This window comes from Kitasatospora sp. NPDC088134 (assembly GCF_044741705.1).
Lineage (GTDB): Bacteria > Actinomycetota > Actinomycetes > Streptomycetales > Streptomycetaceae > Kitasatospora.
The window spans coordinates 340,953-565,516 of the sequence record NZ_JBIUTD010000001.1; the positions used below are offsets into that span (position 1 = coordinate 340,953).

General features: G+C 74.5%; 200 protein-coding genes and 2 pseudogenes (2 of these 202 cut by a window edge). 83 read left to right on the forward strand and 119 right to left on the reverse strand.

The annotated features are described in order from the left end of the window. From ACIOHG_RS01385 to ACIOHG_RS01445, 13 genes are all read right to left on the reverse strand, one after another. Window positions 1–259: the 5' end (the start) of an aldo/keto reductase gene (locus ACIOHG_RS01385; RefSeq protein ID WP_400943991.1), read on the reverse strand. Its footprint begins 821 nt before the window's first position; 259 of the gene's 1,080 nt are visible here — the first part of the coding sequence; the start codon lies at window positions 257–259; the stop codon falls past the left edge of the window. Then, a complete protein-coding gene (locus tag ACIOHG_RS01390; RefSeq protein ID WP_400943994.1) occupies window positions 232–1,107 on the reverse strand; it encodes a hypothetical protein in 876 nt (291 codons plus the stop codon). The genes ACIOHG_RS01385 and ACIOHG_RS01390 overlap by 28 nt, the downstream gene beginning before the upstream one ends. Window positions 1,108–1,109: 2 nt before the next feature. Beyond that, window positions 1,110–1,736 carry a hypothetical protein gene (locus ACIOHG_RS01395; RefSeq protein WP_400943997.1) on the reverse strand — a complete coding sequence of 209 codons (627 nt, stop codon included), beginning with the start codon at window positions 1,734–1,736 and terminating at the stop codon, window positions 1,110–1,112. A gap of 120 nt (window positions 1,737–1,856) precedes the next feature. After that, window positions 1,857–2,180, reverse strand: coding sequence for a YciI family protein (locus tag ACIOHG_RS01400; RefSeq protein ID WP_400944000.1), 324 nt, complete (start codon window positions 2,178–2,180; stop codon window positions 1,857–1,859). Between the two features lie 7 nt (window positions 2,181–2,187). Next, window positions 2,188–2,964: an AfsA-related hotdog domain-containing protein gene (locus ACIOHG_RS01405; RefSeq protein ID WP_400944003.1), complete on the reverse strand. Its 777-nt coding sequence runs from the start codon at window positions 2,962–2,964 to the stop codon at window positions 2,188–2,190. Continuing rightward, window positions 2,961–3,239 (reverse strand): phosphopantetheine-binding protein, encoded by a 279-nt coding sequence (locus ACIOHG_RS01410; protein WP_400944006.1) that lies wholly within the window; start codon window positions 3,237–3,239, stop codon window positions 2,961–2,963. The genes ACIOHG_RS01405 and ACIOHG_RS01410 overlap by 4 nt, the downstream gene beginning before the upstream one ends. After that, on the reverse strand, window positions 3,233–3,982 hold the full coding sequence (locus ACIOHG_RS01415; RefSeq protein ID WP_400944009.1) for an SDR family NAD(P)-dependent oxidoreductase: 750 nt from the start codon (window positions 3,980–3,982) through the stop codon (window positions 3,233–3,235). The genes ACIOHG_RS01410 and ACIOHG_RS01415 overlap by 7 nt, the downstream gene beginning before the upstream one ends. Continuing rightward, the gene (locus ACIOHG_RS01420) at window positions 3,979–5,331 is read right to left on the reverse strand and encodes a class I adenylate-forming enzyme family protein (RefSeq protein ID WP_400944012.1); all 1,353 of its coding nucleotides are present in this window, start codon (window positions 5,329–5,331) and stop codon (window positions 3,979–3,981) included. Before ACIOHG_RS01420 ends, ACIOHG_RS01415 begins: the two co-directional genes overlap by 4 nt. 106 nt (window positions 5,332–5,437) lie before the next feature. Next, window positions 5,438–6,112: a 4'-phosphopantetheinyl transferase gene (locus ACIOHG_RS01425; RefSeq protein ID WP_400944015.1), complete on the reverse strand. Its 675-nt coding sequence runs from the start codon at window positions 6,110–6,112 to the stop codon at window positions 5,438–5,440. A 35-nt stretch (window positions 6,113–6,147) separates the two neighbouring features. Beyond that, entirely contained in the window at window positions 6,148–7,137 is a 990-nt protein-coding gene (locus tag ACIOHG_RS01430; RefSeq protein ID WP_400944018.1) for a DMT family transporter, read from the reverse strand. An 18-nt stretch (window positions 7,138–7,155) separates the two neighbouring features. Continuing rightward, window positions 7,156–7,893: an SDR family oxidoreductase gene (locus ACIOHG_RS01435; protein WP_400944021.1), complete on the reverse strand. Its 738-nt coding sequence runs from the start codon at window positions 7,891–7,893 to the stop codon at window positions 7,156–7,158. 112 nt (window positions 7,894–8,005) lie between these two features. Next, entirely contained in the window at window positions 8,006–8,716 is a 711-nt protein-coding gene (locus ACIOHG_RS01440) for an HAD family hydrolase (protein ID WP_400944024.1), read from the reverse strand. 355 nt (window positions 8,717–9,071) lie between these two features. Continuing rightward, window positions 9,072–9,788 (reverse strand): LuxR C-terminal-related transcriptional regulator, encoded by a 717-nt coding sequence (locus ACIOHG_RS01445; protein ID WP_400944821.1) that lies wholly within the window; start codon window positions 9,786–9,788, stop codon window positions 9,072–9,074. 218 nt (window positions 9,789–10,006) lie between these two features. On the opposite strand from ACIOHG_RS01445, the gene ACIOHG_RS01450 reads away from it, so the two are divergent. Next, entirely contained in the window at window positions 10,007–10,609 is a 603-nt protein-coding gene (locus ACIOHG_RS01450) for a TetR family transcriptional regulator (protein WP_400944026.1), read from the forward strand. A gap of 39 nt (window positions 10,610–10,648) precedes the next feature. On the opposite strand, the gene ACIOHG_RS01455 is transcribed toward ACIOHG_RS01450, so the two are convergent. After that, a complete protein-coding gene (locus ACIOHG_RS01455) occupies window positions 10,649–12,016 on the reverse strand; it encodes a cytochrome P450 (protein ID WP_400944029.1) in 1,368 nt (455 codons plus the stop codon). 345 nt (window positions 12,017–12,361) lie between these two features. Between ACIOHG_RS01455 and modA the strand changes: the two genes are divergently transcribed. The 4 genes from modA (at window position 12,362) to ACIOHG_RS01475 (ending at window position 15,467) form a co-directional block, all read left to right on the forward strand. Further along, window positions 12,362–13,156, forward strand: coding sequence for a molybdate ABC transporter substrate-binding protein (gene modA, locus ACIOHG_RS01460; RefSeq protein WP_400944032.1), 795 nt, complete (start codon window positions 12,362–12,364; stop codon window positions 13,154–13,156). Then, window positions 13,153–13,992, forward strand: a complete 840-nt coding sequence (locus ACIOHG_RS01465; RefSeq protein WP_400944035.1) for an ABC transporter permease — start codon at window positions 13,153–13,155, stop codon at window positions 13,990–13,992. Before modA ends, ACIOHG_RS01465 begins: the two co-directional genes overlap by 4 nt. Continuing rightward, window positions 13,974–15,056 (forward strand): ABC transporter ATP-binding protein, encoded by a 1,083-nt coding sequence (locus tag ACIOHG_RS01470; RefSeq protein WP_400944823.1) that lies wholly within the window; start codon window positions 13,974–13,976, stop codon window positions 15,054–15,056. The genes ACIOHG_RS01465 and ACIOHG_RS01470 overlap by 19 nt, the downstream gene beginning before the upstream one ends. A 132-nt stretch (window positions 15,057–15,188) precedes the next feature. Further along, on the forward strand, window positions 15,189–15,467 hold the full coding sequence (locus tag ACIOHG_RS01475) for a hypothetical protein (RefSeq protein ID WP_400944038.1): 279 nt from the start codon (window positions 15,189–15,191) through the stop codon (window positions 15,465–15,467). Between the two features lie 90 nt (window positions 15,468–15,557). Here ACIOHG_RS01475 and ACIOHG_RS01480 read toward each other — a convergent pair whose 3' ends face one another. Continuing rightward, window positions 15,558–15,959: a GNAT family N-acetyltransferase gene (locus tag ACIOHG_RS01480; RefSeq protein ID WP_400944825.1), complete on the reverse strand. Its 402-nt coding sequence runs from the start codon at window positions 15,957–15,959 to the stop codon at window positions 15,558–15,560. A gap of 294 nt (window positions 15,960–16,253) precedes the next feature. After that, on the reverse strand, window positions 16,254–16,562 hold the full coding sequence (locus ACIOHG_RS01485; protein WP_400944041.1) for a hypothetical protein: 309 nt from the start codon (window positions 16,560–16,562) through the stop codon (window positions 16,254–16,256). 287 nt (window positions 16,563–16,849) lie between these two features. Between ACIOHG_RS01485 and ACIOHG_RS01490 the strand changes: the two genes are divergently transcribed. After that, window positions 16,850–19,630: an MXAN_6230/SCO0854 family RING domain-containing protein gene (locus ACIOHG_RS01490; protein ID WP_400944044.1), complete on the forward strand. Its 2,781-nt coding sequence runs from the start codon at window positions 16,850–16,852 to the stop codon at window positions 19,628–19,630. A gap of 125 nt (window positions 19,631–19,755) precedes the next feature. Beyond that, on the forward strand, window positions 19,756–20,745 hold the full coding sequence (locus ACIOHG_RS01495) for a DMT family transporter (RefSeq protein WP_400944047.1): 990 nt from the start codon (window positions 19,756–19,758) through the stop codon (window positions 20,743–20,745). A 37-nt stretch (window positions 20,746–20,782) separates the two neighbouring features. On the opposite strand, the gene ACIOHG_RS01500 is transcribed toward ACIOHG_RS01495, so the two are convergent. From ACIOHG_RS01500 to ACIOHG_RS01520, 5 genes are all read right to left on the reverse strand, one after another. Further along, on the reverse strand, window positions 20,783–22,018 hold the full coding sequence (locus tag ACIOHG_RS01500) for an ABC transporter permease (RefSeq protein WP_400944050.1): 1,236 nt from the start codon (window positions 22,016–22,018) through the stop codon (window positions 20,783–20,785). Beyond that, entirely contained in the window at window positions 22,018–22,707 is a 690-nt protein-coding gene (locus ACIOHG_RS01505; RefSeq protein ID WP_400944053.1) for an ABC transporter ATP-binding protein, read from the reverse strand. The genes ACIOHG_RS01500 and ACIOHG_RS01505 overlap by 1 nt, the downstream gene beginning before the upstream one ends. Further along, entirely contained in the window at window positions 22,704–24,209 is a 1,506-nt protein-coding gene (locus ACIOHG_RS01510) for a peptidoglycan-binding protein (protein WP_400944056.1), read from the reverse strand. Before ACIOHG_RS01510 ends, ACIOHG_RS01505 begins: the two co-directional genes overlap by 4 nt. Window positions 24,210–24,243: 34 nt before the next feature. After that, entirely contained in the window at window positions 24,244–25,203 is a 960-nt protein-coding gene (locus tag ACIOHG_RS01515; protein ID WP_400944059.1) for a hypothetical protein, read from the reverse strand. Window positions 25,204–25,332: 129 nt separating this feature from the next. Further along, complete coding sequence (locus ACIOHG_RS01520; RefSeq protein ID WP_400944062.1) at window positions 25,333–25,791, reverse strand: hypothetical protein; 459 nt, start codon at window positions 25,789–25,791, stop codon at window positions 25,333–25,335. 684 nt (window positions 25,792–26,475) lie between these two features. On the opposite strand from ACIOHG_RS01520, the gene ACIOHG_RS01525 reads away from it, so the two are divergent. Both ACIOHG_RS01525 and ACIOHG_RS01530 read left to right on the forward strand, forming a co-directional pair. Continuing rightward, complete coding sequence (locus ACIOHG_RS01525; protein WP_400944065.1) at window positions 26,476–30,456, forward strand: SGNH/GDSL hydrolase family protein; 3,981 nt, start codon at window positions 26,476–26,478, stop codon at window positions 30,454–30,456. 7 nt (window positions 30,457–30,463) lie between these two features. After that, complete coding sequence (locus ACIOHG_RS01530) at window positions 30,464–30,922, forward strand: hypothetical protein (RefSeq protein WP_400944068.1); 459 nt, start codon at window positions 30,464–30,466, stop codon at window positions 30,920–30,922. Window positions 30,923–30,958: 36 nt separating this feature from the next. Here the strand turns inward: ACIOHG_RS01530 and ACIOHG_RS01535 are convergent, their stop codons facing one another. The 4 genes and pseudogenes from ACIOHG_RS01535 to ACIOHG_RS01550 all read right to left on the reverse strand — a co-directional run. Further along, on the reverse strand, window positions 30,959–31,666 hold the full coding sequence (locus ACIOHG_RS01535) for a hypothetical protein (RefSeq protein ID WP_400944071.1): 708 nt from the start codon (window positions 31,664–31,666) through the stop codon (window positions 30,959–30,961). A 164-nt stretch (window positions 31,667–31,830) separates the two neighbouring features. Further along, window positions 31,831–34,809 (reverse strand): hypothetical protein, encoded by a 2,979-nt coding sequence (locus ACIOHG_RS01540; protein WP_400944074.1) that lies wholly within the window; start codon window positions 34,807–34,809, stop codon window positions 31,831–31,833. A gap of 128 nt (window positions 34,810–34,937) precedes the next feature. After that, window positions 34,938–35,728 (reverse strand): IS5 family transposase gene (locus ACIOHG_RS01545; protein WP_400944827.1). Its coding sequence is split into 2 segments (ribosomal slippage): window positions 34,938–35,413 and window positions 35,413–35,728, totalling 792 coding nucleotides; the frame shifts between segments, so codons are not numbered across the junction. A 117-nt stretch (window positions 35,729–35,845) separates the two neighbouring features. Beyond that, window positions 35,846–36,280: pseudogene (locus ACIOHG_RS01550) on the reverse strand (DUF2690 domain-containing protein); the annotation flags it as partial. A 472-nt stretch (window positions 36,281–36,752) separates the two neighbouring features. On the opposite strand from ACIOHG_RS01550, the gene ACIOHG_RS01555 reads away from it, so the two are divergent. Continuing rightward, window positions 36,753–37,991, forward strand: a complete 1,239-nt coding sequence (locus ACIOHG_RS01555) for an FAD-dependent monooxygenase (RefSeq protein ID WP_400944076.1) — start codon at window positions 36,753–36,755, stop codon at window positions 37,989–37,991. Window positions 37,992–38,109: 118 nt separating this feature from the next. Here the strand turns inward: ACIOHG_RS01555 and ACIOHG_RS01560 are convergent, their stop codons facing one another. Beyond that, window positions 38,110–38,646: a hypothetical protein gene (locus ACIOHG_RS01560; RefSeq protein WP_400944078.1), complete on the reverse strand. Its 537-nt coding sequence runs from the start codon at window positions 38,644–38,646 to the stop codon at window positions 38,110–38,112. A gap of 536 nt (window positions 38,647–39,182) precedes the next feature. Between ACIOHG_RS01560 and ACIOHG_RS01565 the strand changes: the two genes are divergently transcribed. The 4 genes from ACIOHG_RS01565 to ACIOHG_RS01580 are packed head-to-tail and all read left to right on the forward strand — an operon-like array spanning window position 39,183 to window position 47,458. Beyond that, the gene (locus ACIOHG_RS01565) at window positions 39,183–40,805 is read left to right on the forward strand and encodes a TIGR02677 family protein (RefSeq protein WP_400944080.1); all 1,623 of its coding nucleotides are present in this window, start codon (window positions 39,183–39,185) and stop codon (window positions 40,803–40,805) included. Next, window positions 40,798–42,075 carry a TIGR02678 family protein gene (locus tag ACIOHG_RS01570; protein ID WP_400944082.1) on the forward strand — a complete coding sequence of 426 codons (1,278 nt, stop codon included), beginning with the start codon at window positions 40,798–40,800 and terminating at the stop codon, window positions 42,073–42,075. The genes ACIOHG_RS01565 and ACIOHG_RS01570 overlap by 8 nt, the downstream gene beginning before the upstream one ends. Beyond that, the gene (locus tag ACIOHG_RS01575; RefSeq protein ID WP_400944084.1) at window positions 42,075–46,205 is read left to right on the forward strand and encodes a TIGR02680 family protein; all 4,131 of its coding nucleotides are present in this window, start codon (window positions 42,075–42,077) and stop codon (window positions 46,203–46,205) included. The genes ACIOHG_RS01570 and ACIOHG_RS01575 overlap by 1 nt, the downstream gene beginning before the upstream one ends. A gap of 2 nt (window positions 46,206–46,207) precedes the next feature. Continuing rightward, window positions 46,208–47,458: a TIGR02679 family protein gene (locus ACIOHG_RS01580; protein WP_400944086.1), complete on the forward strand. Its 1,251-nt coding sequence runs from the start codon at window positions 46,208–46,210 to the stop codon at window positions 47,456–47,458. Between the two features lie 661 nt (window positions 47,459–48,119). Here ACIOHG_RS01580 and ACIOHG_RS01585 read toward each other — a convergent pair. Together ACIOHG_RS01585 and ACIOHG_RS01590 are read right to left on the reverse strand one after the other, a co-directional pair. Further along, entirely contained in the window at window positions 48,120–48,908 is a 789-nt protein-coding gene (locus tag ACIOHG_RS01585; protein ID WP_400944088.1) for an aminoacyl-tRNA hydrolase, read from the reverse strand. A 17-nt stretch (window positions 48,909–48,925) separates the two neighbouring features. Continuing rightward, entirely contained in the window at window positions 48,926–49,843 is a 918-nt protein-coding gene (locus ACIOHG_RS01590; protein WP_400944090.1) for a hypothetical protein, read from the reverse strand. Window positions 49,844–49,985: 142 nt separating this feature from the next. Between ACIOHG_RS01590 and ACIOHG_RS01595 the strand changes: the two genes are divergently transcribed. Both ACIOHG_RS01595 and ACIOHG_RS01600 read left to right on the forward strand, forming a co-directional pair. Then, the gene (locus ACIOHG_RS01595) at window positions 49,986–50,357 is read left to right on the forward strand and encodes a YbjQ family protein (protein WP_400944092.1); all 372 of its coding nucleotides are present in this window, start codon (window positions 49,986–49,988) and stop codon (window positions 50,355–50,357) included. A 110-nt stretch (window positions 50,358–50,467) separates the two neighbouring features. After that, window positions 50,468–51,592, forward strand: coding sequence for an FAD-dependent oxidoreductase (locus ACIOHG_RS01600; RefSeq protein ID WP_400944093.1), 1,125 nt, complete (start codon window positions 50,468–50,470; stop codon window positions 51,590–51,592). Here the strand turns inward: ACIOHG_RS01600 and ACIOHG_RS01605 are convergent. After that, on the reverse strand, window positions 51,558–52,526 hold the full coding sequence (locus ACIOHG_RS01605) for a helix-turn-helix transcriptional regulator (protein ID WP_400944095.1): 969 nt from the start codon (window positions 52,524–52,526) through the stop codon (window positions 51,558–51,560). The two genes, ACIOHG_RS01600 and ACIOHG_RS01605, sit on opposite strands and share 35 nt — an antisense overlap. 233 nt (window positions 52,527–52,759) lie before the next feature. Here ACIOHG_RS01605 and ACIOHG_RS01610 point away from each other — a divergent pair, with 233 nt between their 5' ends. Both ACIOHG_RS01610 and ACIOHG_RS01615 read left to right on the forward strand, forming a co-directional pair. After that, the gene (locus ACIOHG_RS01610; RefSeq protein ID WP_400944097.1) at window positions 52,760–53,446 is read left to right on the forward strand and encodes an alpha/beta fold hydrolase; all 687 of its coding nucleotides are present in this window, start codon (window positions 52,760–52,762) and stop codon (window positions 53,444–53,446) included. Continuing rightward, window positions 53,443–54,033, forward strand: a complete 591-nt coding sequence (locus ACIOHG_RS01615; RefSeq protein ID WP_400944099.1) for a GNAT family N-acetyltransferase — start codon at window positions 53,443–53,445, stop codon at window positions 54,031–54,033. The genes ACIOHG_RS01610 and ACIOHG_RS01615 overlap by 4 nt, the downstream gene beginning before the upstream one ends. Before the next feature lie 25 nt (window positions 54,034–54,058). Here ACIOHG_RS01615 and paaE read toward each other — a convergent pair whose 3' ends face one another. From paaE to ACIOHG_RS01645, 6 genes are all read right to left on the reverse strand, one after another. Beyond that, the gene (gene paaE / locus ACIOHG_RS01620; RefSeq protein WP_400944101.1) at window positions 54,059–55,126 is read right to left on the reverse strand and encodes a 1,2-phenylacetyl-CoA epoxidase subunit PaaE; all 1,068 of its coding nucleotides are present in this window, start codon (window positions 55,124–55,126) and stop codon (window positions 54,059–54,061) included. Then, the gene (gene paaD, locus ACIOHG_RS01625) at window positions 55,126–55,623 is read right to left on the reverse strand and encodes a 1,2-phenylacetyl-CoA epoxidase subunit PaaD (RefSeq protein WP_400944103.1); all 498 of its coding nucleotides are present in this window, start codon (window positions 55,621–55,623) and stop codon (window positions 55,126–55,128) included. Before paaD ends, paaE begins: the two co-directional genes overlap by 1 nt. After that, complete coding sequence (gene paaC, locus ACIOHG_RS01630; RefSeq protein WP_400944105.1) at window positions 55,623–56,504, reverse strand: 1,2-phenylacetyl-CoA epoxidase subunit PaaC; 882 nt, start codon at window positions 56,502–56,504, stop codon at window positions 55,623–55,625. The genes paaD and paaC overlap by 1 nt, the downstream gene beginning before the upstream one ends. Before the next feature lie 47 nt (window positions 56,505–56,551). Beyond that, complete coding sequence (gene paaB, locus ACIOHG_RS01635; protein ID WP_400704637.1) at window positions 56,552–56,845, reverse strand: 1,2-phenylacetyl-CoA epoxidase subunit PaaB; 294 nt, start codon at window positions 56,843–56,845, stop codon at window positions 56,552–56,554. Beyond that, window positions 56,842–57,813 (reverse strand): 1,2-phenylacetyl-CoA epoxidase subunit PaaA, encoded by a 972-nt coding sequence (gene paaA, locus ACIOHG_RS01640; protein ID WP_400944107.1) that lies wholly within the window; start codon window positions 57,811–57,813, stop codon window positions 56,842–56,844. Before paaA ends, paaB begins: the two co-directional genes overlap by 4 nt. A 156-nt stretch (window positions 57,814–57,969) precedes the next feature. Beyond that, on the reverse strand, window positions 57,970–59,409 hold the full coding sequence (locus tag ACIOHG_RS01645; protein ID WP_400944109.1) for a M20 family metallopeptidase: 1,440 nt from the start codon (window positions 59,407–59,409) through the stop codon (window positions 57,970–57,972). Between the two features lie 560 nt (window positions 59,410–59,969). On the opposite strand from ACIOHG_RS01645, the gene ACIOHG_RS01650 reads away from it, so the two are divergent. Further along, complete coding sequence (locus ACIOHG_RS01650) at window positions 59,970–60,878, forward strand: ADP-ribosylglycohydrolase family protein (RefSeq protein ID WP_400944111.1); 909 nt, start codon at window positions 59,970–59,972, stop codon at window positions 60,876–60,878. A gap of 90 nt (window positions 60,879–60,968) precedes the next feature. On the opposite strand, the gene ACIOHG_RS01655 is transcribed toward ACIOHG_RS01650, so the two are convergent. The 7 genes from ACIOHG_RS01655 to ACIOHG_RS01685 all read right to left on the reverse strand — a co-directional run bounded on the left by ACIOHG_RS01655 (window position 60,969) and on the right by ACIOHG_RS01685 (window position 65,621). Further along, a complete protein-coding gene (locus ACIOHG_RS01655) occupies window positions 60,969–61,232 on the reverse strand; it encodes a GlsB/YeaQ/YmgE family stress response membrane protein (protein ID WP_400944113.1) in 264 nt (87 codons plus the stop codon). Window positions 61,233–61,367: 135 nt separating this feature from the next. Then, entirely contained in the window at window positions 61,368–62,075 is a 708-nt protein-coding gene (locus ACIOHG_RS01660) for a DUF6230 family protein (RefSeq protein WP_400944115.1), read from the reverse strand. After that, window positions 62,072–62,740, reverse strand: a complete 669-nt coding sequence (locus tag ACIOHG_RS01665; RefSeq protein WP_400944117.1) for a hypothetical protein — start codon at window positions 62,738–62,740, stop codon at window positions 62,072–62,074. The genes ACIOHG_RS01660 and ACIOHG_RS01665 overlap by 4 nt, the downstream gene beginning before the upstream one ends. Next, the gene (locus ACIOHG_RS01670; RefSeq protein ID WP_400944119.1) at window positions 62,737–63,183 is read right to left on the reverse strand and encodes a DUF6114 domain-containing protein; all 447 of its coding nucleotides are present in this window, start codon (window positions 63,181–63,183) and stop codon (window positions 62,737–62,739) included. The genes ACIOHG_RS01665 and ACIOHG_RS01670 overlap by 4 nt, the downstream gene beginning before the upstream one ends. After that, the gene (locus tag ACIOHG_RS01675; RefSeq protein WP_400944121.1) at window positions 63,177–63,950 is read right to left on the reverse strand and encodes a DUF6230 family protein; all 774 of its coding nucleotides are present in this window, start codon (window positions 63,948–63,950) and stop codon (window positions 63,177–63,179) included. Before ACIOHG_RS01675 ends, ACIOHG_RS01670 begins: the two co-directional genes overlap by 7 nt. Window positions 63,951–64,132: 182 nt before the next feature. Continuing rightward, window positions 64,133–64,630: a DUF6114 domain-containing protein gene (locus ACIOHG_RS01680; protein ID WP_400944123.1), complete on the reverse strand. Its 498-nt coding sequence runs from the start codon at window positions 64,628–64,630 to the stop codon at window positions 64,133–64,135. 238 nt (window positions 64,631–64,868) lie between these two features. Then, window positions 64,869–65,621, reverse strand: coding sequence for a cholesterol esterase (locus ACIOHG_RS01685; RefSeq protein WP_400944125.1), 753 nt, complete (start codon window positions 65,619–65,621; stop codon window positions 64,869–64,871). Window positions 65,622–65,853: 232 nt separating this feature from the next. Between ACIOHG_RS01685 and ACIOHG_RS01690 the strand changes: the two genes are divergently transcribed. Beyond that, window positions 65,854–66,444, forward strand: coding sequence for a TetR family transcriptional regulator (locus tag ACIOHG_RS01690; protein WP_400944126.1), 591 nt, complete (start codon window positions 65,854–65,856; stop codon window positions 66,442–66,444). Window positions 66,445–66,771: 327 nt separating this feature from the next. On the opposite strand, the gene lepB (ACIOHG_RS01695) is transcribed toward ACIOHG_RS01690, so the two are convergent. Both lepB (ACIOHG_RS01695) and ACIOHG_RS01700 read right to left on the reverse strand, forming a co-directional pair. Then, complete coding sequence (gene lepB, locus ACIOHG_RS01695; protein WP_400944128.1) at window positions 66,772–67,503, reverse strand: signal peptidase I; 732 nt, start codon at window positions 67,501–67,503, stop codon at window positions 66,772–66,774. A 228-nt stretch (window positions 67,504–67,731) separates the two neighbouring features. Then, the gene (locus ACIOHG_RS01700) at window positions 67,732–68,391 is read right to left on the reverse strand and encodes a TetR/AcrR family transcriptional regulator (RefSeq protein WP_400944130.1); all 660 of its coding nucleotides are present in this window, start codon (window positions 68,389–68,391) and stop codon (window positions 67,732–67,734) included. Window positions 68,392–68,531: 140 nt separating this feature from the next. Between ACIOHG_RS01700 and ACIOHG_RS01705 the strand changes: the two genes are divergently transcribed. Continuing rightward, window positions 68,532–69,248, forward strand: coding sequence for a M24 family metallopeptidase (locus tag ACIOHG_RS01705; protein ID WP_400944132.1), 717 nt, complete (start codon window positions 68,532–68,534; stop codon window positions 69,246–69,248). A gap of 24 nt (window positions 69,249–69,272) precedes the next feature. Here the strand turns inward: ACIOHG_RS01705 and ACIOHG_RS01710 are convergent, their stop codons facing one another. The 5 genes from ACIOHG_RS01710 to ACIOHG_RS01730 all read right to left on the reverse strand — a co-directional run bounded on the left by ACIOHG_RS01710 (window position 69,273) and on the right by ACIOHG_RS01730 (window position 72,630). Next, on the reverse strand, window positions 69,273–70,304 hold the full coding sequence (locus ACIOHG_RS01710) for a terpene synthase family protein (protein ID WP_400944134.1): 1,032 nt from the start codon (window positions 70,302–70,304) through the stop codon (window positions 69,273–69,275). 251 nt (window positions 70,305–70,555) lie between these two features. Further along, a complete protein-coding gene (locus ACIOHG_RS01715) occupies window positions 70,556–71,005 on the reverse strand; it encodes a hypothetical protein (protein WP_400944135.1) in 450 nt (149 codons plus the stop codon). Then, window positions 71,002–71,547: an RNA polymerase sigma factor gene (locus ACIOHG_RS01720; RefSeq protein WP_400944137.1), complete on the reverse strand. Its 546-nt coding sequence runs from the start codon at window positions 71,545–71,547 to the stop codon at window positions 71,002–71,004. Before ACIOHG_RS01720 ends, ACIOHG_RS01715 begins: the two co-directional genes overlap by 4 nt. A 198-nt stretch (window positions 71,548–71,745) precedes the next feature. Then, window positions 71,746–72,114 carry a VOC family protein gene (locus ACIOHG_RS01725; protein WP_400944139.1) on the reverse strand — a complete coding sequence of 123 codons (369 nt, stop codon included), beginning with the start codon at window positions 72,112–72,114 and terminating at the stop codon, window positions 71,746–71,748. 57 nt (window positions 72,115–72,171) lie between these two features. Beyond that, a complete protein-coding gene (locus ACIOHG_RS01730; protein WP_400944141.1) occupies window positions 72,172–72,630 on the reverse strand; it encodes a hypothetical protein in 459 nt (152 codons plus the stop codon). 171 nt (window positions 72,631–72,801) lie between these two features. Here ACIOHG_RS01730 and ACIOHG_RS01735 point away from each other — a divergent pair, with 171 nt between their 5' ends. The 4 genes from ACIOHG_RS01735 (at window position 72,802) to ACIOHG_RS01750 (ending at window position 77,201) form a co-directional block, all read left to right on the forward strand. Beyond that, on the forward strand, window positions 72,802–73,236 hold the full coding sequence (locus tag ACIOHG_RS01735) for a nuclear transport factor 2 family protein (protein WP_400944143.1): 435 nt from the start codon (window positions 72,802–72,804) through the stop codon (window positions 73,234–73,236). Between the two features lie 405 nt (window positions 73,237–73,641). Then, complete coding sequence (locus ACIOHG_RS01740) at window positions 73,642–74,355, forward strand: response regulator transcription factor (protein WP_400944145.1); 714 nt, start codon at window positions 73,642–73,644, stop codon at window positions 74,353–74,355. Beyond that, on the forward strand, window positions 74,352–75,821 hold the full coding sequence (locus tag ACIOHG_RS01745; protein WP_400944147.1) for a sensor histidine kinase: 1,470 nt from the start codon (window positions 74,352–74,354) through the stop codon (window positions 75,819–75,821). Before ACIOHG_RS01740 ends, ACIOHG_RS01745 begins: the two co-directional genes overlap by 4 nt. 138 nt (window positions 75,822–75,959) lie before the next feature. Beyond that, the gene (locus ACIOHG_RS01750; RefSeq protein WP_400944149.1) at window positions 75,960–77,201 is read left to right on the forward strand and encodes a glycosyltransferase; all 1,242 of its coding nucleotides are present in this window, start codon (window positions 75,960–75,962) and stop codon (window positions 77,199–77,201) included. 40 nt (window positions 77,202–77,241) lie between these two features. Here the strand turns inward: ACIOHG_RS01750 and ACIOHG_RS01755 are convergent, their stop codons facing one another. Then, window positions 77,242–78,138 (reverse strand): LysR family transcriptional regulator, encoded by an 897-nt coding sequence (locus tag ACIOHG_RS01755; RefSeq protein WP_400944151.1) that lies wholly within the window; start codon window positions 78,136–78,138, stop codon window positions 77,242–77,244. A 142-nt stretch (window positions 78,139–78,280) separates the two neighbouring features. On the opposite strand from ACIOHG_RS01755, the gene ACIOHG_RS01760 reads away from it, so the two are divergent. The 10 genes from ACIOHG_RS01760 (at window position 78,281) to ACIOHG_RS01805 (ending at window position 87,412) form a co-directional block, all read left to right on the forward strand. Next, entirely contained in the window at window positions 78,281–79,351 is a 1,071-nt protein-coding gene (locus ACIOHG_RS01760) for a YncE family protein (protein WP_400944152.1), read from the forward strand. Window positions 79,352–79,462: 111 nt separating this feature from the next. Next, window positions 79,463–79,843, forward strand: a complete 381-nt coding sequence (locus tag ACIOHG_RS01765) for a hypothetical protein (RefSeq protein ID WP_400944154.1) — start codon at window positions 79,463–79,465, stop codon at window positions 79,841–79,843. Continuing rightward, window positions 79,840–80,064: a hypothetical protein gene (locus ACIOHG_RS01770; protein ID WP_400944156.1), complete on the forward strand. Its 225-nt coding sequence runs from the start codon at window positions 79,840–79,842 to the stop codon at window positions 80,062–80,064. Before ACIOHG_RS01765 ends, ACIOHG_RS01770 begins: the two co-directional genes overlap by 4 nt. A gap of 508 nt (window positions 80,065–80,572) precedes the next feature. Further along, complete coding sequence (locus ACIOHG_RS01775; protein ID WP_400944158.1) at window positions 80,573–81,106, forward strand: cysteine dioxygenase; 534 nt, start codon at window positions 80,573–80,575, stop codon at window positions 81,104–81,106. Next, a complete protein-coding gene (locus tag ACIOHG_RS01780; RefSeq protein WP_400944160.1) occupies window positions 81,100–81,498 on the forward strand; it encodes a rhodanese-like domain-containing protein in 399 nt (132 codons plus the stop codon). The genes ACIOHG_RS01775 and ACIOHG_RS01780 overlap by 7 nt, the downstream gene beginning before the upstream one ends. 109 nt (window positions 81,499–81,607) lie before the next feature. After that, window positions 81,608–82,690, forward strand: coding sequence for an ABC transporter ATP-binding protein (locus tag ACIOHG_RS01785; protein WP_400944162.1), 1,083 nt, complete (start codon window positions 81,608–81,610; stop codon window positions 82,688–82,690). Continuing rightward, window positions 82,677–83,339, forward strand: coding sequence for an ABC transporter permease (locus ACIOHG_RS01790; protein WP_400944164.1), 663 nt, complete (start codon window positions 82,677–82,679; stop codon window positions 83,337–83,339). The genes ACIOHG_RS01785 and ACIOHG_RS01790 overlap by 14 nt, the downstream gene beginning before the upstream one ends. After that, entirely contained in the window at window positions 83,336–84,058 is a 723-nt protein-coding gene (locus tag ACIOHG_RS01795) for an ABC transporter permease (RefSeq protein WP_400944166.1), read from the forward strand. The genes ACIOHG_RS01790 and ACIOHG_RS01795 overlap by 4 nt, the downstream gene beginning before the upstream one ends. Next, the gene (locus ACIOHG_RS01800; protein WP_400944168.1) at window positions 84,055–84,993 is read left to right on the forward strand and encodes an ABC transporter substrate-binding protein; all 939 of its coding nucleotides are present in this window, start codon (window positions 84,055–84,057) and stop codon (window positions 84,991–84,993) included. The genes ACIOHG_RS01795 and ACIOHG_RS01800 overlap by 4 nt, the downstream gene beginning before the upstream one ends. A gap of 328 nt (window positions 84,994–85,321) precedes the next feature. Beyond that, window positions 85,322–87,412 (forward strand): glycosyl hydrolase family 18 protein, encoded by a 2,091-nt coding sequence (locus ACIOHG_RS01805; RefSeq protein ID WP_400944170.1) that lies wholly within the window; start codon window positions 85,322–85,324, stop codon window positions 87,410–87,412. A 117-nt stretch (window positions 87,413–87,529) separates the two neighbouring features. Here the strand turns inward: ACIOHG_RS01805 and ACIOHG_RS01810 are convergent, their stop codons facing one another. The 4 genes from ACIOHG_RS01810 to ACIOHG_RS01825 form a co-directional block, all read right to left on the reverse strand. Continuing rightward, complete coding sequence (locus tag ACIOHG_RS01810) at window positions 87,530–88,885, reverse strand: multidrug effflux MFS transporter (protein WP_400944172.1); 1,356 nt, start codon at window positions 88,883–88,885, stop codon at window positions 87,530–87,532. An 84-nt stretch (window positions 88,886–88,969) separates the two neighbouring features. After that, the gene (locus ACIOHG_RS01815) at window positions 88,970–89,434 is read right to left on the reverse strand and encodes a hypothetical protein (protein WP_400944174.1); all 465 of its coding nucleotides are present in this window, start codon (window positions 89,432–89,434) and stop codon (window positions 88,970–88,972) included. 215 nt (window positions 89,435–89,649) lie between these two features. Then, window positions 89,650–90,006, reverse strand: coding sequence for a hypothetical protein (locus ACIOHG_RS01820; protein WP_400944829.1), 357 nt, complete (start codon window positions 90,004–90,006; stop codon window positions 89,650–89,652). 73 nt (window positions 90,007–90,079) lie between these two features. Then, entirely contained in the window at window positions 90,080–91,264 is a 1,185-nt protein-coding gene (locus ACIOHG_RS01825; protein WP_400944176.1) for an acyl-CoA dehydrogenase family protein, read from the reverse strand. Window positions 91,265–91,658: 394 nt separating this feature from the next. Here ACIOHG_RS01825 and ACIOHG_RS01830 point away from each other — a divergent pair, with 394 nt between their 5' ends. From ACIOHG_RS01830 to ACIOHG_RS01840, 3 genes are all read left to right on the forward strand, one after another. Further along, the gene (locus tag ACIOHG_RS01830; protein WP_400944178.1) at window positions 91,659–92,654 is read left to right on the forward strand and encodes a chitinase; all 996 of its coding nucleotides are present in this window, start codon (window positions 91,659–91,661) and stop codon (window positions 92,652–92,654) included. A gap of 346 nt (window positions 92,655–93,000) precedes the next feature. Next, a complete protein-coding gene (locus tag ACIOHG_RS01835; RefSeq protein ID WP_400944180.1) occupies window positions 93,001–93,714 on the forward strand; it encodes a class I SAM-dependent methyltransferase in 714 nt (237 codons plus the stop codon). A 128-nt stretch (window positions 93,715–93,842) separates the two neighbouring features. Further along, the gene (locus ACIOHG_RS01840) at window positions 93,843–95,279 is read left to right on the forward strand and encodes a class II fumarate hydratase (RefSeq protein WP_400944182.1); all 1,437 of its coding nucleotides are present in this window, start codon (window positions 93,843–93,845) and stop codon (window positions 95,277–95,279) included. Between the two features lie 9 nt (window positions 95,280–95,288). On the opposite strand, the gene ACIOHG_RS01845 is transcribed toward ACIOHG_RS01840, so the two are convergent. The 5 genes from ACIOHG_RS01845 to ACIOHG_RS01865 form a co-directional block, all read right to left on the reverse strand. Next, window positions 95,289–96,602, reverse strand: coding sequence for a lanthionine synthetase C family protein (locus ACIOHG_RS01845; protein WP_400944184.1), 1,314 nt, complete (start codon window positions 96,600–96,602; stop codon window positions 95,289–95,291). A 295-nt stretch (window positions 96,603–96,897) separates the two neighbouring features. Continuing rightward, complete coding sequence (locus ACIOHG_RS01850; protein ID WP_400944831.1) at window positions 96,898–99,942, reverse strand: lantibiotic dehydratase; 3,045 nt, start codon at window positions 99,940–99,942, stop codon at window positions 96,898–96,900. 212 nt (window positions 99,943–100,154) lie between these two features. Next, window positions 100,155–100,310, reverse strand: a complete 156-nt coding sequence (gene lanA, locus ACIOHG_RS01855; protein ID WP_400704503.1) for an SCO0268 family class II lanthipeptide — start codon at window positions 100,308–100,310, stop codon at window positions 100,155–100,157. A gap of 513 nt (window positions 100,311–100,823) precedes the next feature. Further along, window positions 100,824–102,536, reverse strand: a complete 1,713-nt coding sequence (locus ACIOHG_RS01860) for a tetratricopeptide repeat protein (RefSeq protein ID WP_400944185.1) — start codon at window positions 102,534–102,536, stop codon at window positions 100,824–100,826. Window positions 102,537–102,778: 242 nt separating this feature from the next. Further along, window positions 102,779–103,228 carry an SPW repeat protein gene (locus ACIOHG_RS01865; RefSeq protein ID WP_400944187.1) on the reverse strand — a complete coding sequence of 150 codons (450 nt, stop codon included), beginning with the start codon at window positions 103,226–103,228 and terminating at the stop codon, window positions 102,779–102,781. Window positions 103,229–103,394: 166 nt separating this feature from the next. Here ACIOHG_RS01865 and ACIOHG_RS01870 point away from each other — a divergent pair, with 166 nt between their 5' ends. The 8 genes from ACIOHG_RS01870 (at window position 103,395) to ACIOHG_RS01905 (ending at window position 111,893) form a co-directional block, all read left to right on the forward strand. Beyond that, window positions 103,395–104,810 (forward strand): phosphoribosyltransferase family protein, encoded by a 1,416-nt coding sequence (locus ACIOHG_RS01870; RefSeq protein WP_400944189.1) that lies wholly within the window; start codon window positions 103,395–103,397, stop codon window positions 104,808–104,810. 141 nt (window positions 104,811–104,951) lie between these two features. Continuing rightward, window positions 104,952–106,163, forward strand: coding sequence for a 4-hydroxyphenylpyruvate dioxygenase (gene hppD, locus ACIOHG_RS01875; protein ID WP_400704488.1), 1,212 nt, complete (start codon window positions 104,952–104,954; stop codon window positions 106,161–106,163). A gap of 49 nt (window positions 106,164–106,212) precedes the next feature. Then, entirely contained in the window at window positions 106,213–107,400 is a 1,188-nt protein-coding gene (locus ACIOHG_RS01880; protein WP_400944191.1) for a homogentisate 1,2-dioxygenase, read from the forward strand. Beyond that, window positions 107,379–108,191 (forward strand): hypothetical protein, encoded by an 813-nt coding sequence (locus ACIOHG_RS01885; RefSeq protein ID WP_400944193.1) that lies wholly within the window; start codon window positions 107,379–107,381, stop codon window positions 108,189–108,191. The genes ACIOHG_RS01880 and ACIOHG_RS01885 overlap by 22 nt, the downstream gene beginning before the upstream one ends. After that, entirely contained in the window at window positions 108,188–109,402 is a 1,215-nt protein-coding gene (fahA, locus tag ACIOHG_RS01890; protein WP_400944195.1) for a fumarylacetoacetase, read from the forward strand. Before ACIOHG_RS01885 ends, fahA begins: the two co-directional genes overlap by 4 nt. 235 nt (window positions 109,403–109,637) lie before the next feature. Beyond that, window positions 109,638–109,817, forward strand: coding sequence for a hypothetical protein (locus ACIOHG_RS01895; protein WP_400944197.1), 180 nt, complete (start codon window positions 109,638–109,640; stop codon window positions 109,815–109,817). Window positions 109,818–109,915: 98 nt separating this feature from the next. After that, window positions 109,916–110,977, forward strand: a complete 1,062-nt coding sequence (locus ACIOHG_RS01900) for an enoyl-CoA hydratase/isomerase family protein (RefSeq protein ID WP_400944199.1) — start codon at window positions 109,916–109,918, stop codon at window positions 110,975–110,977. Window positions 110,978–111,116: 139 nt separating this feature from the next. Further along, on the forward strand, window positions 111,117–111,893 hold the full coding sequence (locus ACIOHG_RS01905) for an enoyl-CoA hydratase (RefSeq protein ID WP_400944201.1): 777 nt from the start codon (window positions 111,117–111,119) through the stop codon (window positions 111,891–111,893). Between the two features lie 22 nt (window positions 111,894–111,915). Here ACIOHG_RS01905 and ACIOHG_RS01910 read toward each other — a convergent pair whose 3' ends face one another. Then, on the reverse strand, window positions 111,916–112,947 hold the full coding sequence (locus tag ACIOHG_RS01910; protein ID WP_400944203.1) for a VanZ family protein: 1,032 nt from the start codon (window positions 112,945–112,947) through the stop codon (window positions 111,916–111,918). Window positions 112,948–113,034: 87 nt separating this feature from the next. Next, complete coding sequence (locus ACIOHG_RS01915; protein ID WP_400944205.1) at window positions 113,035–114,903, reverse strand: NAD-binding protein; 1,869 nt, start codon at window positions 114,901–114,903, stop codon at window positions 113,035–113,037. Window positions 114,904–115,077: 174 nt separating this feature from the next. Between ACIOHG_RS01915 and ACIOHG_RS01920 the strand changes: the two genes are divergently transcribed. Beyond that, window positions 115,078–115,677 carry an HdeD family acid-resistance protein gene (locus ACIOHG_RS01920; protein ID WP_400944207.1) on the forward strand — a complete coding sequence of 200 codons (600 nt, stop codon included), beginning with the start codon at window positions 115,078–115,080 and terminating at the stop codon, window positions 115,675–115,677. Between the two features lie 74 nt (window positions 115,678–115,751). Here the strand turns inward: ACIOHG_RS01920 and ACIOHG_RS01925 are convergent, their stop codons facing one another. Beyond that, a complete protein-coding gene (locus ACIOHG_RS01925) occupies window positions 115,752–117,086 on the reverse strand; it encodes a lipase family protein (RefSeq protein WP_400944209.1) in 1,335 nt (444 codons plus the stop codon). 162 nt (window positions 117,087–117,248) lie between these two features. Between ACIOHG_RS01925 and ACIOHG_RS01930 the strand changes: the two genes are divergently transcribed. Beyond that, window positions 117,249–118,496, forward strand: coding sequence for a PucR family transcriptional regulator (locus tag ACIOHG_RS01930; protein WP_400944211.1), 1,248 nt, complete (start codon window positions 117,249–117,251; stop codon window positions 118,494–118,496). A gap of 398 nt (window positions 118,497–118,894) precedes the next feature. Here ACIOHG_RS01930 and ACIOHG_RS01935 read toward each other — a convergent pair whose 3' ends face one another. Further along, a complete protein-coding gene (locus ACIOHG_RS01935; protein ID WP_400944213.1) occupies window positions 118,895–119,527 on the reverse strand; it encodes a LysE family translocator in 633 nt (210 codons plus the stop codon). A gap of 118 nt (window positions 119,528–119,645) precedes the next feature. Here ACIOHG_RS01935 and ACIOHG_RS01940 point away from each other — a divergent pair, with 118 nt between their 5' ends. From ACIOHG_RS01940 to ACIOHG_RS01955, 4 genes are all read left to right on the forward strand, one after another. Beyond that, window positions 119,646–120,104, forward strand: a complete 459-nt coding sequence (locus tag ACIOHG_RS01940) for an Lrp/AsnC family transcriptional regulator (protein ID WP_400944215.1) — start codon at window positions 119,646–119,648, stop codon at window positions 120,102–120,104. Between the two features lie 149 nt (window positions 120,105–120,253). Then, entirely contained in the window at window positions 120,254–120,511 is a 258-nt protein-coding gene (locus ACIOHG_RS01945) for a Prokaryotic metallothionein (protein WP_400944217.1), read from the forward strand. Window positions 120,512–120,689: 178 nt separating this feature from the next. Next, window positions 120,690–121,022 (forward strand): hypothetical protein, encoded by a 333-nt coding sequence (locus ACIOHG_RS01950; RefSeq protein ID WP_400944219.1) that lies wholly within the window; start codon window positions 120,690–120,692, stop codon window positions 121,020–121,022. Between the two features lie 55 nt (window positions 121,023–121,077). Further along, window positions 121,078–121,464, forward strand: coding sequence for a hypothetical protein (locus ACIOHG_RS01955; RefSeq protein WP_400944221.1), 387 nt, complete (start codon window positions 121,078–121,080; stop codon window positions 121,462–121,464). Window positions 121,465–121,485: 21 nt separating this feature from the next. Here ACIOHG_RS01955 and ACIOHG_RS01960 read toward each other — a convergent pair whose 3' ends face one another. Together ACIOHG_RS01960 and ACIOHG_RS01965 are read right to left on the reverse strand one after the other, a co-directional pair. Continuing rightward, window positions 121,486–122,718 (reverse strand): cytochrome P450, encoded by a 1,233-nt coding sequence (locus ACIOHG_RS01960; protein WP_400944223.1) that lies wholly within the window; start codon window positions 122,716–122,718, stop codon window positions 121,486–121,488. A 68-nt stretch (window positions 122,719–122,786) separates the two neighbouring features. After that, window positions 122,787–123,677, reverse strand: coding sequence for an EI24 domain-containing protein (locus ACIOHG_RS01965; protein WP_400944225.1), 891 nt, complete (start codon window positions 123,675–123,677; stop codon window positions 122,787–122,789). A gap of 392 nt (window positions 123,678–124,069) precedes the next feature. On the opposite strand from ACIOHG_RS01965, the gene ACIOHG_RS01970 reads away from it, so the two are divergent. Then, the gene (locus tag ACIOHG_RS01970) at window positions 124,070–124,531 is read left to right on the forward strand and encodes a nucleoside deaminase (RefSeq protein WP_400944227.1); all 462 of its coding nucleotides are present in this window, start codon (window positions 124,070–124,072) and stop codon (window positions 124,529–124,531) included. A 26-nt stretch (window positions 124,532–124,557) separates the two neighbouring features. On the opposite strand, the gene ACIOHG_RS01975 is transcribed toward ACIOHG_RS01970, so the two are convergent. Together ACIOHG_RS01975 and ACIOHG_RS01980 are read right to left on the reverse strand one after the other, a co-directional pair. Then, complete coding sequence (locus tag ACIOHG_RS01975; RefSeq protein ID WP_400944228.1) at window positions 124,558–124,878, reverse strand: UBP-type zinc finger domain-containing protein; 321 nt, start codon at window positions 124,876–124,878, stop codon at window positions 124,558–124,560. 28 nt (window positions 124,879–124,906) lie between these two features. Further along, complete coding sequence (locus tag ACIOHG_RS01980) at window positions 124,907–125,089, reverse strand: hypothetical protein (protein ID WP_400944229.1); 183 nt, start codon at window positions 125,087–125,089, stop codon at window positions 124,907–124,909. 211 nt (window positions 125,090–125,300) lie between these two features. Here ACIOHG_RS01980 and ACIOHG_RS01985 point away from each other — a divergent pair, with 211 nt between their 5' ends. Together ACIOHG_RS01985 and ACIOHG_RS01990 are read left to right on the forward strand one after the other, a co-directional pair. Beyond that, a complete protein-coding gene (locus ACIOHG_RS01985; RefSeq protein WP_400944230.1) occupies window positions 125,301–125,714 on the forward strand; it encodes a hypothetical protein in 414 nt (137 codons plus the stop codon). 64 nt (window positions 125,715–125,778) lie between these two features. After that, the gene (locus ACIOHG_RS01990) at window positions 125,779–126,201 is read left to right on the forward strand and encodes a DoxX family protein (RefSeq protein ID WP_400944231.1); all 423 of its coding nucleotides are present in this window, start codon (window positions 125,779–125,781) and stop codon (window positions 126,199–126,201) included. Window positions 126,202–126,601: 400 nt separating this feature from the next. On the opposite strand, the gene ACIOHG_RS01995 is transcribed toward ACIOHG_RS01990, so the two are convergent. Continuing rightward, window positions 126,602–128,632 (reverse strand): hypothetical protein, encoded by a 2,031-nt coding sequence (locus ACIOHG_RS01995; RefSeq protein ID WP_400944233.1) that lies wholly within the window; start codon window positions 128,630–128,632, stop codon window positions 126,602–126,604. 268 nt (window positions 128,633–128,900) lie between these two features. Beyond that, entirely contained in the window at window positions 128,901–130,388 is a 1,488-nt protein-coding gene (locus ACIOHG_RS02000) for a lipase maturation factor family protein (protein ID WP_400944235.1), read from the reverse strand. Between the two features lie 251 nt (window positions 130,389–130,639). Between ACIOHG_RS02000 and ACIOHG_RS02005 the strand changes: the two genes are divergently transcribed. Continuing rightward, on the forward strand, window positions 130,640–131,608 hold the full coding sequence (locus tag ACIOHG_RS02005) for an EamA family transporter (protein WP_400944237.1): 969 nt from the start codon (window positions 130,640–130,642) through the stop codon (window positions 131,606–131,608). Window positions 131,609–131,769: 161 nt separating this feature from the next. Continuing rightward, a complete protein-coding gene (locus tag ACIOHG_RS02010; protein WP_400944239.1) occupies window positions 131,770–132,867 on the forward strand; it encodes a sugar ABC transporter substrate-binding protein in 1,098 nt (365 codons plus the stop codon). A gap of 78 nt (window positions 132,868–132,945) precedes the next feature. Here the strand turns inward: ACIOHG_RS02010 and ACIOHG_RS02015 are convergent, their stop codons facing one another. Further along, window positions 132,946–134,196, reverse strand: coding sequence for an MFS transporter (locus tag ACIOHG_RS02015; RefSeq protein WP_400944241.1), 1,251 nt, complete (start codon window positions 134,194–134,196; stop codon window positions 132,946–132,948). 142 nt (window positions 134,197–134,338) lie between these two features. Between ACIOHG_RS02015 and ACIOHG_RS02020 the strand changes: the two genes are divergently transcribed. Beyond that, window positions 134,339–134,836 carry a hypothetical protein gene (locus tag ACIOHG_RS02020; protein WP_400944243.1) on the forward strand — a complete coding sequence of 166 codons (498 nt, stop codon included), beginning with the start codon at window positions 134,339–134,341 and terminating at the stop codon, window positions 134,834–134,836. An 11-nt stretch (window positions 134,837–134,847) separates the two neighbouring features. Then, window positions 134,848–135,303, forward strand: coding sequence for a hypothetical protein (locus ACIOHG_RS02025; RefSeq protein ID WP_400944245.1), 456 nt, complete (start codon window positions 134,848–134,850; stop codon window positions 135,301–135,303). Here the strand turns inward: ACIOHG_RS02025 and ACIOHG_RS02030 are convergent. Beyond that, on the reverse strand, window positions 135,267–136,217 hold the full coding sequence (locus tag ACIOHG_RS02030) for a DMT family transporter (protein ID WP_400944247.1): 951 nt from the start codon (window positions 136,215–136,217) through the stop codon (window positions 135,267–135,269). The two genes, ACIOHG_RS02025 and ACIOHG_RS02030, sit on opposite strands and share 37 nt — an antisense overlap. Window positions 136,218–136,284: 67 nt before the next feature. Between ACIOHG_RS02030 and ACIOHG_RS02035 the strand changes: the two genes are divergently transcribed. Next, window positions 136,285–137,700 (forward strand): PLP-dependent aminotransferase family protein, encoded by a 1,416-nt coding sequence (locus tag ACIOHG_RS02035; protein WP_400944249.1) that lies wholly within the window; start codon window positions 136,285–136,287, stop codon window positions 137,698–137,700. 202 nt (window positions 137,701–137,902) lie between these two features. On the opposite strand, the gene ACIOHG_RS02040 is transcribed toward ACIOHG_RS02035, so the two are convergent. Further along, a complete protein-coding gene (locus tag ACIOHG_RS02040; protein ID WP_400944251.1) occupies window positions 137,903–138,751 on the reverse strand; it encodes an EamA family transporter in 849 nt (282 codons plus the stop codon). Between the two features lie 244 nt (window positions 138,752–138,995). Here ACIOHG_RS02040 and ACIOHG_RS02045 point away from each other — a divergent pair, with 244 nt between their 5' ends. Both ACIOHG_RS02045 and ACIOHG_RS02050 read left to right on the forward strand, forming a co-directional pair. Continuing rightward, window positions 138,996–139,928, forward strand: coding sequence for a 1-phosphofructokinase family hexose kinase (locus ACIOHG_RS02045; RefSeq protein WP_400944253.1), 933 nt, complete (start codon window positions 138,996–138,998; stop codon window positions 139,926–139,928). 74 nt (window positions 139,929–140,002) lie between these two features. Further along, complete coding sequence (locus ACIOHG_RS02050) at window positions 140,003–140,707, forward strand: alpha/beta hydrolase (protein ID WP_400944255.1); 705 nt, start codon at window positions 140,003–140,005, stop codon at window positions 140,705–140,707. Between the two features lie 7 nt (window positions 140,708–140,714). On the opposite strand, the gene ACIOHG_RS02055 is transcribed toward ACIOHG_RS02050, so the two are convergent. Next, on the reverse strand, window positions 140,715–141,083 hold the full coding sequence (locus ACIOHG_RS02055; RefSeq protein WP_400944257.1) for a hypothetical protein: 369 nt from the start codon (window positions 141,081–141,083) through the stop codon (window positions 140,715–140,717). 83 nt (window positions 141,084–141,166) lie between these two features. Between ACIOHG_RS02055 and ACIOHG_RS02060 the strand changes: the two genes are divergently transcribed. Further along, window positions 141,167–141,943: an alpha/beta fold hydrolase gene (locus ACIOHG_RS02060; RefSeq protein ID WP_400944259.1), complete on the forward strand. Its 777-nt coding sequence runs from the start codon at window positions 141,167–141,169 to the stop codon at window positions 141,941–141,943. A gap of 7 nt (window positions 141,944–141,950) precedes the next feature. Here the strand turns inward: ACIOHG_RS02060 and ACIOHG_RS02065 are convergent, their stop codons facing one another. The 4 genes from ACIOHG_RS02065 to ACIOHG_RS02080 form a co-directional block, all read right to left on the reverse strand. Next, window positions 141,951–142,943 (reverse strand): YdcF family protein, encoded by a 993-nt coding sequence (locus ACIOHG_RS02065; protein ID WP_400944261.1) that lies wholly within the window; start codon window positions 142,941–142,943, stop codon window positions 141,951–141,953. A gap of 95 nt (window positions 142,944–143,038) precedes the next feature. After that, window positions 143,039–145,099, reverse strand: coding sequence for an MDR family MFS transporter (locus tag ACIOHG_RS02070; protein WP_400944263.1), 2,061 nt, complete (start codon window positions 145,097–145,099; stop codon window positions 143,039–143,041). A gap of 106 nt (window positions 145,100–145,205) precedes the next feature. Next, a complete protein-coding gene (locus tag ACIOHG_RS02075) occupies window positions 145,206–146,801 on the reverse strand; it encodes a serine/threonine-protein kinase (RefSeq protein WP_400944265.1) in 1,596 nt (531 codons plus the stop codon). A 162-nt stretch (window positions 146,802–146,963) separates the two neighbouring features. After that, window positions 146,964–147,875 (reverse strand): helix-turn-helix domain-containing protein, encoded by a 912-nt coding sequence (locus ACIOHG_RS02080; protein ID WP_400944267.1) that lies wholly within the window; start codon window positions 147,873–147,875, stop codon window positions 146,964–146,966. A gap of 88 nt (window positions 147,876–147,963) precedes the next feature. On the opposite strand from ACIOHG_RS02080, the gene ACIOHG_RS02085 reads away from it, so the two are divergent. Both ACIOHG_RS02085 and ACIOHG_RS02090 read left to right on the forward strand, forming a co-directional pair. Further along, complete coding sequence (locus ACIOHG_RS02085) at window positions 147,964–148,941, forward strand: LacI family DNA-binding transcriptional regulator (RefSeq protein ID WP_400944269.1); 978 nt, start codon at window positions 147,964–147,966, stop codon at window positions 148,939–148,941. A 55-nt stretch (window positions 148,942–148,996) separates the two neighbouring features. Beyond that, on the forward strand, window positions 148,997–150,160 hold the full coding sequence (locus ACIOHG_RS02090; protein ID WP_400944271.1) for an alpha-hydroxy-acid oxidizing protein: 1,164 nt from the start codon (window positions 148,997–148,999) through the stop codon (window positions 150,158–150,160). Window positions 150,161–150,363: 203 nt separating this feature from the next. Here the strand turns inward: ACIOHG_RS02090 and ACIOHG_RS02095 are convergent, their stop codons facing one another. Further along, window positions 150,364–150,816: an ATP-binding protein gene (locus tag ACIOHG_RS02095; RefSeq protein ID WP_400944273.1), complete on the reverse strand. Its 453-nt coding sequence runs from the start codon at window positions 150,814–150,816 to the stop codon at window positions 150,364–150,366. A 354-nt stretch (window positions 150,817–151,170) separates the two neighbouring features. Continuing rightward, window positions 151,171–151,653: an Lrp/AsnC family transcriptional regulator gene (locus tag ACIOHG_RS02100; protein WP_400944275.1), complete on the reverse strand. Its 483-nt coding sequence runs from the start codon at window positions 151,651–151,653 to the stop codon at window positions 151,171–151,173. A gap of 111 nt (window positions 151,654–151,764) precedes the next feature. Here ACIOHG_RS02100 and ACIOHG_RS02105 point away from each other — a divergent pair, with 111 nt between their 5' ends. Beyond that, window positions 151,765–152,916 carry a trans-sulfuration enzyme family protein gene (locus tag ACIOHG_RS02105; protein ID WP_400944276.1) on the forward strand — a complete coding sequence of 384 codons (1,152 nt, stop codon included), beginning with the start codon at window positions 151,765–151,767 and terminating at the stop codon, window positions 152,914–152,916. A 64-nt stretch (window positions 152,917–152,980) separates the two neighbouring features. Here the strand turns inward: ACIOHG_RS02105 and ACIOHG_RS02110 are convergent, their stop codons facing one another. The 5 genes from ACIOHG_RS02110 to ACIOHG_RS02130 all read right to left on the reverse strand — a co-directional run bounded on the left by ACIOHG_RS02110 (window position 152,981) and on the right by ACIOHG_RS02130 (window position 156,877). Continuing rightward, window positions 152,981–153,790 carry a DUF1028 domain-containing protein gene (locus ACIOHG_RS02110; protein WP_400944278.1) on the reverse strand — a complete coding sequence of 270 codons (810 nt, stop codon included), beginning with the start codon at window positions 153,788–153,790 and terminating at the stop codon, window positions 152,981–152,983. Between the two features lie 426 nt (window positions 153,791–154,216). Next, entirely contained in the window at window positions 154,217–154,528 is a 312-nt protein-coding gene (locus tag ACIOHG_RS02115) for a GNAT family N-acetyltransferase (RefSeq protein WP_400944280.1), read from the reverse strand. 19 nt (window positions 154,529–154,547) lie between these two features. Beyond that, a complete protein-coding gene (locus tag ACIOHG_RS02120) occupies window positions 154,548–155,177 on the reverse strand; it encodes an FMN reductase (protein ID WP_400944282.1) in 630 nt (209 codons plus the stop codon). Then, window positions 155,174–156,265, reverse strand: coding sequence for an LLM class flavin-dependent oxidoreductase (locus ACIOHG_RS02125; protein ID WP_400944284.1), 1,092 nt, complete (start codon window positions 156,263–156,265; stop codon window positions 155,174–155,176). The genes ACIOHG_RS02120 and ACIOHG_RS02125 overlap by 4 nt, the downstream gene beginning before the upstream one ends. A gap of 66 nt (window positions 156,266–156,331) precedes the next feature. Beyond that, the gene (locus tag ACIOHG_RS02130; protein ID WP_400944286.1) at window positions 156,332–156,877 is read right to left on the reverse strand and encodes a PadR family transcriptional regulator; all 546 of its coding nucleotides are present in this window, start codon (window positions 156,875–156,877) and stop codon (window positions 156,332–156,334) included. Window positions 156,878–157,181: 304 nt separating this feature from the next. On the opposite strand from ACIOHG_RS02130, the gene ACIOHG_RS02135 reads away from it, so the two are divergent. Both ACIOHG_RS02135 and ACIOHG_RS02140 read left to right on the forward strand, forming a co-directional pair. Continuing rightward, a complete protein-coding gene (locus ACIOHG_RS02135) occupies window positions 157,182–163,400 on the forward strand; it encodes a DNRLRE domain-containing protein (RefSeq protein WP_400944833.1) in 6,219 nt (2,072 codons plus the stop codon). A gap of 61 nt (window positions 163,401–163,461) precedes the next feature. Then, window positions 163,462–163,893: a PH domain-containing protein gene (locus ACIOHG_RS02140; RefSeq protein ID WP_400944288.1), complete on the forward strand. Its 432-nt coding sequence runs from the start codon at window positions 163,462–163,464 to the stop codon at window positions 163,891–163,893. 21 nt (window positions 163,894–163,914) lie between these two features. Here ACIOHG_RS02140 and ACIOHG_RS02145 read toward each other — a convergent pair whose 3' ends face one another. Next, the gene (locus tag ACIOHG_RS02145; RefSeq protein WP_400944290.1) at window positions 163,915–165,918 is read right to left on the reverse strand and encodes an FAD-dependent oxidoreductase; all 2,004 of its coding nucleotides are present in this window, start codon (window positions 165,916–165,918) and stop codon (window positions 163,915–163,917) included. A gap of 107 nt (window positions 165,919–166,025) precedes the next feature. On the opposite strand from ACIOHG_RS02145, the gene ACIOHG_RS02150 reads away from it, so the two are divergent. Continuing rightward, a complete protein-coding gene (locus ACIOHG_RS02150) occupies window positions 166,026–166,418 on the forward strand; it encodes an RNA-binding S4 domain-containing protein (RefSeq protein ID WP_400944292.1) in 393 nt (130 codons plus the stop codon). A gap of 32 nt (window positions 166,419–166,450) precedes the next feature. On the opposite strand, the gene ACIOHG_RS02155 is transcribed toward ACIOHG_RS02150, so the two are convergent. Next, the gene (locus tag ACIOHG_RS02155) at window positions 166,451–166,945 is read right to left on the reverse strand and encodes a histidine kinase (RefSeq protein WP_400944294.1); all 495 of its coding nucleotides are present in this window, start codon (window positions 166,943–166,945) and stop codon (window positions 166,451–166,453) included. Window positions 166,946–167,071: 126 nt separating this feature from the next. On the opposite strand from ACIOHG_RS02155, the gene ACIOHG_RS02160 reads away from it, so the two are divergent. Continuing rightward, entirely contained in the window at window positions 167,072–167,482 is a 411-nt protein-coding gene (locus ACIOHG_RS02160) for a YchJ family protein (RefSeq protein ID WP_400944296.1), read from the forward strand. A gap of 7 nt (window positions 167,483–167,489) precedes the next feature. On the opposite strand, the gene ACIOHG_RS02165 is transcribed toward ACIOHG_RS02160, so the two are convergent. Both ACIOHG_RS02165 and ACIOHG_RS02170 read right to left on the reverse strand, forming a co-directional pair. Then, window positions 167,490–168,530 carry a GNAT family N-acetyltransferase gene (locus tag ACIOHG_RS02165; RefSeq protein WP_400944298.1) on the reverse strand — a complete coding sequence of 347 codons (1,041 nt, stop codon included), beginning with the start codon at window positions 168,528–168,530 and terminating at the stop codon, window positions 167,490–167,492. A 21-nt stretch (window positions 168,531–168,551) separates the two neighbouring features. After that, window positions 168,552–169,484 (reverse strand): polysaccharide deacetylase family protein, encoded by a 933-nt coding sequence (locus ACIOHG_RS02170; RefSeq protein ID WP_400944300.1) that lies wholly within the window; start codon window positions 169,482–169,484, stop codon window positions 168,552–168,554. A gap of 260 nt (window positions 169,485–169,744) precedes the next feature. On the opposite strand from ACIOHG_RS02170, the gene ACIOHG_RS02175 reads away from it, so the two are divergent. After that, entirely contained in the window at window positions 169,745–172,237 is a 2,493-nt protein-coding gene (locus ACIOHG_RS02175; protein ID WP_400944302.1) for an ATP-dependent Clp protease ATP-binding subunit, read from the forward strand. Between the two features lie 90 nt (window positions 172,238–172,327). Further along, the gene (locus ACIOHG_RS02180) at window positions 172,328–172,975 is read left to right on the forward strand and encodes a hypothetical protein (protein ID WP_400944304.1); all 648 of its coding nucleotides are present in this window, start codon (window positions 172,328–172,330) and stop codon (window positions 172,973–172,975) included. 7 nt (window positions 172,976–172,982) lie between these two features. Here the strand turns inward: ACIOHG_RS02180 and ACIOHG_RS02185 are convergent, their stop codons facing one another. The 9 genes from ACIOHG_RS02185 to ACIOHG_RS02225 all read right to left on the reverse strand — a co-directional run bounded on the left by ACIOHG_RS02185 (window position 172,983) and on the right by ACIOHG_RS02225 (window position 186,981). Then, window positions 172,983–174,302, reverse strand: coding sequence for an RNA polymerase sigma factor (locus tag ACIOHG_RS02185; RefSeq protein WP_400944306.1), 1,320 nt, complete (start codon window positions 174,300–174,302; stop codon window positions 172,983–172,985). Beyond that, window positions 174,302–174,721 (reverse strand): YciI family protein, encoded by a 420-nt coding sequence (locus ACIOHG_RS02190; RefSeq protein ID WP_400944308.1) that lies wholly within the window; start codon window positions 174,719–174,721, stop codon window positions 174,302–174,304. Before ACIOHG_RS02190 ends, ACIOHG_RS02185 begins: the two co-directional genes overlap by 1 nt. Before the next feature lie 289 nt (window positions 174,722–175,010). Next, entirely contained in the window at window positions 175,011–176,393 is a 1,383-nt protein-coding gene (locus ACIOHG_RS02195; RefSeq protein WP_400944310.1) for a DUF2252 domain-containing protein, read from the reverse strand. 96 nt (window positions 176,394–176,489) lie between these two features. After that, on the reverse strand, window positions 176,490–177,896 hold the full coding sequence (gene lpdA / locus ACIOHG_RS02200) for a dihydrolipoyl dehydrogenase (protein WP_400944312.1): 1,407 nt from the start codon (window positions 177,894–177,896) through the stop codon (window positions 176,490–176,492). 109 nt (window positions 177,897–178,005) lie between these two features. After that, window positions 178,006–179,334: a M1 family metallopeptidase gene (locus tag ACIOHG_RS02205; RefSeq protein WP_400944314.1), complete on the reverse strand. Its 1,329-nt coding sequence runs from the start codon at window positions 179,332–179,334 to the stop codon at window positions 178,006–178,008. A gap of 37 nt (window positions 179,335–179,371) precedes the next feature. After that, window positions 179,372–183,184, reverse strand: coding sequence for a Pls/PosA family non-ribosomal peptide synthetase (locus ACIOHG_RS02210; protein WP_400944316.1), 3,813 nt, complete (start codon window positions 183,182–183,184; stop codon window positions 179,372–179,374). 311 nt (window positions 183,185–183,495) lie between these two features. Beyond that, window positions 183,496–185,457 carry an APC family permease gene (locus ACIOHG_RS02215; protein ID WP_400944835.1) on the reverse strand — a complete coding sequence of 654 codons (1,962 nt, stop codon included), beginning with the start codon at window positions 185,455–185,457 and terminating at the stop codon, window positions 183,496–183,498. A gap of 230 nt (window positions 185,458–185,687) precedes the next feature. Then, on the reverse strand, window positions 185,688–186,248 hold the full coding sequence (locus tag ACIOHG_RS02220; RefSeq protein WP_400944318.1) for a DUF421 domain-containing protein: 561 nt from the start codon (window positions 186,246–186,248) through the stop codon (window positions 185,688–185,690). A gap of 151 nt (window positions 186,249–186,399) precedes the next feature. After that, window positions 186,400–186,981, reverse strand: a complete 582-nt coding sequence (locus ACIOHG_RS02225) for an O-methyltransferase (protein WP_400944320.1) — start codon at window positions 186,979–186,981, stop codon at window positions 186,400–186,402. Between the two features lie 225 nt (window positions 186,982–187,206). On the opposite strand from ACIOHG_RS02225, the gene ACIOHG_RS02230 reads away from it, so the two are divergent. Beyond that, window positions 187,207–187,989: a VOC family protein gene (locus tag ACIOHG_RS02230; RefSeq protein ID WP_400944322.1), complete on the forward strand. Its 783-nt coding sequence runs from the start codon at window positions 187,207–187,209 to the stop codon at window positions 187,987–187,989. An 88-nt stretch (window positions 187,990–188,077) separates the two neighbouring features. Here ACIOHG_RS02230 and ACIOHG_RS02235 read toward each other — a convergent pair whose 3' ends face one another. Both ACIOHG_RS02235 and ACIOHG_RS02240 read right to left on the reverse strand, forming a co-directional pair. Next, on the reverse strand, window positions 188,078–189,025 hold the full coding sequence (locus ACIOHG_RS02235; protein ID WP_400944324.1) for a M56 family metallopeptidase: 948 nt from the start codon (window positions 189,023–189,025) through the stop codon (window positions 188,078–188,080). Then, a complete protein-coding gene (locus ACIOHG_RS02240; RefSeq protein WP_400944326.1) occupies window positions 189,022–189,465 on the reverse strand; it encodes a BlaI/MecI/CopY family transcriptional regulator in 444 nt (147 codons plus the stop codon). Before ACIOHG_RS02240 ends, ACIOHG_RS02235 begins: the two co-directional genes overlap by 4 nt. Before the next feature lie 144 nt (window positions 189,466–189,609). Between ACIOHG_RS02240 and ACIOHG_RS02245 the strand changes: the two genes are divergently transcribed. The 3 genes from ACIOHG_RS02245 to ACIOHG_RS02255 all read left to right on the forward strand — a co-directional run bounded on the left by ACIOHG_RS02245 (window position 189,610) and on the right by ACIOHG_RS02255 (window position 192,424). After that, window positions 189,610–190,632 (forward strand): NlpC/P60 family protein, encoded by a 1,023-nt coding sequence (locus tag ACIOHG_RS02245; RefSeq protein WP_400944328.1) that lies wholly within the window; start codon window positions 189,610–189,612, stop codon window positions 190,630–190,632. Then, window positions 190,629–191,138 carry a GNAT family N-acetyltransferase gene (locus tag ACIOHG_RS02250; RefSeq protein ID WP_400944330.1) on the forward strand — a complete coding sequence of 170 codons (510 nt, stop codon included), beginning with the start codon at window positions 190,629–190,631 and terminating at the stop codon, window positions 191,136–191,138. The genes ACIOHG_RS02245 and ACIOHG_RS02250 overlap by 4 nt, the downstream gene beginning before the upstream one ends. A gap of 68 nt (window positions 191,139–191,206) precedes the next feature. Continuing rightward, on the forward strand, window positions 191,207–192,424 hold the full coding sequence (locus tag ACIOHG_RS02255) for an aminotransferase class V-fold PLP-dependent enzyme (RefSeq protein ID WP_400944332.1): 1,218 nt from the start codon (window positions 191,207–191,209) through the stop codon (window positions 192,422–192,424). Between the two features lie 7 nt (window positions 192,425–192,431). On the opposite strand, the gene ACIOHG_RS02260 is transcribed toward ACIOHG_RS02255, so the two are convergent. The 7 genes from ACIOHG_RS02260 to ACIOHG_RS02290 form a co-directional block, all read right to left on the reverse strand. Continuing rightward, on the reverse strand, window positions 192,432–192,836 hold the full coding sequence (locus tag ACIOHG_RS02260) for a DUF3224 domain-containing protein (protein WP_400944334.1): 405 nt from the start codon (window positions 192,834–192,836) through the stop codon (window positions 192,432–192,434). 52 nt (window positions 192,837–192,888) lie between these two features. Further along, window positions 192,889–193,551, reverse strand: coding sequence for a signal peptidase I (gene lepB / locus ACIOHG_RS02265; protein ID WP_400944336.1), 663 nt, complete (start codon window positions 193,549–193,551; stop codon window positions 192,889–192,891). Between the two features lie 89 nt (window positions 193,552–193,640). Further along, window positions 193,641–194,831 carry a serpin family protein gene (locus ACIOHG_RS02270; protein ID WP_400944837.1) on the reverse strand — a complete coding sequence of 397 codons (1,191 nt, stop codon included), beginning with the start codon at window positions 194,829–194,831 and terminating at the stop codon, window positions 193,641–193,643. Between the two features lie 76 nt (window positions 194,832–194,907). Further along, on the reverse strand, window positions 194,908–195,264 hold the full coding sequence (gene cutA, locus ACIOHG_RS02275) for a divalent-cation tolerance protein CutA (protein WP_400944338.1): 357 nt from the start codon (window positions 195,262–195,264) through the stop codon (window positions 194,908–194,910). Window positions 195,265–195,574: 310 nt separating this feature from the next. Beyond that, on the reverse strand, window positions 195,575–196,465 hold the full coding sequence (locus tag ACIOHG_RS02280) for a carbohydrate-binding protein (RefSeq protein ID WP_400944340.1): 891 nt from the start codon (window positions 196,463–196,465) through the stop codon (window positions 195,575–195,577). A gap of 228 nt (window positions 196,466–196,693) precedes the next feature. Then, complete coding sequence (locus tag ACIOHG_RS02285; RefSeq protein ID WP_400944342.1) at window positions 196,694–197,563, reverse strand: AraC family transcriptional regulator; 870 nt, start codon at window positions 197,561–197,563, stop codon at window positions 196,694–196,696. A 92-nt stretch (window positions 197,564–197,655) separates the two neighbouring features. Next, a complete protein-coding gene (locus ACIOHG_RS02290; RefSeq protein WP_400944344.1) occupies window positions 197,656–198,261 on the reverse strand; it encodes a helix-turn-helix domain-containing protein in 606 nt (201 codons plus the stop codon). Window positions 198,262–198,376: 115 nt separating this feature from the next. Between ACIOHG_RS02290 and ACIOHG_RS02295 the strand changes: the two genes are divergently transcribed. Next, window positions 198,377–199,783 (forward strand): MFS transporter, encoded by a 1,407-nt coding sequence (locus ACIOHG_RS02295; protein WP_400944346.1) that lies wholly within the window; start codon window positions 198,377–198,379, stop codon window positions 199,781–199,783. Between the two features lie 468 nt (window positions 199,784–200,251). Here the strand turns inward: ACIOHG_RS02295 and ACIOHG_RS02300 are convergent. Both ACIOHG_RS02300 and ACIOHG_RS02305 read right to left on the reverse strand, forming a co-directional pair. Then, window positions 200,252–200,621 (reverse strand): annotated as a pseudogene (locus tag ACIOHG_RS02300) (winged helix-turn-helix domain-containing protein); the annotation flags it as partial. Between the two features lie 567 nt (window positions 200,622–201,188). Then, entirely contained in the window at window positions 201,189–201,971 is a 783-nt protein-coding gene (locus ACIOHG_RS02305; protein ID WP_400944348.1) for a DeoR/GlpR family DNA-binding transcription regulator, read from the reverse strand. 164 nt (window positions 201,972–202,135) lie between these two features. On the opposite strand from ACIOHG_RS02305, the gene galK reads away from it, so the two are divergent. After that, window positions 202,136–203,281 (forward strand): galactokinase, encoded by a 1,146-nt coding sequence (gene galK / locus ACIOHG_RS02310; RefSeq protein WP_400944350.1) that lies wholly within the window; start codon window positions 202,136–202,138, stop codon window positions 203,279–203,281. Window positions 203,282–203,429: 148 nt separating this feature from the next. Here galK and galT read toward each other — a convergent pair whose 3' ends face one another. The 4 genes from galT to ACIOHG_RS02330 all read right to left on the reverse strand — a co-directional run bounded on the left by galT (window position 203,430) and on the right by ACIOHG_RS02330 (window position 208,485). Further along, the gene (gene galT, locus ACIOHG_RS02315) at window positions 203,430–204,512 is read right to left on the reverse strand and encodes a galactose-1-phosphate uridylyltransferase (protein ID WP_400944352.1); all 1,083 of its coding nucleotides are present in this window, start codon (window positions 204,510–204,512) and stop codon (window positions 203,430–203,432) included. 184 nt (window positions 204,513–204,696) lie between these two features. Further along, on the reverse strand, window positions 204,697–206,340 hold the full coding sequence (gene pgm / locus ACIOHG_RS02320; RefSeq protein ID WP_400944354.1) for a phosphoglucomutase (alpha-D-glucose-1,6-bisphosphate-dependent): 1,644 nt from the start codon (window positions 206,338–206,340) through the stop codon (window positions 204,697–204,699). 247 nt (window positions 206,341–206,587) lie between these two features. Further along, the gene (locus tag ACIOHG_RS02325; protein WP_400944356.1) at window positions 206,588–207,391 is read right to left on the reverse strand and encodes a hypothetical protein; all 804 of its coding nucleotides are present in this window, start codon (window positions 207,389–207,391) and stop codon (window positions 206,588–206,590) included. Window positions 207,392–207,690: 299 nt separating this feature from the next. Then, complete coding sequence (locus ACIOHG_RS02330) at window positions 207,691–208,485, reverse strand: LysR family substrate-binding domain-containing protein (protein ID WP_400944358.1); 795 nt, start codon at window positions 208,483–208,485, stop codon at window positions 207,691–207,693. A gap of 85 nt (window positions 208,486–208,570) precedes the next feature. Here ACIOHG_RS02330 and ACIOHG_RS02335 point away from each other — a divergent pair, with 85 nt between their 5' ends. Together ACIOHG_RS02335 and ACIOHG_RS02340 are read left to right on the forward strand one after the other, a co-directional pair. Beyond that, window positions 208,571–208,999, forward strand: coding sequence for a DUF5997 family protein (locus tag ACIOHG_RS02335; RefSeq protein ID WP_400944360.1), 429 nt, complete (start codon window positions 208,571–208,573; stop codon window positions 208,997–208,999). 107 nt (window positions 209,000–209,106) lie between these two features. Next, window positions 209,107–210,675, forward strand: a complete 1,569-nt coding sequence (locus tag ACIOHG_RS02340) for an adenosine deaminase (RefSeq protein ID WP_400944362.1) — start codon at window positions 209,107–209,109, stop codon at window positions 210,673–210,675. Window positions 210,676–210,746: 71 nt separating this feature from the next. Here the strand turns inward: ACIOHG_RS02340 and ACIOHG_RS02345 are convergent, their stop codons facing one another. The 6 genes from ACIOHG_RS02345 to ACIOHG_RS02370 form a co-directional block, all read right to left on the reverse strand. Further along, complete coding sequence (locus ACIOHG_RS02345) at window positions 210,747–213,689, reverse strand: tetratricopeptide repeat protein (protein ID WP_400944364.1); 2,943 nt, start codon at window positions 213,687–213,689, stop codon at window positions 210,747–210,749. Next, window positions 213,689–215,581 carry an HSP90 family protein gene (locus ACIOHG_RS02350; RefSeq protein ID WP_400944366.1) on the reverse strand — a complete coding sequence of 631 codons (1,893 nt, stop codon included), beginning with the start codon at window positions 215,579–215,581 and terminating at the stop codon, window positions 213,689–213,691. The genes ACIOHG_RS02345 and ACIOHG_RS02350 overlap by 1 nt, the downstream gene beginning before the upstream one ends. Before the next feature lie 53 nt (window positions 215,582–215,634). After that, window positions 215,635–216,636 carry a hypothetical protein gene (locus ACIOHG_RS02355; protein WP_400944368.1) on the reverse strand — a complete coding sequence of 334 codons (1,002 nt, stop codon included), beginning with the start codon at window positions 216,634–216,636 and terminating at the stop codon, window positions 215,635–215,637. 430 nt (window positions 216,637–217,066) lie between these two features. Next, window positions 217,067–218,446: an NAD(P)/FAD-dependent oxidoreductase gene (locus ACIOHG_RS02360; RefSeq protein ID WP_400944370.1), complete on the reverse strand. Its 1,380-nt coding sequence runs from the start codon at window positions 218,444–218,446 to the stop codon at window positions 217,067–217,069. 154 nt (window positions 218,447–218,600) lie between these two features. Next, window positions 218,601–220,241, reverse strand: coding sequence for an amidohydrolase (locus ACIOHG_RS02365; protein WP_400944372.1), 1,641 nt, complete (start codon window positions 220,239–220,241; stop codon window positions 218,601–218,603). 46 nt (window positions 220,242–220,287) lie between these two features. Beyond that, entirely contained in the window at window positions 220,288–221,847 is a 1,560-nt protein-coding gene (locus ACIOHG_RS02370) for an APC family permease (RefSeq protein WP_400944374.1), read from the reverse strand. Window positions 221,848–222,064: 217 nt separating this feature from the next. Between ACIOHG_RS02370 and ACIOHG_RS02375 the strand changes: the two genes are divergently transcribed. From ACIOHG_RS02375 to ACIOHG_RS02385, 3 genes are all read left to right on the forward strand, one after another. Further along, window positions 222,065–222,766, forward strand: coding sequence for a helix-turn-helix domain-containing protein (locus ACIOHG_RS02375; RefSeq protein WP_400944376.1), 702 nt, complete (start codon window positions 222,065–222,067; stop codon window positions 222,764–222,766). Window positions 222,767–222,821: 55 nt separating this feature from the next. After that, entirely contained in the window at window positions 222,822–223,148 is a 327-nt protein-coding gene (locus tag ACIOHG_RS02380; protein WP_400944378.1) for a VOC family protein, read from the forward strand. Window positions 223,149–223,209: 61 nt separating this feature from the next. Next, complete coding sequence (locus tag ACIOHG_RS02385) at window positions 223,210–223,986, forward strand: hypothetical protein (protein ID WP_400944380.1); 777 nt, start codon at window positions 223,210–223,212, stop codon at window positions 223,984–223,986. A gap of 18 nt (window positions 223,987–224,004) precedes the next feature. Here the strand turns inward: ACIOHG_RS02385 and ACIOHG_RS02390 are convergent, their stop codons facing one another. Next, on the reverse strand, window positions 224,005–224,564 hold the 3' portion of the coding sequence (locus ACIOHG_RS02390; protein WP_400944382.1) for an alpha/beta fold hydrolase. 328 nt of this gene lie beyond the right edge of the window; only the last 560 of its 888 coding nucleotides appear in the window; its start codon lies beyond the right edge, outside the window; its stop codon occupies window positions 224,005–224,007.

Here is a 224,564-nt window from a genome sequence, read left to right on the forward strand (position 1 = left end):
CGGCGGTGTCGAGCATGGTGACGCCGGCGTCCAGGGCGGCGTGGATCAGGCGGCGGGACTCGGCGTCGTCGGCGGCGCCGTAGTGCAGGCCACTGAGCCCCATGCAGCCGAGTCCGAGCGCGCCGACGGCGGGGCCGTCGGCGCCGATCCGGCGGGGCGGGGCGGTCAGGGCGGGCACGGTGTCGCGGCCCGCCGGTGCGGTGGCGGAGGTGGTGGTGATGGTGGTGGGGTTCATGGTGTCCTCGCTGGCGGCGGCCATCCGGCGGTGGTGACGAATTCGCCGAACGACGCCTGCTGGAGCTTGAGTTGGGCGTGGATGTCGCCGCCGAGGCCGAAGTGGCCGATGGCGCCGCCGTAGTTCTGCTGGTAACTCATCCACAGCAGCACCACGTTGACGATCCGTTCGGGCCCGGGCGCGCCGGGGGCGGGGAACGGGTTGGGCAGCTTGGCGTGGTAGCGGCCGGCGCCGCGGCCGTCGGTGATGAAGGCGTTGGGTATGCCCAGCGGGCCGGGCCGGTGCGGTCCGAACGGGGCGGGTGCCAGGTCGTGGGTGCGCAGCGACATGACGGTGTAGATGCTGTCCGGGATCAGGTCGGCGAACTCGAAGGAGAACTCGCCGGAGTGCCCGTTGTCGGTGACCGAGACGTCCAGCACGCCCCGGGCCCGCACCCACTGGCCGAGGGTGATCGGCTCGGTGATCCGGCGGCCGTCCTCGGGCCGCAGGTCGGGTATCGGCACCTCGTGGAACGGGTAGCTGGGCCGCCGCACGCCCCAGGCGTCGGGGCGCTGCTCGGGGGCGAACAGCATCGGGTAGTTGTTGACGGGCAGCGGCAGCGGCAGGGTGTGCAGCACGATGTCCCGGTCGGCGGGGGTGAGTTCCTCGGGGAGTTCGCGGACGATGGTGTACGGGACGTTCCGGCCGTGCGGCGGCTCGGCGCTCTGCGCGGAGACGATGGCGCGGCCCCAGCGGGTGTCGGTGCCGCCGCCGGGGGCGGGGCGGTTGATCATGCCGATGACGACGAAGTCGCCGTTGCCGTCCATGACTTCGCTGGGCGGGTAGGTCGGGCCCTGGGTGGTGAGGCTGAGTTCGTAGCTCTGCTTCTGCACCGTCAGTCCTCGATCCGGGCGTAGGTCTCCAGGAAGAGGCCGGCGTCGCCGCCGGTGTCGGTGACGATGTAGTTCTCCCGGGCCTGGACCAGGATCTCCTCGTAGTGCGGGGTGCGGAACACCGCGTTGTGCACGGCGGGTTCGACCGAGAAGCCGGCCACGAACAGCACGCCGGGCTCGGTGCTGAGCAGCGAGTGGTAGGCGAGGAAGGTCTCGGACTCCTCGGCGCCGCGGACCACCTCGAAGATGGTGCGGTCGCGCCAGGCCAGGTAGTCGGCGATCACCGGCGGCTTGACCTCGACCCGGCGCAGCTGGACGAACGGGTTGTCGGGCAGGGCGAGGGCGGTGGGCTTCGGGGCCTCGACGAACTCCTGCAGCTGGCGGCGGAAGTCGCCGGCCAGGTACGGGGCGAGGGCCTGCCACTGGGCGGCCCACTCGGCGTGCAGGGCGGGCACCTGGTCGAGGCCGTCCAGGGCGCGCAGTTCCAGCAGCGTCCCGCGCTCGGTGGAGCGGTAGAGCTGGGCGACGGCGCCGTGCTCGGCGTTCAGCCGCTGCCAGGCCTTGACGGCCTGGTCGGCGGCGTCGGCCTGCACGGGGACCTGGGTGACCAGGAGCAGCTGTGCGGACATCGGGGTTCTCCTTCGATTGCGGGCAGCGGGCGGCGGGCGCGGGGCGCCGGGGCATTTCAGGAGCTCGGGTGTTCGGGCTTTCAGGTCTTCGGGTGTTCGGGCTTTCCGGTGCTCGGGCGTTCAGGAGGCGGCGGGCTCCGCCGCGGTGAGCGGGAGCTGGACGGGCGCGTTCGGCGACTGCCGGAAGGCGTGCACCCGCACCTGCGTCCAGACCCCGCCGCGGTGGAACGGGTCCGCCTCGATCCACCGCTCGGCGGCGGCGCGGTCGGGGACGTCGATCAGGAAGAGGCTGCCGACGCCCTGCTCCCCGGCGTCGTCCAGCAGTGGTCCGTAGACCAGCGCGGTCGGCCGGGCGGTGCGCAGGTGCGCGGAGTGTTCGGGGCCGAGGGCGGCGCGCTGCGCCGTCACGTCGTCGCCGTCGAGGCAGTGAATGGTCCACAGCATGGGAAGGTCACGCTCCTGCGGTGGCGGCCAGGGCCGGCACCGGCGGTTCGGCGGTTCGGTGGGCGGTGAGGACGGTGCGCAGCTCCTGGCGGGCGGCCATGTGCTCCTGCTTGACGGCGAACAGGCGCTGGATGCTGTGGATCTGCGCGGCGAACCGGGCCGCGGTGCGGCCGGTCTGGTGCACGGTGACGGTGAAGGACAGGCTCTGGCCGGTGGCGGTGGCCCGCTGGTCGGTGAGCCGGTACTCGAGGTGGGCGGGCAGCGGGAAGACCAGGCTCTCGAAGGTCGAGTCGACGTGGCCGATGACGAAGCGGGTGGCCGGTTCGGCGGGGACGAGGAACTGCTCGGTGACGGCGGTCCAGGTCTGCCGGGCGGCCTCCAGCAGGGTGACGGCGGGGATGTGCAGCCCGGTCAGGTGGTCCTCCAGGACCTCGACCCGCTCGTCCAGCACCAGGGGGGTGCGGTAGTGCTCGGGGCCGAGCCGCTCCACCGCGCCGATCAGGACGTTCTTGTCGAACGCCTTGTGGGTGACGGTCCGTTCGGAGGGCTCCGGGACCCCGTCGGGGCCGACCGCGAGCCGGCCGTCGGCGGCACCGGCGGCGGCCCGCAGCTCGGCGAGCTGACCGGCCGTCAGGCCCTGGCCGACGGTGACGGCGTACGGGGTGTCGCCGTCGGCGGCGGACCAGGTGCGCAGGCGCTCCAGCAGGTCGGTGGCGCCGATGGCGCCGGGCAGCGCGAGGAACTCCTCGAAGCGGTCGCCGACCACGACCAGGGGCGGGTTCACGCCGCCACCGCCGCGCCGCCGAGCAGTTTCGCGTAGGCGTCGGCGAGTTCGGCGACGCTGCGGACGTCGGAGAGCACCAGGTCGCCCTCGGCGAACGGGTCGACGCCGGTCTCCATCTCCAGCTGGATGATCAGGCGGGCCAGCAGCAGCGAGGACAGGCCGATGGCGTTCAGCGGTTCGGCGCCGGTGATGCCGTCGTGCTCGACGCCGGCCTCCTCCAGCAGGTCGGTGATCTGCCCGCGGACGAGGTCGAGCAGGTCGTTGGTGCTCAGCATGTGATTCCTCCGTCGACGACGATGGTCTGGCCGGTGATGAACGAGGCCCTGGACGAGGTGACGAACAGGACGGTGTCGGCGATCTCGTCGATGTCGGCGAGCCGCCCGAGCGGGGTGCGGCGCTGGATGCGCTCGCGGTTGCGGTCGGTGACCTCGGTGGTCATGTCGCTGTCGAAGAAGCCGGGGATCACCGAGTTGACGCGGATGTTGAGCGGTCCCAGTTCGCGGGCCAGGCTGCGGCTGAACCCGTCGAGTCCGGCCTTGGTGGCCGCGTAGACGGCCACGCCCCGGTACCCGCGGATCGCGTTGATGGACGAGACGTTGACGATCTGTCCGCTGCTCTGGGTGCTCATGACCCGGGCGCAGGCCTGGGCCAGGGCGATCGGCGCGCTCAGGTTGCTGGCGATCAGCGCGTCGATCTGCCGGGTCGAGGTGGTGAGGAACAGTTCCTGCTTGTTCAGCACCGCCGCGTTGTTGATCAGCAGGTCGATGCCGCCGAAGCGGCGGGCGGCGGCGGTGACGAAGCCGCGCAGCGCGCTCCGGTCGCCGAGGTCGACCTGCGCCCAGAGGAAGTCGTCGGGGCGCTCGGCGGCGGTCCGTTCGGTGAACTCGTTGGCGGAGCGGCTGAAGGTGGCGACCTTCCAGCCCTCGTCGAGCAGCCGCTGGGCGAGGATCCGGCCCAGGCCGCGGCTGCCGCCGCTGATCAGGGCGACCTGTCCGCGGACGGCCGCCGGCCCGCTCACGCGGCGCTCCGGATCTTCTTGAACCGGTCGGAGTGCTGCCGGGCGCCGGAGACCTCGACCAGGGCCGGGACCTTGTACGCCTCCAGCTTGCGCCGGCAGTGCTCGCGGATCAGCCGCTGCACGGTGCGGGCGTCCGCGTCCTGGTCGGGGGCGAGCAGCACGGTGGCCTTGACCACCATGCCGGTGACCGGGCTGGGGTGGCCGCTGACGGTGGCCTCGGCGATGCCGGGCACCTCCAGGACGGTGCTCTCCACCTCGCTCGGGTAGACCTTCTCCCCGCCGACGTTGATGATCTCGGAGCGGCGGCCGAGGATGCGCATCCACTCGCCGTCGGTCTCCACCACGTCCTGGGTGTTGAAGAAGCCGTCCTCGTCGAACGGCGCCTCGGCGTTGAGGTAGCCGAGCATCGCCATCTCGGAGCGGATCCACAGCACACTGTCGATGATCTTGTACTCGAAGCCGGCGGCCGCGCCGAGCTTGACCCACAGGGTGTCGTCGCCGCGCGACTTGGTCGGCAGGATGCCCAGTTCGGACAGGCCGTAGGTCTGCTTGAACCGGACGGCCGGCAGCAGCCCGGCGAGCCGGGTCAGGGTGCTGATCGGCATCGGCTCGGTGCCGTAGGTGACGAGTTGCAGCGCGGAGCAGTCGTAGCGCTCCAGCACGTCGGAGAACAGCACCATGTTGAGGAAGGTCGGCGTGGTGGGGAGGATCTGCACGCCGTACTCCTGGACGGCGGCGAACACCGCCTCGGGGGTGCGCTCGGCGACGGTGACCACGGTGCCGCCCTGGACCAGGGTGTGCAGCAGGGTGTTGATGCCGCCGATGTGGTCGAGGCTCAGGAAGGACAGGATGCGGCGCGGGGTGCCGCCCGGGGCGTAGCGGGCCAGCACCTTGCGGAAGTCCAGCACCGAGGCCTTGCTGCGGCCGGTGGTGCCGGAGCTGAACAGCACCAGGCCGGGGCTGCCCGCCGCGCGGAGCCGCCCGTACAGCTCGTGCCCGGCCGTGCGGCCGGTGCGCTCCAGGGTGCGGGCGCCGGTGCCGTCGGCGGTGACCACCACCTCGACCTCGGCGACCTCCAGGAACTCGGCGCGCTTGGCGGCGGGCAGCGGCGTCAGCGGGACGACGACCGCGCCGCGGTCGATCAGGGCCAGCAGGCCGGCGCAGATCTGCGGGGAGTAGGCACCCTCCAGGGTCACCACGTCGCCGGGCCGCACGCCGTGCCCGTCCAGGTACTGCTGCCAGTCGGCGACCAGGCCGACCAGCTGCCGGTAGGTCCAGCTGCGGCCGTGGAAGACCACCGCTTCGGCATCCTCGAACCGCGCTATCCGGTCGATGTCGAATTCGCTCATCAGAACTCCACTGAAAGTCGAATGTGCGGGCGATTCAGAAACTATTCGGAGCCGCGTTCGGTTTCAACCGGCCGAATCCGTCAGCCCGGTCGGGCTACCCGAAGGTCTACCCCACTGCGAGCTGCGGCGATGCCGCGTGCAGCACGGCGGTGAGCACCACCTGGCGGTGCCGCGACCAGCATCCGGAGAATTCCCGCAACGGCATTCCGTCGACCACCGGGCCGGGCACCAGGAGGCGCGCCGAGAATGTCCCCGACGGGTCGATCCGCAATTCCGCGTCATGGAATCCGAGCCATGTCCGGGCGAGCGGGAACCACGCCTTGTAGACGGATTCCTTCGCACTGAACATGACGGTCTCCCAGTGCGTGCCGGGCCGTTCGGCGGCCAGCCGGGCGGCGGCCGCGCGCTCCGCGGGGAGCAGCACGGCGGCCGGCAGGTCCGGCGGCAGCGGCCGGTGCTCCTCGGCGTCGATGCCGACGGAGCGGTACTCGGCCGACCTGGCGGCGGCCGCGGCGCGGTAGCCGCGGCAGTGGGTGATGCTGCCGACCGTCCCGGGCGGCCAGCCCGGTTCGCCGCGCTCCCCGCCCGGCAGCGGTCCCGGGGGCAGCCCGAGGGCGGCCAGGGCCTGCCGGGCGCAGCGCCGACCGGTGGCGAACTCGCGCCGCCGGGAGGCCACCGCATGGCGAAGGCAGGTCTCCTCCTCGGGGAAGAGATCTGCCTTCGCCTCGTCGTGCGTGGTCCAGGCGGTGGCGACGTTCGCGGGCAGCAGGTGCTCGATCACGGTCGCTCCCGGTGCTCCTGACGGACCGTGGGGTGCTACCGGGCGGCCGCGGCGGGCTGCTCGGCGGCGGGAGCCGCGGCGGTCGCCGGAGCGGCGGTCGCGGCCGGGGCCGCCGCGGGGGTGCGGCGCAGCAGGCGGTGGTGCTGCCCGGAGGAGATCACCACGCCGGACATGACGACCAGTCCGGCGATCACCTGGACCCAGGTGACCTCCTGGCCGAGGACGAACGAGGCCAGCACGGTGAACACCGGCACCAGGTGGAAGAAGACCGCCGTGTCGGCGACGCCGAGCCGGACGATGCCCTGGTTCCAGAACACGTACGCCAGCACCGAGCCGAGCGCGCCCATGAAGAACAGCGCGCCGTACACCTGCCAGGGCAGGTGGGCCAGGACGCTCGGGGTGGGCTGCGGGGAGACCGCCAGCGCGACCGCCCACAGCGGCACGAAGCCGATGATGTTGGTCATGCCGGTGGTGATCAGCGGGGTGCTGTTCTTCACGTAGCGCTTCTGCACGACCGCGTAGAACGCGAAGCAGATGTTCGCCACCAGGCAGCAGATGTCGCCGATGTTCGGCGGCTCCAGCCGCTGCACCGAGCCGACCAGGATCAGCGCCGCGACGCCGAGGAAGCTGATCGTGGTGCCGACCTTGTGGTTGCCGCTGATCTTCTCCTTGTAGAAGACCGCCGCGATGAGCGCGGTGACCAGCGGGTTGGTGGCCTGGATCAGCGAGCCGTTGGTCGGCGAGGTGTACTGCATGCCGAGGAAGAAGAAGGTGTTGAAGCCGAACACGCCCAGCAGGGCGAGCACGACGAACGCCTTCCCGTTCTGCCGCACCACCTCGGCCACCTTGGCGCGCTGCGGCAGCAGGATCGCCGCGGTGATCGCCGCGGCCAGGGTGAAGCGGAGCGCGGCGCTGGCCGGCGCCGACAGGTAGTGGACGGAGTACTTGGCGAAGTTGAACGTCGCGCCCCAGAAGAAGGCGGACAGCGTGAGCAGCGGGTAGATGCTGCGGGTCTTGGCAGTCATGGCTGGGGTGTCTCCTCGTCAGGCCCAGAGCCAGGCGTCGAGCTCGATGGTGGACGGGTGGGCCCGCCCGGAGCTGTTCAGGATCGCCAGGGTGGCGTCGACCACGTCCTCGGCGCCGAGCATCCGGGCGCGCTGCTCGGGGGTGTAGTCGATGAAGGGCTTCATGTTGTCGCGGAAGCCGGTGTCGACCTTGTCCAGCACGATGCTGGAGACCTTGACGCCCCAGGGGCGGGCCTCCTCGATCAGGCACTTGGTCAGGCCCTCGATGCCGAACTTGGACACCGAGTAGGCCAGCATCGCGCCGGGAGGGGCACCGCGCTTGCCCCAGATCGAGGACATGTTGACGACGGTTCCGCTCCCGGCGGCCTTCATGTGCGGGAGCACCGAACGGGCCATCAGGAAGTAGCCGGTCAGGTTGGTGCGGAGGGTCTTCTCCCACATGTCGGGGTCGGTGTCCAGGATGCCGCCGAAGTAGGCGACGCCGGCGACGTTGAGCAGGTCGTCGATCTTCCCGAAGCGCTCGACGGCGGCGGCCACGGCCGCCTCCACGGCGGCCCGGTCCCCCACGTCGTGGCTGCTGGTGAGCACCTGGTCGGTGCTCCAGCCGGCCTCGGCGACGGCCTTGGCCAGCCCCTCGGCCTCGTTCGAGTGCAGGACCAGCGCGTGGCCCGCGTCCGCGAGGCGCTTGGCCAGGGCGAGGCCGATGCCCCGGTCGGCGCCCGTGATGAGCGATACCCGTCGACTGTCTCGACTCACGTGACTCTCCTTCGGTGGGTGTTCCGGTGGGTGTTCCGGTGGGTGTTCGGGTGGGTGCACGGTGGTGCGCGGTGGTGCGGTGCGGTGCGGCTCGGGGGGGGGGGGTGAACGGTCAGGCGGCGCGCAGGAGTTGGGTCAGCGGGCCGGAGTCGGCGGAGAGCCGGGGCCAGCCGTCCCGGAGCGCGTGCGCGGTCAGTTCCGGGTCGGCGCCGACCTGGTGCGGGTGGCCGACCCGGCGCAGCATGTCGAGGTCGCTGGAGTGGTCGCCGTAGGCGTGGCAGTCGGCGGCGTCCAGGCCGAGCCGGGCCACGGTCTCCTCGACGGCGAGCCCCTTGACCGCGCCGATCATCGGGCGCTCCACCTCGCCGGTGAGCCGGCCGTCCGGGCCGACCAGCGGGACGGAGCCGAGCGCCAGGTCGGCGCCGAGCTCGGCGGCCAGCGGTTCCAGGCAGGCGAAGAACGAGCCGGAGACCAGCACCACGGTGTCGCCGGCCCGCCGGTGGGCGCGCATCGCCTCGACGGTGGCGGTCACGAAGGCGTCGCTGCGGGTGCGGTAGGCCGCGTACCAGGCCAGCCCCTCGGCCCGCAGCTCGGCGGCGGACACGCCGGCGAAGCCCCGGTAGTAGGTGCGGTTGACCTCGGACCGGTGCGCGCCGGAGGCGGCCAGCGCGTGCAGCCCGCCGAGCGCGCTGCGGTACGCCTCGGGCCCCTGCCCGCCGGGGGCCTGCTCGTGCCAGTGGCGCAGGAAGTCGAACATGCTCTTGACCGTGATGACGGTCTCGTCGACGTCGAAGAAGGCCGCTCGGCGCGACTCTCCTGCCATGTCTCACTCCTGGGGGTAGTGACGGAAGACTGCGGACGGCGCGTCGGCCCGCGCCGGGTGCCCGGCGGTGCGCGGCGCCGCCTCGGACGGCATGCTCGCCACGGCCGGTGGACCGGGGATCGGACACCGGGCGAGGTTCCGAGGGTTTTGCAGGCAGGGCCTAGGGCCTGTCTTCGAACCCCCGGCGCGGCCCCGCGGTGGTCGGTGCGTGCTCTCGGCGTGCCGGCCGGAAGCCCTCGTACTGGGTGTACTTGGGTTTTCGGCCAGTGCGGCGAGCGGGCCCCTCCTGCCCGAGGGCGGGCAAGGAGGGCGCGTGCCGGGCGCCGTGGGGCAGGCGGGGGTTTGAAGACAGGACCTAGCCGGCCGCGCGGACCGGGGCGGCGGCGGTGTGCTGCCGGGGGACCCGCCCGGCCAGGCAGTGCTCGTACAGCCCTTCGCGCAGTGAGCGGGTGACGGCGCAGGTGCGGTTCGGGGCGTCCAGCTTGGCCAGGATGTTGCCGACCAACCGTTTGACCCCGTGGTCGGAGATGGCCAGCCGGCGGGCGATCTGCTTGTTGCTCAGCCCGTCGACCATCAGCACCAGCACCTCCTGCTCGCGGGCGGTCAGCCGGGGCAGCGGCCTGGCGGCGGGCGGGCCGCCGGGCGCCAGCAGCCGCCGGGCCAGCCCGGCGGGGAGCGGTACCCGGCCGGCCGCCGCCTCCCGGACCGCCCCGATCAGCGAACGGGGCGTCAGGTCGTCGGCGTCCAGGACGCCCGCGCTGCCGGTGCCGACGACCTCGGCGAGGTCGACGGTGCCGATCTCGCGGACCAGCAGCAGCACCCGCAGCCCGGCGCCGGTGAGCGCCGCCGCGTCCGCCGGCCCGAGGTCGTCGAGCGCGAGCAGCAGCAGCGGCCGGCGCTCCGCCGCCGCCCGGGCCCGGCCGATCGCCGCCCCCGGGCCGCCGCAGGAGGCCAGGACCCGGATGCCGTCGGCCGCGGCGAGCACCCGCTCCACCTCGGCCCCGGCTCCGGCCCGCAGGCCGAGCACCACCTCGACGGCGGGCCCGACCGTGCGCATCTCGTCGTCAAGCATCGTGATCACCCCCTAGCGGGACCTCGCCCGCAGTTCGGGCAGACCTCGATCCCGGCGCCATCCCACGATGACATGAGAAGCATACCCTTGAGAAGGTATTTTTTTGCAACCCCAGTTGGGGTAAGGAATCTGACGATCAGACAGGGGTAACAGACGGGTTAAACATACCGTTCGTAAGGTATCTTGCGGGTAACGCCGGCAGGAGAGGTGGCCCGACCTTGAAGCAACAGCGCGCCCTGCGCACGTACGAACAGACCCTGGACGCCGCCGCCGCCGAGTTCATCCGGTCCGGCTACGCCCGCACCACGCTGGCCGCCGTGGTCGGCCGGACGGGCATGACCAAGGGCGCCCTGTACGGGCACTTCTCCTCGAAGGAGGCGCTCGCGGCGGCGCTGCTCGCCCTCGGCACCGCGGCCTGCGCCGACGTGCTGGAGCGGGCGGCGGCCGGGGCCGGCTCGCCGACCGAGGCGCTGCGCCTCGGCGTGGTCGGCCTGCTGCGGCAGTTGGGCAGCGACGTCCGGCTGCGGGCCGCGCTCCGGCTGGCCGTCGAACCGGCCGCCGCCCTGGACGGCGCCGACCGGCTGGTCGGCCTGGTCGGCGACTTCGTCCTCCGGCAGGCCCGGGCGGCCCGCGCCGCGGGCGAACTGCCGGCCGCCTGCTCCCCCACCGCCGCCGCGCACTTCCTGCTGGCCCTGGTGGTGGGCTACGAACGCCTGCTCGACACCGCCGGCCTCGGGCTGGACTCCCGTGCACTGCAGGACAGTTGGCTGATCCTGGAGCACTTCGTCCGGACCGGCCGGCGCGACCCGCCGCCGGACTGACGGCGGGTCGCCCCGGGCGGCGCCGAGGGGTGGGGCGGGTCAGGCCGGGCGGCGGGTGAGCTTCACCCGGACCGGGCCGCGGACCTCCAGGGTGATGCCCTGGCCGAGCGGGACCTCGGTGTCGACGGCGGTGACCTCGTACTCGCGGAGCAGGACGGCCAGCGCCAGCACCGACTCCAGCATCGAGAAGTGCTGGCCGATGCAGGCCCGCGGGCCGCCGCCGAAGGGGTACCAGGCGTAGCGGTGCCGCCCCGCCTCGCGCTCGGGGGTGAACCGCTCCGGGTCGAAGCGCTCCGGGTCCTCCCAGTGCGCGGGGTGACGGTGCGTCACGTACGGGGCGATCAGCACGTCCGCGCCGGCCGGGATCTCCACCCCGCCGACCACGGCCGCCTTCACGGCCCGCCGACCGACCGAGGGGGCGGCCGGGTAGAGCCGCATCGCCTCCTTCAACACCATCGTCAGGTACGGGAGTTGCTGGTAGTCGGCGGCGGTCGGGCGGCGCCCGTCGGCCAGCAGTCCGGCAGCCTCCCGGTGGGCCCGTTCCTGCTCCTCGGGGTGCTTGCCGAGCAGGTGCAGGGCGAAGGTCAGCGAGGTGGCGGTGGTCTCGTGGCCGGCCAGCAGGAAGATCAGCACCTGCTCGCGCAGCTCGGTGGCGTCCAGCTGGTTGCCGTCCTCGTCGCGGGCCTTGGCGAGCAGGGAGAGCAGGTCCTCGCCGTCGGCCGCGTCCCCGTCGGTGGCGCGGCCCGCGATGATCGTGTCGCACACCTCGTACAGCGTCCGCTCGGCGGCCAGCGCCCTGCGGTGGCCGGGCAGCGGCCACGCGCGGGGCAGCCGCAGCGGGGAGAAGCCCCGGTCCCGGACGAAGGCGTTGAGGATCGGGAAGGCGTGGTGGACGGTCTCGACCGCCTCCTCGACGTCCTGGCCGAACAGGATGCGGGCGACGGTGCGCAGCGCGAAGCGGTTCATCTCCTCGGCCAGGTCGACCTGCCCGCCGGGGGCGGTGGCCCAGCGGGCGGCCAGCGCCTCGGTCTCGACGCCGATCGCGTCGGCGTAGCCGTCGACCCGGCGGCGGGTGAACAGCGGCTGGACCAGGCGGCGCTGGCGCAGGTAGTCCTCGTCCTGCGAGGTGAGCAGGCCGTTGCCGAAGCTCTCCCGGATCTCGCCGTAGAAGACGTTGTCCTTGCGGAAGTTGGCCGCCTCGGTGGCCAGCACCTGCTGGGCGCCCTCGGGCGAGGTGACCAGCCAGAGCTCGGCCCGCAGGCCGGGCGGGCCGGCCTGGATGCGGACCACGTCGCCGTGGTCGCGCCGGGCTGCGAGGTAGGTGGCGAGCGGGTCGCGCTTGAGGTCGAGCAGCGAGCCGATCAGCGGCAGTCCGGCCGGGCCGGGCACCCGGGTGGTGGTGGCCATGGAGTTCCCCCTCCGTCAGCGGGCGAACCGCCGTGTGCGGACGGTTCGCTGAAACCGCGTCAGTATCCCCCGGCGGGGCGGCGCGGGGCGAGGGCGCACGATCGACCCCCGCCCGCCCGCCTCTTCGGGGGCCTTGGCCTTGAGGCATTGCACATGCCACCCTTAAGTTCCTCTTAAGGTCGCTTGTGCGATGAGACAGCAGCCCCGGGCCCAGCAGCTGCGGCACTATGATCACCTGATCGCACCCCGACCCTCGCCCGCGACCGACCGCCCGACCGGCTGTACGACCGGCCGACTGCACGACCGCCGCCACGTCCGCCCACCACGACCAGGGGAACCCCAGCCATGCGCAGCGCCAGACGACTCCTCGCCGCCTCCGCCGTCCTCGTCCTCGCGGCCGGCCTGACGGCGTGCACCGGCTCCGCCGGCTCCTCCACCACCGACACCGCCGTGACGCCCCGGCCCGAGGTCAAGGGCACCGTCACGGTGTTCGCCGCGGCCTCGCTCAAGGAGTCCTTCACCGAGATCGGCAAGCGCTTCGAGGCCGCCTACCCGGGCGTCAAGGTGACCTTCAACTTCGGCGGCTCCTCGGCGCTGGCCCAGAGCATCGTCTCCGGCGCGCCCGCCGACGTGTTCGCCGCGGCCAGCCCGGCCACCATGAAGACCGTCGGCGACGCCAAGCTGACCGGCGGCGACCCGAAGGTGTTCGTGAAGAACACGCTGGAGATCGCGGTCGCCAAGGGCAACCCGAAGCACGTCGCGGGCCTGAAGGACCTGACCGGCCTGAAGACCGCGCTGTGCGCCAAGGAGGTGCCGTGCGGCGCCGCCGCCGTCACCGCGCTGAAGGCCGCGGGCGTGGACCTCACCCCCGCCACCTACGAGCAGGACGTCAAGGGCGCCCTCACCAAGGTCGAGCTCGGCGAGGTCGACGCCTCGCTCGTGTACCGGACCGATGTGAAGGCCGATGCTGCGAAGATCGACGGCGTGGACTTCCCCGAGGCCGCCCAGGCCGTCAACGACTACCCGATCGCGGCGCTCGCCAAGGCCCCGAACGCCAACGGCGCGGCCGCGTTCCTCGGCTACGTCGGCTCCGCGGACGCCCGCCGGGTGCTCACCGAGGCCGGCTTCCAGGCGCCGTGACCTCCCCCCGCTCCACCACCGCACCACACCCCCGGGGCCGGCGGCGGCCCCGGGGGGCCGGCCGCGCGCCCGCCGCGCTGCTGCTGCCCGCACTGCTCGGCCTGGCCTTCCTGGTGCTGCCGCTGCTCGGCCTGCTGGTGCGCGCGCCGTGGAGCGCGCTGCCCGGCCTGCTCACCGGCCCCGAGGTCTGGGAGGCGCTGAAGCTCTCGCTGCTCTCCGCGACCCTGGCCACCGCCGTCGCGCTGCTGTTCGGCGTGCCGCTGGCCTGGCTGTTGGCCCGCACCGACTTCCCCGGCCGCCGGGTGGTGCGCGCCCTGGTCACCCTGCCGCTGGTGCTGCCGCCGGTGGTCGGCGGTGTCGCGCTGCTGCTGGTGCTCGGCCGCAACGGCATCCTGGGCCGCCGGCTGGACGCCTGGACCGGCATCACCCTGCCGTTCACCACCGCGGGCGTGGTGCTCGCCGAGGCGTTCGTGGCGATGCCGTTCCTGGTGATCAGCGTGGAGGGCGCGCTGCGCGCCGCCGACCCGCGCTACGAGGAGGCCGCGGCCACCCTCGGCGCCTCCCGGCTGACCGCCTTCCGCCGGGTCACGCTGCCGCTGGTCGCCCCCGGGATCGGCGCGGGCGCCGTGCTGGCCTGGGCCCGGGCGCTCGGCGAGTTCGGCGCCACCATCACCTTCGCCGGCAACTTCCCCGGCCGGACCCAGACCATGCCGCTCGCCGTCTACCTCGCCATGGAGTCGGACCCGGAGGCGGCCATCGCGCTCAGCCTGGTCCTGCTCACCGTCTCGGTCGCCGTCCTGGCCGGCCTGCGCGACCGCTGGATGTCCACGCCGTGAAACCCCCCACCCCCTCCCTGGACGCCGAACTGCGGGTCGAACGCGGCGCGTTCACCCTCGACGTGGCGCTGAGCGCCGAACCCGGCGAGGTGGTCGCGCTGCTCGGCCCGAACGGGGCCGGCAAGTCCACCGCGCTGCGCGCCCTGGCCGGGCTGCTCCCGCTGACGGGCGGTCACCTGCGGCTGGACGGCGCGGCGCTGGACTCCCCCGCCGACGGGGTCTTCCGGCCCGCTGAGCAGCGCCCGATCGGCGTGGTCTTCCAGGACTACCTGCTGTTCCCGCACCTGTCGGCGCTCGACAACGTCGCGTTCGGGCTGCGCTGCCGGGGCCTGCGCCGGTCCGCGGCCCGGGCCGGGGCGCTGCCCTGGCTGGAGCGGATGGGCCTGGCCGAGCACGCCGGGCGGCGCCCCGCGCAGCTCTCCGGCGGCCAGGCGCAGCGGGTCGCGCTGGCCCGGGCGCTCGCCGTCCGGCCCCGGCTGCTGCTGCTGGACGAGCCGCTGGCCGCGCTGGACGCCCGCACCCGGCTCGACGTGCGGGCCGAACTCCGGCACCGGCTGGCCGAGTTCGAGGCGGTCGCGGTGCTGGTCACGCACGATCCGCTGGACGCGATGGTGCTGGCCGACCGGCTGGTGGTGATCGAGTCCGGGCGGGTCGTGCAGCGCGGCCGCCCCGCCGAGGTGGCCCGGCGCCCGCGCACCGACTACATCGCCCGACTGGTCGGCCTCAACCTGTACCAGGGCACCGCCGACGGCCGCCGCGTCACCCTCCCCACCGGTCAACTCCTCATCACCGACGAGGAGTTGACCGGCCCCGCGTTCGTCGCCTTCCCGCCCGACGCGGTCACCCTGCACCGGCACCGCCCCGAGACCAGCGCCCGCAACCTGTTCCCCTGCACCGTCGCCGGCCTCGACCTGCACGGCGACCGCTTCCGGGTCGACCTGACCGGCCCCCTCCCGCTCGCCGCCGACCTCACCCCCACCGCCGCCGCCGACCTCGACCTCACCCCGGGCACCCGCGTCTGGGCCGCCGTCAAGGCCACCCAGACCCACGCCTACCCGGCCTGACCGGGCCCGCCACCATCCGGGTGCCATGGCCGCCTTCGACCACCTGCGCACTGCCCTGTGGGACCGCACCCGGGCCGACGGGGCGCCGCCGCTCACCCCGCCGAGACCCCCGAGGCCACCACGCCTCGGGCCGTGGAGGCCATGCTCACCGGCCTGGCCGGCTGCACGGGCGTCGAGAGGTCCCAGGACAGGTACTGCACGGCGTACAAGCTGTTCACCCTGGTCTTCCCGGCCACCCCCGCCGAAGCCCCGCGCTCCTTCGCCGACCTGAACCACGCACAACAACGCGTCGTCCGCTTCCTCGCCGAACGGCCCACCGACGGCTGGCCCACCGACGGATTGGACGCCCTCCGCCGCTGGAAGGTCCCCACCGCGCATCCCGACCTGCGCGCATACGTCGGGAGTGCCTGAGCACGATGAAAAGGCCGCGGAGCGACGGGAGTTCGATCGGTGCCCGTCCCACCCGGAAACCGGACCGACCGGATCAAGGCGACAGGGCGGTCAGGGGCCGGAGTCGGTCGGTGCGGGGGCCGTACCTCGGAGGTCTTCCGGTACGAGGGAGAACAGGACGAGGTCGACCCGGCCCGCGTGCACGAAGCCGGCGTTCCGCAGAATGCCTTCGCGGTGCAGGCCGGCCCGGAGCGCGACTTTCCGGGAAGCGGTGTTCTCGGTGGCGGCCAGCAGTTCCATCCGCTGGAAGGCCTGATCCATCAGCACCCATCTCCCCAGCGCCCGAGTGGCCTCGGCGGCGATCCCGCGTCCCCTGGCCCAGGGAGCCGTCCAGTAGCCGACCTCGCTCACGCGCGCCCGCCAGTCGGTCTTCTTCAGCCCGACAGTGCCCATCAACCGGTCGCTGGAGGCGTCGGCGATCGCGAAGTGGATACCGTCACCGGACTCACGCAGCGCGTGCGCGACCTCGGTACACTAGGCCGTCGCGTCCTCACGGGTATAGGGCCGGGGCAGCGGGAGCCACCGCTGGGTGAGCTCGTCCGAACAGGCAGCCCGGGTGTCCTCGATGTCGCCGCCGGTGAACGGACGAAGCCTCAGCCGACTCGTGTGCATCACCGTCTCGGGGAAGATGCCCGGCATGCCCGTCTCCGTTCGCAACCCGCCGTCGCAGCCGGGCCGACAGTAACAGGAGACCACCGTCGACCCGCCCCGACAGGTGTTCCTGGAACGGACCCAGGGCTCAGGTACTCACTCCTCCGCCCGGACGTAGACGTCCCCGGCCCCCGGGAGCGGGCCGCCCTCGCTCCGCACGACGAAGACCTGCCGCTGCCCGTCTCCCGGTACCAGGGCCGCCTCGTCGGGGACGTAGTACCTCCCCTTGCCCGGATGCTGCTCGTGCGAGAGTCCGGCCATCCGCTCCACCCCGACGGCGTCGCCCCCCGCCCGTCCCCGGGTCACCGCGACGACCCCCAGGACCGCCACCACTGCGGTGAACACGACGCACGACACCAGGAACCCCACCAGCACCACCCGCCGAGCGGGCCGTCCGACTGTCATACCGCCCGCACCCTACTTGTCGCCGAGCGGCGCCGGAGCGGTTTCGCGGACACCCGTGGGTGCTCCTGGGGCACGGAGGTCACCAGCCCCCGTGGGCCGGGCGGGAAAAAGCGGTTGCGGTACGGAGGGGCGTGGCTAGAGTGGCGGTGCGGGCGGCTCTGCGGCGTGCTTCCTTCTCCTTCCCTTCCGAACAGAACCAGCGCGCCCCCTCTCCGCCCGCTCTCTCGTCTGCCGCCTCCCCCGAGGGGTTTCCCGGTATGCCCCGAGCCACTACGGCTCCTTTCGACGTGCGCGTCGATCTCGATCTCGGTTCCTTCCTGCTCCGCCGCCGTTCGGCCGTCGCCGTCGACCCGGCCGAGCTGCTGCCCGCCGCGGACCCGTGGTCCCGGCGCGGCCTGGTCGCGCTGGACGCCGACCTGGCCGAGCGCGGATACCTGCTGACCGTTCAACTCCGTTCCGCGCTGGCCCGGTTGGCGCCACTGCGGCTGGCCTCGACCGGTGACGCCCTGCTCGCCCGGATCGACCACCTGCTGGGCACCGACCGCCGGCACGCCCCGCTGTTCCGCCGCTTCCCGGACGCGGTGCCGGAGCACGCCTCCGTCCTGCACAACCGGCAGATGCGCGCCTTCCTGCTGAACCAGCCGAACCAGCCCTGCGCCCGCTGCACCCGCACCGGCGCCCGGGTCGGCATCGGCCTGCTCGCCCCGTGCCTGCACCTGCTGTGCGCCGACTGCCTGGACGAACTGTCCACCGGAACGGCCGAGTTGTGCTGCCCCTCGTGCGGGGCGGCACTGCCCGCCCACCCGTTCGTACTCGGCGGCCACCGGGCCGACCCGGAGCCGGAACCGGTCGGCAAGCAGCCCCCGGTCCGCCCGCGCAAGCCCCGCGAGGAGCCCGCGCTGCGCCCGCTGCGGCTGCTCGCCGCAGAGCCGACCGCCGCCGCCCTGGCCGAGCTCGACCGCCTGCTGGCCCGGCGCACCCCACTGGCGCCGCAGGACCGGGACGACCTGGCCACCCTGCTCGCGCACGCCCCCGACGACCTCCCCGACCTGCTCCCCGCGCAGATCCCGCTGCGCGAGACGAAGGCCGTGGTGCTGGCCGAACTCCTGCGCCGCGGCGGCGAATCGGCGCTCCCGCTGCTCGCCGGACGGATCGACACCGCCACCGACGTGCTGCGCCTGCTCTGGGCCCGCAACGGCGTCGAACCGGACCTGCTGCCCGGCACCGCCCGCCGCCTGCGGCTGCGCAACCTGCCGCGGCCGCTGCGCCGCGGCCTGCTGGCGATCCTGGACGGGCTCGGCCCGGCCGCGCTCGCCGAGGACCTCCGCCGCCACCGGGAGCCCTGGCTGCGGGCGGGCGAGCTGCTGCACCCGTTCGAGTTCCGCGGCCGGTTCCCCGCCGTCGCGGCCGCGTTCGCGCTGCTGCGCACCACCGACCTGGACGCCCACGGCGTGGGCCGGGAGCTCACGGAGCCACCCGCCCCGCTGCGGGTCGCCCGGACCGGCGGCCGAACCCGGCTCGCCCACACCGGCTTCGCCGGCCGGGTGGAGCAGTTGCTGGCCACCGGCGACGTGACCGGCGCGGTGGACGAACTCGCCCACCGGCCAGGCGAGTTGGTGCGCCGCCTGCACCACCTGCTGCGGGTCCGGGCAGCCACCGCGCCGGGCGAGCCGCTGCCGCCCGCGCTGTCGGCCGCCGTGGCCCGGGCACTGCCCCGGGTGGCGCCCGGCCCGCTGCTCGGCGCCTACGGCCGGCTGCGCGGGCCCCGCTCGGCGGGCGAGCGCCGGCTGTACTTCCCGCGCGGCCTGGTTTCGCTGGCACACTCCCGCGCGGACCACGGCACCGTCGTCCCGCCCGAACTCGCCGCCCCGCTGGTCGCGTTGATCGAGGCGGAGCTGCTGCGCCGGGCCGGTGACCACCCCGAACGACCCGAAGTCAGCCTGCTGGACGAGGGGTTGGCGGGGCTGATCGCCCCGTTCGCGGAGCGCTCGGTGGCCCGCACCCTGGTCACCGTGCCGCGCGGGAGCAGCCTGCCGCTGCCGGACGGCGGGCGGCTGCGGCTGTTCCTGCACTGGATGCCGCCCGCGGGGCTCCGGGTCGACCTGGACCTGTCGGTGGCGCTGTTCGACGCGGACTGGCGGTTCGCCGGGCTGTGCGACTACACCAGCCTCCGCTTCCTCGACCGGGCGGCCGTGCACTCCGGGGACTACGTCTCCGCCCCGCCGCCGCACGGCGCCAGCGAGTTCGTCGACCTGGACCTGGACCGGCTCGCCGCCGCCCGGGTCCGCTACGCGGTGATGGTCGTGTTCAGCTACAACGACGTGTCCTTCGAGCAACTGCCGGAGGCGTTCACCGGGTTCGCCGACCTCGGGGCGACCCCGCCCGGCGGCCGGCACCTGCACCCGCGGGCGGTCCGCCAGCGGATGGACCTGACCGGCGACGCCAAGGTCTCGGTGCCGATGATCGTGGACCTGGCGGACCGCCACTACACCTGGACCGACCTCAACACCGACGCGAACGGCGGCTTCCACAGCGTGGCCCGGCACCACGAGGAGGTCGGCGCGCTCGCCCGCGACGTGCTCGCGCACTTCTCCCCCGAGCAGCGGGCCACCCTGTGGGACGTGGCCTGCGCCCGGGCCGCGCACACCGAGGGCGACGTCCTGGTCCGCGACCGGTCCGGCGCCCTGCGCCGCTGGCGGCGCGGGCCGGACGAGGAGCTGTCGGCCTTCGCCGGGCGGCTGCGGGCGCTGCGCGACCCGGACGGTCCGCCGCCGGGCGGCTCGCTGCCGGACCAGGAACCGGGCGAACTCATCGCCGGGAAGCGGGTGTTCGTGGCCCTGGTGGACGGCGATCCGGTCGCTCCGGACGAGCTGTCCGGCGAGCTGTACCGCCTGCACCCGGGCGCGCTGGACGCCGCGCCGGACACCCTGGCCCGGCTCACCGCGGGCGACCTGGTGGCCGGGCTCGCGCCGCAGAGCGCGGCGGGCACGGCGGGCGGAGCGGACGCGGCGGGCTCGCGTACAGTGGCGGGCATGCATCGTGGTGTTCTGCCCCCTCCCGCCGGCTGAGCGGGCGGCCGGCCACTCCCTGAGTCCGCCCGGGGCCCGATCGCGCTGTGCGCGGGGTTCCCGGGGCGGTCGGCGCTGCCCGCTTCCGTGGCCACCGACCATGACGGCTCTCCGGGAGTTCACCCGTGTTCTCGTTCCACTCCGCCCTGCCCGCGCGGCGGGGCCTGCTGTACGTCGCCCTCGCCGCCACCGCCTGGGGCACCGCCGGTGCGGCGGCCGCACTGCTGTTCCGACACAGCGGCCTGGGCCCGCTCGCCCTGACCTTCTGGCGTTCGCTGGGCGGCGCGGCCGTCCTGCTGGCGCTGCGCCCGTTCACCGGCCCGCGCCGGAGCGGTCGGCCGCGGACCGCACCGCGGACCGCACCGCGCAGTGCCCCGGCGCTCGTCCGGGTCCTGCTCAACGGCCTCGGGCTGACGCTCTTCCAGGCCGCGTACTTCCTGGCCGTCCGGCACACCGGCCTGGCCGTGGCGACCGTGGTGACGCTCGGTTCGGCGCCCGTGCTGGTGGCGCTCGGCGGCCGGCTGCTGATGGACGAACGGCTGGGCCGGGCCGGGGTGTCGGCGGTGCTCGGCGCCGTCGCGGGCCTCGCCGTCCTGGTGCTCGGTGACGGCACGTCAGGACCCGGCGCCGACCCGGTCGGCCTGGCCTGGGCGCTGGCCTCGGCGGCCGGCTACGCGGCGATCACGCTGGCCACCCGGCACCGGGCGTCCCGGACCGGCGCCGTCGACGACCCGGCGGCCACCACCCTGTGGTCCTTCCTGATCTGCGCGGCCTGCCTGTTCCCGTTCGCGCTCGCCGAGGGCCTGCTCCCGGCCGCCGGGTCCCTGCCCTCGACGCTCGCCCTGCTCGGCTACCTGGCGACCGTCCCGACCGCGCTCGCCTACGCCCTGTACTTCGCGGGCGCGGCGGTGATCCGGGCCGCCACCGCCTCGGTGATCGCCCTGATCGAACCGCTGAGCGCCACCGCCATCGCCGCCACCCTGCTCGGCGAACCCCTCACCCCGGCGGCCCTGTTGGGCACCGCCGTCCTGCTGCTCTCGGTCACCGCCCTGGCCCGCGCCGAACTCCGCGCCGCGCCAGGCACCGTGCCGGGCACCGCACCGCACTCCGGCTGAGCGGCCCCGGCACGGTCCTGGACCGCCTGCCGCCCGGTCAGCGTCGCAGCGCCTCCGCGGGTTGGACCCGGGCCGCCCGCCATGCGGGGTAGAGGCCGGCGACCAGGCCGGTCACCAGTCCGACGACCGGTGCGCTGCCGAGGACGGCGAGCGGGAGCACCGGCGTCCAGTGCCTGGCGACCGCGACGGCCAGGACCGTGATGGTGCCGCAGGAGGCTCCGACGACACCGCCGGACGTCCCGAGGACGGCGGATTCGGCGAGGAACTGGACGACGATGTGGCGTCCTCGCGCGCCGATGGCCCGGCGCAGGCCGATCTCGCCGGTGCGTTCCATGACCGACACCAGGGTGGTGTTGGCGATGCCGACCGTTCCGATGGTCAGGCAGACGGCGGCGAGGAGCAGGAACAGCTGGTCGAGATCGGACGCGACGCTGCCCCGCAGCGCCCGCGGGTCCGGTGGCGGGACCACCTCGAAGCGTTCGGGGTGGACCGGGTCGAGCGCGACGCGGGCTTCGGCGGCGATCTGCCGGGCCGCCCCGAGCTCGGTGGAGACGAGCATGTGCGCCCGCTCCCGTGCCGGAGGGCCCCACAGGCCGAGCGCGGTGCTGCGGGGCACGGTGACCGACAGCAGGGTGCCGGCCCGGCGCTGGACGTCGTCCACGATCCCGATCACGGTGAACGGGGTCCCGTCGATGAAGATGGCGGGCCGGGTCTCCAGCGTGGTGATGCCCAGTCGGGCGGCGGCACCGGCCCCCAGCACGGCGACCTGCTGGGCGGTCGAGTCGTGGTAGGCGTCGTACGTCCGCCCCCGCAGCAGGTGCGGGCCGGCCGCGGCGAGCGCCCCGGGGGAGGCCGCCACGACGTCCATCGCCTCGCCGTCGTCCGCGCCGTCGATCGGGGTGGACCGCACTTTGACCCCTCCGCCGGGGACGGCCACGTTCCAGTAGACGCCGGCCGACACGACTCCGTGCAGCCGCTCGATCCGGTCGTCGGCGTCGGCGGGGAAGGAGAGCGGCACGCGCTCGGACGCGTCTCCGCCGGTGTCCTCGACGGTGACCTCGGTCGCGGACAGCGCGTTGAAGCGCGAGTCGATCCGGGCGTTGGCGGTCGCGCTGAGCCCGAGGACGGCGACGAAGGTCCCGACGCCCAGCACGGTGCCGACCGCGGTGAGGAGGGCCCGGGCCGGTCGCTGCAGGACACCGGCGAGGGCTTCGGCGATCAGGTCGCCCGGGGTGAGCCGGGGCCGGCCGGCCCCGTTCCGTCCGCCGCGCATCAGGACGTCACCCCGGCGGTCTCGGTGAGGACGCCGTCCCGGATCGTGACGGTGCGCCGGGCCCGGTCCGCGACGTCGGCGCTGTGGGTGATGAGAACGACGGTGGTACCGCCCGCGTTGAGTTCGTCGAGCAGGTCGAGGATGCTCCGGGCGGTGGCGGAGTCCAGGTTCCCGGTCGGTTCGTCGCACAGGAGCAGGGACGGGTGGTTGACCATCGCCCGGGCGATGGCAACCCGTTGGCGCTCGCCGCCGGAGAGCCTGCTCGGGGCGGTGTCGAGCCGGTGGGACAGGCCGACCCGGCCGAGCACCTCGCGGGCCCGCGCCCGGCGCCGCCGCCGGTCCGACCCGGTGTACAGCAGCGCCAGCGCGACGTTCTCGGTGGCGTCCCGGTGCGGAAGGAGGTGGAAGCCCTGGAACACGAACCCGAGCCGCTGTCCGCGCAGGGCCGCGCGGTCCGCGTCGTCGAGGACCGCCGTGTCCTTCCCGTCGAGGAGGTAGCGGCCGGTGGTGGGGCTGTCCAGCAGACCCATGATGTTGAGGAAGGTCGACTTGCCGGAGCCCGACGGGCCGACGACCGCGACGTACTCGCCCCCGCCGATCCTCAGGTCGGCCGGCCGGAGGGCGGAGACCGCGGGCGGGCCGGGGTAGGTCAGGCCGACCTGCTGGAACTCGACCACGGGGGTGCTCATCCGGGCATCTTTCCGTTCTCGGTGCCGACGACCACCCGGTCTCCCTCGACCACGGTTCCGGGGGCGGTCGGGCGGATCTCGGCGCATCCGTCGCCGGAGATGCCGGGGGTGACCTCGACCCGCTCGCGCCGACCGGCCCGGAGCACTGTGACGACGGTCCGGCCGTCGGCGGTCGAGGAGACGGCGGACACCGGCACCACGAGGACCTTGCCCTCGGAGGAGGCCGCCGCCACGGTCACCCTGACGTCCTGTGCGGTGAGGCGCTGGTCGAGCGGCGCGTCGGGCTGCATCCGGAACCGGTAGCCGGGCACTCCGGGGGCTTGCTGCGGGCCGCTGCCGGCTGCGTCCTGCTGGGGGGCGTCGGTGGTGTCCGCGACCGCGGCGACCGTCGCGGCGGCCGTGATGCCGGTGGCCTCGGAGAAGACCTCGACCTTCTGGCCCGGGTGGACCAGGCCCTTCTCCCGGACGGACAGCGTGCCCCCGACGACCAGTGCCCCGGAGGAGAGGGTCATCACCTTGCCCGAGACGGGGCTGCCCACCTGGGCGGTGACGGTGTCGACCCGGGCCGGGAAGCTCTGGACGAAGGCGACCTCGGCGGCCGGCAGCATCGGTCCGTCGGCCGCCTTCAACCGGGCGAGCCGGGCCCTGGCCTTGGCGAGGTCCTCCTTCGCCCGGTCGACCTGCCGGTCGGCCCCGGCCGCCGCCCCGGCCGGGGCGGCGCCGGTGGACGGGCTCCCCGGCGCCGCCGTGCCCCGTCCGCGCGGGTCCGCCGCTGCCCGGCCGGCCTCGATCGCGTCCTGGAGCGAGCGCTCGGCGCCGGTCACGGCGTCCGCCGCCGCCTCCACCTGGGCCGCTCCTTCCGGGGCGGCGGGGCGCGGCTCGTACCCCGCCGCGGCGTAGAGCGCGGCGAGCGCGGCCTTGGTACCGTCGCCGAACGTCCCGGCCGGGTCGCCTCCGGTCGGGTGGCCGAGCGCGCGCAGCGCCTCCTGCAACTGGGCGACATCCTGCCCGGTGGCGCCCGGCTTGAGGTCCCGGTAGACGGGCAGTGCGCCCGGCAGGACGAAGACCGGGCGCCCGGAGACCTCCAGCAGCACCTGCCCGGCCGCGATCGAACTCCCGACCTGCACGGGCAACTTGGTGACCACACTGCGGGCGCTGCTCTCGCCCGCTCCGGTGGGGGCCACCTCGACGACCTGGCCGGGGGTCACCAGACCGCGGACGGTCACCGTTCTGGCCAGGACGCGGTACTCGACCGGGGCGGTCAGCACGTCCGGGGCGGGCGGCCGGGTGTCGGCGGCCGCCTGCGCGGGCGACTTGACGAACAGTGAGGCGGCGGCGCCGCCGCCGGTGAGTGCGGTGATCGCCGCCATCGACGCCACCAGTACCGTCCGGCGGCGCGAGAGTCGGGAGCGCCGGGCGTCCCCCGCCGCGCCGGGTCCGCTCGGAGCCGCCGCGTCCTCCCGCTCGACGATCTCGGCGGCTTCGGTGTCTCTGCTGCTCATCGGGGTCGCACCTGCCCGGGGCCGTGGGTCGGGGTCATTTGCCGGGCTCGGCAAGCGTGCCGGCGGCGAGCTTGAGGGTGGCTTCCTGACGCTTCTTGGCGTCCGAGAGCACCACCTCCTTCTCCGCGATCATCTGCTTCTGGATGCCCGCCTCGACCCCGGACCAGACCGCGACCAGATCGACGCTCTGCTTGCAGCGGACGTCGGCGGTCGCGGTCGCGATCTCCGTCGGGGACAGGGTGCCGCCGGTCAGCGTCGCCAGGGGATCCAGCGGAGACTTGTAGGAGTACCCGCTCTGCTTCATGCAGTCGGACCAGGCCGCGAACACGGCGACCACCTTGGCGTCGGAGAGCGAGCGGTGGAAGCTCGCCATGTTGATCTCCTCGGCGGGCGCCTGGTCGTCACCGACCTGGAGCTTCCGCTTGGCCTCGCCGGAGCACCCGCCCGCGGGGACGGCCTGGCCGGCCACCGTGGCCGGGACCTTCCCGGCGAGGGCCGGATCGGCGTCCCCGATGAAGACCCGGTAGGCGGCGTCGCTCATCGGCTCGGGGGCGGGCGGGGACGGGCTGCCGTTCACGTCGCCGGGCAGGTGGTAGCCGTACTTGGCGACGAAGGCCGGGTCCGTCATGCCGTAGCGGCGCGGCCGGTTGGCCAGGTTGCCGTCGGGGGCGGACGTCGTTCCGGCCGAGACCTTGTAGTCGAACCCGAAGCGCGCCATGCAGTTCTTCACCAGCGCTTTCGACGCCCGCATCACCTGGGCCCGGTCGCCGTTGCTCTGCAGGTAGCCCTCGATCGGCAACGCCGGTGGCAGGACGGTGGGTTGCTCCACCGCGGCGGCGGGCCGGGCGGTGCCGGGCGGGGCGGCTGCGGTCCCGGTGCCGGGCCGGGCGGCGGTACTGGTGCACGCGCACGCCAGTGCCACCAGCGCGGTCGTCGCCAGGAGTCGTGCCCGGTGGGGGCGGGGCTGCGTCGCCCCGGCCTCTGCGCTGTTCATTCCATGCTCCGCGGGAGAGTCGTGGTACTGGTGGTCGGAGGGCGGCCCCGCGACGAGGTCCCCGGCGCGTTCGATCGCGGGCCTCCCCGTCGCGGGACCGGCGGGCCGGCGGCGGCCCCTGACGGAATGTCAGCACTCACCGCACATGTACTGCTGCGAGGCGTTGTTGTTGTAGGTCTGGTTCAGGTTCCGGAAGTAGGTCCCGTAGCCCAGCGGGTCCAACTCGTCGGCGGGGCCGCCGAACCCCGAGTTGTAGTACACCCGGTAGACATTGCCGCTGTAGTTGTAGGCGAACTCGGCGTCGTTCTTCACGTGCTGGCCCTGCCCGCCGCCGTCGCTCTGGAAGTAGTAGGGGGCGCAGCCGCTCGACCCGCACTGGGCCGGGTTCTGGTCGTAGTTGTAGACCGTGCCGACCAGGCCGACGTGCGAACCTCCGGCGTTCATCAGGTAGTAGAGGCAGAGCGACCCGTCGTACCGCGAGCAGTTCGTGATGGACCCGTCGGCGGCGGCCTGGGCCGACGGGGCGGCGCCGACCAGCGGCACCAGGAAGGCCGCGAGAGCGGCCAGCCCGATCCATACCTTCTTCATTGCTTCTCCTTCCGTGCGCCCCGGAACGATTCGATGGAAGATTTCCACCGCAATTCGACCGGGGCCGATGAGTGCAGAACATTCCAGGGCGGCGCAGTCCGCCCGGAGGAGCCGGTTTTCGACTCCTCCCACGTGCACGATTTACCGATTTCGCCCGCGGGGCGACCGCCGGGCGGTGATCCGGAATTCGGCCCCGCCCTCGGACCGGGCCGCCACCGCGGGCGGCCGTGCGGGAGGCGGGCCCGGGGCGCGGCTCCGGTCGGCCCGGCAGGACAACGGCGGCGACCGCCGGGTGAACCGGAATGCCCGCCCCCGAATTCACCGCCCCCACAGGCCGAGGAATTTTCATCACGGCCGTCCTGCAAGTGTCAAGTCCGGGCCGCGACAGTGCGCACGGGTGGTACGAAAAAACGCGAAGACCGTCAGGTTGTCGCTTCTGCCTCTGATTGTCCGGCCTTCGTTCGAGGGGTCGTCAAGAATTGGCCGAACCGGTAGCGCCGTCCACGAACAACCGGCTAGGGTCGCCCCGGCCCGCTCCGGGGAGGAACGGTCGGAACAATCCGCAGAAGCTGCGGCAGGCCCGGCGGGCGGTGCCACCTGCTGTCGTCCGCCGGCGTCCGGCGCCTCTCGAACCGAGCCGGTCCGCACCGCAGTCCACCGGGTACCCACAGATCGAGAGGGACCATGAGATTCCGACCAGCACGCACAGCGTTAGCGGCCGTACTGGCACTGCTGCCGAGCACGATCGCCCTACCCGCCGCCGGGGCACAGGCGTTCTCCGGGCAGCAGCCCGGCCTGTCGCTCCCGCGGGAGCCCGTCGGGCCGGCCGACGGGCCCGACGCCCGGACCGACGGGGCGAAGCTGCCCCAGCCGGACGCCGTCCTGCCGCCGGGCTGGCGCGAGTCCTCCGACCGCGCCGTCACGCTCGACGGTGACGGGACCGGTCTGCACGTCCTCACCGCCAAGGCTTCCAACGGCTACGCGTGGACCACTGCCGCGACGCTCGCCGAGCCGGGGTACGACGCGGACCAGTGGATCGGCCAGTCCTGCGTCACCGCGTCCGGGACGAAGGCGGTCGTGGTCTACGCGCCGCGCCAATTCGTCAACAAGGAGACCCTGTTCGACGCGGGGGCCTTCGCCGCGGTCGTCGACCTGACCAGTGGCAAGGTCACCAAGCTGCCGGAGCGCGTCTCCCTCGCCTACCACTCCCCGGGCTGCTCCACCGGCGAGGACGTCGTCCTCAGCCGTTTCACCCAGCCCGCCGGGGGCGTGCCCACCACCGAACTGCTCACCGTGGACGCCGCGGCCGGCCGGGTCCGCGCGACCACCGGGGTGCCCGGTCAGCTCACCTCGGCCGTCCGGTACGGCGCGGGGATCGCCGCCGCGCAGGGCAAGGACCTGGTGCTCGTCGACAGCGCCGGCCGGACCGCGCCCCTGGTGCGGGGCGCGGCCGACGACGGCACCCCGTACCAGCTCCGGCCGGAGGGCGGCGGCGGACTCGCCTTCGCGGTGCCGCACGGCAAGCAGGCCGACATCCACCGGGTCGCCGACGGGAAGGACACCAAGGTCCTCACCGTCGGCCTCGGTGAGATCGGCCTGTCCCGGACGAGCGGCGGAGCGGTCCTGCTGACCGGTCCGCAGGCCACCGCGCAGACCAAGGGCCGGAAGCTGCCGGACAGTTGGCGGGCCGTGGACGCCGCGGCCGGGTCCGAGGCGTCCACCGGGGGCGAGCTGGTGATCAGCAGCGCCACCAGCGGCACGGAGGCCGCCGGCGCCGCGATCGGCGGCCACGCTCCCGACACCGCTCCGCCGGTGCGGATCACCGGCAGGTCCACGGCGACCGGCAAGGAGTTCACCTTCCGCGTCCAGCCGCGCGCCACCGACTCCAGCGGCACGAACGCCTCCCCCGCCCTCGGCGGGACGGCCGCGGCCCCGGCCGGCTCCCGCGCCCCGACCGGCTCCCGCGCCCTGGCGGCGGACAGCACCGACCCGGGCTCGACCCCGGCGGACCCCGACCGCGCCTGCGCCGTCTCGCGGAACGACCCCACCGCGCAGACGTACCAGCCCACCCCGAAGCAGGTCGAGTGGGCCGCCGACCTGGCCGTGCAGAACCTGCTGCCCGCCCGGCCCGGCAACTGGACCAACGACGGCCTCCCCGCCTACAGCCCCCAGACGCTCTTCCCGCAGCACCCGCTCTCGGGCGGCGGCCGGGTGCCGGCCCAGGTGCTCCTCGGCGTGCTCGCCCAGGAGACCAACATGTGGCAGGCGAGCTCGCACGCGCCCGACGGCATCGCCGGGAACTTCGAGCAGGGCGGCTACTTCGGCAACAGCGGCACCATCGACCAGATCACCTGGGCCAACGCGGACTGCGGCTACGGCATCAGCCAGGTCACCGACGGCATGCGGCGCACCGACACCCAGTTCAGCGCGCTCCAGCAGAAGGCGATCACCGTCGACTACGCCGCCAACATCGCCGCCGGCCTCACCATCCTCGAGGACAAGTGGAACCAGACCCGCGCCGCCGGAGTCACCGCCAACGACGGTGACCCGAAGTACCTGGAGAACTGGTGGTTCGCCCTCTGGGCGTACAACACCGGCTACCACCTGCCGGGCGAGGACAACGATCCGAACGTGTACGGGCTCGGCTGGGTCAACAACCCGATGAACCCGAACTACCCGCCGGACCGCAAGATGTTCCTGAGCGCCTCGTACGACGACGCCAAGACCCCCAACAAGTGGTCGTACGAGGAGCGCGTCCTCGGTTGGGCGTCCACACCGCTGCTGCGCTACGACTACAACGACAAGGCGTACCACTCCGCCTACACCCGCGGGAAGTGGGACGGCGGCTTCTCCCCCCAGCTGGGGCAGCCCACCGTCACGCTGTTCTGCGACGCGAGCAACAACTGCGACCCCAGCATCCAGGGCAAGCCCGGCAACCCGGCCGGCGCCACCCCCTGCACCCTGCTGTCGCTGCGCTGCTGGTGGCACAAGCCGGTCAACTGGACGAAGTGCAGCACCTATTGCGGGCAGGAGGCACTGGCCTTCACGACGGTCGAGCCGCGCCCCGGCGCGACCAACCCCTACCCGGTGGACTGCACCACCTCCGGGCTGCCGGCCAACGCGGTGATCGTGGACGACGTCCCGGACTCGACGACCGGGCCGAACAGCTGCGCCACCCCGAAGACGTGGACGAGCCGGGGCAGCCTCTCGTTCGCCTTCAACCCGGCCGTGCAGAACGACCGGACCGTCTACCCGGGCAAGATCGACCTGCACCAGATCGGCGGCGGCTTCGGGGGGCACTACTGGTTCACCCACACCCGCTCGGAGAAGGTGAACGGCAGCCCGCTGACCCCGAGCGACCCGCTGGTCGTCACCGGGACCTGGACGCCGCCCCAGATGACCGGGTGGATCCGGGTGCTGGTGCACCTGCCGTCCTTCGGCGCGCAGACCCAGCAGGCGACCTACACCGTCTACACCGGGAACACCGACGATCCGTCACTCGCCGTCGAGCACCGGACGATTCCCACCGACCACTACGGGCAGCAGAACGCCTGGGTCGATCTCGGTGTCTTCGACTTCTACGCCACGCCCCGGGTCGAGCTCTCCAACCTGACCCTGGACGGCACGGGCACGGACGATGTCGCCTGGGACGCCATGGCGTTCTCGCCCCTGCCGGGCAAGCCGGCCGATATCGTGGTCGCCATGGGCGACTCCTACAGCTCCGGAGAGGGCTCCGGGTCGTACGCCGCGGAGAGCGACAACAACTACGGCAACCAGTCCTGGGACGCCTGCCGCCGCAGCAACAACTCCTGGTCCCGCAAGACGGTCCTGCCCGGGTCCGGCAGCTCCATCGGCTCCCGGACGGACGCCCGGGACGCCACGCTCGACTACCACTCCGTCGCCTGCTCCGGGGCGGTGACGGCGCAGTTCGGCAGCGTCGCCGGGGGCAACGTCCCCGCCTACTGGCAGCAGGACGGCGGCCAGTTCTGGCACGAGGCGGACGGCCAGTTCCGCGAGGTCTCCCAACTCCAGTCGGGGTTCCTGGACAGCAACACCACCCTGGTCACGCTGACCGTCGGCGGGAACGACGCCGGCTTCGCCAACGTCCTGCAGAAGTGCGCCAACCCGCTGACCAGTTGTGCGAGCCAGTCGTACGAGGACGGCATCCGGGGCACCATCGACGGCCTCGAAGTCAGCATCAAACGCGTCCTCACCAATATCCAGACCCTGGCGCCCCATGCCAGGATCGTCCTGCTCGGGTATCCGCAGATCCTCGCGGCGGGCAGCGAGTGCAACGGTCTCGTCGCGCAGTTCTCCAGCACCGAGACCAGCATGCTGGGCCGGCTCGCCCAGCGGTTCCAGGACGACGACCAGGCCTGGGTGTCCCAGCTCCGGGCCGGCGGCATGAACGTGCAGTTCGTGCCGGTGATCGACGCGTTCGCCGGGCACAGCGCCTGCTGGGGCGCTTCCGGGGAGTGGATCAACACGGTCGTGACGGGACCCAACGGGCAGGGTGACAACCCCACCGTGGACATCGACAACTCCAACCCCATGTGCCTCTCCGCCACCCTCTGCGTGAGCCGCGAGAGCTTCCACCCGAACAACGGCGGCACCCAGGCCTACGCCAACGCCCTGGCGGCGGCCCTGACCGGACAGCGAGGATAGCCACGTCATGAACGGTTCCGAGGAGAGTCCGACGCCCGCCCGGCGCGGGGGCCGGCACCCGGGGTGCCTGATCGGGTGCTCCGTCCTGGTGGCGGCACCGGTGGTACTGGTGGCCGCTCTCCTCGGAACCTCCGCCTCGCAGAGCACGGACGAGGCCGAACGTGCCCGGGCCGCGGCGGACGCCCGGGCCGCCCGCTTCGGCGGGCTCGTCGCCCCGCTGGACTACTCGCGGGACGTCCCCGCCCTCGACGTGGAGCGGGCGGCGGCGGCCTCCGGCGTCGAGGTGCTGGCCCTGACCCGCGGTCAGGACGCGACCGTCGATCTCACCGTCCGGGTGCGGGTACCGGCCGCCGCCCCGCCCGCGCCGATGGCCGGCATGCTGACCCGCTGCTACCGGCTCCGCGAGGGAGCGACCGGCTCCCCTCCCCCGGGACCGCGGCAGATCGACTGCCCCCCGCCCGGCTGAACCGGCCCGCCCGTCCCCGACCCGCCGCCACCGCGCTCAGCCCGTGCCGGTGCCGAAGACGTGCAAGTGGTAGTAGTCGCCGCCGTAGGACTCGTCGTGCGCCCGCTGCAGAACGGCCGCGGCGGTGCCCGAGCGGTGGAGCGGGCTGTCGACCGCGGCGCCGTGTCCGGCGGCGAACGCACTGTCCACCCGGGGCTCCACGGCGTCCAGCCAGGCCGCGGTGGCGGAGACTGGTGCCGCTCCCGGGAGGTCCAGGTCCACACAGTCGCGCAGGAAGTCCACTCCCCGCGGCACCGAGGCCGTCACGTAGCAGGACAGGGACATCAGGTTCCCGTCGAGACTCCACACTGCGGCGATCGAAGTCACCGTTCCCCCACCGCGTTTGGAACCCGCGGCGTGCCAGACGGTCGGACGGCCGGGAAAGTCGACCCGCTGCCGAGCCTCCATGGAGAGGCCCCATGCCGCGGTGAGACGGTTCAGCGCGGACTCGCCGGTGTACCCGGGCTTGATTACCGCTGCCTTGATTTCGGGAGCCTCCTTGTCGGCCACCGGCTCGGTGGGCCAGTCCGCCAGGCCGCGGGCAGCCGCACCGCCCGGCGAGGCCGACGCGGCCAGGGACGGCGGGGCCGACCGCTCGGTGGGAACGGGTTCGGCGCTGACGGCACCGGCGGGCCGGCTCGCGTCCGGGTGGTGGAACGAGGAGCACCCGGCCAGGACGGCGAGGAGCGCCACGGCCGCGGCCACGCGCGGTATGGGCTTGGAAAGGTTCGGCAAGAGGGGCTCCCTCGGGGTCGGGCTCGTCGGGCGTTCGGCTCCGGGAAGCGGTGCCGCCTCCCGGAGCCGAATGCCCGACTGTTCGTCAATTCTCTTGGGGACAATGATGCTTGGAGATTTTTCCGATCACCCGGTCAGTCCGTCCAGCAGCCGGTCGTGGATTTGGACGCCACCGGGACGAGAGCGACCGCGTCGTAGGCCACGTCCTCGTTGCCGGTGTAGTTGACCTCGCTGGTGTTGTCGGCCTGGATCGAGGCGCCGGCCCAGAGCTCCAACGTCCCCACCCGGTGCCACGTGTCGGACCCGTTGCCCAGGTTCTGCCTGACCCGGCAGCTCCGGGCGCCCTTCCCGGCGCTGTTGGCACCGGGCTCCACCGTGTAGTTGACGATGGCCTGCGCACCGTGGCCAGGCAGGTGGACGTAGACGTCGAACCACTGCCCCGTCTGGTTCGCGGTCGGCAGGTACTGCGGGTCCGGCGTCCAGGTGGCGGTCACCTTGTGGAACATCTGGTTGCGGGCGTCCGAGTACCCGTGGGTGAACCAGAAGTGGCCGTCGTAGCCGCCGCCGATCTGGTGGAGGTCGATCGGTGCGATGTCCTCGGTCGCGCGAACGGTGCCGTCACCGCGGGTGTGGGTGAAACTGTCGCCGAAGCGCAGGTTGAACTTGCCCTTGGGCGGGAGGCGGGACTCGTTGCAGCCGAAGACGTTGTCGGCGGGATTCGGCAGGTCGTCGATGAGAATGGTGCCGAGGGCGCCAGGTGCGTTGTTGCACGCCGGCTGCGGGTACTTCCGCTTGAGCGGCGGCTCGGCACTGCCGATGGCGTAGCTCAGCTTCTCGGTCGACGCGGTGGTGTCGGTGTCGGTGAACCAGGTCACCGATCCGTGCCACCAGCACGAGCTGTTCTCCGCCGGGCACGGGTCGGGAGTCCGGTTGGGCGTGCAGGCGTTGGAGCCGCTGCAGTAGAGGTAGCGGTCGGTGCTCAGGTTGAGCGTGTAGCTGCTGACCGGCGAAGTGGGGAAGTACGGCTTGGCGTACGACGCGGTGGCGTTGTACGTGAGCTGCGGCGTCTCCGCCCATCCCAGGACCTTCTCCTGGTAGGGCCAGTTGGCGGGGTGCGCCGCGTCGTCGTACGTGACGCGCAGGAAGGGCTTGCGGTCCGCCGGGTAGCGCGGGTTCGCCGGGTTGTTGAACCAGCCGACGCCCGTGTGGCCGTTGTACGCCGACCCGTCGGTGTACACGCCGCTGTTGTAGCCCCACAGGGCCATGAACCAGTTCTCGATGTGGTTGGCGTTGCCGCTGTTGGCGTTCATGCCGAGGGACTTGAGCTGGTTCCAGGTGTTGCCGAGGATCTGCGCGCCGGCGGCGATGTTGGCCGCATAGTCGGTCGCGATCGCGTAGGCCTGGGGTGCCGGGTAGATGTTGGAGCCGGTCTTGGACATGCCTGCGGTCACCTGGGCGATGCCGTAGCCGCAGTCGCCGGCCCCGTTCTGCGGGTAGGAGTGGATGTCGTCGGCGTTGCCGAAGTAGTCGCCGAGGGTCGGGTTGCCGGCGTCGCCGGGCATCGCGTGCCAGGACGCCTGCTTGAGGTTGGACTCCTGCGCGACGATACCGAGGAGCACCTGGGCCGGAATGGTTCCGCCGCCCGTGAGCGGGACCGGCGGGAACATGCCCTGGGGGGTGTAGGCGGGTTCGCCGGTCGCCATGAAGTCGGCCGGGCGGGAGACCGTGAGACCGCCGTGAACAGCCTGGTCGACGGCCCATTCGACCATGTTGGTGCTCGGTTGGAGTGCCTGTGCGTGAATGTCGTTGCGCGGGACCAGGCAGTTCGAGTAGTGCGAGTTGCTGTTCGGGTGCTCGACGGTCACCCCGGAACCGCCGAGCAGGTCCCGCTCCAGGCTGCCGTCGATCACCGGCTCCACGTCGTCGGCGCCGGTATCCGTCGCCGTGGCCGCCGCGGTCACCAGTTCGGCACTGGCGGTCGAGCCGGTCGCCGTCGCCAGTGCGGACACCTCGATGCGGCCGGCGCCGTCGTCGTCCGTCACCGGCCCGACCTTGGAAACGACTCCCTTGAGCTGCTTCGAGGCCACCGACGTGGTCAGCAGGTGACCGGCCCGGGACGCCGCGACAGGCTTGACCGGAGCCTTCGCCTTGGCAAGACCGGGCGCACCGCTGTTGTCGACGTCCTGCACCTCTCCCGCGACCAGGTCGCCCCCGGCCTGCGGAAACAGGGCGAGGGAACCCAGCGGGGCGGTTCCGAGCTTCTTGAGGCCCTTGCCGTTCCAACGGTGGACAGCGTCTTTGCCGTCCTCCACCATCGCCAGGTCGACGGCACCTCCCGTCGAAGGGGCGAGCCCGAAGACGCGCCCGGGCAGTACCGCGAGAACGTCGGCACGCCCGTCCTCGGCCAGCTCGACCAGGTGCTCACCCAGGACGCCCATGTCCTTGCCACCGGCGGTCGGCAGTGGGTTGGTGAACTGCCCCCGGACGGTACTGGTCCTGAGGACCTTACCGGTGGCCGCCGAGACGTCATAGACGGTCGTGTCGCCGCGGCCGTCGTCGCCGACGTCGCTCCGGGTGAACACCACGGTGTCGGTGTTTCCGCAGCCGGGCGAGAAATAGGCGAGCTCCACCCCGGTGATCGCCTTCGTCACCTTGCCGGTGGTCAGGTCCACCACGGCGGCGAACGCGTCCTTCCGCATCATCGCCGGCTTGTTGGCCGCCATGGACGGAGCGTAGACAGCGGCCGCGTACCGGCCGGACCCGGTGGTGCAGACGTAGCCGGTCCACAGTCCGATGTCATCGAGTGCGGACTCCTTGAGCACCGCGACTTCCTTGTAGGCGAACCCCGAGGACTCGTCGGCGCGCAGGATGTGGAAACCCGCCGTGTCACCAACCCCGGCCACCGAGACGTCGGACGCGTCACGCCAGCCCCGGCCGAGGTTGTCGTCGGGCCGGGCGAAGAGCTGGCCATTGCCCTTCACCGCCCCGGGGCCGCCCGCACCCTGGTCCGCGACGGCCAGCCCGGAAGCCGGCAGCAGGCCGGCGACCAACGACCAGCAGCCCATCCAGGCGATCCGGGCCGCCCACCGGCCGATCGAATTCCGGTTCCTCATGGACACTTTCCCACCCCTTCGTCCACTGCTCAGTGCCATCGGGTGCATTGACCGGTTCCGCCCTGCTGGGAGTCCTCGGGACTCGGGTCGAAGTCGCTGCCGATTTTCGTGTAGAACTCGTAACACGATCACTGTGCCTGCCGGTTGAGGCGTCTCCAGCAGATGAGCGTGCAGGCGAGTGAGACAAAGGCGTTGTGGAGGTCGAGGCGTCTCTCCCAGCGGACGGCGAGGCGCTTGAACTGGTGGAGTTGGGCGAAGGTCTGCTCGACGACGTAGCGGAGCTTGCCGAGGTCGATGATGTCGGGCTCGCCGCGGCGGGAGATGACGGGCAGGATCCGGCGTTTGCGCAGTTGTCGGCGGTTGGGGTTGCTGTCGTAGCCCTTGTCGCCGAGCAGGGCGTCCGGGCGCTTGCGGGGGTGTCCGACCCGGCCGGCGACCGGTGGAATGCCGTCGACCAGGGCGAGGGTCCGGGTGACGTCGTTGACGTCGGCCGCGGTGGTGATCACGTGGAACGGGATGCCGCCACCGTCGCTGATCAGGTGGTGTTTGCTGCCGGTCCTGCGGCGGTCGACCGGTGACGGGCCGGTGGCCTCACCCCTTTTTTCGCGCGTACGTGGGAGGCGTCCACGCAGGCGCGCGTCCAGTCGATCAGTCCGGCCGCGTTCAACTCGGCCAGGAGTAGGCGGTGCAGGGCCTCGAACACCCCGGCTTTTTGCCAGCGGCCGAGCCGGCGCCAGCAGGTCTGCCCGGAACCGAAGCCCAGCCCCAGCGGCAACTGCTGCCAGGTGATGCCGGTGTACAGCACGAACAGGATGCCCTGCAGGCAGAGCCTGTCGTCCAGCGGGCGAGGGCCCGGCGACCGCTCCGGCCAGGCCGGAAGCAGCGGCTCGATCCGGACCCACAGCTCGTCGTCAACGATCCACGGCTTCTTGCTCACGCCATCACGAACGGACGAATCGTCACATCGGTCACGCCCCAACAGCAACGATCGCCAAGATCGTGTTACGAGTTCGTAGCAGGCCTTCACCGAGTACATCGAGCTGACCATAGGACTTGCGGCCCCGACATTCACATCGTTGATCATTCCCGCATTGCGCATGGCCTCCGTGCCGCCGAGCCGCGGCACGTAAATAACCCCCCCGTACTTGGGCTGCAGACCCGCGGTGGGATCGATCTGAATTTTCGTCCAGTACGATCCGCACAACGCCGAGTACAGGAGTTTCATGTTGACGCTGGTCGAGAACGTGACCTCCTCGATGACCATCGCGTCCGAGACGCAATTGGTCCCGACCGGAGACAGGCCGTCACACTCGGACTGCCAGCAGGAACCCGTGTCAGCAGCGGCCGGAACCCCACCGGAGACAAGGCCGCCCAGCGCGAGCAGGGTGCCGAACAGTAAGGCGGCCGCAACCTTCCGCCACCTCCTCGATCCCCCTGCACCGAATTTCCCGACTCCTTCCCTAAATTCCATTCACGCATTCCCTCCAGGTTTTCGGTGCAGCAGCAGGGCCATTGCACCGAGAAGGACGCCGCAGCGGATTTCGCGCGACAGTGGAGAATACCATCACGGAGATCAGGAGCATGTCAAGGGAAAGCCAAAACCTCGCCGCGGACAATGCCGGACATATGGCAATATTCATCGCGGACAGAATTATTCGGTCGAATCAAGAATTCATGGATCAGGTTGTGACACAAACGAGTTACTGGCCATGCTCCTGCCGTGGAAGTTCTCGCACCATGACGCGGGAAAGGAGCTGCGGACCGCCGTGAACAGCACCGATGCAATCCGCTGCCCGATCCGCAGGGTCGGGGCGCACCGGAATGCACGGAAGGAGACGTTCACCCGTTCGGGTCACGGGTCGGCGGGGAGCGCCACCGGCGGGCGGCGGCCTGACAGGGTTTCCGCGAACGGGGAACGGAACGCGCAGCAGGAGGAGGGCACCGTGCGGATCGGGATCGTCGGGGGCGGGATTGCGGGGCTGAGCTGCGCGCTGAGCCTGCACGCGGCGGGGTTCCGGCCGTGGGTGAGCGAGTCGGCGCGGGCGATCGAGGCGGTGGGCGTGGGCATCAACCTGCTGCCGCACGCCGTCCGGGAGCTCGCCGAGCTGGGCCTGGCCGACGGGCTGGCCGCGATCGGCCTGGCGCCCCGGCGGCTGCGCTACTACGACCGGGCCGGGGCGCCGGTGTGGGACGAGCCGGTGGGCACGGCGGCCGGCTACCGGTGGCCGCAGTACTCGGTGCACCGGGGCCGGCTGCACGCCCTGCTGCTGGCGGCGGTGCGCGAGCGGCTGGGCCCGGACGCCGTGCGCACCGGGCGGCGGCTGCGGTACTTCGAGGCGGTGCCGGGCGGCGTGCGGGCGCACTTCCTGGACCGGTCGAGCGGGGCGACGGTGGTGGCGGAGGCCGAGGTGCTGATCGGCGCCGACGGCATCGACTCGGCGGTCCGGGCCCGGCTCCACCCGGACGAGGGCGCCGCGCGCCGGCACGGCGTCCTGATGTGGCGCGGCATCGCGCCGCACCCGCGGCTGCTCGACGGGCGCTCGCTGGTGGTGGCGGGCGGTACGCCCGGCGCGAAGTTCGTCGCCTACCCGATCGCTCCTGGGAACGGGCCCGGCGAGGTCCTGCTGAACTGGGTGCTGGAGGTGCCCGACGAGCCGCCCGCCGACCGTCCCGTCACCCCGACCGACGTCCGCCCGGTGACGGCGGCCGAGGCCCGGGCCCGGCTGCGCGAGTGGCGGCTGCCGTGGATCGACCTGCCGGCCCTGGTCGGGGACACCGCCGCCGTCTTCGCGTACGCGATGGTCGACCGCGACCCGCTGCCGTTCTGGAGCGCCGGGCGCGTCACCCTGCTCGGGGACGCCGCCCACCCGATGCTCCCGATGGGGATGAACGGCGGCTCGCAGTCCGTGGTCGACGCCCGGGTGCTGGCCTGGTGCCTGGCCCGGGAGGCCGACCCGGTGGCCGCCCTGCGGCAGTACGACGAGCTGCGCCGGCCGGCCCTGAACGCGCTGGTGCTGGCCAACCGGGCGCTCGGGCCGGAGGAGATCATCGCCCGCGCGGCCGAGCACGGCGGCCCGCTGCCCGCCGACCGCGCCGCCGCCCTCTCCCGGCGCTACAAGGAGCTGTCCCGGGGCACCGTCGCCGACGTCAACGACCGCCCCTCCTGGACCGTCCCGCGCTGACCGGCCCCCCGGGGGGCCGGTCAGGCAGCGGCTTCGAGGGCGTCGTCGGGCCGGCGCCGGCTCCGGCTCCCATGACGAGGCGGATCACCCGGGAGCCACCCGGGGACGGAACAGCGGGTCAGCTGCAGGCGCTCGGGGCCGGGTAGTTGATCGACCCGAGGGGGGTGCCGTTGCTGAGGTTCCAGCCGGCGAGGTTGATGGTGCAGACGTAGGGACTGCCGTCGACGTTCGGGGTGTTGACCGTCAGCGACGCGCCGTACGCCCGGTCGCCCGACGGGGCGGTGTAGTCCGACACCATCGGCGTGTCGATCCAGCTGGAGCTGGTGCTGCCGAAGTAGTTCGCATACGGCGTGCCGCTGTGCCAGATCGCGATCGCCCCCGAGAACTGTCCTCCCCGGGCCTGGATCCATTCGGCGCTCACGTGCCACTCGGCGTACAGCTGATGCGTACAGTCGTTGTGCCCCATGTACACCGTGCCCATGGGGATGCCCCACACCGGCGGCTCCAGGTAGGCGGTCGGGTGCGCGATCGGCCCGATCGACCGCAGGCACCCGGTGGCCTGGGCCGGCGCCGCCGTCACCACGGACGTGGCCAGCGGGGCGGCGACCATCGCCGCGGCCGCAAGAGCGGTGGTGAGCTTCTTCTTCAAACGCATGTCCGGTCCTCCAGGGGTGACGTCAGGGTGGTCGGCGGAGCCACTCCTCGCCGGGGACACCCCTCCCTCACGAGTGGCACCCACGAGTTCCGCCTGCAGCACTCACCCTGGCCCGCACCGGTCGCATCGACCTGGAGCCCGCCTCGGCCGCCCGTGCCCGCCCCGACCCACCGGATCCGGCCTGCCGCCGTCGCGGCGACCGTCGACGGCGCCGTCGGGCGAGCCCGTCCCTCCGACGCGGCGCAGCGGTGCCACGTGCCCGGCAGCCGGTTGCGCTCGGCCGGGCGGGTGGAACTGCGGTGCGGCGCATGCCGGTTGCCCAGCACGGTGCCCGGCGCCGCTGCCCGCGGGATTCGGCGGGCAGGTCTTCTCCTGGATCGACAGCGACCGCTACCAGGCCGCGGTCGAGATCGGCCGGGTCGGGAGCATCTGCGTCCCGCCCCACGTGGAGCAGCGCTCCCGCCTCTCGGCGGCCGTCCGCCCCGGCTTCGGCGAATCCGGTCGGCCGCGGTCACCCGTACGGCACAATGATGGGCATGACCGGCGAGAACACCCCGAGCACAGGAGCTCCTGCTGACGCGGGGGGCCGGGAGGAGGGGCCGTACCGTCCGTTCGCGCATCTCACCGCGCTGAACAGCGCGCTGTACCGGCAGGTGATGGGCGTGTTCGTCCGGGCCAAGCAGGAGTTCAGCGTCCACCTGCGCCCGGAGGACGTGCACCTGGGGCTGCCGCCGGAGGGTCGGCCGTCACTCGACACCGTCGCGTCCGCGCTGGTACAGCTCGCCAAGTGGGGGAATCTGCGGGCCGATCCGGACACCGGTCGGGTCACCGCGCTGGAGGACTTCTACCGGGCCCGCAGCATCTACCAGTTGACGCGCGAGGGCGAGGCCACCGAGGAGGCCCTGGCCGCGTACGACGGGGCGCTGGGACGGCGCGGTGAGCTGCAGGCCGTCGCGCTGGCCGACATCGCGGCCCAGCTCCGGGCCGTCCTGGCCCTCGCCCGGCGGCCCGAGCCCGACCCGGCCGTGGTGCACCTGGCGCTGCTGGCCCTGGTGGAGCGCTTCTCGGGGCTCGCGGAGAACGCCCGGGCCTTCATGGGGTCGCTGCAGCGGACGGTCGACCTGCACGAGGCCGAGGTCGAGGTGTTCCTCGCCTACAAGCAGCGGCTGATCGACTACCTGGAGCGGTTCATCGCGGACCTGGTCACCCGGGGCGCCGAAATCGCCGAGCTGCTGGAGGAGTTGGACGTCCCGCCCGGGGGCCCGGTCGGTCCGCTGCTGCGGCTGGCGGCCGAACGCGAGGCCGCGGACGCGGCACCGGACGCCGCCGCCGAGGCGCTGGCCGCGGCCGAGGCCCGGTGGCAGGGGCGCTGGGACGGGCTGCGGGCGTGGTTCCTGAGCAGGCCGGGGCGTTCCTCGCAGGCCAAGCTGCTGCGTTCGGCCGCCCGCCAGGCCGTCCCTCAACTCCTGGCAGTGGTCCAGGCGTTGAACGAGCGCAGGGCCAGCCGATCGGACCGCTCCGCCGACTTCCGGGAGCTGGCCCGCTGGTTCGCCGAAGCCCCGGACGACGACGCCCGCCACCGACTGTGGCGGTCCGCCTTCGGCCTGTACGCGGCCCGCCACCTGACGATCGACCAGGAGGCGCTGGCCGAACGGGAGGCCGATCCGGTGCCCGCCTCGGCTTCCTGGTACGACGCTCCCGGTGTACGGATCAGTCCACAGCTGCGGCGGACCGGTTCGTACGAGCGGCGCGGCCGGGCCCGGGCCGTGCAGGACCGCGGCGAGGCCAAGGCGTATCTGGCCGAGCTGGCCCGCAAGCAGGCCGAACAGACCGCAGCCGCCCGTACCCGGCTGGCCACCAGGGGAGAGGTGCACCTGAGCGACCTCGGCGAGCTCGACCGGGACGCCTTCCGGCTGTTCCTGCTGCTGCTCGGCGATGCGCTGTCGGCCTGGCGCCCCGGCACGGAATCGGTCTCGACCACCACCAACGACGGAACGATGGAGATCAGGCTGACCAGGTTGCCCGGCGGCGGAATCGCCGAGATCGCCACGCTGGACGGCACGCTGTGGGGCCCGGAACACCTGGTCGAGATCATCGACCTCGCACCCGCACACAGCGGGCCCTCCGCCCCCGGACCGTTGGCGGGCGATCATGTCTGACGACCGCCTCGGCGACGCCCTGGCCGCCCAGCGGGCGCAGGAGGTGCGGCGGGCCGCGCGGGCACTGCTGAAGCGGCCGCTGCTGCGGGCCGGCGGTTCCCACGCCGACGACTTCCGGCTGGTCCGGCAGCACGCGACGGAGCTCCGTGCCTGGTTCGAGCGCAACACGGGCTGGCCGCTGCTGGTGGACTCCGAGGTGGCCCGGCTGCGCCGTACCCCGGGCCGGAGCGACGACCCCACCCACCCGGCCCGGGACCAGCGCACCGGACTGCCGTTCTCCCGGCGCCGCTACGTCCTGTTCTGCCTGTGCCTGGCCGCGCTGGAGCGTGCCGAGCAGCAGATCGCGCTGGGCCGGCTGGCGGAGCAGGTGCTCCTCGCCGCGAAGGACCCCGCACTGGAACGCGCGGGGGTCGTCTTCACCATGGCCGACCGCGAGGAGCGCGCCGACCTGGTGGCGGTGGGCCAACTACTGCGGCACTGGGGCGTGTTGGCCAAGGTCGCGGGTGACGAGGAGGCGTTCCTCAAGTCGTCCGGGGACGTCCTGTACGACGTCGACCGCCGGGTGCTGGCCGGGCTGCTGGTCTCCCGGCGCGGCCCGAGCACCGTCCGCGCGGACGGCTTCGCGCAGCGCCTCGCCGAACTCGACGCCGAAGTGCTGCCGGACAGCGACGACCTGCGCAACCGGGCGCTGCGGCACGCGCTCACCCGGCGGCTGCTGGACGATCCGGTGCTGTACCTGGACGGACTGTCCGACGCCGAGAGTGCCTATCTCGCCTCGCAGCGCGGCGCATTGACCCGGCGGATCGGCGAACTCACCGGGCTGGTGCCGGAGGTGCGGGCCGAGGGGATCGCGATGGTCGACCCGGACGACGACCTGACGGACCTGCGGATGCCCGAGCAGGGCACCGACGGCCACGTCGCACTGCTGCTCGCCGAGCACTTGGCGGGCAGTGGGGCGACCGTCCCGCTGCCGGAGCTACAACGGCAGGTGGCGGGCTGGGCACTGGAGCACGCCGGGTTCTGGCGGCGCAGCGCGACCGAACCGGGCGCCGAGGCCGAACTGGTCGAACAGGCCGTGGACCGACTGGCCGCCCTCGGCCTGCTGGAGCGGGTCGCGGCCCCGGACGGCACTCCGGCCGTCCGGGCCCGCCCGGCCCTGGACCGGTACCGGGTCGGCGAGACGATCCTGCTGGAGCCCGGCCGGCGCGCTCCCCGCGGCACCGCGGGGAAGAGCGCCCCGAAGAAGAGCCCGAAGGGGAAGAGGACCTGATGAGCACCACCGCCGGGACGCCGCTGCCGCTGCCCGGCCGCACCCGTTGGCAGCCGCTGCGGGTCGGCCTGGTCGACCTCTTCTACTACGACGTCGAGGAGTTCCACTTCCGCGACGGCCGGTTGCTGCTGCGCGGCAACAACGGCACCGGCAAGTCGAAGGTGATGGCCCTGACGCTGCCCTTCCTGCTGGACGGCGACCTCTCCCCGCACCGGGTGGAGCCGGACGCCGATCCGAAGAAGCGGATGGAGTGGAACCTCCTGCTCGGCGGCGAGCACCCGCATCCCGAGCGGCTCGGCTACACCTGGATCGAGTTCGGCCGCCTCGACGAGGACGGCACGGCGCGCTACACCACGCTGGGCTGCGGCCTGAAGGCGGTCAGCGGCCGCGGCATCGCCCGGCACTGGTTCTTCGTCACCGACCGGCGGGTCGGCCCCGAACTGCGGCTGCTCGACTCCACCGGCGCCGCGATCGGCCGCGACCGGCTGGCCGAGGCCCTGGACGGCCGCGGCCTGCTGTACGACTCGGCCCGGGCCTACCGGCGGGCGGTGGACGAGGCGCTGTTCGGCCTGGGCGAGCAGCGGTACGCGGCCCTGGTCGACCTGCTGGTGCAGTTGCGGCAGCCCCAACTGTCCAAGCGCCCCAGTGAGAAGGCGCTCTCGCTGGCCCTCACCGAGTCGCTGCCGCCGATGGACCAGGCCGTGGTCGCCGACGTCGCCGAGGCGTTCCGCTCGCTGGACGAGGAGAAGGAGCAGCTGGCGGTGATGGTGGCCGCCGAGCGCGCCGCCAACGGCTTCCTCCAGCACTACCGCCGCTATGCCAGGGTGGCCGCCCGTCGCAAGGCCCGTGCGCCGCGCCTCCAGCACGCCCGCTACGAGGCTCAGCGGGCCGAACTCAACGCCGCCCAGCAGGACTTCGAGGCCGCGGGGACCGCGCTCGCCGAGGCCGAGGACCGGCTGGAGGGGTTGGAGCGGCGGCGGGCCGGCCTGCAGGCCCGGAACGAGGTGCTGCGGGCCGGCCCGGAGATGCGCGGGGCCCACGAGTTGGAACAGGCTCGCGAACTGGCCGACCGCACGGCCCGGGCCGCCGAGCGGGCCGAGGCGGACCGGCTCCGGGCGGAAGGCGAACTGACCAGGTTCGCCGCCCGGTTCGGCGCCGCGAAGTCGCGCTCCGAGGCCGCCGAACGCGCCCTGGCGACGGCCGCCGGCACGGCCGGGGCGGAGGCCGCGGCGGCCGGTATCGGCCGCGAGCACGCCGACCGGGTCGACGGCCCGCTCACGGCGGGCGACACCCCGGAAGCGATGCAGCGCGGCGCGGCCGATGCCGCCGAGCGGCGGCTCCGCTCGGTGGCCCTGTCCGAACAGCAGTGGGCGGCCGTCCGATCGGCTGCGCGGGAACTCGACGCGGCCCGCCGCCACTTGGCGGAGGCGGACGGCGAACTGGCGCACCGGGCCGAGCTGCGGGCCGAGTCCGAGGAGGGCGCCGGGCAGGCCGGTCGGGACTACCTGGCGGCCGTGGGCGCGCACTTCGCCGGTTGCGCCCTGCTCCGGCCGTCCGATCCCGAAGGCACGATGGACGAACTGGCCCACTGGGTGGGGACGTTGGCCGGGCCGGACCCGGCCCGGTCGGCCGCACAGCGGGCGGCGGAGGCCATCGGCTTCGAACTCGCCCGGCTTCGGGCCCGGTTGGATTCCGAACGGGGCGCGGCGGCCGAACGTCGTGACGCGCTGCGGGCCGAGTCGGCCGAGCTCCGGGCCGGGGGCCGAAGCGGCCCCCGCTCCCCGCACACCCGCACCCCGGAGGCCCGGCAGGGTCGGGCCGGTGCGCCGCTGTGGCGGCTGGTCGACTTTGCCGACGATCTGACGGACGGTCAGAAGTCTTTGCTGGAAGCGGCTCTGGAGTCGTCCGGGCTCCTCGACGCCTGGGTCGCCCCGGACGGCAGGGTGGCCGCCGCCGACACCCGGGACACGTTGGCGGCCATCGGCGCCCCGGTGGCCGGCCGGTCGCTGGCCGCCGTCCTGCGCCCCGCGGTGGACCGCGAGGACCCGGCCGCCGCCGCGCTCCCCGATGAGCTGGTCGCCCGCCTGCTGGCCGGCATCGGCCTGCTCGATCCCGGCGAGGAGCTTCCCGGGGACGGGAGTTGGATCGCCCTCGACGGGCGGTTCCGCCTCGGTGTGCTCACCGGCGCCTGGTCGAAGCCGACCGCCGAATACCTCGGCGAGCGGGCCCGGGAGCAGGCCCGACGCGCCCGTCTCGCCGCCATTGAAGCCGAACTCACCGATGTCACCAGTACGTTGGCTTCCCTTGAGGCGGATTCCGCCCGGCTGGAAGCGGACCTGGACGCCCTCGCCGCCGAACAGGCGGCCCTGCCGGACGACTCGACCCTGCGCGGCGCGCACGCCGCCGTGTCGGCGGCCCGCCGCGAGTACGCACGCGCCGCCGAGCGCCGCGAGGCGGCCGACCGGGCGGTCGCCGGGGCCACCGCCGCCACCGACCGGGCCTTCACCGAACTCCACTCCCTCAACGACGAGTTGGGCCTCCCCGCCACCGAGGAGGAGCTGCGCGAGGTGCGCGAGGCCCTCGGCCGCTACCGGGAGGCCCTGGCCGGTCTGTGGCCGGCCGTCCGCGAGTTCCGGGCCGCCCGGACCGCGCTGGCCGCCGAGGACGGCGAGCACACCCGGGCCGCCGAACACGCCGCCGAACTCGCCGAGCGCTCCCGCACCGCGGCCCGGGAGGCCGTCGCCGCGGGCGAACGCCACCAGACCCTCGACGCCACGGTCGGCGCCGCCGTCGCCGAACTGCAACGCCAACTCGCAGAGGTGTCGATGGCGTTGAACGAGTGCAAGGAAGCGGAGGAGGACGCCCGCCGCGCCGAGAAGGCCGCCGACCGCGCCCAGGCGGCCGCCGACGCGCTGCGCGAACGGCTCCGCGAGGAGATCGAGGAGACCTCCCGCACCCGCGCCGAGGCCATCGAGGCGCTGCGCCGCTTCGCCGCCACCGGCCTGCTCGCCGTTGCGCTGCCCGAGCTGGACGCCGACGCCGGTTCGTGGGCGCCCGAGCCCGCCGTCCGGCTGGCCCGCTCGGTCGAACGCGAACTGGAGTCGGTGGACGACTCCGACCCCGCGTGGGAACGCGTCCAGAAGCGGGTCATGGACGAGCACAAGGACCTCACCGACGCCCTGTCCCGGCACGGGCACACGGCCCCGGCCCGGCTGCTGGACGACGGACTGGTGGTGGACGTGGTCTTCCAGGGCCGGGAGCACTCCGTCCCGGAGCTGGTCGCCGCCCTCGGCACCGAGGTCGCCGACCGGCAGCACCTGCTCTCCGCCCGCGAGCAGGAGATCCTGGAGAACCACCTGATCACCGAGGTGGCCGGCACCCTGCAGGAACTGGTCGGCGCCGCCGACCGGCAGGTCCTGCGGATGAACGAGGAGTTGAAGGACCGTCCGACCAGCACCGGCATGCTGCTCCGGCTGGTCTGGCGCCCGGCCCGCACCGCGCCCGCCGGCCTCGCCGCCGCCCGCCAGCGCCTGCTGCGCCAGTCCTCCGACGCCTGGACGGACGCCGACCGCACCGCCCTCGGCGAATTCCTCCAGGGCCAGATCGACCGGGCCCGCACCGACAGCCCCTCCGGCACCTGGCTCGAACACCTCACCACCGCCCTGGACTACCGGTCCTGGCACGAGTTCGGCATCGAGCGCCACCAGCACGGCAAGTGGCAGTCCGCCACCGGTCCCGCCTCCGGCGGCGAACGGGTGCTCTCGGTCTCGCTGCCGTTGTTCGCGGCCGCCTCTTCCCACTACGCCTCGGCCGGCAGCCCGTACGCCCCCCGCCTGGTCACCCTGGACGAGGCCTTCGCGGGCGTCGACGACGACTCCCGGGCCAAGTCCCTCGGCCTGCTCGCCGCCTTCGACCTCGACGTCGTCATGACCTCCGAACGGGAATGGGGCTGCTACCCCCAGGTCCCCGGGCTGGCCGTCGCCCAGCTCTCCCGGGTCGACGAGATCGCCGCCGTCCTGGTCACCCGCTGGGAGTGGGACGGCCGCCACCGCACCCGGGTCCCCGACCCGGCCTTCCCCGCCACCCCCACCGACCCCACCGACCCCGCTCCCGAGACCCTGTTCGCCTGACCATGGACCTCCCCCGCCTGCGCCGCCTGCTCGGCGGCCCCGAACTCGCCTGGCTGCTCGACCGCGCCCGCCGCCGCCTGGAGGACGGGCGCCCCCTCGACGGCACCGTCACCCTGACCGGCGCGACCGAACCGCAACGGGCCGCGGCCGCCCGCCTGCTGGGCCGCCCCGCCCGCCCGGGGCGCTCGCTCTCCGTCTCCCTCCCCGCCGTGGACGCCCTGCTCTGGACCAGCGGTGCCAGCCCGGACGGCCTCGCCGCCGCCGTGACCGCCCTGACCGGCCCGCTGGTGGACCGCCGCGCCCAGCAGGCCGCGTCGGCCGCCGCCTGGCAGCGGGCGCTGGCCGAACTCGACCGCCCCGCCGTCACCGGCCGCCCCGAACTCGCCGCCTGGCACGCCGGGTTGTCCGCCACCGGGCTGCTCAAACGGCTCTCCGGCGGCGACCCGGCCGCCGCCCGGCAGCTCGCCGCCGACACCACCCGGGTGCTCTCCCGCCTCCCCGCCGACGGCCTCACCCTCCCCGTGCTCGCCGCCCGCGCCCTCGGCGACGCCCACGCCCTGGACCACGGCCGCCCGCTCTCCGCCCTCGCCCTCTCCGCCGTCCGGGCCCTCAGTCCCGACGCCGACTTCCCGAACGGCGCGGAGGGCCGCCGGGCCGCCTGGGCCTCGGTCGGCGTGGCGCTGGACGAACTGTCCTCCCGCGTCCTGGTCCTCAACCTCCCCGCCCTCCCCACCGGCCCGGCCGGACGCCTGCTGGCCGCCGCCCGCGAGGACGGCGAGCCCTACCTCCTGACGCTCAGTCAACTCACCAGGCAGCCAACCGACTTCGTCCTCGTTGGGTGCACCGTTCACGTCTGCGAGAACCCCGCGATCCTGGCTGCCGCCGCCGACGCGTACGGCCCCGACTGCCCGCCCATGGTCTGCGTCGAGGGCAACCCGTCGGTCGCCGCCCGGGTCCTGCTCACCGCCCTCGCCGCCGCCGGGTCCCCCCTCGCCTACCACGGCGACTTCGACTGGGGCGGCATCCGCATCGCCAGCACCGTCCTGCGCCTCCCGGGCGCCGTCCCCTGGCGCTACGACGCCGCCGCCTACCTCGCCGCCGTCCGCGACGGCCACGGAACCCCCCTCACCACCGGCGCCCCCGCCCCCAGCCCCTGGGACCCGCCCCTCTCCACCGCCCTCGCCGAACACTCCCTCCGCGTCGAGGAGGAACACCTCCTCGACCTCCTCCTCGCCGACCTCCGCCCCCGCTGACACGGCGATGGAGCGGGGCCTTTTCAGCGTCGGAACTCATCGGAACTCAAGGGTGACGACGGCCCTGGCTGCTGACCAGCACGTCCGGGACGGTCAGCGCTCGACGCCGGAGACATGCCACCCGAGGGCGGGATGTCACACGGTGACGGGTTCGCCGGTGTGGGTGTATCGGTGGTGACAGGCGGTTTCGTACTCGCCCGGGGAGGTACGGCCGAGTGAGCCGTGGAGCCGTCGGCGGCTGTACCGGTCGATCCATTCAGTCATGGCGAGCTCCACGTCGATGAAGGTCCTCCATGCTCCATGGCGGTCGATCAGCTCGATTCGGGCCCACGGGCGGCGAAGTCGCGGTTGACCAGGTCGCCGGCCCGGCGGCCGTCCTTGCCGCACGGTGGTGCGGACCCTCCGGCCGCAGGTGACTCCAGACCTTCCGGGCTCCGTAGACGCCGTATCCTGCGGTGAACGGGCGAAGGGTGGACGGTGCTCGGTCGCACAGTAGGTCGACGGCGCGATCGAGGTATCGGACCAGGCCGGCGTGCGGCAGATCGGCTCGACGTTCTCCTTTCCGGTTGCCGGCTCCACTCGGCCTCACTGTCACCAGCCCCACCGACGCGTGCGGTCTGTGGCCCCGCCTGCTACGTTGCCCCGCTGGACAGGGAAAACATCACGGGCGGCGGAGGCGCAGGGCCGGGTGGTCGGCGACGACGGTGGCGCTGCCCGGGGCGATCTCGGTGAAGCCGGCGTCGTGGACGACCGGGAGGCGGCCGTCGGTGAGGGCGGGCCAGGCTTCGGGGGCGGCGGTTCTGACGGCCAGTCGGAAACCGCTTTCCGCCCACTCCTTGCGCCGGGCGTCGTCCAGTTGCCACCAGGCGAGCTGGGCGGCGTGGCCGGTCTGGGCCATGGTCTTGCCCGCGCTCATCTCCAGGGCGGGGTTGAGCCAGAGCACGGGGACGCCCTCGGGTGCGGGGCCGGGCGGGGCCGGGTCGTCGAGGTCGGTGCCGGAGACCTGGAGCTTGGCGAGTTCCTTCGGCCAGCCGTCCAGCGGGATCGGCGGGAAGACCCGCACTTCGGCGCCCTCCCCCGGGACGGTGATGCCGGGCAGGTCGGCGGCCTTGCGCCACTCGCCGCCGCGGGCCCGCCGCACCACCTTGCGGATGCGGGCGTCCTCCCAGGCCGCGACCCGCGCCGCCCACTCGCCGTCCGGTTCGGTGACCCGGGGGTCGGCGAGCAGCGTGAGCACGGCCCGCGCCGAGGTCTCCAACGCGTCGGTGCGGGCGGGTGGTTGGTCCCGCTCCAGCCGGACCACCAGCGGCAGCACGTACTGCGGATTGGCGTCGCGGTCCGCCGCGCCCCCTCCCACGGCCGGGAGTTCGGCGGGGTCGGCGGGGCCGGAGGCGGCGGAAGCGGAGGCGGCGGAGGAAGCGGCGGCGGGAAGGTCGAAGGGTGAGCTCACCCCTTCAGGATGCCAGTTCAGCGCCGGTAGCCCCGGGTCGGGTCGCGTTCCTCGGCGTCCTCGTAGCCGAGGAACCAGCCCTCGGGGTGGGCGGCGGCGAGCAGCCGGTCTATCCGCTGCCCGGCGTCGAGGTCGCTGTCGTCCTCGTCCGGCCCGTAGACGCCGAACAGTTCGGCGGTGCAGCCGTCCCAGTCGTAGTCGTACAGGTCGGCGGGCAGGTCGCCCATCATGTCGGCGACCGATTCGGGCTGGGCGCCGAGCAGGCTCCGGGCGTCGGCGAGGGCCAGCCGGAGGGCGAGGTCCTCGGCGACGCAGCGCGGCAGCGGCCACTCGCCGAGGGCGAGGTCGTCGGCGAGGTCGTCGAAGGCCCGGGCGAAGGCGCGGCGCCAGCCCCGGTGGAGGTTCCAGGTGCGCTGCGGGAGGCGGCCGAAGACCGACCAGTCGGCCTCGTCGGAGACGGTGACCGGGTCCTCGCCGTGCTCGTCGAGGTCCTCGTAGGCGGCGTCGGCCAGGCTGATCAGCTGGGTGTGCAGCAGGCAGGCGGTGCGCGGGGTCAGCGTCCAGTCGCCGGTGTCGCCGTCGTCGTCGAGCGGGAACAGCTCGGCGAAGTCCGGGGCGAAGTCGTCGGTGACGCTGATCTCCAAGGTGCCGCCGAGCGCCTCAATGCCCGGGATCGCGGCGACCAGCCGGTCGGGGTGGAGCAGCGCGCCGAGGGCCGCGTTGGGGTCCTCGGCGACTTCCCTGAGCAGTTGGACGCGCTGGCCCTCGGGGTCGATCCCGGCGAAGTCCAAGCCCTCGACGGCCGCTTGCGCGGCGGCCCGGAGTGCCGGCCAGTCGGTGATCCTGATCCCCAGCACCACCGTGGCCTCGATCTCTTGTGCGCCGGCGTCCTCCGCCGCACCAGGCCCCTGTGGATGATCGTTTCGCTCGCCCATGCGACAAGGTTGACAAACCCGGGGTCCGGTGTCCATCAGCTCTCCGGAAAAGGTGCCGGTGGGAGCGGGCGAGCAGGTGCGGAAAGCGATTTCCCGGCGCGCCGGTCCGGGCTGCGGCGCGGGCGTGGCGGAGGCTGGGGGCATGAGTGAACTGAACGAGTACGGCGGCGGGCAGGACCCGTCCGGCGGCGTCCTGGTGGTGACCACGAACGACGTCCCCGGCTACCGGGTGGATCGGGTGATCGGCGAGGTGTTCGGCCTGACCGTGCGCTCCCGGCACATCGGCTCGCAGATCGGCGCGGGCCTGAAGTCCCTGATGGGCGGCGAACTCCGCGGCCTCACGAAAACTCTGGTCGAAACTCGCAACCAGGCGATGGAGCGCCTGGTCGAGCAGACCAAGGCCCGCGGCGGCAACGCGGTGCTGATGATGCGCTTCGACGTCACCGAGGCCGCCGACGTCGGCACCGAGGTCTGCGCCTACGGCACGGCGGCGGTCATCTCCCCGCTCGGCTGAGCCCCCGCCCGCGCCGTTCCCGTGAACCGCCCCGGCGTGCGGGGACGGCCGGGAACAGGACGGCGCCCCGGAGATGTTTCACCGGTGTGACTGTTCAAGGTGCAACCGGTGTGGCGGGGCCCGTCCGTGAGGTGGACGTGCTGGTGATCGGTGCGGGGCAGGCCGGGCTCTCGGCGGCCTACCACCTGCGGCGGCGCGGCTTCGCGCCGTACACGGGCTTCGTGGTGCTGGACGCCGACACCGCGCCGGGCGGCGCCTGGGCGCACCGTTCGCCCTCGCTGACGATGGCGACCGTGCACGGCTTCCACGACCTGCCGGACTTCGAGCTCCCGGCCACCGGCCCGGCCGAGCAGGCCCGGGTCGCGGTGCCGGGGTACTTCGCCGCGTACGAGGCGAAGCACGCGCTGCCGGTGCTGCGGCCGGTGCGGGTGCGGGCGGTGCACGACCGGCCGGACGGGCGGTTGCTGGTGGAGACGGACGCGGGCGACTGGGTCGCCCGGGCGTTGCTGAACGCGACGGGCACCTGGACGCGGCCGTTCCTGCCGCGCTACCCGGGCAGTTTCACGGGGCGTCAGCTGCACTACGCGGAGTACCGGGAGCCGGCCGAGTTCGCGGGGCAGCGGGTGGTGGTGGTCGGCGGCGGGGCGTCGGCGGTGCAGGTGCTGTCGGAGGTCGGGGCGGTGGCCGAGACGGTCTGGGTGACCCGGACCCCGCCGGTATTCCACCAGGGGCCGTTCACCCCGGAGTTCGGGCGCGAGGTGGTCGCCAAGGTGGAGGAGCGGGTCCGGGCGGGGCTGCCGGTGCGCAGCGTGGTCTCGGTGACGGGCCTGGGCCCGAGCGTGGCGTACCGGCGGGCCGAGGAGCTGGGGGTGCTGCACCGCCGGCCGATGTTCGACCGGCTGACCGAGCACGGAGTGGCCTGGGGCGACCGGGAGTCGGCGGTGGACGCGATCATCTGGGCGACCGGTTTCCGGGCCGAGCTGACGCACCTGGCGCCGCTGGGCCTGCGCACGGCGGGCGGCGGCATCCGGATGGACGGCACCCGGGTCGCCGACGACCCGCGCATCCACCTGCTGGGCTACGGGCCTTCGGCATCCACGGTGGGCGCGAACCGGGTGGGCCGCACGGCGGTCAACGAGGTGGTCGCGCTGCTGGGCGCGCCCGGGACGGCGGTCGGCGTCCGCGACATCCAGCGCCCCGTCAAGGACCGGGTTCCGGCTCCAGCGCGGCCGTGAAGCGGGAGGCCAACACGGCGACGGCCTCCCGCAGTTCGGGCCCGCCCTCGACCCGGAACGGGAACGGGACGCCGGCCAGCCACTCCCCCGCGTACATCGCGGGGTTGCGGGTGCTGCCGGTCAACGTGCACTGCCCGCCCGCCGGTTCGAGGCGGCCCATGGCGGCGCCGACCCACGGGGCGACCTGCTCGTAGGGGGCGTCGAAGACCACCCGGGTCTCGAACGCCCAACCGGTGCCCAGGTGTTGTTCGAGCAGGGCGACGGGGTCGAGGTCCTCGGGCATCCGGAACCCGGTGGCGGTGGGCGCGGCGGCGCGCACCCGGTCGATCCGGTAGGTGCGGACGGCGTCCGAGCGGTGGGAGTGGCAGAGCAGGTACCAGCGGGCCCGGCGGACCACCACCGCCCACGGGTCGACCTCGGCCCGCCAGCCGCTGCCGCCGTCGCTGCGGTAGTCGATCAGCACCCGGCGGCGGGCGGCGATCGCCTCGACCAGGGTGCCGGTGACGGCGGGGTCGGGGTGCGCCGGGTACGGGTCGGGCGCGGCGGCCGCGTACTCGCGCAGCACGGCGGCCTGCCGGGCGATCGGCTCGGGCAGCGCCCGGACCACCTTGCCGAGGGCGGCGCCGACCTGGTCGTCGGGGTCGGTGGCGGCGGGGCGGCCGTCGAGCACGGCCATCACCAGGCCGAGCGCCTCGTCCTGGGTGAAGGAGACCGGCGGGAGCCGCGTCCCGCGCCCGAGCCGGTAGCCGCCGTAGGGGCCGCGCTCGGACTCCACCGGCACGCCGGCCTCGCGCAGGATCGCCACGTAGCGGCGGGCGGCCCGGTCGGTGACGCCGAGGCGTTCGGCGAGCTGCTCGGAGGTGGTGCCGGGCCGGTCGCGGAGGATCTCCAGGGCGCGCAGCGCGCGGGCGGTGGGACTGGTTCCGGTGGACACGCCGACCAGCCTAGGAGCCCGCCCGGCCGGCCACTGGCCTGCTCCCCCTCCCGCCCCCGCCCGGCCCTGCGGAACCCGCGGCGGCACCCACTGCAGCGCCTGCTGCGGGCTCGCGCGAGTCCGTCCGGGATTCAGGAAGCCGATCGTCCGGAATGCTTCCTAGCATGGGTGGCGACCTGCTGGAACGGGCCGCGGCGAGGAGCGCCGCGGGCCCCCACGGAACGGAGCCCCTCATGGACGTGCTGCTGATCGGCGGCCTCTGGCTGGACGGTTCGGCCTGGGACGCGGTGCTGCCCGCGTTGGAGAAGCTGGGCCACCGGCCCGTCCCGCTGACCCTGCCGGGGCAGGGCGACGGCCGGTCCGCGGCCACCCTGGACGAGCAGCTGGCGGCGGTGGTCGCGGCCGTGGACGCGGCGGACGGCGCCCCGCTGGTGGTGGCGCACTCGGCGGCCTGCACGCTCGGCTGGCAGGCCGTGGACGCCCGCCCGGAGCGGGTGGCGGGCCTGGTCCTGGTGGACGGGTTCCCGCAGGCGGACGGGGAGTCGTACGCGGGCGCGTTCCCGGTGGTGGACGGCGTGGTGCCGTTCCCGGGCTGGGAGCCGTTCGAGGGGTCGAGCACCGCGGACCTGGACGCCGGGCTGCGCGAGCGGATCGCGGCGGCGGCCGTGACCGTCCCCGAGCAGGTCGCCCGGGGCACGGTGCGGCTGTCCGACGAGCGCCGCTACGGCGTCCCGGTGACGATGCTCTGCGCCGAGGCGCCGCCCGAGCAGGTGCGGGAGTGGATCGCGCAGGGCGCGGCCCCGGAGGTGTCCCGGATGGAGCGGATCTCGTTCGTGCCGCTGGACTCCGGGCACTGGCCGATGTTCAGCCGCCCCGTCGAGCTGGCCGAGGCCGTCGACCGCGCGGACCGGCGGAGGTGACCCGCCCGGAGGTGGTGCCCGGGCCCGTCACCGTGCCGCTGGACGCCTCGACCTGGCCGGTCTTCGCCGAGCTGGTGGAGCGCAACAACGGCGTGTACGGCGGCTGTTTGTGCACCGCCTACCACGGGGACTGCCGGCCGCCGGGCCTGGACCGGCGCGCCTTCAAGGAGGTGTTGGTGCGCACCGGGCGGGCGCACGCCGCGCTGGTGCTCGACGAGGCCGGGGCCGCCCGGGGGTGGTGCCAGTTCGGCAGCCCCGAGGAGCTGCCGGACATCAAGCACGGCCGGGTCTACCGGCAGGAGCCGCCGCCGCGCCCGGACTGGCGGATCACCTGCGTGTACGTCGAGCCCCGGCAGCGCGGCCGGGGCTTCGCCCGGGCGGCGCTGGCGGGGGCGCTCGACCTGATCGCCGGGGCGGGCGGCGGCCTGGTCGAGGCGGTCCCGGAGACCGTGGACGGGCGGACGGCGCAGGGCCGGTTCCTGTTCAGCGGGACGGTCGAGCTGTTCGAGGACCACGGGTTCGCCCGGGTCCGGAAGGTCGGCAAGCACGCCTGGATCGTGCACCGGCAGCTGCCGCCGACCCCCTGACCCCGCTGCTCCCCGGCCCGGCCCGCTACCGGTCGTAGTCGACGGTGACCCGGTCGGAGACCGGGCGGGCCTGGCAGGTGAGCACGTAGCCGGCCTCGATCTCGGACTCCTCCAGGGCGAAGTTGCGCCGCATCTCGACCTTGCCGTCGCGGACCAGCGCCCGGCAGGTGCCGCAGACGCCGCCCTTGCAGGCGAACGGCAGGTCGGGGCGGGCGCGTTGGGCGCCGTCCAGGACGGAGCGGTCGCGCGGCAGGGCGAGGGTGCTGGAGCGGCCGTCGAGGATGACGGTGACCTCGCTGGCGGCGGCGTCCGGCTCGGGTTCGGGGTGCCGTTCCTCGGGGCGCTCGTCCTCGGCGTGGAACAGCTCCTGGTGCACCCGCCCGGCGGGGACGCCGAGTGCGGCCAGCAGCTCGCGGGCCCCGGTGACCAGGCCGAACGGCCCGCACAGCCACCAGTGGTCGACGGCGGGGACGTCGACCAGGGCGGCCAGCAGGGCCCGCACCCGGTCGGGGTCGAGCCGGCCGCTGAGCAGTTCGGCGTCCCGGCTCTCCCGGGAGAGCACGTGCACCAGCTGGAAGCGGCCGAGGTACTGGTCCTTCAGGTCGGCCAGCTCGTCGGCGAACATCACGGTGTCGCTGCGCCGGTTGCCGTACAGCAGGGTGACCCGGGAGTCCGGGTTCCCGGCCAGCACGGAGGCGGCGATCGACAGCATGGGGGTGATGCCGGAGCCGGCCGCGATCAGCACGTGCTCGGCGGCCTCGGCCGGGTCGGCGGTGAACAGGCCGCCGGGGGGCAGGACTTCGACGCTCTCGCCGACCTCGGCCTGCTGGACCAGCCAGTGCGAGAACAGGCCGCCGGGGACCTCGCGGACGGCGATCCGCAGCGGGCCGCCGACCGGCGAGCAGAGCGAGTAGGAGCGGCGCTCGTCGGCGCCGTCGACAAGTCGGCGCAGGGTGAGGGTCTGGCCGGGGCGGAACGCGAACTCCTCGGCCAGCTCGGCGGGAACGTCGAAGGTCACCGCGACGGCGTCCTCGCAGAGCCGTTCCAGGGCGCCGATCGGCAGCGGGTGGAACCGCGGGCGGCGGACGGCCATCAGATCTCCTTGATCCGGTCGAAGGGTTCCCGGCAACTGCGGCACCGCCACAGCGACTTGCAGGCGGTGGAGCCGAACCGGGACAGCTCCTCGGTGTCGGTGGAGCCGCACTGCGGGCAGGCCACCGTCCGCCGGGTGGGGCCGAGGTGCAGCAGCCCGCCGGGGGCGGGCCGGACCCCGGGGTCGGGCGGGGCGATGCCCGCCGCGGCAAGCTTGCGGCGGCCCTCGGGGCTGATCCGGTCGCTGGACCACGGCGGGTCGATCCGCAGCCGCACCTCGACCCGGGCGAACCCGGCGGCGCGCAGCCGGCGGGCCACGTCGGCGGCCATCTCGGCGATCGCCGGGCAGCCCGAGTAGGTGGGCGTCAGCCAGGCCGTGACGGCGCCGCCGTCCTCCTCGACCCCGGCCAGCACGCCGAGGTCGGCCAGTGTCAGCATGGGCAGTTCGGGGTCGGGGACGGCGGCCGCGACCTCGCGGGCCCGCTCCAGGGTGCTCATCACCACGTCGCCCCCGGGTGCGCCCGGGCCAGCACCTGGAGTTCGGCCAGCAGCGGGCCCAGCGCCTCGGTGTGCACGCCGTGCCGGCCGGCCCGCCCGTTGACGTAGGCCCGCCCGGCGACCTCGGGCACGGGCAGCGTCGCCTCCGTCAACACCCGTTCCAGACTGGCCAGTACGGGGGTGCGCAGCTCGGACGGGTCGACGCCGAGCCGGAGTTCGACCTCGTGCGGGGTGAACAGCTCCTCCAGCCAGGGCCAGAGGCCGTCCAGGGCGTCGCGCATCCGGCCGTGCGAGTGCGCGGTGCCGTCGCCGAGCCGGACCGTCCAGGACTCGGCGTACTCGCGGTGGTACGCCAACTCCTTGACGCCGAGCGCCGCGACGGCCGCCAGCACCGGGTCGGCGTGGCCGGCCAGTCGGCGGTACAGCTCCTCGCGGGCGGTGGCGAACAGCAGCAGCCGGACCACACACTGCGCGAAGTCGCCGTTCTCCAGCTCGACCAGCCGGACGTTGCGGTACGCCGACTCCTCGCGCCAGTAGGCGAGTTCGTCCTCGCTGCGGCCGGTGCCGTCCAGCTGGCCGGAGCGGGTGAGCAGGCGGCGGGCCTGGCCGAGCAGGTCGAGGCCGAGGTTGGCGAGCGCCACCTCCTCCTCCAACTCCGGCGCCCGGGTGATCCATTGGATCAGCCGCTGGGACAGCACCAGGGCGTCGTCGCCGAGCATCAGGCAGTACGCGGCGAGGTCGGCCGGGTCGATCCCGGCCGGCGGGGCGGCGTCCACGCCCAGCAGCGGGTCGGCGAACCCGGTGCCGTACGCCCAGCGGGCCTCGCCGTCCGGCCCCTGCTCCGCCTCGGCCAGCGAGAGGTACACGTGGTCGTCGCTCATGTCGTCTTCCCTGCTCGGTGGTTGGCGGTCCACGGCCTGACGTTCCGTCAGATGTGCGGGACGTCCTCGGGGATCGGGTAGAAGGTGGGGTGCCGGTACACCTTGTCGCCGCTCGGCTCGAAGAACGGGTCCTGCTCGTCCGGGCTGGAGGCGGTGATCGCGTCCGAACGGACCACCCACAGGCTGACGCCCTCGTTGCGCCGGGTGTAGACGTCCCGGGCCGCCAGCAGCGCCATCCGGTCGTCGGCGGCGTGCAGCGACCCCACGTGCACGTGGTTCAGCCCGCGCCGGGGCCGGACGAACACCTCGTACAGCGGCCAGGCCGCGCGTTCCCCGCTCATGCCGAACTCCCTTCCCGCGCCGCCCGCTTGGCGGCGTACGCGGACGCCGCCTCGCGCACCCAGGCGCCGTTCTCGTGGGCCTCGCGGCGGCGCTCGATCCGCTGCGCGTTGCACGGCCCCTGGCCCTTGATCACCTGCTGCAGCTCCGACCAGTCCGGCTCGCCGAAGTCCCAGCCGCCGCGCTCCTCATTCCAGGCCAGCGCCGGGTCCGGCAGCGTCACGCCGAGGTGCTGGGCCTGCGGGACGGTCATGTCGACGAAGCGCTGCCGGAGCTCGTCGTTGCTGTGCCGCTTGATCCGCCAGGCCATCGAGCGCTCGCTGTTCGGCGAGGCCCCGTCCGGCGGGCCGAACATCATCAGCGACGGCCACCACCAGCGGTCCACCGCGTCCTGCACCATGGCGCGCTGCGCGTCCGTGCCCGCCATCAGCGTCATCAGCAGCTCGTAGCCCTGCCGCTGGTGGAAGGACTCCTCCTTGCAGATCCGCACCATCGCCCGGGCGTACGGCCCGTAGCTGCACCGGCACAGCGGCACCTGGTTGCAGATCGCGGCGCCGTCCACCAGCCAGCCGATCACGCCGACGTCGGCGAAGGTCAGCGTCGGGTAGTTGAAGATCGAGGAGTACTTCTGCCGGCCGTCGATCAGCTTCTCGGTCAGCTCGGCGCGGTCGACCCCGAGGGTCTCCGCCGCCGCGTACAGGTACAGCCCGTGCCCGGCCTCGTCCTGCGCCTTCGCCAGCAGGATCGCCTTGCGGCGCAGCGAGGGGGCCCTGGTCAGCCAGTTGCCCTCCGGCTGCATGCCGATGATCTCCGAGTGGGCGTGCTGCGCGATCTGCCGCACCAGCGTGGCCCGGTAGGCCTCGGGCATCCAGTCCCGGGGCTCCACCCGCTGCTCGGCCGCGATCACCGCGTCGAACCGCTCCTGCGTCTCCATCGCCCACCTCCCGACTGACCGTTCGGTCGGGTCCATTCTGTACACAGCGGCCCGGCAGTGGCAAGGAGCCCGGCAGCAGCAGGGCCCGAGGAACGGGGCGGCAGCGGCAAGAGCGGGGCGGCCCGCGGGTACGGCGCCGCCCGGCGGGGCGACGGCTGGGGGGCCGTCGTGCCGCCGGGCGGGGTGTCGCGGTCAGCGGTCGCGGAGCCTGGGGAGGGGGACGGCCAGCAGGGCGGCCAGCAGCGCGATCCGGGGGCCGAGTTGGTCGACCCGGAGGTGTTCGTGGCGGGCGTGCGGGCCGCCGCCGACCGCGCCGAGGCCGTCCAGGGTGGGCAGGCCCCTGGCGCCGGCCAGGTTGGTGTCGCCCGCCCCGCCGGCCGGGGCCCCGTCCAGGTGCTGGCCGAGCGCGGCGGCCAGCGAACGGACGTGCCGGAGCAGCGGGTTGCCGGTGCGCTCGGGCCAGGCGGGGCGGCTGGAGAGCACTTCGGTGCGGACGTCCGCCCCCGGCCGGTTCGCGGTCAGGTGGGCGAGCGTGTCGAGGGTGCGGCGCTGCGCCTCGGTGGTGGCGAAGCGCAGCCCGAGTTCGGCCTCGGCCCGGCCGGCGATGACGTTGGCGCGGGTGCCGCCGTCGATCCGTCCGGTGTTGAGTTCGGTGCCGGGCTGGTGGGCCAGTCCACGCACGGTGATCAGCTGGTCGACCAGTTCGTCGATCGCGGAGACGCCGTCGGCGGCGTCGTTGCCGGCGTGCGCCTCGCGGCCGGTGACGGTGAGCCGGACCCGGGTGGAGCCGCGGCGGGCGGTCTTCAGCCGGCCGTCGGGGTGCCCGGGTTCGAGCCCGAGGACGGCCGCGGCGCCGCGCAGGTGCCGTTCGACCTGGCGGCGGCCGTCGGGGCTGCCGATCTCCTCGTCGGAGACCACGATCATCCGGACCGGGCGGTGCGGGCGCTGCCCGAGGTCGGCGAGCAGCGCGAACGCGCCCTCCAGCAGGGCGAGTCCGCCCTTCATGTCGAGGATGCCGGGGCCGCTGAGCCGGCCGTCGCGCTCCTCGACCGGCCAGTCGGCGAGGGTGCCGACCGGCCACACGGTGTCGTGGTGGCCGACCACCAGCAGGTGCGGCAGCTCCTCGTGCCGGCCGGGCCAGTCGAGCACCAGGTGGTCGCCGTGCTCGCAGCGCTCCCGGACGGCGGTGGCCCCGGTGGCTGCGTAGCCGGCGGCGAGCTCCTCGGCAAGGGCGTTCAGCCGGGGCGCGTCGCCGGACGGGGACTCGATCCCGGCGAGGTCCGCGCAGCGCTTGCGGACGGCCGCGGCGAGGGTCCTGGCCCGCGAGGTGAGGGTTCGCGGGAGGCCCGGCAGGGCGGCGGTGGGGGCCGGGTCGGGCGTCCCGGCGGTGACGGCGGTCGCTGTGGCGCTTGCCGTGCTGGTGGCCGCGGCGGCCACCGGTGGTGCGGCGGCGGGCAGTTCGGCCGGGGGCGGAGCGGTGGTCACGCCCGGCACGGCGGTCGCGGTCCGGGCCTCGCTGCGGGCCTCGCTGCGGGCCTCGCTGCGGGTCTCGCTGCGCGCGACGACTCCGGCGTGCTGCGGTTCGGGGGCTTCGACGGGGCGCGGCTCGGGGGCCACGGTATGGGGACTCACCGATCACCCCCGGCGGGATGCGGGGCACTGGGAGGTATCGGCGGGGCCACGCGCGGCGTCGGGCTCGGTCGCTGCGTACGGTGCGACCTGGTGCTGGGCAACACTGCGTCCTCCTCGCTGGGTCCGCGGCTCCGGCTCGGCCCGGAGCCCGGGGACGTCGGTCTCCTGTCCTCGGCGCGGACGGGCACCGCGAACAGGGGACCGATGAGCGAGCCTAGAAGATCGGTTCGTCTCCCTGCGAGGTGGCCTGCCGCTCCGCGCATCGCGCCCGGTCCGGAGGGTGTGCGCCCGGCGGACGTCGTTCCTCCGGGGGGCGCGCACGGGCCGGGCCCGGCGTGGCGAGCGGGACGCGATCTTCCGAGTGCGTCCGCCTCCCACCTTGGACCCCCGCGGGCGGTTCGGCAGCGCGAACCGCCCACGATCGAGCGAACCCCATCCGATCGATGACACCGGATCAGCCTTTGGTACCAGTCGGGAAATCGGTTGGCACACCGTCCGACCGGGCTGGGACGATCGCCCTCGTTCCTCGCGTCCGCCTCGATTCCCACCGGGAGACCCCGATGTCCGCCCACCGCCCCGTCCCGCCGTCCGTGCTGCGCAGCCTGCGCGGCCTGGCCCTGGGCGACGCGTTCGGGGATCGCTGGTTCCACCCGCCGGTGGACGAGTCCTCGGCCGCGGTGGCGGCCCGGCTGGTCCGGCCCGGCCCCTGGTACTGGACGGACGACACCGCGATGGCGCTGGTCCTGACCCGGCACCTGGCGGCCCGCGGCGAGGTCCGACCGGCCGCGCTGGCCCGGGAGTTCGCAGCCGAGTACACCGCCGTCCCGCACCGCAAGTACGGGCCGTCGATGCACCGGGTGCTGCGCGCCGTGCAGGAGGGCGCCGACCACGTCGCCGTCACCTCGGCGCTGTTCGGCGGCCAGGGCTCGCACGGCAACGGCGCGGCGATGCGGGTGGCGCCGCTGGGCGCCTGGTTCGCGGACGACCTCGCAGCGGTCGCCGAGCAGGCCCGGCTCCAGGCCGCCGCCACGCACGCGCACCCGGAGGCGGCGGCGGGCGCGGTCGCCGCCGCGCTGGCCGCGGCATTCGCGGTCCGGGGGCGCGGGTCGGCCGCGCCCGGCCGGGCCGAGTTCCTGCGGGAGGTCGCGGGCCTGCTGCCGGACAGCGACGTCCGCTCCGGCCTGCGGGTCGCCGCCCGGCTCCCCGCCGGCACCTCGGTGCGGCACGCCGCGACGGTGCTCGGCTCCGGCTACCGGGTCTCCGCGCAGGACACCGTGCCGTTCGCGCTCTGGTCCGCGGCCGGCCACCTCGACGACCTGGTCGAGGCGCTCTGGCAGACCCTGCTCGGCTGGGGCGACCTGGACACCACCTGCGCGATCGCCGCCGGGGTGGTCGCCGCCCGCACCGGCCCGGACGGCGTCCCCGCGGGCTGGCTCGCCGCGCAGGAGCCGCTGCCCGCCCTCGGGTAGTACGAGGTGCCGCGCGGACGTGCCGGAGGGCCGGGAGCCCGCTCGTGGCTCCCGGCCCTCCGCCGTTCCCGCGGCGCTGCCGCGGCGCGCTCAGTCGCGCTTGCCGAACACCAGCCGGTAGGCGACCAGCAGGACCAGTGCGCCCGCGATCGCCGAGATCCAGGTCGGAAGGTCGAAGAAGTGCACGTTGATGGACTTGTGCAGGAGCTTCGAGGAGAGCCAGCCGCCGATGAAGGAGCCGGCGACGCCGATGAGGGTGGTGACGATGAAGCCGCCCGGGTCCTTGCCCGGCAGCAGAAGCTTCGCAATGGCTCCGGCGAGGAGCCCGAGGATGATCCAGCTGACGATTCCCATACCGTTCTCCTGCCCTGCGGCACGTCGGGCAACCCCGGTGGCCCGTTGCCGGGGAGGACGCGGCGGGGCGACCGTCCGGTTCCGGCCGCCGCCCGGCGGGTCGTCCGGGCGGCGCCGGCGGGCCGCCGGCCGGGGTCACCGGGTGCCGGGTGTGCCGGTCGGGGCGGGTGGGGCGGGGCAGTCGACGGCACCGGGCTTGACGGCGATGCCGAGGCCCGGCGTGCTGAGCAGGCCCGGCAGTTGGAGGTCGTGGACGGTCGCGGTGACCTGGTCGAACTTGGCGTAACCCGCCTGGATGCCGAAGCGGTGCTGCGGGCTGTTCAGCGGGTTGGGCAGGTAGCCCCCGGCGCCGTCGCCGACCGTGGTGGTGTCGGGCCCGTTGATGTTGAGGTCGACCAGACCGTCCATGTCGAGCACGCCCGTCGCGCTGCGCAGGTCCAGCACCGTGTTCTGGGTGGTGATCTCCCAGCTGCCCGGGTTGCTGTCGCCGAGAGTGATCATCAGGGTGTAGGTGGCGCCGAGGATCTGCTGCTTCTGGGACAGGCAGAGCCCGTTGATGGTGCCTTGGGCGAACCCCATCCGGAGCGGGTGCGCGGTGCCGGTGGTGCCGTCCGGGCGGGTGTACTGCTGGTCGACGACGGCGGCCGCGTAGTGGGTGCCGTACAGGCTGCTGGTGGTGAGCTGGACGGTGCCGCTCTGGATCTGCAGCCCGGCGGCGAGCGCGCCGCTGCCCATCGCCTGCCCGAGCGCACCGGCCGCGAGCAGCGCCGGGAGTGCCACCGCCCCGGCCCGCCGCCACCGGACGCCGCCGAACTCCTGCTCCTGGTCCGTGAGTTCGTTCATGGGCTGGTGACCGTGATGGTGCCGGGCAGGTGGACGGGGTTGTTGGTGGAGTCGAGCGCGGCGTGGTCGTCGATGGTCTGGATGCCGTAGATGTCGCCGGTGAACTTCGTTGCCCCGGCGTCGAGTTTGATGAACGAACCGAAGAAGTTCAGCAGGCCCTGGATGCCACAGATCTCGAACAGCACGGTGACGCAGATGTTGCTGATGTCGCCCCACATCATGGTGGTCTCGGGCTGGCCCGCCTGGTCGAGGCCGCCGAGCGAACCGGTGCCGGGCACCGAGATGGTGAGCGCGGTGCCGTCCGGGGCGGTGTGCGCGACCTGCATGTTGGAGCGGACCGCCAGCTGGGTGAAGGTGTACTGGGTGGTGGTGCGGGTGGTCCCGTCGGAGAGCCGGATGGTGACGTTGTTCTTCACGCTCAGCCCGACCGCCTTGAGGCTGGCGATGGTGACGTGCATCGGCGTCGGCGTGGGCAGGAACGGCATCCCGAGCGGCTGCGGTTCGCCGGGCAGCGACTGCACCGCCCCGGTGAGCGCGGCCCCCGCCGTCCCCTTCGGCGTTGCGGCGGCGGCGTGTTCACCGCTCCCCGGGCCGGCGGCCACCGCGACCAGCACCGCCAACGTCCCCACCACTACTGCCGCCGAACGCATCTGACGTATCGTCATTTCACTTTCTCCGCAACGGACTTGCGGCGCGTCCCCCAGCCGGCCGTCATCGCGCCGCCGAGGATGCCGAGCAGCATCCCCACCAGGAAGCCGCCCAGATTGGAGACCACCAGGGAGACCACGGCGAGCACGGTGCCGATCAGGCCGAAGGTGACCCGCTGCCCGGGCGCGACCAGCGGGATCAGCCCGCAGAGCATCATGCCGCCGCCGACCAGGTACCCGGCCAGCGCGTTGAAGCCGGTGACGGTGACCAGGTGGATCGCGCCGAGCGAGAACTTCAGCACCGTCCAGCCGCCGACCACCAGCCACAGCCCGCCCCAGAACGGCCTGGTCCGGCGGAACGCCCGGAACCAGCGCCAGGCCGCGAGCACGCCCCCGACGGCGCGGTGCGGGCCGGTCCGGTCGGCCGCCCGGAGGTCCCGGCCCGCGCGGGCCGTCAGCACGAGGTCGCCGATCCGGGCACGACCCGGATGTTGAGCGCGGGCAGGGTCAGCGAACCGGCGATCTCGGCGGTGTACGCGGAGGCGTTCAGCCCGGCCAGGTTGACGGTGCTGCCGCCCGGCCCGGACCCCGCCGAGCCCAGGCCGAAACCGCCCGCCTGCGCACCGTTGAGCGCCTGCCCCGCGACCATCACCTGGTCCGCGGACATCCCCAGCACCGCGTTCTGCAACGTCGTGCTCCCCGACGCGGTGAGCGTCGGGGCCTCGATGTACAGGTTGGACGCGTTGATGTCGGTCGTCACGGTGGCGGGCGGGGCGGCGGTGACGGTCTGACCCGCCGTCAGCAGCAGCGAGTAGGGCACCCCCGCGAACGACTGGTGGACGATGCCGCACAGCCCCGCGAGCCCCGCGCTGGCGAACCCGACCCGGGCCATCGCGGTCGTGGTCGAGGTGCTACCGTTCGCGGCCTCCACCGGAGGGGTGTTCAGGATCGCGCCGAACCCGGTGCCCGACACCCCGTTCGAGGTCAGCGTGAACGGCGAGTTGGTGACGTTGAAGCTCGCGGCCAGCGCCCCGTTCGCCATCGCCCCGCCGAGCGCCCCGGCCGTCAGCGCGGCGGGCAGCAGCACCGCCACCGAACGCCCCCACCGGGTCCCCTGCCGGGGCCCGTCGGCGGCCAGGGCCAGCATCCGGCCGTTCCAGTCGACCGCCCCGACAACGGCGGGCCGGGCCAGCGCCCGCAACCGGGTGGTCCAACGCAACTGGTTCATGTGTCATCTTTCCGGTGCGAGGGTGGAGTTGACCGCGTGGAGTTGACCGCTCGGACGGGAGCGGGGGGCGGGGCGGGGGCGGTGACGCCGTACGACCGCTTGTGGAGCGAACGGCCCGCGCGTCGGGCGGCGACGCGGCCGGTGCGCGTGCTGCGCGTGGCGTGCTGCGCGTGGCGTGCGGCTCAGGCGGTGGCCGTGGCGGCCGGGCCGAGGTCGGTGCCGCCGTCCGGTCGGCCGCCGTGGTCGCCGCCCTCGCCGCTGCCGCCGTCCTGCAGCCGGTTGCGGCGCAGCCACCCGCGGCGGCCGGGCTTCTCCGGCATCCAGCCGATCGCCATCGATCCGCCGAGGACGGCGAGGAACATGCCGACGAAGAAACCGCCGAGGTTGCTGAGCGGGAAGGACGCGACGCCGACGATGACGGCGATGATGCCGGCCGTGAACCGCTGTCCGGGCAGCAGCAGGATCAGTCCGGCCAGGGCGATCAGGATGGCCCCGGCCGCCATGCCGCTGACGCCGCCGATGCCGACGTGCAGCAGTTTGCCGACGGGGGCGAGCGGCAGGTAGAGGATGACGAAGCCGCCGAGCGCCGTCCACAGCGCGGCCCAGAACGGCCGGGTGCGGCGCCACCGGCGCAGGGCGAGCCGGACGCGGTTCAGCGTCGGCAGCGGGTTGCGGGCCATGGGGTCTCCCTGTCGTGGCAGCACGTCGAACTGTCTTGCGGTGGGGGGAAGGCGAGGGGAAGTCGGCGCCCGAGGGGCCGGCCTCCGGGGGCGCGGTCGGACGGGACCGGCCTCCGGACGGGGGCCCCGGGGGGGACGGGAGCTCCGGGGGACGGGGCCCCGGAGGCGGTGGCCGGGGATGGTGTCCGGGCGGGGCGGACCTGGTCGGCGCGCCCCGCCCGGCGTTTCCGAGGGGGCGTCAGCAGTCGCTGCCGCCCACGCCCTTGCCCGCGGTGTCGCCGTTGGCGAGGTTGATGGCGAGGTTGGGCAGGGTGATGGCGCCGCCGATGGTGGCGCCGTTGGCGTTGGCCCGCAGGCCGGAGATGTCGGTCTCGCCACCGGTGGCGTCGAGGCCGAACTGGCCGGCGGTGCCGTCGCTGATGCCGGTGCCCTTGATGTTGGCGCTGTCGGCCGCCGCACCGATCTGGTTGGGGGTGGTGGCGGTGGCGTTCAGCGTGGCGGTGGCGCCCTTGACGGCCTGGGCGTCCAGGATCAGGTTGTTCGCCTGCAGGCCCTGGCCGGCGGCGAGTTGGGCGGTGGTCAGCGGAGTGGTCGCGGCGGGCGAGGTGATGTTCAGCGACCACGTGCCGACGGTGCCGATGACCGGGAGGTTGACCGACTGGACGGCGTGGATGCAGATGCCGTCCAGCCCCGCCTTGGGCAGACCGACCTCGGCCGCGGCGGTGGGGCTGCCCGCGGTGACGGTGGTGAGCACCGCGCCGATGCCCTTGGGGGCGGCGACCGTGGTCGAGGAGAGCGTGAACGGGACGCTGGTCAGCGAGAGGTTCGCGGCCAGCACGCCCTGCGCCATCGCCACGGTCATCGCGGCGACCACGGCGGTGGCGGGCAGCCCGATCAGCGCGGACCGCCGCCACCGGGTGACGCCCCGCTGCTCGGTGGCGGCAGTCGGCGCCTCGGGTCCGGCCGCGGTGCTTCTGGACTCGTCCTGCATGGGGGTCTCCAAGCGTCGTCCGGCGCGAACTCGCGTCCGGGAGCGGGGAATTGCGGTGGTGTGCACATGCCGCCGCCGGGTCGCCGACCCCGGGAGCCCATCCCTAGTCCCCCGGAGCGCTTTACAGGTTGCGGCAATGTGTCCAGAACGTAAGCACTACTAGATGGGGTGTCAATAGAACGTGCAGCGCCCGTGACACGGCCCGCCGCCACCGCGTCGCTATGCTCGGCCGATGGCATGGATCAGGGAGACCGTCCGCTCGCTGCTGCGCGAGCGACTGCTCGACACGGCGGGCGAACTCGTCGCCGCCGAGGGCTTCGACCGGCTCCGGATGACCCAGGTCGCGGCGGTGGCGGGCGTGAGCCGGCAGACCGTCTACAACGAGTTCGGCTCCAAGGACGCGCTCGGCGAGGCGCTGTTCGGACGCGAGTTGGAACGCTGCCTGCTCGGCATCCGGCAGCACCTGGACGCGCACCGCGCCGACCCCCGGGCCGCCGCCGAGGCCGCCGCCCTGTTCACCCTCCGCCTGGCTGGCGGCAACCCGCTGGCCCGCGCCATGCTGACCGCCGCCCGAGACGGCGAGGACGGCCTGCTGGCCCACCTCACCACCCGGGCCGAGCCGGTCTTCGAGACCGCCTCCGCGATGCTCGACGCCTACGCGGCCGAGGTCTGGCCCGCCATCGACCCCGACTCCCGGGCCCTGGCCGCCGACACCGTGGTCCGCCTCACCGCCAGCCACGTCGTCCAGGGCGCGGCCACCCCCGAGGACTCCGCCCGCCGGATCGCCGAAGTCTTCGTCCGGGTCACCGGCCTGGCCGGATAGCGCTTTCCGACTGGGCCGACACCACCGTGCGCCTGCGCGGGCAAGCGTTTTCCCGCTGGGTGCCGGGCCGCGCCGCCCCACGCCGACCCAACCGGAAAGCGCCTTCCGAACAGGCCGGGCAAGCACTTTCCCGCACCGCTCCAGGCCGCGCCGAACCACGCCGAACCACGCCGAACCACGCCGAACCAACTGGTAAGCGCTTTCCGTATCGTCCCGGCAAGCGCTTTCCCACCCCGCCCTGATACGCCGTCACCCCAAGCGGAAAGCGCCTTCCACGGCCCGCAGGACAGCGCTTTCCCGCACCGGGCGCAGCCGGGCCCGGCCCGGTCAGTGGGGCTCGGGGGCCTGGGTCGGGACGAGGGTCGCAGTTCCGTCGAGCGGGCCGAGCGCGGCCGGTGGCCAGACCCGCCAGAGCACTCGGCCGCTGACGGTGGACAGGTCGCCCCAGCCGTAGGTGCGGGAGTCGTCCGAGCCGTCGGGGTTGTCACCGAGCACGAACAGCCGGTCCGGCGGGACGAGTTGGGGTGCACCGGCCGGCTGCTTGCGGCCGTCGGCGGCGCAGCAGGGGGTGGCATGCCGGTTCTGGCCGTGCCAGGCGGGCAGGTCGACCCGGTACCACTGGCCGGTGCCGCCGGGTTGGACCAGGACGGCGGGGGCGGTGCCGTCCGGCGGGGCGAGGATCTCCACCCGGTCGCCGGGCAGGCCGATCACCCGCTTGACCATGGTGGTCTGCCGTCCCGGGGTGCGGAGCAGCACCACGTCGAAGCGTTCGGCGCGGCCGCCGCTGCCGGGGGCGGTGAGCAGTCGCTGCCCGTCGGCGAGCGTCGGCTGCATGCTGTGGCCGTCGACCCGGACGGCGAGCGCCGCGACCGCGACCCCGGCGACCAGCGCGGCCGCCAGCAGGACGGCGGCGCCGGCCCCCGCGATCCGCCACCGCGAACGCGACGGCGGCCGTCCGGCGCTCCCGGCGGAACCGGCAGCCCCCCGCTCCGCGTTCCTGCCCGTCCGAGGCCCGTCCGTCCGAGGCCCCTCCGTCCTGGTCGCCGCCCTCCCGGTCACCGCCCTCCCGGTCACCGCCCTCCCGGATGGCTGCCTCCCGGGGCCGTCGCCACCAGGTCCGCTGCTCCCGGGTCGGTCGCTCCCGGGCTGGTCCGTTGCCATCGTCCAGCTCCCCCTGCCGATGCTGCCCGGCGCTCGCGGTGCCGGAGGTCCGGTGTGTGGCGGTGAGCGTGACGGGGCGGGTGATCGACTGTCAAGACTCCAGGTCGTCCGGGTCGGAAGTCCGGGTCAGGACCCCGGGTGCGGCGGGAGGTCGAGGGCGGTGCGGACGGCGGGCCAGTGGGCCGGGTCGGCGACGGCGCTCTCCAGGACCCGGTAGGCGGTGCTCTCGCAGAGTTCGACCAGGTCGTCGTGGGTGAGGGCGGCTCCGGCCAGCCAGCCGAGCACGGCCTCCTCCATGAAGGCCAGCCAGCCGGCGACGGCGAGTTCGACCCGGGCGGTGCGTTCGGCGCCGGCGGCGGCGACCGCGCCGGCGATCCAGTCGCCGAGGGTGGCGCGGGCGGTGCGGTGCAGGGTGGCCATCCGGCCGGGGCCGCCCCGGGCGCCGTGCCGGACCACGGCCTGGTACAGCGTGGGATGCCGGGCCACGAAGTCGGTGAACCGCTCGATGCCGGTGCGCAGTTGGGCGGAGGGACTGAGCCGGGGGTCGGGGGCGACGTACTCCAGCAGTTCCCGGCCGACCAGTTCGACCACGGCGTCCCGGAAGCCGCGCTGGGAGCCGAAGTAGTGGAACAGCAGCCCCGGGGAGACCCCGGCCTGTTCGGCGGCGGATTCCACCGAGACTTCGTCCAGACCCCGTTCACGCATCAACTCCCGTGCGGAGTCGAGTATTTGCGCGCGCCGCTGGTCTGCGGTGAGCCGCCGCGCCGGGACCGGGGAGGAAGGCATTCGCGCATCGTATTGACTTCCCGGGCCGCGTCGCTACTTTTGAGTACTGCTCAACAGCTCTTGAGTCCCGCTCAACAGCGGCCGCCACCCGGGCCGCTGCCCCGTGCCGCCCGCTCACGCACCCACCGAGGCCAGGACCCATGCCGATCAGCCCGGTTCGGCACACCGCCGCACTCCCGCTGGAGGAGGCCGAACTCGACCGCTACCGCGACCTCCAGCAACTCGCCTACCGCTGCCTGCGCCTGGCTGCCGGGCGGCTGCGCGCCGGCATGACCGAGCGGGAGGCCGCGGACCTGCTGCGGCTGACCTTCGCCTCGGCGGGCGTGCACGACTTCGCGCACCGTCCGCAGGTCCGGATCGGTCCGGCCCGCCGTTCCGCCCTGCTGCCCGGCGCGGGTCCGCGCCTGCGCCCCGGCACTGTCGTCCTGCTGCGCTGCACGCCCCGACTGGGCCCGTACGCGGCGCCCGCCGTCCTGACCCGTCCGTTCGGGCCCTCCCCCGAGGCCGAGCGCCTGCACGCCGAACTCCCCTCCTACCGCGGCCTGTTGCTGGACGAGGTGCGCGGCGGGGCGTCCCCGGAGCGGCTGTGTGCCGCGACGGCGGCCTTCGCCGCCCGCCGGGGCCACCTGCTGGCGGCCCCCGTCCTGCCGAGCCCCGTCGCCCCGACCCGGCCGGCCCGGCCGGCGGCCCCGCCGTCCGCTCCCGACGCGCCCGTCCCGCCCGGCCTGTGGGCCCTCACCCTCCGGCTGACGGCCGGCCCGGCGCAGGCCGCGTTCGCCGAACTGCTGGCCGTCACCTCCCACGCGGCCTGCTGGCTGGACGACGACCTCCCGCACGCGGGACCGCCCGCGCACTGACGGGGCCGCCGGACGCGCCGACGGTCACCGACGGTCCGGGGTGTCCGCCGTCCAGTGCGCCAGGGCGTGCGTGAACCGGACCAGGGCGCGCACGTGGCCGCGGGCCCGGGGCGGCCAGTGCGAGCCCCGGGCGATGCCCTCGGCGAGGAAGGCGAAGGTGGTGAGTTCGGCCGCGCAGAGGGCGGTGAGCTTCTCGGCGGCGTCGGCCCCGGACAGTCCTTCGTGCACCTCGAAGGCCCGGAGCAGGCTGCCGCCACCGGGAATTGCGGTCGCACCCCGGGCGGCCAGGTCGCGCATCCAGTACTGCAGGTGGGCGAACCGGGCCAGTAGGTCGGTGAATTGGGGATGGCGGTGGAGCTGTTCGGGCAGCACGGCGCCGTGGGCGAGCTCGGTCCAGTCGGCGGCGCAGCGGGCCGCGCCGTCGTGGTCGTGCCGGGAGAGGTACTGCGGCACGGTCGGAACGGCGGGCGTCGCGGCGAGCCGGTCGAGCGAACTCTCCAGGTGGGCGCGGAAGTCGGCGTCGTGGCGAGCCGTCCAGCCGGGGCCCGCGAGGGCCGTACTGTCGGCGCGAAGGCCCTGCGCGGCCCGGACGAACGGCGTGCCCCCGCCCTCCGGCCGAGTCGAATCGGAGCCGGGGTCGACGCCGGAGTCGGAGGGGAAAGCGGTGGCGAGGCCGCGCAGGACGCAACGGGCCTCGTCCGTCCGGCCGGTGAGCCGCAGCCGCTCCACGTGTCCGTCCAGGGCTCCGGCGAGCAGCAGCCACTTGGCGGCGGCCCGCAGGCCGGGCCCAGCGGGGGCGTCGCCCCAGCCGTGCACGGCGAGGTCGAGAGGGTGGCCGACCCGGAATTCCCTGGCTTCGAGCGGAAGTTCGGCCTCGGCGGGCCAGGACGCGAGTTCGGCGTGCAGCGCGTCGGCGTGCGGGTGGGCGGGCGGCGCCGGGACCTGCGACGCGAACGGCGACGCACTCTCACCCTGGACCTCGTATGCGTGCCCGAATTCGTCTGCCTGCTCGTACTCGCGGGGCATCGCGGCGCGGAGCGCGGTGGCCGGTGTCATGGGGAGTCCTCCGCCGCTCGGGTGCGTTCGCTCGGGTTCGTTCGGTGGCACGAGTCTGCTCGACGGGCCGGGCGGGGCCGCGCAGAACCGTCGGCCGTTCCCCCGCCCGGCCGATCCCCCCGCTGATCGGATCATCTGCTCGGAACGTCGGCCCACACCGGCACCACACCGGCACCACACCGTCCCCGCACCGATTCCGCCGCGCACCACCCGGCCCCACCTCGTCCCACCCCCGAACAGGGCCGGACCCGTCAAGCCCCCGGCCGCGCCCCCGGTTTGCGGAACTCGACGGAGCACACCCCGTCGGCCCGGCAGGCCCGCCGGACCCGTCCCCGGGAGACCGTCTGCGCCAGCCCGATCAGCCAGCACATCGGGCAGCCGCGCAGCGCCCACAGTCCGGCGGGCACCAGCAGCAGCGCGGCCACCCCGACCACCGGCAGCAGGACGAGCCCGCCCGCGACGGCCCCGAACCCGACGGCGCCACGCAGCAGATGACGCGGGACGCTCGCACTCGCGAAGTCCGGCCCGCCGCCGTCCCCCGCCCCTCCCCCGCGCCCGGCAGGCCCCTCGCCCGGCCCGGCCTGCTCCCGACTCCCGATCCCGCCCGTCGTCCCGGTCGTCCCCGTCGTCCCCGTCGTCCCCGTCGTCCCGGTCGCCGCGATCGTCCCCGTCCTCCCCGTCGTCCCCGTGGCCTCCGTCATCGCGGACCTCCCAGCTCGGCCCGCATCGTCGCCCGGGCCCGGTGCAACCGGGACTTCATCGCGGCCGTGCTCAGCCCGAGCGCGTCCGCGACCGTCCGGCCGCTCAGGCCCTGCAGGTCGCGCATCACCAGGACCCGCCGCTGGTCGGCGGGCAGCGCGGCGATCGCGGCCGCCACCCGTTCGGTGTCCAGCCGCCGCAGCGCCTCCTCCTCCGCCGAGTCCACGCTCTCCGGCGGGTCGGCGGGAGCGGGCCACCCGGCCGCCGGACGGCCCGAACGCGCCCGGTGCAGGCACTCGTTGCGAACGATCCGGAACAGCCAGGAGGCGAGCGCCCCCGAGGCGCGCAGCATCCCGACCTTGCGATACAGGATGATCAGCGCCTCCTGCGCGGCGTCCTCGGCGTCCTCGGGACTGGCGCACAGCGAGTGCGCGAACCGCCGGACGTTCGGGTGCGCCCCGGCGACCAGCACCGCCAGCGAGGCGTGGTCGCCACCGCGGGCCGCGACCACCACCTCCTCGCCGGGCCAGGCCGTCTCAACCACGGCTCCCCCGCTTCCGCTTGAGCACCAGGACGCAGCTGCACAGCAGGACCGCGCCCACGGCCACCGCAACGGCGATCATCATCGTCTCCTCCGGGCTGTCCGTCCGGCGGCCGATCCGCCGGTGTGCCCATAAGAGAGCGGCGGTGCCGAAAAGGATTCACCCCGTCGCGCGGGCCGCCACGAGGGGCGTCCGGGGCGTCACTTCGCCCGCTCGGCCTGGCTCCGCTCGACGCAGAACTCGTTGCCCTCGACGTCCGCCAGGACGGCCCAGCCGGTGCCGTCCGCGTTGCGCCGGTCGTCCACCAGCACCGCGCCCAGGGCGAGCAGCCGCTCGACCTCCTCGTCCCGGGTCCGGTCCTGCGGCTGCAGGTCGAAGTGCAGGCGGTTGCGCCCCTCCTTGCCCTCCGGGACGGTCACGAACAGCAGTCCGGCCTGCTCGATCAGGGCCTCCGGATCGCCGGGGTGGTCGTCGTCGTGCAGGGGCTGGCCGAGTACTTCGGACCAGAACGAGGCCAGCCGGTACGGGTCGAGGCTGCTGATGGTCACGTGGCGAATCACAGAAGTCATGGGAGGGATTGTCGGGCCCGCACCCGATCTTGCGCAAAGGAGTTGCGGCCCGACGGGTCAGCCCTGCGGGGCAGTGGGCGGGACGTGACCGGGCGGCGGGACGGGGGCCGGCAGGCCGGTGGTGACCGGGCCGTCGATCCGCAGGGCCGCGACCGAACCGGGGCCGGTCGTGCTGATCGAGACGTTCCCGCCGATGGCGATGCCGCGGTCGTTCGCCGAGACGGCCGGGACACCGGCCGCGCGCTCGGCGGCGCGCACCACCTCGACGGCGGCGAGCAGCGCGGCCGCGAACTCCGCGTCCCGCTCGGCGGCGGCGTTCAGACTGAGCGTCAGCCACTGCCGGGTCTCCGCCGACAGCTCGGCGGCGGCGGCCCGCGCCTCCGCGACCAGCTCCGCCAGCGCCGGATCGGCCCCCAGCCGCCGGCTCACCACCTGGTGCACCCGCTCCACCTCGGGCCCCACCGCCCGCGCCCCGCGCGCCTCCCGGTCGAACACGTACCCGACGGCATGCTCCACACCCGGAACCATGATCCCCCTCAACGACTCTCGCCCCCCGCCCCTCCGAGCCTACCCACCCCGCCCCACCCCCCGACTGTGCTCGGGCAACCCGCCGGTCCGGCACCCTGCCGGTCCGATTTCCGGGCGGGGCCTCCCCTCGGCAAGGTGTGCAATGTTACTGTGCGAGCCATGATCGACGACGCCACCGCCGCCCCGGACACCGCTGCCACCAAGGCCGAACTCGACCTTCTCACCCGCGAGTTCTTCGACGCCTTCGACAACCGCGACGGCCGCACCGCCGACGTCGCCCGCCTCCGCCGGCTGATGCTGCCCGAGGGCGTCATCGTGGTCACCGGGCCCGCGTACGCGGTGTACGGCGTCGAGGAGTTCATCGCCCCGCGCGAAGTACTGCTCTCCGACGGCCGGTTGACCGACTTCCACGAGTGGGAGGTCTCCGAGCGCACCGAGATCGTCCCCGGCGTCGCCTGCCGCATCGGCACCTACCGCAAGTCCGGCACCCTGAACGGCGCCCCGTACGACGCCACCGGCACCAAGACCTTCCAGTTCGTCCACACCCCGTCCGGCTGGCGCATCGCCGCCTTCTCCTGGCACGACGAGCAGTAGCCCCGCCGCACCCGGAAACATGCGCTGCGCGCAGCACACTCACCCCGCACACCCCCACCCCGCCCCCGCATCCTGCGCGCCGTCCGCTGCCCTCACCCTTTCTCTCCCCCAAGCCGCGCACAGCGCACCCCCGCCCCCGAACCCCCCGCGCGTGCCGTTCGCCGCCCGGTTGCGCGACAGTCCGTGGCCCCCTCCCTCTCCTCTCCCCCAAGCCGCGCGCAGCGCACACCCCCGCCCCCCCCGAACCCCCCGCGTACCGTTCGCCGTCCCGTTGTGCGACAGCCAGTGGCCCCCTCCCCCTCCTCCCCCGAAAGCCGCGCGCAGCGCACCCCCACCCCGGAACCCCCCGCGTACCGTTCGCCGTCCCGTTGTGCGACAGTCCGTGGTGGACGGAGGTGTGGGCGGATGAGCGGGTCGGCGGGGTCCGTGCTGGTGGTGGACGACGATGCGGCGATTCGGCGCAGCCTGGAGCGGGGGTTGCGGCTGAGCGGGTTCCGGGTCGCGGTGGCGGAGGACGGCGCGGTGGCGCTGGAGCGGATCGCCGAGTCCCCGCCGGACGTGCTGGTGCTGGACGTCGGGATGCCGGGCCTCTCGGGGACGGAGGTGTGCCGGACACTGCGGGGCCGGGGGGACGACACGCCGGTGCTGATGCTGTCCGCGCTGGACGAGCTCGCGGACCGGGTGGCCGGCCTGCAGGCGGGTGCGGACGACTACCTGGTGAAGCCGTTCGCGCTGGAGGAGTTGGTGCTGCGCCTGCACGCCCTGCTGCGCCGCCGCCCGCCGCAGCCCTCGGAGCTGCTCCGGGTGGGGCCGCTGCGGGTGCACCCGGAGACCCGGGAGGCGTTCTGGGACGAGGACGAACTCCGGTTGACGCGGCGGGAGTTCGAGCTGCTGGCGCAGTTCGTCCGGAACGCGGGCATCGTGCTGTCCCGGGAGGTGCTGCTGGACCGGGTGTGGGGCTACGACTTCGAGGTGCGCAGCGACGCCGTCGACACCTTCGTCTCGTACCTGCGGCGGAAGCTGGAGGCGGACGGGCGGCCCCGGGTGCTGCACACCGTCCGCGGGGTGGGGTTCGTGCTGCGGGCGCCCGAGGAGAGCGGGCGGGGGGTGGCGCGGTGAGGCTGTCGACCCGGATCGCGCTGGGGGCGGCGGTGCTGGTGCCGCTGCTGGTGGTGGCGGCGGGGTTGCTGCTGCTGCCGCTGGTGAACGCGGACCTGCACCGGCGGCAGGACTCGCGGTTGAACGACCGGGCGGCGGCGGTGCTGCCGAGCGCGCGGGCGCTGCTCGCGGCGGACAGCAGGGGGCGGCCGAAGGCGGAGCAGAACCAGCAGCGCAAGGTGATGGACGCGGCGCTGGACGCGGGCGTCCGGGTCGCGGCCTCGGACGGGACGCTGCTGCTGGTGGCGGGTGCCCAGCCGGACGATCCGCAGCTGCTGCCGACCGCGCCGGGCCAGGCAGTGACGCTCCGTCAGAATGGCGAAGACCTACGCGTGTTGGCGGTGAACGTCAACAGCGGGGCGACCACCGGGACGCTGTGGGTGCTGGCCCCGGCGGACGAGCCGTCGGAGGAGTTGCGGGCGGTGCGGCGGCGGGTGCTGCTGGTGGCGCTGGTCGCGGCGCCGCTCTCGGGGCTGGTGGCGTTCGGGCTGGCGGAGCGGGCGACGCTGCCGCTGCGCCGGCTGGGGCGGCGGGCGGCGGCGCTCGATCCGCGGACGGGGCAGGCGGTGTTCGCGCACGCCCGGACGGGGACCGCCGAGGTGGACGAACTGTCGGGCGCGATCGCGCTGCTGCTGTCGCGCTACGAGGAGCAGGCGGGGCGGACGGCGCAGGCGCTGGACACCGCGCGGGCGTTCTCCTCCTCGGCCTCGCACGAGTTGCGGACGCCACTGATGAGCCTGCGCACCAATCTGGACGTGCTGGCCGCGCACCCGGACCTGCCGGCGGACGAACGCGCCGAGGTGGTGGGCGAGTTGCAGCAGGACCATGCTCGGATGCTGGACCTGCTGAGCGCGCTGTCGACGCTGGCGCGCGGGGATCTGGTGGAGGTCTCGGCGTTCGGGCCGGTGGATCTCGCGGAGCTGGTGGCCTCGGCGGTCGCGGAGGCCCGGCGCCGCCACCCGGGGGTCGAGTACCGGGTCGAACTCCCGCCCGAGGCAAGGGTGTTCGGCTGGGACGCGGGTCTGCGCATCCTGCTGGCCAACCTGCTCGGCAACGCCGCCGTGCACGGGGCGGCCACTCGGCAGGACGACACCGACCGCAGCCCCGCCGCGGTGGACGTCCGGCTGCGGATCGAGGGCGGGACGGCCCGGCTGACGGTGGACGACCGGGGTCCGGGCATCCCGCCGGAGGAGCGCGTCGCGGTGTTCCACCGCTTCCACCGCCGTCCGGGCAGCCCGGGTTCGGGCCTGGGCCTGACCCTGGTGGCGCAGCAGGCGGCCCTGCACCGCGGTTCGGTCGTCGCCACCGACCGCCCGGACGGCCCGGGTTGCCGCGTGGAGGTCCGGCTGCCGCTGCTGCGTCCGGATGCCACGACCGTCCGACTCCCGGCCGTCCGGGACTGGTTGAAGGGCGACGAGCCGCGCTGACCGGCGGCTCCGAGAACAAGGGGACGCAGCCCCCTCCATTTTCAACTTATACCGTCCCCGGGGGCTTGCGGCAAGGCCCCCCGGCGGGTGCAGAATCGACGACTCAAGTCCCCTGACCTGCGGAAACGGGAGTCGAACATGCGCGTGGTACTGACCTCCTGGGGATCACGAGGAGACATCGAGCCGCTGGCGGCGCTGGCGGTGGCCGTGCGGGCCCGCGGCGCGGAGGCGGTGGTCTGCGCCCCGCCGGACGAGGACTTCGCCGCGCTGCTGGAGCGGGTCGGCGTGCCGCTGGTGCCGCTCGGGCCGACGGTGAAGTCGATCGTCGCCAATCCGAAGCCGCCCACCGGGCAGGACGCGTTCAAGTTGGCCCCGGCGCTGGTAGCGGCCCGCTTCGAGACGCTCGCCGCGGTGGCGACCGATGGCTGCGACGCCGTGCTGGCGACGGGGCTGATGCCCGCCGGGGCGCGGGACGTCGCGGAGAAGCTGGGCGTCCCGTACGTGCTGGCCTGCTTCCACACCCTCGGACTGCCCTCGCGGCACTTCCGTCCGGGCCGGCGGCCGGGCACGCCGTCCTCGGCGGACGAGACGGACTACGAGGTGCTGTGGAAGCAGGACGCGGAGCGGGTGAACGAGCTCTACGGCGCGGCCGTCAACGAAGGGCGGGCGGCCCTCGGGCTGCCGCCGGTGGACAACGTGCGCGACCACGTCTTCACGGCGCGGCCGTGGCTGGCGGCGGACCCGCTGCTGTGCCCGGCGGAGGGGATGACCGAGCTCGACCTGGTGCAGACGGGCGCGTGGGTCCTGCCGGACGACCGGCCCCTGCCGGAGGGCCTGCGGGAGTTCCTGGACGGGGGCGAACCCCCGGTGTACGTGGGCTTCGGGAGCATGGCCTCGTACGCGCCGGCGGGTGTCGCGCGGGCGGCCGTCGCAGCGGCCCGCGCGCACGGGCGGCGGATCGTCCTGGGGAGCGGCTGGGCCGGGCTGGCGGCGGTGGACGACGGGGCGGACTGCTTCGTGGTCGGCGAGGTCAACCAGCAGGCGCTGTTCCGCCGGGCCGCCGCCGTCGTGCACCACGGCGGCGCCGGGACGACCACGACCGCGGCCCGGGCGGGTGTCCCGCAGGTGGTCGTGCCGCTGATCGCCGACCAGCCGTACTGGGCCTCCCGGATCGCCGAGTTGGGGATCGGGGTGGCGCACGCGGGCCCGGCTCCGACGGCCGGGTCGCTGACGGCGGCCCTGGGGACGGCCCTGGCTCCGGGGGTGCGGGCCCGGGCGGAGTCGGTGGCGACCGCCGTCCGGGGGGACGGCGCGTCGGTGGCCGCCGGCCTGCTGCTCGACCTGGCTGGGCGGTCCGGCGGGGCCGACTCCCGCCTTTAGGGCACCCCGCCCGCAGGACGCTCCCGGCCACGGGCCGGTGTCAGCCCGGCAGGCCGAGGACCGCGGCGGCGAGGTGGTCGCGGAACCAGCGGTGCGCGGGGTCGCCGTCGTTGCGGGGGTGCCAGGCCATGCCGAGTTCCATCGGCGGGAGGCGGAGCGGGATCGGGAAGGCCCGCAGACGGAGGTCGTGCACGGTGCCGGGCAGCCAGTCGGCGAGGCCGAGCGCGATCAGGTCGGTGTCGCGGGCCAGCAGCATCGCCGCGGTGTGGCTGGGCACCACGACGGACACCCGGCGCCGCAGGCCGAGTTCGGCGAGGGCGCGGTCGATCGGACCGTGCCGGCGGCCCTGCCGGGAGACCCCGATGTGGTCGGCGGCGGCGAACCGTTCGGCGTCCACGGGGCCGCCGGTGAGCAGCGGGTGGCCGTGCCGGGCGAGGGCGACCGGCGGGCGGGTGGTGAGCGGGCGGGTGCGGATCTCGGGGTCGAGCCGGCCGAGGACGCCGAGTTCCACGTCGACCAGGCCCTGGCGGAGCGCGGGGCCGTCCTCGTAGGACTCGGGGAGGAAGACGGTGTCGACGCCGGGGGCTTCGCGGCGCAGCCGTCCGGTGAGGTCGGCGGCGACCGCAGCGAGCAGCAGTTCGGTGGCCTGGACGGTGAAGGTGCGGTGCAGGTGGACGGCCTCGAAGCCGGCGCCGGGGCGCAGCACCCCGTCGCAGGAGCGGATCAACCCGGCGATCTCGCCGCGCAGTTCGACGGCGCGCGGGGTGGGGACCAGGCCCTGTCCGGCCCGGACCAGCAGCGGGTCGCCGACGGCGCGGCGGAGCCGGGCGAGGCTGCGGCTGACGGCGGCCGGGGAGGTGCCGAGCCGTTCGGCGGCCCGGGTGACGCTGTGCTCCTGGAGCAGGACGTCGAGCACGCGCAGCAGGTTGAGGTCCATGAGCAGGGATTTTACGTCCGGCGCAATAATTGACTGATGATTCCTGCATTGTTCCGCAATCCGCCGGGCCGGAGAGTGGAGGCACGGCGGGCGGTGGGGTTCCCCGGCCGCCGACCCGACGGACCGACGGAGGAGCAGGACCATGTCGAACGACAGAGCCGTGTCGAACGAGGCGAGGGAAGCCCGAGCGGGCGACGTGCTGGCGGTGGTCAGCCAGGGCGGCGGGACGGTGTCGTTCTTCGACGCCGCCTCGGACGCGTTCCTGGGGGACATCGAAGTGCCTTCCGAGCCGCACGAGTTGTGCTTCGACCCGGAGCGCAGGCTGCTGTGGTGCAGCACCGCGTACCGCTCGGGGTACTACCACGCGAACAGCGGCCGGGCGAGCGAGCTGACGGCGATCGACCCGGACTCCCGGCGGGTGGTGGCGGTGGTCGACCTGGCGCCCGAGCACGGCCCGCACGGGCTGGCGCTGGACGCGGCGCGCGGGCTGCTGTACGTCAGCGTGGAGGGCGGCGCGGACCGGACCGGCGGGGTGGTGGTGGTCGACGCGGCGAGCCGGAAGGCGGTCGGCCGGATCGACACCGGGGCGCCGGGCCCGCACTGGTTCGCCGTCGACCCGGCGGGACGCACGGGTTACGCGACCAACAAGGAGGCGCCGTTCGTCTCGGTGGTCGACCTGGAGCGCGGGACGATGACCGGGCGGGTCGAGGTGCCGGGCAGCGAGGGCCTGGCGGTGTCGGCGGACGGCACGGCGGTGTACGCGGCCGGGCCGTACCTGGGCTTCGCGGCGGGGCCGGAGCCGCGGCCGCGCAACGGCGTCCGGGTGATCGACACCGCCACCGGGACGGTGGTCCGGGTGCTGGAGACCGGGGCCCCGGTGCTGCCGGTGCACCTGACGGCACGCGGCGCGCTGCTGGTCGGCGAGGTCCGCACGGAGGGCGCGCTCGGCTCCGGCCTGGGCCGTCAACTCCCGGGCCGCCTCACGGTGTTCGACCCGGTGACGGGCGAGCGCCGGGCCTCGCTGGAGACCGGCCGGTTCCCGCTGACGCTGGCCTCCTCCCCGGACGGCCGGCTCGGCTACCTGGCCGCCGTGGAGTCCTCCACCGTGGACGTGGTCGACCTGGAGAGCTTCGAACTGCTGTCCCGGCTGGAGATCCCCAAGCGCGGCGAGCCCGGCGCGCACGGCCTGGCGTACGTCCCGCGCCCGGCCTGAACACCCCCCAACCTGCCCCCCGGGGAGTTCCACAGGGTTTCCACAAGAAGCCTCCGTACGGTCCGTGGTGGCCGGGGAGTCCGGCCGCGAGCGGAGTGGAAGGGGAGGACCATGCGGATCAACCGGACGGCTGCGGCCGCGGCGGTGCTGGCGATGGCGGGGGCGCTGGTCGCGGCGGGTCCCGCGCAGGCGGCGAACGCGCCGAAGGGCGACGGGGCGAAGTCCATCTGCAAGCGCCTGCCGAAGACCCAGGAGCGGGTCGAGAAGACGCTGAACCGGCTGAACGGCGACGCCACCGTGGAGGGGTCGGTCGCCCGGCTCCAGCAGCGGGTCGACAACGCGCACAAGGCGGGCCACGCCGAGATCGAGAAGTACCTGAACGACCGGCTGACCTTCCGCCGCAGCCTGCTGCCGACCCTGCAGACCCGCAAGGCCGACCTGGCCCAGGTCGCCGACTGGTGCGCGAAGAACGCCCCGGCGGCCGGCAAGTGAGCAGCCGTCAGGGCCGGGCCCGGGCGGCGCTGGCCGTCCTCGCCCTGGCCTCGGCCGCACTGCTGACGGCCTGCGGCCCGAACGCGGACTCGGGCTCGGGCTCGGGCGCGGCGAACGGCGGCCCGGACAGTTCGCAGGTGCAGCAGATGCAGCAGAAGGTGGACGCGGCGGACAGCGCGGCCGCGCAGGCCGACGACAACGCCACCCAGGACAACAACTGACCGACCGCCGCGACCGCGTCGCGGCCCAGGGGACCCGACGGCCCGTGCCCACCCCGGAGCACGGGCCGCCGGCCTGTCCCGACACCGCCGCCGCCACCGCTGCCGACACCGCCGCCGGACCCTCCACCGGAACCCGAGCAGCATGTCCACCTGCCAAGACGCCGACGTCCGCCATTCGATCATCGGCGCGGCGGAACTTGACGCGTCGCCCCCGCGTCGTGAACCATCGGCGACATGAATCCCGGCACCTTCCTGGTCTGCCGCCTGCACGTCGATCTGCGACGCCAGGCGAGCGACATGTGTGCCTGTTGACCTTCACCGCCTTCACCGCGTGATCGCGGCGCCCACCCCGTGAGTCGAGCCGGGGCCGGGGCACCACCGAGCAGCACCCTCGCACTCCGCCGCGCCCGGCGGCGCGCCCGCGTCTTCCCCCGCCCCTGCCCGACCCCGCCGCCCGCGCGCCGACGCCGGGACGGACGGGCGTCCCCGGCACCCCCCGGAGGTCCCGATGAGCATCGACCTGGCCAACCCCCTCCCGTCCACCGAACCCGGGCGCGGAACCGGGCGCGAGCCCGAGCCCGCCCGTCCGCCGCTGTCGCCGAACGCGCTGCGCCGGATCGTCCGCGACCTGGCCGAGCGCCCGGAACGCTGGCTGCACCGGGTGCGGCTGTCCGGCGAGGACCGCTGGTACGAGCGGCTGGAGCTGGCCCAGGACTACGAGGTGTGGCTGATCAGCTGGCTGCCGGGGCAGTCCACCGGGTTCCACGACCACGGCGGTTCGCGCGGGGCGTTCACGGTGGCGCTGGGCGAGCTGGAGGAGCTGGCGCTGGCCGGGCCGGAGCACGGGTTGACGGTGCGCCGGCTGCCGTCGGGCAGCGAGCGGGCGTTCGGCCCGCAGTACCTGCACGACGTCCGCAACACCTCGCAGGGGCCGGCGGTGACCCTGCACGCGTACTCGCCGCCGCTGAACGAGATGTCCAGGTACGAACTCCGGGCCGCCGGCCTGGTGCAGACCGCGACGGAAGGACCGGAGCAGTGGTGACGACGGTGGACCGGCTGGTGGCGAAGGCGCGCGCGGGGCTGGACCGGCCCGGCCCGGCGGAGGCGCACGCGGCGGTGGCGGAGGGGGCGCTGCTGGTGGACATCCGCCCGGCGGCGCAGCGGGCCCGCGAGGGGGAGATCCCGGGGGCGCTGATCATCGAACGGAACGTGCTGGAGTGGCGCCTGGACCCGACCGGGAGCCACCGGATCCCGGAGGCGGTGGACCACGACGTGCACTGGATCGTGGTGTGCTCGGAGGGGTACGCGTCCTCGCTGGCGGCGGCCTCGCTGCAGGAGCTGGGGCTGCACCGGGCGACCGATCTGGACGGCGGTTTCGTGGCGTGGGCGGCGGCCGGGCTGCCGACCCGTTCGGTGGATCAAGGTTTGCGGTGAGGACGGTGCGGGAAGCCGGACAGGCGACATATTCCGATCATTGTTCGATATTCTCGCCGGCCGCGGCTCTCGCCGCGGCCATTGTTCCGAGTGCTCCGAGGACCCTTCCGTGATCAGATTCGAGGGCGCCGCCAAGCGCCACCCCGACGGCACGGTCGCCGTCCGCGGCCTGGACCTGGAGGTCCCGGCCGGTCGGACGACCGTGCTGGTCGGGCCCTCCGGCTGCGGCAAGACCACCATCCTGCGGATGGTCAACCGGATGGTGGTGCCGACCGCCGGACGGGTGCTGCTGGACGGGGCGGACGTGGCCGGGCTGCCGGCCGCGAAGCTGCGGCGCGGCATCGGCTACGTGATCCAGCAGGCGGGCCTGTTCCCGCACCGCCGGGTGATCGACAACGTGGCGACGGTGCCCCGGCTGCTCGGCTGGGACCGCAAGCGGGCCCGGGCCCGGGCCGCCGAACTGCTGGAACTGGTCGGCCTGCCGCCGGAGACGGCCCGCCGCTACCCGGCCCAGCTCTCCGGCGGCCAGCAGCAACGCGTGGGCGTGGCGCGGGCGTTGGCGGCCGACCCGCCGGTGCTGCTGATGGACGAGCCGTTCAGCGCGGTCGACCCGCTGGTGCGGGCCGGGCTCCAGGAGGAACTGCTGCGCCTGCAAGCCGAGTTGGGCAAGACCGTGCTGTTCGTGACGCACGACATCGAGGAGGCGGTCCGGCTCGGCGACCGGGTCGTGGTGCTCCGCGAGCACGGCGAGATCGCCCAACTCGCCGACCCGCACACCCTGTTGACCGCACCGGCGGACGCCGGGGTGGCCGCCTTCCTGGGCCGCGACCGGGGCCTGCGCGGCCTGGGCCTGCGCCCGGCCGGCGGCGTCCCGCTGGCGGAGCTCGAACCCGCTTACGGGGAGTGGAAGTTGCTGCTCGACGCGGCCGGCCGCCCGGAGCACTGGGCGCGCGGCGCCGAGCGCCACCCCGTCCCGGTGTTCGCCCCGGGCCGGGACACCCTGCGCAGCGCGCTGGACGCGGCGGTGCTCGCCCCGTCCGGCCACGCGGTGGCGGTGGACGACGCGGGCCGCGCGGTCGGCACCGCGAGCCGCGCCGCCGTGGTCGACGCCCTGGCGCACGCGGAGCGGCCGGAGCCGGAGCCGACAAGCACAGCCGAACAGCCCGAGCAGGTGCCGCATGCTGGACGGTGAGCCGCTGGTCCGCTGGCGCTGGCTGGGCGACCACCTCGGCTACCTGCTCGACCTGACCTCCGACCACGCGGTGATCGCGCTGGTCCCGGTGCTGATCGGCCTGCTGCTGGCGGTGCCGCTGGGCCTGGCCTGCGCGCGCTTCCCGCGGCTGTACCAGCCGCTGGCGGCGGTGTTCAACGTGGTGTACGCGCTGCCCTCGCTGGCGGTGTTCGTGGTGCTGATCCCGTACACGGGGCTGGCCACCCGGGAGACCGTGATGGTGCCGCTGACGTTCTACGCACTGGCGGTGCTGCTGCCGACCACGGTGGACGGGCTGCGGGCGGTGCCCGAGCCGGTGCGACAGGCCGCGACGGCGATGGGGTACGGGCCCTGGCGGCGGCTGGCGGCGGTCGAACTACCGGCCGCGATACCCTATGTGATCGCCGGGCTGCGGGTCGCGGCGGTATCCTCGATCTCGTTGGCGGCGGTGGGGGCACTGGTCGGCCGGGGCGGTCTCGGCTACCTGTTCGTGGACGGCTTCCAGCGGACGTTCCCCACGCCGATCCTGGCCGGGATCGTGCTGGTGGCCCTGCTCGCGCTGGTCACCGATCTGCTGCTGGTGGCGGCCCGCCGGGTGCTGGCGCCGTGGGCGAAGGGGGCGGCGCGGTGAACTGGCTGGGCTGGTTGCAGACCTTCTTCGCCGACCCGGCGCACCGCTCCGGGCCGGACTCGATCCTGAACCGGGTGCTGGAGCACCTGGTGTTCTCCGCCGAGGCGCTCGGGCTGGCGGCGCTGATCGCGCTGCCGCTGGGGCTGCTGATCGGCTACTCGGGGCGCGGGCTCTTCCTGGTGACGGCGCTGACCGGCGTCGCCCGGGCGCTGCCGACCCTGGGCCTGGTGACGCTGGCGGTGCTGCTGGTGGGCGTCGGCGACGCCGCCGTGCTGCTGCCGCTGACGGCGCTGGCCGCGCCGCCGCTGCTGGTGGCGGCCGCCGAGGGCGTCCGGGGCACCGACCCGGAGGTCCGGGACGCGGCCCGCGGCATCGGCCTGACCCACCCGCAGACGCTGTTCCGGGTCTGCGTGCCGGCCGCCGCGCCGACCCTGCTGGCGGGCGCCCGGACGGCGGCGGTGCAGGTCATCGCCACCGCCACGGTGGCCGCGTACGTGGGCCTGGGCGGCCTGGGCCGGTACGTGATCGACGGCCTGGCGACCCGGAACTTCCCGACCACCGTCGGCGGCGCGCTGCTGGTGGTGCTGCTGGCCGTGGCCGTCCAACTGCTCTTCGCCGTGCTTATCCGGTTCGCGTCGCCGCGCGGCGCGCGGGCCGTTCCCGCCGTACCTGTTGACGAACCCGCGGGCTCCCCCGCACACCTTAAGGAATCGATATGACGACCCGTCCGGTCCGAACCGCCGTCGCCGTCACCGTGCTGCTGCTCGGTGCGGCGGCCTGCTCCTCCTCCGGCGGCGGCGACCCGCTGGCCGCGAAGTCCACCGCCCCGGCCGCGTCCGGGGCGGCCGGCGGCGCCGCGGCGTCCGGGAAGACCGTGGTGGTCGGCTCGGCGAACTTCCCGGAGAACGTGCTGCTCGCCTCGATCTACTCGCAGGCCCTGCAGGGCAAGGGCGTGAAGGTCGAGGAGAAGTTCAACATCGGCAGCCGCGAGGTGCTGTACGGGCAGCTGCAGTCGGGCGCGCTGACGGTACTGCCGGAGTACAACGGCGCGCTGCTGGGCTACCTGGACCCGAAGACCACGGCCGCCGACAAGACCGCGGTGAACGCGGCGCTGAAGGAGAAGCTGCCGGCCGGGCTGGCGATCCTGGACTCGGCGGCCGCCGAGGACAACGACTCGCTGACGGTGACCCAGGAGACCGCCGACAAGCTGGGCGTGAAGTCGATCGCCGACCTCGCCGGCAAGGCGCAGGACCTGGTGATCGGCGGCCCGCCGGAGTTCAAGTCCCGCCGCGAGCAGCAGTTCAAGGACGTCTACGGGCTGACCTTCAAGGAGTGGAAGCCGACCGGCGACACCACCGCGAACGCACTGAAGGACGGCACGATCCAGATCGGCAACGTGTTCACCACCGACCCGAAGATCGTCCAGCTGAAGCTGGTCCCGCTGACCGACCCGAAGAGCGTCTTCAGCGTGCAGAACGTCACCCCGCTGGTGAACAAGGCGGGCCTGGACGACGCCGGGACGGCGGCGCTGAACGCGGTCTCCGCGAAGCTGGACACCGCCACCCTGGCCGGGCTGATGAAGCGGGTCTCGGTGGACAAGGAGGACCCGTCGGCGGTCGCCAAGAGCTGGCTGAAGAGCGCCAACATCGGCTGATCCGCCCCGCCCCGTCGGCCCCGCCCCGGAACGCCCGGTGCGGGGCCGACGGCATGTCAGGAGCCGTGCGGGAACCCTTTCCCCAAGGGTTCGCAAAGGACCGCCGGGTAGCGTCCGGGGGAACTGTTAGGAGTCTTGACAGACAAGTGGTCCAGACCAAATATGGGAGCGTTCGTCTTCCCGACCGGAACGCATCGTGGGGGTGTGACCACCGGCCGGGGCGTTGTCCATGCCCCGCACCACCCCGGCACCTCCCTGTACCAGGCCGACACCCGCCCCTGCCGACAGACCGGCAAGGGGCCATCCTTCCATGCCTGTTGGAGCCTCGATGCGTCTGTACCGACCACTCCGCGCACTGATCGCCACCGGCGCGCTGGCCGCCGCCTCGCTGGGGGTGGTCGCCGCCCCCGCGCAGGCCGCTCCCGCACCGGCCGCTCCCGCACCGGCCGCCGCCGCGCCGGCCGCCACGCCGCTGCCGCAGCACGTCTTCGCCCCGTACTTCGAGGCCTGGACGGGCGACAGCCCGGCCGCGCTGGCCTCCCAGTCCGGCACCAAGCACCTCACCATGGCCTTCCTGCAGGCCGCCACCAAGGGCTCCTGCACCGCCCTGTGGAACGGCGACACCGCGATGCCGGTGTCCAGCTCGGTGTTCGGCGCCGACATCGCCACCATCCGCGCCAACGGCGGCGACGTGATCCCGTCCTTCGGCGGCTACACCGCCGACAACACCGGCACCGAGATCGCCGACTCCTGCACGGACGTCAACCAGATCGCGGCCCAGTTCGAGAACCTGATCACCACCTACGACGTGTCCCGGATCGACCTGGACATCGAGGACAACTCGCTGACCAACACGGCCGGCATCGACCGCCGCAACAAGGCGATCAAGCTGACCGAGGACTGGGCGGCGGCCAACGGCCGCTCCATCCAGTTCGGTTACACCCTGCCGACCACCACCAGCGGCCTGGCCTCCTCCGGCCTGGCGGTGCTGAAGAACGCGGTCAGCAACAACGCGCGGATCGACGTCGTCAACATGATGACCTTCGACTACTACGACAACCAGCCGCACGACATGGCCGCGGACACCCAGACCTCCGCGCAGGGCCTGTACAACCAGCTGGCCAAGCTCTACCCGACCAAGACCTCCGCGCAGCTGTGGGGCATGATCGGGATCACCGAGATGGTCGGCGTCGACGACTTCGGCGCCGCCGAGACCTTCACCGTCGCCAACGCCACCACGGTCTACAACTGGGCCGTCGCCAAGGGCATCAACACGCTGTCCTTCTGGGCGCTGCAGCGCGACAACGGCGGCTGCCCGGGCACCGCGGGCTCCGACTCCTGCTCGGGCATCCAGCAGAACAAGTGGGACTTCAGCCACATCTTCGCGCAGTTCACCAGCTCCTCGGTCCCGGCCAACGACTTCTCGGTGGCGCTGAACCCGGGCTCCGGCTCGGTCACGGCGGGCGCCGCCACCTCGGCGACCGTCAGCACCGCCGTCACCTCGGGCTCCGCGCAGAGCGTCAACCTCTCGGTCTCCGGCACCCCGGCGGGCGTCACCGCCTCGCTGTCGGCGTCCACCGTCACCGCGGGCGGCTCGGCCACCCTGAACGTCTCCACCACCTCGGGCGCCGCCAACGGCAGCTACCCGCTGACGGTGACCGGCACCGGCGCGAGCGGCACCCACATGGCGACATACACCCTGACCGTCACCGGCGGCAGCACCGCCTCCGACTTCTCGGTGGCGCTGAACCCGGGCGCCGGCTCGGTCACCGCGGGCGCCGCCACCTCGGCGACCGTCAGCACCGCCGTCACCTCGGGCTCCGCGCAGAGCGTCAACCTCTCGGTCTCCGGCGCCCCGGCGGGCGTCACCGCCACGCTGTCGGCCTCCACCGTCACCGCGGGCGGCTCCGCCACCCTGAACGTCGCCACCACCGCCTCGGCGGCCCCCGGCACCTACACCCTGACCGTCACCGGCACCGGCGCGGGCAAGACCCACTCCGCGACCTACGCGCTGACCGTCACCGGCACCACCCCGCCCACCGGCCTCGGCAACGGCGACCTGGAGAGCGGCAACCTGGCCCCGTGGACCTGCCAGTCCGGCGGCGCGGTCGTCTCCAGCCCGGTGCACGGCGGCTCCAAGGCCCTGCAGGTCGCGCCCACCGCGAGCACCACCGGCCAGTGCCAGCAGACCGTCACGCTCGCCCCGAACCACGCGTACACCCTGACCGCCTGGGTCCAGGGCCCGTACTCCTACCTGGGCGTCAGCGGCGGCGCGACCGCCTCCACCTGGGCCAACGGCACCTCCTGGACCAAGCTGACCGTCCCGTTCACCACCGGCGCCAACGGCACCGTCACGGTCTACCTGCACGGCTGGTACGGCCAGGGCAACGTCTACGGCGACGACTTCTCGATCGCCTGACGCTCCGTCAACAAGCAGGCCGGGCCCGGGCGGGGGGCCCCCCCCCCCCCCCGGGCCCCGGCCGGGGGCCCCCCCCCCCCGGCGGGCCCCGGCCCGTTCCGCCCCGCGCCGGGGCCGTCAGTCCCTGCTGCGGCACAGCCCCAGGAAGGAGAGCAGGGCCAGCAGCGCGCAGGACAGCACCACCGCGCCGAGCACCGTCGCGGACGGGCGCGCGCCCAGGCTGCTGAGCGGGGCGACGATCGCGCCGCACAGGAAGGTGCCGGTGCCGAGCAGCGCGGACGCCGAGCCCGCCGCGTGCGGGGCCATGGTCAGCGCCTGGCCGTTGGAATTCGGCAGCACCACGCCCATCGAGCCCATCAGCACCGCCAGCGCGGGCCACACCCCGGCCAGGCCGGTGTCCCACACCGTGGTGCACAGCACCACCGCGGCGCCCGCGGCGGCGGCCACCGCCAGCGAGGAGACCAGCAGCACCGGGGCGGGGAAGCGCTGCACCAGCACCCGCCCGTTGAGCTGGGTGACGCCCAGCAGCACCAGCGAGTTGACGGCGAACACCAGGCTGTACATCTGCGGGGAGATCCGGTACACGTCCTGCAGCACCACCGAGGAACCGCCGACGTACGCGAACAGCGCGCCGAACGCGAAGGTGCCGGTCAGCAGGTAGCCGAGGAAGATCCGGTCGCGCAGCAGTCCGCCGATCGCCCGGACGGTGGTGCCGACGCCGTCGGTGTGCCGCCGCTCCGGCGGCAGGGTCTCGCCGATGCCGAACGCCGAGCCCGCGGTGAGCAGCACGCCGAGCCCCGCCAGCACGAAGAAGGTGCCGCGCCAGTCGGTGAAGTGCAGCAGCTGGGCGCCGATCACCGGGGCCATGATCGGGGCCAGGCCGGAGACCAGGCCCATGGTGGCCAGGAAGCGGATCATCGGGACGCCTTCGAGGCGGTCCCGGACGATCGCCCGGGCCACCACCAGCCCGGCCGAACCCGCGACGCCCTGCAGGGCGCGGCCGGCGATCAGCAGCGGCATGGAGTCGGCGAGCGCGCACAGCACGCTGGCGGCGATGTAGAGGACCATGCCGATCAGCAGCGGGCGGCGGCGGCCGGTGCGGTCGCTGAGCGGGCCGAAGAACAGCTGGCCGAAGGCCATGCCGAGCAGCGACGTGGTCAGGGTGAGCTGGGCGGTGGGCGCGTCGGAGTGCAGGTCGGCGGTGAGCTCGGGGATGGCCGGCAGGTACAGGTCGGTGGTGAGCGGGCCCATCCCGGCGAGGCCGGCGAGCACCACGACGGTGACGGCCGCGAACGGGACGGCGCCGGACGAGGTCTTCGCCGTGGCGGCCCGGTGGTCGCTGCGGTCGGCCCGGTCGGTGCGGCGGTCGGCCGTGGCACCGGGGGCGGGCGCGGGGGCGTGGGTGGGGTCGGCGGCGGGTATCGCCCCGGCTGCGGTCTGGTCGCCGCCGGAGTCGACGGTCGGGCCTGGCATGGTGCTCCTCGGGGTGGCGGGTATGCGCACCGTCCTACCGCATCGGGGGCACCCGCGAAAAGCCGGGCCTCAGCGGGGCGGGGCTCAACGGGCCGGGGCCGCACCCGAGGGGACGGGGGCGGCGCTCGCCGGGGCCGCGCCGTCCTGCCAGCCGTACAGCCGGTCGCCGACCAGGGCGACGCTGTACCGGCCGCAGTGCGCGGTGGCCCGCTGCGGGGTGTCGCGCGGGAACCAGTGGGCGCGCAGGTGCAGTTCGCCGTCGGCGCGGCCCGCCGAGCAGCCGGCCGGCAGGACCCTGTCGGGGAGGGTGGCACGGATCAGCCGGTCGCCCTCGTGCTCGCCGCTGCGGAAGGCGATGCCGGTGGCGGTGTCGGGGAGCCAGCGCGGGACCTCGGTGTGCGCCGCCTTGGCGGCGGCGCCGCTGGACCAGCGCCGGGTCTGGTCCATCCGGTCCTGGAACTGTCCGACGGCGGCGGGGGCCACCATCAGGCCGATCATGACCGCGGCCGCCCCGCCGAGTGCCACCGCCGCCGTCCGCCTGCCGCCCATCGCCCGCCACCCCTTCCCGTACTGCCCGTCACGTTCCATCCTGGGCGGGCGGGGGCCCCGTGACCATGCGCACCAGGTACCGGAACGGGTAGTACCGTGGTCTGACGGCACCGCCCCGACCCCCTCCTTCCGATGGAGGCCGGGGCATTCGATCGGCTGACCCGGCGGCGGTGCGACGGCGGTGCGGCGTTGGTGCGGCGTTGGTGCGACGGCGCTCAGCGGTATGTGCGGACCACCTCGATCAGGCCCACGATGTGCCGGTTGAACTCGTCCAACTCCTCTGCGGGCACCCACAGTTCGAGGATCGTCTCGCCACCGGCCCGCTGCACCGGGTAGCGCTCCAGGAACGCGGTCTCCACCTCGAAGCGGGTCACGTGGCCGACCCCGGAGGCGGGCACGTTCCAGTCCCGGGCGATCCGGATCGCGTAGTCCTCGTTCAGCACCGGGTAGAAGATCGGCTGCTCGGGCAGCCGCGGCGGCCAGGCCCGCCACCCGGACGCCTCGACCAGCGCCAGCTCCTCGGGCCCGGTGGGGCGCCAGAGCGTGGTGGTCGGCGGCGGCTGGTTCGTCATCATGCCCCGCACGCTAGGGGCCCGCCACCGCCCCCGACCACCCGTTTTCTCCCACCTGCTTCCCCCGACCGGCTCAGCGGTAGGCGGACTCGCCGGTGATCGCCTCGCCGAGCACCAGGGTGTGGATCTCCGAGGTGCCCTCGTAGGTGAGCACCGACTCGAGGTTGTTGGCGTGCCGCAGCACCGGGTAGGCGGTGGTGATGCCGTTGGCGCCGAGGATGGTGCGGGCGGTGCGGGCGATCTCCAGCGCGGTGCGGACGTTGTTGAGCTTGCCGAAGGAGATGTGCGCGGGCTGCGCGCGGCCCGCGTCCTTGAGCCGGCCGATCCGCACCGCGACCAGGTAGGCCTTCTCCAACTCCAGCGCCATGTCGACGAGTTTCTGCTGGGTCAGCTGGAAGCCGCCGAGCGGGCGGCCGAACTGGCTGCGGTCGCGGGCGTACTCGACGGCGGCCCGGTAGCAGTCGCGGGCGGCGCCGACGGTGCCCCACAGGATGCCGTAGCGGGCCTCGCCGAGCGAGCCGAGCGGCGCACGCAGGCCGCGCGCCCCGGGCAGGATCGCGTCGGCGGGCAACCGGACGCCGTCGAAGGCGAGTTCGCTGGTGACGGAGGCGCGCAGGGAGAGCTTGCCGGGGATGTCGCGGGCGGTGAACCCGGGGGTGCCCGCCGGGACGAGGAAGCCGCGGACGCCCTCCTCGGTGGCGGCCCAGACCACGGCGACGTCGGAGACCGAGCCGTTGGTGATCCACATCTTGGCGCCGTCGAGGACCCAGTCGGCGCCGTCCCGGCGGGCCCGGGTCCGCATCGAGGCGGGGTCGGAACCGGCCTCGGGCTCGGTCAGGCCGAAACAGCCGACGGCCCGGCCGGCGGCCAACTCGGGCAGCCAGCGCAGCTTCTGCTCCTCGGAGCCGTAGGCGTGGATCGAGCGCATGGCGAGCGAGCCCTGCACCGAGACGAAGCTGCGCAGGCCGGAGTCGGCGGCCTCCAGCTCCATGCAGGCGACGCCGTACTCGGTGGCGGTGGAGCCGGTACAGCCGTAGCCCTCCAGGTGCATGCCGAGGACGCCCAACTTGCCCAGTTCGGGAGCGAGTTCACGGACCGGAAAGGTACCGCGCTCGTACCAGTCGGCGAGCTGCGGTCGAATCTGCCGATCAGTGAAGGCGCGAACGGTGTCACGGATCAACCGCTCGTCCTCGGTCAGCAGTTCGTCCACGCCGAGCAGGTCGAGCGGGTCCGGACGGTCGGTGGGCACGGTGGCCATGGGCGGGCTCCTCGGAGGGTTCGGGGCGGGCCTCGGGTACTGCGGGTCCCAACGAGTATCCCGCCCACCCACCCCACCCGTTCAGCCCGCCCGCCCCGCCGCCCCTCCCGTTCCACTCACCCGTCCCGCCCCCGCTCCCCCGCGCCTTCCTCCCGCTTCCCTTCCCCGCCCCCGCCCCCGTTCCACTCCCCCCACTCCCCGCCCCTCCCTTCCACCTCCCTCCCCCACCCCTCCTCCAGCCCCTCCCCACCCCCCTCCCCCTTCCGATTGTCGGCGCGGAGTATTGACGCGGACAGGGCGGACTGATTCCCTGTCACGTTAGGAAGCTTTCCTATCAGTTGCGCGGTCCACCCCCTTCCCGGCCGCGCGCCCTGACCCCACGGAACGGTGACCCATGGCCAAGCACGCCCTCGCCCGCCCGCTCGTCGCCCTCGCCGCCACCGCCGCCCTCTCGGCCGGCGCACTCGCCCTGGCCCCGGCCGGGCAGGCCGCCTCGCCCGACCCGGTCGGCCTCAACTCCCCGTACGAGTACCTTGGTTGGGGCAGCCCGCAGAACCCGGTGCAGGTGATGCAGGCCACCGGCACCACCCAGTTCACGCTGGCCTTCATGCTCTCCGACGGCGGCTGCAACCCGAAGTGGGACGGCTCCCGGGCGCTGACCGGCGGCAGCGACCAGAGCACCATCAACGCGATCCGCGCGGCCGGCGGCGACGTGCTGGTCTCCTTCGGCGGCTGGAGCGGCAACAAGCTCGGCGAGAAGTGCAGCTCGGCCTCCGCGCTGGCCGGGGCGTACCAGAAGGTGATCGACGCCTACAAGCTCAAGGCGATCGACATCGACATCGAGGACACCGAGGTCTCCAACGCGACGGTCCGCCAGCGGGTGGTCAACGCACTGAAGACCGTCAAGACCAACAACCCGGGCCTGAAGGTGTACGTCACCTTCGGCACCACCACCACCGGCCCGGACTCCGACGGCACCGACCTGATCAAGAAGGGCGCGGCGGCCGGCCTGGCGGTCGACGGCTGGACCATCATGCCCTTCGACTTCGGCGGCCACAGCGGCAGCATGGGCAGCGTCACCACCAAGGCCGCCGACGGCCTGAAGAACACGGTGGCGAGCGCCTACGGCTACGACTCGGCCACCGCCTACAAGCACATCGGCATCTCCTCGATGAACGGGAAGACCGACGAGTCCGACGAGACCGTCACCACCACCGACTTCACCACCATCCTCAACTACGCCAAGTCCCACCACCTGGCCCGCTTCACCTTCTGGGCAGTCAACCGCGACCGCCCCTGCCCCTCCGGCACCTCCGCGGGCGACACCTGCAGCGGGATCAGCCAGTCCGCCTACGCCTTCACCAAGATCGTCGCCTCCTACCACGGCTGACGCCGCCCCACCCGGCCGGGCCGGGGGCATTCCCCATACGAATGGGCGCATTGCGACCCGATCCGACACGGGTGCCCCCGGCCCACCACACCCTTCGCCCCCGGTCCCGAGCCCCACCGACGCAGCCGGGTGGACGACCGGTAGCGGGCCTCGACTCACCCTGAGGGCGGCAAGAAGCCCCCCGCGCTGCCCCGAGCGCACATGGCAACCGGCTTCGAGCGCCACGCCGGCTATGACCCACACCGGTCGTCTCCCGGGGCTCCGGGCCTTCCTGGACTCCTCCCCGGGAAGGTGAAGTTCGCCCGAAGCCCTCCGTCCTCGCGACCGGGGCGCGAGGATGGCCCGGGTGACGACCACCTCGCCCGACCGGGCCACCGGCTCACCGGATCTCTGGCACCACTACGGCCGTGCCCGCGCCGGCAGCGACCGTTCCGTTCCCTCCGCGTTCCACTGGGTCTGGGCCCAGGACGCAGGCCCCGGGGCCGAGGTGCTGGGCGACCTGACCGGCCTCGTCGTCGCCGACCTCGGTTCCGGTGCCGGCCGGCATGCCGCCCACCTCGTCACCCACCACGCCCCGGCCCGGGTCGACGCGATCGACTCCTCCCCCGGCCAGCACGCCATGGCGCACGACCTGTACGGCCACCTCGCACCCCGTCTGTGCATGGTGCGCGCCGAAGCGACCGCGTACCTGGACGCGCACCCCGACTCCTACGACGTGCTCTATTCGGTGTTCGGGGGCATCGACTTCGCCGACCCCCGCCGCCTGCTCCCCGCCGCCGCCCGCGCCCTCCGGCCGGGCGGGTTGTTGGCGGCGTCCACGCTGGGGCACTACCTCGACGGGGCACCCGCCGAGGTGGACGTCCGGCCCGCCAAGGTACCGACCCGCACCCCGGACGGCGGTGCCGCGACGCTGCAACGCTGGGTGCTCCGGGAAACCGTCTGGGCGGAGTTGCTGGGCCAGGCGGGCTTCACCTGTATCGACATCGACTGCCTCCCACCGACCGCCCCGGGCGCACGATCGGCCGACACACTCCTCCTGCGCGCCCGCCGACGGCCCTGAGCGGCCGGGCACGCCGAGGTCCGAGGTTCGCACCGCCGGGTGGGCGAGCGGGAGCGACACGCGGGTGGGGCGGGGCGGGAATGCGTGGGGGCCGTGGGAGGCTGAGCCGTTCAGGAGGTGTACCGACCATGGCGCACGAGCAGGACGACGAGCGGGACCGGCGGGGCGGCGGGGGCTGGCGGATCGAGCACGACTCGATGGGCGAGGTCCGGGTGCCGGCCGGGGCGAAGTGGCAGGCGCAGACCCAGCGGGCGGTGGAGAACTTCCCGGTCTCCGGGCAGCGTCTGGAGCGGGCGCACATCGCGGCGCTGGCCCGGATCAAGGCGGCGGCCGCCACCGTCAACGCCGAACTCGGCGTGCTGGAGCCGGAGGTGGCGGCGGCGATCCGCTCGGCCGCCGAGGAGGTCGCGGACGGCCGTTGGGACGACCAGTTCCCGGTGGACGTGTTCCAGACCGGTTCCGGGACGTCCTCCAACATGAACGCCAACGAGGTGATCGCCACCCTGGCGAGCGAGCGCCTGGGCCGCCCGGTGCACCCGAACGACCAGGTCAACGCCTCGCAGTCGTCGAACGACGTGTTCCCGTCCTCGATCCACGTCGCGGCCACCGCCGCCGTGACGCACGACCTCGTCCCGGCCCTGGAGCACCTGGCGGGCGCGCTGGAGCGCCGGGCCGCGGACTTCGCCGAGGTGGTGAAGTCCGGCCGCACCCACCTGATGGACGCCACGCCCGTGACGCTCGGCCAGGAGTTCGGCGGCTACGCGGCGCAGGTCCGGTACGGCGTCGAACGGCTCCGGGCGACGCTCCCCCGGGTGTCCGAACTCCCGCTCGGCGGAACGGCGGTGGGCACCGGCATCAACACCCCGCCGGGCTTCTCGGCGGCCGTGATCGCCGAGGTCGGCCGGGCCACCGGCCTGCCGCTGACCGAGGCCCGCAACCACTTCGAGGCGCAGGGCGCCCGGGACGGCCTGGTCGAGCTGAGCGGCCAACTGCGCACCGTGGCCGTCGGGTTCACCAAGATTGCGAACGACCTGCGCTGGATGGGTTCCGGCCCGCGCACCGGCCTCGGCGAGATCAACCTGCCCGACCTGCAACCGGGTTCGTCCATCATGCCGGGCAAGGTCAACCCGGTGCTGCCCGAGGTGGTGCTGATGGTCGCCGCCCAGGTGATCGGCAACGACACCACCGTGACGGTGGCCGGGGCGAGCGGCAACTTCGAGCTGAACGTGATGCTCCCGGTGATCGCCCGCAACGTGCTGGAGTCGATCCGGCTGCTCGCCAACTCGGCCCGTCTGCTGGCCGATCGGACGGTCGCGGGCCTGACCGCGAACGTCGAACGGGCCCGCGAGTACGCCGAGTCCTCGCCGTCCGTGGTCACTCCGCTCAACCGGTACATCGGCTATGAGGAGGCCGCGAAGGTCGCCAAGCAGGCGCTGGCCGAGCGCCGGACGATCCGCGAGGTGGTGCTGGACCGCGGCTATGTCGACCGCGGCCTGCTCACCGAGGCCCAACTCGACGAAGCGCTCGACGTGTTGGGCATGACCAGGCCGCGGCCCACCGACTGATCCGGCGGTTCAGGACAGCAGCAGCGGCATGTCCCAGTCGTGCGGGGTCCCGCCCTCGGCGTACGAGTCGAGGGCGAGCGCCGCGCCGGCCGCGCCGTCCAGGTAGCCGGAGACGTCGCTGGCGAACGGCGTCTCCGTCATGGTGAAGCGCAGGCCGAACGGGGCCTCCGGGTCGAACGCGCCGACCAGCCGGGCCGCCACCTCGTCGCGCCGCCGCTCGATCGCCGGATCGGCGAAGTGCTCGTTCAGGCGGCCGAGTTGGTGCAGTGCACCGGCCCAGCCGTGGCACAGCGCGTGGTCGGTGATCCCCCAGTCGTCCAGCGGCACGGCGAGCAGCCGCGCCACCGAGTCGCGGGCCGTCGCCGTCCAGTCCGGCCGGTCGAACACCGCGCCGGCCACCTGCAGCGCCCGGGAGACGCCGGGCGCGCCGTAGCACCAGGACGGCCAGCCCGCCTCGCCCCGGTAGGCGTCCGGCCCCGCCAGGTACTCGTCCAGCCCCAAGTACCCCGGCCAGTACGTCCCGTGCTCGTCGCGCACCGCCCAGCGGGTCAGCAGCTCGGCGGTGCGCTCCACCGCCTCCCGCTGGCCGGGCAGCCGGACGCCGTCCCGCCAGGCCAGCGCGAGCAGCATCAACGGCCCCGCGACGCCGTGCGACAGCCCCAGGTTCAGGTGGCCGTCCGGCAAGAGGTGCTCCGACCCGACCCGCGGCGCGTCCAGCGCCCACCAGCGCGGCACCCGCACCCCCCGGTGCTCGGTCTCCCCCCGCCCCAGCTCGATCAAGTACCGGAGAACCCTTGCGAGTTCCTCCTCGCAGACCTCCGCCCGGGCCAGCAGGTAGCGCCCGACGCCGGTCATCCCGCGCACCACCTCGTAGTGCCCGATCGTGCTCAGCGGGCCGTCCGGCACGGCGGGCAGCGCGGTCCGCACCAACTGCCGCTGGTACCCGTCGAGCCGCTGCAACGCACTCGCGTACCCCCCGGTGACCCGGTTCGCCACCAGCACCGCGAACGCCAGCGCCCCCGGCCCCTTGAAGATCCCGCTCGGCACCGTCTCCCCCTCGGCCGCCGCCCGCGTCGCCACCGCCAGGTACCCGTGCGCCCGCCCCACCCGGTCCGTCCCCGGCCTGGCACCCCCGCTGAACGCCAACGCCAGCCCCGGACTCCCGCTCCCCAACGTCAGCTCCGCCCACACCCCTTCCCCCGGAATCCTGGTCGCCGCCATGGTCGCCCCCGGGTCCGCCAACTTCTCCAACACCAGGTCCGAAACCCGCCCGGCCTCCTCCCGCAACGCGACACGCTCGGGAGACACTGCGGACACGCTCATCGGTCAACTCCGCTCGAAGCAATGGCAGTCAGGTCGAGAACAACAAACAGCCCCGGGCGCCCCCTCATCTCCCGCCGCCCGCATGGGCCCTGCGCCCCAACACCGCCCGCGCCGCACCCCACAGCACCGCATAGCCACGCGCCTCCACGGCGAGGCCGATGCCGACTCCCCTCTCCTCCCTCATCTCCCGCCGCCCGCATGGGCCTTGCGCCCCAACACCGCCCGCGCCGCACCCCGCAGCACCGCATAGCCACGCGCCTCCGCGGCGGGGTCGATGCCGACTCCCCTCTCCCCCTCATCTCCCGCCGCCCGCATGGGCCCTGCGCCCCAACACCGCCCGCGCCGCACCCCGCAACACCGCACAGCCACGCGCCTCCGCGGCAGGGTCGATGCCGAAGTGGCGGTTGTGGTGCATGTGGAGGAGGGACATCAGGGCTTCGTCGCGGTCGGCCTCGGGGGCGGCGAGGAGGCGGCGGCCGAAGTCGCGGGGGGCGGGGTCTTCGGTCCAGAGGGGGGCCAGGGCCGGGATGTTGAGGTGTTCGGCGGCGTGGCGGGCCGCGTCGCCGGGGCGGATCAGGCGGTCGGTGAGGGCCCGGTGGCGCTGGTGGGCGCGGTGGTCGGCGCTCTTGTCGAAGAGGTGGTCGACCCAGGCGCACCAGTCCCAGTCGCCGAGGGAGTCCAGCAGGACGGCGTGGCCGACGGCCGCCAGCACCTCGTCGGGGACGCTCGCGGCACCGCCCCGCCGGGCCCGGGCGATCAGCAGCGCGGCGCGACTGTCGGTGCGGAACAGCCGTTCGGCGTCGGCCAGGGCCTCGGGCCCGAGGTAGCGGTCGGTCTCGGGGCGGTAGGTGTCGAGGGCGACGGTGCGCAGCGCGCCGCTGCCGATCAGCCGGCGCAGTTGCCGGGTGAGCGCGGGCAGGACCTGGCCGTTGAGGGTGTCGGGGTCGCCGTGCAGGCGCAGCCGCAGATGCGGGTCGGGGTCGCGGTAGCGGACGAAGTGCCAGCGGTCGAGGTCGGGTTCGAGTTCGGCGAGCAGCGCGGGCAGGTGTTCGGCGAGCAGCGCCTCGTGGCTGCCGGTCTCGGCGTACAGCTTGGCGTACAGCCAGTCCTCGCCGGGGAGGTGGACGGCGCTCGGCGCGACCCGGACGGCGGACCTGGCGAGCGGCCGCCGCGCCCCTGCAACCGGAGCTGCGGCCCCGGCCCGGAACAGCGGGACGACGATCTCGGTGCTGTGCCCGTGGTTCCAGCCGAGCCCGGCGCCGTCCGCCGTGAGGTCCTGGAAGAGCTGGAACCTCGGTTCGGGGGCGGTGAGTTCGGCGCGCAGCAGGTCGGTGTCCCAGCTCTCGCGGAGGTCGATCGGGAACATCCGGTCGTTGCTGGCGATCTGGAGCCGGTCGGGCACCCGGTAGCGGGCGCGCCACTCCTGCAGTGCCTCGGCCCAGACGGCGGGCCCGGCGGTGCGCGCGGCGTCGCGCAGGCGGCGGCCGGGGAGCCAGCGGCGCGGGGTGGTGAGGACCCGGCCGTAGCGGACGGCGGGCAGGTAGGGCAGGGTGTCGAGGCCGGCCCAGTCCCAGCCGGACCAGATCCGGGGGCGGGCGGCGGCCAGGTCGGAGAGGAAGCGGGCGACGGGCGGGGCCTGGGCGTCGAGGGCCAGCATGTGCGGGAAGACGGGGGCGATCTGACGGCCCGTCAGGGGGTGGAGCAGGCGCAGGCCGTCCTCGCCGGCGGCGACCAGCAGGGTGCGCCAGTCATGGCAGTGCGGGTCGCCGCGGTCGGCGGGGACGCCGATCGGGAGCCGGTCGGGGAGCAGCGGCGGCACCTGGACGATGTTGAGCGAGCGCGGGTCGCGCGGGGCGAGCTCGACCTGGACGGGCAGCGCGTCCGACCCGGCCGGACCGGCCGCGAGCGCGGCCAACTCATCGGTGATTCCGGCGAGTTCGGCGAAGCGTCCGGCGGTGGCACCGGCCGTCCAGGAGCCGATGTGCGGGCTGCCGAGCAGCAGGTACTCGCCGCGGTCGAGGGCGGCGGTGGAGTCGGCGAGGAGTTGGAAGCAGAGTTCCAGGGTACGGGGCGGGCGGCTGTTGCCGGGGGTGTGTCCGGCGGCGTCGGCGAGCCGGGCGATGTCGGTGTCGTCGAGGACGAGGTCCTGCCCGGACAGCACGGCCTGCTGGACGAGTTCGGCGACGGCGTTGCGGCGCGGCCGGTCGGCGTCGGTGCCGGGTCCGGTGCGGGCGTGCGCGGGCGCGGCGCCGTACTCGGGGGGCAGGCCGAGGCCGCGCTGCGGGTCGACCAGTTCGCCGAGCGGGACGGCGCTGGCGGTGCCGTAGCGTTCGACGAAGCGCTCGCGGTAGTCGCGCAGGTGCTCCAGGGTGGTCCACTCGGGGGTGATCGCCCAGATCGCGGCGGCGTAGCGGCGGACCTCGGCGGCGACGGACTCGGGCAGCACGAGGTCGGCGGGCATCCGCAGGTCGACCTGGACGGGCGGCCGGTCGCCGACCGGCTCCCCGGGGGCGAGGGCGCGGACCTGCTCCAGCAGGTGCCGCCAGGACGCCAACCCCTCGCCGGGGCGGTCGCGTTCGTGGGCGACGGCGGCTTCCCGGACGGCGCGCAGGCCCTCGGCCGCGCCGGGGACGGCGCCGTCGACGGCGGTGCCGATCCGGTCGAGCAGGGCGTCGTCGATCCGGTGCGGGGTGAGCGAGGTGAGCAGGAAGCCGTGCTGGACGAGTCCGGCGAGCAGCGCGTCGATCCGTTCGGCGGCGACCTGCGGGAAGCGGGCGGCGAGGTCGTCGAGCAGGGCGGCGTAGCCGACGGGGCGGGCGGCGGCCTCGCGGACCCGGGCGACCAGGGCGTTGTCGCGGACCGAGACCTCGCGTTCGCCGGTGTGCCGCAGCAGGCGGCCGTCGCGCAGCAGGCACAGGTCGTCGAGGACGACGTCGACCCGGCGGCGGACCTCGGGGACGGCGAGCCACTCCAGCACCCGGCGGTGCAGCCAGCCGCCGTCGAGCCGGACCCGGACCTCGCCGGGACCGGCGGGCGCGGCCTTGGCGGCGGCCCCGAACCGGGCCCGGCCGACGCCGGCGAACAGGCCGAACGGGGTGGGGCGGCCGCCGGAGCGGCGGGCGTAACGGGTCAGGGTGCGGGCGGCGCTGACGGTCCGTTTGCGGCCGAGCGCGGCCGCGCCGTCGGGTTCGGCGAGCCGCCGCAGGGAGAGCGCGAGGCTGCCGGAGGCGACCTCGACGGCCTGCCGCAGCAGCGGGTCGGCGGCGAGGCGGCGGGCACCGGGGACGGGGTCGGCCGGGTCGATCCGGGCGTCGGGGCCGGTGCGCGGGGTGCTGGCCATCCGCACCAGCACGGGTTCCCCGGTCTCGAACAGGTCCAGCTCTGCGCGCACGGTCGTGGGGCCTCTCGGGGTGTCGAACGGGGCGGAACCCGGGACGGGGAACAGGGCGGAGGACGGGCCGGAGAACGGAGGTGCCGGGAACCGGAACGGGAACGCGGGGCGGGCCGCAGCCCGCCCCGCGCGTGGTTCACCGGTGGTTCACCGACGGATCGTCAGCAGCAGACCGGGCAGCGGGTGCCGATGGCGTAGCTGCTCGGCGAGGTGTAGGTGCCCTGGCCGAACTCCTGGGTCTGCTCGGTGACCTCCGCGATGCGGAGGTCCAGGTCGAGGTCGGCGGTGTCGGACTGCACGATGATCTCGGTGCGCATATCCCCTCCTGAGGGCTCGTCGGTCGGTCCGGGACGGTGCCCCGGACCACGCCGTTCCGGACGGTGGTCCGGCTCGGCGCCGGGCACCACTTTTTCCCGGCCTCCCACGATGTGGTGAGTGCCGTCCTGGCCAACCTCCCGGCATATGCCGTTCGGTTCCCGGCCGTCCGGCCGTCCACCGGCCGCCACCTGGGATCATGTCGTCCGCGAACCACTTCCGCCCCGGTCGCGCCGGCCGCCCGGGGGCGTCCACGCCGAGGCGCCCGCCCGGACCGATGTTTCAGCACCGAAAACCATGAACACTCCTGGTCCGGGGCGTACGCCGGTGAGAGATGGGGCGCGTGCGACGGGAGTCCACGAACGGTTCTGCGCCCCGGCCGCGTTTTGACGTGAACTTTGCCATGAGCTGACGCGTTCCGATCCCAACGGGCCGTCAATCCGACGATCCGATGAACCGACCAACCCATCGACCGACGGACCGACAGACCGATGGCCCGACCACCGGACGGGTTGTCAGCGGGCCGAGCCGCCCGCGGCGCGCTCCGCCAGCGCGGCGGCCTCCGGCTCCCCGTGCCGGCGCAGGTACCAGGCCAGCCAGGTGAACGACTGCGCGAGCTGCCGCCGCTGGCCGCCGGGCGGGAACCGGACCGGGCGGTCGAGCAGCTCCACCGCCTCCCGGACGAGGGCGGGGACGGGCGCGGTGCGGCGCAGCCGGGCCTCGCGCAGCGCGAGGTTGGTCAGCGCGTGCACCAGGCCGACCAGGTGCTCCTCCGCCTCCGAGGGCGCGGCCCGGTAGCTCGCCACGGCCAGCCGGGACGCCTCCAGGGCCTTGCGGTGCCGACCCGCGTCGGCCCACCGGATGCTCAGGTTGTTCGTCGTCCGGGCCAGGTCGCGCAGCTGCTCCGGCGCCCCGGAGCGGTCCGCGGCGGCCCGCTGGAGCTCCACCGCCTCCCGGGTCGCGGCCAGCGCCTCCCGGTGCCGCCCGAGCGCGGCCAGCCGGGTACCGAGGGTGTCCAGGCACTCGGCGAGCAGCGGCGCCGTCCGACCGCCGTCCGCCGCCACCAGCGCCCGGCGGATCGCCGCCGACTCCTCCAGCACGCCGATCGCCTCCCCGGGCCGCTCCGCCCACCCGAGCACGAGCCCCAGGTCGTGCAGCACCGCCGCCAGCGCGGCCCGCTCCCGCGCCCCACCGCCCGGCAGCCCCCGCGCAAGCTCCACCGCCGCCCGGAACTCCCCCACCGCCGCCCCGTACGCCCCCCGCCGTGCCGACGCGTGCCCCCGCGCCGCCCCCTCGGCGATCCTCCGCAACGCCTCCTCCACCACCCCGTCCACCGGGGCCCCGTCCATCGGGGCCCCGTCCGCCGGGGGCGGTCCCGGGCGGTCGGCGGGCACGGCGGGCACGATCAGGCCGTCCGGGCCGATGCGGTAGCCGGCCCGGTGCAGGGTGGCGTCCAGGTGGGCGGTGAGCTCGGGGTGCCGGTGAGCGGCGTGGCGGCGGGTGGCCGCGATCTCGGGGAGCAGCCCGTCCCGTTCCCGGTGCTGTCCGGTGTGCGCCAACTCCTGGGCCAGGCTGAGCAGGGCGGCCCAGTACGCGACCAGGTGCGGGTCGCTTCCCCCGCCCAGGGCGCGGTACCCGGCGACCGCCTCGCGGGCGGCGTCGACGGCCTCCGCGTGCTGCCCGTCCTCGCCCAGCGCGATGCCCAGGTCGGCCAGCGCGGAGGCGAGTTCGGCGGCCGACTCGGTGCCGGGCTGCCAGTGGGTGGCCGCGCGCCGCAGGGCCACCGCCTCCCGGACGGCCGCCACCGCCGCCGCCCGGGCGCCCGTCCCGGCCAGCTGGTTCGCCAGGTTCTCCAGCGCGGCGGCCAGCGGTGGTCCGAACAGCGGGCCGTCCTCGTCCGCCAACTTCCGGTACAGGTCGACGGATTCGCGGGCCACCGGCAGCGCCCGGGCCCGTTCGCCGCGCACCCCGGTGGAGAGCGACTGCCGGTACAGCGCGGCAGCCAGGCCCGGCCGGTACTCGGGGCGTTCGCGCGCCAACGTCCTTGCGGCGTCCACGCATTCGGCCAGCGCGGCCTCCTCCTCGACGGCCCGCACCGGGTCGCCGAGCAGCGCCCCGGCCCATCGGTGCAGCGCCTCCACCAGCTCCGGCAGCCCCGCCGCACCCCTCGCCCGGGCCACCGCCACCCGCGCCCGCAGCTCCGCCAACTCCCGCTCCCGGTCGGCCATCCACCCCTCCCCCGTCGCACCCGTCGCCCCCCGTTTCCCCGTCCGGGAACGAACCCACGCCCCACCGGGCCCCACCGTGACGGACCTGTCGCAGTCCGTTCACCTCCCCGCCCCTCGCCCCGTGCGCGGCAGGGCCGGCCTTCACCGAGTGGGCCCGAACGCGGTCCTGCCCGCCCCGGTCGCGGGATCGGGACGGGCAGAACGCTTCGGAACGGACGGGACGGACGGACCGGGGCGGTGCGTCAGCGGCGGCGGGCCGATCCGCCGGTCATTCCCGCGATGACCATGCCGACCGCGGCCAGCGCCAGGCAGGTCATGACGCCGCCGGTGATCACGTTGGTCAGGATCGTCCGCCGGATGTGCGCGCCGCCGTTGACGGCCCACGGCGCGATGACCGTCCACGCGCCGATCGCCACGCAGGCCCAGGCCCGGGCGTGGGTGCGCCCGAACGCCGAGCCGTAGCCGGCCATCAGCACCGCGTAGGCGAGGCCGAGGACCAGGTTGCTGACGGTCAGGGCCCCGAAGACGGTGTAGCCGACCACCCAGGGCGAGATCGCCAGGAACAGGCCGGCGCAGATCGCCATCGCCTCCGTACCCTGCCCCGCGGTCGTCGACGTGACGCGCTCCGCGTGCTCGCGCAGGGCCAGGATGTCCGGATGGTGTTCCATACCCGACGGCAGTTGGGTCGACACCGGGACCACCTCCTCGTACTCCTCGTACAGCTCTGGACTTGTGAACCCATGAGGTCGCTACCCGCCCTGGGCTGTTTGTAACGCTACCCACCGGTTTGTCCTTATTTGTTACTTATCTACGGACGTGGCGGGCGCGCGTACCGTGGAAGGCGGAGAGGTTTCCGCCATGGAATGCGCCGAGCAGTTCGCCGACCGGCAGGACGCGGGCCGCCGCCTCGCGGCCGCCCTCACCGCGGCCGAACCCACCCTCGCCACCGCCCCCGGGCCCGCCGCCCCCGACCCCGCCGTCGTCGTGGTCGCGCTGCCGCGCGGCGGTGTGCCGGTCGGCGCGGAGGTGGCGGCGGCCCTGCACGCGCCCCTGGACGTGTGCGCGGTGCGGAAGATCGGGGTGCCGGGGCAGCCGGAGGTGGCGATGGGGGCGGTGGGCGAGGACGGCGCCCGGGTGGTGGGGCAGCGGGTGGTGGACGCGGCGGGCGTGGGGCCGGCCGCGTTCGCGGCGGCCGAGGCCCGGGCCCGGACCGAGCTGGCCCGGGTCGCGGCGGCGTACCGCGGGGAGCGGACCCCGCCGGCGCTGACGGGGCGGACGGCGGTGGTGGTGGACGACGGGGTGGCGACGGGGGCGACGGCGCTGGCGGCCTGCCGGACGGTCCGGGACCGGGGCGCGGCCCGGGTGGTGCTGGCGGTGCCGGTCGCCGCGCCCGACTGGACGGCGGAGCTGGGCCGGGCCGCGGACGCATACGTCGCGGTGTGCGTCCCGACCGGCTTCCGGGCGGTCGGCGCGTACTACCGCGACTTCCGGCAGGTCACCGACGCCGAGGTGCTGGCCGCCCTCGCCGGGTCCGCCCGCCCCGAGTCCGAGTCCGACCGATCCCTCCCCGCCGCTGCCAACCCCTCCGCATTCGAACTGCCGCTGGACACCGGTCCGGCGGCCGTCACGGTGCCCGAACGCCCGCTCGGCGTCGTGCTGTTCGCGCACGGCAGCGGCTCCGGCCGGGACAGTCCGCGCACCCGGCGGGTGGCCGGGGAGCTGCACGCCCGCGGGCTGGCCACCGTCCGGTTCGACCTGTTGACGGAGCGCGAGGCGGAGGAGGGGTGGAAGCTCTTCGACCCGGGGCTGCTGGGCGGGCGGCTGGTGGCGGCGACCCGAGCCGCGACCGGCCACCGGGCGCTGCGCGGGCTGCCGTTCGGGTACTTCGGCGCGAGCACGGGCGCGGCGGCGGCGCTGTGGGCGGCGGCCGAGCCGGGGGTGCGGCCGGGGGCGGTGGTGTCGCGGGGCGGGCGGCCCGACCTGGCGGAGGTCCGGCTGCCGCTGGTGCGGGCGCCGGTGCTGCTGGTGGTCGGCGGGGCGGACGAGGAGGTGCTGGAGCTGAACCGGCGGGCCCGGGCCGCGCTGCGCTGCCCGTCCGCGCTCCAGGTGGTCCCGGGCGCGGGCCACCTGTTCGAGGAGCCGGGTGCGCTGGCGGCGGTCGCGGAACTGGCCGCGCACTGGTTCGTCCGCCACCTCACCACCCACGCCACTCCCCGCAGCCCCACCGACGGCCCGCCGGGGCGAAGATCGTCCGAAGGGGCGGCGAGCGGGTGAACCACTGGACAATCCGCCCAGTCGCACCGCCGTCCGGCTGCTCATCTTGTACACATTGAGCAGCCGGAATCGGACCTGTTGCCCACCTCACCGAGCAGGAGCAAGCTCTGCGCAACCGACCTCGACGTGGAGGAATGCCCCATGACCGCCGACGCCGCCGTTGAACTGACCCCCGAGGAGCTGGAGGCCGGACTGACGGCCGAGCAGCTGCGCACCCTGGTGGGCCTGGTCGAGTACGACGCCTCGACCGACCCGTTCCCGGTGACCGCCCAGGACGCCGTGGTGTTCGTGGTGGGCAACGCGACCCAGACGGCGCAGTTCTACCAGGCCGTGTTCGGCATGGAGCTGGTCGCGTACTCGGGCCCGGAGACCGGCCGCCGCGACCGCAAGGCGTTCGTGCTGCGCTCGGGCTCCTGCCGCTTCGTGATCAAGGGCGGCGTGTCGCCGGACAGCCCGCTGCTGGACCACCACCGCCGGCACGGCGACGGCGTGGTCGACCTGGCGATGGAGGTCCCGGACGTGGACAAGTGCATCGCGCACGCCCGCGCCCAGGGCGCCACCATCCTGGAGGAGCCGAACGACGTCTCGGACGAGCACGGCACCGTGCGCCGGGCCGCGATCGCCGCGTACGGCGAGACCCGGCACACCCTGGTCGACCGCTCCCGCTACACCGGCCCGTACCTGCCGGGCTACGTGGCCCGCGAGTCGACGGTGGTCCGCCCGGAGGGCGCGCCGAAGCGGCTGTTCCAGGCGCTGGACCACGCGGTGGGCAACGTCGAGCTGGGCAAGATGGACGAGTGGGTGTCGTTCTACAACCGCGTCATGGGCTTCGTGAACATGGCGGAGTTCGTCGGCGACGACATCGCCACCGACTACTCGGCGCTGATGTCGAAGGTGGTGGCGAGCGGCAACCACCGGGTGAAGTTCCCGCTGAACGAGCCGGCCATCGCCAAGAAGAAGTCGCAGATCGACGAGTACCTGGAGTTCTACACCGGTCCGGGCTGCCAGCACATGGCGCTGGCCACCAACGACATCCTCACCACCGTCGACGTGCTGCGCTCGCGCGGCGTGGAGTTCCTGAACACCCCGGACTCCTACTACGACGACCCGGAGCTGCGCGAGCGGATCGGCCACGTCCGGGTGCCGATCGAGGAGTTGAAGTCGCGGGGCATCCTGGTGGACCGTGACGAGGACGGCTACCTGCTGCAGATCTTCACCAAGCCGATCGGCGACCGGCCGACCGTGTTCTACGAGTTCATCGAGCGGCACGGTTCGCTGGGCTTCGGCAAGGGCAACTTCAAGGCCCTGTTCGAGGCGATCGAGCGCGAGCAGGACCGGCGCGGCAACCTCTGACGGGTAGTCACGGACGACGGGGTCACGGACGACAGGGAGAAGCGGGACGATGGCGTACTACCGGCAGCTGGGCTCGGTGCCGCCCAAGCGGCACACGCAGCACCGCACCCCCGAAGGGGGCCTGTACTACGAGGAGTTGATGGGTGAGGAGGGCTTCTCCTCGGACTCCTCGCTGCTGTACCACCGGCACATCCCGTCGGCGGTGACGGCCGCCTCGGTGTGGGAGCTGCCGGACCAGTCCACCACCGCCAACCTCCCGCTGCTCCCGCGCCACCTGAAGCTGCACGAGCTGTTCCCGGGCGAGGAGTGGAAGTCCGCGGACGCCGTCACCGGCCGCCGGCTGGTGCTCGGCAACGCGGACGTCCGGATCTCCTACGTCGCGGCGGGCGCGCCCAGCGAGCTGTACCGCAACGGGCTGGGCGACGAGTGCGTGTACGTGGAGTCCGGAACCGCCGTGCTGGAGACGGTGTTCGGGACGCTGACGGTCGGGCCGGGCGACTACGTGCTGATCCCCCGGGCCACCACCCACCGCTGGGTGCCGACCGGGGACGCGCCGCTGCGCGCGTACTGCATCGAGGCGAACAGCCACATCACCCCGGCCCGCCGCTACCTGTCGAAGTTCGGCCAGCTCCTGGAGCACGCGCCGTTCTGCGAACGGGACTTGCGCGGGCCGGAGGGTCCGCTGCTGGTCGACGGCGGCGAGGTGGACGTGCTGGTCAAGCACCGCGGCCCGGGCGGCGTGGTCGGGACGCGCTACACGGTGCCCCACCACCCGTTCGACGTGGTGGGTTGGGACGGCTGCCTGTACCCGTACGCGTTCAACATCGCGGACTACGAGCCGATCACCGGGCGGGTGCACCAGCCGCCGCCGGCCCACCAGGTGTTCGAGGGCAACAACTTCGTGATCTGCAACTTCGTGCCGCGCAAGGTGGACTACCACCCGCTGTCGATCCCCGTGCCGTACTACCACGCGAACGTGGACAGCGACGAGGTGATGTTCTACTGCGGCGGCAACTACGAGGCCCGCAAGGGCTCCGGGATCGGCCAGGGGTCGATCTCGCTGCACCCGGGCGGCCACACCCACGGCCCGCAGCCGGGGGCGTACGAGCGCTCGATCGGCGTGGAGTTCTTCGACGAGCTGGCGGTGATGGTGGACACCTTCCGCCCGCTGGAGCTCGGCGAGGCCGCGACCGCGAGCGAGGACCCGAACTACGCGTGGACCTGGGCGAGGCGATGACCGTTCCCGAGCTGTACCGCGGCCTGTTCGACGACGCCGCGGTGTTCCCGCCCGGCGACCTGCCGCTGGCCGAGGCCGTTCCGGCGCACCGGGCGCACCGCGCCGCCTGGTACGCCGCCTCGGTCGGCCCGCTGCTGGCTCCGGTCGACGCCCTGGCCGAACTGCGCGTGTTGGAGCCGGAGTTCGCGATCGGCCTGGTGGTCGGTCCGGGCCGGCTGGCCGAAGCGCTGAAGGCGGCGGACGGCCTGCGGGTCGCCACCGTCGAGTACGCGGCGGGCGAGGACGTGAAGGCGGCGGTGGCGGAGCTGGACGCGCTGCTGCCGGAGGGCGTCGGGGCGGCCGTCGAACTGCCGCGCTCGGAGCGGCTGGAGGACGGCCTGGACGCTCTGGCCGGCACCCGCTACCGAGCCAAGTACCGTACCGGCGGCCTGAGTTACGCGGCGTTCCCGTCCGTCACCGAGCTGGCCGCCTTCCTGCTGGGCTGTGCCGAGCGCGAGCTGCCGTACAAGTGCACGGCGGGCCTGCACAACGCCGTCCGACACACCGACCTGGGCACCGGCTACGAGCACCACGGATTCCTCAACCTGCTGCTGGCGGCAGGGAGTTCCGACCGCTCGCAGGCCGTCGAACTGCTCGCCGAGCGGGACGGGGCCCGACTGGCCACCGCCGTCGAGTCGCTGACGGCCGCTCAGGTCGCCGCGATCCGCCGCGCCTTCACCTCCTTCGGCACCTGTAGCATCGCCGAGCCGCTGGAAGACCTCGCCCGACTCGGCCTCCTGGAGACCCCGTGAGCACCACCTGGCTGTCCCTGCCCGACGATTCGCCGTTCGGCGTGCACAACCTGCCGTACGGCGTGTTCACCGCCGCCGACCGGCCCGGCCGGCGGCGGATCGGCGTCCGGATCGGCGACCTGGTGCTGGACGCCGGGGCGGCCGCCCGGGCGGTCGGCGAGCCGTCCGACCTGCTGACCGCGGAGAACCTCAACCCGCTGATGGCGTCCGGCCGTTCGAGCTGGACGGCGGTGCGCGCGGCGCTCACCTCCTGGCTGACCGACCAGGCGCACCGGGCCGCCGTCGAGCCCTGCCTGCTCGACCTGGCGGAGGTGGAGCTGCACCTGCCGTTCGAGGTCGCCGACTACGTCGACTTCTACGCCTCCGAGCACCACGCCACCAACCTCGGGAAGATCTTCCGCCCGGGGCAGGAGCCGCTCACCCCGAACTGGAAGCACCTGCCGATCGGCTACCACGGCCGCTCCGGCACCGTCGTGGTCTCCGGCACCCCGGTGACCCGCCCGCACGGCCAGCGCAAGGCCCCGGCGGACGCCGCGCCGAGCTTCGGCCCGTCCCGCCGCCTGGACATCGAGGCCGAGGTCGCGTTCGTGGTCGGCACGCCGAGCACCATGGGCACGCCGGTCGCGCTGGCCGACTTCGCCGAGCACGTCTTCGGCGTCTGCCTGCTCAACGACTGGTCGGCGCGCGACCTCCAGGCCTGGGAGTACGTGCCGCTCGGCCCGTTCCTCGGCAAGTCCTTCGCCACCTCGCTCTCCCCCTGGGTGGTCCCGCTGGACGCGCTGCGGCACGCCCGGGTCGAGCCGCCGGCCCGCGACGTGGAGCCGCTGCCCTACCTGGACGACCGCAAGGCCGAGCCCTGGGGCCTGGACCTGGCGATCGAGGTCGCGCTGAACGGGCACACCGTCTCCCGCCCGCCGTTCGCCACCATGTACTGGACCGCCGCCCAGCAGCTCGCCCACCTCACCGCCAACGGCGCCAGCCTGCGCACCGGCGACCTGTACGCCTCCGGCACGGTCTCCGGCCCCGAGCCGGACACCCGCGGCGCGCTGATCGAGCTGACCTGGAACGGCGAGCAGCCGCTCACCCTCCCCGACGGCACCTCGCGCACCTTCCTGGAGGACGGCGACGAGGTGGCCATCACCGCCACCGCCCCCGGGCCGGGGGGCCTGCGGGTCGGCTTCGGCGAGGTCATCGGTCGGATCACCGGCTGATCCGCCGATCGTCCGACCCGATGGCGAGCTGATCGGACCCCGTGCTGCGGGCGCGTCAATCGCGCGTCCGCAGCACGCCGCCGTACGGGTGAGATTCCGGGGCCGCAAACCCCTCCGCCGCTAGAAGTTGACGCACACCCAGCGGTTCCTCCCCTAGCCCGGCCGCCCACGCCGGGCGGCGAAGGGAGGGCCGCGACACCACTGCGGACAACTCTCTCCCCGGAGGACCCCGATGATGAAGCTGCGCACCCTGGTCTGCGGAGCCGCGCTCGCCGCCGCCAACCTGCTGATGCCCGTGCCGCAGGCCCAGGCGCTGCCGATCTCCCCCCACCCCGTCGAGCTGTGCGGCTTCGCCCCGCGCCCGCTCGCCCCCACCGGCCCGGTCCTGGTCACCATGCCGCTGCGCCCCTGCTGACCGGGGCCGGCCGTCCCCGCACCCCACCGGGCCCGCCGCCCTTCCCGGCGGGCTCGGTACGGTGCGGGGAGGATCTTCGTACTTTCCGGACGGAAGCGGTGAGCACCGTGCCCCATGACCCGCAGCAGGACGTACTGGTCGAACGGACCGGCCGCACCGGCCGGATCACGCTGAACCGGCCGCGCGCCCTCAACTCGCTGACCCACGCGATGCTGGAGACCGTCCGGGCCGCCCTGGACGCCTGGGCCGAGGACGACGCGGTCGGCAACGTGCTGCTCACCGGCGCGGGCGAGCGCGGCCTGTGCGCGGGCGCCGACATCCGGGCGCTGCACGACGACGCCAAGCTCGGCGGCGCGGGCGGCCGGGCGTTCTTCCGGGTCGAGTACCCGCTGAACGAGCTGATCTCGCGCTACCCGAAGCCGTACGTCGCGCTGATGGACGGCATCACCATGGGCGGCGGCGTCGGCCTGTCCGCGCACGCCGCCGTCCGGGTGGTCACCGAGCGCTCCGCCGTCGCCATGCCGGAGACCCGGATCGGCCTGGTCCCCGACGTCGGCGGCAGCCGCCTGCTGGCCCGCGCCCCCGGCGAGCTGGGCACCCACCTGGCGCTCACCGCCGCCACCATGACCGCCGGCGACGCCCTGTACTGCGGCTTCGCCGACCACTACGTGCCCTCCGCAGCGCTGCCCGACCTGGTCGCGGCGCTGGCCGCCGGCGGGGGCGTCGAGCCCTTCGCCGCCCCCGCACCGGAGTCCGAACTCGCCGCCCAGCGCGACTGGATCGACCACTGCTACGGCGCCGACAGCGTCGAGGAGATCCTGGAGCGGCTGGCGGCCACCGGCCTGCCCGCCGCCAAGGAGGCCGCCGAGCAGCTGCTCGGCAAGTCCCCGACCATGCTCAAGGTGACGCTGGCGGCGCTGCGCCGGGCCCGCGAACTGCCCTCGCTGGCCGCGACCCTGGACCAGGAGTACCGGATCTCCTGCGCCGCGCTGGACCACCCCGACCTGGTCGAGGGCATCCGCGCCCAGGTGGTCGACAAGGACCGGAACCCGCACTGGCGCCCCGCCACCCTGGCCGAGGTCTCCCCCACCGACGTCGCACGCTTCTTCGCCGTCCCGCCCGGCGGCGACTTGGGGCTGGTGGGAACCCGGGCGGGGTGACCCCGGGGTGGCCTCGGGACGACCCCGGGGCGATCTCGGGGTGACCATCGTCTCGCCTGTCGAGACTGGCGGCCGGGCCCCGGTTCGGAGATCGTATCCACCGGCAGTGTTCCCTCAGCGTGGAGAGGAAGAAGCGGCGATGACCGAGTACGAGACGATCCTGGTGGACCGCAAGGGCCGGGTCGGCATCATCACCCTCAACCGGCCGGAGGCGCTGAACGCGCTCAACACCCGGCTGATGAACGAGGTGGTGGCGGCGGCGAAGTCGTTCGACCGCGACCCGGAGATCGGCGCGCTGGTGATCACCGGCTCCGCGAAGGCCTTCGCGGCCGGCGCCGACATCAAGGAGATGCAGGACAACCGCTTCCCGGACGTCTACCTGGACGACTGGCTCGGCCCCTGGGACGAGCTGGGCCGACTGCGCAAGCCGGTGGTCGCCGCGGTCGCGGGCTACGCGCTGGGCGGCGGCTGCGAGTTGGCGATGCTGTGCGACATCCTGATCGCCGCCGACACCGCGAAGTTCGGCCAGCCCGAGATCAAGCTCGGCGTGATCCCCGGCATCGGCGGCTCCCAGCGCCTGACCCGCGCCGTCGGCAAGGCGAAGGCCATGGACCTCTGCCTCACCGGCCGGATGATGCCCGCCGAGGAGGCCGAACGGGCCGGCCTGGTCTCCCGCATCGTCCCCGCCGACGACCTCCTCACCGAGGCCCTGGCCGTCGCCGAGACCGTCGCCGCGATGTCCCTCCCGGCCGCCGTCATGATGAAGGAATCCGTCAACCGCGCCTTCGAGACCACCCTCGCCGAGGGCGTCCGCTTCGAACGCCGACTCTTCCACGCCGCCTTCGCCACCGCCGACCAGAAGGAGGGCATGGCCGCCTTCGCCGCCAAGCGCCCGGCCGAGTTCACCAACCGCTAGCCCCGCCCTCCCGGACCGGCCGTCAACGGGGCTGGTACTGCTGGGACCGGTACTGCTGGAACTGGACGACCCGGCCGTCGGCGGTGATGTCGGCAATGCTCACCGCGCCGCCGACGGTCCAGCTGAAGCGGTGGCTGCCGTCCTGGCCGACGCCCTCGGCCAGGACGGGTGCGGGGGCGCCGGGGAGCCACCGGTCGGCGAAGCGGTCGGCGGCGGTGCGGGCCTGCTGGAGGCTGCCGGGGGCGGCGGGGCCGGGCAGCGGGCTGTTGAGGCCGACCAGGCGGCCGGTGGGCCAGTCGAGCTCGAAGGAGGAGCGCTCCAGGGTGACGGCCAGCCGGTTGTGGCCGTAACCGTCCTGGGAGTACTGGGTCCTGAGCACCCTCGTGCCCGGCCCGAACAGCAACTCGGCGTCCTTGGCCGCGAGTTCCCGCTGCTCGGCGGTGGCGTCGGCGGTCCCCGAGACCGGGGCCGGGTCGATGACGAACAGCTGGAGCGGCACGACCGGGACGGCGAGGGCCGCCAGCAGCACCGGCGCGGCGATCAACTCCCTCCGGCGGGGCCGGAGTCGACGGCGCAGCAGCAGCCGGCCCAGGCAGCCGAGGGCGACGCCGAGCAGCGCGCCGAGGCTGTTGGCCTGCAGGTCACTGGCGTCGCAGGCCCGGCCGATGCCGGGGAGCAGGGCCTGGGCGGTCTCGGTGGCGGCGGTCAGGCCGAGCAGGGCGGCGGTGACCAGGACGGGGCGGCCGAGGGCGAGGACGGCGAACAGGCCGAGCGGGACGTACATCAGCACGTTCAGCCGGCCCTCCTCGCGGGCGAGGGTGAAGTCGAGGTCGGTGCCGAGCGCGCAGATCGCGTGCGGCCCGCCGCCGCCCTGACCGCTGGGGAAGAGCGTCGCGGTGAGCTCACCGGCCAGCGCGAGCGTGAGCAACAGCAGGGACCAGCGCGGGAGTTCGCGGCGCCGGGCGAGCAGCAGGGCGGCCGGGCCGAGCAGCAGGGCGAGGGCCAGGAAGGTCGGCACCAGCCCGGGGCTGCCGTTCAGAACAGCGCTGATCATCGGTTCTCCGTCCGGTCGGCAGCCCCGCCGCGGCCATGGCTGACAGCTCGTCAATTCCCTTGCGGGAGAGGCGATCCTACCGTTCGTCTACTGAATGACGCGGGCCAGGCCGGCCCGGGTGGCGGCGATGACGATGCGGTCGCCGGGGAGGAGGCGGCGGGAGCGGTCGGCGAAGTTCCACTGGTAGACCTCGGCGCGCCGTTGGAGGCGGACGGCGAGGACCCGGACGCCGCCCTCGCGTTCGAGGTCGCCGATGTTCTGGTCGGCGAGGGCGGTGCCCTCCTCGACGGTGAGTTCGGCGATCAGCAGGACGTGGCGGAACACCGAGAGGGTGCCGAGGACTTCACGGCCCATCAGGGCGGCGGCGAAGGCGGGCGCGGCCAGGTAGGAGACCGAGCGGGAGGCCACGTTGCCGAGGGTGGCGTACACGTGGTGGGCGAAGTCGTCGTCGAACAGCCTTACCACGATCCGGACTTCGGGCCGGACGGCGCGGGCCTCCAGGGCGGCTTCGAGGTTGGCGGCGTCGTCGGAGGTGACGGCGACCACGGCCCGGGCGTGCTTGACCCGGGCCTGCTTGAGCTGGGCCTCCAGCGGGCCGTCGCCGATCAGGACGGGGATGCCGAGGGCGCGGGCGGCGGCGATGCCGCGGGCACTCGGGTCGCGTTCCAGGCAGACCACGGGCAGCCCGCTGCCGTGGATCAGGGTGGCGACCCGGGTGCCGACGTTGCCGAGGCCGACCACGATGACGTGGTCGCGGGTGCGGGCCCCGGGCGGGCGGGGCGCACCGCGGCGCCCGCTGGCCAGCGCCTCGACCACGATGGCGGTGGCGACGGGGACGAAGGTGATGCCGCAGAAGGTGATCAGCACCTGGGCGGCCCGGGCCCAGGAGTCGCCGAGCACCTGCTGCCCGGGGATGTCGGGCTGCACGGCGCCGGCCGCGTCGAGCAGGGTGAAGTACAGCGTCCAGCCGAAGCCGCCGGGGTGGGTGCTGTGCCGGGCCAGTACGGCGGCGCCGACCGCGATCGCCGCGAAGGCGGTGATCAGGATCATCCGGAGCCGGGTGTTGGTGAAGTACTTGAGGCCGTCGAGCAGCCACCACTTGAGGCGCTTGGCGAGCGGCGGGCGCAGCGGCGGCGGGGTCTCCAGGGGCTGGAGGGCGGCGAGGCCGCCGCGGTCGGCGGGGGCGGGGTCGGCGGGGCGGCCGAGGACGATCGGGCCCTCGCCGCTGCCGAAGCGCTCGGCGATCCGGATGAAGTCGGCGGCCCGGCCGCCGGTCTCCGGCAGCAGGCGCAGCCGGGTGAGGTCCTGGCGGTCGATCCGGTCGGCGACCAGGCAGATCTGGTTGCTGCGGATGTCCTCGTCGTAGGCGACGTAGAGGTGGCGGCCGCCGACCTCGACGGTGTGCGGGCGGGCCAGCGCCCCGTTGGTGAAGGCGGGGGCGGCGGTGGCGGAGCCGGAGAGCGCGGCGCAGTTGGGGAGCAGCTTCTCCAGGTGCTCGCCGAGGCGCTGGTTGTAGATCCGCAGCACGATCCGGATGCCGGGGTTGCGGTTCTCGGCGGCCAGCGCGGCGTGGATGTTCTCCTGGTCGGTGCCGTCCATCAGGGCGACGCCGCGGGCGCGTTCGACACCGGCGGCGCCGAGGGCCTCGCCGGTGACGGTGGAGTGCTCCAGGACGGCGGCGACGCCCGGGATCTGACGGATCGCCGGGCCGTGCTCGCGGGAGCTGTCGGGGACGACCACGACCACGGGGACTTCGTACTGCTCGGTGAGTTCGAGGATCAGCCGGTGGGCGAGCGAGTTGCCGCCGCAGACGATGTAGTGCCCGCTGATCTCCGTACCGGCCGCCGTACCGGTCGCCGCACCGGTCTCCGCCGACTGCTCCCCGGTGCCGCCGTCGCCGTCCGGGTCGGTGTGCTCCCGAACGGCCGGTGGGCTCCCCCGCCCCTGATCCGTCATAGCGTCAGATAGTAGACGGCGGGGCCGGGCGAACGGGTGAACGGACGGTAGCGGAACCGGGTGCGCGGGGCGGGGGCGGTTCGTCCGTCCGGCGGACTCCGTGGTGCCCGGGAGTGGACGGGCGCGGAGGCTGGGGGTGTCCTGCCCGTCCCGCCGCGGCCTCCCGGAGGAACCATGAGCGCCCCGTACCGGATCGATTCCCGTGACGACCTGCCAGGTCCGTTCCAGCAACTGGCCCGCCTGGCCTGGCAGGCGGTGCTGGCCGGCGGCCTGGTCTCGCTCGCGCTGGGGATCGTCGTGCTGGTCTGGCCGAAGCAGACGCTGTGGGTGGTCGGCGTGCTGTTCGGCCTGTACCTGCTGGTGATCGGCGTGGTGCAGCTGTTCGCCGCGTTCGGCACGCACGCGGCGACGGCGCTGCGGGTGCTGGCGTTCATCAGCGGCGCGCTCTGCGTGCTGCTGGGGCTGCTGTGCTTCCGGTCGGCGGCGCAGTCGGTGCTGCTGCTGGCGCTGTGGATCGGCATCGGCTGGCTGTTCCGCGGCATCACGCAGCTGGCGGCGGTGGCCTCCGACCCGCTGATGCCGGCCCGCGGCTGGCAGGGCTTCGTCGGCGGCCTGAGCGTGCTGGCGGGCATCGTGCTGATGGTGTGGCCGGCCCACTCGATCACCGCGCTGGCGGTGCTGGCGGCCTGCGGGCTGATCGTGATCGGCGTGACCGAGGTGGTCGCGGCGCTGCGCATCCGGGGCGGCGCGAAGCTGTACCCGCGCGAGCTCTGACCGTACGTCGACACACCGCGGGGCCCGTCCGGAACCTTTCCGGGCGGGCCCCGCGGCATGGGCGTGACGGGGCCTCAGCCGGCCAGCGCGGGGCGCTCCGGGGCGAGGGAGTTGCCGGCCGGGATCCAGCCGCAGTCGCTGGGCGCGGACTTCCCGGCGAAGCGGTCGTTCAGGTAGAGCACGGCGGTGGGCGCCCACGGGACGGCCGCGCCGAGGTGGCTGAGCAGGTCGTACTGCTGGTACTTGACCTTGCTGTTGCCGGTGGCGCAGTACTGCCGGGCCAGGCTGCGGACGTCGCCGGCCACCATCACGCCGTCGCCGGTGCCGATGCCGGGCAGGTTGCTGAAGGTGCCCTCCAGCACGCCGCCGTTGCCCTGGGCGATGTAGCCGGGCACGGTGGGGGTGGGCGCGGAGCCGAGGTTGACCTTGTTGACGGCCTCCAGGAAGGCGGGCGCCGAGTTCGGGTCCGCGTACTGCGGCTTGGCGAGCTTCTGCCAGCTCAGGCCGGGGTACTGGCCGAGCGCGTTGACGATGGACGCGTCCTGCATCTTCGCGTACACCTGCTTGCCGTAGTCGCTCAGGTAGGGCGTCAGGTCGAGGTCGTAGGCGCGGGCCACGCCGATGATCGCCATCGGGATGACGCCGGGCCAGACCAGGCCGCCCGCCACGTACTTGAGGTTGTGCGCGGGGTCGACCAGCAGGCCGCCCTCGGCGAAGCCGACCAGGCGGCGGTTGACGTCGGGGGCGTAGGACGGGGCGAGCGCGGCGGCCCAGTTGGTGGCGATGGCGCCGCCGGAGTAGCCGAGCATGCCGACCCGGGTCTCGGCGCTCATGCCGGTGGCCGGGGAGGCGGAGGCGGCCCGGATCGAGTCCAGGGTGGTGGTGCCGTACTCGGGCCCGGCGGCGAAGTCGGCGCGCTGGCCCTCGGTGTCGGGGATCAGCACGTCGTAGCCCTGGGCCACGAACGGGACCACGAACAGCGCCTCGGCGTTGGCGATCGCGCCGCCCAGCGAGACGTCCCCGGCGACCGCGCGGGACGGGCCGTCGGCCGGGTTCAGCGAGTCGTAGAAGGACTGGTACGACACGGCCTTGGAGCCGTCGCTGCCCAGCCCGCGCACCACGGTGGTGACGCCGGCCGAGGGGCGGCCCTGCGCGTCGGTGGTGCGGAACAGCAGCTGGACGGCCTGGACCGGGGTGGGCAGTCCGAGCAGGTGGTACGAGAGGGTGCGGGTCTTCAGCACGGTGCCGGGCGCGTACGAGGACAGCGGGGCGGCGCCGTCGTACGCGTAGAACGGGTCGGTCCCGGCGGTGGCGGAGGTGGCCGCGGCGGCGGTCACGGCCGGGGCGGCGGTGGCGACCGCGACGGCGGCGAGGGCGGTGGCGATCAGCCGGGCGGCGGCTCGGGGCATGGCGGCTCTCCCGTTTCTGACTGGCGGGTGGGGGATCTGCGACCTGGACAACGGTGGGGGATCGCAAGAGTTACCTACGGGTAGGTAACCTCCGGTGACCATCATGGACGCGACGAACAGCCGCGTCGCCGGGCCGCCGCACAGACATTCGCGAGGTGGATTGTGACCACACCCAACGCCGCACCGGCCGCCGCCGCACCGCGCTTCGGCGGCAACCCCGTCCACCTGCGGCTGCTCGCCCTCGCCCCCGAGCTGGCCACCGAGGTGATGGCCCGGCTGCTGGACCGGCTCCCGGCCTACCACGCGCTGCCGCCCGAACAGCTGCGCGGCGAGATCGTCCGTCAGGTCGAGCGCGGCATCCGGGCGTTCGTCGAGGTGATGCGCACCGGCCGGCTCCCCGGCGAGGACGAGCTCGACCGGATCCGCGAGTCCTCCGCCCGGCGCGCCGACGAGGGCGTCCCGCTGGAGTCCGTGGTCGGCGCCTACCACCTCGGCGCCCAGCTCTGCGCCGCCCGGATGCTCGCCGAGGCCGAACCCGCCGACCTCCCGGACGTCGCCACCGCCCAGGACCGGCTGCTCGGCTACCTCGGCGTGGTCAGCTGCGCCGTCGCCGCCGGGTACGTCCGGGAGCGGCAGGCCGCGCTCGGCGAGGAGCAGGTCTCCCGGCAGGCCCTGCTCTCCCGGCTGCTGGAGGGCGGCGACCCGCGCGCCGCCGCCGACCGGGCCGGCATCCGGCTGCCCGCCCGCTACCTGGTGCTCTCGCTCGCCATCGGCCCGCACCCCGACGAGGACCGGCCCGGCGTCAACCGCTCCGTCGCCGCCCGGCGCAAACTCCGGCGGCTGCGCGCCGAGTTGGAGCGGCGCACCGAGGGCGTGCCGCTCGCCGCGCTGGCCGCCGACGGCGGGCCGGTGCTGCTGCCCGACGACTCCCCGGGGGCCGGGCCCGACCGCGCGGCGCTGACCGCGCTGATCGACCGGCTGGCCCGGGCCTGCGGCGCGGAACTGGTGGCCGGGGCCGCGAGCGCCGCCCCCGCGGAGGTCGCCGCCGCGGTCCGGCTGGCCGCCGAGGTCCGCCGGGTCGCCGAGGCCACCGGGCGCGGACCCGGGGCGCACCTGCTCGACGACGTCCTGCTGGAGTACCAGCTCAGCCGGCCCGGACCGGCCCGCGACGCGCTCGCCGCCCTGCTGGCCCCGCTCGCCGGCCGCCCCGAACTCCTCGACACCCTCCGCGCCTTCCTCGCCTGCGGCCTCGACCGCCGCCGCACCGCCGCCCACCTCCAGGTCCACCCCAACACCGTCGACTACCGCCTCCGCCGCGCCGCCGACCTCACCACCCTCGACACCGTCCGCGGCCCCGACCTCCTCACCCTCCGCGCCGCCCTCGCCGCCCACGACACCGCCGCCCGCTGACGGGCCGTCGGACGCTCCCGGCGACGGCCCCGGCCCTCCGGACAGAAGACCCCGCGCAGCAGAACCGGCAGGCCCAACTGCGGCAGGCCACCCACCGGCCGGGGAACACCCCCGCAGCGACACGCGCCCGGCCCCGGCTTCCCCCTAGCCCCGCAGAGGCTCACGGCTGGTTGCCGGGCCGGCCGGCGGTGGCGGAGGACGGCAGGCGGCCGCCCCCTCCCCCCTGCCCCCGCAGGGGCTCTCAGGCCGCGACCGCGACACCCACGACGCAGGAGAGACGGCAGGGCGGCCGTCTCCTCCCCCCAGCTCCCCGCAGGGGTTCTCAGGCCGTGGCCGTGACGCCCGCGACAGCGGAGGACGGCAGGCGACCGTCCCCCTCCCGCTCCCCGCAGGGGTTCTCAGGTCGTGGCCGTGACGCCCGCGACGGCGAGGAGGAGGACCGCCGAGACGGCGGAGAGGCGGCGGGCCGCGGTGGGGGTGCCGTTCAGGCGGCCGGCCAGGCGGGCGGTGGTGAGGGCGACCGCGGAGTAGACGGCGGCGCAGCACAGGACGTTGACCGCGCCGAGGGCGGCGACCTGGCCGCCGACCGGGAGGGTCGCGTCCGGACTGACGAACTGCGGGACGAGGGAGAGGTAGAGCAGCAGGCCCTTGGGGTTGAGCAGCGCGGTGAGCAGCGACTGGCGCAGCACCGTCCGGGCGGGTTGCGGCCGGGCCGCGGCGAGCGCGGCGTCCGTACCGCCGCCCCGGCGCAGCGCGAGCAGCAGGGTGACGGCGAGGAAGGCCAGGTAGCCCGCGCCGGCCAGGCGCAGGGCGGGGAGGAGCGCGGGCAGCGCCCGCAGCGCGGCGGCGAGCCCGGCCGCGGAGAGCAGGGTGTGCACGGTGTACCCGGCGCAGACCCCGGCGACGGCGGTGAGTGCGGCGCGGCGGCCCTGGCCGAGGCCGCGGGCGGCGATGTACAGCCAGTCGGGGCCGGGGGTGCAGACCAGCAGGAGGTCGACTCCGAGGAAGAGCAGCAGGGCGTGCGGGTCCATGACACCTTCGGGCGGCGGGAGCGGGAGTGGGGCGACGCCTGGACGCTACCGGCCCGACGCTGGCAGCCGATGACCCGTTTCGGCTGGTCAGCCCGCCCGTTTGGCAGAATGTTGCGCTATGGACCGCCTCGATCGCAGAATCCTCCACGAACTCCAGCAGGACGGCCGGCTGACCAACACCGAACTCGCCGACCGGGTCGGCCTGACGCCGTCCCCGTGCCTGCGCCGGGTCCGGCACCTGGAGCAGCAGGGCGTGATCCGCGGCTACCGGGCCCTGATCGACCCGGTGGCGGTCGGGCGGGCGTTCCAGCCGTTCGTGACGGTGGTGATGCGGCACGAGGACCGGGACACCGTCGCCGAGTTCGAACGCCGGGTGGCCGAACTGCCGGAGGTGGTGGAGGCGCACCGCCTGTTCGGCGACCCCGACTACCTGCTGCGGGTCGCCGTCGCGGACCTGACCGCGTACGAGCGCTTCGTCACCGACGTGCTCTCCGGCCTGCCCGGCATCGCGCAGGTGCACTCGCACCTGACGATGAAACAGGTGAAGGCGGACGGCGGCATCCCCGTCACGGGCTGACCGCTGCGCCTTTCCGGTACGCCCCGGCCCGTTCGGACCGCTGCGCCTTTCCGGTGCGCCCCGTCCCGTTCGGACCGCCGCCGATTGCCGCCCGCCGGGTGCGGGCGAAGACTCGGCGGTGGACCCGTACGGCGAGAGGAGCCCCCGAGATGGCGGTCTGCGTGGTGTGCCAGAACGACTACTGGCTATCCTTCGAGATCAAGACGATCACCGGCGACACCTACACCTTCGACAGTTTCGAGTGCGCGATGGAGAAGCTGGCGCCGCGCTGCGAGCAGTGCACGGTGCGGATCGTCGGCCACGGCGTGGAGGTGGCGGGCCGCTTCTTCTGCGGTGCCCACTGCGCCCGGGCCAACAGCGTCCTGGGCGCGGAGGTCCGCGACGCGGTGGGCACCCGCCCGTCCTGACCCCCATCGAACGGGGCGGCCACCCACAACCGGGCGGCCGCCCCGTTCCGTGCGCCCGGACCCGTCGTGGGCCGCCGGACACGGCTCCGGCGGCGGGGCGCAGCCCGGGGTCGAGTACAACTGGACGGGCGAAGCCCCGCCCGCGATGCACCCCGCTCCACGAAAGGGACGCCCGACGATGCCGGTCACCGACCGCGAACTCCTCGACCTCCTGCACGGGCTCACCGCACCGGACCCCCGACTCCGGGAGGACGCCTGCGGCACCGTCACGGACTGGCTCTCCGCCTTCTCCCCCTTCCAGGCCCGCCTGCTGGCGATGGGCCTCGCCACCGCGGCCGCCACCGAACCCGACCCGTCCTGCCGGGAGAGCGAACTCCACGCCCTGGGCGAACTCGCCGACACCGGCTTCTTCGGCGCCGAGTCCTTCGAGCCCGTCGAACGGCTCGACCGGAACACCCTGGAGCCGAGCGAGCAGGAGTACCTTGCCGCACTCCGGGAGCTCGACCGGTGACTGCGCGGGCGAACTCCCGGTCCGTCGGCGGTGGTGTGCTCCGGGCGGTACCGGCATGAGGATCGACCTCACCGCCGTCCTCGACCCGGTGGCCGGCACCGTCTCCTTCAGCTGTCCGGCGGGCCGGGCGGTCGGCCGCTGGATGGGCCGGGAACCGGCCCGGACGGGCTGCCACGACGTCGAGTTCGACCTGCCCGGCGAAGTCCGCGACCTGGGTCCGGCCGCACCGGGCCGGGCCTCGCTGGTGGCCGAGGACGGCGGGGTGGTCGTCACCGGAACGGTCGTCGCGCTCGGCGGGGACGCCGACGACCCCGTGGTCACGATCCGGGTCGGCACCGCCCTGATCCTGCTCGAACTGCCTTTCCCGCGCGCCCCGTTGGCCGTCGGGGACGGCCGCTCCTTCCACTCCCCCGTCCTCGAACTCCACCCCTACCTGCTCTGACCCGCCGTCAGGAGACCGTCCTCAGAAGGTGAAGCGCAGGGCGCGGACGCGGTGGTCGAAGGAGGAGGGGACGAGGTCGGGGGCGGCGGTGCTGCGGATCTCCGGGAGGCGGGTGAGGAGTTCGCGGAGCAGGATGCGCATCTCCTGGCGGGCCAGGTGGGCGCCGAGGCAGAAGTGCGGGCCGCCGCCGCCGAAGCCGAGGTGCGGGTTGGGCGAGCGGGTGATGTCGAAGGCGTCGGGGGCGCGGAACACCGCCTCGTCGCGGTTGGCGGAGCCGTAGAACAGCACCACCTTGTCGCCGGCCGCCAGCCTGGTCCCGGCCAGCCGGTGGTCGACGGCCACGGTGCGGCGGAACTGCACGATCGGCGTGGAGCAGCGGACGATCTCCTCGACCGCGCCGCCCAGGTGCGCGTCCAGGTCGGAGCGGAGCAACTCCCGCTGCTCGGGGTGGACGGTGAGCAGGTGCAGGCCGTGGGCGAGCGCGTTGCGGGTGGTCTCGACGCCCGCGACCAGCAGCAGCGAGAAGAACGCGCCCAGTTCGCGGGCCCCCAGCCGGCGGCCGTCCACGTCGGCGGTGACCAGGGCGGAGATCAGGTCGTCGGCCGGTTCGCGGCGGCGCTCCCGGCCGATCGCGGCGACCGTCCACTGCATCGCGGCCAGCGCCCGCAGCCCGCGCCCCGGCACCCGCAGGCCGCGCCGGGCCACCCCCGCCGACGCGGCGGCGCGGTCTATCCGGGCCAGGATGCGGCGGCGCTGCGCCTCCGGGACGCCCATCATCGAGCAGATCACCCGGTACGGGAGTTCGGCGGCGACCGCCGCGACGAAGTCGGTGGGCCGCTCGTGCTCCAGCCGGTCGACCAGGCGGGCGGAGATCTCCGCGATGTCCCGCTCGACCTTGGCGAGCAGCCGCGGGGTGAACGCCCGGCCGACCACCCGGCGCAGGTCGGCGTGGTGCGGGTCGTCCAGGTTGACCATCGAGTCGCCGAACACCGCCCGCACCCAGCGGGCCGGTTCCGGCGAGGTGACGCCCGGCCCCGAGAGGTACACCTGCGGGGCCCGGCTGGCCGTCGTCACGTCCGCGTGCCGCACCAGCGCCCAGCAGCGCCGCCCCGTCGCCCGATCGGTGAACCCGACCGGTCCGGAGCGCTCGCGCAGGCGGGCGAACGCCGCGTACCGGGACTCCTCCGGGAGTCGCCAGAACGCGGGGTCGCCGAGATCGGTGCCGCGCGGGGCGGCGTCCACGGGTGCGGCCATGGGGACGTTATGGCGCAGCCGATGACGCTACGTCAAGACTTCCTCACACCTGGTCATGGGTTCGATTATCAGATCTGCGGGTCGGCATACGGGTTCGACCCCTTGGCCGGCCACGCACCGTACGGGTTCGGGTTCGGGTCGTAGGACGGGGGCTCCTGGCCGACCGGGCCCTGGCCGTCCGCGTCCTGGCCGTCCACGTCCTCGGCCTCGGCCTCCGGGGGTTCGTGCGGGGAGATCTCCCGGGCCAGCAGCGTCGCACCCGCGACCGCGCCCGGCATCGCCAGCACCGTCGCCACCGGGATCAGGAAGGTCAGCACCAGGCCCGCGCCGAAGCCGACCGCCATCGGCAGCCGCGAGCGCAGCAGCCGCAGCCGCTCCTTCTGCGACAGCCCGCGCTTCTGCAGCGGCGTGCCCGTCAACTCGGCCGTCAGGAAGAACCCGGAGACGCACACCCCCAGCACCGGCACCACCGTCTGCCCCACCACCGGGATGAACCCGCACAGGAACAGCACGATCCCGAACGCCGCCGCGCGCAGCAGCACCGCGACGCTGTCCCTGGCCGCGACCCACAGCTCCCGCCACAGCGGCACGTCCGGCCCCGCCGGGCCGCCGCCCTCGCTCTCCTCGACCTTCGCCGAGAGCGACTCGTAGAACGGCTCGCCGATCAGCAGCGTCACCGCCGTGAACGTCAGCACCGCGAGCAGCCCGCCCATGCCGACCGCCGCCACCCCGACCAGCACCCGCAGGGTGTCCCGCCACCCCTCGGCCCAGCCGTCGGCGAACGGGGTCGCCCACGCCGCGATGTCCCCCGCGTACGTGACCAGCACCGCCAGCACCGCGACGTACCCCACCAGGGTGATCAGCGCCGGAACCATCCCGAAGCCCCACCAGCGGCCGTGCCGCGCCACCCACCGCTGCCCGTCGAACAGGAAGCGCAACCCCGCCCCGAAATCTCGCATCCCCGCACCTTAAAGGAAACCCCAAGCCCCCTCACCCCCCACCCCGGGCAACCGCCCCCTCCGAGCACAGCACCCCCGGCGGGGAGATCACCCCCATCCCGGCGCAGCACGCCTCCTCGCGGGGCATGCCACCCTGCGCTTCCTCCCCACACAGCCCGCCTCCGGCAGAGAACTCGGCCTCTCCCTCGAACACCCCCTCACGACGTGGCACGCCCCCGGCAGGGAGATCGCCCCTTCCCGGCGCGGCACGCCTCCTCGCGGGGCATGCCACCCTGCGCTTCCTCCCTGCACAGCCCGCCTCCGGCCAGGGGCTCGGCTTCTCCCTCGAACACCCCTTCCCGGCGCGGCGCGCCTCCTCGCGGGGCATGCTCCCTTCGATGAGGAGGTGGCCGGTGGGCGGTCGGGTGACGGTGGATCAGGCGCGGGTGTGGCTGCGGGTCGCGGTGGCGGAGGCGGAGGCCGGTCTCGCGGAGGGTGGCATCCCGATCGGCGCGGCGCTCTTCCGGCTGGACGGCGAGCTCCTCGGCCGGGGCCACAACCGTCGCGTTCAGGACGGCGACCCCTCGATGCACGCCGAGACCTCGGCGTTCCGCGCCGCCGGCCGGCTGCGCGGCTACCGCGACACCGTCATGGTGACCACGCTCTCGCCCTGCTGGTACTGCTCGGGCCTGGTCCGCCAGTTCGGCATCGGCCACGTGGTCATCGGCGAGTCCGCCACCTTCACCGGCGGCCACGACTGGCTGGCCGCCCACGGCACCGGCATCACCCTGCTCGACGACCCGTACTGCACCGCCCTGATGACCGACTTCGTCACAGCCCGCCCCGACCTCTGGTACGAGGACATCGGCGCATGAGCCGCGCACTGCCGCTGCGGGGGGCGTCAGGCGGGGCGCAGGTAGACCTCGTCGGCGTAGCACCAGGCCCAGTCCTCGCCGGGGCGGAGCGAGCGGGCGAGGGGATGCCCGTCGGCGCCGTGCGCGTGTCGGTGGGCGTGCTGCCCGGGCGAGCTGTCGCAGCAGCCGACGTGGCCGCAGTTCAGACAGGCCAGGAGGTGGACCCAGGCGGTACCGTCCCGCAGGCACTCCTCGCAGCCCGGCGCCGCGTGCGCGGGAGCCTCCCGCAGTTCGTCCAGGTGTGTGCAGGCCCGCTGCACGACCAGGCCCGGGTCCGCCGCCACCCGCCACTCGCGCTGTTCGTCCACCCGGCCCACGATACGCGGGCGGTGCCGCTCAGCAGGCGAGCGGCACCGCGACGTGGCGGAGGTCGGCGTCCGGCGCCGGCTCCCGTTCGGCCGTCGCCACCGGCTCCAGGAAGGGCGACCGGCTGGCGGGCAGCGGCGCGCGCTCCCGGGCGAGGGGCTGCTGGGTGGCAGTGTCGGAGAAGAGCTGCCAGGACTCGTGTTCGGAACGCATGGCCCACAGTCTGACCTGCCCCTGCCGTTCCACGCCTGCGAATTTCCGGGAACGCGCTTTTCCGGGAACGCGCTTTTCCGGGAACGCGCTTTCCGGGAACGCGCTCCGGCCCGGCGGCGGCTTGCCGGGCCGCGGGTGGGGATGGCAGGCTCCGTCGCAGGGCCCGCAGGCCGGGCGGCACGGGGTGCGTGATGGAAGGGAAGACACCGGCATGGTCGAGGCGGCTGCGGCGGACGAAGTGGCGCGGGCCCGGGCCGAGTTCGGGTCGGCTCTCCCGGCTCCCCTGGTGGCGCTGTGGGCGGTGGCGGACGGCCTGACGGCCGACGACGGCACGACCGTGTACCCGGCCGGATGCCTCGGCGAGCGCAACGCCACCTACGAAGTCGCGCGGTACGCACCGGGGTTCGTCCTGGTCGGCGACGACAGCGGCGGCCGCGGCTTCCTGCTGCGCGCCGGCGACCCGGGCTCCGCCGTGTTCTCCTCGGACCTCGGCGACCTGGACCCCGACGGCTTCGAGACCGAGGCCGCGGACTTCACCTCCTGGATCGCCGCGCTCCGCCCCGGTCCGCTCCCCCGACCGGCCCGGCCGAAAAACTCCCGAATCTTTCCCGTCCGGGACCGATGAGTTCCCGCGACGGCGGTCGTCCAACGGGTGAAAGCAACGCCGACCCACCGGGGAGACCTGAACAATGTCCAGCACCACCACCGCAGTTGACGCCCCCACCACCGCCAAGTCCGGCAAGGCCGCCGTCCGGACGGTGTGGGCACTGCGCATCCTGCTCGCCCTCTTCTTCGCCCTGGCCAGCGCGCTGCCCAAGCTGATCGCGCTGCCCGCCGCCGTCACCGTCTTCGACGCCATCGGGGTCGGCCACTGGCTCATGTACGTCACGGGCCTGGTGGAACTCGCGGGCGCGGTCGGCCTGTTGGTGCGCCGACTGGCCGGTCCGGCCGCGACGGGCCTGATCGTGTTCCTGGGGTTCGCGTTCGTCACCCAGCTCACCGCGATGCACGGCGAGAACGCCGGGACCCCGTTCCTCTTCATGGTGCCGCTGGCCGTCATCGCCTGGCACCGGCGCGCCGAGACGGCCGCCTTCTTCGGCCGCACCCGCTGAAACCCGCCACCCCCGGCGGACGGTACGTCCCCGACCGGCGCGAGACTCCGGACATGCCCGAGTCAGGATGCATCCCCACGACAGGCCCGACCCCCGCTGCGCCGGTTCAACTTCCCCTGGAAAGCGGGCGCCTGGCTCTACCTCCCGGGCTTCGCCGCCCTCTGCCCCGGCCTCCCCCGGACCGCAGCCACACCGTCCCGCTCCGGGCCGTCGGACTACCACTCGCCGCGACCGGAGCCGTCCTCACCACCCGCAGCGTCCGCGAACTCCCGGCCCTCCTCATCCCCACCCCGCCGCAACGGCCACCACCGCAGCCTTGCGCCTCGGCCCGTGAAACGGGGGCGCCCGCCGTTGCGAGAATTCCGCAACGGCGGGCGCCCCATTGGTTCTTGACGATACGTCAGGCCCGTACGGACGCGACGGCGGCGGCGAGCGCCTCCTTGATCCGCGGCCCGAGCCGGGCGAACCCGAGCTCCTTCATGGCCGCCCGCAGCAGCTCGTCGTCACTGCGCGAGGTCCCGTCGGCGTCCAACCAGGCCACCAGCGCGACCAGTTCCTCCGCCGAGTAGCCCGTGATCGGCTTCCCGGGCACCACCTCGGGCCGGGCCACCTGCGCAGCCTCGGCCACCGGCTCGGCCTCCGGCACAACCTCCTCGACGGCTTCGGCCACCACGACGGGCTCGACGACGGGCTCCACCTCGGCCACCGGCTCGGCCTCGGTGGGCCGCTCGGCAACGGCCTCGGCCTCGACGACCGGCTCAACGGTCTCGACCTCGGCAACGGGCTCCGGCTCGACGACCTCGGTGACGGTCTCGGCAACCTCAGCGACGGACTCCGGCTCGACGACCTCGGTAACAGTCTCGGCCGCCTCGGCGACGGGCTCCGGCTCGACCTCGGTAACGGGCTCCGCGACCTCGGCCACCGGCTCGACAATCTCGGGCTCAGCAGCGACCTCCGGCTCCGGCGCCACCTCGACGGCCGCCTCGGCAACCTCGACAGCCACCTCGGCCACCGGCTCGTCGGCCTCGACGGTGGGCTCCGCCTCGACAGTCACCTCAACGGCTTCGGTCTCGGCAGCGGCCTCCGCGACCTCGGGCGCAGCAGCAGCCTCCACCTCCACGACCGACTCGGTGACCTCGACCTCGGCGGCCGGCTCGACAACCTCGACCTCGGCGACAGGCTCCGACTCGACGGCCTCGACAGCCGACTCGACCGCCTCGGCCTCCGGCGCGACCTCCGCAGCAACCTCGGCAATCTCGGCAACCTCGGGCTCGACAACGGCCTCCGGCTCGGCAACCTCGACGGACTCGGCGACCGGCTCGACTGCCTCGACCACCGTCTCCGGCTCGGTGACCTCGACCACCGCAGCAACCTCGGCGACCTCGGCGACCTCGACGGCCTCGGTCTCGACAACAGCCTCGGCAACCTCGGCGACCGGCTCGACGGTCTCGGTCGCGTCCGCCACGTCGTCCGTCGCCTGGCGCGGCCCGCCCGCCAGGGCGGTGCGGGCGGCGTGGTGGCGGTCGTAGGCGGCGAGGGCGGCGTCCTTGTCGGCCTGGCGCTCCGTCAGTTCCTCCAGCAGGTCGGTGAGACCCTGCTCGGCGAGTTCGAGGCGGAGCTGGCGGAGGGCGGAGAGGCGGTAGAGGGTGCCCTCGTCGGCGGCCAGGCGGTCGACCAGGTCGGCGAGTTCGGCCAGCGGGAGGGAGTCGAGGGCGCGCTCGGGGAGGAGGCGGGCGAGCGAGCGGACGGCGTCGGCCAGCGACTCGACGACGTTGGCGGTCTCGGTGAGGAGGGCGCCGTCGACGGGGACCGCCGGGCGCGAGCCCTCCTCGGCGAGGGCGGTCCAGTCGCGGTGCGCGGCGACCGCCGCGACGAGCGCGGTGTGCAGGTCGGCCCGGCGGGCGCCGGCGGCGGCGAGGGTGCGGGCCTGGGCGCGCAGGCTGCGGCGCTGGTTCCAGCCGAGCTTCGCGCCGACGGCCTTGCGGTAGGCGCCGGTGCCGGTCGCGGCGGCGAGCTGCCCGAGGTCGCGGGCATAGACCTCGGGGCGCAGCGTGGCCGTGGTGGCGTGGACGCGCTGGAGGAGGTCGAGCAGGGTGGTGAGGCCGCCAAGGGTGTCGGGGATGCGCAGGCCGGCCTTGTCGGCGATGGCGTTGGCGGCCCGGCCGACGGCGCGGGTGTCGCGGCTGCGGAGCTCGGCGAGGACAGTGGAGGCGGCGCGCGCCTCCTCGGGGCCGGTGAGGGTCTCGGCGGCCTCCAGCCAGGGGTTGGCGTCGGCGGTGAGGGTGAAGCCGCCCTGGTCGGCGAAGCGGCCGAGTTCCTCGCGGGTGCTCTGGCGGGTCTCGCCGTCCGTCGCGGACACGGCTGCGGACACGGCCGCGGACGCGGTGTCGGACGCGGTGTCGTCGGCGTCGTTCAGGGTGCGCACTGTCATGTGATGGAGTCCGGTTCGTGGCGTGTGGCGGGCAGGGGGGCGGGTGGGGTGGGTGCGGCGGCGGTGGCGTCGCGGGAGGCCAGAATACGGGTGCGCGTTCGAGGCGTGCACGCAGCGGGTCCCCGCGAATTGCCGGGCCGGGGTGGACCGGTGGCGGTGGGCACGGGGCCCGGCCGTCCGGTCCGTACGGTAGGGAGCGGCACCGACAGTACGCCCGGCCCGGACGGGGGGCTGCAGCCGGGCGGCCCCACCGGGCGGCCGGGCGGGCTCACCGGGCGGCTCCGGGGGTTCCGAAGGCCCCGGGGGCCCCGGGGCCGGGCGGCAGCAGGTGGCGGAGTTCGGCGAGGCCGACGGGCGGTTGGTAGTCGCGGACGGGGGTGCGGTGCCACCAGGCGCCGGTGGCGGCGAGTTCGCGGGCGTCGGTGAAGCGGTAACGGTGCAGCCAGGCCCGGACCAGGGTGGGCGGGGCGTCGGGGAAGGGGTTGCGGCGCAGCAGGCGGAGGGTGTCGGGGTCGTTGACGAGCAGGCGGGCGAGCAGCGGGCGGAACCAGGGGCGGGCGTAGGACGGGGAGATCGCGGCGAACCACATCAGCCAGTCGAGGCGCAGGTGGTAGGGCGCGAACTGCCTCGGCAGGCGGCGGAGTTCGCCGGGCTTGCCGGGGAATTCGTACTCCTGCCAGCCGTCCTGCCCGTGAACGTCGCGGGTGCCTTCGAGAACAATCTCGTACCGGACGCGATTGACGGTGCCGAACGCGCCGTAGCTGTTGACCAGGTGGAGCGGGTCGTAGGAGCGGTTCATCCGCTGCCGGGGGGAGAGCAGGTTGCGCGCCGGGCCCCAGGAGCGGACCAGGACGAGCAGCGCGTAGGCGGCCACCGAGGCGGTCCACCACAGGGGCGGGGGCGGGTAGGTCGGATCGGGGCCGAGCGGGAGGACGCGGCGCAGGGTGCCGGTGTCGAGGACGCCGAGGGCGAGGGCGACGGTGAGCCAGTTCAGCCAGGCGAAGTTGCCGGAGGCGATCAGCCAGAGCTGGGTGGCGATCATCAGCAGGGCGGCCCAGGAGGCGATCGGCTGCGGGAGGAACAGGCCGAAGGGGACGGCGAGTTGGACGATGTGGTTGGCGGCGGCCTCGACCCGGTGCAGCGGGCGGGGCAGGTGGTGGAAGAACCAGCTGAGCGGGCCGGGCAGAGGCTGGGTCTCGTGGTGGTGGTAGAGGCAGGTGAGGCGGCGCCAGCAGGCGTCGCCGCGCCACTTGATCAGTCCGGCGCCGAACTCGACCCGGAACAGCAGCCAGCGCAGCAGCCACATGCCGAGCAGCGGCGGGGCGACCCGGGCGTTGCCGAGGAAGACGGCGAGCGCGCCGGCCTCCAGCAGCAGGGACTCCCAGCCGAAGGCGTACCAGGTCTGCCCGGTGTTGACGACGGAGAGGTAGAGCGCCCAGAGCACGGCCCAGGCGGTCATCGCGGCGGGGGTGGGCACCAGGTTCGCGGCGCCGGCCAGCAGGGCGGCGGCGAGGACGAGTCCGGTCCGGGCGAGGGCTGCGTAGAGGCGGTCGCTGTAGTGCCAGTGGTAGAGGCTGGGGGCGCGGCGGAACGGGACGCGGGCCACGAAGCGCGGGACGGGGAGCAGGCCGCGGCTGCCGAGCAGGGCGCGGAACTGGCGGGCGGCGGCGAGGAATCCGCAGCAGTAGACCAGGGCGAGCAGGCGCAGGAACGACTCCCGGGCGATCCGGTACTCGGGGGCGGCGAACCATGCCACGCGGCCGCTCCTCCCGTCGGCGGCGCGCTCCCGGGTCGGCCGCGCCGGGCCGCCCCCATGCCTACCATCCGGCGCGGCCGGGCCGGGGCGGGTGGCGGCGCGGTGGTGCGCCGGTTCATCCGGTCGGCCCTGTCCGGCGTGCGGCGGCGGGGGTCCGCACGTATCGGCTGCCGAAACCCCCTGCCGGGCGGGGCCGGAGTGTGGTGTCATTCCGCCGGACGTCCCGTCAGGACCAAGACAAGGAGACGCACATGTCCGCGACCTCTCCGCAGCCCTCCGCCGAACCCGCCTGTCCCGCCCCGCAGAACCGCGCGGAGCCTCCCGCCGACGCCCGCCCCGCGGGGCTGGGCGCGGCGGTCTGGGCGGCGCTCGGCATCGTGTACGTGGTGTGGGGTTCGACCTACCTGGCGATCCGGGTGGTGGTGGAGACCATGCCGCCGCTGCTCTCCGGCGCGCTGCGGTTCGCGGCCGCGGCGGTGCTGCTGCTGGCGGGCATCGCGGTGCGCAAGGGCGTCCGCGCGCTGCGGGTGACGTGGCGTCAGTTCGGTTCCGCCGCGCTGGTGGGCGTGCTGCTGCTGGCCGGCGGCAACGGCGGGGTGGTGCTGGCGGAGCGGACGGTGCCGTCGGGGCTGGCGGCGCTGCTGGTGGCGAGCGTGCCGCTGTGGGTGGTGCTGCTGCGCCGGGCGTTCGGCGGGCGCACGGACGGGACGACGCTGGCGGGCGTGCTGGTCGGGCTGGTGGGCCTGGCGGTGCTGACGGGGCCGGGCCTGACGGGGGACGTCGAACTGTCGGGCCTGCTGCTGGTGGTGGGCGCGGCGGTGGTCTGGGCGCTGGGCTCGGTGCTGGCGGGGCGGCTGCCGATGCCGGCCGACCCGTTCGTGGCGAGCGCGTACGAGATGCTGGCGGGCGCGGCGGGCGCGCTGGCGCTGTCCTTCGTCCGGGGCGAGCCGGGGCGGTTCGAGCCGGGGGCGGTGTCGGGCGCATCCTGGGCGGGGCTGGGGTACCTGGTGCTGTTCGGCTCCATTGTCGCGTTCACGTCTTACGCCTGGCTGCTGCAGCGCGCGCCGCTGCCGCTGGTGGCCACCTACGCCTACGTCAACCCGGTGGTGGCGGTGCTGCTCGGCTGGCTGTTCCTGTCCGAGTCGCTGACCTGGCCGATCCTGCTGGGCGGCGGGATCGTGGTCGGCGGGGTGTTCCTGGTGGCGCGAAACCAGCGCTGAACGATCTTCGCCCGTTTCTCCCGATTTGCCTTCAAGAAGGTAACGACTTGGTCGAACCATCTCGACCAATGATTTACTTCTTGACGACACATGATGGGTGGGCTTGACTCCCCTTCACCTCGCCGCAGGGACGCGGCGCCGTCAGGGAGGCACCACCCACCATGAACTCGATGACGCGTCGACTCGTCATCGGCACGGCCGCCGTGTCGATGGCGATGTCGCTCGCCGCCTGCGGGAACGACAAGCCCTCTTCGTCGTCCTCGGGCAACCAGGCGATCGGCCTGCTGCTGCCCGAACGCACCTCCTCCACCCGCTACGAGGCGTTCGACAAGCCGCTGATCGAGGCTTCCGTCACCGGGCTGTGCACCCGGTGCACCCTCGACTACGCCAACGCCGACGGCGACGAGAAGGCGCAGAAGGAGCAGTTCGACGCGCTGCTGGCGCGCGGCGTCAAGGTGATCCTGCTGGACCCGGTGAACGCCTCGGCCACCGCGCCGTGGGTGGACGCCGCCGCCAAGCAGGGCACCAAGGTCATCGCCTACGACCGGCTGGCGGCCGGCAAGGTCGCCGCGTACATCTCCTTCGACAACCAGCGCACCGGCGAGCTCCAGGGCCAGGCCCTGCTGGACGCGCTCGGCCAGCGCGGCAAGAAGGCCGCGGACGCCGAGATCGTGATGATCAACGGCGCGGAGACCGACCCCAACGCGGGCGACTTCAAGGCCGGCGCGCACCGGGCGCTGGACGGCAAGGTCAAGCGGATCGCCTACGAGCAGTCCGGCGAGTGGAAGCCCGAGGTGGCCTCCGCCAAGGTCGACGAGGCGGTCGCCAAGCTCGGCAAGAACGGCTTCCAGGCCGTGTACTCGGCGAACGACGGCATGGCGGGCGCGATCATCGACGCGCTGCACCGGGCCGGCCGCACCGACGTGCCGGTCGGCGGGCAGGACGCCTCGCTGGACGCAGTCCGTCGCATCCTCACCGGCGACCAGGCGTACACCATCTACAAGCCGTACCAGCCGGAGGCCGAGGCCGCCGCCAACATGGCGGTGTACCTGGTGAAGGGCATCGACGTGACCTCGGTGGCGTCCACCGTCACCAAGTCCGGCGACGAGCAGATCCCCTCGATGCTGCTCACCCCGATCGTCGTCACCAAGGCGAAGGTGGTGGAGACCGTCGTCGACGGCGGCCTCTACAAGGCCGAGGAGATCTGCACCCCGCAGTACGCCAAGGCCTGCAAGGACGCCGGCATCCCGGGCTTCTGACCGGCCCCGACCGGGGCGGCCCGGCACCCTGTGCGGAGGTGCCGGGCCGCCCCGGTCCGCCGGTCGGGACGGAACCCCTCAGGCCGGCGGCCCGCCGACCGGGACGGCGCGCCACACCGGGACGGCCAGCACCACCATGGCGGCCCCGAACAGCAGGAAGGTGCCGGGCGTGCCCAGCAGGCGCTGGAGCAGCGCGCCGAGGAGCGCGCCGGTCGGCATCGCGCTCATGATGACGGCCCGGTAGGCGCCGCCGACCGCGCCGCGGATCTCCGGCGGGGTCAGCCGCTGGCGGATCGTCGTGGTCAGCACGCCCCACATGCCGCCGAGCGCGGAGCCCGCCGTCATCGCGGCGAACAGCGGCACGCCGTCCAGGAAGGCGGGCGCGGCGAACATCAGCCCCCAGCCGAGCCGGGTCGCGCACAGCACCGGCGCGGTGCCGAAGCGGCGCTCGGCCCGGTGCGCGGTGAGCGAGCCGACGGCGGTGCCGACCCCGACGGAGCTGAGCAGCAGGCCGTATCCGGCGGCGCCGAGGTGCGGCGGGCCGGTGGTGGCGTACACCACGAACAAGGCCAGGAAGGACGTGTTGGCGAGGGTGGTGAGCGCCCCGGCCAGGGTGATGACGCGCAGCCCGCGGTCCCGGGCCAGGAACAGCAGGCCGGTGCGGGCCCCGGCCCGGCCGGGGAGCGGGCGCCCCGCGGGCGGGACGCGGCCGACGTCCTTCGGCAGGGCGGTCAGCCGCAGCATCGAGCCCAGGTAGCCGGCGCCCGCGACCAGGAAGGTCACGGGGGCGGACAGCGCGGTCAGCCAGCCCGCCAGCGCGGGAGCGACGAACTGGCCGGTGACCCGCACGGTGGTGGCCAACTGCCCGTTGGCGCGGGTCAGTTCGGCGGGCGGGACGACGGTGGGCAGCACCGTCTCGCTGCTGGTGTTGAACACCGTCTCGGCGACGCCGACCAGGAACGCCAGCGCGAGCAGCAGCGCGAGCGGGAGCGCGTCCAGGGCCGCGGCCGCGCCGATGGCCAGGATCAGCAGCGCGCGGGCCCCGTCCGCCGCCAGCATCAGGGTCTTCCGGCCGGCCCGGTCGGCGAGCAGCCCGGCCGGGATGCCGAACAGCAGCCAGGGCAGCGTGGTCACCGCCATCACCAGCGAGGAGGCGTCCGCCGAGCGGGTCAACCGCGCCACCACCAGCAGCAGGCCCATCCGCAGCACGCCGTCCCCGGTGTTGGCCAGCACGGACGCGCCCAGCAGCACCCGCAGCGGGCGGTTCCCGGGCCGCCGGGCGGCGGGCGCGGGCCGGGACGGGGACGGGGACGGGGCGGGCGAGGGCACAGGCAGAAGATAGTGCCCGAACTTCGTTGGCGGAACGCCGTCCTGACGACTGGGAGGCGGATCACAGGACGGTGACCCGGTACCCAGGACGGGGCCCGGCGTGGTCCACTGGGCACCTTGCCGAGCGAGGGGAGCGTGCGACATGGACCTGCGGACCGACTACTTCCGGGCGGCCGACGAGGCTGCGGTGCAGAAGGTGATGGCGAAGGCGGAGCAGCCGCCTGCCGAGGCGTTCGACACGGTGCGGGCCCTGCGGATCGACCCGACCACCGTCCTGCCGCACCTGGTGGCCGCCGCGCGCGGCGAGCAGGACGCCGAGAAGACCGGCCCCGACGCGTCGGTCTGGCCGACCGGGCCGCAGCCCTGGGACCCGGAGGGGCCGGGCACCGCGATCGACTTCGAGGACCCGTGGATCACCGGCCCGTGGGTGGTCAGGCTCAGCGAGGAGACCCGGGACGCGCTGGCCGGCATCGAGCGCCGCCACCTCCCCGACCTGGCCGCCGCGTGGGGCCGCGCCGAGGAGCTGAAGGCCGCCGAGCCGGTGACGGTGATGACGCTGATCCACCACCTGTCGATCCTGGCCCGCCGGGCCCGCAAGGCCGGTCAGCCGATGTTCTGCGCCCTGACGACGGCCTCCTGACGGCCCGCCCGGTGAACGACCTGATCGACGTCTTCTGCGCACGCGACGCGCCCGCCGTCCGCGCCGTCCTCCCGGCGGGCGCCCCGCGCGCGGCGTTCGACACCGTCCGGGACGTCTCCGCCGCCGTCCTCGACCTGCTGGAGGACCTGCTCCCCGAGGACGAATACGCGAACGGCGACGGGCTGACCGACACCGTGTGGCCCGCCGTCCCCTGGCCGGGCTGTCTGGTGCCCGCCGAGCATCCGTGGAGCACCGGCCCGTGGGTGTACGAGCTGCACCCGGCCGTCCTCGCGGGGCTGGCCGGCACCCCGCTGCCGGAGCTGCTGGCGCGGCACCCGTACGGCCGGCCGCTGCCGGTCGGGACGACGGCGGCGCTGGGGCCGCTGACCGCGCTGGCCCGGCGGGCGGCGGACGCCGGGGAGCGGCTGTTCTACGACGTGGCGCCCCGCGGTCCGGCGGCGGGCTGAGTCGTCGCGGGGGCCTTCGGGCGGGCGGCGCGCTGGGTGGCGGCGATGCAGGCGACCACCGCGAGCGCGGTGGGCACGGCGGCGGCGGGCAGCGTCTCGGCGAGCAGCAGGACGGCCCAGCAGAGCGTCAACAGCGGCTGGGCGAGCTGGAGTTGGCTGGCCCGGGGGACGCCGATCGCGGCCATGCCCCGGTACCAGACCACGAAGCCGCCGAACTGCGAGACCACCGCCAGGTAGCCGAGGCCGGTGACGCCGTGCCAGGTCCAGTGGACGGGCTCGACGGCGAGGGCGAGCCCGCCGGTGAGCGCGGTGACGGGCAGCGCGGCGACCAGGCCCCAGGCGATCACCTGCCAGCCGGGCATGCTGCGGGCCAGCCGCCCGCCTTCGGCGTAGCCGACCGCGCAGACCACCAGCGCGCCGAACAGGTAGAGGTCGGCGGTGGTGAGCCCGGCGCCGCCGCTCTGCTGGACGGTGAAGGCCAGCACCACGGCGGCCCCGGCGAGCGCGGCGAGCCAGAACGCGCGCGGCGGCCGGGAGCCGGACCGCAGCGCGGCGACAGCGGCGGTGGCCAGCGGCAGCAGGCCGATCACCACGGCGGAGTGCGCGGTGGAGGAGATCCGCAACGCCAGCGTGGACAGCAGCGGGAAGCCGACCGCGCAGCCGACCGCGACGGCCGCCAGCCCGGGCCACGCGGAACGCGGCGGGACGCGGGCGCCGGTGGCGAGCAGGCAGGCCCCGGCGATCAGCGCGGCCAGCACGCCGCGCAGTCCGGTGACCGTCCAGGGGCCGAAGCCCTCCAGGGCCCAGGCGGTGGCCGGGAAGCTGAACGAGAAGGAGAGCACCCCGAGGGCGGCCTGCGCGGAGCCGGTGACCGCTATCGGGCGGAGGACAGTAGCGCTATTCTGTGCTGACATACAGGACGGTAGCAGTTCCGCCGTACGCGGGGCCAGCGGTCCGGAACTCCGAGCTGAAGGGCTGTTGGTGACGGTTCAGGAGTTGACAGCCGCGCTGCGCGCCGAGGTGATGCGCTACTCACCTGGCGAGCAGGTGCCGAGTAGCAGGGAGCTGGTGGAGCGCTACCGGGTCAGCCCGGTCTCGGTGTCCCGGGCGATCCGCGAACTGGCCGCGGAGGGCGTGGTGGTGACCAGGCCGGGCGCAGGCGTGTTCCGGGCCGCGCCGCGCCCGGCGGCCGCCCCGCGCGGCGACTTCTCCTGGCAGGAGGTGGCGCTCAGCGCCGAGGCGGGCGCCCCGCCCGCCCGGGTGGTGGACGCCTCCGGGGTGCTGGCGGCGCTCACCCTGCCGCCGGCCGAGGTGATCGACCTCAACAGCGGCTACCCGCACGCCTCGCTGCTCCCGGAGCGGGCGCTGGCCGGGGCGCTGGCCCGGGCCGCCCGCCGCCCCGGCGCCTGGGGCCGCCCGCCGCTGGAGGGCCTGCCGGAGCTGCGCGGCTGGTTCGCCCGCGCGCTCGGCGGCGGCGTCACCGCCGCCGAGGTGCTGATCACCGCGGGCGGGCAGAGCGCGCTCACCACCGCGCTGCGCTCACTGGCCCCGCCCGGCGCGCCGGTGCTGGTCGAGTCCCCCACCTACCCGGGCCTGCTGGCGATCGCCCGGGCCGCGGGCCTGCGCCCCGTCCCGGTGCCGGTGGACGAGGACGGGGTGCGCCCCGAACGGCTGGCCGAGGCGTTCACGGTCTCCGGGGCCCGGCTGTTCGTCTGCCAGCCGCTGTTCCAGAACCCGACCGGCGCCGTGCTGGCCGCCGAGCGGCGGCGGGCGGTGCTGGCCGCCGCGAAGCGGGCCGGGGCCTTCGTGGTCGAGGACGACTTCGCCCGGCTGCTCGCCCACGCGGACGCCCCCGAACTCCCGCTGCCGCTGGCCGCCGACGATCCCGACGGCACGGTGGTGCACGTCCGCTCGCTCACCAAGGCCGCCTCGCCGAGCCTGCGGGTGGGCGCGCTGGTGGCCCGCGGCCCGGCACTCGCCCGGCTGCGCGCCGTCCAGGCGGTGGACTCCTTCTTCGTCCCGCGCCCGCTCCAGGAAGCCGCCCTGGAACTGGTCACCTCCCCCGACTGGCCCCGCCACCTCCGTTCACTCTCCAGGGAGTTGACGGACCGCCGGCAGGTGATGGCGGCCGCCCTGGCCGAGCACGCCCCCGCCCTGCTCCCGCCCCGGCTCCCCCGCGGCGGCTTCCACCTCTGGCTCACCCTCCCCGCCCCGGTCGACCCGACCGCCTTCACCGCCGCCGCCCTCCGCCAGGGCGTCGCCGTCTCCCCCGGCCCGGGCTACTTCACCGCCGAACCCGCCCCCCGCACCCGGATCAGCCTGGCCGCCGCCGAGAACCACACCCAACTCACCGAGGCCGCCACCAGACTGGCCCGGGCCCTGACCACCCTGACCTGACCGCCCCACCGAACCCCCGTTCACGCCAAGACAGTTGCCCAACCCGCCGGCGCACCAAGGCAGTTGCCCAGCAGCAGGCCAGGCGTCAGCGCGCGAACTCCAGCAGGGCGCTGCCGGCCACCGACCACTCCCTACCACCAACCCCCGGACGCAACACGGTGGTTGACCGCCCTCCCTTTCCACCCGGCACGCGCCGCAGGCGTCAGCGCGCGAACTCCAGCAGGGCGATGCCGGTCAGCACGGTGGCGCTCGCGGCCAGTCGCATCGTGCCGAGGCGTTCGCGCAGGACCAGGGTGCCGATCAGGGCGGCGATCACGATCGAGGTCTCGCGCAGGGCGGCGACGGTGGGCAGGTCGCCGACGGTCTGGGCCCAGACCACCAGGCCGTAGGCGGTGAGCGACATCAGGCCGCCGGCCACGCCGACGGCGCGGCCCTCGCGCAGGGCGGGCAGCAGGGTGCGGCCGCGCAGCGCGGTGACGGCGGCGAGCACGGCGGTGCCCTGGAGCAGGAACATCCAGGCGATGTAGCCGCCCGCCGAGGAGGCCGCCCGGACGCCGCCCGCGTCCACCACGGTGTAGCCGGCGATCAGCACACCGTTGCCCACCGCGGCGGCCAGCGCCGGGAGTTGGGCGCGCCCGGGCCGTCCGCCGACCAGGGTGAGCCCGGCCAGGCCGAGCGAGATGACGGCGATCGCGGTGAGCTGCCCGGCCGGCACGGGGTGGTGCAGGGCGGTCGCGGCGAGCAGCACCACCACCGCCGGCGAGGTGCCGCGGGCGATCGGGTACATCTGGCCGAAGTCGCCGAGCCGGTAGGCCCGGGCCAGCAGCAGCTGGTAGCCGGTCTGGATCGCGGTGGAGACCAGCAGGTACGGGAGCGCGGCCAGGCCGGGCGGCGCGAAGAACAGCGCGAGGACGGCGCCGCACACCACGAAGACCGCGTTCATCAGCGCCACCCCGGCCACCCGGTCGCGCACGCCGTGCACCAGCGCGTTCCACACCGCGTGCAGCAGCGCGGCGGCCAGCACCACGATCGGGACGGCGCTCTCGGTCACTCGACTCCCCCTCCGGCGGGCGCGCCACCCGGCGACGCACCAAAAGATGTACAGCCAACTTAGCGCCCGGCCGCACGCCACCCGACGCCGCCCCCGAACGTTCCACCGACCGCCACCCGCCGTTCCACCCCGCACCCCCGCCGAATCACACCCCGCCCTTGCTCGAATCTGCGCGAATCTCGATATGATCGAGCAGCTTCGATCAATCAGTTCTGCTCGACTCGCTGCCCGGGGGGCGTCCGCCGTGATCCTGACCGTCACACCCAATCCGGCGCTGGACGTCACCTACACGGTGCCCGGCTTCCGGCCGCACAGCAGCAACCGGGTCGCCGGGGTGGCCGCCCAGGCCGGCGGCAAGGGCGTCAACGTGGCCCGGGTGCTCACCGCGCTGGGCCGCCCGGCCCGCTGCGTGCTGCCGCTCGGCGGGCCGACCGGCGCGGCCGTCCGGGCCGAACTGGCCGCCGCCGGGCTGGACCACGCCGTGGTGCCGATCGCCGCCGACACCCGGCGCACCGTCACCGTGGTCGACGCCGAGGACGCCACCGCGCTCAACGAGCCCGGTCCGGAACTGTCCGCCGCCGAGTGGGACGCCCTGCTCGCCGCGACCACTCGGCAGCTGCCCGGGGCCCGGGTGCTGGTCCTCTCCGGCAGCCTCCCGCCCGGCGCGCCCGGCGATGGCTACGCCGAACTGGTCGCGCTCGGACGGGAGTTCGGCCTTCCGGTGGTACTGGACGCGGACGGCCCGGCGCTGCTCGCCGCGCTCCCGGCCCGCCCCACCGCGATCAAGCCGAACGCCGCCGAACTGACCGCCGCCACCGGCCTGCCCGACCCGCTGGACGCCGCCCGCCTGCTGCTGCGGCGCGGCGCCGAGTCGGTGCTCGCCTCGCTCGGACCGGACGGCCTGCTCGCCGTCGACCAGCAGGGCGCGTGGCGCTGCGCCCCGCCCGCCGCGGTCACCGGCAACCCGACCGGCGCGGGCGACTCCGCCGTCGCCGCGCTCGCCGCCGGGCTGGGCGGCAACGCGGGCTGGCCGGCGATCCTGCCCGACGCGGTCGCGCTCTCCGCCGCCACCGTGCTGCACCCCCGGGCCGGGCACTTCGACCCGACCGCCTACCGCCGCCTGCGGGCCTCGCTGACCGCTACCCGGATCGACCCGGTAGCCTCCACCGCACCGTGACACCCAGCCGTGACGCCCAGCCGTCACGCCCAACCCGTCACACCCAGCCGTGACACCCGCCCGGGAGGCCCGCCGTGACCGAGGTCCGCACCACCGTCCTGCGCTACGGTCCCGAGGCCCGCCCCGCCGACCTGCACCGCCCCGCCGGGGCGGCCGACGGCCGGCCCGTGGTGCTGCTCTGGCACGGGCGCGGGCCCGACGAGCGGGACGTGCTGGCCCCGCTGGCCCGGGCCGCGGCCGCGCTCGGCGTGCGGGTGCTCGTCCCGGACTGGCGGCCGGACGCGCCGGACGGCGGGCGGTCCCAGCTGCTGGACTCGGCCGCGCACGCCCGCGAACTCGCCGCCGGGGCACGGCTGGTGCTGGCCGGCTGGTCGCTGGGGGCGAAGGCGGCGGTGGGCGCCGCGCTGAACCCGGCCGGCTTCGCCGGGTGGCGCCCGGACGCAGTGGTGGCCTTCGCGGGCTCCTACGCGACGCCCGCGCCGAGCACCGGCACCGCCCCGCTGGACGACCTGCCGGCCGCCGCCCGCGACCTCCCCGTCCACCTGCTGCACGGCTCCGCCGACACCGTGGTCGACCCGGCCCGCACCAGGGAGCTGCACGCCGCCCTGCTCGCCCACGGCCACCCCGCCACCCTGACCGAACCCGCCACCGACCACGCGGGCGTGATCGGCACCGCCTACTCCCCCACCGCCGCCCGCTGCCTCCCCACCACCGCCCCGCACGCCCGCGAGGCCCTCCGCCGCACCGCCGAGACCCTGGCGGCGGCCGCCCTGGCCTGACGCCCCGTCAGCGCGGCGCGGCGGCCCGGGCGAGTTCCGCGTCGTACGGGCCGGCCTCGAAGTGCAGGTCCGGCAGGCGCTCGCCGAGCAGCGGCAGTTCCCAGTCCGTCCACTCGACCAGGGCCGGGTGCCGCCGGACCAGCACCGAGATCCAGCCGCAGCAGCCCCCGGTGCACTCGGGCTCCCCGAGCACCAGCCGCCGCCCGGCCGGCGATCCCCACAGCGGCCCGCCGTCGGCGAGTTCCGCGGCGAACGGCCCGCGTCCGCCGGGGCCGACCACCCGCGCCGCCAGGTCCTCGCCGTCGATCAGCACCCGCAGCGTCGGCCCCCGGCGCGTTCCGCGCGGCAGCACCTCGACCTCGATCCGGTTGAACATCCCGCCACCGTACGGCCCCGGGCCGGTCCGACCCCGGACAATTGCGGTGCGGTGGCCGGGCGGCGAGCCCGAGAATGATCGGCATGACGGACGGGGAACTGGTCGAACTCGGGGACGGGCGGATCTGGCTGGCGGACAGCGGCGGCGACGGGCCGCCGCTGGTGCTGCTGCACCCGGGGGTGGGGGATTCGCGGATCTGGGACGGCGCGCTGCCCGCGCTGCTCGACCGGTTCCGGGTGATCCGGTACGACGTGCGCGGGTACGGCCGCTCGCCGCGGCCCGCCGGGCCGTACGCGATGCTGGCCGACCTGCGGGCGGTGCTGGACCGGCTGGGGCTGCGGCGGGTGCACCTGGCGGGGTGCAGCATGGGCGGCGGGACGGCGCTCGGGCTGGCGGTGGAGTCGCCGGAGCGGGTGGCCTCGCTGGTGCTGCTCTGCCCGGGCGTGCCCGGCTGGCCGTGGCCGCCCGACCCGGCCGGCGACGCCGAGTACGAGCGGCTGGCCGCGGCGGGGGACGTGGCCGGGCTCACCGAGTTCGGCCTGCGCGCGTGGGCGACGAGCGGCCACGACGGGGCTGCCCGGGCCCAGTTGCGGTCGGCGGCGGCGGCCTGGCCGGTGGAGGATGTCCACCTGCGGCCCGATCCGCCGGTGTTCGACCGGCTCTCCCCCGGGCTCGGCGTCCCCGTCCGGGTCCTGGTCGGCGAGCTGGACCTGCCGGCCGCCGTCGACTGCGCCGCCGCGACCGCCGCCCGGCTGGGCTGCGAACCGACCCGTCTCCCCGGGGTGGACCACCTGCTGCCGCTGCGCGCGCCCGCCGAGACCGTCGCCGCCGTACTGGCCGTCGCCGCCCTGGACGCCTGACGCCCCGTCAGGCCAGCACCGAGACCGTGATCAGCAGGGCGCAGACGGCGAGGTTGACCCACTTGTGGGCGGCCAGGACGGCGACGAACTCGCGGATGGTGGCGCTGGGCCAGAAGTAGGCGGCGGTCGGCGAGCCGGCCACCTGGCCGTTGACGCCCTCCTGGCGGGCGAGCAGCGCGGCGCGGAAGGCGTGGAAGTTGTTGGTGACGACGACGCAGTGGTAGCCGGGGTCGGCGGCGGCCATGATCGCGCCGCTGAACCGGAGGTTCTCGGCGGTGGTGCGGGAGCGGTCCTCGCGGATGATCCGGTCGGCGGGGAAGCCGCGCTCCTCCAGGTAGGCGGCCATCGCGTGCGACTCGGGGAGCTGCTCGTCGGGACCCTGGCCGCCGGAGGTGATCAGCATCGGGGGCCGGCCGAGCGCGGCCTGCGCCTCGTAGAGCCGGCGGCCGCGCTCCAGGCGGCTCGCCAGCAGCGGCGGGACGCGGGTGCCGCCGATCAGGCCGGAGCCGAGCACCACCACGTAGTCGACCTCCTGGCGGGGCGTCAGGTGGCCGTACAGGTAGGCGTAGCCGATGAAGCAGCAGTACAGGAAGGACAGGTAGCTGGCGACCAGGAAGACGGTGCGGGCGACCACCACCAGGGCGGCCGAGTCGGCCTGGGTGGCGGCCAGCAGCAGGCCGACGACGACCAGGATGCCGAGGCCGCACAGCAGCGAGAGCAGGTTGGCGGGACGCCGCCCCTCCTTGCGGATCATCTTGAAGCCGTTGGCGATCAGCAGCCCGGCCAGCACCAGCGTCCCGAGCGCGGGCGCGAGCACGACCGCCACCAGCACCGTCTCGGCGAGCACGGAGTCGCTCCGGCCGAGGGTGGCCAGCAGCGCGAAGGCCAGGAAGGTGACGCCGAGTCCGAGGTACACGGCGTTGCTGAACCGGCGCCGGTCGCGGAGCACGCCGGCCCCGAACAGCAGCAGGAACAGGACCGCGGGGGCGTACAGCAGCATGGAGCCAGCCTAGAGAGTCCGGCGGCCCCGGCCGGGCAGGGGTGCCTCGGACGGGGCCGCCGGTCGTGGGAGGTGGCAGCGGGGGTGACGGGCCGTCAGCGGCGGCCGGCGAGCAGGGTGCCGTGTTCGGGGAGGCCCTCGGCCAGGTCCTCGGCGATCATCCGCTTGGCGATGGCGTCGGCGGCGGCGCGCAGTTCGGCGCTGCGCGGGCGGCCGCGGTCCTCCTCCAGGCGGTGGTTGAGCCAGGCCGACCAGGCCCGGGTGATGGTGGCGACCTCGTGCTCGCCAGCCGGGGTGTGCGCGTAGAAGCCGTTGCGGGCCTCCAGGAAGCCCTCGGCGGTCATCCGGTCGAAGACCGGCTGCAGGACCTCCGGGGGGATCCGGCGGCGGGCGGCGATCAGGTTGAGGGTGGCGTGGCCGACGGTGCGGGTGAACAGTTCGACCTGCATGACGGCCCAGGCGCCGGCCACGTCCAGCCGGGTGCCGGAGGAGTGGACGACCTGGCGGGCGGTGTCCGGCCCGGCGCTGCCGAGCAGCTTGGCGACGGCGAGTTCGAGCACCTTCGCGGAGTCGCCGGAGCTCGGCTGGGCGAAGCCCTCGCCCATGTCGGTCGAGGTGGCGCGGGCGGTGTCGCGGAGCTTGACCTGCCGGAGGAAGAGCGCGACCACGAAGCCGAGCAGCGCGACCGGCACCGTCCACAGGAAGACGGTGTGCAGCGAGTCCGCGTACGCCTGGATGACCGGCCGGGCCTGCTCGGCGGGCAGTTCGTGGACGCCGTGCGGGTTCTGCGCGGCGGCGGCGATCCGCCGCGGGTCGGCGCCGGCCCGGGCGGCCGCGGCGATGCCGTCGGCGAGGTTGGTCTTCAGGGTGTTGGCGTAGATGGTGCCGAAGACGGCGGTGCCGAACGAGGAGCCGAGGGTGCGGAAGAAGGTGACGCCGGAGGTGGCGGTGCCGAGGTCGGCGTAGTCGACGGTGTTCTGCACGGCGATGGTGAGCACCTGCATGCACAGGCCGATGCCGACGCCGAGCACGAACATGTAGAGGCTGGCGAGCCAGGCGCTGGTGCCGACGTCGAGCAGCGACAGCAGGTAGAGGCCGACGGCCATCACCAGCGAGCCGACGATCGGGAAGACCCGGTAGTGGCCGGTCTTGGAGACCACGTTGCCGCTGAAGATCGAGGCGATCAGCAGGCCGAGCACCATCGGCAGGGTGCGCACGCCGGAGACGGTCGCCGAGTCGCCGTCCACGTACTGCAGGAAGGTCGGCAGGAAGGTCATCGCGCCGAGCATGGCGAAGCCGACGATGAAGGAGAGGATCGAGCAGACCGTGAAGACCTGGTTGCGGAACAGCCGCATCGGCAGCATGGGTTCGGCGGCCCGGGTCTCCACCCAGCAGAACAGGCCGAGCGCCAGCACGCCGCCGGCGAACAGCGCGACGATCACCGGGGAGCCCCAGGCGTACTCGTTGCCGCCCCAACTGGTCGCCAGGATCAGGGCGCTGGCGCCGACCGCGACCAGCGCGATGCCCAGGTAGTCGACGACCGGGCGGGCGGCGGTGCGGACCACCGGGATGTTCCGGGCGGCGGCGATCACCACCAGGATCGCGATCGGCACGTTCACGTAGAACGCCCAGCGCCAGGACAGGTGGTCGGTGAACAGGCCGCCGAGCAGCGGGCCGATCACGGTGGAGACGCCGAAGACCGCGCCGATCGCGCCCTGGTACTTGCCGCGTTCGCGCAGCGGGATGACGTCGGCGATCAGCGCCATCGAGGTGACCATCAGACCGCCGGCGCCGATGCCCTGGACCGCCCGCCAGGCGATCAGCAGCAGCATGTCGGTGGACAGGCCGCACAGGAAGGAGCCGGTGATGAAGACGATCGCGGAGACCTGGAAGACGATCTTCCGGCCGAACAGGTCACCGAACTTGCCGACCAGCGCCGTGGTGACGGTCTCGGCCAGCAGGTAGGCGGTCACCACCCAGGACATGTGGGACGCGCCGCCGAGGTCGGCCACGATGGTCGGCAGCGCGGTGCCGACGATGGTCTGGTCGAGGGCGGCCAGCAGCATCCCCAGCATGATGGTGCCGAACACGACGTTGCGCTGCCGCCGGTCGAGGACGGGCGGCGCGGCCTGGCTGACTTCGCTGGTGGTGGTCACCGTGAAATCGTCACATTTCATGACTGTATGTCCGACCTGACACTCCGACACGCCGCAGAACGCTCCGCCGATCGTGCGACGGGGACGGCGCCCCGCCGCGCCCCGGTCAGCGGCGGGCCATCTCGCCGGTGAAGGCGCCCTGGACGAAGTGGAGCGAGCCGTCCGCGTTCAGGGTGATCGTGCCGTCGCCGGGCAGGGGCGTGCAGCCGGGGTTGCTGGTCTCGGGGAGGGGCCGGAAGACCAGGCGGGTCGCGGCGCTGGAGATCAGGACGGCCTTGTTGGTGCAGACGACCCGGCCGGTCCCGGTGCCGCCGTCGCTCTGCACGTCGGCCAACGGCTCGCCGACCCCGCCCTGGTGGACGGTGAACCGGACCGACATCCGCAGGCTGCCGGCGGCCGCGGCGATCGGGCCCTCGAAGGTGCCGAGGAAAGGCGCCGGAACGGAGCCGGCCTCCGCACTCGGGGGCGGGACCGCCGCCGGGGAGGTCGACGGCCCGCCGCCGGCGCCGGGCCGGAACCCGCCGGTGGCCGCCCAGACGCCGAGGCCGGCCAGCAGCGCGGCCGCGGCCCCGGTCGCAACCAGCGGCAGCCAGCGGCGCCCGGCCGGGCGGGCGGGCCCGGTGGGCGCAGTGGGTCCGGCGGGCGCCGCAGGTCCGGTGGCCGCGCCCGGACCGGGGTACGGGTACGGGCCGGGCGGGGCCGCCGGACCGGCCGGGTACGCGGGGGCGGGCTGCGGCATCGGCGGGGGCGGGCCGAAGCCCGGGGACGGCGGCGCGGGGTGCTCCCCCGGCAGCGGGCGGGACTCCAGGTCGAGCAGGGCGACGGCCATCCGGGCGACCTCCTCGGAGACCGCCGGGGGCAGCCAGCCGCGCCCGCCCAGCACGGTCTGCCCGGGCCCGGGGCCCGCGAGGCGCTCGCGGACCTGCGCGGGCAGCGGCCGGCGCTCCGGCTCCTTGGCCAGGCAGTCCCGCACCAGCGCGAGCAACCCGTCGTCCATCGGGCCGAGTTCGGGCTCCTCGTGGACGATCCGGTAGAGCAGTCCGGCGGCGCTGTCCTGCTCGCCGAACGGGGCCCGGCCGGTGGCGGCGACGGCCAGCAGCGCGCCGAGGGCGAACACGTCGCCGGGCGGGCCGGCGGGGCGGCCCATCGCCTGCTCGGGCGACATGAAGCCAGGCGAGCCGACCACGTGCCCGGACCTGGTGAGGGCCGTGGCGGCATCCAGCGCGCGGGCGATGCCGAAGTCGATCAGGCGCGGCCCGTCCGGCGCCAGCAGCACGTTGGAGGGCTTGACGTCCCGGTGCACCAGGCCGAGGGCGTGCACCGCCGCCAGCGCGTCGGCCAGGCCGGCGCCCAGCGCCCGGACGGTGGCGGGCGGCAGCGGGCCGTGGCGGTGGACCGCCTGGGCGAGCGAGGGCCCCGCGACGTAGCCGGTGGCGACCCACGGCTGCGGGCCCTCGGTGTCGGCGTCCAGCACGGGCGCGGTCCACCGGCCGCCGACCCGGCGGGCCGCGGCCACCTCCTGCTGGAAGCGCCGGCGGAACTCGGGGTCGGCGGCGAACTCCTGACGGACCGTCTTGACGGCGACCGTGCGCCCGCCCGCCGTCCGGCCGAGGAACACCTCGCCCATCCCGCCCGCCCCGAGCCGGCCGAGCAGCCGGTACGGCCCCACCGCGTGCGGATCGTCCGCGCCGAGAGTCTCCAAGGTCCTGTGGCTCCTAAGCTCCGGGCCCCCCGGCCCGCCGTCCTCACGGGCGCCGTGGGGCAGGCGGGGGTTCGACGACAGACCCTAGAGGGCGGCGGGGGCCGGACGGTGGTGATCGGCCGATTCCGGACCGGATCGGAACCCGACGGTGACGCGGCCGGGTCAGGGGCGGTCGGCGGCGCCGCGGATCTCGGTGCGGAAGGCGATCGGGGTGGTGCCGGTGCGCTGGTGGAAGAACTTGGCGAAGTTGGCGGCGTCGGCGAAGCCGAGGTGGCCGGCGATCCGGGCGGCCGAGCTGTCGCTGTGCGCGAGCAGCCGCTTGGCCTCCAGCACGACCCGGCGGTCGATGAACTCCTTGGCGCCGACGCCCGCCGCGGCCAGGGTGGCCCGGGACAGCGTCCGGGGCGCGTAGCCGAGCAGCCGGGCGTAGTCCTCGACCCGACGGGTGCGGGTGTAGCCGTGCTCGACGGCCTCCCGGAAGCGCCGGTAGGTCTCGCCGGGCTCGGCGGCGGCGCTGCCGCACGGGACGGCCGGGTTGGCCAGCCGCAGCAGCAGCGCGGCCAGCAGGTGCCGCAGCAGGGCGTGGTGGATCTCGGCGGGCAGGTCGGCGCCGGCCGCGTACTCGTGGTGCAGGTGGCCCACGGCGTGCCGGAGGGCGTCGCGGTCGGCCCCGGCGGTGTGCACGACGGCGGCGGCGAAGACGTCGTCGAGGCGGGCGGCGGCGACCGTCGCGGGGTCGGGGAAGCCGGGTTCGAACAGCACCAGGGTGCCGTCGGCGTCGCCGAGTTCGCCCCACTGCTGGACCTGGCCGGGCCGGACCCAGAGCCAGCTGCCGGGGCCGAGCTCGTGCGCGGCGAAGTCGACGGTGTGCCGCAGGGTGCCGCGGTCCAGGGTGAGCAGGTGGTGGAAGGCGGGCCGCTGCGGGCGGTGGAAGGCCCGGTCGGTGGCGGTGGCGCGGCGGGCCCGCAGTTCGGCGAGGGTCAGCACCTCGACGCCGGGGGGCGCGCCGGGCGGCGCGGTGAACGGGACCTCGGGGATCGCCGTCCCGGACGCCTGGGTCTCGTTCGCTCGCATGGTCACCACTTCCGGGTTCAGGCTACCTCCGGTGGATCTTCCGCCGGGAGCGCGGCGGTACGGTCGGGGCACCGGAGGAGGGAGCGGGATGGAGCGTCGGCCGACCTTGCACGACGTGGCGCGCGAGGCGCGGGTGAGCGCCAAGACGGTGTCGCGGGTGCTGAACGGGGACGGGCCGGTGGCGGCGCAGACCCGGGAGCGGGTGCTGGCGGCGGTCGGGCGGCTGGGGTTCCGGCCGAACCTGCTGGCCCGCAGCATCCGCACCGGCGGGCCGGACGCCACCGTCGGGCTGGTGCTGTCGGACCTGGCGAACCCGTTCTTCGGGGCGCTGGCGGGCGGCGTGGAGGAGGCGGTGCGCGGGCGCGGGCTGACGGTGCTGCTGGGCTGCTCGGGCGGGGACGCGGCGCGCGAGGCCGAGGTGGTGGGGGCGTTCCTGGCCCGGCGGGCCGCTGCGCTGCTGGTGGTGCCGGCGGACGGCGGGGAGGCGTCGGCGGCGGCCCGGGCGGCGGGCGTGCCGCTGGTGTACCTGGACCGGCCGGGGCCCGACGCGGACTGCGTGGTCTCCTCGAACCGGGCGGGGGCCCGGGCGGGCGTGGCGCACCTGCTGGCGGCGGGGCACCGCCGGATCGGCTTCCTCGGCGACCTGCCGGCCTCGATGTACACCCGGCGGGAGCGGCTGGCGGGCTGGCGGGAGGCCCTGGCGGCGGCGGAGCTGCCCGCGCCGGACGACCTGGTGGCGGGCGCCCGGACGGTCGCCGGGGCCGAGCGGGCGGCGCTGGCCCTGCTCGCCCTGCCGGAGCCGCCGACGGCGCTGTTCGCCTCGAACGTGAACGCGGCGACGGGCGCGCTGCTGGCCCTGGGCCGCGCGGGCCGCCGGGACGTGGCGCTGCTGTCCTTCGACGACCTCCCGCTGGCCGAGGTGCTGGACCCGCCGCTGTCGGCGGTCGCCCAGGACCCGGCCCGGCTGGGCGCGACGGCGGCCCGGCTGGCCCTGGCCCGGCTGGACGGGGACACCACGCCGCCGCGCACCGAGACCGTCCCGACCCGGCTGGTGCTGCGCCCTTGACCACCTGTCGGTGACCGCTGGAGGGTGGCCTTCCCCAGCACCCCGAGGAGCGCGGATGGCCCCCCAGTTCGGCGACTACCAGAACGAGATCTACTTCGAGGCGCTGTTCGGCGTCGCCCCGAGGTACCCGATGACGTACGCGGGCCTGGCCGAGCGGGCGCGGCACGCGCTGGCGCCGGAGCTGTGGTCGTACGTGGCGGGCGGGGCGGGCGACGAGCACACCCAGCGGGCCAACGCGGCGGCGTTCGAGCGCTGGGGGCTGGTGCCGCGGATGCTGGTCGGCGCGAAGGAGCGGGACCTGCGGGTGGAGCTGTTCGGCCTGGAGCTGCCCTCGCCGCTGTTCCTGGCCCCGGTGGGGGTGCTGGGGCTGTGCGCGCCGGACGGGCACGGCGACCTGGCCGCGGCCCGGGCGGCGGCCCGGACGGGGGTGCCGATGGTGGCGTCCACGCTCTCGGTGGACCCGCTGGAGGCGGTGGCGGCGGAGCTGGGCGGCACGCCCGGCTTCTTCCAGCTGTACACGCCGACCGACCGGGAGCTGGCCGAGTCGCTGGTGCGCCGGGCGGAGACCGCCGGGTTCAGGGCGCTGGTGGTCACCCTGGACACCTGGGTGACCGGCTGGCGGCCGCGCGACCTGGGCAGCGGGAGCTTCCCGCAGCTGCGCGGGCACTGCCTGGCGAACTACACCTCCGACCCGGTGTTCCGGGCCGGCCTGGCGGACCCGGACGGGGACCCGCGCGGCGCGGTGATGGACTGGGTGCGGATCTTCGGCAACCCGCTGACCTGGGACGACCTGCCCTGGCTGCGCTCGCTGACCACGCTGCCGATCGTCCTGAAGGGCCTGTGCCACCCGGAGGACGTGCGGCGGGCCAAGGACGCGGGCGTCGACGGGGTCTACTGCTCGAACCACGGCGGCCGGCAGGCGAACGGCGGGCTGCCCGCGCTGGAGTCGCTGGCCGAGGTGGTCGAGGCGGCGGACGGCCTGCCGGTGCTGTTCGACTCGGGGGTGCGCAGCGGCACGGACGCGGTGAAGGCGCTGGCGCTGGGGGCGACGGCGGTCGGCGTGGGGCGGCCGTACGTGTACGGGGCGGCGCTGGGCGGCGAGGCGGGGGTGGTGCACGTGCTGCGCTCGCTGCTGGCGGAGGCGGACCTGCTGATGGCGGTGGACGGCTACCCGTCGCTGGCGGACCTGCGGGTGCCGGGGGCGCTGCGCCGCTGCTGAGCGGCCGCGCCCGAGATGCGCCCGAGTCGCGTCGGGGGCCGTACCGGGGGCCGCCTTATTGCGCATTGCTTGCAATAACGGGTCGTATGCAGCAGAGTGGAGCCGCGGGGTCGTCCGACGATCGTCTTCCCAACCGGCGTCCGCCGGGACGCGGCGCCGGCCCCGCGCCAGCTTCCGCCGCGCCGCACTGCGGTGCAGCGCGCTCAGCCGAGGGCGGCGGCCCCGTCCAGCGGCAGCCGGACCACCATGGTCTTGCCGCCGCCGTCCCGGTCGGCCAGCGTCTCGGTGCCGCCGCCGGCCAGCGCGGCCAGCTCGTGCACCAGGCTCAGGCCCCAGCCGCCGCTGCCGTCCTGGTGCGGCACCTCGGGGCGCTGCGGACAGTGCGGGTGGCGGTCGTGCACCCGGACCGTCAATTCGTCGAGCGCGAAGTCGAGTTGGAGCGTGGTGCGCGGCGAGCGGGGGGCCGCGTGGCGGACCGCGTTGGTGACCAGCTCGCTGACCACCAGCAGCACGGTGTCGGTCAGCGGGTGGTCCGCGTCCAGCCCGCGGGCGGCGAGTTCGGCCCGCACGCTGCGGCGCGCCTCGGGCACGGACGCGGGTACGGTCGCCAGGCTCAGACAGAAGCGCACGGCCTGGGGCGGGTCCGCGACAGCCATGGTCGGTCCCTTCACGACAGGGGCGACCGGGTGGGGAGCGGGGAACGCCGTTGTCCGGCCGCGTCGGGGCTCGGCGGCACTGCCCCGTCCGAACGACGTCCGAGCGGCATCCGGACCACCGGACAGCTCACCGATGCTCACCACGGTAAGGCCGAACGGCCCGATCTGCGGCGGCGGATGCTGGACAGTGGCCACAATCCGCCACCACCCGCCGCACCCCGGGGACCGTGTCCGACGACCCGCCGGATCCCCTCGGCCCCGGCACCCCGGAGAGCACCCCGCACCGGCGGGCGCCGGCCGCCCCCGGCCCGCAAGCCGCCGAGCGCGGTCGTCCGCAACTGTCCTGACGGTTCGTCAGACCAGCGGGCGGGAGCCGGCGATCCGCTCGAACACCAGGTTGGTGCGGGTCTGCGCGACCGCCGGATGCGTCGTCAGGTGGTCGACCACGAAGCAGCGCAGCGCCTCCGGGTCGGCCACCGCCACGTGCAGCAGGTAGTCGTCGCTGCCCGCCATGTGGAACACCGCCAGCACCCCCGGCAGGTCCGGTGCGGCGGCCCGGAACGAGCCGTTCTGCTCCCGGGTGTGCGCCCGCAGCCGCACCGAGATCATCGCCTGCAGCGGCAGCCCCACCGCCGGCAGGTCCACCTCCGCGTGGTACCCGGAGATCACCCCGCGCCCGCGCAGCGCCCGCACCCGGGCCAGGCAGGTCGACGGTGCCACCCCCACCAGCTCCGCCAGCGCGTTGTTCGCCGTCCGGGCGTCGGCCCGCAGCGCCCGGACGATCGCCCGGTCCACCTCGTCCAGCTCGGCCGCCCGGGGCCGTGGAAAGTTCGGCACGCCCCCAGCGTGACGGCCCGCACCGAACATCCGCAAGACCCCGGACGCGTTCACCGAACGATCAACCGGAGCCCTGGCCGATCCGCGCCGGCAAGTTCACCATCGAGCCCCATGAGCCGACTCGACACCCGAGCCGTGCACGCCGGCCGCGAGGACCTCGCCGGACTCGGCACGCACGTCCCCCCGCTCGACCTGTCCACCACCTACCCGGTCCCGGACCTCACCGCCGGCGGCGACGCCTACCAGGCCCTGGCCACCGGCGGCCGTCCGCCCGCCGAGGGCGGCCTGGTCTACCAGCGCCTGTGGAACCCCACCGTCGCCCGCTTCGAACAGGCCCTGGCCGAACTGGAGGGCTGCGCCCAGGCGGTGGCCTTCTCCTCCGGCATGGCCGCGCTCACCGCCTGCCTGCTGGCCGCCGCCGCCGAGGGCCGCCGGCACGTGGTCGCGCTGCGCCCGCTGTACGGCGGCTCCGACCACCTGCTCGACTCCGGCCTGCTCGGCACCGAGGTCACCTGGGCCACCCCCGACGCCCTCGCCGCCGCGCTGCGCCCCGACACCGGCCTGGTCCTGGTCGAGACCCCCGGCAACCCCACCCTCGACCTGCTCGACCTCGCCGCGGTCGCCGAGCGCTGCGGCGACGTCCCGCTGCTGGTCGACAACACCTTCGCCACCCCCGTGCTGCAGAACCCGGCCGCGTTCGGCGCCACCCTGGTGCTGCACTCCGCCACCAAGGCGATCGGCGGCCACGGCGACGTGCTGGCCGGCGCGGTCGCCTGCACCACCGAGTGGGCCGAGCGGCTGCGCCGGGTCCGCGCCGTCACCGGCGCGATCCTGCACCCGCTGGCCGGCTACCTGCTGCACCGCGGCCTGCAGACGCTGCCGCTGCGGGTGCGCGCCGCGTCCGCGTCCGCCGCCCGGATCGCCGACTGGCTGGCCGAACAGCCCGAGGTCGCCGCCGTGCACTACCCCGGCCGCTCCGGCTCCCCGCTGCTCGGCACCCAACTGCGCGGCGGCGGAAGCACGTTGGCCTTCGAGGCGGCCGGCGGCTTCGCGCACGCCGCGCTGATCGCCGAACGCTGCGAGCTGATCACCCACGCGGTCTCGCTCGGCGGTGTCGACACCCTGATCCAGCACCCCGCCTCGCTCACCCACCGCCCGGTGGCCGCCGCCCACAAGCCCGCCCCCGGCGTGCTGCGGCTCTCGGTCGGCCTGGAGGACCCGGAGGACCTGATCGCCGACCTCGCCAAGGCACTCATCGCCTGACCGGAGACGGCCCGACAGCCCGACGGCCCGGTGACCGCCCCCGCCCCGGGGCACCGCCGGGCCGTCAGCCCCGCGCCGCCGCCCGCAGGTGGGCCAGCACCAGCGGATCGATCCGCCCCGCCACCAGCCGGCCCTCCAGGTTCTCCACCCCGGCCCAGCGGTCCAGCGAGTCGTACCCCACCAGCACGAGCAACTCCGCTACCTCCTGGGCCAGTTCACCCTCCACCGGAAGCAGCTCGGCCGGGTCCGGCGTACCGTGCAGCACCTCGTGGATGCCCAGCAGCCGACCCAACTCCCGCACCGGGTCCGGGTGGTCGTCCACCCGCAGGTCGTACGCGAGATCCCCCCACCCGGCGATCCCCCGGCCCGGCGTGACCACGTACAGCGCGGCGCTCTGCCGCCCGCGGGCGTCGCCGCCCGCCGCGTCACCGGCCGCGAGAGCGGACACCAGCCGGTCCGCGAAGGGGAGTTCGACCGAGGCCAGCCACACTGCCTCGATGTCCCGGACCACCTCCGGCCCGGTCAGGACGTTCCCCTGAATCGCGTACCCCTCCCCCGCGACCCCGCCCGCCCACGGCAGGCACTCCTCCCCCGTGAACGTCGCCCCGCCCCCCGTCGGCCCCACCACCCCGAGCTGCCGGTGCACCCGCCCGTCGTCCGCCGCGAGCAACGCGGCCACCACGCCCTCCGGCCCGACCCCGCTGCGCAACATCGCCAGCCCCTGCGGCCGGTACGCGACATTGGCCCACGCCTGCGTCGCCAACGCCCCGGAACCGGCCTCGGCGGCCGGCACCAGGGCACCCACGGCAAGGAACTTGCTGGCCACGGCGATCCCGAAGGCATCCCCGTCCCGGGCCACGATGGAGAAGGTCACGACGGCCGACCCTAACCCCCGCCCGAACATCCGTCCACGCCCCAAGATCACCCGGCACATTCCGGCAAACCGGAGCACTCCCGCGGAACCCCGCCAGGGGCCCGCTGGGAGCGAAGCTCCAGGGGCCCGGGGGACGAAGCTCCAGGGGCCCGGGGGGCGAAGCCCCAGGGGCCCGGGGAACGGCGGAGCCGAGTGGCTGGTGTCCGACAGGCCGCTAAGCGCTGACCCCGTTTCGGGCCGAAGGTCCTTTGGCCGACGCCCCGTAGCGCCCCACTGCGCTCCGGCGATCAGCCTCTCGGCCCCGCCGTTCCCCGGGCCCCTGATGACTCGGCGTCTGCCGTAGAGTTTCCCCGGGCCCCTGAGTACTTCGTCTGCCGAATGGTTCCCCGGCCCCTGAAAACACGTCCTCCCGGACCCTTGCCGTGCTCAGAGGTCGAACTTGCCCCGCTTCTCCGCCGGAACGAGGTCCGTGTACTCCGGGTGCTTGGCGATCCAGCCGCGGATGAAGGGGCAGTACGGCAGCACGCTGCCGCCGCGGGCGCGGACGGTGTCGAGGGCGGCGCGGGCCAGCTTCCCGCCCAGGCCCTGGCCCTCGAAGGCCGGGTCGATGACGGTGTGGACGAAAGCGACCGTGCTGCCGCCGTCGCGGAGCTGGTATTCGGCGAAGCCCGCGAGCCCGGCCTCGGTGCGGATCTCGAAGCGGTTCTCTTCGGCGTTGTCGACGACCTGCGGTTCCATCGGTTCTGCTCCTCGGTGGTCAGCGGACGCGGAGCGCCGCGAGTTGCTGTTCGAACGGGACGACCTGCTCGGCAGCCCGGGCCTGGGGGGCGGCGCCGGCCGGGCGGCCGGAGAGCTGGGTGGCGAGTTCGCCGGCGGCGCGGTCGATCCGGCCGGCCAGGGAGCCGTCGGCGCCGTTCGCGCCCCAGTCCTCGGAGGCGGCGAAGACCGCGGTGGGGACGACCACGGCCCGCAGGTGTGCGAACAGCGGCCGCATCGCGTGCTCCAGCGCCAGGGAGTGCCGGGCGGTGCCGCCGGTCGCGGCGATCAGCACGGGCTTCCCGGTGAGCGCGTCCCGGTCGAGGACGTCGACGAAGGACTTGAACAGGCCGCTGTAGGAGGCGGAGAAGATCGGCGTGACGGCGATCAGGGCGTCCGCCTCCTCGACCGCCCGGAGGGCGTCGCGCAGCGCGGGCGGCGGGAAGCCGGTGACCAGGTTGTCGGCGATGTCCCGGGCGAGCTCCCGGAGTTCGACCACCCGGACGTCCACCTCCCGTCCGGCGGTGCGCAGTTCGCGGGCGGTGGCCTCGGCGAGCCGGTCGGCGAGCAGCCGGGTGGAGGACGGCACGGAGAGCCCGGCCGTCACCACCACCAGGTTCAGCGCGCTCACTTGGCGATCTCCTGTTCCTGACGTGCCGCCACCAGTGCGGCGTGGGTGGGTCCTTCGGGGACGTCGGCGGGGCGGCCGACGGCGAACTCCTTGCGCAGCACCGGGACGACCTCCTCGCCGAGCAGGTCGAGCTGTTCGAGGACGGTCTTCAGCGGGAGTCCGGCGTGGTCCATCAGGAACAGCTGGCGCTGGTAGTCGCCGAAGCTCTCCCGGAAGGTCAGGGTCTTCTCGATGACCTCCTGCGGGCTGCCGACGGTGAGCGGGGTCTGCTCGGTGAACTCCTCCAGCGAGGGGCCGTGGCCGTAGACGGGGGCGTTGTCGAAGTAGGGGCGGAACTCGCGCACCGCGTCCTGGGAGTTCTTCCGCATGAAGAGCTGGCCGCCGAGGCCGACGATCGCCTGCTCGGGGGTGCCGTGGCCGTAGTGGGCGTAGCGCTCGCGGTAGAGGCCGATCAGGCGCTGGAAGTGGTCCTTGGGCCAGAAGATGTTGTTGGCGAAGAAGCCGTCGCCGTAGTAGGCGGCCTGTTCGGCGATCTCGGGGCTGCGGATGGAGCCGTGCCAGACGAACGGCGGGGTGTCGTCGAGCGGGCGCGGGGTGGAGGTGAAGGACTGCAGCGGGGTGCGGAAGCGGCCCTGCCAGTCGACGTCCTCCTCGCGCCAGAGCTGGTGCAGCAGCGCGTAGTTCTCGACGGCGAGCGGGATGCCCTGGCGGATGTCCTTGCCGAACCAGGGGTAGACGGGGCCGGTGTTGCCGCGGCCCATCATCAGGTCGACTCGGCCGTCGGCGAGGTGCTGGAGCATGGCGAAGTCCTCGGCGATCTTCACCGGGTCGTTGGTGGTGATCAGCGTGGTGGACGTGGAGAGGATCAGCTTCTCGGTGCGGGCCGCGACGTACCCGAGCATGGTGGTGGGCGAGGAGGGCACGAACGGCGGGTTGTGGTGCTCGCCGGTGGCGAAGACGTCCAGGCCGACCTCCTCGGCCTTGAGCGCGATGGCCACCATGGCCTTGATCCGCTCGTGCTCGGTCGGGGTCCGCCCGCTGGTGGGGTCGGTGGTCACGTCTCCGACGCTGAAGATGCCGAACTGCACCGCTCTCAACTCCTTCGAGGTTGATTCAACATTCAACCACCCTCGACAACGGGCCGCCACCCGCCCCTATTCCCGAGGCCCGTCCCCGCCCCCGCACTCCCCCAGCGCCTCGTCCAGCCAGGCCAGCCAGAACGACTCCAGCTGGATGCCGCCGCGCAGCACCAGGTGCTGGAGGCGGTTCTCGGTGGCGGCGGCCTCCGGCGGGAAGTCCCGGCGCTCGATCTCCAGGTACTCGTCCAACTGCGCGCGGTGCAGCGCCCGGTGCCGGGCCAGCTCCGCCTCCAGGCCGTCCTCGCCGAGCACGGCGGCGGCCCGCAGGCGCAGCAGCAGCGGGTCGCGGACCGGCTTGGGGTCCTGCCGCTGCCCGACCCAGGCGCGCAGTGCTGCCCGCCCGGCGGGCAGCACCTCGTACTCCTTGCGCTGCCCGCGCCCCGCGCCGGGGGCCAGCGCCCGGACCAGCCCGTCGCGCTCCAGCCGGGCCAGTTCGCGGTAGATCTGCTGGTGCGTCGCGGACCAGAAGAACCCGATCGACCGGTCGAACCGCCGGGTCAACTCCAGCCCCGAGGACGGCTTCTCCAGCAGGGCGGTGAGGATCGCGTGCGGCAATGACATGCGGCGATCGTACGGGCCGCCCGGCTCCAGCAGCCGCCGCGCCTTCCACGCACCGACGGGAATCACCCGGGTCGCACGCATAACACCTTCATCACTTTTGCCAATCATTTACCTTCAAATAACTATCCCTTTTGATGACCAGTCACCATATGTACCATTTTCTCCTTTTCTTACGATCCGTACACGCTCCGCCGCAGTGGCGGAACAGTGACGAGGAGTGGAAGTGCGCGAACGCAGGACGGGACGCCGCAGCGGGCTGATGCCACCGGGCGTCCGGGGGGTGGGCGCCGTGCTGGCACTCGCCATGTCGGTCTCGCTACTGGCCGGGACGGAGACCGCGCTGGCCGCGCCGAAGCCGGGCAAGTCCGGTGGGGCGCAGGGCACGAAGTGGGCCGCCGAAGCCGCTGACATCCCGTCGGCGCGGGTGGCGGCACGGCTGTCCGGGCAGCGGGTGGAGGCGCTGTCCGAACGGAGCGAGACGTCGACGACGTGGGTGAACAAGGACGGCTCGCTGACCACCGAGCTGTTCGCCGGCCCGGTGCGCTTCGAGCGGGACGGGCAGTGGACGGACGTCGACCTGACGCTCCAGCAGCAGGCGGACGGCTCGGTGGCGCCCAAGGCGCACCCGGGCGCGCTGAAGTTCGCCGCGCCGGGCGGCAGCCGGGCGCGGTCCTTCGCGGACTCGCAGGCCGGCAAGGACGAGAACCGCACCCTGGTGACCCTCGGCGAGGGCGACCAGCAGGTCGAGCTGCAGTGGAAGGGCGGCCTGCCCCGGCCCGAGCTGGACGGTACGAAGGCCACGTACAAGGACGCGATCGGCGACGGCGCGGCCGACCTGGTGGTGGAGGCCACCCGGACCGGCTTCGAGCAGTACACCGTCCTCAAGCAGCGCCCGGCGGCGGCCGGTTACTCCTACACCATGCCGCTGAAGGCCAAGGGTCTGAAGGCCGAGCAGCAGGCGGACGGCGGCGTGCTGCTCACCGACCGGAAGACCGGCGAGCAGAAGGCCGTGCTGCCCGCCCCGGTGATGTGGGACGCCACTTCGATCGAGGGCTCCCGCGAGCACCCGAACCGGGCGAAGGTCGACCTGAAGGTCGTCCAGCGTGGCGAGAACATCGACCTGGTGTTCACCCCGGACGCGGCGTTCCTCGCCGACCCGAAGACGCAGTACCCCGTGACCGTCGACCCCTCGACCGTCGCCCTGGGCAACGTCTTCGACACCCGGGTGCAGAAGGGCGAGACCGTCGACTGGTCGGCCGACACGGAGCTGTACTGGGGCAATTCCGGTACCAAGAACGCCGACGGCTCCTCCCGCGAGGCCCGCGCCTTCATCAACTGGAACACCGCACCGATCGCGGACGCCCTGGTGATGAACGCGACCCTGTCGCTGTGGAACTTCCACTCCGGCAACAACGACTGCCTCCCCTACGCCTTCGACGTCTACGACACCGGCCTGGCCTCGACCGCCTCCCGGTGGACGGCGCAGCCCGCCTGGACCTCCAAGCTGGCGTCCTCGACCGAGACCAGGGGACGGGCGGCCTGCGGCGGCGCCGGCTGGATCAACGCCGACGTCACCAACCTGGTGCAGACCTGGACCTCGGCGAAGAAGTCCGTCTCCGGCATGGGCCTGCGCGCCCCCGACGAGACGAACACCAAGTACTGGAAGGAGGTGAACTCCTCCGAGGCCGGCTCCAACGTGCCGAAGCTGACGGTCACTTACAACTACCGGCCGCGCAGCGGCACCGACCAGCAGGCCGGCTCGCCGTTCTACAAGGACGCGGGCGGCGTCTGGTGGGTCAACTCCACCACCCCGACGCTGCGCGACACCTTCGTCGACCCGAACAACGACAAGGTCAACGGCACCTTCCAGATCTTCGACAACGACACCAACGCGCAGGTCGGCAACGTCCTGGTCTCTCCCTACGTCGCCTCGGGCCAGCCCGCCTCGGTAACCGTCCCGGCCGGGGTGCTGGCCAACGGGAAGACCTACCGGTTCCGCACCTCGCCGTACGACGGCACGCACTACAACCTGGGCTGGTCGCCGTGGGCGTACTTCACGGTCGACACCTCCGCACCGTCCGCACCCTCCGCGATCGGCTCGGCCGACTACCCGTCGGGCCAGTGGGTCAAGGGCGCCGGGCAGAGCGGCGTGTTCAGGGTGACGCCGCCGTCCGGCGACCAGAGCGCCCTGGAGTGGACGCTCGACGGCGCCCACTGGACCAAGGTCCCCACCGGCGGCTCCGCCGCCGAGGTCGCCCTGACCGTCACCCCGGAGCGGGCCGGCACCCAGACCCTGCAGGTGCGGGCCGTCGACCGGGCCGAGAACAAGTCCGAGCCGGTCTCCTACACCTTCCAGGTCGGCGCCGGCGGCGTGATCGCCCCCGGCGACGGCACCCGCACCGCCGCCCGCCTCCCGCTGATCGCCGAGGCCGACGCCGCCAAGTACAACGCCGTGTCGTTCTCCTGGCGCCGCTCCGACGCCGACGCCTGGACGACGGTCCCGGCCGCCGACGTCACCAGCGGCGGCACCGCCGTCACCTGGCCGGTCGCGCTGAACGGCGGCAAGAGCCCGTCACTGACCTGGAACGCCACCTCCACCGTCGACCCCGACGGCACCGTCCAGTTGCGCGCCGACTTCACCGGCCCCAACGGCGCTGCGATCTCCTCGGAGGGCGTCAAGGTGGTCGTCGACCGCAGGGCGAGCGGCGCCGCGACCCAGCAGGTCGGCCCCGGCACGCTCAACCTGCTGACCGGTGACTTCACCGTCTCCGCCACCGACGTGTCGCTGTTCGGCCTCACCGTCGGCCGCACCCACTCCTCGCGCGACCCGAAGGCCCCGGCGAACAAGGACGGCCAGGCGCCGATCTTCGGCCCGAACTGGACCTCCGGCGTGGCCTCCGAGGTCTCCCAGTCCGGCTACACCGAGATCCGCAGGACCTCCGGCACCTCGCTGGACGTCGTCCTCGCCGAGGGCGACACGATCGGCTTCACCGCCGACGCGGCGGGCAACGGCTGGGTGCCGGAGCCCGGTGCCGAGGCACTGACCCTGCGCGGCTCCTTCGCCTCCGGCGACTTCACCCTCTCCGACACCGAGGGCGCCGTCACCACCTTCGCCAAGGTCGACCCGGCCGTCGCCACCTGGACGGTGACCTCCAGCCTGCTGGACGGCCTGGCCAACTCCACCACCACCGTCGTCTCCGAGAAGACCGTGGTGAACGGCAAGACCCTGGCCCGGCCGAAGTACCTGATCGCGCCGACCTCCGCCGCGACCACCGCCGCCTGCGCGGCCGACCCGGCCACCAAGGGCTGCCGCGTCCTGCAGTTCGGGTACGCCACCGCCACCACCGCGACCGGCAACACCAACAGCACCGACTTCGGCGACTTCACCGGGCAGGTCTCCACCATCAAGCTGTGGGCCACCGCCCCCGGCGCGACGGGCGCCACCGCGACCGACGTGGCCACCTACCGCTACGACCTGGCAGGCCGCCTGCGCCAGACCTGGGACCCGCGGCTCGGTCCGGGTACCAAGACCCAGTACTCGTACGTCGAAGGTGCCACCTCCGACGGCGCCCTGTACGCCGTGCTGCCCCCGGGCATCAACGGCGGCTACCACATGGCCTACGGCAGCATCGCGGGCAACCCGGCCGCCGGCGACGGCATGCTCACCAAGGTGTGGACCAACACCCTCACCCCCGGCACCACCAGCACCGTCAACGGCACCGCCACCACCACGATCGTGTACGGCGTTCCGACCAGCGGCAGCAAGGCCCCCGAGGACCTGTCGGCCGCCGCCGGCGCGACCTGGGGCCAGACCGACCTGCCCACCGACGCCACCGCCGTCTTCCCCGCCGACCAGGTCCCCGCGTCCCACAGCGGCGCGAGCCTGAACGCGGGCGACTACACCCGGGCCACCGTCACCTACCTGAACGCCTCCGGCCGCCAGGTCAACACGGCCGCCCCCGGGCACCGCATCACCACCACCGAGTACGACAAGTGGGGCAACAGCGTGCGCACGCTGACCGCCGCCAACCGCGAACTCGCCCTCGGTGCGAGCAGCGCCGCCAAGGCCCAGCTGGCCGACCTCGGCATCAACACCCTCCCCAGCGGCGAACGCGCCCAACTGCTCTCCAGCACCAGCCTGTTCAGCGCCGACGGGCAGCGCGAGACGGAAAACTCCGGTCCGCTGCACCGCGTCACCCTGGCCGCCGACGTGGTCTCCGGCGGCGCGACCGTCGCCCGGGCCGGCACCCAGACCGTCGCCCGCACCCGCACCGTGAAGACCTACGACGAGGGCCGCCCGACCGACGGCACCGCCAAGGTCAAGGACCAGGTCACCACCACCGTCACCGGCGGCGCGCTACGCGCCTGGCCCGAGGTGTTCACCGAGACCCGCACCGACCGGAGCGTCTTCGACTGGGCGCTCGGCGTCGCCACCCAGCAGGTCCAGGACGCCGGAGGCCTGAACCTCACCACCACCACCGGCTACGACAGCCAGGGCCGCGTCACCTCCAAGCGACTGCCCAAGTCGAACGGTTCGGACGCGGGAACCACCCGCACCACCTACTGGTCCGGCACCGGCACCGGCGCCTGCGCCGGCCGCCCCGAGTGGGCCGATCTCATCTGCAGCACCGGCCCGGCCGGCGACATCACCGGCGGCGGCGCCAACCCGGCCCAACTGCCCGTCAAGACCGTCCAGTACGGCCTGTTCGGCCAGACCGCGCAGACCGACGAGAGCGCGAACGGCGTCACCCGCACCACCACCATCACCTCCGACGCGGTCGGCCGCCCGGTCACCACCACCGTCACCGGCGGCCTCGGCGCCGCCGTCCCGGCCGTCACCACCACCTACGACCCCGCCACCGGAGCCGTCACCAGGCAGACCTCGGCCGGCGGCGGGACGATCACCAAGGCGTACGACGCGCTCGGCCGCCAGATCTCCTACACCGACGCCGACGGTGCGACCACCACCACCGAGTACGACGCCCTCAACCGACCCACCAAGGTCACCGACAGCGCGCCGTCCACCACCACCTACACCTACGACACCGCCCTCGACCCGCGCGGCCCGGCCACCTCGGTCACCGACTCCGTCGCCGGCACCTTCACCGCCCGCTACGACGCCGACGGCAAGGCCGTCAGCCAGGGCCTGCCCGGCGGCTACACCACCGCCGACGCCTACGACCCGACCGGGACCGCGGTCTCCCGCACGCACACCCGGAACAGCGACGGCGCCGTCCTGCTCGCCGACAGCATCACCGAGACCGTCCATGGCCAGTGGGCCACCCACACCGGCACTCCCGGCGTCACCGCGGCCCAGACCTACGCCTACGACAAGGCCGGCCGCCTCACCACCGTCCAGGACACCTCGCCCGACGCCGTCTGCACCACCCGCACCTACGGCTTCGACCACAACACCAACCGCACCGCCCTCACCACCGCCGCCGCCCCCCGGGGCACCGACTGCACCACGAACGGAGCGACCACCCAGGCCGGCACCTACGACAGCGCCGACCGCCTGGTGAACCCCGGCTACGCCTACGACGCCTTCGGCCGCACCACCGCCCTGCCCGGCACCACCCTCGCCTACTACACCAGCGACCTGGTCCAGCAGCAGACCACCGGCGCCAACCGCTCCACCTGGACCCTCGACCCCGCCCAGCGCTTCCGCGCCTGGACCACCGAGACCAACAGCGGCGGTGCCTGGACCACCGGCCGGACCTCCACCCACCACTACGGCTCCGACGGCGACAGCCCCCGCTGGACCGGCGACAACCTCGGCAACTTCACCCGCAACGTGGCCGGCCCGAACGGCGACCTCGGCGCGACCACCGCCAACGGCGGCACCGTCACGTTGCAGTTCGCCACCCTGCACGGCGACACCGGCCTGCAACTCCCCCTCGCCGGAGGAGCTCCCACCGTCCTCGACTACGACGAGTACGGCAATCCCCGGGCCGGCCAGGCCGCTGTCCGCTACGGCTGGCTCGGCGCCAAGCAGCGCGCCTCCGACACCCCTTCCGGCCTGACCCTGATGGGTGTGCGCCTCTACAACCCCGGCACCGGACGCTTCCTGTCCGTCGACCCGGTGGCCGGCGGCAACGCCAACGCCTACGACTACGTCCACGGCGACCCGCTCACCAGGTTCGACCTCGACGGCCGCTGGTGCCTGGTCGGGAAGAACAGGAACGGCACCTGCCGGGGCCACAACACCGTCCACAAGGTCACCAGGTGGGCCTACAACAACCGCGCCCAGATCGCCTCGGTGGCCTCCATCGGCGTCTGCGTCTTCGGCGGGCCCGTCGGCTGCGCGGTGGCCTCGGGCATCGCCTACGCCGTCAACGTCCACCAGTACGGCTTCACCACCCGCGGACTGGTGGTCAACGCCCTGACCATCGGCTGGGGGACCAAGGTCGGCCTGATGACACGGGGCTACCGGTTCGCCACCCGGTGGGGCGGATGGGCGTTCAACTCGCTGTACGCGGTGCCTTCCCTCGCTTGTACCATCCGATGGGGCAGGTGCCCGTAGCCGTACCACGCCGCCGGGCCTCGCGTCCGAGGCCCGGCGGCATCATGTCGATCCTCCATGGGTGGCCCTGTTGAAGACCTACAAGAACCCTTCGTACTCGCTCCTCGGCCTCACCGCGGTCGCCGTGGGATTCCTGCTCGCGTGCCTCGACCTCTCCGCGGCCCGGTCGCTCACCTTCGAGACAGTGGCCAAAATCCTCCTGTACGTGGCGCTCGCCGCTTTCGGGGTGGCAGTGGTCAGGATCAAGGTCCGCTCCACCCCCGAGGGGGTGGAGGTGAAGAACCTCCTGAGCAGCCGCTTCGCCCCGTGGCGCGAGATCACGGGCTTCCGGACCGAGGCGAGCCTCGTGATCGACCTCGCAGACGGCCGCGCGATCAAGTGCTCCGCCGTCCAGCCGAGCAACGTCTCCCACGTGTCGAAAGGCAGGAGTTACGCCCACCGGGTCGCCGACGAGCTGAACGCGGCCCTGTCCCGGAACAACGGAATCCGCTGACGGGAGGAGCACGGCCGCCGGTCAGAGCGCGGCGGCCAGCCGGGTGCCCTGGTCGATGGCGCGCTTGGCGTCGAGCTCGGCGGCCACGTCGGCGCCGCCGATCAGGTGCGGTTCGACGCCGCGCGCGCGCAGTGCCTCGACCAGGTCGCGGCGGGGCTCCTGGCCCGCGCAGAGCACCACGGTGTCAACGGGCAGCACCTGCTCCTCGCCGCCGACGGTGACGTGCAGCCCGGCGTCGTCGATCCGGCGGTACTCGACGCCGGGGACCATCACCACGCCGCGGTGCCGCAGTTCGGTGCGGTGGATCCAGCCGGTGGTCTTCCCCAGGCCCGCGCCGACCTTGCCGGCCTTGCGCTGGAGCAGGTAGACGCTGCGCGGGGCGGCGGCCCGGACCGGCGCGGCCAGGCCGCCGGGGCCGGTGTGGGCGGCGTCCACGCCCCACTGGGCCAGGAAGTCGGCGTCCGGGCCCGGGTCGGTGAGGTACTCGGCGACGTCGAAGCCGATGCCGCCCGCGCCGATCACCGCGACCCGGTCGCCGGCCTTCGCGCCGTCCCGCAGCAGGTCCAGGTAGCCGAGCACGCTGGGGTGGTCGACGCCCTCGATCTCCGGGGTGCGCGGGGTGACGCCGGTGGCCAGCACCACCTCGTCCCAGCCGGTCAGGGCGTCCGCGTCGGCGACCGTGCCGAGGCGCAACTCGACGCCGGTGCGGGCGAGTTCGTGCCGGTAGTAGCGCAGCGTCTCGTCGAACTCCTGCTTGCCGGGGACCTTGCGGGCGACGTTCAGCTGCCCGCCGATCTCCGCGGCGGCGTCGAACAGGGTGACCCGGTGGCCGCGGCCGGCGGCGGAGACGGCGAAGGCGAGTCCGGCGGGGCCGGCCCCGACCACGGCGATCCGCTTGCTCAACCGGGTGGGGGCGAGAACGAGTTCGGTCTCGTGGCAGGCCCGCGGGTTGACCAGGCAGGAGGTGACCTTCCCGCTGAAGGTGTGGTCCAGGCAGGCCTGGTTGCAGCCGATGCAGGTGTTGATGGACTCGGGGGCGCCGGCCGCGGCCTTGTTGACGAAGGCGGGGTCGGCCAGCATCGGGCGGGCCAGCGAGACCAGGTCGGCGTGGCCGGTGGCGAGCAGCTGCTCGGCGACCTCGGGGGTGTTGATCCGGTTGGTGGTGACCAGCGGGATGCCGACCTGGCCCATCAGCTTCTTGGTCACCCAGGCGAAGGCGCCGCGCGGCACCGAGGTGGCGATGGTGGGGATCCGGGCCTCGTGCCAGCCGATGCCGGTGTTGATGATCGTGGCGCCGGCCCGCTCGACCTGCCGGGCGAGTTCGACCACCTCGTCGAAGGTGGAGCCGCCGGGGACCAGGTCGAGCATCGAGAGGCGGTAGATCAGGATGAAGTCCGGCCCGACCCGCTCGCGGACCCGGCGGACGATCTCCAGCGGGAAGCGGGTGCGGTTGGCGTAGGAGCCGCCCCACTCGTCGGTGCGGTGGTTGGTCTGCGCGGCGATGAACTCGTTGATCAGGTAGCCCTCGGAGCCCATGATCTCCACGCCGTCGTACCCGGCGGAGCGGGCCAGCTCGGCGCACCGGGCGAAGGACTCGACGGTCGCCTCGATCTGCTCCGCCGTCAGCTCGTGCGGGACGAAGGGGCTGATCGGGGCCTGCAGCGCGGACGGCGCGACCAGGTCCTCGTGGTAGGCGTAGCGCCCGAAGTGCAGGATCTGCAGGGCGATCTTCCCGCCCTCGGCGTGCACCGCGTCGGTGATCACCCGGTGCTCGGCGGCCTCCTGCTCGGTGGTGAGCTTGGCGCCGCCGGACCACGGGCGCCCGGCCTCGTCGGGCGCGATGCCGCCGGTGACGATCAGGCCGACGCCGCCGCGGGCGCGCTCCGCGTAGAACGCCGCCATCCGCTCGAAGCCGTGCTCGGCCTCCTCCAGGCCGACGTGCATGGACCCCATCACCACGCGGTTCGGCAGCGTGGTGAAGCCCAGGTCGAGCGGGGCCAGCAGGTGCGGGTACGCAGCAGTCATCGACGCCTCCGGTCGGGATTTGTTACCCAACGGTAGGGCGCATCGATCGAGGGATGCAACTAGTTGCAAAAACCGGGGCGCGGCGACGACGCACTACAGTCGGGGCCATGGCGACGGACGAGGCGAGCGCGCGGATCGACAGCTGGATCTGGGCGGTCCGGCTGATCAGGACCCGCTCGGCGGCGGGCGCGGCCTGCCGGGCCGGGCACGTCAAGCTGAACGGGGCCGCCGCGAAGCCCGCGCAGCACGTGAAGCCGGGCGACGACGTGCGGGTCCGGATCGAGGGCCGGGAGCGGATCGTCAAGGTGGTGCGGCCGATCGCCAAGCGGGTCGGCGCGCCGGTCGCCGAGACCTGCTACGAGGACCACAGCCCGCCGCCCCCGCCGCGTGAGGAGCGGCCCGCCGGCGTCGCGGTGCGCGAGCGCGGGGCGGGCCGCCCGACCAAGCGCGACCGGCGCGACCTGGAGAAGCTCAAGGACGGCCACCGGCCGTACTTCTGAGGCCCGCTCAGCCCTTCAGCAGTGCGGCCCGCTCAGTCCTGCTCGGCCTTCTTCTCGGCGGCGCGGACCTGCGCGGCGAACTCCTCGGCGGCCAGCCGCTCCACGGTGGCGCCGTACTCGGCGGCCAGCGCGTCGGCCGGCCCGTGCTCGTGCTCGACCAGGTCGACCACCAGCAGGGCCCGCCCGTCCTCGACCCGGGAGGAGAGCAGGATCAGGCCCGCGCCGCCCTCGGTCAGCTCGCTCTGCTCGGCGGCGTTGCCGAGCGCCGCGCCGGCCGCGAAGCCCAGCAGCACCCCGATCGGGCCGCCGAGCAGCCCGACCAGGCCGCCGACCAGGCCGGAGCCGACGGTCGGCACGCCCGCGCCGCGCACGTGGCTCTCCGGGAAGTCGAGGACGCCCTCGGCGTCGCGCTCGACCACCGCGACCTGCCGCAGGCCCGGCAGGTGCTTGGCCTTCTCGTAGGCCGCGCGGCAGTCCGCCGGGTCGGTGAAGCCCAGCAGCAGCACGTTGTGGTGGTGGTCGCTCATCCCGCTGTCCCCTTCGTCGGCCGGCCTCCGTCTCCGGCACGGCACCCGCCCCATCCTGCCCCGGCCACCCCGTACCATGCCCCGGCGCCGCGCCGGGCACCCCCCGGCGGCGGCGATAATGGGGGGATGGCCCGCCGACGCACCCCCGCCCAGCCCGCCGCCCAGGACTGCCCCTGCGGCCTGCCCGCCCGCTACGCCGACTGCTGCGGCCGACTGCACCGCGGCGAGGCCGCCGCGACCACCGCCGAGCAGCTGATGCGCTCCCGGTACAGCGCCTTCGCCGTCCGCGACGAGCCGTACCTGCTGCGCTCCTGGCACCCCGACTTCCGGCCCACCACGGTGGACTTCGACCCCACGCTGCGCTGGGAGCGGCTGGAGATCCTCGGCACCACCGAGGGCGGCCCGTTCCACACCGTCGGCGCGGTCGAGTTCCGCGCGCACTTCCGCCAGGGCGGCCGGGCCGGCGCGATGTCCGAGGACAGCCGGTTCGTCCGGCACCACGGCGAGTGGATGTACCTGGACGGCCTGGTCGACTGACCGGCCGTCAGGCCGCGCTCCGGAGCCGGTGCTTGAGGCCGAGCAGCGCCCCGCCCGGGCCGTGCGGCCGCAGCCAGCCGGTGTCGGTCCGGTCCACGGCGCCGAACCGGTACTTGTAGGGCTCGTCGCCGCGCAGGAAGTCGAAGGTCCGGACGCCCTCGGCGGCGCAGGAGCGCAGCGCCGCGTCGATCAGCGCGGTGCCGAGCGAGTCGGCGGCCCAGCGCACGTCCCAGCCGATCTGGTAGTAGGCGAACCGGTCGGCCCAGCGGAAGCCGTACAGCGCGCCGACCACCTCGTCGCCGCGCCGGGCCAGCTGGAAGGCCGGGCCGCGGCCGGGCGCGGCCGTCTCCAGCAGGCGGCGGTGCAGCGGCAACCGGTCGGCGCCGAAGCTGCTGACGCCGCCCGCGGCGGCCTCCCGGCGCAGCCGGTGCAGGCGCAGCAGCTCGTCCAGCAGGGCCGGGTCGGCGGTGCCGGGCGGCAGCCAGTGGAAGGTGATCCCGGCGGCGGCCAGTCGGCGGTGGGCGCGCCGGTTGGCGGCCCGGAAGTCGCGCGAGCCGAGCCGATCGGGGCCGTCGGCGAGGTCGGCGCGCGGGCAGGCGGAGCGGGTGACGGGGCGGGCGCCGGGCGGCAGCAGCCAGTCGTGGCCGGGGTCGAGTCCGGGCAGCCACAGCGTGCTGCGGCGGGCCCGGCGGTCCAGCCAGGCGGCCACCTCGGCGCGCCGGTGCGGCCGGACGGCGGGCCCGCAGTGGTCGGCGGCGCCCGGCCCGGTGCCGAGCAGGGTGAGCACCGGCACCTCGACGGGCAGCCGATGGTGCGCCCGCTGCCGGACGGCGGCCAGCGGCAGCACCGCCTCGGCCCGGCCGTCGGGGCCGCGCCAGACCGCGATCTCGCCGTCGAGCCCGGCGCCCAGGGTGCGCCACCAGGCGAGCACCCAGTCCGGCCCGGCGAACCACGAGCCGTCCGGGTCCTCGGCGACCAACTCCCGCCAGTCGTGGACGAGTTCGCCGTCCAGTTCGGGTGTGCGGTGGATCTCCGGTGCGCCGTCCACTGGCCCGGCCCCCTCTGCTCGCTAGTGGCCGCCGCGCAGCCGGTGCACGGCCGGGTGCAGCCCGGACAGGATGGTGTCGAAGCGGTCCGGGCCGGTGTGCGAGTTGACCCGCAGCCGGCTGATCCGCAGCCGGTGGGCGGGGACCAGCTCGGTGTGCCGGTGGTCGAACAGGAAGCCCGTACGGTACCCGAGGCTGCGCAGCACCCGCTCGGCGCGCGGGTCGAAGTTGCCGTTCGGGTAGGCGAAGGAGCTCGGCGGGCGGCCCAGCCACTGCGCCAACCGCTCGTGGGCGCGGACGAGTTGGTCGTCGACCTCGGGATCGGAGCAGCGGTCCAGGCAGGGGTGCGAGGCGGTGTGGTTGCCGATCGCCACACCGCCGTCGAGCAGCTCGTGCAGTTCGGTGCGGCTCAACTGCCGCTGCCGGGGTGCCCGTTGGCGGGCGGTGTCGCGCAACTCGGCCAGGGTGCGCTGCCGTTCGCCGTCGGGCAGGGTCTTCATCCGGCGGACGGCCGCGGTCGGGCCGAGGCCGCGCAGGGCGGCGGCCCGGCCGCCGTGCCCGACCAGGTGGGCGGCCTCGGTCCACCAGTAGGGTTCGTCGCCGTCGACCAGGTCGGTGATCACGTAGGCGGCGGCGGGGATGCCGAGCCGGGCGAGCACCGGCAGGGCCTCGGTGAGCACGCTGCGGTCGCCGTCGTCGAAGGTGACCAGGACGCTGCGCGGCGGCAGCGGGCGGCGGTGCTCGGCGGCCCGGGCCACCTCGTCCAGCCCGACCGGGCGGGCGGTGCGCACCAGGCGCTCCATCTGGCAGCGGAACGCGGCCGGGTCGTCGACGCCGTGATAGGCGAGCACGGCGAGCCGGCGGGCCGCGCGGGCCCGGAAGACCGGCTGGAGCGGGGAGCGCCGCAGCAGGGCGTCGATCCCGCGTCGCCGGGCGGCACGTTCCGTGGTCGGCATGGCCTCGCTCCCCCTCCGGTGGCGCGCGCGGGTACCCCGGGCCGGTCGGCCCGGGGTACCCGCTGGACTCCAGGTCACAACCGTCCCATGTCCAGGTAATGCCTGTCCCAAGTTCCTGGAAGCCCGCTGGGAGAAATGCGCCGATCGGCCCGGTCCGAGCCGGCACCACCTGTCCGGATCACCCGCTTTGCCGACGATATGCCGGATTGCCATAGTGCTGAGGACTGCTGCCCAGTCCGTCCCATGGGAGTGCCACCACGATGACCATGCCCGGCTTCGGCTCGCTCGGCTCCAACGACGCCTTCTCCGAACTCCTGAACCGCTTCTTCGGGCTCAATCCCGCCGCCGCGCCGCCCGCCGTCCAGCGGGTCCCGATCGGCCGGTTGCTCACCGAGTCCGCCCGCGACCTGATCGCCCGGGCCGAGCTGCGCGCCCAGGAGGACGGCAGCATCGACCTGGACACCCCGCACCTGCTGTGGGCCGCCACCCGGGTCGACCCGGCCCGCTCGCTGCTCGCCCAGGCCGGCGCCGACCCCGACAAGCTGGCCGCCGCGATCGAGCGCGCGCTGCCCGCCGGCGAGGCCGACCCGTCCGCCGACCCGGGCCTGACCCCCGCCGCCAAGCGGGTGCTGATCGGCGCGCACGCCCGCTCGCAGGCCGCCGGCGTCTCCTACATCGGCCCCGAGCACATCCTGGCCGCGCTGCTCGACGACCCCGACTCGGCGGCCGGCCGGCTGCTCGGCGCCCAGGGTGCCGACGCCTCCCGCCTGCAGCGCGGCGCCGAGGCCGCCGCCCGCGGCGAGCGCGCCCCCGCCAAGCCGGAGAGCAAGACCCCGACCCTGGACGAGTATGGGCGCGACCTGACCGAGGAGGCCAAGCTCGGCAAGCTCGACCCGGTGGTCGGCCGGGCCGAGGAGATCGAGCAGACCGTCGAGATCCTCTCCCGCCGCTCCAAGAACAACCCGGTGCTGATCGGCGAACCCGGCGTCGGCAAGACCGCGATCGTCGAGGGCCTGGCCCAGCGGATCGTCTCCGGCGACGTCCCCGGCACCCTCAAGGACCGCCGGGTGATCTCGCTCGACCTGTCCGGCCTGGTCGCCGGCTCCAAGTACCGCGGCGAGTTCGAGGAGCGGCTGAAGAAGGTCATCGACGAGGTCCGCGAGGCCGCCGACTCCACCGTCCTGTTCATCGACGAACTGCACACCGTGGTCGGCGCGGGCGCCGGCGGCGAGGGCGCGATGGACGCCGGCAACATGCTCAAGCCCGCGCTGGCCCGCGGCGAGCTGCACGTCATCGGCGCCACCACCGTCGACGAGTACCGCAAGCACATCGAGAAGGACCCGGCGCTGGAGCGCCGCTTCCAGCCGGTGCTGATCCCGGAGCCCTCGGTCGAGGAGACCGTGCAGATCCTGGAGGGCCTGCGCGACTCCTACGAGGCGCACCACCAGGTTCGCTTCACCGACGAGGCGCTGCGGGCCGCCGCCGACCTCTCCGACCGCTACGTCTCCGACCGCTTCCTGCCCGACAAGGCGATCGACCTGATGGACCAGGCCGGCGCCCGGGTCCGGCTGCGCGGCCTGGGCCGCTCCACCGAGGTGATCGGCCGCGAGGACGAACTCGCCAAGCTGCACCGGGAGAAGGACGAGGCGGTCGCCGCCGAGGACTTCGCCCGCGCCTCCGAGCTGAAGGGCCGGATCGCCGACCTGGAGGCGCAGACCGCCGAGATCGAGGAGCGCCGCGAGGGCGTCGTCTCGGTCACCGTCGACGACATCGCCGAGGTGCTGTCCCGGCGCACCGGCATCCCCGTCGCCCAGCTCACCGAGGACGAGAAGGCCCGGCTGCTCAAGCTGGAGGACGAGCTGCACGCCCGGGTGATCGGCCAGGACAAGGCCGTGGTCGCGGTCTCCGAGGCGGTCCGCCGCAGCCGGGCCGGGATGGCCGACCCGAACCGCCCGGTCGGCTCCTTCCTGTTCCTCGGCCCCACCGGCGTCGGCAAGACCGAACTCGCCAAGGCCCTCGCCGAGTTGATCTTCGGGGACGAGGACCGGCTGGTCCGCTTCGACATGAGCGAGTTCCAGGAGAAGCACACCGTCTCCCGCCTGGTCGGCGCCCCGCCCGGATACGTCGGCTACGAGGAGGCCGGGCAGCTCACCGAGGCGGTCCGCCGCCGCCCCTACTCGGTGCTGCTCTTCGACGAGGTCGAGAAGGCCCACCCCGACGTCTTCAACGCGCTGCTCCAGGTCCTCGACGACGGCCGCCTCACCGACGGCCAGGGCCGCACCGTCGACTTCCGCAACACCGTGGTCATCATGACCTCCAACATCGGCTCGCAGCTGATCCTCTCGCACCAGGGCGAGACCGACGAGATCCGCGACCGGCTGATGGACGAGCTGCACGGGCGCTTCCTGCCCGAGTTCCTCAACCGGATCGACGACATCATCGTCTTCGACGCCCTCGGCGAGGACGACCTGCTGCGGATCGTCGACCTGATGCTCGCCAACTCCGAACGCCGGGTCAAGGCGCAGGGGTTGGAGCTCGACGTCACCGAGGCCGCCAAGAAGTGGCTGGTCGAGCACGGCCACCAGCCCGAGTTCGGCGCCCGCCCGCTGCGCCGCACCATCCAGACCAAGCTGGACAACCGGCTCGCCACCATGCTGCTCTCCGGCGAACTCCAGCCCGGCGACACCATCGTGGTCGACGCGCAGGACGGCGAACTCACCACCTCGATCGGCCGGCCCGCCGCCTCCGAGTGACACCCCCGCGCCGCCGCCCCCGCTCCTCCCGGGGGCGGCGGCGCCGTTCCGCCCGCCCGGCCGACAGTGCGCCGTGGCAGGCTCCGGGCCATGAACCTCACTGCCACGTCCCACAGTTGGGACGAGTCCGTGGCGCTGTTCGAGCGCCGCGGCCTGCCGGAGTCCAGCTACGAGAACCTGTACGACGAGACCTACGACGTGCACCCGGGCAGCCTGGCCGTCGACGGCGAACTCGACCTGGACGCGCTGGACCTGTACGGCACCGGCCTGGTCGTCGACGGCGACCTGACGGTGTCCGGCCCGGTCCTCAACCTCGACGACGGCTGCCCGGCCCTGGTCGTGCTCGGCGACCTCACCGCGGGCTCCGTCCACCTGGGCGGCGACGCGAAGCTGCTGGTCCGCGGCAGCGTGCGGACCGGGGCGTTCGTCGGCCACATGACGGACAAGCTGGTGATGATCGGCGGCGACCTCGCGGCCGGCGTCACCGTGCTCTCCAACGGCTTCTTCCCCGACCTGGTCGGCGGCGCGCTGACCGGCCCGGTGCTCGCCCCCGCCTACGCGCTGGCCGAACTGGAGAACGAGGTCACCGAGGGCACCGCCGCCGAGGTCCTGGTCCCGGAGCTGCTGCGCGCCGACGGCGAGCAGGACGAGCGCTTCTTCGACGCCCCGGGCGTCCACGGCGACCGTCTCTTCGCCCACCTGGAGGCCGGCCGCCCGGTCCTGCGCACCAGGGGTTGACGGTGCGTCAGCCGAGCGCGGTGGCCTTGCGGAGCAGGACGGCGCGCTCGCGCGGGTTGCGGCAGCGGCGGGCGGCGAGTTCGAGTTCGGCGCGGGCCTCGGCGGGGCGGCCCAGGCGGGTCAGGAGTTCGCCGCGGACGGTCGGGACCAGGTGCGAGCCGGGGAGCCGGTCGGTGGCGACCAGCTCGTCCACCAGGGCCAGCGCCTCGGCCGGCTCGCCCGCCATCGCCACCGCGACGGCCCGGTTGAGCTCGACCACCGGGGACGGGGCGACCCGGCCCAGCGCCTCGTAGAGCAGCACCACCCGCTCCCAGTCGGTCTCCTCGACCGAGGGCGCCGTCGCGTGGCAGGCCGCGATCGCCGCCTGCAGGCCGTAGGGGCCGAGGCCGCGCCCGGCCGCCGCGGCGCGGCCGAGCGCGGCCAGGCCGCGGCGGATCGCGGAGCGGTCCCAGCGGCGGCGGTCCTGGTCCTCCAGCAGGACCGCCTCGCCGTCCGGCCCGGTCCGGGCCGGGAACCGGGCGGCGGTCAGCTCCATCAGCGCCAGCAGCCCCTGCGGTTCGGGCTCGGCGGGCAGCAGCGCGGTCAGCGTCCGGGCCAGCCGGACCGCCTCCCGGGCCAGGTCGGGCCGGAGCAGGTCGGGGCCGGAGGTCGCGGTCGCGCCCTCGGTGAAGATCACGTACAGCACGCCGAGCACCGCCGCCAGCCGGGCCCGGCGCTCCTCGGTGGGCGGCACCTCGAACGGGACGTGCGCGGCCGCGACGGTCTTCTTCGCCCGGGTGATCCGGGCCTGCACGGTGGGCACCGGCACCAGGAAGGCCCGGGCGATCTCCTCGCTGGTCAGGCCGCCGACCACCCGCAGGGTGAGCGCGACCCGGGCCTCCGGGGCGAGCACCGGGTGGCAGGCGGTGAAGATCAGCGCCAGCACGTCGTCGTCGATCCGGTCCGGGTCCCAGGGCAGCTCGTCCGCCCCGCCGGAACCGGGCGGGGCGCCGGTCGCCGCCCCGCCCTCCTCCAACCCCTGCGCCAGCAGCGCGTAGCGCTCGTCCCGCGCGGAGCGGCGGCGGAAGGCGTCGACGGCCCGCCGCCGGGCCGTCGCCAGCAGCCAGCCGACCGGGTTGGCGGGTTCGCCGTCCCGGGTCCAGGAGACCAGCGCCTCGGCGAGGGCCTCCTGCGCGACGTCCTCGGCGAGCGCCAGGTCGCCGGTCCAGCGGGCCAGCGCGCCGACGATCCGGGCGGACTCGATCCGCCAGACCGCGGCGACGGCCCGGCGGGCAGCGTCCGCGACCGCGTCCGCCGGTGCCGCCGGGTGCTCCTCGGGGGCGGGCATCAGAGCTGGCCGGTCCGCTCGCGCCAGGCGCGCTCCTTGACGATCCACTCGTTGTCCTGCGGGAACTCGTCGATCCCCGGGACGCGGCGCACCTCGCACTTCGAACCGGGCAGCGCCGGGAGCCGCTTGGCCCACTCGACGGCCTCCTCCTTCGAGGCCACGTCGATCAGGTAGAAGCCGCCGAACAGCTCCTTCGTCTCCCCGTAGGGGCCGTCGGTGACCACCGGGGTCTCGCCGGCGAAGTCGACCACGACGCCCTGCCCGGGGTCGTCCAGCCCCTCGGCGGCGATCAGCACGCCCGCCCGGATCAGCTCCTCGTTGAAGCGCCCGACGGTCTCCAGCATCTCCTCGAACGGGGTCTCCATCATCTTCGCCAGCGTCTCGTCCGACGCCCGCATGATCAGCATGTACTTCGCCATCACCGTCTCCTGTGCTTCCGGGGGGCCGCTTCCCGGCCCGCTTCCACCCCTAGGTCGAACCGCGCGCACGCGGATCGACAGGAGACTGGCAGAAGTCAGGAAATTTTTCTCGCGCCTTCCTGGCTGCGACCCGGCCCGGCCGGGGGCCGAAGAGTCGCGGGCCGGGGCGGCCGCCTGCGGCGCGCGGCGGCGGGGGCCGACGACCGCGGGAGCACGCGCCTGCGGCGCGCGGCGGCCGGCGGGCCGGGCCCCTGCCGCCGGAGGCTCCTCGGCGCCCCGTGACCGGCCGTCAGGCCGTTTCGGCCTGGATCTCGCCGGCGGCGATCGCCTCGGTCAGGCGGGCGTGGTCGGCGGCGTTGCGGGCGGTGTAGTGGTGGGCGAAGGCGGCGACGGCGCGGTCGAAGGTGTCGTTGCGGCCGAGGTAGGCGGCGATGGCGATCCGGTCGCCGGAACGGGCGTGGGCGCGGGCCAGGGCGGTGCCGCAGAGGCGGGCGTAGGCGTGCAGGGCGGCGGCGGTCATGGTGCCGACCTCGGCGGAGCCCTTCATGTCGCGCAGCTGGCGCCAGTAGAAGTGGCGGCCGGCCGGGCCGGTCATCCAGCCCAGGAAGATGTCGCCGGCGGCCTGGGTGAGCAGCTGCCCGGCCACCACCCGCTGCCCGTGGTTCGGGTACCGACTGGGGCCCAGGTAAGGCTCCAGGACGGAGGCCTGGGCCTCCTTGACCTGGAGGATCAGCGGGTCGTCGGCGTCCCGGCCGCGCAGCAGGACGACGTAGCAGCGGGTGCCGACGCTGCCGACGCCGACCACCTTGCGGGCGGAGTCGACGTAGCTGTAGCGGTCGAGCAGGCGGCCGCGCTCCTCGGGGAGGGTGGCCCGGTAGTCGGCGAGCAGGCCGCGGACCTCGTCGGCGTCGAAACCGACGTGCTCGACCAGCGGGGGCTGGTCCTTGAACCGGCGGCGGCCGGTGGCGGTGGTCTCGGTGAGCTTCCCGGCGGCCTGCAGGCTGTCGCGGCGGCGGGCGGCGGCGAGGTGGGCCTCGACCCGGTGGCGGCGCTTGCCCTTGAGCCGGTCGAGCAGGTCGTCGGCCTCGATCCGCCGGTACCAGACGGCGAGTTCGCCGAGGCCGGCGAGTTCGCGGACGTGCTCGCGGTAGGCGCGGACGGCGGCCAGCACCACCCGGTGGGCGTCCTGCGGGCCCTCGCCGTTCTCCCGGGCGGCGACGGCGAGGCTGGCGGCGAGCCGCTGGACGTCCCACTCGAACGGGCCGGGCAGCGTCTCGTCGAAGTCGTTGAGGTCGAACAGCAGGCTGCGCTCGGGCGAGCCGAACAGGCCGAAGTTGACCAGGTGGGCGTCACCGCAGAGCTGGACGGTGAGGCCGCTGACGGGCGAGGGGGCCAGGTCGGCGGCCATCACGGCGGCGGCGCCGCGCAGGAAGGCGAACGGGGAGGCGGCCATCCGGCCGGTGCGGATCGGCACCAGTTCGGGGACCCGGCCGGCGGCCTGGGCACGCAGCACGTCCAGCGGGTCGGGCCGGTCGGCGGCGGGCCGCCAGTGCCCGGCGGTGGAGCGGGGGGCGTGCTTGCGGGCGGCGCGGCCGATCTCGGTGCGCTCGTCGACGGTCAGGTAGGGGGTGTCCACGGGCGGGGCTCCTGCGTCCTCGGGGACGGGAGACATACCGCGAGCGGCGCACTCCCCCACCGGGAGGGGTGCGCCGCTCACCCGGACAGCCGTGCCGCCGCTCGCCGCTCGCCGGTCCGCGTGCCGGTCCGACTACATGTTGATCATGTGGCCGGCCAGGCCGTGGATCGCCTCCTTGACGGCCTCGCCCAGCGTCGGGTGGGCGTGCACGTTGCGGCCGACCTCGTGGATCGTCAGGTCCCACTGCTGGGCCAGCGTCAGCTCCGGCAGCAGCTCGGTGACCTCGGGGCCGATCAGGTGCGCGCCGAGCAGTTCGCCGTGGGTCTCGTCGCAGATCACCTTGACGAAGCCGACCGGCTGGCCGAGGCCGTGCGCCTTGCCGTTCGCGGTGAACGGGAACTTCTGCACCTTGACGGCGTAGCCCTGCTCGCGGGCCTGCGCCTCGGTGTACCCGAAGGAGGCGACCTGCGGCTGGCAGTAGGTGGCGCGCGGGACCATCACGAAGTCGACCTCCATGGTCTCGGCCCCGGCGATGGTCTCGGCGGCGATCACCGCCATCGCCTCGGCGGCGTGCGCCAGCATCAGCTTGGCGGTGACGTCGCCGATCGCGAAGATGTGCCCGGCGCTGGTGCGGCCGCGCCCGTCCACCGCGATCGCGCCGCGTTCGGTGAGCTGCACGCCGGTGGTCTCCAGGCCGTAGCCCTGCACGCGCGGCACGAAGCCGATCGCCTGCAGCACCTTGTCGGTCTCCAGCACCTCCTGCTTGCCGTCCCGGGTGACGGTGACCTTCACCGGCTTGTTCGGGTCGGAGTCGTCGATCGCGTCGACCCGGGTGCCGAGCAGCACCTTGATGCCCAGCTTGCGGTACTGCTTGGCGAGTTCGGCGGACACCTCGGCGTCCTCCAGCGGCACCATCCGGTCCAGGAACTCGACGATGGTGACGTCGACGCCGTAGTTGTGCAGCACGTACGCGAACTCGACGCCGATCGCGCCGGCGCCCGCGATGACGATCGAGCCGGGCAGTTGCTCGGTGAGGATCTGCTCCTCGTAGGTGACGACCCGCTCGCTCAGCGAGGTGCCGGGCAGCAGCCGGGTGGTGGCGCCCGCGGCGATCACGCAGTGGTCGAAGGTGACCATCTCGAAGCCGCCCGCGGTGAGCTTCACCTGCAGGGTGTGGTCGTCGACGAAGGTGCCCCAGCCGTCGTACTCGGTGATGCCGTTCTTCTTCATCAGGTAGTGGACGCCCTTGACCCGGCCGTCGGCGACCTGCCGGGAGCGGCTGAACGCCTTGCCGTAGTCGAAGGACACCTTGCCGTCGACCTGGATGCCGTACAGCTCGGCCTCGTTCAGCACGGTGTGCGCCAGCTCGGCGTTGCGCAGCAGCGCCTTGGACGGGATGCAGCCGACGTTCAGGCAGACGCCGCCCCAGTACTTGGCCTCGACCACGGCGGTGCGCAGGCCGAGCTGGGCGGAGCGGACGGCGGCGGTGTAGCCGCCGGGGCCGGCGCCCAGGACGACGACGTCGTAGTGCGTGCTCATGTTCCTCGTTCCTCCGAAGACTTCGACGACCGGCGGACGACCGGCGGCGGACCGGGTTGCGGCCCCGGCACCGGTGCACCCTGCCGCCAGTACATCAGGTCCGGGTCGGTCAGTGGCCGGGGAGGGCGGGCAGCGCGCCGTGCTGGAGCCAGCTGTCGAGCAGCGGGCCGAGCGGGCGGTCGGTGTAGCGGGCGGCGTGCGCGGCGAAGTCGTCGGTGGTGACGACGCCGTGCCGGTAGGCGGTGGGCCAGTCCCGGAGCAGCCGGAAGAACGCCGGGTCGCCGAGCGCGCAGCGCAGCGCGTGCACGGTCAGGCCGCCGCGCTCGTAGACCCGGTCGTCGAACATGTGGCGCTTGCCGGGGTCGCCGATGGTGAGGTCCTGCGGCAGGCCGCGCAACTGCAGGTGAGCGTCGGCGGCCTTGCGCTGGGCGGTGGGGCCGCCGGTGCGCTCGGACCACAGCCACTCGCTGTACTTGGCCAGGCCCTCGTTGAGCCAGATGTGCCGCCAGTCGCGGATCGTGACGCTGTTGCCGAACCACTGGTGGGCCAGCTCGTGCGCGACCAGCCGCTCCCAGCCGCGCCGCCCGTCGACGTGGTTGCGGCCGAAGGTGGCCATGCCCTGCGCCTCGACGGGCACGTCCAGGTCCTCGTCGACCACGGCGACGGTGTACCCGTCGAACGGGTACGGGCCGAACAGCTCCTCGAACATCCGCATCATCTGCGGCTGCCGGCCGAAGTCGAACTCGAACGCGGCCTGCAGCGGCTGCGGCACCCAGCCGGTCTGCGGGACGCTGCCGGGCGCGAGCTCGGCGAGCTGGACCCGGCGCAGCGGGGCGATCACCAGGCCGACCAGGTAGGAGGCGGTCGGCGCGGGCTGCTCGTACACCCAGGTGGTCGAGGAGGACCGGGTGGTGCGGCTGAGCAGCCGGCCGCCGGTGACCACCGCGTACGGCGTGGCGGTGGTGACCGTCAGCTGGTAGGCGGCCTTGTCGGCGGGCCGGTCGTTGCAGGGGAACCAGGACGGGGCGCCGATCGGCTGGGAGGCGACCAGCGCGCCGTCGGTGATCTCCTCGAAGCCGAGGCCGCCCCAGGGGCTGCGGACCGGGCGCGGGTTGCCGGACCAGTGCACCTCGCAGGTGAACACCGCCCCGGCGGCGGGGGCCTTGGCGGGCTTGATCCGCAGCTTGCCCTCGCGGTGCGCGTAGTGCGCGGGCCTGCCGTCGACCAGCACCTTGCCGATCCGGAAGTCCGCCAGGTCGAGGGTGAACTCGCGCAGCGGCTCGGCCCCCGCGATGGCGGCGATCCGGGCCGAGGCCGCCAGCCGGTTCGGCCCGGGCCGGTAGTCCAGCGCGATCTCGTACCGGTGGGCCCGGTAGCGCGGGTCACCGTGCCGGGGGAAGTACGGGTCGTCGGCGGCGGGGGCCTGCTTGGGGCTCACCGGTGGTGCTCCTCCTGGCGCGGGGGCGGTCACGTACTCAGTGCCAGGCTTCGATCGGGTTGCCGAGCCAGCGGGTGTCGGCGGGGACCGTCTCGGCGCGCATCACGAGGGAGGCGGGGCCGAGGGTGGAGCGTTCGCCGACGGTGCTGCCGGGCAGCACGATGCCGCCCGGGCCGAGGGTGGCGCCCGCGCGGAGCTCCACAGTATCCAGCCTCATGATCCGGTCGTGGAAGAGGTGGGTCTGCAGGACGCAGCCGCGGTTGACGCTGACGCCGTCGCCGAGGGTGACCAGGTCGGCCTCGGGCAGCCAGTAGCTCTCGCACCAGACGCCGCGGCCGATCTTCGCGCCGATCGAGCGCAGCCACAGGTTCATCAGCGGGGTGCCGGCGGCGCGGCCGACCAGCCACGGCACGGCGAGCACCTCGGTGAAGGTGTCGGCCAGCTCGTTGCGCCACACGAAGCCGGACCACAGTGGGTGCTCGACGGCCCGGAACCGGCCGACCAGCAGCCACTTGGCGGCGGCCGAGACCAGGCAGGCGACCAGCCCGGCGGCCAGCAGGACCGGGCCGGACAGCAGCGGCTGCCCGAGGGCGCAGAGCGCGGCGACGGTGAACACGGCGAGCGCGGCGGAGGCGAACACCGGGACGATCCGGGCCAGCTCGGTGAGGCCGCGGGCCCAGCGCAGCCGGGCGGGGGGCTCGTAGGTGAGGGCGAGGTCGGCGGTGTCGGCGGCCCGGGGCAGCTTGACCGGCGGCATGCCGAGGTAGGAGCTGCCGCGCTTGGCCTTCTTGGGGGTGGCGGAGAGCACGCCGACCAGGCCGCGGTCGGGGACGGCCCGGCCGGGCGCGGTCATGCCGGAGTTGCCGAGGAAGGCGCGCTCGCCGATCTCGGCCCGGCCGGTCCGCAGCCAGCCGCCGCCGAGCTCGTACGGGGCGATCAGGGTGTCGTCGGCGAGGAAGGCGCCGTCGCCGACCTTGGTGAGGCTGGGCAGCGCGAGCACGGTGGACACCTCGGCGCCCTTGCCGATCCGCATGCCGAGCAGCCGCAGCCAGACCGGGGTGATCAAGCCGGCGTACAGCGGGAACAGGGTCTCCCGGGCCAGGTCCATCAGCTGGCTGACCGTCCAGGCCTGCCAGCCGGTGCGGCTGTGCAGCGGGTGGTGGCCGGTGCGCAGGCCGAGCGAGAGCAGCCGGACGGCGACCAGCACGATCCCGGCGTAGGCCAGGCCGAAGGAGAGGGTGGCGGGGACCAGGGCGAGCAGCGCGCCGCGCAGGGCGGCGGCCAGGTCGTCGCCGGGGTGGACGAACTGTCCGGCGATCAGCAGGCCGGGCAGCGCGGCGAACAGCGGCAGCAGGGCGAGGCCGAGGCCGGTGGCGCCGTAGACGGCGGACCAGCCGCGGGTGCGCGGCGGGCGCTGCTTGGGCCAGGCCCGGTCGGCCTTGCCGGTCTTGACGGCGGGCGCGCCGGCCCAGCGCTGGCCGGTGGGGACGGAGCCGGTGACGCCGGAGCCGGGGGCGATCTCGGCGCGCTTGCCGATCTTGGCGCCGGGCAGCAGGGTCGAACGGGTGCCGACGACGGCGCCGGCCCCGATCCGCAGCGCGCCGATCTCCAGCCGGTCGCCGTCCAGCCAGTAGCCGGACAGGTCGACCTCGTTCTCGACGGCGCAGCCCTTGCCGAGCCGGAGCAGGCCGGTGACGGGCGGCAGCGCGTGCAGGTCGACGTCGGGGGCGACCCGGCAGCCCAGGGCGCGGGCGTAGCGGATCAGCCAGGAGCCGGAGAGGTCGGTGGCGCCGGTGGCCTCGGCGAGGCGTTCGGCGGCCCACAGCCGCAGGTGGACGGAGCCGCCGCGCGGGTACCTGCCGGGGCCGACGCCGCGCAGCAGCAGCCGGGCGCCGCCGGCGGCGAGGGCGAGCCGGCCCGGCGCGGACCACAGCACGGCCGCGCCGAGCGCGAGCAGCCACCAGGGGGCGGTGGGCGCCCACGGGTAGTCGCCGATCAGGTGCAGGACGGTGCCGAGCGCGGCCAGCGCCAGCGACCAGCGCAGGCCGGTCAGGGTGGCCAGCGGCAGCATCAGCAGCAGTTGCAGGGCCTGGGCCCGGCGCGGGGTCGGGGCGACGGTGCGCTCCGCGTTCCCGGCCTGCGCGGACTTCTCCAGCAGCCGGGCGAGCTTGCGCAGGGTGGGCTGCTGGTAGATGTCGAGGACGGAGGCGGCGGGGTAGCGGCCGCGCAGCAGGGTGGTGAGCTGGGCGGCGGCGAGCGAGCCGCCGCCGATGGCGAAGAAGTCGTCCGCGGCGGAGCGGACCTGGGTGCCGAGGATCTGCGCCCACTGCTCGGCGAGCCAGGCCTCGGTGCCGTAGAGCTGCTCGCCGGGCCCGGAGGTCTCCAGGTCGGGCAGCGGCCAGGGCAGCGCGTCCCGGTCGACCTTGCCGGAGGTGCGGGTGGGCAGGTGGTCGACGGTGGCGAGCAGCGGGACGAGGGCGGCGGGCAGTTCGGCGCGCAGCCGGGCGACGGCGGCGTCCCGGTCGAAGCCGTCCTGGGCGACCAGGTAGCCGACCAGCAGCTGGTTGCCGCTGCGGGCGGTGCGGACGGCGGCGGCCGCACCGGAGACGGCGGGCAGCGCCTGGAGCGCCGCGTCGACCTCCCCCAGTTCGATCCTTCGGCCGCCCAGTTTGATCTGCTCGTCGGCGCGGCCGAGGAAGACCAGGCCCTCGGGTTCGGCGCGGACCAGGTCGCCGGAGCGGTAGGCGCGCTCCCAGCCGAGGGAGTCGAGGGGGGCGTACTTCTCGGCGTCCTTCGCCGGATCGAGGTAGCGGGCCAGGCCGACGCCGCCGATCACCAGCTGGCCGCTGCCGCCCATCGGCACCGGACGGCCGGCCTCGTCGACGACGGCGAGCTCCCAGCCGTCCAGCGGCAGGCCGATCCGGATCGGGGCCCGGCCGGTCAGCAGGGCGCCGCAGGCGACCACGGTGGCCTCGGTGGGGCCGTAGGTGTTCCACACCTCGCGACCCTCGGTGACCAGGCGTTCGGCGAGCTCGGGCGGGCACGCCTCGCCGCCGAAGATCAGCAGCCGGACCTCGTCCAGCGCCTCGGCGGGCCAGAGCGCGGCCAGGGTGGGGACGGTGGAGATGACGGTGATCTCCTGCTCGGCCAGCCAGGGGCCGAGGTCGGCGCCGGAGCGGACCTGGGCGCGCGGGACGGGGACCAGGCAGGCGCCGTGCCGCCAGGCCAGCCACATCTCCTCGCAGGAGGCGTCGAAGGCCACCGACAGGCCGGCCATCACCCGGTCGCCGGGGCCGATCGGCTCGTCCTGGAGGAACATCGCGGCCTCGGCGTCGACGAAGGCGGCGGCGCTGCGGTGGGTGACGGCGACGCCCTTGGGCTTGCCGGTGGAGCCGGAGGTAAAGATGATCCAGGCGTCGTCCCCGGGCTCGGGCGCCTGCGCGTCGTGGCCGGAGGGCTTGACCTTCTCCAGCCGGTGGTCGGCGCCGATGACGGCGTTGACGTCGGCCTCGCCGAAGACCAGGTCGGCGCGCTCGTCGGGGTCCTCGAAGTCGACGGGGACGTAGGCGGCGCCGGCCGCGAGGGTGGCCAGGATCGCCACGTACAGGTCGTTGCCGCCGGAGGGGACCCGGATGCCGACCCGGTCGCCGCGCCCGACCCCGGCCTTCGCCAGGTGGCGGCGCACCTTCTCGACCTCGCCGAGCAGGGCCGCGTAGCTGAGCACGGTGCGCCCGTCGTCGAGCGCGGGCTCCTGCGGGTGGGCGGCGGCGGTGGCCGTCAGCACGTCGACGAGCGTGCGCGGCTCGGGCGCCGTACGGGCGCGGAACAGCGCGGTTTCGGGAGCGGTCATCACGGCCAACACGGTCCTCGTCCTGGGTTCCCCGGCGGTCAACCGAAGGCGTCGATAGCAAGACAACCTGGGCAAGTTTACCGGTCGGGGCGGGTGGACGGCCGGAACCCGACCCGCGCCGGGCGGCCCCGGGGGGCCGTTCGGGGGTCGGGTTCCGGGCCGCCCGGGGCGGACGGCGCGTCAGCCGGGGCGCGGGCGGAGCGGGTTCCGGCGGGCGGGTCGGCGGCGGTTCCGACGGACCGTCAGCCCGGCGGTGTCCAGCTCCCGAGCTGGAGTTCACCCACTGTTCACCTGTCGGGGCGGGCGGCCGCTCAGCGGCCCCGGGCGGGCTCGCCGCGGCGGACGGCGCCGGGGGCGCGGCGGGCGGGGCGGTCGGCGCGTCCGGCCGAACTCAGTTGCCAGGGAACTGAGATGACCATCACACCGGGAGTGAAGAGCAGGCGCGACTTCAGCCACAGCGCGGACTGGTTGTGCAGCAGGTTCTCCCACCAGCGGCCGACCACGTACTCGGGGATGAACACCGCCACCGCGTCGCCGGGCTGAGCGGCCGTCAGCTCCCGCACCCGCGCCACCACCGGCTTGGTGATCTCCCGGAACGGCGAGGCCAGCACCCGCAGCGGCACCGCGGGCCCGTCGGCCTCCCACTGGGCGCGCAGCTCGGCGGTCGCCTCCGGCTCGACGTCCACCGTGACGGCCTCCAGCGTGTCGGGCCGGAACGCCTGCGCGTAGCCGATCGCCCGCAGCGTCGGCCTGTGCAGCTTGGAGACCAGCACCACCGCGTGCACCCGGCGCGGCCGGGCGGCCTCGGCGGCGGCGTCCTCGACGGCCAGTTCGGCGGAGACCGCGTCGTAGTGGCGGCGGATGCCGCGCATGGCGAGCCAGAGCAGCAGCGCGGCGACCACGGCCAGCCAGGCGCCCTGGGTGAACTTGGTGATCAGCACGATCACCAGGACCAGCGCGGTGGTGACGGCGCCGAGCCCGTTGATCACCCGGGAGCGCTGGGCGGCGCCGCGCACCGCCGGGTCGGTCTCGGTGGCGAGCGCGCGGTTCCAGTGCTTCACCATGCCGATCTGGGACAGCGTGAAGGAGGTGAAGACGCCCAGGATGTAGAGGTGGATCAGGCTGGTGACGTCGGCCTTGTAGAACCAGAGCAGGCCGCCGGCCACCACGGCGAGCGCGATGATGCCGTTGGAGAAGGCCAGCCGGTCGCCGCGGGTGTGCAGCTGCCGGGGCAGGTAGCGGTGCTGGGCGAGGATCGAGGCGAGCAGCGGGAAGCCGTTGAAGGCGGTGTTCGCGGCCAGGATCAGCACCAGCGCGGTGACCGCCTGGATGAAGTAGAACAGGATGCTGTTGTCACCGCCGAGGAAGGTCGAGGCGAGCTGCGCGATCACGGTCTGCTGGGTGTAGCTGCCGCAGTCGCCGGCCAGACCGGTCAGTTGGCAGGCGTTCTCGACGTAGTGCACGTGCGAGGTCAGGGCCAGCGCCGTGACGCCCGCGAACATCACCACCGCGACGATGCCCATCACCGACATGGTGGCGGCCGCGTTGCGGGACTTCGGGGCGCGGAACGCGGGCACGCCGTTGGAGATCGCCTCGACGCCGGTCAGCGCGGTGCAGCCGGAGGCGAAGGCACGCAGGCCGAGCATCAGCAGGCCGAGGCCCTGCAGGGCGTCCTTGCCGTGCTCGGCGGTGACGCCGAGGCCGGCGGTGGGGGCCTGCGGGCTGTCGCCGAAGGCCAGCCGGACCAGGCCGGTGACCACCATCAGCAGGATGCCGCCGATGAACAGGTAGGTCGGCGCGGCGAACATCCGGCCGGACTCCCGCACGCCGCGCAGGTTCATCGCGGTCAGCAGCACCACGAAGCCCAGCGCCAGCGCCACCCGGTGGTCGGCGAGGCCGCCGAACGCCGAGATGATGTTGTCCACCCCCGAGGCGACCGAGACCGCGACCGTCATCACGTAGTCGACCAGCAGCGAGGCCGCCACCACCAGGCCGGAGCTGGCCCCGAGGTTCTTGGACACCACCTCGTACGAGCCGCCGCCGGACGGGTAGGCGTGCACCACCTGCCGGTAGGACATCACCACGACCGCCATCAGGCCGATCACGCCGAGCGCGATCCACGGCGTCAGGTAGAGGAACGCGGTGCCGCCGACGGTCAGCACGAGCAGGATCTCGCCGGTCGCGTAGGCCACCGAGGAGAGCGGGTCGGAGGCGAAGATCGGCAGCGCCAGCCGCTTCGGGAGCAGCGTCTCGCCCAGCTCCTCGCTGCGCATGGCCCGGCCGATCACGAGGCGCTTGAGCGCCTGGGGGAGGTTGAACACAGAACGGGAGCGTATTGACCTGCGGCGTTAAGACAACCAGGCCGGATGATCATCGTTCTGTTCGCATTTCCGCAGGCCAGGTGGGCTTTCGGTGATCGAATCGAAGGTTTTTCGGCCACCGGGGCCGCCGTTAAGGATTCGTCAATTTCGGCCCCGTCGGCCATGGAATCGGTCGAAAACGGTCACCCGGTGGTCGACAGCCGGGCCTCGATCGCTGCCAGCGCGGCCCGGATCGCCGCCACGTCGTTCTTGTCCGCGACCTGGTCGCCCTCCTTCAGCCGCACCAGCAGCGTCCCGCCCGGCTCCAGCACGATCAGCGAGGTCTCCTCGATCGCGTCGCCGCCCTGGTGCCGGACCGCCACGTCCAGGTCCGCCTCCCGGATGCCCTGCCGGGCGATCGTCCGCCGGTCGTACGCCCCGTCCCGGGCCAGCACCGTCGGCGTCCCGTCCAGCAGCCGGTTGAACCAGTCCCAGCGGGCGGCCTGCCGCACCAGCACCCAGTCCGTCAGCAGCAGCACCACCGCCCCGTACAGGCCGCCCGCCACCGAGTTGTCGTTCCCGATGACGGCGTTCTGCACCACGTTCGACAGCAGCAGCATCACCACCAGGTCGAAGGTGTTCAGTTGGGCCAGCCCGCGCTTGCCGATCAGCCGGAGCAGCACCAGCAGCGCCAGGTAGACCAGCACCGTGCGGACGGTCTTCTCGCCGTACGAGATCCCCGCGTCGAACATGTCCTGCCACATGCCCGCCACCGTAGGCACCGGCAGGCACCGGCAGGCACCGACGCGCCCGGCGCCCCGGTGCCCATGCCCGCGCTCACCCGGACGGCCCACCGGGTCGTGGCTCGGGCGGCGTCGGGCCGGGGCGTGGCCTCGGGTCAGAGGTGGCGGCGGGTCAGGTGTGGCGGCGGGTGGCCAGCAGCAGGCCGGTCGAGCAGTCCAGCTCCACCGTGTGCAGCCGCGGGTCGGCGTGCAGGCGCTCGCGCAGCTCCGCCACCGCGCCCGCGTGGCCGGTCGGCCAGGTCGGCTGCGGGAACAGGTCGTCGACCAGGTAGAGGCCGCCCGGGGCGAGCAGGTCCAGCGCCTGGTCCAGGTGGTGGAACTTGCCCGGCCAGGTGTCGGCGAACACCAGGTCGAAGTGCTGCCCCGCCAGCCGGTCGATCAGCTCCGCGCCGTCCCCCACCAGCAGCTCCAGCCGCAGGTCCGCCCCCAGCAGCCGGGCCGCGACGGCGGCCGGGGCCGGGTCCAGCTCGACGCTCAGCAGGGTGGCCGCCGGGTCCATCCCGCTCAGCAGCCAGCCGGTCGACGCGCCCGCGCCCGTCCCCAGCTCCAGCAGTCGCCCGCCGGGCCGGGCCGCCGCCAGGGCGCGCAGCAGCCGCCCGGTGGCGAGGTCGCAGGACATCGTGAAGCCGAGCGCCGCGCACTCGGCCTCGATGGCCGCGAGCACGGCGGGACGGGTGTCGGCAGTGAGCGCCACGGGGCACCTCCGGGGTGACGGTCCGTCAATGTTCCGGGCATCCTGCCCCCGCCCCGCCCGGCGCCGCCGGGAATTCCACCCACCGGACGGCCGGACGGCCGGACGGCGCCCGGCGCTCGGCGCTCGGCGCTCGGCGCTCGGCGCTCGGGTGGCGGAACCCCGGCCGCGCCGGGAGGGTGGCTCGCGGGGGAAGCACCCGGATGTCCCGACCGGAAAGAGCGTGAGATGCCCGAAGTCACCACCCCGTACCTGACCGGCACGCCGTGCTGGGTCGACCTGATGGCGAAGGACCAGCAGCAGGCGCTGGACTTCTACCGCGACCTGCTGGGCTGGCAGGGGCAGCCCGGCCCGGCCGAGTTCGGCGGCTACGCGGTCTGCGAGCTGGACGGCCGGGCCGTGGCCGGCATCGGCCCGGCGATGGCGCCCGAGGGGATGCCGGAGCCGCCCACCGTCTGGACCAGCTACCTGGCCACCACCGACGCGGAGGCCACCCAGGACGCGATCGTCGGAGCCGGCGGCACCCTGCTGGTCCCGGTGATGGACGTCGGGAACCTGGGCCGGATGCTGATCGCCGCCGACCCGCAGGGCGCGGTGTTCGGCGTCTGGCAGCCCGGCGAGTTCTTCGGCGCCAAGGTGGTCAACGAGCCCGGCGCGCTGACCTGGAACGAGCTGCACACCAGCGACGTGCTGGCCGCCACCGCCTTCTACGGCGAGGCGTTCGGCATCGAGATCGAGCCGCTGGACGGCGCCGACTCCTACTGGGAGCTGCGGGTCGGCGGCCGGGCGGTCGGCGGCGCCACGCTGCTGGCCAACGACCCGCCCGGCACCCCCGCGCACTGGCTGACGTACTTCGCGGTGGACGACGTGGACTCCACCGTGGACGCGCTGGTCCGGCGCGGCGGCACCGTGCTGGCCCCGCCGTTCGACATGATGGCGGGCCGGATGACGGTGGTCGCGGACCCGCAGGGCGCACCGTTCGCCATGATCCGGCCGCAGCCGCTGGCCTAGAACGTCCGCCCGCACCGCCCGTCCCGGTCCGTCCGGGGCGGGCGGTCGCGCGTGCCGGGCCGGGCCGGGCCGGGCCGGATCCCTGGGCTCAGAGCAGGGCGGGGCCGCAGGTCACCAGCAGCGGCAGCACGGGCGCGCCGGCGCTGGTGAGCGCGGCGGCGGCGCACAGGGCGGGGTGCGGGGCGGCGGCCGGGTGCAGCAGGCGGCGCACCCGGAGCAGCGCGGCGGTGCCGCCGGCGCCGAACGCGGCGTGCGGGGCCGGGCCGCCCGCCACCCGGAACACGGCGGCGGCCAGCGCGGCGCGCGGGTGGCGCAGCACCGCCCGGTCGTCGGCGGCCATCTCCAGCAGCAGCGGGACCTCGCGGGCGGCGTGCCGGGCCAGCGGCAGGTACGGGAAGGCCGCGGCGAAGGCGTCGGCGGCGACCCGGGCCAGGTGGTGGCGGCCGGAGACGTGGGCCCGCTCGTGCGCCAGTACGGCGGCCAGCTGCGGGGCGGTGAGCAGGTCGAGGGCGCCCCGGGTGAGCACGATCCGGGGCCGCAGCCCGGGCAGGCAGTACGCGGCGGGCACCGGGTGCTCCAGGACGTGCGCGCCGAGCGCGGGGTCGCGGACGGCGACCAGGTCGAGCAGGACCCGGTGGCGGCGGCGGTGCCGGGCGGTGCGCAGCAGCGCCCCCACCAGCCGGGCCAGCGGGAGGGACGCGGCGGCGGCCGGTATCAGCAGCCGCCAGGCCGTCCCGGCGGGCAGGCCGGCGCCGTGGACGACCCCGTCGAGGTCGACGCGGTCGAGATGGACGCCGTCGAGGTCGACGCGGTCGAGGTGGACCGGGCCGAGCAGCCCGAGGTGCGGGTGGACGCCGGGCACCGCGAGGTGGTGCACGGCCAGCACCAGCGCGGTGACGAAGGACAGCGCGAGGCCCTGCCAGAGCGCGACGGCGAGCCGGGGCGCGCGGTGCGGCCAGTGGGCACGGGCCAGCGAGCGGGGGGCGAGCAGGCCGACCAGGGCCGCGTAGCCGAACAGGGCGAGCGCGGCCGTCACCGGAAGCCGCCCGGCTGTTCGGGGCCGTGGGCGTGGGGGCTTCCGTGGCCGTGGGCGTTCCCGGGACCGTGGCCGTGGGCGTTCGCGTCGTCGACGGAGTCGATGGCGGCGCGCAGGGCGGCGAGTTCGGCGGGGGTGAGCTGCCCGACCAGGTGGGCGAGGGCGCCGGTCGGGTTGGGGCTCTCGCCGAGCACGTCGCGCATCAGGGCGGCGCTGTACGCCTCCCTGGTGCAGGCCGGGCGGTAGCTCCACGCCCGGCCGGACTTCTCCCGGCGCAGCATGCCCTTGCGGTGCAGGATGTCGGCGACCGTCATCACGGTGGTGTAGGCCAGCGGCCGGGACCGGTTGAGGTCGTCGACGAGTTCGCGGACCGTCGCGGGGCGGTTCCAGGTCCACAGGCGGTCCATGATCTCCGCCTCCAGGTCGCCGAGTCTTCGCACCTGCCCGCTCCGTCCTGCGTCCCCCGTGGTCGGACCCATCGTAGTGGCGGGGGGCGGGTTGCCCGGCGATCTACGGGACTACTAAGTTGTGTCGTAGTGATCGCCCGAACGGCGGGTGGCCGACCTGAGGAGTGTCCGCAGCCGATGGGAACGCACCGACGGCCCAGCCCCACCGCCGCCCGCGCCCGGACCGCCGTACTCGGCACCGTGGCCGGCGCCGCCGTGCTGCTGCCGGTCACCTCGGCCTCCGCCGAGCCGGTCGGCAACCTCGACCAGATCAAGGCCAAGGTCGACCGCCTCTACGAGGACGCCGAGGCCGCCACCGAGCAGTACAACAAGGTCGACGAGCGCTCCAAGCAACTCCAGGGCGAGGCCGGGAAGTTGCAGGACCGGCTGGCCGGGCAGCAGGGAAAGATCGTCGAACTGCGGGAGACCCTGGGCGCGTTGGCCGCCGATCAGTACCGCAGCGGCGGCATCGACCCGACCGTCCAGCTGATGTTCAGCTCCTCCCCCGACGAGTACCTGAAGCAGGCCAACCTGCAGGGCCTGGCCACCGGGCAGCAGAGCGACGCGCTGCGCGCGGCGCTGCGGCTGCAGCAGTCGATCGACCAGGACCGGGCCGAAACCGCCGCCAAGCTGGCCGAGTTGGAGGAGGCGCACAGCACGCTGGCGAGTCGGAAGACCGAGATCCAGGGCAAGCTGGCCGAGGCCGCCCGGATCCTGTCCGGCCTCAAGGCCGCCGACCGGGCCAAGGTCAACGGCGACAACGGCCAGGCCGCGTCCCGCAGTTCGGCCCGCGAGAGCTACAACGGCCCGGCCACCGGCCGGGTCAAGGCCATCCTGGACTTCGCCTACGCCCAGGTTGGCAAGCCCTACCACTGGGGCTCCCAGGGCCCCGACATGTTCGACTGCTCCGGCCTGACCCGCTCCGCCTACCGGGCCGGCGACGTCGGCCTGCCCCGGATGTCCCAGGACCAGTGGAACTCCGGCAAGCGGATCGCCCGCGCCGACCTCCAGCCCGGCGACCTGCTCTTCTACTACAACGACCTGCACCACGTCGGCATCTACGTCGGCAACGGCAAGGTCCTGCATGCCCCGCGCACCGGCAAGAACGTCGAGGTCGTCGGCATCGACACCATGCCGTACATGGGCGCCGTCCGGCCGTGACAACCGCCGGGCCGAGGCTGCGCGACGTCCGCCCCGAGGACGTGGACGCGTACGTCCGGATGCGCTGCGACCCGGTGATGACGGCCGAGTTAGGCGGTCCGCTGCCCGTCGAGGGCATGGCGGAGAAGGTGCTCAGGGACGTGGCGCGGGCCGCCGCGGACGAATGGTGGGTCAAGATGATCCTGCCGGAGGACTCCGCGGAGGTCGCCGGGACGGTCACGCTCTGGCCGCACCGGGTGGACGGCGCAGCGGCTGCCGAGATCGGCTGGATGGTGCTGCCCGGGTTCCAGGGGCGCGGCCTGGCCAAGCGGGCGGTCCGTGCGGTACTCGACCTGGCGGTGGCGGACGGGCGCTGGGGTGTCGTGCACGCCTTTCCCGGGGTCGGCAACGGCCCCTCGAACGCGATCTGCCGGGCGCTCGGGTTCACCCTGCTCGGCGAGCGGGAGACCGGGTTCGCCGGCCGGGTGCTGCGGACCCACCACTGGACGGTCGACACCCGGCGGTAGGGGCTGTGACAGGATCTGCGCAGGTGGCCGGGTGCGGGTGGCTCCGGCCGGGAGCGGAGGGACCTGTCGTGGGGAGTGCTGTCGCGCCGAAGCCGCTGCTGTTGCGGGACGGGCGGGCCGCCGTGGCGGGGTGGTCGCTGGATCCGGCGATGCGGCACCTGAACCACGGGTCGTTCGGGGCGGTGCCGCTGGCCGCGCAGCGGGAGCAGCAGCGGTTGCGGGCAGAGATGGAGCGCTCCCCCGTGGTGTGGTTCCCTGGGCTGCCCGGGCGGGTCGCCGCCGCGCGGGCCCGGATCGCCGAATTCCTGCGCGTCCCGGCGGAGTTCACCGCGCTGGTGCCGAACGCCAGCGCCGGGGCGAGCGTCGTGTACGGCTGCCTGCCGATGCGCGACGGCGGCGAGGTGCTGGTCACCGACCACGGCTACGGGGCGGTCACCATGGGCGCCGCCCGGCTGGCCCGGCGCTGGAACGGGCGGCTGCGCACCGCGCACGTCCCGCTGGGGGCCGGGCCGGAGGAGGCCGCGGCGGCCGTGCTGTCCCGGGTCGGGGAGCGCACCTCGCTGATCGTGCTGGACCGGATCACCTCCGCCACCGCCCGCTACCTGCCGGTCGACCTGATCGGCCGGGCGGCCCGGGAGCGCTGCATCCCGCTGCTGGTGGACGCCGCGCACGTGCCCGGCCTGGACGATGACCCGCTGGCCGGGGCGGACTGCGACGCCTGGGTCGGCAACCTGCACAAGTTCGGCTGCGCGCCGCGCGGCACCGCCGCGCTGGTCGCGCGGGGTGAACTCCGGCACTCCCTCTACCCGTTGATCGACTCCTGGGGCGGCGCGGACCCGTTCCCGGAGCGCTTCGACAGCCAGGGCACGCTGGACGCCACCGGCCCGCTGGCGGCGCCCGCCGCGCTCGACTTCGTGGCGGACCAGTGGGGTTGGGCCGAGGCCCGCCGTTACATGACCGAACTCGCCGACTACGCCGAGGAGTTGATCGGTGAGGCGATGACCGCCGCAACCGGCGAGCCGGCCCGGGCGGAGGTCGGCATGCCGGTGAACGCGCTGCGGCTGGTCGCGCTGCCCGCCGGGCTGGGCCGCACCCGGCTGGAGGCCGACGCCCTGCGCGACCGCCTGGCCGCCGAGTTCGGCGTGGAGGCCGCGTTCACCAGCTTCGACGGCACCGGCTACTTCCGGCTCTCCACCCACGTCTACAACACCCCGGCCGACTACGAGTACTTCGCCGAGCGCTGCGTGCCGCTGCTGGCCGACTGGGCCCGGGGGCAACGGAGTTGACGCCCGGTCAGGGGAGCCGGTAGTCGAGGTGCAGCCGGTGGGTGCCGTCCTCGTCGATCACGATGGAGCCGGTGCCGGTGATGCCGGCCAGGCCCGCGGTGCCGCTGCCCGGGACGACGACGAAGTACTCGCCGTCCCGGCCGCCGCCGAGGGTGGTGGCCGAGTGCGCGAAGTTGAAGGTGCCCTCGGCCTCGTGCAGGCGCCCGGCGAAGGACTCCATGGCGAGGTAGGTGCCGACGCCGCTGGCCTGGTCGAAGGCGGCGGTGAACAGGGTGTGGGAGCGCCCCTCGACCTCGCCGCGGAACTCCTTGCGCATGGTGGCCACGCCCACCCCGGAGGCGGTTTCGATGTCGCCTGCGGGGAGGTCGGTGGGGGTGAACTCGCTGACGGTGAAGGTTCCTGATGCTCGCATGGGCGCGATGTTAGGGGCTGCCGCCGACAACTCCGGGCCCGGGGCGGGTCGGTCAGGGGGTCTTGGCGGGGACCCAGTCCGGGTAGGTGACGGGCTCGGGCGGCGCGTTGCGGCGGCGGCGCCAGGCGATCAGACCGAGGACCAGCCCGAGGAGCAGGGCCGCCGGCGTCGCCAGCCCGAGCAGGCCGATGGTCATCACGGCCCCGCGCGCGCTCTTCATCTCGCGGTGGGTGGCGGCGGTGAGCGGGACGGACCGCCACTGCCGGGAGTCGATCGAGGCCGTCCGGTTGTCGCCGAGCAGGAACATCTGCCCCTCGGGCACCGTCACGTCGAAGCAGGCCCGGCCGTTGGACGTGCCGCCCCGCAGGTAGGGCTCGTCGAGCGGGGCGCCGTTCAGCTGCATCCGGGAGCCCACGCAGTCGCCGATCCGGTCGCCGCCGAGGGCGACCACCCGCCTGAGCGCCTGGATCGGCTCCTGGTCGGCGGCGATCCGGTAGTCGATCAGCACGACGTCGCCGCGCCGGATCCGGTCGGGGTGGACACCGATCAGGGTGACCTGCTGGCCGGCCGTGTAGGTGGGCGCCATGCTGTTGCTGCCGACCCTCGTCGCGCGCGGCTTCAGCGCCAGCGTGTACCCGACGGTGCCGACCCCCAGCAGGAGGCCCAGCACCAGGGTCGCCAGCGCCACCTTCCCCAGCGCACCCCAACGTCGCACGATGCCCCCCGCTCCCCGGATGTTCCGTTCCCGCACTTCCGCCGGGGAGTGTAGTGGCCCGGGCCGACCGGCCGGTGCCCCGGGTGGCTTCACCAGCGCGGTTCCGGTTCGGTCGCGGGTTCGGCGACCCAGCCGGCCGCCAGCACCAGCCGCGAGGTGCGGTGCACGGCGAGGAAGGCGAACGGCCGGTCGAAGACCGCCCTGATCCGGCGCACCCGGTACGGGGGACGGGTGGCCGCGCACCCGCCGGCCGTCCCGAAGGCGGTGACGGCGGCGGCCCGGAAGCCGCGCGGCCCGAACGCGGCGGTGACGGACTGGGCGGCGGCCCCGATCGCCAGCGGGGCGGCGCTGATCCCGGGGAAGTGGCCCCGGGTGAGGTCGGTGGCGGCGCGCAGCCCGAACAGCTCGGCCCGCTCCAGCAGGTCGTGGTCGTCCGTCAGGTCGAACGCCACGGTGGTGACGGCGAGTTCGGGCTCCCGCCGGTAGCTGGGCATCCAGTGGGCGGACAGCCCGGGCCCGGGTTCGCCGTCCGGCAGCGCCGAGCCCGGGCGCAGCAGGGCGGGCCGTTCGGCGGTGCGGACGGCGGCGGCCAGCACCTCGCCGGGTGCGGCGTCCGCCGGACCGAGGCAGAGGTGGACGTCCACGCCCTGCAGGCCGAGCACTTGGAGGACGGTGAGCGGTCCGGCGGTGGTCTCGGCGACGCCGACCCGGTCGAGCAGCGCGGTGCGGCGGTCGAGGACGCCGACGAAGCGGTCCTGCCACGGCCCGGCGCCGAACTGCCGTACGTCGCCGGTGAATCGGCGGATCCAGTCGGTGCGGACGGTGAGCGCGCCGGCCAGCAGCAGCTCGGTGTCCTTGTCGACGGCGACCGGCATCCGGAGGATCTCGCCGCCGGTCCGCTCGGCGGCCCAGGCGTCCACGGCGGCGCGGTCCGCGGCCTCGTCGCCGGTGATCCGGCCCCGGGTGTGCGGGGGCAGCGCGGCCTGCCAGCGCAGTTCGAGCGGCAGCCGGTCCCTGGTCCACACGCCGAGCGCGGTGCGGACGCCGCGGATGCGGTCGAGGGCGTCGAGCAGTTCGCGCGCGGCCCCGGCTGCGTCGTCCGGGCGGACGGCGAGGGCCGTGGCGAGTTCGGTGGCCGCCGGACCACCGGCCCCGGCGGCGAGCAGCGCGAGCGGGGCCCAGGCGCCCGGGGCGCTGAACACGGTGTTCCGCCCGGGTTCTGCGGCGGCCCGCCCCCAATGGGTCGTCAGGTCGTTGACGGCGCGGACGGTGTGGTGCATCGGCACGGTGCGGCTCTCCCCGGGACGGCGGCTCTCGGCCGGAGCGTAGGGGGTGCGGCGGACCGGCCGCGAACGGTTATCCGGCGGGGTCCGCGGGGTCGGTCTCGGGCTCGGCGCCGGTCTCGGCGTCCAGCCAGGCCAGGTAGGCCGGGGCGCCCGCGACCACGGGGACGGCGACGGCCTCGGGGGTGTCGTAGCTGTGCAGTTCGCCGATCCGGGCGATCAGGCGGTCGGCGAGCGCGGCCCGGGTCTTCAGGTCGATCCGCCACTCGGCGGTGTCCTGGACCTCGCCGCCCCACCAGTACACCGAGCGGGTGGGGTGGACCTGGGCACAGGCGGCGAGGCGTTCACGGACCAGGGTGGTGGCGAGGGCGCGGGCGGAGTCCTCGTCCTCGTGGGTGGTGGTCACCACCAGGTGCTGATGCCCGTTCATGGAGCGAGCGTACGGGGGTCGGCAGCGCGTCGGTGGGGCGACGGCGGTCCTGGGTGCTTCGGGTGGCGCGTCGGTGCGGTGGTGCCGTGGCGCGTCGGTGCCGTGGTGCGCCGTGGCGGCTCGGGCACCCCGCGCTCGAGCCGCCACGGCGCTGGCGGAGGCGGCCCCGGTCTCCCGGTTTTCCCCTCCCACGGAGTGGGGCCGCACCGCCGCTTCGGGTGGCTGTCGCCGCTGACCGCCCCGCGTGGGGGTGAGTTGCGGTCAGCGGCGGGACCAGGGGGTCCGAGGGGGCGGACCCTGGGTGGTGCGGTCAGCGGCGCGACCAGAGGGCCGGGACGTTCGGCGGCTCCCAGCCCGCGTAGGCGACGTGGCCCTGGATGCAGACGTAGGTGACGCCGTTGTAGGTCACCTGGTCGCCGACCTTGTAGCTGGTGCCGACCTTCCAGGTGGTGGTGCCGCCGCCGGTGTTGCTCGGGCTGGGGCTGGGCGAGCCCTGGGTGGGGCTGCTGGTCGGGCCGGTGGTGGGGCTGCTGGTCGGGCGCGGCGTGCCGTTGACGTTGAGCACGAAGTCGAAGCTGGCCTGGCGCCCGTTGCCGACCTGGCGGACCGTCATCACCAGGTCCGGGTCGAAGATGGTGTCGGTGGCGTTGCGCGGCTCGTTCGGGAAGTACAGCTGGGTGGTGAGGATGGGCTGCCCCGGGGCCTGCACCTTGACGTGGATGTGCCGGGTGCGGCCCGGGTAGAGGCCCGGGACGATCGTGGTCAGCGTGTAGCCGCCGTTGGCGTCGCTGAACTGGTGGCCGCGGAAGGTGTAGCCGCTGTTGTCGTAGTTGCCGTTGGTGTCAGCCTGCCAGAAGTCCAGCAGCGCACCGGGGATCGGGGCGCAGTTGCGGCCGAAGACGTAGCCGCTGACGGTCAGCGGGGTGCCGGGGGTGCCGGAGGTGACCAGACTGGTGCGCAGCGGGGAGCCGGGCTTGAAGTACGGGCCCTCGATCTGCTCCTCGGTGAGGTGGTCGCCGTCCTGGCAGTCGGGGGTGAGCGGGAGCGTGGCCGACCCGGCGGCGGCGTTGTCGCGGGCCAGGGCCGTCCCGCCGCCGATCAGCACGGGGGCGGCGCCGGCCAGTGCGGCGGCCTTGAGCAGGCTCTTGCGGCTGATCTTGCGATCGCCCAGGTCGTCCATGGGGTGGTGGGGGGTGGACATGGCTCTCCGTTCGGGTGCTTCGTCGGTCGCTCGGTCGCCGCACGCCCGGATTCCCTTTGGATGGGACATGACACCTGGAGAGGTCGGGCCTCCCGGGACGGCGGCGCTGTGTGGGGTTGCTCAGACGCTAGGCCCTGGGCGGGCGGGCCGTCGATGGACGGGGGCGGCCGGACGTGGTGGATTCCTCAGGCGTGGTGAATTCCTCGGGCGTGGAAGCCGGTTGCGTTCTCACCCCGCGCGTTCGCGGAACTCGCCCGGGGTGCGGCCGACTTCGCGGCGGAAGAAGCGGCAGAAGTAGGCCGGGTCGGAGAAGCCGGCCGCTGCGGCGACCTGACGGATCGTCAAGTCCGTGGTGGCGAGCAGCCGCTTGGCCTCCAGGGTCTGCTGTTCGCGGACCAGCCGGGCCGGGGTGCGGCCGGTGGCCTCCTTCACCACTTCGTGCAAGTAGCCCGCCGAGACGCCGAGTTCGCGGGCCAGCGCGAGCACCGAGCGGTCCGCGCGGCCGCCCTCGGCGATCATCCGGCCGAAGCGCTCGGCGAGCGGGTGCACCGCGGCGCGGGGGCCGCCGCCGCTCCCGTCCCGGGCGGCTCGGGCGACCCGGGAGGCCCGTACCAGCAGGACGTGCAGCAGGGCCTGCAGCACGCCGGGCCCGCCCTCCAGTCCGGCCTCGTGCTCGGCCGTCAACTCCCGCATCAGGTAGGACAGTTCACGGTGCGCGGCCCGGTCCGGCCGGACCGGCGGGCCGGCCCCGAGGGTGCGCAGCAGCGCCAGGTCCTCCGGGTGGCGGAGCAGGAAGTCCTCGTTCAGCAGCAGCAACCAGCCGTCCAGCTCCTTCGCGCCGCGCCAGTGGTGGACCTGCCCCGGGAGCACCGTGAACAGCACCGGCGGCTCGATCCGGTGCTCCGCCAGGTCCACCACGTGCGTCCCGCTGCCGGTGGTGGCGTAGGCCAGTTCGTAGAAGGCGTGCCGGTGCGGGAAGTCCGCCCGGGAGAGTGGTCCGAGCGCGTCGAACCGGCCGGCCGCGAACGGCACCAACCCCGGGTCCGGCACATCGAGTTCGTGCAGTTCCAGTCCGGTGACCATCGTGCGGAGCGCCATCGCGCCAGTCTGCGCCCCGCCCCGGAAGCCGTCCAGTGGTCCATACCAAAGTGGCACGCAGTGGCAAGCCGGGCCCAGCCACTGCCGGTGCCTCAGGTGAGCGGGCGGGGCTGGTCGCCGTGCGGGCCGAACAGGTGCAGGACCTCGACGGCGGTGGCGTCGGCCGGGCCGAACCAGTGCGGTTCGGTGGTGTCGAACTCGGCGACCTCGCCCGGGCCGAGGCGGACGTCGCGGTCGCCGATGATCAGGCGGAGGCGGCCGGAGAGGACGTACAGCCACTCGTAGCCGCCGTGGGTGGTCAGCTTCGGTTCGCGCGGCGCCAGGATCTGCTTGAACACCTGGACCCGGCCCGGGTATTCGGTCAGCGGGACGATCACGCTGCCGCCCTTGTGCCGGCGCGGGGCCAGGTGCACCCGGGGGTCGCCGGTGGCGGGGGCGGCGATCAGCCGGTCGATGGCGATCCGGTGCGCGCGGGCCAGCGGGATCAGCAGGTCCAGGGTGGGGCGGCGCTTGCCCGACTCCAGCCGGGACAGCGTGCTCACCGAGAGGCCGGTGGCCGCCGCGACGGCCTCCAGGGTCAGGCCGCGCTCGCGGCGCACCGCGCGCAGGCGGGGGCCGATGCCGGCCAGGACGGCCGGGAGGTCGAGGTCGTCCTCGGAGGCGGCAGGGAGGCGGTTCGGATCGTGCTGCTCTTCCATGGCTGCCATTGTGCGCCGGTTTTTTGCGGTCCTCGCAAAAACGGTGGGCGGCCCGGGGCAGCGCGGGGGACGCTCCGGGCGTCAACTCCCCCTGCTCCGCCGCGAGGTGTCGCCCATGGCCACGACCGTCCCCCGTTCCACTGTCAACGTCCCACCCGTGCCCGGGAGTGCCCGGCGGCGGTGGGCCGTGGTGGCGGTCTGTGCCCTGAGCCTGTTCCTGGTGGGGCTGGACACCACCGTGGTCAACGTCGGCCTGCCCGCGATCGGCGGCGGGCTGCGGGCCGACACCCGGGCCCTGGAGTGGGTGGTCGACGCCTACACCGTGGTGCTGGCCGGGCTGTTGACCACCTCCGGGGCGCTGGCCGACCGGTTCGGGCGGCGCCGGGTGTTCCGGATCGGCCTGGTGGTCTTCGGGGCGGCCTCGCTGGCGTGCGCCGCCGCCCCCTCGGTCGGGGCGCTGGTCGCGGCCCGGGCCGTGCAGGGCGTCGGGGTGTCGATGCTCAGCCCCGTGGCGCTGGCGATCGTGGTCGCCGCGATGCCGGACGCCCGGGAGCGGGCCCGGGCGATCGGCGTCTGGGCCGCGGTGTTCGGCCTCAGCATGGCGGCGGGCCCGCTGACCGGCGGGGCACTGCTGGCCGGGCTCGACTGGCGGGCGCTGTTCTGGATCAACGCCCCGGTGGTCGTCCTGGCGCTGCTGCTCGTCCACCGGCTGGTCCCGGAGTCCCGGGCCGTCCGGCCGCGCCCGCTGGACCTGCCCGGGCAGGTGCTGCTGTCGCTGCTGGTCGGCCTGGCCGTCGCAGTCCTGATCGAGGGCCCGCACCTGGGCTGGACCTCGCCGGCCGTGCTGGGCGGCTGCGCGCTGGTCGCGGCGACGGCCGTCGCGTTCGCCGCCGTCGAGCGGCGCCGGCCCGCACCGCTGATCGACCTCTCGCTGTTCCGCCGCCCGTCCTTCGGCGCGGCCGTGCTCGGGGCGGTGGCCGTCTTCGTCGCGCTGAACCTGACGCTGCTGCTGAACACCTACTACCTGCAGCAGGTGCGCGGCCTGTCCGCGCTGGCGGCCGGGGCCACCACCCTGCCGATGGCGGTCGCGGCCACCGTCTGCGCACCGCTGGCGGGCTCCCTGACGGGTCGTCACGGGGCGCGCCGCCCGCTGCTGGCCGCCGCCGCCGCACTGATCGCGGGCTCCCTGCTGCTGACCGGGTTGGACGACCGGACGCCGCTGCCGCTGTTGCTCGTCGCCTACCTGCTGATCGGCACCGGGATCGGCTTCGCCAACGCCCCGCTCACCCACACGGCGGTCGGGACCCTCCCCCGCGACCGGGCCGGCCTCGCGGGCGCCGTCACGTCCACCGCCCGCCAACTCGGCGCCGCCGTCGGCATCGCCCTGGCCGGCGCTCTCGTCACCGGCCGCACCCCCGCCCACCTCGCCCACGCCACCCACCCGGGCTGGCTCCTCGCCGCGGCCTGCGGCGCCACCCTCCTCGCGGTCGCCGCCACGGCCCGCCCGGCCGAACGGAACTGACGCCTCGTCAATCGCCCCCCGCCGGGCCTCGGAGCCCCGACCCGACCCGCCCCCGGCAGGGGCTCCACGGCAGAGGCCGACACCGACACTCCCCACCGGGCCCGGCGGGTCGGTGGGGCATCGGACGGCGTCCGGCGGGGCCCTGCCGCGGCAGCCGAGGCCACCGGCCTCGCGCCCGAACCGGGGCAACCGATCACCGGCCGTCTCCGGCGAGGCTCCGCAACGGAAACCGCGCCGTCCCGACGAGGCCCGAAAGGCGCCTGCCTCCGCAGGGCGGACCGACCCGTCGCCGGCAGGCCGGCGGAGCGTCAGCGGACCCCAGGAGCCCAAGAGCGTCAACCGACGTCCGGCGGGGGCGACACCGTACTCCCCGCCGGGGCTCGGGGCCCGGGCCGGTCCGCCTCCGGCGGGACGGCGCGGCGGCAGCCGACGTCACCGGTCCCGCGCCCGGGGCGAAGCAACCTGGCGTCAGGGGGCGTCCGGTGGGGGTTCGAGGCGGAAGCCGACGCCCCGGACGGTGTGGAGGTAGCGGGGGGGCGGTGGGGGTTTCGCCGAGTTTGCGGCGGAGCCAGGAGAGGTGGACGTCGATGGTCTGGACGCTGCCGTAGCTGTCCTGCCAGACCTCGGCGAGGAGCTGTTTGCGGGTGATGACGGTGCCGGGGCGGGCGGCGAGGTGGGCGAGGAGGTCGAACTCGCGGCGGGTGAGGTCGAGCGGGGCCCCGTCGAGGGTGGCTTCGCGGCGGCGGGTGTCGACGGTGAGGCCGCCGACCCGCAGCAGGTGGGTGACCGGGGGCGCGGCGGTGGTGGCGCGGCGCAGCACGGCGGCGATCCGGGCGCTGTAGCCCCGACTGTCGCCCGCGGCCGCTGTCGCGGTCGGGCGGGCGGCGGAGGTCGAGGGCGCGGCCGGGGGCGCGGTGCTCCTGGGTGCGGCGCCGGCCGTCGCGGTCGGCGCGCCCGTCGACGGGGCGGGGCCCGGCGTCCGGCTCGCGGAGGGGGCGGGGGCGGGTAGCGGGGGCAGCGCGCCGGGATGGGCGCCCGTCCGGTCCGGCACGAAGACCGCGTCGGGCGGGCGGGGCGAGGCAGGCGGTGGCCAGCTCGTGGAGCAGGTAGGCCGCGTCCCGGACGCGGTCGGCCTCGGCGCCCTGGTAGCAGTGGGCGTTGGCGTCGGCGGCGACGAACAGGTCGATCAGCAGCGCGCCCCCGGCACGCGGGACGGTGTCCGGTGCGGTCCAGACCCCGGCGCAGTGGCGCAACGCGCTCGTGAGGTCGGCGAAGAGCGCGGGGTCGAAGCCTTCGCGGTCGCGGAGCGCGAGGTCGAAGCGGCCCCAGGCCACGTGCAGGCGTTCCAGGGCGGGATCGGTGGCGGGATCGGGGACAGGCACGGGTCGGGTCGGGCCGCGCGGGCTCAGACGACGAGGAGGTCGCCGCAGGATTCGGCGAGGGCGGTGCGGGCCGGGTCGGGGATGCCGTGGTCGGTGATGAAGCAGTCGACGTCGGTGAGGGCGGCGAAGCTGCTGAGGCCGACGACGCCCCACTTGGTGTGGTCGGCGACGGCGACGGTGCGGTGGGCGGAGGCGATCAGGGCGCGGTTGGTCTCGGCCTCGGCGAGGTTGGGGGTGGTGAGGCCGGCCCGTTCGCTGACGCCGTGGGCGCCGATGATCAGCAGGTCGACGTGGAGCGAGCGGATCGACTGGTCGGCGAGCGGCCCGACCAGCGCGGCGGAGCGGGTCGGCGCGCCGCCGGTGAGCAGCAGCGCGGGCCCCTTCTCACCGCCCCGGGCGCGGACGAGTTCGGCGACCGGGAGGGAGTTGGTGACCACGGTGAGGCCCGGGACGTCGAGCAGGCGGGCGGCGACCGCGTACGCGGTGGTGCCGGCCGAGACGGCGACCACGCTGCCGGGCTGGACCTGGGCGGCGGCGGCCTCGGCGAGCGCGGCCTTGGTGTCGGCCTCCAGCCCGGACTTGGCCTCGAAGGCGGGTTCCTCGGCGGTGGCGGTGCGGGCGACCGCGCCGCCGTAGACCTTGCGGACGCTGCCGGCCCGGGAGAGCGCGTCGAGGTCGCGGCGGACGGTCATGTCGGACACGCCGAGCTGGTCGACGAGTTCGGCGACCTTGACCGCCCCGTCGCGGCGCACCAGGTCGAGGATCAGGGCCCGCCGCTGGTCGGCGAGCAGTCCGCTGTCGGTCACTGGGGCCTCGTCCTCCGCTGGGGCGTGTCGGGATGGTCAGCATAGTGGGAAGGGGCCGCCTCCCGAAGGCTCACCCCTGTTGGGCTGTGGTGCTGTGTGTTTGAATGTGTTTGATAGAGGACCGCTGCCCGCCCCGTCCGTGAACGCCCCCGCTGGAGTGCCCGATGACCACCGCTACCGCCACCGCCTTCACCGCCCGCTACGGCGGCTCCCCCGACGGCGTGTGGGCCGCGCCCGGCCGGATCAACCTGATCGGCGAGCACACCGACTACAACGAGGGCTACGTCCTGCCGGCCGCCCTCCCGCACACCACCACGGTCGCCGCCCGGCGCCGCGCGGACGGCGTGGTCCGCCTGTTCAGCGCCCAGGGCGACGGCGAGGTCACCGAGCTGGCACTGGACGCCCTCGCCCCCGGCTCGGTGCCGGGCTGGGCCGCCTACCCCGCCGGTGTGTTCTGGGCGCTGATCGAGGCCGGGCACGCCCTGGGCGGCGCCGACCTGGCGTTCTGCTCGGACGTCCCGACCGGCGCCGGCCTGTCCTCCTCGGCCACCCTGGAGTGCGCCACCGCGATCGCCCTGGACGACCTGTTCGGCCTCGGCCTGGACGCCCCCGGCCGGGCGCTGATCGCCCAGCGCGCCGAGAACGCCTTCGTCGGGGTCCCGTGCGGCGCCCTCGACCAGATGGCGTCCAGCTGCTGCGTCGCCGGGCACGCCCACTTCCTGGACACCCGCACGCTGACCGGCCGTCAGGTCCCGCTCGACCTGCCCGCCGTCGGCCTGACCCTGCTGGTGATCGACACCAAGGTCAAGCACGACCTCGGCGACGGCGCCTACGCCGGGCTGCGGGCGGGCTGCGAGCGGGCCGCCGCGCTGCTCGGCGTGCCGGCGCTGCGCGACATCACGATCGCCGAACTGGGCACCGCCGAGGCGCAGTTGCCCGCCGAGCTGCGGCCGCTGCTGCGCCACGTGGTGACCGAGGACCAGCGGGTGCTGGACACCGTCGCGGCCCTCGACGCGGGCGAGCCGCGCGCGCTCGGCCCGATCCTCACCGCCGGGCACGCCTCGCTCCGCGACGACTACCGGGTCTCCTGCCCGGAGACCGACCTGGCGGTGTCCGCCGCCAACGCGGCGGGCGCGCTGGGCGCCCGGATGATGGGCGGCGGCTTCGGCGGCTCCGTCCTCGCCCTGGTCGACACCGCCTTGCTGGACACCGTCGAGCGCGCCGTCCACGCCGCCTTCGCCGAGGCCGGCTTCGGCGCCCCGCAGACCTTCACCGCCACCCCGTCCCAGGGCGCGCACCGGGTGAGCTGACACCGGGGACGACCCCGGACGAACGGACGGACCAGGACGACCCGCCCCCTCCCGGGGTGGGTCGTCGGCGTTCCACCGGCGGAAACGGCCGGACGCGGCAGGGCCCGCCCGCGCGGGGTGCGTGGGCGGGCCCTGGGGCGGGGCGGGGTCAGAGCTCGCGGAGGGTGCGGGCGGCGGCCTCGGGGCGGATGTCGTTCATGAAGGCGCCCATGCCGGACTCGGTGCCGGCCAGGTACTTGAGCTTGCCGGCGGTCCGGCGGATGGTGAACAGCTCCAGGTGGAGGGCGAGTTCGGCCTCGGCGGGGCGCGGGGCCTGGTGCCAGGCGGCGATGTAGGGGGCCGGTTCGGGGAACAGCCGGTCGAAGCGGCGCAGCAGGTCGAGGTAGAGCCGGGGGAACTCGGCGCGGGCGGCCGCGTCCAGGGCGGTCAGGTCGGCGACCCGGCGGTTCGGGTAGAGGTGCACCTCGTAGGGCCAGCGGGCGGCGAACGGCACGAACGCCGTCCAGTGCTCGCCGGCCAGCACCACCCGGGAGTCCGCGGCGCCGACGCTGGCGCGCTCGGCGGCCAGCACGTCGTCGTACAGGTTGCGCCCGGTGGCGCGGAGGTGGGCGGCGACCCGGTCGAGGGCCTGCGCGGTGCGCGGGGTGGTGACCGGGAAGGCGTAGATCTGGCCGTGCGGGTGGCCGAGGGTGACGCCGATCTCGGCGCCGCGGTTCTCGAAGCAGTACACCTGCCGGACGTCCGGTCGGGCGTACAGCTCGGCGGTGCGGTCGGTCCAGGCGTCCAGGACCAGGCGGGCGCGCTCCTCGGTGAGGTCGACGAAGGAGGCGCCGTGGTCGGAGGTGAAGCAGACCACCTCGCAGCGGCCGGTGCCGGGCGTCAGCGCGTACGGGCCGTCGGACCACGCGGCGACGTGTGCGGCGGAGGAGGAGGCGAGCGACGGGAAGCGGTTCTCGAACACCGCCACCTGGTAGTCCTCGGCCGGGATCTCGCTCAGCCGGTCGCCCCGCGAGGGGCAGAGCGGGCACTCGTCGGCCGGCGGGTGGTACGTCCGCCCCTGGCGGTGCGCGGCGATGGTGACGGCGTCGCCGGTGAACGGGTCGACCCGGATCTCCGACGCGCCGGCGGCCGGGTCGAGCGGGCGCCGGTCGACGGCGGCGCGGTCCGCGGGCTCGATGTCGTAGTAGACCAGTTCCCGGCCGTCGGCCAGCTTGGTCACCGTCTTGTGCACGGCGGCACTCCTCAGGGGTTCGAATCGCGGCCCGGGCGCAGGGCGAGCCGACACATCAAACATCTTCGAACATTTGGCACCACAATGCAACAGGTAGGGGCGACCGGAGCCGCGCCGAGAGCGACCGGAGCCGCACCGGGGGCGGGACGGCACCCCCGGTGCGGAGCGGCCCGGAGGGGCCCGCCTACGCCTCGGCGAGGGCGTCGGTGACCAGGGCGCGGGCCTCGGACTGGACCTGGGCGAGGTGGTCGGCGCCGAGGAAGCTCTCGGCGTAGATCTTGTAGACGTCCTCGGTGCCGGAGGGGCGGGCCGCGAACCAGGCGTTGGCGGTGGTGACCTTGAGGCCGCCGATGGCGGCGCCGTTGCCCGGGGCGTGGGTGAGGACGGCGGTGATCGGCTCGCCGGCCAGGCTGTCGGCGGTGACCCGGTCGGCGTCGAGGGCGGCGAGGGCGGCCTTCTGGGCGCGGTCGGCGGGGGCGTCGACCCGGGCGTAGACGGGGTCGCCGTGCGCGGCGGTCAGCTCGCGGTAGCGCGCGGACGGGGTGCTGCCGGTGACGGCGGTGATCTCGGAGGCGAGCAGCGCCAGCAGGATGCCGTCCTTGTCGGTGCTCCACGGCGAGCCGTCGCGCCGCAGGAAGGACGCCCCGGCGGACTCCTCGCCGCCGAAGGCGACCGTCCCGTTCAGCAGCCCGTCGACGAACCACTTGAAGCCGACCGGGACTTCGAGCAGCTCGCGGCCGAGCGCGGCCGCCACCCGGTCGATCATCGAGGAGGACACCAGGGTCTTGCCGACCGCGGCGCCGGCCGGCCAGTCCGTGCGGTGCCGGTACAGGTAGTCGATGGCGACGGCCAGGTAGTGGTTGGGGTTCATCAGCCCGCCGTCGGGGGTGACGATGCCGTGCCGGTCGGCGTCCGCGTCGTTGCCGGTGGCCAGGGTGTAGGCGTCGCGCTGCCCGATCAGCGAGGCCATCGCGTACGGGGAGGAGCAGTCCATCCGGATCTTCCCGTCCCAGTCCAGGGTCATGAACCGCCAGGTGGGGTCGGTGAGCGGGTTGACCACGGTCAGGTCGAGGCGGTGGGTCTCGGCGATCCGGCCCCAGTAGGCGACGGAGGCGCCGCCGAGCGGGTCGGCGCCGATCCGGACGCCCGCGGCGCGGACCGCGTCCAGGTCCAGGACGGCCGGCAGGTCGTCGACGTAGGCGCCGAGGAAGTCGTAGCGGCCGGTGGTGTCGGCGGCCAGCGCCCGGGCGTACGGAATCCGCCGGACGCCCTTCAGGTCGGCGGCGAGCAGCTCGTTGGCGCGGCGCTCGATCCAGCCGGTGGCGGTGGAGTCGGCGGGGCCGCCGTGCGGCGGGTTGTACTTGAAGCCGCCGTCGGCGGGCGGGTTGTGCGACGGGGTGACCACGATGCCGTCGGCGAGCGCGGCCGGGCGGGTCCGGTTGTGGGCGAGGATCGCGTGCGAGACCGCCGGGGTCGGGGTGTACCCGTCGGCGGTGTCGAGCAGCACGGTGACGCCGTTCGCGGCCAGCACCTCCAGGGTGGTCGCCCGGGCCGGCTCGGACAGCGCGTGGGTGTCGATGCCGAGGAACAGCGGCCCCGTGGTGCCCTGTTCGGCCCGGTAGTCGCAGATCGCCTGCGCGGTGGCTGCGATGTGGTCCTCGTTGAACGCCGTCCGCAGCGCCGAGCCCCGGTGCCCGGAAGTGCCGAACGCCACCCGCTGGGCCACGTCCGCCGGGTCGGGGTGCAGCGTGTAGTACGCCGTCACCAACTGCGCGACGTCGATCAGGTCCTGCGGCTGGGCGGGCTGTCCGGCGCGTTCGTGCACCATGGTGGCCACTCTCCTCGGTCGGTCGGCAAGATGGTCCGTCGACCATCATGGTCGCCGGACCGCGCCGACCGCGGGAACACCGGGGGGCGCTGCGCCGACGGTGCGCCGAACGGGATGTGACGGGACGTCGGCGGACGGCCCGTCAGGCGGCGGAAGCGGACGGCCTTGTCCGCAGCGATCTCGACCGGTCGTCAGGTGGCTCCGGCCGCTCGACTTCGGTGTCCTTCCCGGGCTCCGGCCCGGGGCCCTAGCGGAGCGCGTTCGCCGACGACTGGGTCAGGACGCAGGTGAACCCGATGCCCCAGTCGTCGCGGTCGTCGCAGCGCAGCTCCCGGTCGGCGAAGGCGTCCAGCAGGTCGGCCAGGGGGACGACGGTGGCCTCGGCGTCCGGCTCCGCGACGTGCAGCACCTCGATCATGCCTTCGCGGACGAACCGGAGCAGCGGCGCGAGGTCCGCCGCCACGTACGCCCGCAGCTCCTGGCCCTCCAGTGCGGCCGGCAGATCGGCAAGGACCCCGAACGGGCCGGTCAGCCAGCCGCTCGCCTCCAGGGCACACACCCGGATCCGGTCCTCGTCCGGGGTGAGGTCCAGCTGGTGGATGGTCGGCGCGGCGTCCGGTGCGTACGCCCGGGCCTCCCAGCGGCGGCGCCCCTCCCCGGTGGCCCGCAGCGACAGGACGGGCAGGTCGTTCCGGTCGCGCCGCGGCAGCAGCCAGGTCTCCGGTTCGGCGAGCAGCCGCGCCAGCTCGGGGCCGGTGACCGCCGGACCGTCCTCCTGGACGAAGGCGGTGCTCAACGCCCGGCGAAGGGTCAGCCAACCGCCCGCGACCAGGCGGTGCGTCGCCGCGGCCAGCTCCGGCACCCGCGCCATCTCCTCCGCGGGCGAGGCGTTGCGCCGCCGGGGCACCTCGGGCGAACCCGCCCAGCGCAGCACGGCGCCGACGTGCGCCGCGCTGCCGCGCGGGCTCGTGCCGTCGACGGCGCGGCGCACCAGCACCTGCTCGGTGACGGACAGGCCGTCCCAGCTCTCCGTGGTGTCCGTGGTGTCCATGGCGGCCGATCCTGGCACACCCGCCCGTCCCCATCCGCACGGTTTTCCGACTGCGGGACCGGACCGGGCACCCCCGGCGACCGGATCGCCGACCGGAAGAAGCGTGGCCCCCGCGGGCGCCGGCCACCGGAGTTCGGCAGGGCCGACCATCGCGGGCGTCACGCGGTGGAGTGCGGGCTCCGACGAACAGGGGCGTCGCAGGCGCGGGGACGCCCGATCGCTCGGTGAACGGAGAAATGACCTGCCCGGGGACTTCCGGAACAAGGGACTTCCGGAACGAGGGACTTCCGGAACGGGCTTCAGCGCTTGCCGCGCCGCTTGGCCTGGGCGGCGCGGCCCGCGGTGCCGCCGCCGGTGCTGCCGCCGCGCCGGGCGGGCTTCGGCTTCTGGCCCTGGCCCTGGCCCTGGCCCTGCGGGGTCCTGGGCTTGCGGGCGGGGGGCTGCTTCGGGGCGCGCTGCTGCTCGGCGGCGGCCGTCCGGCCGCGCGAGCTGTTGGCGGTGCGGCCCCGGACGATGCCGATGAACTCCTCCACCAGGTCGGTGGTGGCCTCCTCCGGCCAGGCCAGCGCGACCTGCGACTGCGGGGCCTCCAGCAGGGTGCGGTAGGTCAGGTCGCGGCGGTGGTGCAGCCGGGCCAGCGACTGCGGGACCAGCAGCACGCCGACGTTCGCCGCGACCAGCTCGATCGCGTCGGCGGTGGTCGCCGGGCGTTCGAGGGCGGGGCGGCCGGGCAGCCCGTCCGGCCAGTCCAGCACGTCGTCCTGCGGGTGGAAGACGATCTCCTCGGCGAGGTCGGCGGCCGTGACCTCCTCGGCGGCGGCCAGCCAGTGGTCCTTGGGGAAGACCACCACCGTGGTCTCGGTGTACAGCGGGATCGCGCTCAGCACCGTCCGGTCCACCGGCAGCCGGACCAGCCCGGCCTCGGCCCCGCCGGCGAGCAGCAGGGCATGCCCCGCGGACTGCTCGGACTGCAGCAGCTCCAGCCGGACGTCCGGCAGGCGCTCCTCCCACACCCGCAGCCACTTGGTGGGCGTCACCCCCGGCACGTACACCAGGCGGAACGGGGCGGCGGCGGGCTGCTCGATCTCGGTCACCCCCCAAGGCTACCCACCGTGACCAGGGCCGGTGCGCGAGGCCGGTGCGCGAGGCCCGCGTGCCGGGGCCTATACCCTTGGAGGCATGACTACGCCCAAGCCCAAGACCTCCCAGACCATGAAGCCCGCCACGGCGGCGAAGAAGCTGGGGATCTACCTGGCGGCGACTCCCGCCGAGTTCCAGGCGGGCGTCGTCACCCGCGACGAGCTCAACGCCCTGCAGAGCGAGCCGCCGCAGTGGCTCGCCGACCTGCGCCGCAACGGCCCGCACCCGCGCCAGGTGGTGGCCAACCGCCTCGGTGTGTCGGTGACCGGCCTGAACCGCGCGGGCGTCACCGAGGCGCTCACCTCCGAGCAGATCGACGCCCTGCGCGAGGAGAACCCGGAGTGGCTGCAGCGCGAGCGGACGCTGCAGGCGGAGGTCCGCAAGGAGGCCCAGCGGGTGAAGGACGCGGCGGCCAAGGCCGAGGCGGTCAAGGCCGCCCGCACCCGCGCCAACTCCGCTCGCCGATAACACGATTCGACCGTTCGAAAGGGTGTCTCCCGAGGGAGACACCCTTTCGGATGATGTGCGCACGACACCGGGGTGTTCGCCGGACAGGAATCTGACGGGCCGTCAGCATGGGGGCCATGACGTCCCTCCGCCGCACCACCTCGGCCGCCCTCGTCGCCTGCGCCGCCCTGCTGCTGCCGCTCGCACCCGCCGCCCAGGCCGCCGACCCGGCCGCCGCCGGGCCCCGTCCGACCGAGGCGGCCGTCAACGGCCTGCTGGACGGGATCCGCCGGGACCCGGCCCGGCTGGACGCCTTCCTGCGTGCCATGCCCAAGGGCGGCGACCTGCACAACCACCTGTCCGGCGCGGTCAGCACCGAGCTGCTGGTCCGGCTCGCCGCGCAGGACGGCCTGTGCATCGACTCGGTGACCTTCGTCTCGGCCACCGGTCCCTGCCAGGGCACCGCCCGCCCGGCCCAGGACGCGCTGCCGGACGGCGAGTTCCGCACCCAGGTGATCCGGGCCTGGTCGATGCAGGACTTCACCCCGGGCGCGGAGTCCGGCCACGATCACTTCTTCGCCACCTTCGGCAAGTTCGGCGAGGCCAGCTGGCGCCACCCCGGCACGATGATCGCCGAGATCACCGACACCATGGCGGCCCAGCACCAGAGCTACCTGGAGACCATGCTCACCCCGGCCTCCGGCGGGGTCGCCGCGCTGGCCGCCAAGGTCGGCTTCGACCCGGACCTGGCGGCGCTGCGGCAGAAGCTGCTCGCCGACGGGCAGTTGCAGACCCTGGTGGACAGTGCCCGCGCCGACCTGGACCGGGCGATGGACGAGTACCGGGCCACCGAGCAGTGCGGCACCGCGCAGGCCCGGCCGGGCTGCGCGGTGACGGTGCGCATCCAGTCCCAGGCCTCCCGGGCGTCCACCCCGGCCCGGGTGTTCGCCCAGCTGCTGATCGGCATGGAACTCGCCACCCAGGACGAGCGGTTCGTCTCGGTCAACCTGGTGCAGCCGGAGGACTACCAGTCCTCGCTGGACAACTACCAGCTGGAAATGCAGATGCTGCAGTTCCTGCACCCGCTCTACCCGAAGGCCCACATCAGCCTGCACGCGGGTGAGTTGGTGCCCGGCCTGGTGAAGCCGGAGGACCTGACCTTCCACATCCGGCAGGCCGTGCTGACCGGCCAGGCCGAGCGGATCGGCCACGGCGTGGACGTCGCCCACGAGGACGACGCGGCCGACCTGCTGCGTACCCTGGCCGAGCGCAAGGTGCTGGTCGAGGTGCCGCTGACCTCCAACGCGCAGATCCTCCAGGTCGAGGGGCAGCAGCACCCGTTCCCGCTGTACCGGAAGTACGGGGTGCCGACCGCGCTGGCCACCGACGACCCGGGCGTGGAGCGGATCGACATCACCCACGAGTACGTGCGGGCCGCGCGGACGTACGGCCTGAGCTACACCGACCTGAAGGACCTGGCGCGCAACTCGCTGGAGTACGGCTTCGTCTCCGGCCGTAGCCTGTGGCGGGACCGCGACGGCTTCCGGCCGGTGCCGGAGTGCCAGGGCCGGGCGATCGGGTCGGCGAACCCGACGCCGAAGTGCGCGGCGCTGCTGGCGGCCAGCCCGAAGGCGGCGCTGGAGTGGAAGCAGGAGGGCGCCTTCCGCGCCTTCGAGGCTTCGGTGCTGAACAAGTAGCCTGCAAGGAAAGAGAGTTGACGGCCCGTCGGGAACTTCCCGGCGGGCCGTCGGTGCTTGCGGGGGGTGGGTCAGCGGCGGGCCAGGCGGTCGCGGAGTTCGGTGAGCGGCTCGGCGGCCTCGGGGGCGTCGGCGGTGCGGAACAGCGCGATGGCGGCGTCCAGTCGGGCCAGCGCGGCGGGAGTGCGGTCGAGCCGGTCGGCCTCCAGGACGGCGGCGACCCGGATCGACTCGGCCCGGCCGCCGAAGGCGTCGGCGCCCAGGGCGGCGAACGCCTCGATGGCGAGCTCCATCTCGGCCAGCGCCTCCTCGTCCCGGCCCAGGCTGCTCAGGGTGCGGGCCCGGGTGTCGTGCAGGGTGCCGTCGGGGCAGCCGTAGTCGTCGAAGTCCTGGTTCTCGGCCGCGGCGGTGCGCGCCACCTCGGCGGCCTCGTCCAGCCGGGCCAGCGCCCGTTCGCCCGCGTCGGGGCGGTCGGGGCCGTTGCCGTCGGCGAGGTGCCGGGCCTGGCGCAGCAGCATGTCGAAGACGGCGCCGGGGAACGGGGCGGTGCGGTGGCTGGCGAGGGCGCGCTCCCGGGCGAGGTCGGCGGCGGGCCACTGGTCGGCGACCGCGAGGGCGAGGGCGGCCTCGGCGGCGACCATGGTGTGGATGTGGCGGTCCTCGAAGTCGGCGACCTGGTCGGCGAGCAGCAGGTACTCCTCGGCGGCGGCCCGGGGTTCGCCGATCCGGCGCAGGCCGCGGGCCAGCACCAGCCGGGCCTGGGCCCGCTCGCGGACGTCGAGTTCGGCGAACGCCGGTTCCAGCAGCACGGCTTCGAGCACGGCGACGCCGTCCTCGGGGCGGTCGGCGCCGCACAGCACCTGTCCGAGCATGATCCGGGCGGAGGCCGCGTCCCCGGCCTCGCCGAGGCGGTCGTAGCGGGCCGCGGACTCGGTGAACGCCTTGACCGCTTCGGCCGGTCGGCCGAGGGCGAGGTAGGTGCGGCCGAGGCCGTCGTGCACCCGGGCGGCGCCGCCGGAGCGGTCGCCGTAGCGGGCGGCGATCCCGGCGGCCTGCTGGAACTGCTCCTGGGCGGCGGCCAGGTCGTCCCGGTACAGGGCGAGTTCGGCGCGCTGGCCGTGGACCTGGGCGAGCCGCCAGGGGGCGTCGGCCCGTTCGAGCAGCTGCTCGGCCTCGGTGATCAGCCGGTCGGCGTCGGCGAAGGCGGCGCCGTCCTCCTGGTGGCGGCCGACCAGGAAGCGGGCCCGGGCGCCCAGCAGGCGGGCGTTGGCCTGGCGGTGCGGGAGGCCCTGCCGGGCGGCCTCGGCGTGCAGCAGTTCGAGGGTGGCCTCGGCGGCGGCGAGCGCCTCCGGGTCGGGGCCGGGGCCGTCGGGACCGGCCGCGGCGGCGGCCTCGAAGACGGCGCGCAGTTCGGTGTTGGCCTGGAGCTGCAGCACGGCGACCAGCTCGCGGCCGCCGAACGGGGCGTCGGCGGCCGCCAACTCCGCTATTCGGGAGCGGAGTTCGAGGATGGTGGCGAGATCGCCCGGCCGGTCGCCGTCGGGGCCGGCCAGCCGGGCCCGGCAGCCGAGGGCGCGGGCGGTCAGCCCGGCCTGCTCGAACAGTTCGGCGGCCGCGGTGTAGTGGGCGGTGGACTCGGCGGCGGAGAGCCGTTCGTCGAAGGCGCGCTCCAGGGCGAGTTCGGCCCGGACCCGGGCCAGCGGGCCGAGGCCGGACTGCTCGGCGTCGTCGGGGTGCCGGTAGCCGGGGGCGTCGATCAGGGCGCCGATCCGGTTCCACTGCTGGAGTGCCCCGGGGTGGCTGGTGATGCTCAACTCGCGGGCCCGGGCGATGAGTTCGGCCAGGTCGGCGGGCCCCTCCGGAACTGCGGGGGCAGGCCCGGGCGCGGGGACGGGCGCGGGGGCCGGTCCGGCGGCGCGCAGGCCGAGCGGGAGCGGTTCGGCGGTCAGCGGGGTGCGGGCCAGCCGGGCGCGGCGGGCCTCGCCGACCGCCGGGGTGCCGTTGCGGGCGTCGAAGCGGGCCGCCAGGTCCGCTCCCTCGCGGTCGAGTTCGGCCAGCAGTCCGGCGGCCGTCCAGGTGGCGCCGGGCGGGCCGGCCACCGGGAGTTCCGGGTGGCCGGTCTCGACCAGCCGGGCCAGCAGCCGCTGGACGCCGGTCAGGAAGTGCAGCCGGGCCAGCGGGTCGCCGTGCTGGGCGAACAGGTCGCGGTTCTCGGCCAGGATCTCCAGGCCGCGCGGCTCGTTGCCGGTCAGCGCGCAGAACTCCACGTGCAGGCCGACGGATTCGGCCGCCGCGGAGCGGCCGCGGGCCCAGCGGTACCCGGCCAGGTGGGCGGAGCGCGCCTCGTCGGTCCGGCCGGTGCGCAGCAGCGGCAGCAGGGCGAGGGCGCGGCTGGTGTGCGGTTCCTCGGCGCAGGACCGCTCGCCGGAGAACACCGGGGCCCAGATCGCCAGGGCCCGCTCGTCGTCGCCCAGGGCGACGAAGTGCTGGGCCTGGTGGCGCAGTTCGCAGGCGTGGCAGTCGCTGTAGCGGGAGCGCCAACGGGTCGCCCAGAGCTCGAAGGCGTCCTGGACGCCCCGGCCGGTGTGCGCGGCGAGCTGGTACTGCCGGGCGTAGTAGGGCTGCAGGTCGTGGCCGCGGGCGAGGTAGTGCGTGCGCAGTTCGCCGTGCCAGCGGCGGACGGCGTCGAGCGGCACCTCGGGGACGGCGAGCAGCGCGGCGGCGACCCACTTGTAGCGCCAGTCGGTGGCGTGGTCGGCCCAGCCCTCGAAGGCGTCGGGGTGCTCGGTGCGGAGCCGGGCGATCCGGGCGAACACCACCGGGAGCTTGCGCCGTTCGGCGTCGTACTCGTAGGCCTCGGTGAGTTCGAGCAGGGCGACGGCCAGCAGCTCGGGGTCGTCGAACTGCTCGGCGGCGTCGACGAGTTCCTCGGCGGTGACGGTGCGCGGGCGGCCGTGCGGCTGTTCGTCGTTGGCGCGCAGGGCGGCCCGGACGGCGTCGGGGGTGTCCAGCATCACGACTCCTGGTGCGGCGTGGCGGGCGGGTTCTGCGCGGCGGGCGGGGTCGGCCCGGCGGGCTCGTGGCCGAGCACGGCGTGGTCGAGCAGGGCCAGGAAGGAGCGGTTCAGCAGCGCGGACTCGCTGGCCTTCAGCGGGCGCCGGGTGAGCAGCAGGGCCTGCCCGTAGAGGGCTTCGACCGTGGTGGTGGCGAGGTCGTGGTCGCGGATCGCGGCGGCCCGGCGCACCAGCGGGTTGAGGTGGTTGAGGACGAGCTGGGCGCGGGGCGCGGAACTGGCCAGCGAGCCGAGGATGTCGGCCCACAACCCGTCTGCCTGGTCGGCGAGTTGGGTGCGAGTGCGTTCGTGCCGGGCTTCCCGGTCGTCGAGCAGCAGGGCGGGGGCGCTGCTGGGGTGGAAGGTGCGCAGTGCCACGTCGCAGTCGAACCGGCCGAGGGTCTGCCGGGCGACGGCGAGGAAGGCGGCGGCGGCGAGTTCGGTGGCCGGGTCGACGTTGTCGAGGTGGGCGGTGACGGTGGCCGGGTCGAGGTCGGCGACGGTGGTGCCGGGGCGGATCTCGGGCAGCCGGTGGACCAGGTCGCGGTCGTAGGTGTAGCCGCCGTTGACGACGCCGAGTCCGGCGGCGCCGGCGATCGGGGCGACCTGGCGGAACTCCTCGACGGTGCGGGTGACCAGCACGACGGGGTGGGCGCGGACGAACTCGTCGAGGGTGACGTCGCCGTCAGTGGTCTCGAACGGCAGCCAGGGCAGCAGCATCCGCAGCAGCTGGTCGTCGTGCCGGGCCAGCGACTTGACGGCGAGGTGGTGGACCGACAGGAAGCGGTGCAGCAGCGCCGGGTCGCTGGCGGACAGGCCGGTGAGCCAGTCGCGGATGCGCAGGCCGAGGGCGTCCCGGACGGCGGCGAGGGTCTCGTCGGCGTACAGCGCCTCGCGGGAGGCGGTGGGGCGCAGGCGTTCGGCGTCCACCACGCAGCGGACGAAGAAGGCCCATTCGGGGAGCAGTTCGTCGGCCTGGTCGGAGAGCAGCATGCCCTTGAGGTGGACCCGGTGCCCGGCCCGGCGGGACGGCGGGACGGCGTCGGGCAGCACGTGGGCGACGCCGCTGAGGCCGACCAGCGGCAGGTCGAGGTCGATGGTGTCGAGCGGGGTGAAGTCGAAGGTGTCGCGGCAGTGCGCGGTGAGCGCCTCGCGGCGGGCCGCCGGGGTGGCGTACCGCTCGGCCCAGGGCGCGGGGGTGCGGTTGATCCGCGTCCCGTGCCCGGCGGCGTCGACCACGGTGACGGGGTGGCGCAGCAGGCTGCCGTAGTGGCGGGCGAGTTCGAGGACGCGGCGCGGGGAGGTCCACTCGGCGGCGTCGGGGCGCGGGGTGAGGGTGACGGTGGTGCCGGGCTCGGGGCGGGCGTCGGCGGGCAGGGTGGTGATGGTGTAGCGGCCGTCGGAGCGGCCGCGCCACTCGACCACCGGGGCGTCGGGGGTGCGGGCGGAGCGGGTGGTGACGGTGATCTCGTCGGCGACCACGAAGCAGGCGAGCAGGCCGATGCCGAACTGGCCGATGAACTCGCTGCGGGCGTCGGCGAGTTGTCCGGCGTCCAGGGCGCCGTCGGCGGTCCGCTTGGAGCTGCGGCCGATGGTGGCGAGGAAGGTGTGCACGTCGGCCTCGGTGAGGCCGACGCCGGTGTCGGCGACCGAGAAGACCTCACCGGTGGTGACGGTGATCGCGGCGGGCGCGTCCGGGTCGAGCTGCCGGCGGGCGGTGAGCGCGTCGACCGCGTTCTGCAGCAGCTCGCGCAGGTAGACCCGGGGGCTGGAGTACAGGTGGTGGGAGAGCAGGTCGACCAGGCCGCGCAGGTCGACCTGGAAGGTGTGCGCGCTGGGGTCGTTCGGGGTCACCGGGGCGGGTCCTTCGGCTGGTTCGGTCGGGTGCGGGCGGGGCGGCGGGGCCGTCAGTGGCGGGCGCTCTGCTTGCGGGTGCGCAGGAACGTCTCCACCGGGTCGCCCCAGTACGCCCAGGGCAGTTCGGTGACCAGGTCGCCGATCTCGGTGAACAGCAGGTGGGCGGCGGCGGGCTGCCCGGCGAGCGCGAAGGCCATCGCGAACTCGTTGTGGGCGACCGGCCAGTCCCGGCCGCGCACGTAGTCGGGGTGCCGGACCGAGCGGTCGGCGGCCTCGTGCAGCTCTTCACGGACCTGCGGGCGGCCGATGTAGGCGGCGTCCTCGCCGGCGGGCAGCGACAGCCAGTGTTCGAGGTGGGCGCGGGCGACGAGCTGGCCGAGCGGGCTGCCCTCGGGGGCGGCGAGCATGCTGCGGCGGGCGAAGGAGTGCATCTGCTCGTGCGAGCCGGACCACTTCTCGCAGAGCTGCTGGAGGCGCTGGCGGTGCGAGGCGACGTGGCCGGGGCGGCGGCGCAGCGCGGCCTCGAAGCGGTGCCGGGCGGCGACCTGGTCGAGGGAGGCGCCGCGGCCGCTGATCTGCAGGAAGTACCAGGGGCCGAGCAGTTCGGGGTCGAGTTCGGCGGCCCGGTAGAGGTGCTCCTCGGCGCTCTCCAGGCGTTGGTGGAAGAGCTTCCACTGGTCCTCGCCGACGTACTGGGCCCGGGCGCCGGTGCGGGCCTCCCAGGCCCAGCTGACGTGCCGGGCGCCCTGAACCAGGCGCAGCAGCGGGTCGTCGGGGGTCTCGTCGAGGGCCCGGCCGACCGCGACCTCGGCGCCGGTGACGTCGGCGAGGACGGAGACCATCAGGGTCAGGTCGTCCTGGTCGGCGGCGGTGTCGAGGACGGCGCGGGCGGCGGGCCAGGCGCCGACCCCGGCGAAGGAGCGCAGCCGGGCCAGGTCGGCGTCGCCGAACGCCGGGTCGACGGTGGGGGTACCCCCGCCGTCGGCGGCCTCGCCGGTTCCCCCGGTCCCGCCGGTCTCGCGGCGGCCGAGCAGCCGTGCGAACAGTCCCATCCCTGGGTCCCCTCCGAAGTGCCTGGTGGTGCGGTGGGGGCGCGTGCGCGGCGACCCCCGGACGGAGATTCCTATCACGTCCGTGCGACAGGTGTGCGAAGGGTTTCCCCGACCGCCGACCGGGGACCCGCAGCAGGGCGGGCACGGGCCGGTCGCGGGGCGGGCGCGGGCCGGTCGCGGGGGGCTCCGGCGGGCCGGGCGGTGAGCGAAGGCAGGTGGCGGCCTCCGGGCCGTGGCGGTAGCCGGAGGCCGGGACAGAGCCGAAGGCCGGGACAGAGCGGCTCGGCCGGGGCCGGAGATCCGGTCCATCGGCGGCAGGCCGTGGCGGTAGCCGGAGGCCGTGACGGTGGTGGAGGCCGGGACGGTGGTGGAGGCCGTGGCCGTGCTGGAGGTCGGCGGCAGGGGCTGTGGTGGCGGTGGGGTGGGGGGGTCAGCTGCGGCCGGAGATCCGGTCGGCGAGGGTGGCGAGCGGGGAGGTGGCGGCGTGTTCGCGGCGGTCGGCGTGCCGGTAGACGGCGTACAGGCCGTGCACGCCGAGCCAGCGGGCCGGTTCGGGTTCCCAGCGGCGGACCCGGTGGCCGACCCAGGGCAGTTCGGTGAGTTCGGTGCTTGTGCCGTGCCCGAGTTGACGGAGCGTCAGGTCGCGCAGGGTGCGGCCGGCCAGGTTGGCGGTGGCGACGCCGCTGCCGACGTAGCCGCCGGCCAGGCCGAGGCCGGTGGCGGGGTCGAGGGCGACGGTGGCGCACCAGTCGCGCGGGACGCCGAGCACGCCGGACCAGGCGTGGTCGATCCGGGCGTCGGCGGCGGCGGGGAACATCCGGGCCAGGATCTCCCGGAGTTGGGCGATCGTGCCGGCGGGGGTGGCGCCGTCCCGGTCGATCCGGGAGCCGTACCGGTACGGGTGGCCGCGGCCGCCGAGCGCGATCCGGTCGTCGGCGGTGCGCTGGGCGTACATGTAGGCGTGCGCCTCGTCGCCGAGCACTTCGCGGTCCTGCCAGCCGATCGCCTCCCAGACCTCGGCGGGCAGCGGCTCGGTGGCGATCATCGAGGAGTTCATCGGCAGCCAGTCCCGCCGGTGCCCGGCGAGTTCGGCGGTGAAGCCCTCGGTGCAGCGGAGCACCGTGCGGGCCGTCACGGTGCCGTGCGGGGTGACGGCGCGGCCGGGGGCGATGGCGGTGACGGGTGTCGACTCGTAGACCCGGACGCCGAGCCGGCGGACGGCGGCGGCCAGGCCGAGGACGAGTTTGGCGGGGTGCACCCGGGCGCCGTTCGGCGTCCAGGTGGCGCCCAGGGTGCCCGGCACGTAGAGGCGTTCGGCGGCCGCGGCGGCGTCCAGCAGCTGCACCCGGTCCACGCCGAACGCCTGCTCGTGGGCGAACCTGGCGTGCAGGCGGGCGAGTTGGGCGGGGGTGGTGGCGAGTTCCAGGACGCCGCCGCGGTGCGCGTCGCAGTCGATGCCCTCGGCCGCGGCGGCCCGCAGGGTCTCCGACACCGTGTCGTTCATGGCGAGTTGGAGCCGGCGGGCGGCGTCCTCGCCGTGCAGCCGGGCGTAGCGGCCGCGCCCGGCGATGCCGTTGTAGAGCCAGCCGCCGTTCCGGCCCGAGGCCCCGTAGCCGCAGAACTCGGCCTCCAGCAGGGCTACTTCGAGATCGGGCGCGGCCTGCTTCAGGTAGTAGGCCGTCCACAGTCCGGTGTAACCGCCGCCGACCACGCAGACGTCCGCGGCGAGGTCGCCGTCCAGCGGGGCGCCGCGCTCGGGCAGGCCGGTGGCCGCGTACCAGAAGGAGACGCCGCCGTTGACGGTGGTCATGTGTCCTGCTTCCGAGGGGCTTCGAGGGGCTGCCGTTCGGGGGCGGCCGAAGGGGGTGGCGCTGCGTGCTCGGGGACGCTAACCGGGCTGCGGCGGGCCCGGCAACGGACACCCTGCCAGGCCGCCCCCTCCCGGCCTGACAGGGTGTCCGGGCTCACTCGGCCGTGTGCACGGCCCGACCGCCGACGTAGGTGCGCAGCACCCGGGTCTCGGCGATCTCCTCGGCGGGCGCGGCGAACGGGTCGCGGTCCAGCACCACCAGGTCGGCGAGGTTTCCGGCCCGCAGCACGCCGGTGTCGTCGAGGCCGTTGAGGTGCGCGGCGCCGGAGGTGTAGGCGGCCAGCGCGGTCGCCAGGTCGAGGCGCTGCTCGGGCAGGAACACCGGGACGTCCGGGCCGGCGCCGGGCTCGCGGCGGTTGACGGCGACGTGGATGCCGTCGATCGGGACGGGGCTGGAGACCGGCCAGTCGGAGCCTGCGGCGAGGGTGGCGCCGGTGCGCAGCAGGCTGCCGAACGGGTACTGCCAGGTGGCGCGTTCGGCGCCGAGGAAGGGGATGGTGAGCTCGTCCATCTGCGGTTCGTGGGCGGCCCAGAGCGGCTGGATGTTGGCGACCGCGCCGAGCGCGGCGAACCGGGCCAGGTCGTCGGGGTGGACGACCTGGAGGTGGGCGAGGTGGTGGCGGTTGCCGCGCCGGCCGTTGGCGGTGATCGCGGCCTCGATCGCGTCCAGGGCCTCGCGGACGGCACGGTCGCCGAGGGCGTGGAAGTGCACCTGGAAGTCGAGCGCGTCCAGGGCGGTGACGTGCTCCTTGAGGGCGGCCGGGTCGACGAAGCTGAGGCCGCTGTTGCCGGTGGCGCAGCCGCAGCCGTCCAGGTAGGGGGCGGTGAGCGCGGCGGTGAAGTTCTCCGCGATGCCGTCCTGCATGATCTTGACCGAGCCGGCCCGGAACCGGCCGTGGGTGAACTTCTCGCGGCGGGCGACGAGTTCGGGGATCTGCTCGGCGCCGCGCTCGCGGTCCCACCACAGCGCGCCGACCACCCGGGCGGTCAGGGTGCCGTCCTGGGCGGCGGCCAGGTAGGTGTCGGACGGGTCGGGGTTGCCGCCGAAGTCGCCGAGCAGGGCGTCCTGCCAGGCGGTGATGCCGAGCGAGTGCAGCAGTTCCTGCGCGGCCAGCAGGCCGGCCCGGCGGTCGGCGGGGGTGCAGGCGGGGGCGTGCCGGCCGACCAGGCCGATGGCGCCCTCCTGGAGCATGCCGCTGGGGGTGCCGTCCGGCTCGCGCTCGATCCGGCCGTCGGCCGGGTCGGGGGTGTCGCGGGTGAGCCCGGCGGCCTCCAGGGCGCGGGTGTTGGCCCAGGCGCCGTGGTGGTCGCGGTTGGCGAGCAGGACGGGGCGGTCGGGGACCACCCGGTCGAGCAGCTGCCGGGTGGGCAGGCCGCCCTCGAAGCTCTCCATCGACCAGCCGCCGCCGGTGATCCACTCCTTCTCGGGGTGGGCGGCGGCGTACTCGGCGATCCGGGCCAGGTAGTCGTCGAGGGTGACGGTGCCGGTGAGGTCGCAGGAGGCCATCTCGACGCCGCCGTAGACGGCGTGCACGTGCGCGTCCTGGAAGCCGGCGATCAGCAACTTGCCGTGCAGGTCGACGACTTCGGTGTTCGGTCCGATCAACTCCCGTACCTCGTCGTGGCCGACCGCGGTGATCCGCTCGCCGGTGACGGCCAGCGCGGTCGCCCGGGTGCGGGCGGCGTCGCCGGTGTGGATCGGCCCGCCGGTGAAGACCAGGTCGGCACGGTTCATGGGAGGTGCTCCGTTTTCTGGGTGTGGCACGGGAGTTGACTGATCGTCAGAGCGCTGCGGATTCGGGCTGCCCGGTTCCGGCGGCGCGGTCGGTGGCGCCGGTGAAGTAGGCCGAGCGGCGGCCCCAGCGCGACCAGGCCGCGGCGGCCAGGCCGGAGCCGATCATCAGGACCGGCACCGAGAGTTCGAACCAGCCGTTGGCGGCGGCGAGTTCGAAGTGGTCGGTGGAGTCGTAGAAGGTCCAGGCGAGGTAGCCGCCGACCAGCAGCAGCACCACCCCGCCGAGCAGCGGCGCGACCACCGCCTTCAGCCCCTCGGCCGGATTCTCCCGCAGCAGGTGCCGGAAGCGCACCGCGGAGGCGATGGCGACCAGCGCGTAGTAGAGCGCGACGACGATGCCGATGGCGTTGACGGTCGCCGAGATCAGCTCGGTGACGGTCGGGATGACCAGCGACAGCCCGGCCAGCGCGAGCGCGATGCCGGTGATCAGCCAGGTGCCGGTGGACGGGGTGCGGTAGCGCGGGTGCAGCCGGGTCCAGACCCGGCCGAGGGTGCCGTCCCGGCCCATCGCGTAGGTGCCGCGGGCGGTCGGGATGACCGCGGCCTGCAGCGAGGCCGCCGCCGAGAAGGTCAGCGCCACCAGCGGCAGCGCGGCCAGCGGTTGGCTCGCCAGCTTCTCCGCGAAGTAGGCCAGGCCGGTGGCCCCGTTGTCGGCCAACTCCTCGATCGGCAGCACCCGTTGGAACGCGGTGCCGGCGAACAGGAACAGCCCGAGCATCAGCAGCAGCGCCCGGAACCCGCCCCGGCCGGTGTCCTTCGGGTCGTGCACCTCCTCGCCGACGCTGAACACCGACTCGAAGCCCCAGTAGCAGAACACCGCCAGCACCATGCCCTGGGCCAGCTCCCCCAGCGAGGGGATCTCGAACGGGTCGTACCAGGACAGGCTGAACGGCTGGTCGCCGGCGAACAGGCCGTAGCCGCAGAACCCGAGCAGCACCGCGTACTCGAAGACCAGCAGGTACTTCTGCAGCCGGGCGGCCAGGTCGAGGCCGCGGACGGCGACCACGGTGGCGGCGAGCAGCACCGCCATGCCGATCAGCGTGCACTGCAGGCTGGAGTCCGGGTCCAACTCGACGCCGGGCAGCGCGTGCAGTCCGGCCCGGCCGGCCAGCTGGATCAGCGCCGAGCCGGTGACGGTGGTGGTGTACGCCATGAAGACGACGGTGGTGACGATGTTGACCCAGCCGGTCAGGAAGCCCAGCCACGGGTTGAGGGCCTTGCCGACCCAGCGGTACGAGCTGCCCGCGTCGGGTTCGACCCGGTTGAGCCGGCCGTAGCCGCAGGCGATGCCGAGGACCGGCAGGAAGGCCAGCAGCATGATGGCGGGCAGGTGCAGGCCGACCACGCCGGCCATCAGGCCCAGGCCGATGCCGATCGAGGTGGTGGCCGCCGTGCTGGACGCGGCGATCACCACCACCGCGCCGACGCCGACCGACTTGCGCATCGCGTCCGGAGCCGTCGCGGCTGGAGCCGTCGTGCCGGAGCTGCTGGAGGGGGTGGGGCCGCCGTCGGGGACGGGGCCCCGCTCCTTGTGCGTCGCTGCCAAAGGATCACCGCCGAGGGGGTCGTGGGGGTGCGACGCCCCGGGCGGGGGCGTCGGATGGGGTGCGCCGCCGGAGGGCGCGGGGATTCCGGGGAGAGCGGCGGGCCTCGCGGGCGGGGCGCGCCGGGTGGGGGTCCGGCCCGCGCGAGCGCGGGTCAGGGACGCCATGAAACCCGCCGCCCCTTCACACGTCAATGCTGTTGTCGTAAGCTCACCGGCCATGACCGACCGTGTCGTCCCCGAGACCGCGCGCCGCCGCCGGCGCCCCACCAAGCAGGGCACCGTGCTGTCCGAGCAGGTGATCGTCGACACCGCGCTGCGCCTGGTCGAGCAGCACGGCGCGCAGGCCTTCAGCGTCCGGCGCCTCGGGCTCGCGCTCGGCGCCGACCCGAGCGCGATCTACCGCTACTTCCGCAACACCGACGCGCTGCTGATCGCCGTCGCCGACGAGCTGATCGGCCTGGGGCTGCGGGGCTGGGAGCCGACCGGCGACTGGCGGGCCGACCTGCGCGAGGTCGGCCTGCGCATCCACACCCGCTCCTGCGCCCACCCGCAGGCCGCCGTCCTCGCCGCGTACCGCACCACGGGGCGGGCGCACGAGATCCGGGCGATCGAGACCATGCTCGGCATCCTGCGCGAGGCCGGCTTCCCCGGCCAGGACGCCGTCGCGCTCTACCACGCCTTCATCGACCAGGCCCTGGGCTTCGCCGTCCTCGACGCCGCCGCCCTCGCCATGCCCGCCCCCGCCCAGGACGCCGACCAGGGCGTCTGGGACACCGCCTACCGCGACCTGCCCGCCGACACCCACCCCCACATCGCCGCCACCGCCGACCTGCTCGCCGCGCACATGCGGCGCAGCGCCTACCCGCTGGCGCTCGACCTGCTCCTCGACGCCTTCGCGGGGCGCCTTCCCGCAGCCTGACGCCTCCGTGTCGACGTATTGCCGTGTCGTTGTATCGCTGTGTCGACCGCCCGGCGTGCCGACCGGGCGGGTGTGGGCGGCGGGTCCTGGGGTCGAGGGCGGGGCGCGCCGGCTGACGGTGGTCCCGGCCGAGCAGCCCGAGGGCACCGAGCTGCTGCTCGAACCGTCCGGCCACCGGGCCGTCCCGCCGTACAAGCGGGCCTTGTTCGAGGACGGCATCCCCGCCACGTCCTTCGCGGTGGACGACGTGCCGGCCGAGTACGAGCGGCTGCGCGCCCGCGGGGTGGTCTTCACGCAGGAGCCGCGCACCGCGGGCCCGGCCACCACCGCCGTGTTCGACGACACCTGCGGCAACCTGATCCAGCTCGTCCACCTGCCCTAGCACCTGCACGGCCTGCGGATATCCGGGTGGCGGGCGGTGGATCGTCCGCTACCCTCGGCGCGTGATGTTCGATGAGGTGGCCGCTCCGAAGGCCACGTGGTGGGGAATCGTCAAGGAGCGGGCCGCGGCCTGCTGGTGGCAGCTGATCGTGCTGGTGCTGGTGGAGCTGCTCCTCGGCACCATGGCGACGGCCCTGGTGTACGCGGTGGCCCCGCACGACTACCGGGTCGTCGGGGTGGCGAACCTGCTGCTGTCGCTGGTGGTGTCCGCCGCGCTCGCGGGTGCGAAGGCGCGGGTGCTGGGGCTCGGGGTCGGGCCGCTGACCGCCCTGCGGCTGCCTCCGCTCCGGATCGCGCTGATGTCGGTCCTGTCCCTGCCGCTGAGCGTGATGCTGGTCTACCGGCTGGGCATGCTCTTCATCGACGGACCGTTCCTCTTCGACCTGTCCACGCCGATGACCTGGGGACTGCGGGTACTCGTGGTGGTCCTGGCCATGCTGGGGCTGCCGCTGCCCATGACGGTGTTCCTGGAGGGGCGGGGTCTGGGCCGCGCCTGCCGGATCGCGTTCGGCGACTGGCGGACCGCCCTGCGACTGCTCGGCATCGCGCTGCTCCAGTTCGTGCTGGTCACGTTCGTCCCGATGTGGGCCTTCGACACGCTGTACCAGTACGGCCCGGACGTGCCCTTGCTGGTGAACAGCCTGCTGTCGCCCGTCCTGGGCTACCTCCTGCTGTTCCCGGTGTTCGCCACTTACCTCCGCTCCCCCGCCGCCCGGCCGCCCGCGTCGCCGGTGGAGCCGGACCCGTACCCCGAGGTGGGTCCGGCCTTCACCGGCTGAGGCCGCAGGCACCGCCGTTCAGGCTGCGGTCGCCGAACTCGCGGACCGGATGCGGGCGGTGACGAGTGCGGGCCGGTCCATCGGGAGGGAGTGGCCGGCGTCCGGGACGACCTCGACCCGGGCGTCGGGGAGCAGCCGGGCGAGCCGGGCGGCGACCGCCGGGGAGTCGTGCAGGGCGCTGCGGGCGCCGAGCAGGAACTGGGCGTGGACGCCGCTCCGGGCGATCCGGTCCAGTTCGGCGTCGGTGAGGACCGGCGGGACGGGCAGGGCGCGCCGGAAGCCCGTCGTGGCGCGGGTCAGTTTCATCAACTCCTCTTCCAGGACCGCGCTGTTGCCGACCGCACGGGCCAGCCGGGGCCGCAGCGCGCGCGGCGCGGCGGCGGCGAGCCCGCCGGCGATCAGCCAGGCGTAGAACCGGAAGCCGAAGCCGTTGAACCCGGCCGGGTCGAGCAGCGTGAGCGCGCCGACCCGCCCCGGGTGGTGCAGCTGGTGCTGGAGGGCGACCCAGCCGCCGTACGAGCAGCCCACCAGGTGGGCGTCGTGCAGGTCGAGTTCGGCGAGGACCTGGTCCAGCCAGG

What these genes read in the sequence shown, in the direction of transcription:
- ACIOHG_RS01395 (WP_400943997.1), bottom strand. Translation starts at nt 1,736, where the DNA reads ATGTCCGCACAGCTGCTCCTGGTCACCCAGGTCCCCGTGCAGGCCGAC.
- ACIOHG_RS01400 (WP_400944000.1), bottom strand. Translation starts at nt 2,180, where the DNA reads ATGCTGTGGACCATTCACTGCCTCGACGGCGACGACGTGACGGCGCAG.
- ACIOHG_RS01410 (WP_400944006.1), bottom strand. Translation starts at nt 3,239, where the DNA reads ATGCTGAGCACCAACGACCTGCTCGACCTCGTCCGCGGGCAGATCACC.
- ACIOHG_RS01420 (WP_400944012.1), bottom strand. Translation starts at nt 5,331, where the DNA reads ATGAGCGAATTCGACATCGACCGGATAGCGCGGTTCGAGGATGCCGAA.
- ACIOHG_RS01430 (WP_400944018.1), bottom strand. Translation starts at nt 7,137, where the DNA reads ATGACTGCCAAGACCCGCAGCATCTACCCGCTGCTCACGCTGTCCGCC.
- ACIOHG_RS01440 (WP_400944024.1), bottom strand. Translation starts at nt 8,716, where the DNA reads ATGGCAGGAGAGTCGCGCCGAGCGGCCTTCTTCGACGTCGACGAGACC.
- ACIOHG_RS01445 (WP_400944821.1), bottom strand. Translation starts at nt 9,788, where the DNA reads ATGCTTGACGACGAGATGCGCACGGTCGGGCCCGCCGTCGAGGTGGTG.
- ACIOHG_RS01455 (WP_400944029.1), bottom strand. Translation starts at nt 12,016, where the DNA reads ATGGCCACCACCACCCGGGTGCCCGGCCCGGCCGGACTGCCGCTGATC.
- modA (WP_400944032.1), top strand. Translation starts at nt 12,362, where the DNA reads ATGCGCAGCGCCAGACGACTCCTCGCCGCCTCCGCCGTCCTCGTCCTC.
- ACIOHG_RS01485 (WP_400944041.1), bottom strand. Translation starts at nt 16,562, where the DNA reads ATGACAGTCGGACGGCCCGCTCGGCGGGTGGTGCTGGTGGGGTTCCTG.
- ACIOHG_RS01500 (WP_400944050.1), bottom strand. Translation starts at nt 22,018, where the DNA reads ATGCGCGGCGGACGGAACGGGGCCGGCCGGCCCCGGCTCACCCCGGGC.
- ACIOHG_RS01505 (WP_400944053.1), bottom strand. Translation starts at nt 22,707, where the DNA reads ATGAGCACCCCCGTGGTCGAGTTCCAGCAGGTCGGCCTGACCTACCCC.
- ACIOHG_RS01510 (WP_400944056.1), bottom strand. Translation starts at nt 24,209, where the DNA reads ATGAGCAGCAGAGACACCGAAGCCGCCGAGATCGTCGAGCGGGAGGAC.
- ACIOHG_RS01515 (WP_400944059.1), bottom strand. Translation starts at nt 25,203, where the DNA reads ATGAACAGCGCAGAGGCCGGGGCGACGCAGCCCCGCCCCCACCGGGCA.
- ACIOHG_RS01520 (WP_400944062.1), bottom strand. Translation starts at nt 25,791, where the DNA reads ATGAAGAAGGTATGGATCGGGCTGGCCGCTCTCGCGGCCTTCCTGGTG.
- ACIOHG_RS01525 (WP_400944065.1), top strand. Translation starts at nt 26,476, where the DNA reads ATGAGATTCCGACCAGCACGCACAGCGTTAGCGGCCGTACTGGCACTG.
- ACIOHG_RS01530 (WP_400944068.1), top strand. Translation starts at nt 30,464, where the DNA reads ATGAACGGTTCCGAGGAGAGTCCGACGCCCGCCCGGCGCGGGGGCCGG.
- ACIOHG_RS01540 (WP_400944074.1), bottom strand. Translation starts at nt 34,809, where the DNA reads ATGAGGAACCGGAATTCGATCGGCCGGTGGGCGGCCCGGATCGCCTGG.
- ACIOHG_RS01560 (WP_400944078.1), bottom strand. Translation starts at nt 38,646, where the DNA reads ATGCGTTTGAAGAAGAAGCTCACCACCGCTCTTGCGGCCGCGGCGATG.
- ACIOHG_RS01565 (WP_400944080.1), top strand. Translation starts at nt 39,183, where the DNA reads ATGACCGGCGAGAACACCCCGAGCACAGGAGCTCCTGCTGACGCGGGG.
- ACIOHG_RS01570 (WP_400944082.1), top strand. Translation starts at nt 40,798, where the DNA reads ATGTCTGACGACCGCCTCGGCGACGCCCTGGCCGCCCAGCGGGCGCAG.
- ACIOHG_RS01575 (WP_400944084.1), top strand. Translation starts at nt 42,075, where the DNA reads ATGAGCACCACCGCCGGGACGCCGCTGCCGCTGCCCGGCCGCACCCGT.
- ACIOHG_RS01580 (WP_400944086.1), top strand. Translation starts at nt 46,208, where the DNA reads ATGGACCTCCCCCGCCTGCGCCGCCTGCTCGGCGGCCCCGAACTCGCC.
- ACIOHG_RS01590 (WP_400944090.1), bottom strand. Translation starts at nt 49,843, where the DNA reads ATGGGCGAGCGAAACGATCATCCACAGGGGCCTGGTGCGGCGGAGGAC.
- ACIOHG_RS01595 (WP_400944092.1), top strand. Translation starts at nt 49,986, where the DNA reads ATGAGTGAACTGAACGAGTACGGCGGCGGGCAGGACCCGTCCGGCGGC.
- ACIOHG_RS01610 (WP_400944097.1), top strand. Translation starts at nt 52,760, where the DNA reads ATGGACGTGCTGCTGATCGGCGGCCTCTGGCTGGACGGTTCGGCCTGG.
- paaE (WP_400944101.1), bottom strand. Translation starts at nt 55,126, where the DNA reads ATGGCCGTCCGCCGCCCGCGGTTCCACCCGCTGCCGATCGGCGCCCTG.
- paaD (WP_400944103.1), bottom strand. Translation starts at nt 55,623, where the DNA reads ATGAGCACCCTGGAGCGGGCCCGCGAGGTCGCGGCCGCCGTCCCCGAC.
- paaC (WP_400944105.1), bottom strand. Translation starts at nt 56,504, where the DNA reads ATGAGCGACGACCACGTGTACCTCTCGCTGGCCGAGGCGGAGCAGGGG.
- paaB (WP_400704637.1), bottom strand. Translation starts at nt 56,845, where the DNA reads ATGAGCGGGGAACGCGCGGCCTGGCCGCTGTACGAGGTGTTCGTCCGG.
- paaA (WP_400944107.1), bottom strand. Translation starts at nt 57,813, where the DNA reads ATGGACCCGACCGAACGGTCAGTCGGGAGGTGGGCGATGGAGACGCAG.
- ACIOHG_RS01650 (WP_400944111.1), top strand. Translation starts at nt 59,970, where the DNA reads ATGTCCGCCCACCGCCCCGTCCCGCCGTCCGTGCTGCGCAGCCTGCGC.
- ACIOHG_RS01655 (WP_400944113.1), bottom strand. Translation starts at nt 61,232, where the DNA reads ATGGGAATCGTCAGCTGGATCATCCTCGGGCTCCTCGCCGGAGCCATT.
- ACIOHG_RS01660 (WP_400944115.1), bottom strand. Translation starts at nt 62,075, where the DNA reads ATGAACGAACTCACGGACCAGGAGCAGGAGTTCGGCGGCGTCCGGTGG.
- ACIOHG_RS01665 (WP_400944117.1), bottom strand. Translation starts at nt 62,740, where the DNA reads ATGACGATACGTCAGATGCGTTCGGCGGCAGTAGTGGTGGGGACGTTG.
- ACIOHG_RS01675 (WP_400944121.1), bottom strand. Translation starts at nt 63,950, where the DNA reads ATGAACCAGTTGCGTTGGACCACCCGGTTGCGGGCGCTGGCCCGGCCC.
- ACIOHG_RS01680 (WP_400944123.1), bottom strand. Translation starts at nt 64,630, where the DNA reads ATGGCCCGCAACCCGCTGCCGACGCTGAACCGCGTCCGGCTCGCCCTG.
- ACIOHG_RS01685 (WP_400944125.1), bottom strand. Translation starts at nt 65,621, where the DNA reads ATGCAGGACGAGTCCAGAAGCACCGCGGCCGGACCCGAGGCGCCGACT.
- ACIOHG_RS01690 (WP_400944126.1), top strand. Translation starts at nt 65,854, where the DNA reads ATGGCATGGATCAGGGAGACCGTCCGCTCGCTGCTGCGCGAGCGACTG.
- ACIOHG_RS01700 (WP_400944130.1), bottom strand. Translation starts at nt 68,391, where the DNA reads ATGCCTTCCTCCCCGGTCCCGGCGCGGCGGCTCACCGCAGACCAGCGG.
- ACIOHG_RS01705 (WP_400944132.1), top strand. Translation starts at nt 68,532, where the DNA reads ATGCCGATCAGCCCGGTTCGGCACACCGCCGCACTCCCGCTGGAGGAG.
- ACIOHG_RS01710 (WP_400944134.1), bottom strand. Translation starts at nt 70,304, where the DNA reads ATGACACCGGCCACCGCGCTCCGCGCCGCGATGCCCCGCGAGTACGAG.
- ACIOHG_RS01715 (WP_400944135.1), bottom strand. Translation starts at nt 71,005, where the DNA reads ATGACGGAGGCCACGGGGACGACGGGGAGGACGGGGACGATCGCGGCG.
- ACIOHG_RS01725 (WP_400944139.1), bottom strand. Translation starts at nt 72,114, where the DNA reads ATGACTTCTGTGATTCGCCACGTGACCATCAGCAGCCTCGACCCGTAC.
- ACIOHG_RS01735 (WP_400944143.1), top strand. Translation starts at nt 72,802, where the DNA reads ATGATCGACGACGCCACCGCCGCCCCGGACACCGCTGCCACCAAGGCC.
- ACIOHG_RS01740 (WP_400944145.1), top strand. Translation starts at nt 73,642, where the DNA reads ATGAGCGGGTCGGCGGGGTCCGTGCTGGTGGTGGACGACGATGCGGCG.
- ACIOHG_RS01750 (WP_400944149.1), top strand. Translation starts at nt 75,960, where the DNA reads ATGCGCGTGGTACTGACCTCCTGGGGATCACGAGGAGACATCGAGCCG.
- ACIOHG_RS01755 (WP_400944151.1), bottom strand. Translation starts at nt 78,138, where the DNA reads ATGGACCTCAACCTGCTGCGCGTGCTCGACGTCCTGCTCCAGGAGCAC.
- ACIOHG_RS01760 (WP_400944152.1), top strand. Translation starts at nt 78,281, where the DNA reads ATGTCGAACGACAGAGCCGTGTCGAACGAGGCGAGGGAAGCCCGAGCG.
- ACIOHG_RS01765 (WP_400944154.1), top strand. Translation starts at nt 79,463, where the DNA reads ATGCGGATCAACCGGACGGCTGCGGCCGCGGCGGTGCTGGCGATGGCG.
- ACIOHG_RS01775 (WP_400944158.1), top strand. Translation starts at nt 80,573, where the DNA reads ATGAGCATCGACCTGGCCAACCCCCTCCCGTCCACCGAACCCGGGCGC.
- ACIOHG_RS01790 (WP_400944164.1), top strand. Translation starts at nt 82,677, where the DNA reads ATGCTGGACGGTGAGCCGCTGGTCCGCTGGCGCTGGCTGGGCGACCAC.
- ACIOHG_RS01800 (WP_400944168.1), top strand. Translation starts at nt 84,055, where the DNA reads ATGACGACCCGTCCGGTCCGAACCGCCGTCGCCGTCACCGTGCTGCTG.
- ACIOHG_RS01805 (WP_400944170.1), top strand. Translation starts at nt 85,322, where the DNA reads ATGCGTCTGTACCGACCACTCCGCGCACTGATCGCCACCGGCGCGCTG.
- ACIOHG_RS01810 (WP_400944172.1), bottom strand. Translation starts at nt 88,885, where the DNA reads ATGCCAGGCCCGACCGTCGACTCCGGCGGCGACCAGACCGCAGCCGGG.
- ACIOHG_RS01815 (WP_400944174.1), bottom strand. Translation starts at nt 89,434, where the DNA reads ATGGGCGGCAGGCGGACGGCGGCGGTGGCACTCGGCGGGGCGGCCGCG.
- ACIOHG_RS01820 (WP_400944829.1), bottom strand. Translation starts at nt 90,006, where the DNA reads ATGACGAACCAGCCGCCGCCGACCACCACGCTCTGGCGCCCCACCGGG.
- ACIOHG_RS01825 (WP_400944176.1), bottom strand. Translation starts at nt 91,264, where the DNA reads ATGGCCACCGTGCCCACCGACCGTCCGGACCCGCTCGACCTGCTCGGC.
- ACIOHG_RS01830 (WP_400944178.1), top strand. Translation starts at nt 91,659, where the DNA reads ATGGCCAAGCACGCCCTCGCCCGCCCGCTCGTCGCCCTCGCCGCCACC.
- ACIOHG_RS01840 (WP_400944182.1), top strand. Translation starts at nt 93,843, where the DNA reads ATGGCGCACGAGCAGGACGACGAGCGGGACCGGCGGGGCGGCGGGGGC.
- ACIOHG_RS01845 (WP_400944184.1), bottom strand. Translation starts at nt 96,602, where the DNA reads ATGAGCGTGTCCGCAGTGTCTCCCGAGCGTGTCGCGTTGCGGGAGGAG.
- ACIOHG_RS01850 (WP_400944831.1), bottom strand. Translation starts at nt 99,942, where the DNA reads ATGGCCAGCACCCCGCGCACCGGCCCCGACGCCCGGATCGACCCGGCC.
- lanA (WP_400704503.1), bottom strand. Translation starts at nt 100,310, where the DNA reads ATGCGCACCGAGATCATCGTGCAGTCCGACACCGCCGACCTCGACCTG.
- ACIOHG_RS01860 (WP_400944185.1), bottom strand. Translation starts at nt 102,536, where the DNA reads ATGGCCGACCGGGAGCGGGAGTTGGCGGAGCTGCGGGCGCGGGTGGCG.
- ACIOHG_RS01870 (WP_400944189.1), top strand. Translation starts at nt 103,395, where the DNA reads ATGGAATGCGCCGAGCAGTTCGCCGACCGGCAGGACGCGGGCCGCCGC.
- hppD (WP_400704488.1), top strand. Translation starts at nt 104,952, where the DNA reads ATGACCGCCGACGCCGCCGTTGAACTGACCCCCGAGGAGCTGGAGGCC.
- ACIOHG_RS01880 (WP_400944191.1), top strand. Translation starts at nt 106,213, where the DNA reads ATGGCGTACTACCGGCAGCTGGGCTCGGTGCCGCCCAAGCGGCACACG.
- ACIOHG_RS01895 (WP_400944197.1), top strand. Translation starts at nt 109,638, where the DNA reads ATGAAGCTGCGCACCCTGGTCTGCGGAGCCGCGCTCGCCGCCGCCAAC.
- ACIOHG_RS01905 (WP_400944201.1), top strand. Translation starts at nt 111,117, where the DNA reads ATGACCGAGTACGAGACGATCCTGGTGGACCGCAAGGGCCGGGTCGGC.
- ACIOHG_RS01910 (WP_400944203.1), bottom strand. Translation starts at nt 112,947, where the DNA reads ATGATCAGCGCTGTTCTGAACGGCAGCCCCGGGCTGGTGCCGACCTTC.
- ACIOHG_RS01915 (WP_400944205.1), bottom strand. Translation starts at nt 114,903, where the DNA reads ATGACGGATCAGGGGCGGGGGAGCCCACCGGCCGTTCGGGAGCACACC.
- ACIOHG_RS01920 (WP_400944207.1), top strand. Translation starts at nt 115,078, where the DNA reads ATGAGCGCCCCGTACCGGATCGATTCCCGTGACGACCTGCCAGGTCCG.
- ACIOHG_RS01925 (WP_400944209.1), bottom strand. Translation starts at nt 117,086, where the DNA reads ATGCCCCGAGCCGCCGCCCGGCTGATCGCCACCGCCCTCGCCGCCGTC.
- ACIOHG_RS01935 (WP_400944213.1), bottom strand. Translation starts at nt 119,527, where the DNA reads ATGGACCCGCACGCCCTGCTGCTCTTCCTCGGAGTCGACCTCCTGCTG.
- ACIOHG_RS01940 (WP_400944215.1), top strand. Translation starts at nt 119,646, where the DNA reads ATGGACCGCCTCGATCGCAGAATCCTCCACGAACTCCAGCAGGACGGC.
- ACIOHG_RS01945 (WP_400944217.1), top strand. Translation starts at nt 120,254, where the DNA reads ATGGCGGTCTGCGTGGTGTGCCAGAACGACTACTGGCTATCCTTCGAG.
- ACIOHG_RS01950 (WP_400944219.1), top strand. Translation starts at nt 120,690, where the DNA reads ATGCCGGTCACCGACCGCGAACTCCTCGACCTCCTGCACGGGCTCACC.
- ACIOHG_RS01955 (WP_400944221.1), top strand. Translation starts at nt 121,078, where the DNA reads ATGAGGATCGACCTCACCGCCGTCCTCGACCCGGTGGCCGGCACCGTC.
- ACIOHG_RS01960 (WP_400944223.1), bottom strand. Translation starts at nt 122,718, where the DNA reads ATGGCCGCACCCGTGGACGCCGCCCCGCGCGGCACCGATCTCGGCGAC.
- ACIOHG_RS01965 (WP_400944225.1), bottom strand. Translation starts at nt 123,677, where the DNA reads ATGCGAGATTTCGGGGCGGGGTTGCGCTTCCTGTTCGACGGGCAGCGG.
- ACIOHG_RS01980 (WP_400944229.1), bottom strand. Translation starts at nt 125,089, where the DNA reads ATGCGTTCCGAACACGAGTCCTGGCAGCTCTTCTCCGACACTGCCACC.
- ACIOHG_RS01985 (WP_400944230.1), top strand. Translation starts at nt 125,301, where the DNA reads ATGGTCGAGGCGGCTGCGGCGGACGAAGTGGCGCGGGCCCGGGCCGAG.
- ACIOHG_RS01990 (WP_400944231.1), top strand. Translation starts at nt 125,779, where the DNA reads ATGTCCAGCACCACCACCGCAGTTGACGCCCCCACCACCGCCAAGTCC.
- ACIOHG_RS01995 (WP_400944233.1), bottom strand. Translation starts at nt 128,632, where the DNA reads ATGACAGTGCGCACCCTGAACGACGCCGACGACACCGCGTCCGACACC.
- ACIOHG_RS02005 (WP_400944237.1), top strand. Translation starts at nt 130,640, where the DNA reads ATGTCCGCGACCTCTCCGCAGCCCTCCGCCGAACCCGCCTGTCCCGCC.
- ACIOHG_RS02010 (WP_400944239.1), top strand. Translation starts at nt 131,770, where the DNA reads ATGAACTCGATGACGCGTCGACTCGTCATCGGCACGGCCGCCGTGTCG.
- ACIOHG_RS02020 (WP_400944243.1), top strand. Translation starts at nt 134,339, where the DNA reads ATGGACCTGCGGACCGACTACTTCCGGGCGGCCGACGAGGCTGCGGTG.
- ACIOHG_RS02030 (WP_400944247.1), bottom strand. Translation starts at nt 136,217, where the DNA reads ATGTCAGCACAGAATAGCGCTACTGTCCTCCGCCCGATAGCGGTCACC.
- ACIOHG_RS02055 (WP_400944257.1), bottom strand. Translation starts at nt 141,083, where the DNA reads ATGTTCAACCGGATCGAGGTCGAGGTGCTGCCGCGCGGAACGCGCCGG.
- ACIOHG_RS02060 (WP_400944259.1), top strand. Translation starts at nt 141,167, where the DNA reads ATGACGGACGGGGAACTGGTCGAACTCGGGGACGGGCGGATCTGGCTG.
- ACIOHG_RS02065 (WP_400944261.1), bottom strand. Translation starts at nt 142,943, where the DNA reads ATGCTGCTGTACGCCCCCGCGGTCCTGTTCCTGCTGCTGTTCGGGGCC.
- ACIOHG_RS02080 (WP_400944267.1), bottom strand. Translation starts at nt 147,875, where the DNA reads ATGCGAGCGAACGAGACCCAGGCGTCCGGGACGGCGATCCCCGAGGTC.
- ACIOHG_RS02085 (WP_400944269.1), top strand. Translation starts at nt 147,964, where the DNA reads ATGGAGCGTCGGCCGACCTTGCACGACGTGGCGCGCGAGGCGCGGGTG.
- ACIOHG_RS02090 (WP_400944271.1), top strand. Translation starts at nt 148,997, where the DNA reads ATGGCCCCCCAGTTCGGCGACTACCAGAACGAGATCTACTTCGAGGCG.
- ACIOHG_RS02095 (WP_400944273.1), bottom strand. Translation starts at nt 150,816, where the DNA reads ATGGCTGTCGCGGACCCGCCCCAGGCCGTGCGCTTCTGTCTGAGCCTG.
- ACIOHG_RS02105 (WP_400944276.1), top strand. Translation starts at nt 151,765, where the DNA reads ATGAGCCGACTCGACACCCGAGCCGTGCACGCCGGCCGCGAGGACCTC.
- ACIOHG_RS02115 (WP_400944280.1), bottom strand. Translation starts at nt 154,528, where the DNA reads ATGGAACCGCAGGTCGTCGACAACGCCGAAGAGAACCGCTTCGAGATC.
- ACIOHG_RS02130 (WP_400944286.1), bottom strand. Translation starts at nt 156,877, where the DNA reads ATGTCATTGCCGCACGCGATCCTCACCGCCCTGCTGGAGAAGCCGTCC.
- ACIOHG_RS02135 (WP_400944833.1), top strand. Translation starts at nt 157,182, where the DNA reads ATGTCGGTCTCGCTACTGGCCGGGACGGAGACCGCGCTGGCCGCGCCG.
- ACIOHG_RS02145 (WP_400944290.1), bottom strand. Translation starts at nt 165,918, where the DNA reads ATGACTGCTGCGTACCCGCACCTGCTGGCCCCGCTCGACCTGGGCTTC.
- ACIOHG_RS02150 (WP_400944292.1), top strand. Translation starts at nt 166,026, where the DNA reads ATGGCGACGGACGAGGCGAGCGCGCGGATCGACAGCTGGATCTGGGCG.
- ACIOHG_RS02155 (WP_400944294.1), bottom strand. Translation starts at nt 166,945, where the DNA reads ATGAGCGACCACCACCACAACGTGCTGCTGCTGGGCTTCACCGACCCG.
- ACIOHG_RS02160 (WP_400944296.1), top strand. Translation starts at nt 167,072, where the DNA reads ATGGCCCGCCGACGCACCCCCGCCCAGCCCGCCGCCCAGGACTGCCCC.
- ACIOHG_RS02170 (WP_400944300.1), bottom strand. Translation starts at nt 169,484, where the DNA reads ATGCCGACCACGGAACGTGCCGCCCGGCGACGCGGGATCGACGCCCTG.
- ACIOHG_RS02175 (WP_400944302.1), top strand. Translation starts at nt 169,745, where the DNA reads ATGACCATGCCCGGCTTCGGCTCGCTCGGCTCCAACGACGCCTTCTCC.
- ACIOHG_RS02180 (WP_400944304.1), top strand. Translation starts at nt 172,328, where the DNA reads ATGAACCTCACTGCCACGTCCCACAGTTGGGACGAGTCCGTGGCGCTG.
- ACIOHG_RS02185 (WP_400944306.1), bottom strand. Translation starts at nt 174,302, where the DNA reads ATGCCCGCCCCCGAGGAGCACCCGGCGGCACCGGCGGACGCGGTCGCG.
- ACIOHG_RS02190 (WP_400944308.1), bottom strand. Translation starts at nt 174,721, where the DNA reads ATGGCGAAGTACATGCTGATCATGCGGGCGTCGGACGAGACGCTGGCG.
- ACIOHG_RS02195 (WP_400944310.1), bottom strand. Translation starts at nt 176,393, where the DNA reads ATGTCTCCCGTCCCCGAGGACGCAGGAGCCCCGCCCGTGGACACCCCC.
- lpdA (WP_400944312.1), bottom strand. Translation starts at nt 177,896, where the DNA reads ATGAGCACGCACTACGACGTCGTCGTCCTGGGCGCCGGCCCCGGCGGC.
- ACIOHG_RS02210 (WP_400944316.1), bottom strand. Translation starts at nt 183,184, where the DNA reads ATGACCGCTCCCGAAACCGCGCTGTTCCGCGCCCGTACGGCGCCCGAG.
- ACIOHG_RS02215 (WP_400944835.1), bottom strand. Translation starts at nt 185,457, where the DNA reads ATGCGCAGCGAGGAGCTGGGCGAGACGCTGCTCCCGAAGCGGCTGGCG.
- ACIOHG_RS02220 (WP_400944318.1), bottom strand. Translation starts at nt 186,248, where the DNA reads ATGTGGCAGGACATGTTCGACGCGGGGATCTCGTACGGCGAGAAGACC.
- ACIOHG_RS02230 (WP_400944322.1), top strand. Translation starts at nt 187,207, where the DNA reads ATGCCCGAAGTCACCACCCCGTACCTGACCGGCACGCCGTGCTGGGTC.
- ACIOHG_RS02245 (WP_400944328.1), top strand. Translation starts at nt 189,610, where the DNA reads ATGGGAACGCACCGACGGCCCAGCCCCACCGCCGCCCGCGCCCGGACC.
- ACIOHG_RS02260 (WP_400944334.1), bottom strand. Translation starts at nt 192,836, where the DNA reads ATGCGAGCATCAGGAACCTTCACCGTCAGCGAGTTCACCCCCACCGAC.
- ACIOHG_RS02270 (WP_400944837.1), bottom strand. Translation starts at nt 194,831, where the DNA reads ATGCACCACACCGTCCGCGCCGTCAACGACCTGACGACCCATTGGGGG.
- cutA (WP_400944338.1), bottom strand. Translation starts at nt 195,264, where the DNA reads ATGAACGGGCATCAGCACCTGGTGGTGACCACCACCCACGAGGACGAG.
- ACIOHG_RS02280 (WP_400944340.1), bottom strand. Translation starts at nt 196,465, where the DNA reads ATGTCCACCCCCCACCACCCCATGGACGACCTGGGCGATCGCAAGATC.
- ACIOHG_RS02285 (WP_400944342.1), bottom strand. Translation starts at nt 197,563, where the DNA reads ATGGCGCTCCGCACGATGGTCACCGGACTGGAACTGCACGAACTCGAT.
- ACIOHG_RS02290 (WP_400944344.1), bottom strand. Translation starts at nt 198,261, where the DNA reads ATGGAAGAGCAGCACGATCCGAACCGCCTCCCTGCCGCCTCCGAGGAC.
- ACIOHG_RS02295 (WP_400944346.1), top strand. Translation starts at nt 198,377, where the DNA reads ATGGCCACGACCGTCCCCCGTTCCACTGTCAACGTCCCACCCGTGCCC.
- galK (WP_400944350.1), top strand. Translation starts at nt 202,136, where the DNA reads ATGACCACCGCTACCGCCACCGCCTTCACCGCCCGCTACGGCGGCTCC.
- pgm (WP_400944354.1), bottom strand. Translation starts at nt 206,340, where the DNA reads ATGGTGCACGAACGCGCCGGACAGCCCGCCCAGCCGCAGGACCTGATC.
- ACIOHG_RS02325 (WP_400944356.1), bottom strand. Translation starts at nt 207,391, where the DNA reads ATGGACACCACGGACACCACGGAGAGCTGGGACGGCCTGTCCGTCACC.
- ACIOHG_RS02335 (WP_400944360.1), top strand. Translation starts at nt 208,571, where the DNA reads ATGACTACGCCCAAGCCCAAGACCTCCCAGACCATGAAGCCCGCCACG.
- ACIOHG_RS02340 (WP_400944362.1), top strand. Translation starts at nt 209,107, where the DNA reads ATGGGGGCCATGACGTCCCTCCGCCGCACCACCTCGGCCGCCCTCGTC.
- ACIOHG_RS02345 (WP_400944364.1), bottom strand. Translation starts at nt 213,689, where the DNA reads ATGCTGGACACCCCCGACGCCGTCCGGGCCGCCCTGCGCGCCAACGAC.
- ACIOHG_RS02355 (WP_400944368.1), bottom strand. Translation starts at nt 216,636, where the DNA reads ATGGGACTGTTCGCACGGCTGCTCGGCCGCCGCGAGACCGGCGGGACC.
- ACIOHG_RS02360 (WP_400944370.1), bottom strand. Translation starts at nt 218,446, where the DNA reads ATGACCACCGTCAACGGCGGCGTCTCCTTCTGGTACGCGGCCACCGGC.
- ACIOHG_RS02365 (WP_400944372.1), bottom strand. Translation starts at nt 220,241, where the DNA reads ATGAACCGTGCCGACCTGGTCTTCACCGGCGGGCCGATCCACACCGGC.
- ACIOHG_RS02375 (WP_400944376.1), top strand. Translation starts at nt 222,065, where the DNA reads ATGACCGACCGTGTCGTCCCCGAGACCGCGCGCCGCCGCCGGCGCCCC.